Origin of the sequence: Companilactobacillus farciminis KCTC 3681 = DSM 20184, from assembly GCF_002706745.1 — a bacterium.
GTDB classification, from domain to species: Bacteria; Bacillota; Bacilli; order Lactobacillales; family Lactobacillaceae; genus Companilactobacillus; species Companilactobacillus farciminis.
In genome coordinates this window covers 1,094,642-1,325,327 of the sequence record NZ_CP017702.1, presented here as the reverse complement: position 1 = coordinate 1,325,327, position 230,686 = coordinate 1,094,642, and the positions used below count along the sequence as shown (strand labels likewise).

The 230,686-nt window shown below is 35.5% G+C and carries 223 protein-coding genes, 1 tRNA gene and 1 pseudogene (1 of these 225 only partly in view); 57 read left to right on the top strand and 168 right to left on the bottom strand.

What is annotated here, in order from left to right:
- Nucleotides 1-82: 82 nt before the first annotated feature.
- Nucleotides 83-1,369 (top strand): N-acetylmuramoyl-L-alanine amidase family protein, encoded by a 1,287-nt coding sequence (locus LF20184_RS06525; RefSeq protein WP_056945140.1) that lies wholly within the window; start codon nucleotides 83-85, stop codon nucleotides 1,367-1,369.
- A gap of 301 nt (nucleotides 1,370-1,670) precedes the next feature.
- Here the strand turns inward: LF20184_RS06525 and LF20184_RS12750 are convergent, their stop codons facing one another.
- From LF20184_RS12750 to LF20184_RS12845, 12 genes are all read right to left on the bottom strand, one after another.
- Complete coding sequence (locus LF20184_RS12750) at nucleotides 1,671-1,838, bottom strand: hypothetical protein (RefSeq protein WP_156403033.1); 168 nt, start codon at nucleotides 1,836-1,838, stop codon at nucleotides 1,671-1,673.
- A gap of 194 nt (nucleotides 1,839-2,032) precedes the next feature.
- Nucleotides 2,033-3,283 carry an ISL3 family transposase gene (locus LF20184_RS06515; RefSeq protein WP_157769886.1) on the bottom strand — a complete coding sequence of 417 codons (1,251 nt, stop codon included), beginning with the start codon at nucleotides 3,281-3,283 and terminating at the stop codon, nucleotides 2,033-2,035.
- 137 nt (nucleotides 3,284-3,420) lie between these two features.
- Nucleotides 3,421-4,836 carry an MFS transporter gene (locus LF20184_RS06510; protein WP_010019725.1) on the bottom strand — a complete coding sequence of 472 codons (1,416 nt, stop codon included), beginning with the start codon at nucleotides 4,834-4,836 and terminating at the stop codon, nucleotides 3,421-3,423.
- 93 nt (nucleotides 4,837-4,929) lie between these two features.
- On the bottom strand, nucleotides 4,930-5,328 hold the full coding sequence (locus LF20184_RS06505; RefSeq protein WP_010019724.1) for a hypothetical protein: 399 nt from the start codon (nucleotides 5,326-5,328) through the stop codon (nucleotides 4,930-4,932).
- Nucleotides 5,329-5,372: 44 nt separating this feature from the next.
- A complete protein-coding gene (locus LF20184_RS06500; RefSeq protein WP_010019723.1) occupies nucleotides 5,373-5,996 on the bottom strand; it encodes an HAD-IA family hydrolase in 624 nt (207 codons plus the stop codon).
- Nucleotide 5,997: 1 nt separating this feature from the next.
- A complete protein-coding gene (gene dtd, locus LF20184_RS06495) occupies nucleotides 5,998-6,435 on the bottom strand; it encodes a D-aminoacyl-tRNA deacylase (RefSeq protein ID WP_010019722.1) in 438 nt (145 codons plus the stop codon).
- 3 nt (nucleotides 6,436-6,438) lie between these two features.
- A complete protein-coding gene (locus LF20184_RS06490; protein ID WP_010019721.1) occupies nucleotides 6,439-8,670 on the bottom strand; it encodes a RelA/SpoT family protein in 2,232 nt (743 codons plus the stop codon).
- An 88-nt stretch (nucleotides 8,671-8,758) separates the two neighbouring features.
- Nucleotides 8,759-9,097 (bottom strand): hypothetical protein, encoded by a 339-nt coding sequence (locus LF20184_RS06485; protein ID WP_056945256.1) that lies wholly within the window; start codon nucleotides 9,095-9,097, stop codon nucleotides 8,759-8,761.
- 10 nt (nucleotides 9,098-9,107) lie between these two features.
- Complete coding sequence (locus tag LF20184_RS06480) at nucleotides 9,108-9,857, bottom strand: RsmE family RNA methyltransferase (RefSeq protein ID WP_010019717.1); 750 nt, start codon at nucleotides 9,855-9,857, stop codon at nucleotides 9,108-9,110.
- Nucleotides 9,838-10,755 carry a 50S ribosomal protein L11 methyltransferase gene (prmA, locus tag LF20184_RS06475; RefSeq protein WP_056945255.1) on the bottom strand — a complete coding sequence of 306 codons (918 nt, stop codon included), beginning with the start codon at nucleotides 10,753-10,755 and terminating at the stop codon, nucleotides 9,838-9,840. The genes LF20184_RS06480 and prmA overlap by 20 nt, the downstream gene beginning before the upstream one ends.
- Before the next feature lie 64 nt (nucleotides 10,756-10,819).
- Nucleotides 10,820-11,221 (bottom strand): hypothetical protein, encoded by a 402-nt coding sequence (locus LF20184_RS06470; RefSeq protein WP_010019714.1) that lies wholly within the window; start codon nucleotides 11,219-11,221, stop codon nucleotides 10,820-10,822.
- A 100-nt stretch (nucleotides 11,222-11,321) separates the two neighbouring features.
- Entirely contained in the window at nucleotides 11,322-11,495 is a 174-nt protein-coding gene (locus LF20184_RS12845) for a hypothetical protein (RefSeq protein ID WP_010019713.1), read from the bottom strand.
- Nucleotides 11,496-11,967: 472 nt separating this feature from the next.
- Between LF20184_RS12845 and LF20184_RS06465 the strand changes: the two genes are divergently transcribed.
- Complete coding sequence (locus tag LF20184_RS06465; protein ID WP_010019711.1) at nucleotides 11,968-12,474, top strand: aminoacyl-tRNA deacylase; 507 nt, start codon at nucleotides 11,968-11,970, stop codon at nucleotides 12,472-12,474.
- 40 nt (nucleotides 12,475-12,514) lie between these two features.
- Here LF20184_RS06465 and LF20184_RS13050 read toward each other — a convergent pair whose 3' ends face one another.
- The gene (locus tag LF20184_RS13050) at nucleotides 12,515-12,646 is read right to left on the bottom strand and encodes a hypothetical protein (protein WP_010019709.1); all 132 of its coding nucleotides are present in this window, start codon (nucleotides 12,644-12,646) and stop codon (nucleotides 12,515-12,517) included.
- 152 nt (nucleotides 12,647-12,798) lie between these two features.
- Here LF20184_RS13050 and LF20184_RS06455 point away from each other — a divergent pair, with 152 nt between their 5' ends.
- Complete coding sequence (locus LF20184_RS06455) at nucleotides 12,799-12,978, top strand: hypothetical protein (protein WP_010019707.1); 180 nt, start codon at nucleotides 12,799-12,801, stop codon at nucleotides 12,976-12,978.
- Nucleotides 12,979-13,011: 33 nt separating this feature from the next.
- Here LF20184_RS06455 and LF20184_RS12745 read toward each other — a convergent pair whose 3' ends face one another.
- A complete protein-coding gene (locus LF20184_RS12745) occupies nucleotides 13,012-13,185 on the bottom strand; it encodes a hypothetical protein (protein WP_154646002.1) in 174 nt (57 codons plus the stop codon).
- A 94-nt stretch (nucleotides 13,186-13,279) separates the two neighbouring features.
- On the opposite strand from LF20184_RS12745, the gene LF20184_RS06450 reads away from it, so the two are divergent.
- The 3 genes from LF20184_RS06450 (at nucleotide 13,280) to LF20184_RS06440 (ending at nucleotide 16,341) form a co-directional block, all read left to right on the top strand.
- Nucleotides 13,280-14,500, top strand: a complete 1,221-nt coding sequence (locus tag LF20184_RS06450) for a M20/M25/M40 family metallo-hydrolase (RefSeq protein ID WP_056945254.1) — start codon at nucleotides 13,280-13,282, stop codon at nucleotides 14,498-14,500.
- A gap of 276 nt (nucleotides 14,501-14,776) precedes the next feature.
- On the top strand, nucleotides 14,777-15,451 hold the full coding sequence (locus tag LF20184_RS06445; protein ID WP_082607452.1) for a helix-turn-helix domain-containing protein: 675 nt from the start codon (nucleotides 14,777-14,779) through the stop codon (nucleotides 15,449-15,451).
- Nucleotides 15,448-16,341 (top strand): IS3 family transposase, encoded by an 894-nt coding sequence (locus LF20184_RS06440; RefSeq protein ID WP_099240376.1) that lies wholly within the window; start codon nucleotides 15,448-15,450, stop codon nucleotides 16,339-16,341. Before LF20184_RS06445 ends, LF20184_RS06440 begins: the two co-directional genes overlap by 4 nt.
- A 141-nt stretch (nucleotides 16,342-16,482) precedes the next feature.
- Here LF20184_RS06440 and LF20184_RS06435 read toward each other — a convergent pair whose 3' ends face one another.
- From LF20184_RS06435 to LF20184_RS06425, 3 genes are all read right to left on the bottom strand, one after another.
- Nucleotides 16,483-17,046, bottom strand: a complete 564-nt coding sequence (locus tag LF20184_RS06435; RefSeq protein WP_157769887.1) for a helix-turn-helix transcriptional regulator — start codon at nucleotides 17,044-17,046, stop codon at nucleotides 16,483-16,485.
- A gap of 501 nt (nucleotides 17,047-17,547) precedes the next feature.
- Nucleotides 17,548-17,829 (bottom strand): type II toxin-antitoxin system RelB/DinJ family antitoxin, encoded by a 282-nt coding sequence (locus LF20184_RS06430; RefSeq protein ID WP_010019700.1) that lies wholly within the window; start codon nucleotides 17,827-17,829, stop codon nucleotides 17,548-17,550.
- A gap of 573 nt (nucleotides 17,830-18,402) precedes the next feature.
- Complete coding sequence (locus LF20184_RS06425; RefSeq protein ID WP_010019698.1) at nucleotides 18,403-19,311, bottom strand: peptidoglycan recognition protein family protein; 909 nt, start codon at nucleotides 19,309-19,311, stop codon at nucleotides 18,403-18,405.
- A 209-nt stretch (nucleotides 19,312-19,520) separates the two neighbouring features.
- On the opposite strand from LF20184_RS06425, the gene LF20184_RS06420 reads away from it, so the two are divergent.
- Both LF20184_RS06420 and LF20184_RS06415 read left to right on the top strand, forming a co-directional pair.
- Nucleotides 19,521-20,003 (top strand): GNAT family N-acetyltransferase, encoded by a 483-nt coding sequence (locus tag LF20184_RS06420; protein WP_010019697.1) that lies wholly within the window; start codon nucleotides 19,521-19,523, stop codon nucleotides 20,001-20,003.
- Between the two features lie 148 nt (nucleotides 20,004-20,151).
- Nucleotides 20,152-21,402: an ISL3 family transposase gene (locus tag LF20184_RS06415; protein WP_157769886.1), complete on the top strand. Its 1,251-nt coding sequence runs from the start codon at nucleotides 20,152-20,154 to the stop codon at nucleotides 21,400-21,402.
- 120 nt (nucleotides 21,403-21,522) lie between these two features.
- Here the strand turns inward: LF20184_RS06415 and LF20184_RS06410 are convergent, their stop codons facing one another.
- Both LF20184_RS06410 and LF20184_RS06405 read right to left on the bottom strand, forming a co-directional pair.
- Complete coding sequence (locus LF20184_RS06410; protein WP_010019696.1) at nucleotides 21,523-21,891, bottom strand: hypothetical protein; 369 nt, start codon at nucleotides 21,889-21,891, stop codon at nucleotides 21,523-21,525.
- A gap of 208 nt (nucleotides 21,892-22,099) precedes the next feature.
- Entirely contained in the window at nucleotides 22,100-22,666 is a 567-nt protein-coding gene (locus LF20184_RS06405; protein WP_010019694.1) for a hypothetical protein, read from the bottom strand.
- A 588-nt stretch (nucleotides 22,667-23,254) separates the two neighbouring features.
- Between LF20184_RS06405 and LF20184_RS06400 the strand changes: the two genes are divergently transcribed.
- Nucleotides 23,255-24,196, top strand: coding sequence for an NAD(P)H-binding protein (locus LF20184_RS06400; RefSeq protein ID WP_082607444.1), 942 nt, complete (start codon nucleotides 23,255-23,257; stop codon nucleotides 24,194-24,196).
- Between the two features lie 50 nt (nucleotides 24,197-24,246).
- Here the strand turns inward: LF20184_RS06400 and LF20184_RS06395 are convergent, their stop codons facing one another.
- From LF20184_RS06395 to LF20184_RS06355, 9 genes are all read right to left on the bottom strand, one after another.
- A complete protein-coding gene (locus tag LF20184_RS06395; protein ID WP_056945212.1) occupies nucleotides 24,247-25,239 on the bottom strand; it encodes an SIS domain-containing protein in 993 nt (330 codons plus the stop codon).
- Nucleotides 25,240-25,262: 23 nt separating this feature from the next.
- Nucleotides 25,263-26,087: a PfkB family carbohydrate kinase gene (locus LF20184_RS06390; protein ID WP_010019691.1), complete on the bottom strand. Its 825-nt coding sequence runs from the start codon at nucleotides 26,085-26,087 to the stop codon at nucleotides 25,263-25,265.
- Between the two features lie 15 nt (nucleotides 26,088-26,102).
- A complete protein-coding gene (locus LF20184_RS06385; RefSeq protein WP_056945211.1) occupies nucleotides 26,103-26,825 on the bottom strand; it encodes a GntR family transcriptional regulator in 723 nt (240 codons plus the stop codon).
- A gap of 39 nt (nucleotides 26,826-26,864) precedes the next feature.
- Nucleotides 26,865-27,599 carry an amino acid ABC transporter ATP-binding protein gene (locus LF20184_RS06380; protein ID WP_010019689.1) on the bottom strand — a complete coding sequence of 245 codons (735 nt, stop codon included), beginning with the start codon at nucleotides 27,597-27,599 and terminating at the stop codon, nucleotides 26,865-26,867.
- Complete coding sequence (locus tag LF20184_RS06375; RefSeq protein WP_010019688.1) at nucleotides 27,586-28,248, bottom strand: amino acid ABC transporter permease; 663 nt, start codon at nucleotides 28,246-28,248, stop codon at nucleotides 27,586-27,588. Before LF20184_RS06375 ends, LF20184_RS06380 begins: the two co-directional genes overlap by 14 nt.
- A gap of 20 nt (nucleotides 28,249-28,268) precedes the next feature.
- Complete coding sequence (locus LF20184_RS06370; protein ID WP_235699466.1) at nucleotides 28,269-28,982, bottom strand: transporter substrate-binding domain-containing protein; 714 nt, start codon at nucleotides 28,980-28,982, stop codon at nucleotides 28,269-28,271.
- 608 nt (nucleotides 28,983-29,590) lie between these two features.
- On the bottom strand, nucleotides 29,591-31,159 hold the full coding sequence (locus LF20184_RS06365) for a collagen-binding domain-containing protein (protein ID WP_010019686.1): 1,569 nt from the start codon (nucleotides 31,157-31,159) through the stop codon (nucleotides 29,591-29,593).
- 169 nt (nucleotides 31,160-31,328) lie between these two features.
- Complete coding sequence (locus LF20184_RS06360) at nucleotides 31,329-32,012, bottom strand: type 1 glutamine amidotransferase domain-containing protein (protein WP_010019685.1); 684 nt, start codon at nucleotides 32,010-32,012, stop codon at nucleotides 31,329-31,331.
- A gap of 601 nt (nucleotides 32,013-32,613) precedes the next feature.
- Nucleotides 32,614-34,809, bottom strand: a complete 2,196-nt coding sequence (locus tag LF20184_RS06355; RefSeq protein ID WP_010019680.1) for a Tex family protein — start codon at nucleotides 34,807-34,809, stop codon at nucleotides 32,614-32,616.
- A gap of 108 nt (nucleotides 34,810-34,917) precedes the next feature.
- Between LF20184_RS06355 and LF20184_RS06350 the strand changes: the two genes are divergently transcribed.
- Nucleotides 34,918-35,388 carry a helix-turn-helix domain-containing protein gene (locus tag LF20184_RS06350; RefSeq protein ID WP_010019678.1) on the top strand — a complete coding sequence of 157 codons (471 nt, stop codon included), beginning with the start codon at nucleotides 34,918-34,920 and terminating at the stop codon, nucleotides 35,386-35,388.
- Here the strand turns inward: LF20184_RS06350 and LF20184_RS06345 are convergent.
- A complete protein-coding gene (locus tag LF20184_RS06345; protein ID WP_010019677.1) occupies nucleotides 35,375-36,103 on the bottom strand; it encodes a TraX family protein in 729 nt (242 codons plus the stop codon). The two genes, LF20184_RS06350 and LF20184_RS06345, sit on opposite strands and share 14 nt — an antisense overlap.
- Nucleotides 36,104-36,211: 108 nt before the next feature.
- Complete coding sequence (locus LF20184_RS06340; protein ID WP_056945210.1) at nucleotides 36,212-36,802, bottom strand: TetR/AcrR family transcriptional regulator; 591 nt, start codon at nucleotides 36,800-36,802, stop codon at nucleotides 36,212-36,214.
- Between the two features lie 87 nt (nucleotides 36,803-36,889).
- On the opposite strand from LF20184_RS06340, the gene LF20184_RS06335 reads away from it, so the two are divergent.
- The 3 genes from LF20184_RS06335 (at nucleotide 36,890) to LF20184_RS06325 (ending at nucleotide 39,415) form a co-directional block, all read left to right on the top strand.
- Nucleotides 36,890-38,050, top strand: coding sequence for an alpha/beta hydrolase family protein (locus tag LF20184_RS06335; RefSeq protein ID WP_010019673.1), 1,161 nt, complete (start codon nucleotides 36,890-36,892; stop codon nucleotides 38,048-38,050).
- 12 nt (nucleotides 38,051-38,062) lie between these two features.
- Nucleotides 38,063-38,713 (top strand): NAD(P)-dependent oxidoreductase, encoded by a 651-nt coding sequence (locus LF20184_RS06330; protein WP_010019672.1) that lies wholly within the window; start codon nucleotides 38,063-38,065, stop codon nucleotides 38,711-38,713.
- 150 nt (nucleotides 38,714-38,863) lie between these two features.
- Nucleotides 38,864-39,415: a hypothetical protein gene (locus tag LF20184_RS06325; RefSeq protein WP_010019671.1), complete on the top strand. Its 552-nt coding sequence runs from the start codon at nucleotides 38,864-38,866 to the stop codon at nucleotides 39,413-39,415.
- A gap of 38 nt (nucleotides 39,416-39,453) precedes the next feature.
- Here the strand turns inward: LF20184_RS06325 and LF20184_RS06320 are convergent, their stop codons facing one another.
- Nucleotides 39,454-39,876 carry a cytidine deaminase family protein gene (locus tag LF20184_RS06320; RefSeq protein ID WP_010019670.1) on the bottom strand — a complete coding sequence of 141 codons (423 nt, stop codon included), beginning with the start codon at nucleotides 39,874-39,876 and terminating at the stop codon, nucleotides 39,454-39,456.
- A 744-nt stretch (nucleotides 39,877-40,620) separates the two neighbouring features.
- On the opposite strand from LF20184_RS06320, the gene LF20184_RS06310 reads away from it, so the two are divergent.
- The gene (locus tag LF20184_RS06310; RefSeq protein ID WP_010019667.1) at nucleotides 40,621-40,980 is read left to right on the top strand and encodes a hypothetical protein; all 360 of its coding nucleotides are present in this window, start codon (nucleotides 40,621-40,623) and stop codon (nucleotides 40,978-40,980) included.
- A gap of 19 nt (nucleotides 40,981-40,999) precedes the next feature.
- Here LF20184_RS06310 and LF20184_RS06305 read toward each other — a convergent pair whose 3' ends face one another.
- Both LF20184_RS06305 and LF20184_RS06300 read right to left on the bottom strand, forming a co-directional pair.
- Nucleotides 41,000-41,383 (bottom strand): VOC family protein, encoded by a 384-nt coding sequence (locus tag LF20184_RS06305; RefSeq protein WP_010019664.1) that lies wholly within the window; start codon nucleotides 41,381-41,383, stop codon nucleotides 41,000-41,002.
- Nucleotides 41,384-41,477: 94 nt separating this feature from the next.
- Nucleotides 41,478-42,317: a helix-turn-helix domain-containing protein gene (locus tag LF20184_RS06300; protein WP_010019663.1), complete on the bottom strand. Its 840-nt coding sequence runs from the start codon at nucleotides 42,315-42,317 to the stop codon at nucleotides 41,478-41,480.
- Nucleotides 42,318-42,506: 189 nt separating this feature from the next.
- On the opposite strand from LF20184_RS06300, the gene LF20184_RS06295 reads away from it, so the two are divergent.
- The gene (locus LF20184_RS06295; protein WP_010019662.1) at nucleotides 42,507-43,088 is read left to right on the top strand and encodes a hypothetical protein; all 582 of its coding nucleotides are present in this window, start codon (nucleotides 42,507-42,509) and stop codon (nucleotides 43,086-43,088) included.
- A 30-nt stretch (nucleotides 43,089-43,118) separates the two neighbouring features.
- On the opposite strand, the gene LF20184_RS06290 is transcribed toward LF20184_RS06295, so the two are convergent.
- The 4 genes from LF20184_RS06290 to LF20184_RS06275 form a co-directional block, all read right to left on the bottom strand.
- The gene (locus LF20184_RS06290) at nucleotides 43,119-43,940 is read right to left on the bottom strand and encodes a Cof-type HAD-IIB family hydrolase (protein WP_010019660.1); all 822 of its coding nucleotides are present in this window, start codon (nucleotides 43,938-43,940) and stop codon (nucleotides 43,119-43,121) included.
- 51 nt (nucleotides 43,941-43,991) lie between these two features.
- Complete coding sequence (locus tag LF20184_RS06285) at nucleotides 43,992-45,533, bottom strand: hypothetical protein (protein ID WP_010019658.1); 1,542 nt, start codon at nucleotides 45,531-45,533, stop codon at nucleotides 43,992-43,994.
- Nucleotides 45,526-46,287, bottom strand: coding sequence for an ABC transporter ATP-binding protein (locus tag LF20184_RS06280; protein ID WP_010019656.1), 762 nt, complete (start codon nucleotides 46,285-46,287; stop codon nucleotides 45,526-45,528). Before LF20184_RS06280 ends, LF20184_RS06285 begins: the two co-directional genes overlap by 8 nt.
- A 148-nt stretch (nucleotides 46,288-46,435) precedes the next feature.
- The gene (locus LF20184_RS06275) at nucleotides 46,436-47,260 is read right to left on the bottom strand and encodes a Cof-type HAD-IIB family hydrolase (protein WP_056945209.1); all 825 of its coding nucleotides are present in this window, start codon (nucleotides 47,258-47,260) and stop codon (nucleotides 46,436-46,438) included.
- Nucleotides 47,261-47,381: 121 nt separating this feature from the next.
- Here LF20184_RS06275 and LF20184_RS06270 point away from each other — a divergent pair, with 121 nt between their 5' ends.
- The gene (locus tag LF20184_RS06270; RefSeq protein WP_010019652.1) at nucleotides 47,382-47,816 is read left to right on the top strand and encodes a universal stress protein; all 435 of its coding nucleotides are present in this window, start codon (nucleotides 47,382-47,384) and stop codon (nucleotides 47,814-47,816) included.
- Nucleotides 47,817-47,940: 124 nt separating this feature from the next.
- Nucleotides 47,941-48,747 carry a Cof-type HAD-IIB family hydrolase gene (locus LF20184_RS06265; RefSeq protein ID WP_010019649.1) on the top strand — a complete coding sequence of 269 codons (807 nt, stop codon included), beginning with the start codon at nucleotides 47,941-47,943 and terminating at the stop codon, nucleotides 48,745-48,747.
- 41 nt (nucleotides 48,748-48,788) lie between these two features.
- Here LF20184_RS06265 and LF20184_RS06260 read toward each other — a convergent pair whose 3' ends face one another.
- The 4 genes from LF20184_RS06260 to LF20184_RS06245 all read right to left on the bottom strand — a co-directional run bounded on the left by LF20184_RS06260 (nucleotide 48,789) and on the right by LF20184_RS06245 (nucleotide 52,041).
- Nucleotides 48,789-49,592 (bottom strand): aldo/keto reductase, encoded by an 804-nt coding sequence (locus LF20184_RS06260; protein WP_010019648.1) that lies wholly within the window; start codon nucleotides 49,590-49,592, stop codon nucleotides 48,789-48,791.
- Nucleotides 49,593-49,672: 80 nt separating this feature from the next.
- Nucleotides 49,673-50,557 carry an alpha/beta hydrolase gene (locus LF20184_RS06255; RefSeq protein ID WP_010019647.1) on the bottom strand — a complete coding sequence of 295 codons (885 nt, stop codon included), beginning with the start codon at nucleotides 50,555-50,557 and terminating at the stop codon, nucleotides 49,673-49,675.
- 38 nt (nucleotides 50,558-50,595) lie between these two features.
- The gene (locus LF20184_RS06250; protein WP_010019645.1) at nucleotides 50,596-51,108 is read right to left on the bottom strand and encodes a VanZ family protein; all 513 of its coding nucleotides are present in this window, start codon (nucleotides 51,106-51,108) and stop codon (nucleotides 50,596-50,598) included.
- A 117-nt stretch (nucleotides 51,109-51,225) separates the two neighbouring features.
- Nucleotides 51,226-52,041 carry a MurR/RpiR family transcriptional regulator gene (locus LF20184_RS06245; RefSeq protein WP_010019643.1) on the bottom strand — a complete coding sequence of 272 codons (816 nt, stop codon included), beginning with the start codon at nucleotides 52,039-52,041 and terminating at the stop codon, nucleotides 51,226-51,228.
- Nucleotides 52,042-52,195: 154 nt separating this feature from the next.
- Here LF20184_RS06245 and LF20184_RS06240 point away from each other — a divergent pair, with 154 nt between their 5' ends.
- The 3 genes from LF20184_RS06240 to LF20184_RS06230 are packed head-to-tail and all read left to right on the top strand — an operon-like array spanning nucleotide 52,196 to nucleotide 54,918.
- Entirely contained in the window at nucleotides 52,196-52,885 is a 690-nt protein-coding gene (locus LF20184_RS06240) for an N-acetylmannosamine-6-phosphate 2-epimerase (protein ID WP_010019642.1), read from the top strand.
- Nucleotides 52,886-52,901: 16 nt separating this feature from the next.
- Nucleotides 52,902-54,410 carry a PTS transporter subunit EIIC gene (locus LF20184_RS06235; protein ID WP_010019641.1) on the top strand — a complete coding sequence of 503 codons (1,509 nt, stop codon included), beginning with the start codon at nucleotides 52,902-52,904 and terminating at the stop codon, nucleotides 54,408-54,410.
- Between the two features lie 10 nt (nucleotides 54,411-54,420).
- A complete protein-coding gene (locus LF20184_RS06230) occupies nucleotides 54,421-54,918 on the top strand; it encodes a PTS sugar transporter subunit IIA (RefSeq protein WP_010019640.1) in 498 nt (165 codons plus the stop codon).
- An 88-nt stretch (nucleotides 54,919-55,006) separates the two neighbouring features.
- Here the strand turns inward: LF20184_RS06230 and LF20184_RS06225 are convergent, their stop codons facing one another.
- The gene (locus tag LF20184_RS06225; RefSeq protein WP_010019639.1) at nucleotides 55,007-56,767 is read right to left on the bottom strand and encodes an FAD-dependent oxidoreductase; all 1,761 of its coding nucleotides are present in this window, start codon (nucleotides 56,765-56,767) and stop codon (nucleotides 55,007-55,009) included.
- Nucleotides 56,768-57,125: 358 nt separating this feature from the next.
- Between LF20184_RS06225 and LF20184_RS06220 the strand changes: the two genes are divergently transcribed.
- The 3 genes from LF20184_RS06220 to LF20184_RS06210 are packed head-to-tail and all read left to right on the top strand — an operon-like array spanning nucleotide 57,126 to nucleotide 61,170.
- A complete protein-coding gene (locus LF20184_RS06220; RefSeq protein ID WP_010019638.1) occupies nucleotides 57,126-58,475 on the top strand; it encodes a purine-cytosine permease family protein in 1,350 nt (449 codons plus the stop codon).
- Nucleotides 58,476-58,502: 27 nt separating this feature from the next.
- Nucleotides 58,503-59,624 carry an S-methyl thiohydantoin desulfurase family protein gene (locus LF20184_RS06215; RefSeq protein ID WP_010019637.1) on the top strand — a complete coding sequence of 374 codons (1,122 nt, stop codon included), beginning with the start codon at nucleotides 58,503-58,505 and terminating at the stop codon, nucleotides 59,622-59,624.
- Entirely contained in the window at nucleotides 59,617-61,170 is a 1,554-nt protein-coding gene (locus LF20184_RS06210; protein ID WP_010019636.1) for an ROK family protein, read from the top strand. Before LF20184_RS06215 ends, LF20184_RS06210 begins: the two co-directional genes overlap by 8 nt.
- 97 nt (nucleotides 61,171-61,267) lie before the next feature.
- Here LF20184_RS06210 and LF20184_RS06205 read toward each other — a convergent pair whose 3' ends face one another.
- Entirely contained in the window at nucleotides 61,268-61,759 is a 492-nt protein-coding gene (locus tag LF20184_RS06205) for a PTS sugar transporter subunit IIA (protein ID WP_056945208.1), read from the bottom strand.
- Nucleotides 61,760-61,838: 79 nt separating this feature from the next.
- On the opposite strand from LF20184_RS06205, the gene LF20184_RS06200 reads away from it, so the two are divergent.
- Nucleotides 61,839-62,564, top strand: a complete 726-nt coding sequence (locus tag LF20184_RS06200; protein ID WP_010019635.1) for a MurR/RpiR family transcriptional regulator — start codon at nucleotides 61,839-61,841, stop codon at nucleotides 62,562-62,564.
- Here LF20184_RS06200 and LF20184_RS06195 read toward each other — a convergent pair whose 3' ends face one another.
- From LF20184_RS06195 to LF20184_RS06170, 6 genes are all read right to left on the bottom strand, one after another.
- Entirely contained in the window at nucleotides 62,565-64,079 is a 1,515-nt protein-coding gene (locus LF20184_RS06195; protein WP_056945207.1) for a gluconokinase, read from the bottom strand.
- A 19-nt stretch (nucleotides 64,080-64,098) separates the two neighbouring features.
- A complete protein-coding gene (gene gnd, locus LF20184_RS06190) occupies nucleotides 64,099-65,001 on the bottom strand; it encodes a phosphogluconate dehydrogenase (NAD(+)-dependent, decarboxylating) (RefSeq protein ID WP_010019629.1) in 903 nt (300 codons plus the stop codon).
- Nucleotides 65,002-65,076: 75 nt separating this feature from the next.
- Nucleotides 65,077-66,456 carry a 6-phospho-alpha-glucosidase gene (locus LF20184_RS06185; RefSeq protein ID WP_056945206.1) on the bottom strand — a complete coding sequence of 460 codons (1,380 nt, stop codon included), beginning with the start codon at nucleotides 66,454-66,456 and terminating at the stop codon, nucleotides 65,077-65,079.
- A 16-nt stretch (nucleotides 66,457-66,472) separates the two neighbouring features.
- The gene (locus LF20184_RS06180) at nucleotides 66,473-68,092 is read right to left on the bottom strand and encodes a PTS transporter subunit EIIC (RefSeq protein WP_056945205.1); all 1,620 of its coding nucleotides are present in this window, start codon (nucleotides 68,090-68,092) and stop codon (nucleotides 66,473-66,475) included.
- Between the two features lie 188 nt (nucleotides 68,093-68,280).
- Nucleotides 68,281-70,395, bottom strand: coding sequence for an alpha-glucoside-specific PTS transporter subunit IIBC (locus tag LF20184_RS06175; RefSeq protein ID WP_010019626.1), 2,115 nt, complete (start codon nucleotides 70,393-70,395; stop codon nucleotides 68,281-68,283).
- Nucleotides 70,396-70,415: 20 nt separating this feature from the next.
- Nucleotides 70,416-71,747 carry a family 4 glycosyl hydrolase gene (locus tag LF20184_RS06170; protein WP_010019625.1) on the bottom strand — a complete coding sequence of 444 codons (1,332 nt, stop codon included), beginning with the start codon at nucleotides 71,745-71,747 and terminating at the stop codon, nucleotides 70,416-70,418.
- 158 nt (nucleotides 71,748-71,905) lie between these two features.
- Here LF20184_RS06170 and LF20184_RS06165 point away from each other — a divergent pair, with 158 nt between their 5' ends.
- Nucleotides 71,906-72,661 carry a MurR/RpiR family transcriptional regulator gene (locus LF20184_RS06165; RefSeq protein ID WP_010019624.1) on the top strand — a complete coding sequence of 252 codons (756 nt, stop codon included), beginning with the start codon at nucleotides 71,906-71,908 and terminating at the stop codon, nucleotides 72,659-72,661.
- Nucleotides 72,662-72,758: 97 nt separating this feature from the next.
- Nucleotides 72,759-73,220, top strand: coding sequence for a hypothetical protein (locus tag LF20184_RS06160; RefSeq protein ID WP_010019623.1), 462 nt, complete (start codon nucleotides 72,759-72,761; stop codon nucleotides 73,218-73,220).
- A 349-nt stretch (nucleotides 73,221-73,569) separates the two neighbouring features.
- On the opposite strand, the gene LF20184_RS13145 is transcribed toward LF20184_RS06160, so the two are convergent.
- The 10 genes from LF20184_RS13145 to LF20184_RS06110 all read right to left on the bottom strand — a co-directional run bounded on the left by LF20184_RS13145 (nucleotide 73,570) and on the right by LF20184_RS06110 (nucleotide 83,477).
- Nucleotides 73,570-73,701 (bottom strand): helix-turn-helix domain-containing protein, encoded by a 132-nt coding sequence (locus tag LF20184_RS13145; RefSeq protein WP_081454100.1) that lies wholly within the window; start codon nucleotides 73,699-73,701, stop codon nucleotides 73,570-73,572.
- A gap of 160 nt (nucleotides 73,702-73,861) precedes the next feature.
- A complete protein-coding gene (locus LF20184_RS06150) occupies nucleotides 73,862-74,860 on the bottom strand; it encodes an SIS domain-containing protein (RefSeq protein WP_056945204.1) in 999 nt (332 codons plus the stop codon).
- A gap of 96 nt (nucleotides 74,861-74,956) precedes the next feature.
- Entirely contained in the window at nucleotides 74,957-75,709 is a 753-nt protein-coding gene (locus LF20184_RS06145) for a PTS system mannose/fructose/sorbose family transporter subunit IID (protein WP_010019618.1), read from the bottom strand.
- Nucleotides 75,690-76,466 carry a PTS mannose/fructose/sorbose/N-acetylgalactosamine transporter subunit IIC gene (locus tag LF20184_RS06140; protein ID WP_010019616.1) on the bottom strand — a complete coding sequence of 259 codons (777 nt, stop codon included), beginning with the start codon at nucleotides 76,464-76,466 and terminating at the stop codon, nucleotides 75,690-75,692. Before LF20184_RS06140 ends, LF20184_RS06145 begins: the two co-directional genes overlap by 20 nt.
- 19 nt (nucleotides 76,467-76,485) lie before the next feature.
- The gene (locus LF20184_RS06135; protein WP_010019615.1) at nucleotides 76,486-76,944 is read right to left on the bottom strand and encodes a PTS sugar transporter subunit IIB; all 459 of its coding nucleotides are present in this window, start codon (nucleotides 76,942-76,944) and stop codon (nucleotides 76,486-76,488) included.
- An 18-nt stretch (nucleotides 76,945-76,962) separates the two neighbouring features.
- The gene (locus LF20184_RS06130; protein WP_010019614.1) at nucleotides 76,963-77,382 is read right to left on the bottom strand and encodes a PTS sugar transporter subunit IIA; all 420 of its coding nucleotides are present in this window, start codon (nucleotides 77,380-77,382) and stop codon (nucleotides 76,963-76,965) included.
- A 72-nt stretch (nucleotides 77,383-77,454) separates the two neighbouring features.
- Nucleotides 77,455-80,226 (bottom strand): sigma-54-dependent transcriptional regulator, encoded by a 2,772-nt coding sequence (locus LF20184_RS06125; protein WP_010019611.1) that lies wholly within the window; start codon nucleotides 80,224-80,226, stop codon nucleotides 77,455-77,457.
- Between the two features lie 246 nt (nucleotides 80,227-80,472).
- The gene (locus tag LF20184_RS06120) at nucleotides 80,473-81,411 is read right to left on the bottom strand and encodes a sugar phosphate isomerase/epimerase family protein (protein ID WP_010019610.1); all 939 of its coding nucleotides are present in this window, start codon (nucleotides 81,409-81,411) and stop codon (nucleotides 80,473-80,475) included.
- Between the two features lie 29 nt (nucleotides 81,412-81,440).
- Nucleotides 81,441-82,397 carry a GRP family sugar transporter gene (locus tag LF20184_RS06115; RefSeq protein WP_010019609.1) on the bottom strand — a complete coding sequence of 319 codons (957 nt, stop codon included), beginning with the start codon at nucleotides 82,395-82,397 and terminating at the stop codon, nucleotides 81,441-81,443.
- Between the two features lie 24 nt (nucleotides 82,398-82,421).
- Entirely contained in the window at nucleotides 82,422-83,477 is a 1,056-nt protein-coding gene (locus LF20184_RS06110) for a Gfo/Idh/MocA family protein (protein WP_198403329.1), read from the bottom strand.
- Between the two features lie 228 nt (nucleotides 83,478-83,705).
- On the opposite strand from LF20184_RS06110, the gene LF20184_RS06105 reads away from it, so the two are divergent.
- Nucleotides 83,706-84,671, top strand: a complete 966-nt coding sequence (locus LF20184_RS06105) for a LacI family DNA-binding transcriptional regulator (protein WP_010019605.1) — start codon at nucleotides 83,706-83,708, stop codon at nucleotides 84,669-84,671.
- A gap of 75 nt (nucleotides 84,672-84,746) precedes the next feature.
- Here the strand turns inward: LF20184_RS06105 and LF20184_RS06100 are convergent, their stop codons facing one another.
- The 13 genes from LF20184_RS06100 to LF20184_RS06045 form a co-directional block, all read right to left on the bottom strand.
- Nucleotides 84,747-85,877 carry a GGDEF domain-containing protein gene (locus LF20184_RS06100; RefSeq protein WP_010019603.1) on the bottom strand — a complete coding sequence of 377 codons (1,131 nt, stop codon included), beginning with the start codon at nucleotides 85,875-85,877 and terminating at the stop codon, nucleotides 84,747-84,749.
- 124 nt (nucleotides 85,878-86,001) lie between these two features.
- Nucleotides 86,002-86,796 (bottom strand): sulfite exporter TauE/SafE family protein, encoded by a 795-nt coding sequence (locus LF20184_RS06095; RefSeq protein ID WP_198403328.1) that lies wholly within the window; start codon nucleotides 86,794-86,796, stop codon nucleotides 86,002-86,004.
- Entirely contained in the window at nucleotides 86,780-87,427 is a 648-nt protein-coding gene (locus tag LF20184_RS06090) for a cytidylate kinase family protein (RefSeq protein WP_010019601.1), read from the bottom strand. The genes LF20184_RS06095 and LF20184_RS06090 overlap by 17 nt, the downstream gene beginning before the upstream one ends.
- On the bottom strand, nucleotides 87,424-88,905 hold the full coding sequence (locus tag LF20184_RS06085) for a glycoside hydrolase family 1 protein (RefSeq protein ID WP_010019600.1): 1,482 nt from the start codon (nucleotides 88,903-88,905) through the stop codon (nucleotides 87,424-87,426). The genes LF20184_RS06090 and LF20184_RS06085 overlap by 4 nt, the downstream gene beginning before the upstream one ends.
- 10 nt (nucleotides 88,906-88,915) lie before the next feature.
- Nucleotides 88,916-90,799 (bottom strand): beta-glucoside-specific PTS transporter subunit IIABC, encoded by a 1,884-nt coding sequence (locus tag LF20184_RS06080; protein WP_056945258.1) that lies wholly within the window; start codon nucleotides 90,797-90,799, stop codon nucleotides 88,916-88,918.
- Between the two features lie 141 nt (nucleotides 90,800-90,940).
- Nucleotides 90,941-91,822 carry a MurR/RpiR family transcriptional regulator gene (locus tag LF20184_RS06075; RefSeq protein ID WP_010019594.1) on the bottom strand — a complete coding sequence of 294 codons (882 nt, stop codon included), beginning with the start codon at nucleotides 91,820-91,822 and terminating at the stop codon, nucleotides 90,941-90,943.
- A gap of 112 nt (nucleotides 91,823-91,934) precedes the next feature.
- Nucleotides 91,935-92,927 carry a cation diffusion facilitator family transporter gene (locus tag LF20184_RS06070; RefSeq protein WP_010019593.1) on the bottom strand — a complete coding sequence of 331 codons (993 nt, stop codon included), beginning with the start codon at nucleotides 92,925-92,927 and terminating at the stop codon, nucleotides 91,935-91,937.
- A gap of 53 nt (nucleotides 92,928-92,980) precedes the next feature.
- Entirely contained in the window at nucleotides 92,981-93,286 is a 306-nt protein-coding gene (locus LF20184_RS06065) for a PTS sugar transporter subunit IIB (protein ID WP_010019592.1), read from the bottom strand.
- Between the two features lie 201 nt (nucleotides 93,287-93,487).
- Nucleotides 93,488-94,219 (bottom strand): sulfite exporter TauE/SafE family protein, encoded by a 732-nt coding sequence (locus LF20184_RS06060; RefSeq protein ID WP_010019591.1) that lies wholly within the window; start codon nucleotides 94,217-94,219, stop codon nucleotides 93,488-93,490.
- On the bottom strand, nucleotides 94,216-94,359 hold the full coding sequence (locus LF20184_RS12740; protein ID WP_010019590.1) for a hypothetical protein: 144 nt from the start codon (nucleotides 94,357-94,359) through the stop codon (nucleotides 94,216-94,218). The genes LF20184_RS06060 and LF20184_RS12740 overlap by 4 nt, the downstream gene beginning before the upstream one ends.
- Before the next feature lie 241 nt (nucleotides 94,360-94,600).
- Nucleotides 94,601-96,223, bottom strand: coding sequence for an ABC-F family ATP-binding cassette domain-containing protein (locus tag LF20184_RS06055; RefSeq protein ID WP_010019589.1), 1,623 nt, complete (start codon nucleotides 96,221-96,223; stop codon nucleotides 94,601-94,603).
- A gap of 74 nt (nucleotides 96,224-96,297) precedes the next feature.
- Nucleotides 96,298-97,029, bottom strand: coding sequence for a sulfite exporter TauE/SafE family protein (locus LF20184_RS06050; RefSeq protein WP_010019587.1), 732 nt, complete (start codon nucleotides 97,027-97,029; stop codon nucleotides 96,298-96,300).
- Nucleotides 97,030-97,050: 21 nt separating this feature from the next.
- Nucleotides 97,051-97,749 (bottom strand): EAL domain-containing protein, encoded by a 699-nt coding sequence (locus tag LF20184_RS06045; RefSeq protein ID WP_010019586.1) that lies wholly within the window; start codon nucleotides 97,747-97,749, stop codon nucleotides 97,051-97,053.
- Between the two features lie 130 nt (nucleotides 97,750-97,879).
- On the opposite strand from LF20184_RS06045, the gene LF20184_RS06040 reads away from it, so the two are divergent.
- Together LF20184_RS06040 and LF20184_RS06035 are read left to right on the top strand one after the other, a co-directional pair.
- Entirely contained in the window at nucleotides 97,880-99,241 is a 1,362-nt protein-coding gene (locus LF20184_RS06040; protein WP_029606506.1) for an FAD-dependent oxidoreductase, read from the top strand.
- Nucleotides 99,242-99,260: 19 nt separating this feature from the next.
- On the top strand, nucleotides 99,261-99,668 hold the full coding sequence (locus LF20184_RS06035; protein WP_010019582.1) for an iron-sulfur cluster biosynthesis family protein: 408 nt from the start codon (nucleotides 99,261-99,263) through the stop codon (nucleotides 99,666-99,668).
- A 40-nt stretch (nucleotides 99,669-99,708) separates the two neighbouring features.
- On the opposite strand, the gene LF20184_RS06030 is transcribed toward LF20184_RS06035, so the two are convergent.
- Nucleotides 99,709-99,993 (bottom strand): bacteriocin immunity family protein, encoded by a 285-nt coding sequence (locus LF20184_RS06030; RefSeq protein WP_010019581.1) that lies wholly within the window; start codon nucleotides 99,991-99,993, stop codon nucleotides 99,709-99,711.
- Between the two features lie 111 nt (nucleotides 99,994-100,104).
- Here LF20184_RS06030 and LF20184_RS06025 point away from each other — a divergent pair, with 111 nt between their 5' ends.
- On the top strand, nucleotides 100,105-100,716 hold the full coding sequence (locus LF20184_RS06025; protein WP_010019580.1) for a GNAT family N-acetyltransferase: 612 nt from the start codon (nucleotides 100,105-100,107) through the stop codon (nucleotides 100,714-100,716).
- Nucleotides 100,717-100,756: 40 nt separating this feature from the next.
- Here LF20184_RS06025 and LF20184_RS06020 read toward each other — a convergent pair whose 3' ends face one another.
- Nucleotides 100,757-101,719 (bottom strand): GH25 family lysozyme, encoded by a 963-nt coding sequence (locus tag LF20184_RS06020; protein WP_010019579.1) that lies wholly within the window; start codon nucleotides 101,717-101,719, stop codon nucleotides 100,757-100,759.
- Between the two features lie 227 nt (nucleotides 101,720-101,946).
- On the opposite strand from LF20184_RS06020, the gene LF20184_RS06015 reads away from it, so the two are divergent.
- On the top strand, nucleotides 101,947-102,357 hold the full coding sequence (locus LF20184_RS06015; protein WP_010019578.1) for an iron-sulfur cluster biosynthesis family protein: 411 nt from the start codon (nucleotides 101,947-101,949) through the stop codon (nucleotides 102,355-102,357).
- A 167-nt stretch (nucleotides 102,358-102,524) separates the two neighbouring features.
- Nucleotides 102,525-102,932, top strand: coding sequence for an iron-sulfur cluster biosynthesis family protein (locus LF20184_RS06010; protein ID WP_010019577.1), 408 nt, complete (start codon nucleotides 102,525-102,527; stop codon nucleotides 102,930-102,932).
- Between the two features lie 68 nt (nucleotides 102,933-103,000).
- Here LF20184_RS06010 and LF20184_RS06005 read toward each other — a convergent pair whose 3' ends face one another.
- Both LF20184_RS06005 and LF20184_RS06000 read right to left on the bottom strand, forming a co-directional pair.
- Nucleotides 103,001-105,682 carry a cation-translocating P-type ATPase gene (locus LF20184_RS06005; protein ID WP_029606505.1) on the bottom strand — a complete coding sequence of 894 codons (2,682 nt, stop codon included), beginning with the start codon at nucleotides 105,680-105,682 and terminating at the stop codon, nucleotides 103,001-103,003.
- A gap of 187 nt (nucleotides 105,683-105,869) precedes the next feature.
- Entirely contained in the window at nucleotides 105,870-107,072 is a 1,203-nt protein-coding gene (locus LF20184_RS06000) for a GH25 family lysozyme (RefSeq protein ID WP_010019574.1), read from the bottom strand.
- Between the two features lie 193 nt (nucleotides 107,073-107,265).
- On the opposite strand from LF20184_RS06000, the gene LF20184_RS05995 reads away from it, so the two are divergent.
- Nucleotides 107,266-107,946: a YjjG family noncanonical pyrimidine nucleotidase gene (locus tag LF20184_RS05995; protein ID WP_010019572.1), complete on the top strand. Its 681-nt coding sequence runs from the start codon at nucleotides 107,266-107,268 to the stop codon at nucleotides 107,944-107,946.
- Between the two features lie 4 nt (nucleotides 107,947-107,950).
- On the opposite strand, the gene LF20184_RS05990 is transcribed toward LF20184_RS05995, so the two are convergent.
- Both LF20184_RS05990 and LF20184_RS05985 read right to left on the bottom strand, forming a co-directional pair.
- The gene (locus LF20184_RS05990; RefSeq protein ID WP_010019571.1) at nucleotides 107,951-108,901 is read right to left on the bottom strand and encodes an alcohol dehydrogenase catalytic domain-containing protein; all 951 of its coding nucleotides are present in this window, start codon (nucleotides 108,899-108,901) and stop codon (nucleotides 107,951-107,953) included.
- 45 nt (nucleotides 108,902-108,946) lie between these two features.
- On the bottom strand, nucleotides 108,947-111,244 hold the full coding sequence (locus LF20184_RS05985) for a nitric-oxide reductase large subunit (RefSeq protein ID WP_010019570.1): 2,298 nt from the start codon (nucleotides 111,242-111,244) through the stop codon (nucleotides 108,947-108,949).
- A gap of 295 nt (nucleotides 111,245-111,539) precedes the next feature.
- On the opposite strand from LF20184_RS05985, the gene uhpT reads away from it, so the two are divergent.
- The gene (gene uhpT / locus LF20184_RS05980; RefSeq protein ID WP_010019569.1) at nucleotides 111,540-112,919 is read left to right on the top strand and encodes a hexose-6-phosphate:phosphate antiporter UhpT; all 1,380 of its coding nucleotides are present in this window, start codon (nucleotides 111,540-111,542) and stop codon (nucleotides 112,917-112,919) included.
- Between the two features lie 53 nt (nucleotides 112,920-112,972).
- Here uhpT and LF20184_RS05975 read toward each other — a convergent pair whose 3' ends face one another.
- From LF20184_RS05975 to LF20184_RS05905, 15 genes and pseudogenes are all read right to left on the bottom strand, one after another.
- A complete protein-coding gene (locus LF20184_RS05975) occupies nucleotides 112,973-113,785 on the bottom strand; it encodes an HAD family hydrolase (protein ID WP_056945159.1) in 813 nt (270 codons plus the stop codon).
- 62 nt (nucleotides 113,786-113,847) lie between these two features.
- Entirely contained in the window at nucleotides 113,848-115,734 is a 1,887-nt protein-coding gene (locus tag LF20184_RS05970) for a fructose-1,6-bisphosphatase (protein ID WP_010019566.1), read from the bottom strand.
- A gap of 131 nt (nucleotides 115,735-115,865) precedes the next feature.
- Nucleotides 115,866-116,852 (bottom strand): aldose epimerase family protein, encoded by a 987-nt coding sequence (locus LF20184_RS05965; RefSeq protein ID WP_010019564.1) that lies wholly within the window; start codon nucleotides 116,850-116,852, stop codon nucleotides 115,866-115,868.
- A 48-nt stretch (nucleotides 116,853-116,900) separates the two neighbouring features.
- Nucleotides 116,901-117,572, bottom strand: a complete 672-nt coding sequence (gene pgmB, locus LF20184_RS05960) for a beta-phosphoglucomutase (protein ID WP_010019563.1) — start codon at nucleotides 117,570-117,572, stop codon at nucleotides 116,901-116,903.
- 62 nt (nucleotides 117,573-117,634) lie between these two features.
- The gene (locus tag LF20184_RS05955; RefSeq protein WP_010019562.1) at nucleotides 117,635-119,878 is read right to left on the bottom strand and encodes a glycoside hydrolase family 65 protein; all 2,244 of its coding nucleotides are present in this window, start codon (nucleotides 119,876-119,878) and stop codon (nucleotides 117,635-117,637) included.
- 156 nt (nucleotides 119,879-120,034) lie between these two features.
- Nucleotides 120,035-121,798, bottom strand: a pseudogene (locus LF20184_RS05950) (glycoside hydrolase family 13 protein).
- A 145-nt stretch (nucleotides 121,799-121,943) separates the two neighbouring features.
- Nucleotides 121,944-123,047: an ABC transporter ATP-binding protein gene (locus LF20184_RS05945; RefSeq protein ID WP_010019559.1), complete on the bottom strand. Its 1,104-nt coding sequence runs from the start codon at nucleotides 123,045-123,047 to the stop codon at nucleotides 121,944-121,946.
- Nucleotides 123,048-123,081: 34 nt separating this feature from the next.
- On the bottom strand, nucleotides 123,082-123,945 hold the full coding sequence (locus tag LF20184_RS05940; protein WP_010019558.1) for a carbohydrate ABC transporter permease: 864 nt from the start codon (nucleotides 123,943-123,945) through the stop codon (nucleotides 123,082-123,084).
- Nucleotides 123,945-124,835 carry a carbohydrate ABC transporter permease gene (locus LF20184_RS05935; RefSeq protein ID WP_010019556.1) on the bottom strand — a complete coding sequence of 297 codons (891 nt, stop codon included), beginning with the start codon at nucleotides 124,833-124,835 and terminating at the stop codon, nucleotides 123,945-123,947. Before LF20184_RS05935 ends, LF20184_RS05940 begins: the two co-directional genes overlap by 1 nt.
- 17 nt (nucleotides 124,836-124,852) lie before the next feature.
- On the bottom strand, nucleotides 124,853-126,106 hold the full coding sequence (locus LF20184_RS05930; RefSeq protein WP_010019554.1) for an ABC transporter substrate-binding protein: 1,254 nt from the start codon (nucleotides 126,104-126,106) through the stop codon (nucleotides 124,853-124,855).
- Nucleotides 126,107-126,128: 22 nt separating this feature from the next.
- Nucleotides 126,129-127,808 (bottom strand): glycoside hydrolase family 13 protein, encoded by a 1,680-nt coding sequence (locus LF20184_RS05925; RefSeq protein ID WP_035181971.1) that lies wholly within the window; start codon nucleotides 127,806-127,808, stop codon nucleotides 126,129-126,131.
- A gap of 148 nt (nucleotides 127,809-127,956) precedes the next feature.
- The gene (locus LF20184_RS05920) at nucleotides 127,957-128,730 is read right to left on the bottom strand and encodes a Cof-type HAD-IIB family hydrolase (protein WP_010019552.1); all 774 of its coding nucleotides are present in this window, start codon (nucleotides 128,728-128,730) and stop codon (nucleotides 127,957-127,959) included.
- A gap of 62 nt (nucleotides 128,731-128,792) precedes the next feature.
- Nucleotides 128,793-130,088 (bottom strand): alpha-amylase family glycosyl hydrolase, encoded by a 1,296-nt coding sequence (locus LF20184_RS05915; protein ID WP_010019551.1) that lies wholly within the window; start codon nucleotides 130,086-130,088, stop codon nucleotides 128,793-128,795.
- A 12-nt stretch (nucleotides 130,089-130,100) separates the two neighbouring features.
- Entirely contained in the window at nucleotides 130,101-131,759 is a 1,659-nt protein-coding gene (locus LF20184_RS05910) for a glycoside hydrolase family 13 protein (RefSeq protein WP_010019550.1), read from the bottom strand.
- A 94-nt stretch (nucleotides 131,760-131,853) separates the two neighbouring features.
- The gene (locus LF20184_RS05905) at nucleotides 131,854-132,801 is read right to left on the bottom strand and encodes a LacI family DNA-binding transcriptional regulator (protein WP_010019549.1); all 948 of its coding nucleotides are present in this window, start codon (nucleotides 132,799-132,801) and stop codon (nucleotides 131,854-131,856) included.
- Between the two features lie 196 nt (nucleotides 132,802-132,997).
- Between LF20184_RS05905 and LF20184_RS05900 the strand changes: the two genes are divergently transcribed.
- The 3 genes from LF20184_RS05900 (at nucleotide 132,998) to LF20184_RS05890 (ending at nucleotide 135,422) form a co-directional block, all read left to right on the top strand.
- A complete protein-coding gene (locus LF20184_RS05900; RefSeq protein WP_029606503.1) occupies nucleotides 132,998-134,296 on the top strand; it encodes a glycosyltransferase in 1,299 nt (432 codons plus the stop codon).
- Between the two features lie 261 nt (nucleotides 134,297-134,557).
- Nucleotides 134,558-134,917 (top strand): hypothetical protein, encoded by a 360-nt coding sequence (locus tag LF20184_RS05895; RefSeq protein WP_148223966.1) that lies wholly within the window; start codon nucleotides 134,558-134,560, stop codon nucleotides 134,915-134,917.
- Between the two features lie 133 nt (nucleotides 134,918-135,050).
- Entirely contained in the window at nucleotides 135,051-135,422 is a 372-nt protein-coding gene (locus LF20184_RS05890) for a YxeA family protein (protein WP_010019545.1), read from the top strand.
- Between the two features lie 44 nt (nucleotides 135,423-135,466).
- On the opposite strand, the gene LF20184_RS05885 is transcribed toward LF20184_RS05890, so the two are convergent.
- From LF20184_RS05885 to LF20184_RS05875, 3 genes are all read right to left on the bottom strand, one after another.
- Nucleotides 135,467-136,381, bottom strand: coding sequence for an alpha/beta hydrolase (locus LF20184_RS05885; protein WP_010019543.1), 915 nt, complete (start codon nucleotides 136,379-136,381; stop codon nucleotides 135,467-135,469).
- Nucleotides 136,382-136,450: 69 nt separating this feature from the next.
- Nucleotides 136,451-137,200: a nicotinamide riboside transporter PnuC gene (gene pnuC, locus LF20184_RS05880; protein WP_010019542.1), complete on the bottom strand. Its 750-nt coding sequence runs from the start codon at nucleotides 137,198-137,200 to the stop codon at nucleotides 136,451-136,453.
- Nucleotides 137,201-138,077: 877 nt separating this feature from the next.
- Complete coding sequence (locus tag LF20184_RS05875) at nucleotides 138,078-138,641, bottom strand: peroxiredoxin (protein WP_010019540.1); 564 nt, start codon at nucleotides 138,639-138,641, stop codon at nucleotides 138,078-138,080.
- Nucleotides 138,642-138,756: 115 nt separating this feature from the next.
- Between LF20184_RS05875 and LF20184_RS05870 the strand changes: the two genes are divergently transcribed.
- Both LF20184_RS05870 and LF20184_RS05865 read left to right on the top strand, forming a co-directional pair.
- Nucleotides 138,757-139,413 (top strand): HD domain-containing protein, encoded by a 657-nt coding sequence (locus tag LF20184_RS05870; protein WP_010019539.1) that lies wholly within the window; start codon nucleotides 138,757-138,759, stop codon nucleotides 139,411-139,413.
- A 16-nt stretch (nucleotides 139,414-139,429) separates the two neighbouring features.
- Nucleotides 139,430-139,954 (top strand): phosphatidylglycerophosphatase A family protein, encoded by a 525-nt coding sequence (locus LF20184_RS05865; RefSeq protein ID WP_056945158.1) that lies wholly within the window; start codon nucleotides 139,430-139,432, stop codon nucleotides 139,952-139,954.
- Nucleotides 139,955-139,996: 42 nt separating this feature from the next.
- Here LF20184_RS05865 and LF20184_RS05860 read toward each other — a convergent pair whose 3' ends face one another.
- Nucleotides 139,997-140,422 carry a universal stress protein gene (locus tag LF20184_RS05860; RefSeq protein WP_010019537.1) on the bottom strand — a complete coding sequence of 142 codons (426 nt, stop codon included), beginning with the start codon at nucleotides 140,420-140,422 and terminating at the stop codon, nucleotides 139,997-139,999.
- 129 nt (nucleotides 140,423-140,551) lie between these two features.
- Here LF20184_RS05860 and LF20184_RS05855 point away from each other — a divergent pair, with 129 nt between their 5' ends.
- Nucleotides 140,552-140,842 carry a hypothetical protein gene (locus LF20184_RS05855; protein WP_056945157.1) on the top strand — a complete coding sequence of 97 codons (291 nt, stop codon included), beginning with the start codon at nucleotides 140,552-140,554 and terminating at the stop codon, nucleotides 140,840-140,842.
- Nucleotides 140,843-140,865: 23 nt separating this feature from the next.
- Here LF20184_RS05855 and LF20184_RS05850 read toward each other — a convergent pair whose 3' ends face one another.
- Both LF20184_RS05850 and LF20184_RS05845 read right to left on the bottom strand, forming a co-directional pair.
- Entirely contained in the window at nucleotides 140,866-142,794 is a 1,929-nt protein-coding gene (locus LF20184_RS05850) for an elongation factor G (protein WP_010019535.1), read from the bottom strand.
- A 33-nt stretch (nucleotides 142,795-142,827) separates the two neighbouring features.
- Complete coding sequence (locus LF20184_RS05845; RefSeq protein ID WP_010019534.1) at nucleotides 142,828-143,607, bottom strand: TraX family protein; 780 nt, start codon at nucleotides 143,605-143,607, stop codon at nucleotides 142,828-142,830.
- 117 nt (nucleotides 143,608-143,724) lie between these two features.
- Here LF20184_RS05845 and LF20184_RS05840 point away from each other — a divergent pair, with 117 nt between their 5' ends.
- From LF20184_RS05840 to LF20184_RS05825, 4 genes are all read left to right on the top strand, one after another.
- Complete coding sequence (locus LF20184_RS05840) at nucleotides 143,725-144,504, top strand: potassium channel family protein (protein WP_010019533.1); 780 nt, start codon at nucleotides 143,725-143,727, stop codon at nucleotides 144,502-144,504.
- Between the two features lie 476 nt (nucleotides 144,505-144,980).
- A complete protein-coding gene (locus LF20184_RS05835) occupies nucleotides 144,981-145,475 on the top strand; it encodes a hypothetical protein (RefSeq protein ID WP_010019531.1) in 495 nt (164 codons plus the stop codon).
- Between the two features lie 37 nt (nucleotides 145,476-145,512).
- The gene (locus LF20184_RS05830) at nucleotides 145,513-145,719 is read left to right on the top strand and encodes a hypothetical protein (protein ID WP_010019529.1); all 207 of its coding nucleotides are present in this window, start codon (nucleotides 145,513-145,515) and stop codon (nucleotides 145,717-145,719) included.
- A gap of 60 nt (nucleotides 145,720-145,779) precedes the next feature.
- Entirely contained in the window at nucleotides 145,780-146,730 is a 951-nt protein-coding gene (locus LF20184_RS05825) for an SAP domain-containing protein (RefSeq protein ID WP_010019527.1), read from the top strand.
- A gap of 24 nt (nucleotides 146,731-146,754) precedes the next feature.
- On the opposite strand, the gene LF20184_RS05820 is transcribed toward LF20184_RS05825, so the two are convergent.
- The 4 genes from LF20184_RS05820 to LF20184_RS05805 form a co-directional block, all read right to left on the bottom strand.
- Nucleotides 146,755-146,844, bottom strand: a tRNA-Ser gene (locus LF20184_RS05820).
- Between the two features lie 25 nt (nucleotides 146,845-146,869).
- Nucleotides 146,870-147,388 (bottom strand): adenine phosphoribosyltransferase, encoded by a 519-nt coding sequence (locus tag LF20184_RS05815; RefSeq protein ID WP_010019526.1) that lies wholly within the window; start codon nucleotides 147,386-147,388, stop codon nucleotides 146,870-146,872.
- A 22-nt stretch (nucleotides 147,389-147,410) separates the two neighbouring features.
- A complete protein-coding gene (recJ, locus tag LF20184_RS05810) occupies nucleotides 147,411-149,720 on the bottom strand; it encodes a single-stranded-DNA-specific exonuclease RecJ (RefSeq protein ID WP_010019525.1) in 2,310 nt (769 codons plus the stop codon).
- Between the two features lie 91 nt (nucleotides 149,721-149,811).
- Complete coding sequence (locus tag LF20184_RS05805; RefSeq protein WP_010019524.1) at nucleotides 149,812-150,471, bottom strand: class A sortase; 660 nt, start codon at nucleotides 150,469-150,471, stop codon at nucleotides 149,812-149,814.
- Nucleotides 150,472-150,616: 145 nt separating this feature from the next.
- On the opposite strand from LF20184_RS05805, the gene galE reads away from it, so the two are divergent.
- The 5 genes from galE to LF20184_RS05780 all read left to right on the top strand — a co-directional run bounded on the left by galE (nucleotide 150,617) and on the right by LF20184_RS05780 (nucleotide 153,628).
- Nucleotides 150,617-151,606, top strand: coding sequence for a UDP-glucose 4-epimerase GalE (gene galE, locus LF20184_RS05800; RefSeq protein WP_010019523.1), 990 nt, complete (start codon nucleotides 150,617-150,619; stop codon nucleotides 151,604-151,606).
- A gap of 167 nt (nucleotides 151,607-151,773) precedes the next feature.
- Nucleotides 151,774-152,031: a GlsB/YeaQ/YmgE family stress response membrane protein gene (locus LF20184_RS05795; protein WP_010019522.1), complete on the top strand. Its 258-nt coding sequence runs from the start codon at nucleotides 151,774-151,776 to the stop codon at nucleotides 152,029-152,031.
- Nucleotides 152,032-152,040: 9 nt separating this feature from the next.
- The gene (amaP, locus tag LF20184_RS05790; RefSeq protein WP_010019520.1) at nucleotides 152,041-152,586 is read left to right on the top strand and encodes an alkaline shock response membrane anchor protein AmaP; all 546 of its coding nucleotides are present in this window, start codon (nucleotides 152,041-152,043) and stop codon (nucleotides 152,584-152,586) included.
- Between the two features lie 208 nt (nucleotides 152,587-152,794).
- Nucleotides 152,795-153,208 carry an Asp23/Gls24 family envelope stress response protein gene (locus LF20184_RS05785; RefSeq protein WP_010019519.1) on the top strand — a complete coding sequence of 138 codons (414 nt, stop codon included), beginning with the start codon at nucleotides 152,795-152,797 and terminating at the stop codon, nucleotides 153,206-153,208.
- A gap of 15 nt (nucleotides 153,209-153,223) precedes the next feature.
- Nucleotides 153,224-153,628 carry an Asp23/Gls24 family envelope stress response protein gene (locus tag LF20184_RS05780; RefSeq protein WP_010019518.1) on the top strand — a complete coding sequence of 135 codons (405 nt, stop codon included), beginning with the start codon at nucleotides 153,224-153,226 and terminating at the stop codon, nucleotides 153,626-153,628.
- Nucleotides 153,629-153,680: 52 nt separating this feature from the next.
- On the opposite strand, the gene LF20184_RS05775 is transcribed toward LF20184_RS05780, so the two are convergent.
- The 25 genes from LF20184_RS05775 to LF20184_RS05655 form a co-directional block, all read right to left on the bottom strand.
- A complete protein-coding gene (locus LF20184_RS05775; protein WP_010019517.1) occupies nucleotides 153,681-154,985 on the bottom strand; it encodes a dihydrolipoyl dehydrogenase family protein in 1,305 nt (434 codons plus the stop codon).
- 63 nt (nucleotides 154,986-155,048) lie between these two features.
- Nucleotides 155,049-156,896: a translation elongation factor 4 gene (gene lepA / locus LF20184_RS05770; RefSeq protein WP_010019516.1), complete on the bottom strand. Its 1,848-nt coding sequence runs from the start codon at nucleotides 156,894-156,896 to the stop codon at nucleotides 155,049-155,051.
- A 106-nt stretch (nucleotides 156,897-157,002) separates the two neighbouring features.
- Entirely contained in the window at nucleotides 157,003-158,142 is a 1,140-nt protein-coding gene (gene dnaJ, locus LF20184_RS05765; protein WP_010019515.1) for a molecular chaperone DnaJ, read from the bottom strand.
- A 125-nt stretch (nucleotides 158,143-158,267) separates the two neighbouring features.
- The gene (gene dnaK, locus LF20184_RS05760) at nucleotides 158,268-160,130 is read right to left on the bottom strand and encodes a molecular chaperone DnaK (protein ID WP_010019514.1); all 1,863 of its coding nucleotides are present in this window, start codon (nucleotides 160,128-160,130) and stop codon (nucleotides 158,268-158,270) included.
- Between the two features lie 35 nt (nucleotides 160,131-160,165).
- A complete protein-coding gene (gene grpE, locus LF20184_RS05755; protein ID WP_010019513.1) occupies nucleotides 160,166-160,723 on the bottom strand; it encodes a nucleotide exchange factor GrpE in 558 nt (185 codons plus the stop codon).
- Nucleotides 160,724-160,739: 16 nt separating this feature from the next.
- Nucleotides 160,740-161,786 (bottom strand): heat-inducible transcriptional repressor HrcA, encoded by a 1,047-nt coding sequence (gene hrcA, locus LF20184_RS05750; protein WP_010019511.1) that lies wholly within the window; start codon nucleotides 161,784-161,786, stop codon nucleotides 160,740-160,742.
- A 176-nt stretch (nucleotides 161,787-161,962) separates the two neighbouring features.
- Entirely contained in the window at nucleotides 161,963-162,889 is a 927-nt protein-coding gene (ribF, locus tag LF20184_RS05745) for a riboflavin biosynthesis protein RibF (protein WP_010019509.1), read from the bottom strand.
- Nucleotides 162,890-162,901: 12 nt separating this feature from the next.
- The gene (truB, locus tag LF20184_RS05740) at nucleotides 162,902-163,816 is read right to left on the bottom strand and encodes a tRNA pseudouridine(55) synthase TruB (RefSeq protein ID WP_010019507.1); all 915 of its coding nucleotides are present in this window, start codon (nucleotides 163,814-163,816) and stop codon (nucleotides 162,902-162,904) included.
- 109 nt (nucleotides 163,817-163,925) lie between these two features.
- A complete protein-coding gene (gene rbfA / locus LF20184_RS05735) occupies nucleotides 163,926-164,285 on the bottom strand; it encodes a 30S ribosome-binding factor RbfA (RefSeq protein WP_010019505.1) in 360 nt (119 codons plus the stop codon).
- Nucleotides 164,286-164,452: 167 nt separating this feature from the next.
- Nucleotides 164,453-167,299, bottom strand: coding sequence for a translation initiation factor IF-2 (gene infB / locus LF20184_RS05730; protein WP_010019504.1), 2,847 nt, complete (start codon nucleotides 167,297-167,299; stop codon nucleotides 164,453-164,455).
- A 13-nt stretch (nucleotides 167,300-167,312) separates the two neighbouring features.
- Nucleotides 167,313-167,609 carry a L7Ae/L30e/S12e/Gadd45 family ribosomal protein gene (locus LF20184_RS05725; protein ID WP_010019503.1) on the bottom strand — a complete coding sequence of 99 codons (297 nt, stop codon included), beginning with the start codon at nucleotides 167,607-167,609 and terminating at the stop codon, nucleotides 167,313-167,315.
- A complete protein-coding gene (rnpM, locus tag LF20184_RS05720) occupies nucleotides 167,609-167,917 on the bottom strand; it encodes an RNase P modulator RnpM (protein WP_193363610.1) in 309 nt (102 codons plus the stop codon). The genes LF20184_RS05725 and rnpM overlap by 1 nt, the downstream gene beginning before the upstream one ends.
- A gap of 15 nt (nucleotides 167,918-167,932) precedes the next feature.
- Nucleotides 167,933-169,150: a transcription termination factor NusA gene (gene nusA, locus LF20184_RS05715; RefSeq protein ID WP_010019501.1), complete on the bottom strand. Its 1,218-nt coding sequence runs from the start codon at nucleotides 169,148-169,150 to the stop codon at nucleotides 167,933-167,935.
- Between the two features lie 10 nt (nucleotides 169,151-169,160).
- Nucleotides 169,161-169,628, bottom strand: coding sequence for a ribosome maturation factor RimP (gene rimP, locus LF20184_RS05710; protein WP_010019500.1), 468 nt, complete (start codon nucleotides 169,626-169,628; stop codon nucleotides 169,161-169,163).
- A 124-nt stretch (nucleotides 169,629-169,752) separates the two neighbouring features.
- Entirely contained in the window at nucleotides 169,753-174,051 is a 4,299-nt protein-coding gene (locus LF20184_RS05705; protein WP_010019499.1) for a PolC-type DNA polymerase III, read from the bottom strand.
- A 331-nt stretch (nucleotides 174,052-174,382) separates the two neighbouring features.
- Complete coding sequence (locus LF20184_RS05700) at nucleotides 174,383-176,092, bottom strand: proline--tRNA ligase (protein WP_010019497.1); 1,710 nt, start codon at nucleotides 176,090-176,092, stop codon at nucleotides 174,383-174,385.
- A 14-nt stretch (nucleotides 176,093-176,106) separates the two neighbouring features.
- Nucleotides 176,107-177,375: an RIP metalloprotease RseP gene (gene rseP, locus LF20184_RS05695; protein ID WP_056945155.1), complete on the bottom strand. Its 1,269-nt coding sequence runs from the start codon at nucleotides 177,373-177,375 to the stop codon at nucleotides 176,107-176,109.
- A gap of 20 nt (nucleotides 177,376-177,395) precedes the next feature.
- Entirely contained in the window at nucleotides 177,396-178,190 is a 795-nt protein-coding gene (locus LF20184_RS05690; RefSeq protein ID WP_010019494.1) for a phosphatidate cytidylyltransferase, read from the bottom strand.
- Nucleotides 178,191-178,208: 18 nt separating this feature from the next.
- Nucleotides 178,209-178,952 (bottom strand): undecaprenyl pyrophosphate synthase, encoded by a 744-nt coding sequence (locus tag LF20184_RS05685; protein ID WP_010019493.1) that lies wholly within the window; start codon nucleotides 178,950-178,952, stop codon nucleotides 178,209-178,211.
- 5 nt (nucleotides 178,953-178,957) lie between these two features.
- Entirely contained in the window at nucleotides 178,958-179,515 is a 558-nt protein-coding gene (gene frr, locus LF20184_RS05680) for a ribosome recycling factor (protein WP_010019491.1), read from the bottom strand.
- Nucleotides 179,505-180,239 (bottom strand): UMP kinase, encoded by a 735-nt coding sequence (gene pyrH / locus LF20184_RS05675; RefSeq protein ID WP_010019489.1) that lies wholly within the window; start codon nucleotides 180,237-180,239, stop codon nucleotides 179,505-179,507. The genes frr and pyrH overlap by 11 nt, the downstream gene beginning before the upstream one ends.
- A 168-nt stretch (nucleotides 180,240-180,407) precedes the next feature.
- The gene (gene tsf / locus LF20184_RS05670) at nucleotides 180,408-181,283 is read right to left on the bottom strand and encodes a translation elongation factor Ts (protein WP_010019488.1); all 876 of its coding nucleotides are present in this window, start codon (nucleotides 181,281-181,283) and stop codon (nucleotides 180,408-180,410) included.
- A gap of 70 nt (nucleotides 181,284-181,353) precedes the next feature.
- A complete protein-coding gene (gene rpsB / locus LF20184_RS05665; RefSeq protein ID WP_010019487.1) occupies nucleotides 181,354-182,160 on the bottom strand; it encodes a 30S ribosomal protein S2 in 807 nt (268 codons plus the stop codon).
- Nucleotides 182,161-182,284: 124 nt separating this feature from the next.
- Complete coding sequence (locus LF20184_RS05660; protein ID WP_010019486.1) at nucleotides 182,285-182,566, bottom strand: GIY-YIG nuclease family protein; 282 nt, start codon at nucleotides 182,564-182,566, stop codon at nucleotides 182,285-182,287.
- Complete coding sequence (locus LF20184_RS05655) at nucleotides 182,556-183,284, bottom strand: tRNA1(Val) (adenine(37)-N6)-methyltransferase (protein ID WP_010019481.1); 729 nt, start codon at nucleotides 183,282-183,284, stop codon at nucleotides 182,556-182,558. Before LF20184_RS05655 ends, LF20184_RS05660 begins: the two co-directional genes overlap by 11 nt.
- Nucleotides 183,285-183,346: 62 nt before the next feature.
- Here LF20184_RS05655 and LF20184_RS05650 point away from each other — a divergent pair, with 62 nt between their 5' ends.
- The gene (locus tag LF20184_RS05650) at nucleotides 183,347-183,976 is read left to right on the top strand and encodes a lysophospholipid acyltransferase family protein (protein WP_010019480.1); all 630 of its coding nucleotides are present in this window, start codon (nucleotides 183,347-183,349) and stop codon (nucleotides 183,974-183,976) included.
- Between the two features lie 52 nt (nucleotides 183,977-184,028).
- On the opposite strand, the gene purD is transcribed toward LF20184_RS05650, so the two are convergent.
- From purD to LF20184_RS05585, 13 genes are all read right to left on the bottom strand, one after another.
- A complete protein-coding gene (gene purD, locus LF20184_RS05645; protein WP_010019479.1) occupies nucleotides 184,029-185,285 on the bottom strand; it encodes a phosphoribosylamine--glycine ligase in 1,257 nt (418 codons plus the stop codon).
- A gap of 12 nt (nucleotides 185,286-185,297) precedes the next feature.
- Nucleotides 185,298-186,839, bottom strand: coding sequence for a bifunctional phosphoribosylaminoimidazolecarboxamide formyltransferase/IMP cyclohydrolase (gene purH, locus LF20184_RS05640; protein ID WP_010019478.1), 1,542 nt, complete (start codon nucleotides 186,837-186,839; stop codon nucleotides 185,298-185,300).
- A complete protein-coding gene (gene purN / locus LF20184_RS05635) occupies nucleotides 186,839-187,420 on the bottom strand; it encodes a phosphoribosylglycinamide formyltransferase (protein WP_010019477.1) in 582 nt (193 codons plus the stop codon). Before purN ends, purH begins: the two co-directional genes overlap by 1 nt.
- Complete coding sequence (purM, locus tag LF20184_RS05630; RefSeq protein WP_010019476.1) at nucleotides 187,417-188,436, bottom strand: phosphoribosylformylglycinamidine cyclo-ligase; 1,020 nt, start codon at nucleotides 188,434-188,436, stop codon at nucleotides 187,417-187,419. The genes purN and purM overlap by 4 nt, the downstream gene beginning before the upstream one ends.
- Before the next feature lie 12 nt (nucleotides 188,437-188,448).
- Complete coding sequence (gene purF / locus LF20184_RS05625; protein ID WP_029606561.1) at nucleotides 188,449-189,855, bottom strand: amidophosphoribosyltransferase; 1,407 nt, start codon at nucleotides 189,853-189,855, stop codon at nucleotides 188,449-188,451.
- Nucleotides 189,840-192,050: a phosphoribosylformylglycinamidine synthase subunit PurL gene (gene purL, locus LF20184_RS05620; protein WP_010019473.1), complete on the bottom strand. Its 2,211-nt coding sequence runs from the start codon at nucleotides 192,048-192,050 to the stop codon at nucleotides 189,840-189,842. The genes purF and purL overlap by 16 nt, the downstream gene beginning before the upstream one ends.
- Entirely contained in the window at nucleotides 192,050-192,724 is a 675-nt protein-coding gene (gene purQ / locus LF20184_RS05615) for a phosphoribosylformylglycinamidine synthase subunit PurQ (RefSeq protein ID WP_056945154.1), read from the bottom strand. Before purQ ends, purL begins: the two co-directional genes overlap by 1 nt.
- Complete coding sequence (purS, locus tag LF20184_RS05610) at nucleotides 192,725-192,973, bottom strand: phosphoribosylformylglycinamidine synthase subunit PurS (RefSeq protein ID WP_010019470.1); 249 nt, start codon at nucleotides 192,971-192,973, stop codon at nucleotides 192,725-192,727.
- A 10-nt stretch (nucleotides 192,974-192,983) separates the two neighbouring features.
- Entirely contained in the window at nucleotides 192,984-193,691 is a 708-nt protein-coding gene (gene purC / locus LF20184_RS05605; RefSeq protein ID WP_010019469.1) for a phosphoribosylaminoimidazolesuccinocarboxamide synthase, read from the bottom strand.
- Between the two features lie 2 nt (nucleotides 193,692-193,693).
- Nucleotides 193,694-194,824 (bottom strand): 5-(carboxyamino)imidazole ribonucleotide synthase, encoded by a 1,131-nt coding sequence (purK, locus tag LF20184_RS05600; RefSeq protein ID WP_010019468.1) that lies wholly within the window; start codon nucleotides 194,822-194,824, stop codon nucleotides 193,694-193,696.
- Nucleotides 194,817-195,299, bottom strand: a complete 483-nt coding sequence (gene purE / locus LF20184_RS05595; RefSeq protein ID WP_010019467.1) for a 5-(carboxyamino)imidazole ribonucleotide mutase — start codon at nucleotides 195,297-195,299, stop codon at nucleotides 194,817-194,819. Before purE ends, purK begins: the two co-directional genes overlap by 8 nt.
- A 240-nt stretch (nucleotides 195,300-195,539) precedes the next feature.
- Complete coding sequence (locus tag LF20184_RS05590; protein WP_010019466.1) at nucleotides 195,540-195,761, bottom strand: YneF family protein; 222 nt, start codon at nucleotides 195,759-195,761, stop codon at nucleotides 195,540-195,542.
- A 61-nt stretch (nucleotides 195,762-195,822) separates the two neighbouring features.
- Entirely contained in the window at nucleotides 195,823-196,065 is a 243-nt protein-coding gene (locus tag LF20184_RS05585; protein ID WP_010019465.1) for a DUF896 domain-containing protein, read from the bottom strand.
- A 95-nt stretch (nucleotides 196,066-196,160) separates the two neighbouring features.
- On the opposite strand from LF20184_RS05585, the gene lexA reads away from it, so the two are divergent.
- Nucleotides 196,161-196,784: a transcriptional repressor LexA gene (lexA, locus tag LF20184_RS05580; protein ID WP_010019464.1), complete on the top strand. Its 624-nt coding sequence runs from the start codon at nucleotides 196,161-196,163 to the stop codon at nucleotides 196,782-196,784.
- A 26-nt stretch (nucleotides 196,785-196,810) separates the two neighbouring features.
- Here lexA and LF20184_RS05575 read toward each other — a convergent pair whose 3' ends face one another.
- Together LF20184_RS05575 and serC are read right to left on the bottom strand one after the other, a co-directional pair.
- Nucleotides 196,811-197,980, bottom strand: a complete 1,170-nt coding sequence (locus LF20184_RS05575) for a phosphoglycerate dehydrogenase (protein ID WP_010019463.1) — start codon at nucleotides 197,978-197,980, stop codon at nucleotides 196,811-196,813.
- The gene (serC, locus tag LF20184_RS05570; RefSeq protein ID WP_010019462.1) at nucleotides 197,980-199,065 is read right to left on the bottom strand and encodes a 3-phosphoserine/phosphohydroxythreonine transaminase; all 1,086 of its coding nucleotides are present in this window, start codon (nucleotides 199,063-199,065) and stop codon (nucleotides 197,980-197,982) included. The genes LF20184_RS05575 and serC overlap by 1 nt, the downstream gene beginning before the upstream one ends.
- Before the next feature lie 314 nt (nucleotides 199,066-199,379).
- Between serC and LF20184_RS05565 the strand changes: the two genes are divergently transcribed.
- Nucleotides 199,380-199,997 carry a histidine phosphatase family protein gene (locus LF20184_RS05565; RefSeq protein ID WP_010019461.1) on the top strand — a complete coding sequence of 206 codons (618 nt, stop codon included), beginning with the start codon at nucleotides 199,380-199,382 and terminating at the stop codon, nucleotides 199,995-199,997.
- Nucleotides 199,998-200,016: 19 nt separating this feature from the next.
- Complete coding sequence (locus tag LF20184_RS05560; protein WP_056945153.1) at nucleotides 200,017-200,571, top strand: hypothetical protein; 555 nt, start codon at nucleotides 200,017-200,019, stop codon at nucleotides 200,569-200,571.
- A 367-nt stretch (nucleotides 200,572-200,938) separates the two neighbouring features.
- Here the strand turns inward: LF20184_RS05560 and LF20184_RS05555 are convergent, their stop codons facing one another.
- Nucleotides 200,939-201,922 (bottom strand): Gfo/Idh/MocA family protein, encoded by a 984-nt coding sequence (locus LF20184_RS05555; protein WP_010019459.1) that lies wholly within the window; start codon nucleotides 201,920-201,922, stop codon nucleotides 200,939-200,941.
- 127 nt (nucleotides 201,923-202,049) lie between these two features.
- Between LF20184_RS05555 and LF20184_RS05550 the strand changes: the two genes are divergently transcribed.
- A complete protein-coding gene (locus LF20184_RS05550) occupies nucleotides 202,050-202,919 on the top strand; it encodes a MurR/RpiR family transcriptional regulator (protein WP_056945152.1) in 870 nt (289 codons plus the stop codon).
- Between the two features lie 57 nt (nucleotides 202,920-202,976).
- Here LF20184_RS05550 and rplS read toward each other — a convergent pair whose 3' ends face one another.
- The 14 genes from rplS to LF20184_RS05475 all read right to left on the bottom strand — a co-directional run bounded on the left by rplS (nucleotide 202,977) and on the right by LF20184_RS05475 (nucleotide 218,595).
- Nucleotides 202,977-203,330, bottom strand: coding sequence for a 50S ribosomal protein L19 (gene rplS / locus LF20184_RS05545; protein ID WP_010019457.1), 354 nt, complete (start codon nucleotides 203,328-203,330; stop codon nucleotides 202,977-202,979).
- Between the two features lie 113 nt (nucleotides 203,331-203,443).
- Nucleotides 203,444-204,172: a tRNA (guanosine(37)-N1)-methyltransferase TrmD gene (trmD, locus tag LF20184_RS05540; RefSeq protein WP_056945151.1), complete on the bottom strand. Its 729-nt coding sequence runs from the start codon at nucleotides 204,170-204,172 to the stop codon at nucleotides 203,444-203,446.
- Entirely contained in the window at nucleotides 204,172-204,678 is a 507-nt protein-coding gene (gene rimM / locus LF20184_RS05535) for a ribosome maturation factor RimM (protein ID WP_010019452.1), read from the bottom strand. The genes trmD and rimM overlap by 1 nt, the downstream gene beginning before the upstream one ends.
- A 57-nt stretch (nucleotides 204,679-204,735) precedes the next feature.
- Nucleotides 204,736-205,008 carry a 30S ribosomal protein S16 gene (rpsP, locus tag LF20184_RS05530; RefSeq protein ID WP_010019451.1) on the bottom strand — a complete coding sequence of 91 codons (273 nt, stop codon included), beginning with the start codon at nucleotides 205,006-205,008 and terminating at the stop codon, nucleotides 204,736-204,738.
- A gap of 90 nt (nucleotides 205,009-205,098) precedes the next feature.
- Nucleotides 205,099-206,535, bottom strand: coding sequence for a signal recognition particle protein (ffh, locus tag LF20184_RS05525; RefSeq protein WP_010019450.1), 1,437 nt, complete (start codon nucleotides 206,533-206,535; stop codon nucleotides 205,099-205,101).
- 9 nt (nucleotides 206,536-206,544) lie between these two features.
- Complete coding sequence (gene ylxM, locus LF20184_RS05520) at nucleotides 206,545-206,886, bottom strand: YlxM family DNA-binding protein (RefSeq protein WP_010019449.1); 342 nt, start codon at nucleotides 206,884-206,886, stop codon at nucleotides 206,545-206,547.
- Nucleotides 206,886-208,292, bottom strand: a complete 1,407-nt coding sequence (ftsY, locus tag LF20184_RS05515) for a signal recognition particle-docking protein FtsY (RefSeq protein WP_010019448.1) — start codon at nucleotides 208,290-208,292, stop codon at nucleotides 206,886-206,888. Before ftsY ends, ylxM begins: the two co-directional genes overlap by 1 nt.
- Before the next feature lie 9 nt (nucleotides 208,293-208,301).
- Nucleotides 208,302-211,847, bottom strand: coding sequence for a chromosome segregation protein SMC (gene smc, locus LF20184_RS05510; protein ID WP_010019447.1), 3,546 nt, complete (start codon nucleotides 211,845-211,847; stop codon nucleotides 208,302-208,304).
- A gap of 10 nt (nucleotides 211,848-211,857) precedes the next feature.
- Nucleotides 211,858-212,547, bottom strand: coding sequence for a ribonuclease III (gene rnc / locus LF20184_RS05505; protein ID WP_056945150.1), 690 nt, complete (start codon nucleotides 212,545-212,547; stop codon nucleotides 211,858-211,860).
- A 594-nt stretch (nucleotides 212,548-213,141) separates the two neighbouring features.
- Nucleotides 213,142-213,384 carry an acyl carrier protein gene (gene acpP, locus LF20184_RS05495; protein WP_010019442.1) on the bottom strand — a complete coding sequence of 81 codons (243 nt, stop codon included), beginning with the start codon at nucleotides 213,382-213,384 and terminating at the stop codon, nucleotides 213,142-213,144.
- 11 nt (nucleotides 213,385-213,395) lie between these two features.
- Nucleotides 213,396-214,400: a phosphate acyltransferase PlsX gene (plsX, locus tag LF20184_RS05490; protein ID WP_010019441.1), complete on the bottom strand. Its 1,005-nt coding sequence runs from the start codon at nucleotides 214,398-214,400 to the stop codon at nucleotides 213,396-213,398.
- Between the two features lie 12 nt (nucleotides 214,401-214,412).
- Nucleotides 214,413-216,446 carry an ATP-dependent DNA helicase RecG gene (recG, locus tag LF20184_RS05485; RefSeq protein ID WP_010019440.1) on the bottom strand — a complete coding sequence of 678 codons (2,034 nt, stop codon included), beginning with the start codon at nucleotides 216,444-216,446 and terminating at the stop codon, nucleotides 214,413-214,415.
- Nucleotides 216,447-216,521: 75 nt separating this feature from the next.
- Nucleotides 216,522-218,162, bottom strand: a complete 1,641-nt coding sequence (locus LF20184_RS05480; RefSeq protein ID WP_050783086.1) for a fatty acid kinase ATP-binding subunit FakA — start codon at nucleotides 218,160-218,162, stop codon at nucleotides 216,522-216,524.
- Between the two features lie 64 nt (nucleotides 218,163-218,226).
- Nucleotides 218,227-218,595 carry an Asp23/Gls24 family envelope stress response protein gene (locus LF20184_RS05475; RefSeq protein ID WP_010019438.1) on the bottom strand — a complete coding sequence of 123 codons (369 nt, stop codon included), beginning with the start codon at nucleotides 218,593-218,595 and terminating at the stop codon, nucleotides 218,227-218,229.
- A gap of 196 nt (nucleotides 218,596-218,791) precedes the next feature.
- Here LF20184_RS05475 and rpmB point away from each other — a divergent pair, with 196 nt between their 5' ends.
- The gene (gene rpmB, locus LF20184_RS05470; protein ID WP_010019437.1) at nucleotides 218,792-218,977 is read left to right on the top strand and encodes a 50S ribosomal protein L28; all 186 of its coding nucleotides are present in this window, start codon (nucleotides 218,792-218,794) and stop codon (nucleotides 218,975-218,977) included.
- Between the two features lie 86 nt (nucleotides 218,978-219,063).
- Nucleotides 219,064-219,861: a hypothetical protein gene (locus LF20184_RS05465; RefSeq protein ID WP_010019436.1), complete on the top strand. Its 798-nt coding sequence runs from the start codon at nucleotides 219,064-219,066 to the stop codon at nucleotides 219,859-219,861.
- Nucleotides 219,862-219,899: 38 nt separating this feature from the next.
- On the opposite strand, the gene LF20184_RS05460 is transcribed toward LF20184_RS05465, so the two are convergent.
- Complete coding sequence (locus LF20184_RS05460) at nucleotides 219,900-221,042, bottom strand: trans-sulfuration enzyme family protein (protein ID WP_010019435.1); 1,143 nt, start codon at nucleotides 221,040-221,042, stop codon at nucleotides 219,900-219,902.
- Between the two features lie 155 nt (nucleotides 221,043-221,197).
- On the opposite strand from LF20184_RS05460, the gene LF20184_RS05455 reads away from it, so the two are divergent.
- Nucleotides 221,198-221,704 carry a type 1 glutamine amidotransferase domain-containing protein gene (locus LF20184_RS05455; protein WP_010019434.1) on the top strand — a complete coding sequence of 169 codons (507 nt, stop codon included), beginning with the start codon at nucleotides 221,198-221,200 and terminating at the stop codon, nucleotides 221,702-221,704.
- Nucleotides 221,705-221,754: 50 nt separating this feature from the next.
- On the opposite strand, the gene LF20184_RS05450 is transcribed toward LF20184_RS05455, so the two are convergent.
- The 9 genes from LF20184_RS05450 to rsmB all read right to left on the bottom strand — a co-directional run.
- A complete protein-coding gene (locus LF20184_RS05450; RefSeq protein ID WP_010019433.1) occupies nucleotides 221,755-222,531 on the bottom strand; it encodes an SDR family NAD(P)-dependent oxidoreductase in 777 nt (258 codons plus the stop codon).
- Nucleotides 222,532-222,550: 19 nt separating this feature from the next.
- Entirely contained in the window at nucleotides 222,551-223,024 is a 474-nt protein-coding gene (locus LF20184_RS05445; protein ID WP_010019432.1) for an S-ribosylhomocysteine lyase, read from the bottom strand.
- A 21-nt stretch (nucleotides 223,025-223,045) separates the two neighbouring features.
- Complete coding sequence (locus LF20184_RS05440) at nucleotides 223,046-223,900, bottom strand: MetQ/NlpA family ABC transporter substrate-binding protein (RefSeq protein WP_010019431.1); 855 nt, start codon at nucleotides 223,898-223,900, stop codon at nucleotides 223,046-223,048.
- Nucleotides 223,901-224,583: 683 nt separating this feature from the next.
- On the bottom strand, nucleotides 224,584-225,243 hold the full coding sequence (locus LF20184_RS05435) for a thiamine diphosphokinase (protein WP_010019430.1): 660 nt from the start codon (nucleotides 225,241-225,243) through the stop codon (nucleotides 224,584-224,586).
- Entirely contained in the window at nucleotides 225,240-225,914 is a 675-nt protein-coding gene (gene rpe / locus LF20184_RS05430; RefSeq protein ID WP_010019429.1) for a ribulose-phosphate 3-epimerase, read from the bottom strand. The genes LF20184_RS05435 and rpe overlap by 4 nt, the downstream gene beginning before the upstream one ends.
- Nucleotides 225,915-225,928: 14 nt before the next feature.
- Nucleotides 225,929-226,822: a ribosome small subunit-dependent GTPase A gene (gene rsgA, locus LF20184_RS05425; RefSeq protein ID WP_056945149.1), complete on the bottom strand. Its 894-nt coding sequence runs from the start codon at nucleotides 226,820-226,822 to the stop codon at nucleotides 225,929-225,931.
- A gap of 3 nt (nucleotides 226,823-226,825) precedes the next feature.
- Nucleotides 226,826-228,778: a Stk1 family PASTA domain-containing Ser/Thr kinase gene (gene pknB / locus LF20184_RS05420; protein ID WP_010019427.1), complete on the bottom strand. Its 1,953-nt coding sequence runs from the start codon at nucleotides 228,776-228,778 to the stop codon at nucleotides 226,826-226,828.
- Nucleotides 228,779-229,528 carry a Stp1/IreP family PP2C-type Ser/Thr phosphatase gene (locus tag LF20184_RS05415; RefSeq protein WP_010019426.1) on the bottom strand — a complete coding sequence of 250 codons (750 nt, stop codon included), beginning with the start codon at nucleotides 229,526-229,528 and terminating at the stop codon, nucleotides 228,779-228,781.
- Between the two features lie 19 nt (nucleotides 229,529-229,547).
- A protein-coding gene (gene rsmB / locus LF20184_RS05410) for a 16S rRNA (cytosine(967)-C(5))-methyltransferase RsmB (protein ID WP_010019425.1) crosses the window boundary here: on the bottom strand, nucleotides 229,548-230,686 show its 3' portion. It continues 184 nt past the right edge of the window; the window shows 1,139 of its 1,323 coding nt (coding positions 185-1,323); its start codon lies beyond the right edge, outside the window — the gene reads right to left on this strand; the stop codon is at nucleotides 229,548-229,550.

The window sequence follows — 230,686 nt, the reverse complement described above, 5'->3', positions numbered from 1 at the left end:
ATTCAGTAAAATAAAGATATACAACTGTCAGTAATTAGACAACAAAGGAATCAGTCAGATGAAAAAAATAAAAACTTTTTTTATGAAGAACCGGATTCTTGTTGCTATTTTATTATTACTCGCCTTGTCCAGTTGGTCGACAGTAGCTTTAGCAAGTGCCAATGCTGTTGTCGTTCAATCTGACTCCGTCAATGTTCGTGTTGGACCAGGCCTTTCCTACGCCAACATGGGCCAAGTTAAAAAAGGTGACAAACTAGCCATCTTAGACGAAAAAAATAAATGGTATCAAGTAAGATTATCTGGAGATAAAATTGGCTGGGTCGCCAGCTGGTTGATCGACAATACTGAGGTAAGTTCGGCAACCAATAAAGTGGGAATCGTCAAGGTTCCAAATACGACTGTCTTCAAGAGTGCCGATGCCAATAGTGACGTCTTAGGTACAATTGAACAATCACAAAAAGTTACTATCATGTATCAAGAACAAGATTGGACACAGATTTTGTACAGTGGTACTGCTGGTTGGGTCAAGTCGAGTTTTATTCAGGGGACTGATAAGACATCAGGTTCAACTAATGCTTCTAACTCTTCTAATTCATCCGACAATGATATTAAGAAAGTCACAGTTACCCAACCTAATACCAAGTTAAGAATCGAACCTGACCAAAACGGCCGAGTTGTAAAAACAGCTAAAGTCGGTAAACAATTTGATTATCTTGGAAAAGATGGCAAATGGTATAAAGTCCGTGATTCCGATGGTTCTGTTGGATACGTTGCTAGCTGGGTCGTAACTATTTCTGGTACTAAGAGTGCTGTTAAATCAGCCGCCACTAATATTTCTGAAGCCACAATCGTAATTGACCCTGGACACGGTGGCGACGATTCTGGTGCGGAATCAAAGAAGAGTACTTACGAAAAGAACTTTACCCTCGCCTACGCCAAAGCTATCAAGCAACAACTAGAAAAGACTGGTGCACGTGTAGTCTTAACGAGATCAGGCGATGACAGTAAATCACTTGGTCAAAGAGCTCGTTTGTCTAGTAAAATTCAGGCTGATGCTTTCATCAGTCTTCACTTCGATTCCAGTGCCCAAGCAAATGCCGGTTCTGGTTTGACAACTTACTACTACAACAAAAATAAAGATGGCGAATTGGCCGATGACTTAAATAGTCAGTTAAAGAGTCTGGCTATCGGCAACCGTGGTACTGCTCAAAAAGACCTTTACGTCTTGCATTACAACAGCCAACCATCTGTTTTGATTGAACTAGGTTATATCAATTCCAAATCTGATTATAAATACATCAGTTCAGCTAAGTACAAACAACAAGTTGCAACCGACGTAACTAATGGTTTGAAAGAATACTTCAAGTAAAAATTAAGCAAAATTATATTTTTTAAATGTTAAGGTATGTTCCCTATATTCACATAGAGACATGCCTTTTGTTTTTGCTTTCAACCATATAAAAATAAAAAGTACTCCATAATTGTTAGACAAAAGTTCTAACGATTATGGAGTACTTCAGAATCATCAACGAGTTTTTCTAATATTTTAAACTCCAGTATTTGATTCTCTCTTTTCAAAGATATGATTTTTTTAGTTTTAGATATTACCTCAAATATCGTAACGATTGTAAGTATAATAAGGATTACTAAAAGCACGAAGTATATATTTTTTAACATCTTTTTTTATTGATTTTCCTTTCCAACATTTTTAATTGATGATTTTGAGCCTTTAACAAGGTTAATGATCTATTTGTAATTTTAATAACAAAAATGAAAACAATTATAGGTAAAAGTGTAAAGATAATATTGCTAAGTGTTGTAATATCAGTACTTGTCAAAATATCCTCCTAGCTGATCAGTTTTTATTAAAACACGTAAAGTATAGCATATCTAATATCTTGCAAAAATTATAGAATAACAAAATTATTAAAGAACCAAGAAAGCTCTAAGTAAGATTTTCAGGCTCTTTGTCAAATCGTATTGATGAATGATTTTGAGCTCATTGAGCATCCTCACCGAGGATGCTCTTTTTCTATGCACAAATCAGTTTTATTCTCTTAATAAAGTGTTCAAGATTTCTAAAGCCATAGGAATTTCTTTTTAGTTTCTTTATCTTTCCAATGGTGCCCTCTAGAGGGCCATTGGAGTATGGCAATAAGCAACTATTTTTTACATAATTTTTATTTTTTCGTAACGTTGTAATGGCTGTATCCATTGCGGTCCCATTTCTTTTATATCCAGAAATAGTTTCCTGAAGTAAGTCTATGTCGTGATACCTTATCGATCTTTGAATACTCTGGTAAGTATCATAGGCCTCCTTGAAAATTGGTATTTCATCAGTAGCTATATCGATGGCATTTTGAATAGTCATGAATTCATTTATACCGACAATAAATTTTATATGGGTATCGTCTACATCTTCCTCTGGAAGATGATATAGACGCCAATCAGATTTCATTGCTTTGTATATACGAGATTTTTTATCAGGTAATTTTTTTAAAGAATTGATACGTACTTGATCTAGGGCTCTACTACAAAGTTGAACTATATGAAACCTATCTACGACAATGCGAGCGTTGGGGAATATACGATGAACGACTAATTGATAATTGGCATTTAAGTCGATCGATACAGTTTTTACGGCTTGTCGTTCCGATAAGCTGTAATTGTTTATAAAGTGTTCGGTTATTGTTTTAGACAGTCTGTCATGTATCAATTCGACCAATCTATGTGTATCAGCATCGATAGCGATAAATGTAAAAATATTTTTTACAGATCGAAACTCATCAAAACAAAGATTCTCTGGCAAATGCGCACATCTATTAGGAATTTTGATATTTCTATATAGAATCCTGCTTACAGTATTGGCTGAAATGCCAATGATTTTAGCTATTGATGACAGAGTGAATGATTCTTTAGCCATAGAAAAAATTCTATTCTTGATCTGTTTGGTCATAGTATGGTTTTTAATCAATAGATCACTGTGAGCACCGCAGGTGCTTCCACAGTTCCTACACAAAAATCGTTGCTTTTTTAGTATTAGGTGGTACTCGATACCATTAAAGCTAGCTAATCTTGCATTAGTAGTTCTTTTACCGTTTTTAACTAGTGTATTCATTCCACATTGAGGACATCTATGTAAAGAATAGGAAAGTTCAGCATTCACTATTTTAATGTGTTTTATAACGCCACGTTTTTTTATCTTGGCATCCTTTACTGAAACATTTTTTATATTATTGTCTTTTATGTCTAGTGCACATAGTATAGAATTGTCTTGGGACATCATTGTTCACTCCTGTTTGATTTGGTTTGGTCGCTTAAATCTTAACACGAGAACAGTGATGTTCTTTTTTTATTTCAAAGAGTATAAAAAAACTGGTATTGATTGTTCATCAATACCAGAAAGTTTAGAACCGATTTTCATCTCTTACCTAGAGCTTCTTTTTTATCTATTTTATGAATCGAATAAACTAAAACTATTGCCAAAATCAACAATCCTAAAGCCGTTAAATAAGCAAAATGCATCCCATTCAAAAACCAACTTGGATGATTCGTTGGATAATATGCAATCTGTTTGCCAGCTTTAAAACTCATTCCCGAATACAAGCTAGTCGTTGCTATACTGACACCGATACCCATCCCAAGATTTCTGAATAAGGCTGCTAAACTACCAGCAATTCCTTGATATTCCTGAGGTGCATAACCCATGATCATTGGATTATTTTGGAAGCCACCATTGCCGACTCCTAAGAACAATAACATGAACGTAAAGATAACTAAATTCTCTTTGCCAGAGATTAAAGTCAAGAAAATAATCGGTATAGCATAGATGAACAAGTTAAAAATTGAAACACTGGCTGCATTGTATTTATCCGTAAAATAGCCAGCAATCGGAGCAGCAATCACATTTGCAAATGGAATTGCCATCATGATCAATCCCGTTAATGAAGTACTTAGTGAACGGAAATTAGTTAAATAAAACGGCATAATTACGTTAGCGTAATAACCGATTGAAAAGACGATCAAAGCACTCACTAAACTCAAAGTTAAGCGAGATATCTTGAATATTTTCAAATTGATCAAAGGCTCTTCTTTATGCTTTTCGACATAGAAAAAGATTGCCCAAAAAATTAAACTGACTATCAAAATCAGCCAAACATTCCTATTGCCAAAACCAATATCTTGTCCCATAAAGATACTGATAAAGAACGTTGCAATAGCTATTGAATACGTAACTAAACCAGTCCAATCATAGGCAATTTCTTTAGAACGACGTGCCTCTTTTGGAAACATGAATCGTCCATAAATATAAACAATAATTCCAATTGGAATATTGATAATAAAAATCCAATGCCACGATAAAACTCCTAAAATCAAGCCCCCCAAACCTGGTCCAGAGATATTACCTAACTGAGCAATAATACTGTTGATTCCATAAGCACGCCCACGTTGATGCATTGGGAAAATCATCGCAATAATTCCAATATTCGTAGCCATACTCATACTAGCCCCTAATCCTTGTACGACTCGTCCTATTAGCAACAAATACAAACTAGGACTCAACGCACAGATCAACGATCCTAAGGTAAAGAAAATCGTTCCTGTCTGAAAAATCTTAATATATCCAATTTGATCTGCCATTCTTCCCCAAAATAACAGCAGCATACAAATCATAATCAAATAGACTGACACGATCCATTCGGCTCGGTTCATTGGTACATGTAAATCTTTTGTTAAGCTAGGTATCGCCACATTGACGATCGAAGCATCCAATAATTGCATGAACGACATGAAACTGGTCGCAAAGAGTGTCAAAATATTATGTTTACTTTTCATAAAAATTTGCCTCTCTCTTAAAAAAATACATTTTCAATACTAAACTTTTTTAGATACTTTAAGCAAATTTAATCCGAAAAAAAAGCACTGAAATTAATCAGCACTTACTGGATGGATACAGGTGGACAAAACGCCACGAATATTTTGTAGATCGTCTTTTTCTAATTTGTCAGAGTCTTTAATCGTCTTGATCAAGCCATGCAAAGTTGTTTTATCGACATCTTTAGTCATATCAAGTCCGTAACCATTTAAGTGCAAGAAATAATCCAACACGGCAACAGTAGTTACTTCGTTATCTGTTTCAAAGATATCGTCAACAATCATCGTACAGACCAAATGTGTGGCATACCATTGCAAGTCTTCAAATTGATTCAAAAAGTTTAAATTACTTTGGAGACGTTTCTCACTTAATGTAATTTCTTCACTTTCGTTGATTGCCAAATGTATTGCGACGATTTGGTCATAAGTTAGTTTTACTAGTTTATTATCCATTTATTTTCCTCAATTATTCTTATAAGGTCACTATCATACCATATTTAGATAATTTGTTCGATTTCGCTGATATCGCTAACCTTATGCTCATACTTAAAATCTACATCTTCAGAATTGAAAAGAATCGTATGCGCGCCAACACTTTGACCGAAGTCGACATCAATTTGACGGTCACCTATGACCCATAATTCATCTTTGTTCAAGCCATATTTTTCAATCAAATAATTCAGCATTTCTGGATCAGGCTTTCTCTTATGACCATCTTCAACACTGATGATTTCCTTGAAAAAGTGTTCAATACCGAGTGTTTTAGCTAAATCATAAATCGATTGATCACGATGTGTAATAATAAACTGCATGTAATGTTTACTATCGCAATATTTCAACTCTTTTAAGACGTGTGGTATCAAAGTTATCTTGTCATGATATTCCTTTTCGTAGCGATAATAAGTGGCATAAAAAACTTTAACCGCTTGATCCACGTCTTCTTGATCTTCCAAAAGTTCTGTTACGAATCTACGAACAGAGGTCTTTTTGGATTCCTTAAAAATTGTATCTTTTGATAAACTAATGCCAAAGTTTTCGCGAAGGGATTTTTGTGTCGCCGAGACGATCCCTGGATAACTGTTAGCAATCGTATCATCAAAGTCCCAAACAATACTTTTCATCTTATCTCTCCATTAAAATAGTTACTGGTCCGTCATTGGTTAATGATACTTGCATATCAGCGCCAAATTCACCAGTTTCAACAGTTAAATCATAACCTCTTAGCAATTCATTAAAATGATCGTACTTGCGACTAGAAGCCTCAAAATTGCCAGCTCCAGTAAAACTAGGACGATTACCATGCTTTGTATCTGCATATAAAGTAAATTGCGAAATTGAGAGGATTTTTCCATCGACATCTTTGATCGATAAATTCATTTTATCATCAGCATCTGAAAAAATGCGCATATTAGCAATCTTGCGTGCCATGTACTCAAGTGTTTCTTCTGTATCTTCATCCGCAAAAGCCACTAACAAACAAAGTCCCTGACCAATCTGGCCGAGTGCTTTTTCGTCAACAGAAACTTTAGCTTCTGATACTCGTTGTATTACTACTTTCATAAACTAAGCTACCGTCCTCTTTATTTCATATACATTAGGAATATTCTTCAATTTAGAAATAATGCTATCCAAATGCTCCTTATTATTAACACCAATACTTACGTGAATGATAGCCATCTTTTCCTTGTCCAAACGACCGATAACATTGTTCAAAGTATTCGTATTCGAATTAATTACTTGTAAAACTTCGTTGATCAAACCATTACGGTTGAAGGCATAAACGTCCAATTCTGCGGTGTAGCGTTTTTCTTTAGTAACATTGTCCCAGCTGACATCGATAAAACGACGCTTAGCTTCTTCACTTTGAACATTAGGACAGTCGGCACGGTGAATCGTCAGACCACGGCCTTTAGTGATATAACCGACAATCTTGTCTCCAGGAATTGGATTGCAGCATTTTGCCAAACGAATCAAAAGGTTATCGATCCCTTGAACAGAAATACTGTTATTGCCGTTGTTACGTTCTTTCTTTAACTTAGGACTATCCGATTTTGGTTGAGGAGCTTCTTCAGTATCAGTAATAACTTGTTCTTCAAGCTCTTTTTTCTCAGCTTCTTTTTTGCGATCGGGGTCTTCACTGACTAATTTGTGAACCACGTTGATTGGCGAAAGTTCTCCGTAACCGACCGCATTGAACAATTCATCTGTATCCGTAAAGTTAAAGATCTTCATGGCAATTTCTAGATGCTTTTTATCAAGATATTTTTTACTTGATAACGAACGATTCTTAAATTCGTTTTCAACCGCCTCACGACCTAAAACGATGTTCTCTTCACGGTCTTTTGTTCTAAAGTAACGTTTGATTTTATTTCTAGCTCTAGATGTGAAGACAACATTGACCCAGTCACGACTTGGTTGAGAGCTGGAATTCGTCAACATTTCAACGATATCGCCATTCTTTAATTGATAATTCAAAGGCACCATTCTGCCATTGATTTTGGCACCGATTGAGTGATTACCGACTTCTGTGTGGACTTGGTAAGCAAAATCCAGTGTTACCGCACCCTTTGGCAATTCGATAACTTCGCCTTGAGGGGTAAAGACATAGACACGGTCGTTGAAAATTTCACCTTTGACAGACTTCATGAAATCAGAAGCGTTGTCGGAGTTTTCCTGCAATTCCAAAATCTCACGGAAGACATCGATTTTTTGTTCGTTGTCGTCTAAATGAACACCTTCGAAATTACCTTCCTTATAAGCCCAGTGAGCGGCAACACCATATTCAGCAACTTGGTGCATTTCAAATGTTCTGATTTGAACTTCTAGTGGTTGTCCACCGGGTCCGATGATAGTCGTATGCAATGATTGATAGCCATTGGCCTTTGGTACAGCGATATAATCTTTGAAACGCCCAGGAATTGGCTTCCACTTGGAGTGAATTGAACCAAGAACGGCGTAACAGTCTTTGACTGAATCAACTACGATTCGGATAGCCAACAAATCATACAATTCGGAAAATTGTTTATGTTTGTCACGCATCTTCTTATAAATTGAATAAATATGCTTAGGACGACCGTAAATATCGTACTTGATTCCTAAAGCATCGACGTTTTTCTTGATATAATCGATAGCTTCGGCAATGTATGCTTCACGCTGATCACGTTTACTATTCATCAAATGAACAATCCGGTAATACTGTTGAGGATTGATGTAATGCAAGGAAAGGTCTTCTAGTTCCCATTTGATCTTACTGATACCTAAACGGTCAGCCAATGGTGCGTAGATTTCCAAAGTTTCATTAGCAATTCGACGTTGTTTGTCTGGGCGCAAAGCTTTTAGAGTTCTCATGTTGTGCAATCTATCGGCCAATTTGACCATGATGACACGCAAATCTTTCGCAGTTGCTAACAACATCTTACGGTGGTTTTCAGCCAATAGTTCTTGATGTGAATGGTATTTGTACTTGCTAATTTTTGTGACGCCATCAACAATCGTTGCTACTTGGTCACCGAATAATTCTTTGACGTCCCCCAAAGTAACGTTGGTATCCTCAACCACGTCATGCAAATAACCGGCAGCAACCGTATATGGGTCCATATGTAACGAGGCCAAAATTTGGGCTACTTGAGTAGGATGAATTATGTAAGGTTCACCCGTAGCGCGCTTTTGTTCTTTATGTACGTAGGCTGCAAAATTATAAGCTTTATTCACAAACTCAACGTGTTCATCATTCATATAGCCACGACAAATGTCTAATACTTGTTCTGGCGTATAGTCCATATTATTTTTTTTCATAGAAATATTCACCCCGTTACAATAAAAAGCACTCATTGAGTGCTTCTCTTTACTTACTATTATGCTTACTTTAGCAAAATTTTACCATTTATTTTTCTTTTTCAAATAAGAAATAAATTAAAATACTTAAAACTAAATAAATTCCTGCCAAAAAGTAGCCATATCGTCCATATTTGACGAATACACTGATCACGAAGATTACCGGAAAAATGACTAAATTATAAAATGATAATTCGTATTTTCTCGAGAACCAACCGATAAAACCAGCAAAAAAGATATTAATGACGAAGAACAACCAGACAATGCGGTTAGTTCTACCTAAATGGAAAAGATTAAACAATATTGGCATGATAAAAACCAATATGATAGAAATTAATGCAATATAAGTTGTTTTTGATTTTTCAACTTTGTTCCAAATATTTTTCACGATTCGTTCCTCATTTTACCGTTAATTCATACTTATATGATAGCACTGATAAGAAGTACATGGGGGCTGTTTCAGCTCGCATGATTCTTGGTCCCAATCCAACCGACAAAAAGTCATTTTGGTTCAAATAATCGATTTCATCTGGAGCGAAACCACCTTCAGGTCCAAAAGCACATAAAGTTGACTTGGGGTTTTTGTTTAAAGTTTGCGCCAAAAGGCTGATTTCACCCTGCTTAGCTGACTCTTCATAGGCTACTAAATTAGCTTCAGTTTTGTAATCAACTAAATCCTTCAAAGAATTTAGATAAATAACTTCAGGAATTACTCGACGTTTTGATTGTTGAGCCGCATTCTTGGCAATTTCTTGTAAGCGAGCAACTTTTTTCTCAACGACGTTTTTCTTCCAATTCATAATTGAATATTTGGACGAGAAGAAAATAATCGTTTTAGCACCCAACTCAGTCGACTTCTGTGTGATCCATTCAATTTTGTCTTTTTTAGATAATGAACAAGCAACCGTCACATCAATTGGCAATTCAGTACTTGCCCAATCCAACAACTCTAAATCAACTTGAAATTGTTTTTCTTCAACAGCAACATTTGTAATTGTCGCTTTAAATAATTTTTCAGTGGGATCGACTAAATAGATCACATCGCCATTTTTGTGACGCAAAACTTTGATGGCATGACGAAATATTTCTTGATCTTCAATTGTTAAATTATTAGTAGTAATTGCTTGTTTAACGAAGTATTGCTCCATCTTCTGCCTCGAACTCTTCTTTTCTTCTACAAATTAACGTTGACCAACCTTTTAAATGGAAGGCTTCTAAAACAACGAAACCAATTTCTTCCATTTGCTTAGTGATCAAAGCTTCCTTTTCATTAATGATACCAGATAAGACGACAAAACCGTTCTTATTTAAATGACGGTCAATATCAGGAATAAATTGTTGAATCACATCAGCTAAAATATTTGCCACGATAACGTCAACTTTGCCATCAACACCGTCTAATAGTGAATTTTCGAATACTTCGATATCTTCACAACCGGGATTCAACTTAATATTCTCCTTAGCAGCCGCAACCGCTTCTGGATCAAGGTCAAACGCCTGAATATCTTTGACACCTAATTGGCGTGCTTGAATAGATAAAATCCCTGAACCAGTTCCCACATCATACAAAGATTTCGCATCACCTAGGATCAATTCCAAAGCTTGCATACAAGAATAAGTCGTTGGATGAGTTCCTGTACCAAAGGACTTACCTGGATCCATTACGATAATGTGTTCATCAGGATGACTTGGTTGATAGTCGACCCAATTAGGAACTACCGTCAAATAACGACTGATTTTTACTGGATGATAGTATTGCTTCCATTCATTTTCCCAACTGCTGTCGTCGAGTTCACTGACTGAAACTTCCACACCAGCAATATCAAAGCCAAATTCAGGTAGTTTTTTTATTTGCGTTTTTAAATTGGTTAAAATTGCTTCATTATAATTATTTTCGTCAAAATAAGAATTGATCTTAGTTTTGACAGTTTGGTCTTCGTCATCGACCATTTCCGTACCATTAGCACCAACACGCATAAATACATCCGAAATAATTTCTGGATCGAAATCATTAGGAATAGCGACGGTTATTTTTTTCCAAATCATAAACGTTCCTCCATTATTATTAAGATTACTAAAATTATGGCATAAAAAAAAGACGTTACCGCCTTTATTTGATGAAAAAATTAATTGAATCGACAAATTCTGTCTGACGTTCCTTAATTCGAGATTGTGCTAAAGCTAAACTACCGTGATCAACCGTCTCACTTTCTGGATCCATACAACTGATTGCCCCAATCAAATCCAAAAAGTAATTGTTAAGTTTTTCGGCCACCAAACTATTCTCTAATTTATACTTTGCCAAATATGAATTGCACAGTTGGATAAATTGTTTAACGTTGCGAATATAGTTGTCAATCAAGCGCCCATAGGTTTCATAACGAAGTGCCTCACCACGCTCAATAATTTTGATTGTCTTCAAATATTCCGAAAAAACCTCATTGTAAGTTACGAATCTTTCTAACAAAACGTTAGTCTCCAAAATACGATATCTACTTGTCATTGCAGTCATAATGCAACACCCCATTTCTTTTTTTATAATATACCATACGTTTTAGATTATGAATAGTATTAGTTTAAAATAATGTTAAAAATAATAAAAAAAGAACAATCTATTTATCTTTAGATTGTTCCTTAGTATCAACGACCTTTTTACGTAAAGATTCATTATTTTTAAATAATTTCTGAGCCTCAGACAATTTTTTGGGACTATTCTTAATCTCTTGAGAAATTTTACTAAAATCATTCTCGGCAGGATCTTCTTGACGTTTCTTAAAAAGACTCATGTTAATCGCTCCTTATCCTGTTGTAACGCTCATTATTATATAACAACCGTGCTCCAGATACTTAAAAATAAATTATTTTTTAATGCCAAAGAGTAATTTACTTTTAAAAAGTGGTAGCTTTGTTATTATATATTAAGTATTAGGTCTTTTTACTTTGATTGGTGTAATATGTCGTCCTCCATAGCAAAGAAAATTTGGCTGGAACGATGTGGGCACGACTTGGAGCCTTTGCTAAAACCAAAACCGGGCAAAGTCTTCAAGCTCGGCCTTTCACGTAAGCGATAAATCGCTAAGTGAAATTTCACATCTGAGCCAATTTTCTTTGCTATTCCGGACTAGATAGTGGTTCTATTTTTTATCATTTGAAATATTATTCAGTTGGTAGTAACAACTTTCCGGACTCTGAAACGAAGGACGAAAAACTACACTAGCAAAAATTAAAAAGACCAGTTTTAGGATTGGTGACATAAAAATGAGCAAAAAAAAGAAGATTCAAAAAACGTTAGTCGAAAAGATTCTCGACAAAGAAAAAGTAACTTACGAACCAATGACTTTTGAAACAGAAGCCGATGGTGACACGCAAGAACTAGTTACTGATAAAAATTCCCGTGATGGCTACAAAATTTATAAGACACTTGTATTAACTGGCAATAAGACTGGTCCTTTAGTTGGTATGTTGCCTTTAGATAAACATTTGAGCTATAAGAAACTAGCTAAGATTTCTGGCAATAAAAAAGTTGGTATGGTTCCACTAAAGGATTTAGTCAAGACTAGTGGATTTGAACATGGTGCCAACAGTCCAGTCGGTATTCATTCATTGCACAACTATCCCATTTACTTTGCTAAAGAAGCCGATGAAGCTGAGAAAATTATCGTTTCTGCTGGTAAAATTGGTCAATCATTATTAATTGAACCACACGAATTAGCTAAAGTTGTTAACGCTGAATTTGGCGACTTCGCTGTTGACAATCCAGAATAAAAAAAGAACCTCAACGACTTAGTCATTGAAGTTCTATAAATTATGCAGCTTGTTTCTTTAAATTGTCGATAGCTTGTTGAATGGTTGTACCGTTGCCAAACTTATTGCTATCATTAATATCAACTGCTGTGAATAATTGATCTTTGAGATCTAAAAGAATTCTGTATTTCATTATTCACGCCTCCTTTGTGTTCCGTGTATCTAAGAGGTAGCGATTGGATTATAATAAGTGATATCGAAACTAAAGTCAATCAAAAAGTATTTGACTTGACATTTTTACAGTTATGAATAAAACTTAAATCACAAATAAAAAAGGAGAATTCGATGAACAACATTTGGAAATACGTTTTGGGCTTCTTTATTGCCCTATTATTATTCTCAATCTTTATCCACGTCATACTTCCTTTGGTTGTGATCTTAGCAATCGTTGGCGGTATCTACTATCTATATAAGAGACACCAAAAGAACAAGTACACCCCTGAGGGTCGTAAAAAAGTAAATTAAATGACAAAACCACTGACAAATGCCAGTGGTTTTTTATTTGCTTGGCTTATCGATATCAGCCGTTGCAGAAATCAATAATAAAACTCCCCCAGCTACAGCCGCAGAAATTAAATTACTTTTGCTGAACCAATTAAATATGAACCCTAATACCGCCACAACTAATAATAAAATCCCAAGCCAGCGGTCTATTTTCATCAATAAATTCATCTCATACAACCTTTCATTACTAATTTCACCAAAAAAATATTAGAATAGAGAGTAAAGCTTTTTTAATTATTATACATTATCTCGGAGGGTAAAAATGGACAAAGCACAAAGACTCAGTATTTTAGATGATTTAATCAAATTGGAAACTGTAAATGGCAATGAGGAAAAAGTAGCCAACTATCTAAAGGACCTTTTGGAGAAACACGGTATTGAAACTGAATTAAACAAATATGATGACAATCGTTTCAATTTGATTGCTAACATCAAAAAAGGCGATGGCCCAATCTTAGGTTTGACTGGTCACGCTGATGTTGTTTCAACTGTAAACGATGATGAATGGAATTATGGTCCATTTAATCCCAAACACATCGACGGCAAAATCTTCGGTCGTGGTTCATCTGATATGAAAGGTGGACTAGCTGGTATGGCCATTGCTATGATCGAATTAAATGAAGATCCTGACTTTGCTGGCAATCTACGTTTCCTAGTTACTGTTGGTGAAGAAATCGGTGAACTAGGTGCTGCTAAATTGGCTAAAGAAGGTTACGTTGATGATGTCAAAGCTATCGTTGTCGGTGAACCAAGTAATTCTACTTCTCGTTTAGCTATGGAACAATTAGTTCACGCCGGTTTGATTGAGCTCAATGGTCAAAAACCAGAAACACGTATGGCAGCTTTTTGTGCCCACAAAGGTTCAGTAACTTACAAAGTAATTTCTCGCGGTCGTGCAGCTCACAGCTCAATGCCTGAAATGGGAATCAATGCTTTGGACAACTTAGTTACTTACTTCAATAAGCAAAAAGAATACTTCACAGATTTAGTTAAATTGGAAGATGATGTACTAGGTTCAACAAAGCCTTCAGTCACAGTTATGAACGGTGGTAATCAAGAAAACACCATCCCCGACTACGCTGAATTGACTGCTAAAATTAGAACAATTCCTGAATACACGAATGATAAAGTAATTGCTGATATCCAAAACTTGATCGACAAATTAAATCAAGCTGATCCTAGAATGAAATTGGAACTCAAGCTTTTGAGCAGCAATTTGCCTGTTAAGACTGAACTTGACTCTGACTTTATTAAATTAGTTAAAGCTAGTTACAAAGATGTTCTCGGTGTAAACATTGCAGCTGTCGGCGCTCCCGGTGGTACTGATGCCTCACAATTTGTCCAAGCTAACCCTGATTTGGATGTTGTAGTCGCAGGTCCTGGTAATGAAAGTGCTCATCAAGTTAACGAGTTTGTTTTCGAAGATGACTATTTGAAGTATATCGATATTTATAAGACTATGGCTCGTCGTTTTTTTGCATAGAAGTAAAATTCAAGTAAAATAAGTAAAAAAAATTTTTGAAGTAAAAAGCATCAAAAATGTACTTTATTCACGTGTAACCTGGATTTTTTTAAAAGGTAAAAAACGTCAAAAATGTACTTTATTTTTTATAACAATATGGAATTCACTTCAGAACTCAGTAAATAAATCAAAATTAAGAGCATCAATCAGTAAAATTTTTAAGATTTGCGATAATCCTTTTATGGTTGTCAGATGAAATAATATAAATTCATCTGATATTCATGAAAGGATTTTTCTATGCCTAGAAGTAAACACTCACTTCAAGAAAAGCTAGATTTAGTGCTAGGATTCAAAGAGTCAACTTATCCACTCAGAACATTTGCCAGAAAAAATAATATTGTTCATAAAACTTTTCGTAGATGGGTCCATCTCTTCGATCAATATGGAATCGACGGCCTGAAGGAAATAACAAAGCGTACAAAATATTCATATAAATTTAAATTACAAGTCGTGACAGACTATCTTGAAGGTAAAGGTTCTTTAGAAACCATTGCCTATAAATATGGTTTAAGAAATACTTTTCAAGTATCGGACTGGGTGTTCAAGTATAATAATGGAAAACTGTTGAAGGATGGCTCACCAAGAAAGAAGAATTCCATTATGAAAAAAAAGATAACCTTTGAAGAACGTATCGAAATCGTAGAGTATGTCGTTAAGGGCAAACATACTTATAAGGAAGCTGCAGAAAAGTATTCCATATCTTATCAACAAGTTCGTTCTTGGGTTTTAAAATCCAAGGACGGCGGTTATAAAGCTTTGATCGATGGCCGGGGCCATCACAAAGCAAAAGATGACTTAACAGAATTAGATAAAGCGCATTTAAAAATCAGAGAATTGGAATCCCAATTAAAAGACCAAAAATTAATTGAGGAATTCGCAAAAAAATTGCAAGAAATTCAGCACAGGGGGTGAAACAACAACATAGATTGGCTTACCAGGCAATAAAGGAAGTCAGTCAAAATAATCATGGAGCCATAACCGTTTTACTGCGCGTTGTCGGTGTTAGCCGACAAGCATATAGCAAATACTGGACTCGTACAGAAACGGAAAAGGAACTTCAAGATAAGCTATTAAAAGAACGTATTATGTACTGGTACGAATTAAATACTAAGACTATTGGTGCAGGCAAGATATTGATTAACCTATTAGCGGATAATCAAATCACATTTAAGGTTTCACTTAAACAAGTGAAACGTTTAATGAGAGAATTAGACATTAAATGTCAGTCTAGAATCAAGAAACACAATCGTTCTAAACAAAAAGAGATTTATATACAAGATAATGTACTGAATCAAAATTTCGAGGTAACGGGACCTAATCAAGTCTGGTTATGTGACTCAACAGAAATTCCTTACGGCTTAAACGGCGAATATAAAGTCCGTTTGAGTGGAGTTTTAGACCTCTACGGTCGTTATTTAATTTCAAGTAATATCAGCCTTACAGAAACTTCAGCAGCTGAAATAATTGTATTTCAACGTGCATTTACAAAAGCTGGTAATGTGTGTCCGATGGTCCATACGGACCGCGGATCAGCGTTTACGTCATTATCATTTGGAAATTTTTTAGATGAACATGGCGTTATTAGAAGTATGTCAAGACCAGGTACACCGTACGATAATTCACCAATGGAACGTTGGTGGAGTGAATTCAAATTACGTTGGATGAATCGCCATCCAATGCCTAAGACTTACAAAGAACTAGTCAAACTTGTCAACGAAGGAATTCACTATTTCAATCATATAAACAGATCACAAACAATAAATGGCCATACCCCAGCAGAACACTGGGATATGGCCATCTAAAAAAATATTCAATTTTTATATTATTTCAAATATCAACTTGACAGGTGCCAACGCAGATTACTGATTGATGCTCTTTTATTTAACTAAAATATTTATTTGCCAAAAGCTTGGGCAAGAATCGGGTACTATTATTTTTTGAATTCAGTAAAATATCCGCATAATAAGTAAAACTATACCTGAAAGAATCAGCGTAATTATTATTGACCCAAATATCAATAATAATTCCATTTTCCAATATCCCTGACGATTTTCCTCTTTAAAACCAGAACTAAGTTCACGTCCTTCATCAAAAGCTAGAATTTCTTGATAAGTTTTCAAATCATTATCTTTCTTAATACTATCTACTTTGAAAGCCGCAACGAGGCTAATTATTAATAGCGTCGCTGCAACTATCAGCCCTCCATATGAAAAAATATATGTGGCTGGTATTCCGACAACAATCCCTAAAAATAAGAATAACAACATTACCCTCGTCCACAAATTCATATCATGTTTACTTAATTCTCGTTTCATAATATCAATATCTCCCTTTACTAAGGTATCCAAAGAAATATCAAATAATGCACTTAAAATAAGCAAACTTTCCAACGTTGGATAACTACGATCATTCTCCCAATTAGAAATCGTTTGTCTGGATACATAAACTTTCTCAGCTAACTCCTCTTGAGAAAAATTCTTCTGTTTTCGATATTTTTTAATCTGCATACAAAGTTTCACTATTCTCATCTCCTCAACATCAATATTAATTTATGTCCTCAAAAATAAGTATCAAATGTATTTTACATGAGTTGAATTAGTTAAACTATAACGGCGTTACAATTTTTGCCAATTTTATAGCCTATTGTTCCTCCATAAGGTCCTCACTCAGAATATTTAATTCATCAAGGGCTGCAGAAAAAATCTCATTGTCCATAATATTGAATTTCCTATATTTCTATATGTACTTTATCAATCACTAAAATAAAGTACATCTTTGGAAAATGTACTTTATTTTTTTATAACAATATGGAACCCACTATTAAATAACTAATTTATCATGTTTTATAATACGGAAAAAGCTGACGAATGAAATATAAGATTTCATTCGTCAGCTTTTATTCCACATATTAACATGAAACATCTCTATTAGAAAATATCAATTTCCATTTTGGATTATAACGTATTTTCTTGTATTGTTTTTTAAATTTTGTTGTTCTCTTGATCTCTTTAGTCATTATCTAAATCATCCATTAGCGATTCGACACTAGTAAAGCCTTCCATCTTTGCTTTACCGTTTTGGTCGTCTGCAACTTCGTATAACGAACGCATTACTTCTGCATTAGGCACTCCAAAATCCTTTGGTAAGCCTTGGGTAGCAACTGTTGTTATTGTTGCTCTAACATATTCAGAAATAGTCATTCCATGTTTTGATAATTCATCTTGTGCTTTTGATTTGATTTTAGGATCAATACGAGCTTCGATTCTTGCATTAGATATTGCCTTTGTCATAATATCACCTCACAGCTATTGTACGCTTATTGACGTACATTCTCAATTATCACTTCTTTTTTTTAATACATTTTCATCCAATTCAGATCTAATTATTAAATATTATTAGGTGCATTCGTATACTAATCTTTTTTCTCTTGTTGCCTTCGATACGGGATCGTGACATAAGTCCTCGAAAATAAATAATTATAGCGAAAGAGATTTTTAACGCTAAAGCTATTCTCACTTCCACACGTAAGAATGTGACTTTATTCAACATATTAAAAAATACCGCCAAGATAGCTAAGAAAATAGGTCTTAAAGACTATTTTTGGAGATTAAAATCTCGATTGTGTGCTCAGAAAGCTTTAATAGCAGTGACCCATAAGATTTTAAGAATAATTTATTCCTTGACTAAAAACAGAAAGAACTATCAGGAAAACAAAAAGGACCAACGCAAGACAATTACGTCAGTCCAAATGTCAAGAATACAGCTAGCAAGTACAGCACACAAGACTTTTTCTATATTTACGAGTAGCTCATTTAATTGAGCTAAAAAAACTTATTTCATATAAATGAGAACTATTGTTACTTCTAAATTCCATATGATGCGTCAACCCATTCATTTGTGGCAACTCTACGATATGTTACGCCATTATAATTCTTAGATTGATCAGTATACCAAGGAGTATTATTAGCTAAAGCTCGATTGCTTACTGTTTTAACTGAACCATCACCTTGAAAAGCTACTAATGGAACATAACTGCCATTACTATTTTTCACTCTAATGACATTATCAGATTCAACTCCAGCATTATTGGTGACCCCAGCACCATATACATCATTGGTAGACTTCAAATTATTGTAATAATAAGTTACCAAAGCATTAAATTGGTCCATATTATAACCAAAACGGACAAAGTATTCATCCGGATCAATATGAGTTGTTTCACCCCATTTTTGAGAAACCTGTTTATGGGACATCACAGTAACACCAGGTATATCTTTTAGATTATATTGAATCAACTTATGCGCAACATAATATGCATCATTAGCAATTGATCTTGCAAAACCATCCTGTGTAGCTTCATGACAGATTTCAACTTGGATAAATTTATTATTTGCGGTCGGACCTGCTCCCCATACCATGTAATCTGTACTATGCATCTGAATAATATTACCATCATCAACAAATGCATGTACATAAGCTTGATATTGTGGCCAAAAAGTATTGAACGAATGCTCTTCGGCAGCAGCTGAATCACCATCTACTGCAGTATCATGAACTACAACACCCTCAGGGTTTCCGACACCATTTTCATATCCGTCCCAATGACTAAAAGTTCCTTCACGATAAGTAATTGAAACTGGCTTGATTTTATTACTTATAATGTAATCATTGATGGTTGAAGCATTAGCTTTTGTCCCCGTCATTATTACCAAAAGCACACTAAAAATAGTTAATAGTCCGCTTAAAACAATTAAAACTCTTTTTCTATTCATCGCTAATTTCATCCTCCCAAAACTTAACTTAAAAATAACATGTTAACCAAAGCAATATAAACGATTTATTTATTTTGTAACATTAATTTAATGTTGTTTTATTTTTTTAAGTACATATAATTTTTAGAAATCTTGTCATTTACTTTCATACTTGTCAGGGCTATACTTGCAACAAAATTTATAGTAAAGCTACCTAAGGGGGATTGTCTATGGAAGTCAAAAGTAGATTATTTAAAGACACTGACGTATCAAAGGTCACCCAACTAATTTCAAGAACTTTGATGACGACAAACATTCACGATTATTCAAAAGAATACTTAGAACATGAAATCAATCGTTTAAATGAAGCTTTCTTTATCCAAAAAGCTCAACAAACTCACTTTTACGTTTTTACTATTGATCAAACAATTGTCGGAACGGGAGCGATTGGTAAATATTGGAACATCCCTCAAGAATTCAGTCTATTCACTATCTTTGTAGAACCTAATTTGCAAGGCCAAGGAGTTGGGAAATTTATTATTCAAACTTTAGAAAATGATCCATATTTTAAAGCCGCTACTAGAGTTGAGATACCGGCTTCAATTACTGCTTTAGGCTTCTATAAAAAAATGGGATACCAACCCAAAAACGGACAAATGAAACCTGATTCCGAAGAATTATTCCGCTTAGAAAAATATCCATCCCACAATTAAATACACCATGAAAAAAGGTTCTAAACTTTCTGGTATTGATGAACAATCAATACCAGTTTTTTTATACTCTTTGAAATAAAAAAAGAACATCACTGTTCTCGTGTTAAGATTTAAGCGACCAAACCAAATCAAACAGGAGTGAACAATGATGTCCCAAGACAATTCTATACTATGTGCACTAGACATAAAAGACAATAATATAAAAAATGTTTCAGTAAAGGATGCCAAGATAAAAAAACGTGGCGTTATAAAACACATTAAAATAGTGAATGCTGAACTTTCCTATTCTTTACATAGATGTCCTCAATGTGGAATGAATACACTAGTTAAAAACGGTAAAAGAACTACTAATGCAAGATTAGCTAGCTTTAATGGTATCGAGTACCACCTAATACTAAAAAAGCAACGATTTTTGTGTAGGAACTGTGGAAGCACCTGCGGTGCTCACAGTGATCTATTGATTAAAAACCATACTATGACCAAACAGATCAAGAATAGAATTTTTTCTATGGCTAAAGAATCATTCACTCTGTCATCAATAGCTAAAATCATTGGCATTTCAGCCAATACTGTAAGCAGGATTCTATATAGAAATATCAAAATTCCTAATAGATGTGCGCATTTGCCAGAGAATCTTTGTTTTGATGAGTTTCGATCTGTAAAAAATATTTTTACATTTATCGCTATCGATGCTGATACACATAGATTGGTCGAATTGATACATGACAGACTGTCTAAAACAATAACCGAACACTTTATAAACAATTACAGCTTATCGGAACGACAAGCCGTAAAAACTGTATCGATCGACTTAAATGCCAATTATCAATTAGTCGTTCATCGTATATTCCCCAACGCTCGCATTGTCGTAGATAGGTTTCATATAGTTCAACTTTGTAGTAGAGCCCTAGATCAAGTACGTATCAATTCTTTAAAAAAATTACCTGATAAAAAATCTCGTATATACAAAGCAATGAAATCTGATTGGCGTCTATATCATCTTCCAGAGGAAGATGTAGACGATACCCATATAAAATTTATTGTCGGTATAAATGAATTCATGACTATTCAAAATGCCATCGATATAGCTACTGATGAAATACCAATTTTCAAGGAGGCCTATGATACTTACCAGAGTATTCAAAGATCGATAAGGTATCACGACATAGACTTACTTCAGGAAACTATTTCTGGATATAAAAGAAATGGGACCGCAATGGATACAGCCATTACAACGTTACGAAAAAATAAAAATTATGTAAAAAATAGTTGCTTATTGCCATACTCCAATGGCCCTCTAGAGGGCACCATTGGAAAGATAAAGAAACTAAAAAGAAATTCCTATGGCTTTAGAAATCTTGAACACTTTATTAAGAGAATAAAACTGATTTGTGCATAGAAAAAGAGCATCCTCGGTGAGGATGCTCAATGAGCTCAAAATCATTCATCAATACGATTTGACAAAGAGCCTGAAAAAAGAGCTGCTAACATTAATCTGTTAACGGCTCTTTTACTAGCTTTAATTTGCATAATTAAGTTTTGTAATACCCTTTTTTACATGGACTTTGTTAACACGAGTTGACTTAAAATATTGGTTTTTACCAATTTTCCACCAATTTTTACCGTCAACTTTAACTGCTTGTGCTTTCCAGTTATACAATCTCTTACTACTATGTGTCTTAAGAGATTTCTTAGTAGCTACCATCTTGTCATCCTTCATTTTATAGACGCGATACTTCTTGTTATTACCAAGCTTATCAGCACCTACTATGATAGTTTCAGTTTTACCAGGATTCCCGACTGATGAGGATGCTATAACCAGGTTCGAATTATTATTTGCTGCAATCAATCCTAGGTCGAGCAAAAATACCACAATTAATTTCTTCATAAAAACAATTCCTTTCAGAATATATTGAAAATCGAATAACATATTTTTATTATTTTACTTGTGATACATCTTTTCCTCATTGTCTATTTTTTCAAAATATTGATAACCTGTCTATATTCCATATAAAAAGACAGGCGACAATGCAGTGTCTCTAGTATTAAAACCAATCAATTGATATCTTTAAATTTCCATACAAATATTTATTCAATTACTTGCCCAAATCTAATTCAAATTTTTTAATCATTTCACTAATTTCTGTATCATTTAAAATTATTTTATCAAACTTTAGTTTATAATACTTTTTTACTTCAATATCAAAATTATTCAACATCTTTAAACATTGTTTAACTATTTCCTGGTCGATTATACTTTGATGTTCATCAAATTTTCTTGACAAATCATTAAACAAATAATAATTTTCACACAACTTTTTTATATTGCCAATTAGTGCCATCGTATATGAATTAATTCTAATAAATTCAAATGAATAATCAGATGATAAAAAATTTAATTCCTTTTCCCTAGAAAAAGACAATTCTTGTATCATTTTTTTAACTGATTTATTTACTTCATCCTTATAAAGATAAGGACCATCATTATTTTTAAGATGCATTTCAAAAACATTTCTTAATGATAATATATAGTCATTTTCGTAAGCTCTCAAAAATCTTCTTATGTAATAAAACTTCATTATTTTTCTATATACTAGCATAACGACAAATGACACTATTAATGTTATTACTGTAGCAATAATTGTAGAATCAATCTTATTCAAATAATTTTCCTCCAATGAAAATAATTATCCATTTTTACCTCTACGAATACATTTATCAAATTTATTCTTACCATTGACAATATATCAATTAAAACCACTTGTACTATCCAATACCATTCTTCAAAATAAGAACGAATAATTCATATGAATTTCAAAAGACTTGACCGCCCTATAATTTCACTTAATTGTATCACTTAAAGTTAATGACCAAAAACCCATTATGATTCAATCATCTCATTCAATGAAATAAATACATTAGAAATCAATTAATTTCGAGCTTGAGTATAATTCAATTCATAACTTCTACACAATAAAAAAATCATTTATATTAAATATATGAGACAAACAATAACACGGTAATAAAATTATCAAGCTTACTTCTTTGCTGTATGATAATTTCTCTCAAACTATTTAAACAAAAATGAAAAGTCAAACAGGAAAAGCTAACGCTAGAAATAGTTTTTATTATAAATAATCGTTTTCAATTATTTAATTAAAGGTATGTAGATCAACTGTAATTGTTCTTGACATTAAAAGTTAATCTTCATTATCATGAAAACGTACACACTATTGTAATGGAGGCTTTTTATGAAGAAAATAGTAGTAAATGGTATAGATGGAAATTTCGGCTCATTAGTAGCTAGTTATGTACAGAAGCTAATTCCAAAAAAGTATTTAGTTTTTACAGCTCCTCGAGAAGATAAATTAAAGCAATATTCTGAACAAGGTATAAAAACTGCTGTGGCTGATTTCAACAATCCTGATACACTAGTATCAGCCTATAAAAATGCTGACAAGGTGTTATTAATTTCAATGCCCTTTGTTGGTAAAAAACGTCGCCAAGCGCATAAAAACTTTGTTGAAGCTTGCGTCAAAGCTCATGTTGGACAAGTCATCTACACTTCAGTATTATCTGCTGGCAATCCTTTTAATCCTAGCGTAGAAAATGCTGATCATGGTTACACAGAATCGATAATTCAAAATACAGATTTAGACTATATTTTCTTACGTAATTCTTTATTTGCTGAAGCATTTATTTCTGACTATATGCGTGCCGTTAATAGCGGTGAAGATAGTATCGAAAAGAATATGGGTGACGGTAAGGTTTGGTTCATATCAAGACGTGATGCTGCTTTAAGTGCTGCCTGTGCTTTGAATAATGACCTACTTCACCGTGCCATTTTGAACATCAACGGAATTGAACCATTCACTTATGACAAATTCTTAAAAGTCGGCAACGAAGTTACTGGCAATAATATTAAATATGTTAGAAAAACTGATCAAGAATTGTACGACTATTTCGATAGTATCGGTGTTCCCCGTGATACCAACGGTGATTTCTCAAAGAGTCCAATTCAAGCAACTTCCGAAGGTATGGTAACGTTCGGCACCACCGTTAGAGAAGGATATTTGGATGTCCCTGTCAGCGACTTTAATAAACTGACTGGTCACAATCCAATCACTATTAAGCACATGTTCGAAAACAAAGATGAATTTCTATTGGGTGATCGTCACTCTACGGAAGAATAATAAAAAAAGTTCATTGGCTTATTCTCAATTAAATAAGTCAATGAACTTTTTTAGTAATTCTCTAATTTCCACATGTATCTTCTCTTACTAAGAGGATGTTTTCTTGCTTTTGAAAGTTCTTCCGCATACACTCTCATAACACCCGTTAAAACCAATGGATCAAAGTAATCTACTACATCAGAATCCATTTTACTATCCAACCAGAAATCTTTAGCATCAATCACGGTATATTTAGCATTGTATTTTTGGAAAAACTCTAGTGCCCTAGCATCCAAATGACGAGTTTTACCATCGGACATGAACAACAAATATGGTGCATCTTTTACCGTTAATTCAAAGGGTCCGTGGAAGTACTCCCCACTGTCTAAAATTGGACTAGAAATCCATTGCATTTCCATAAAAATAAAGTTAGCTGTAGAATATCCGACCCCATAATTTGCTCCGCTTGCTAATGTATATATCGTGGATTCATCTTTATATTTTGTTCCAAACTCAATGGCTTCCTTTTTTACACTATCCGCTGCAAAATTAGTAATATCATCTACTACATCAATACCTTGTTTCATTTCCTTGTATAAATCAAATCCCTCTACCTGTTGTAAGAGTTCAACGGCAAGTCCCAAAGCATCTTTTTGCTTAGCAGCTTTTGATGCGTAGTCTTCAAAGAAAGAATGAACTACTGTATAATCAGCATCTTTTGTAAGATTGGATTCCGGAACGTGTGTTAAGGCAATGGTGTGACACCCTAAAGATTTTGCGTTTTTAATAGCATGAACTGATTCTTTGGTCTCTCCACTAAGTGAAGCAACGATAACTACGGCAGTCTTATCAGCTAATTTAGGATGCGAATAATTGAACTCATTTGCTTGAATCCATTCAACATGGAGCTTAAGAGCATTTTGTCTTAAAAAATATGCTGCTCCATACAATTCTGACAAAGAAGCACCACATCCAACAAAGAAGACGCTCTTTAGATTAGATTGTTTTTTTAAAATATCAGTAACGATTTCCTTTAAATCATTTTGTGTTGTGTATTTAACCATAATTTTCCTCCACCGATAATATGTTATATAACGTTATATTTATTTGGAATTTTTTCGGGATTATTAAAAGATCCATGCCTTTGTACTTGTTGAGCCGCATATTCGGCAGCAAGCTTTAATGATTTTTCGATATCATTTGTTCTCTTGTAATTTATTACAAAACTAGTAATGAAAGCATCCCCAGCTCCCATTGTATCTACAACGGTGACTTTAATTGACCTTTGAATATATTTTTCTGAATTGTGCAGAAAGTATGCACCTTTTGATCCACGTGTAATTAGAATATCTGTAATGCCAAAGGAATGGACTTTCTTGACCAGCATAGAAATATTTTGGTCAGACATTGAACCAACAGAAAAACAAGCAATATCAATATATTGAGCGATTCTTTTAATGTCATCAATTTTATATAAATCAGAAAAATCATAAATGAGAGTTGGTCCTTGAATATTCGGCAAATATTGATTAGCATTACCGTTAATATTGAAGTGAACAATATCAAATTGATTAATATAATCGATATCCTGTGAAGTCATGTTCAAACCTTGTTTCAAAACTCCACCCTTGTTGCTATCGATAAAAACTCTATCATTATTTCTTAATGTCACTCTCGATCGTCCATTTTCCCCTTTTAAAGTGTGGCTATGTGAGATATCTATATTCAATTTATTTAATGCTTTTTTTGCATAATCAGCAATCTCATCAGTGCCAAAATTGCCGATAAAAGAAGATTCTACTCCTAATTCACGTGCAAAATTTGAGAAATTCAATGCATTTCCACCAAGATACATTTTTCCCTGATCTAAGTACATATCAACAACATTGTCTCCAATACCAATAACCTTCATTTATATCTCTCTCCTTTATTTAGAATCGATTATAAAGCTTACCTTATTAGGGTCATAATACATGACGGCAAAATAAATTGGCTGATTTTTAGTATCATATACTATTCTTTCTAGCTGGAATAGTGGAGAGCCCAAAACTACGTTTAATTTTTTTGCTGTATCGCTGGTTGCAAATGTAAGATTTATTTGTTGGCGGCTACGGCCTTGGTTAATATTATATGTATTTTTTAACAAATTACTAATTGAAACATCACTAGTTATTTTTTTATCCAAATCGGGAAACAGCTTTGTTGGATAGAAGCCTATTTCAAGTCCATCATTATTTTTTTCAAAGTGCATGATTCTCTGAACCTTTAAAATTTTAGACTCTCCACTAATACATAAATTATCCCTTATTTTAGTAGTTACACCCTCATAACTAATTTCAATTACTTTACGAGAAGGTTTTGAATTATTCTCTAACATAAAATTAGTATAACTATTCAAATTTAATAAATTTCTTTGCACCTTGTGCGCATTAATAAAGGTTCCTTTTCCTTGTTTTTTAGTTAAATAGTTATCCTTGGATAACTCATCAATTGCTCTACGAATTGTAATTCTACTAGTATTGAATTTATCCTCTAGCTCATGTTCTGAAGGAAGCTTACTACCTGGTTCATAAGTCCCTTCTGAAATTTGTTTAATAATTTCATTTTTTATTTGTTCATATAACGGAATAACACTTTCTTTTTTTATCATTATATTCACCTATAAGATATCCTTTAATAATATTTCTAATTAAGTATACAAAATTTTAGAAATAAAATCCTGAGTTCTAGGATTACTAGGTGAATTGAAGATTTTTTCCGGGGTATCGTCTTCCAAAATTCGACCGTCATCAACAAAAACGACTCTATTTCCTACTTGTTTTGCAAATCCCATCTCGTGAGTTACAACGACCATTGTCATTCCTGTTTTAGCAAGTTTTTTCATAACTTCCAAAACCTCTTCAACCATCTCTGGATCAAGTGCTGAAGTTGGTTCATCAAACAACAAAGTATTAGGATTCATTGCTAAAGCACGTGCAATAGCAATTCGCTGTTCTTGTCCACCTGAAAGAGAAGATGGGAAAGAATTCATTTTGTTTTCCAATGAAACCTCTTTGAGTAGCTGTTTAGCGCGATTGATGGCTTCTTCTTTATTTTGTTTTTTTACGATCATAGGAGCATGAATAATATTATTTAAAACTGTATAGTGAGGAAAAAGATTGAAATGTTGAAAAACCATACCCACATTTTGCCTAGTCTCTCGTATTAATTCTGATTTAACTTTGCCGGAGACCTTTTGACCATTAATTTTTACTTCACCGCTTGTTGGTTGTTCTAATAAGTTCATACAACGTAATAAAGTACTTTTTCCAGAACCTGATGGTCCAATGATTACAACAACCTCGCCATCATCAATTTTTAAATTAATATCTTTTAAAACTTCATTATCCCCATATGATTTATTCAAATTTTTAAGTTCTATCACTGACCTTCAACCTCTTTTCTACATTCGCTAAAAGTCTATTTAGACTCCAAGTTAAAACTAAATACAATAACGAAGCAACAATCATTGGTTCTAATCCTAAAGCTGTTGATCCCCTAACTGTTTGTGCCTGAAACATTAAATCTGCGATGCCTAAAACCGAGACCAATGAGGAATCTTTAACATTACCAATAAACTGATTACCTAAAGCGGGTAAAATATTCTTAATTGCTTGGGGTAAAATTATGTCTTTCATTGCCTGCCATTTTGACATTCCCAAACTTAAAGCCGCTTCTGATTGTCCAACAGGCAAAGACTCAATACCAGATCTAATGATTTCTGCAATATAAGCGGCAGAATATAATGTTAAACATACAACACCTGTAGCAAAATCTGGAATTTGAAGTCCCGTAATTATTGGTAATCCGATATATACGATATATATTTGAATCAATAGTGGTGTATCTCTAATAAACCCAATGTAAGCCTTAGCTAATAGAGAAATGAACAAGATACTTGAACGTTTCATGACGGCTAAAATTATTCCTAATAACAACCCTAAAATTATCGAAATAATAGCCAGTTCAACGGTTACCACTACCCCTTTTATAAATAACTGCCAGTAATTGGTAAGAAATGAATAATTACCCATCTTTGTCACCTCGTCAATCTTTAATCAGTAGGAACTTGTCTTGCGGAATCTTGAACCCACTTTTCATAGTTGGTCTTGTTAGATTTTATAACTTCATTAACTTTATTCACTAAATCTTTGGAAGTACTCTTTGGCATTGCCACAGCAGCTCCAAGGCTAGAATCCTTATGACGCCACTTTGTCATTATTAAATTAGGATTTTGTCGAAGTAAAATTGTAGCCGTTGGTACATCGATTGAAAAGGCATCTACTTTATTATTATTTAAAGCCAATGCTAGATCAGTGACTTTAGATAGCTTCGTTAATGAAGCATTCGGGAAACTCTTTTCAATCATAGGCTGTTGAGTAGAATTATTAACCACTGCAATCTTCTTATCATCAAGCTGATCAATATCGTTATAATATTTTGACTTATCTTCTTTTCTTATAACTAAAGTATTTGTACTTCTAAAGTAGACCTTGGAAAAGGTTGCACCCTTTTTTCTCTCTGGAGTTGGGCTCAAAGAAGTAACCAGCATATCAACTTTTCCGGATTGTAAAGCTGGTAATAGTCCATCCAAATCCATAGTTTTTATCTTATATTTAACTCCAAGTTTAGAAGCAATTTTTTTAATCAGCTTTACATCTGAACCCTTCACGTTCTGCTTGCCATCTTTATTGACCTGATACTCATATGGTGGATTAGAGTTAATCATGCCTACCGTGAGAACCCCTTTGTTTTGAATCTTGTCCAATGAGGACGCATTATTACTTTTGTTTCCGCATCCTACTAAGATCAAAGTTAAGGAAAAAACCAACATCATTAAACAGATAAACCTTTTTCTCATAAAATCATCCCTTCTTAATCCATAACGTTATATAACGTTATTTATGAACTGAATTATATTATTAGATTTTTTTAATGTCAATACTTATTTAGAAAATGCTCAAATTCCTTATGCACCAGTAGTTTGACGTTCATAATATAGACCGAGTTCAAATAAAGCCTATCCAAAATTAGATTTTTTCTAATTTTGAATACACTGAAAATAATAACAAAAAAATAGGTCTCATCCTAACGGATGAGGCCTATTTCTCAAGCCCTCATTCGAACGGAAAAAAGGGCTTGACATTTTATAGTCTAAGTCCTTCTTCAAATCAAAATGACGGCCAAGATTGCCAATGTACTGTTTACAACAATAACTTTATCCATAACATCGACAACCTCCTTTATTTATTGTGAATATCCTAGCACTTCATTTTAATAATTTCAACATTTAATTAATTAGAATCTAATAAAAAAGTCTAAGAAAATTTTCATTTAGAAAATAATTCTCAAACTTTTTTAAATGCAATCATATAATTACGATTTTATTTTTTTAAACACAATGCCTAATCCCAGCATAACCATCCCTGCAACTGTCATCAAAATACCACTAGTAGCACCGGCTTGTGGCAATCTACTTAATCCACTTGCTGAACTCGTATCATTTGATTGTGCAGCATTAGTTAATGGAACCAACCCACTACCTTCATTTATTGAAGACAATGTCTTTTCATCACTACCATTAGGATTTGAAATGTCTACTTCTTTACCATTAGGATCCAAGTCTCCTTCTGAACCACCATTGATAATGATTTCTTGATCATCTTCATCGTCATCTTCTTCATCCACATTTCCACCAGGATTTTCTGGATTTGGATTTGGTTCTGGACTTGTCGGTGTTGGATCAATTGTAAATCCAGGGTCAACTAATTCTTTACCTTCGTTATTTTCATCTGGCTCGCCTGGTTCTTCTGGAACAGTCACGATATTATTGTTGTCTTGCAAATCCCATCTGTGAGTTTCGCCACCAACAACATTTACTTGTTCAGCTACGATATTGCCGTCTAAATTGTGATGAATATTGATTGTAGCATCTGGTGCCAAAACACTACCTTGGAAAGTATTATTCATTTCAATCACGCCATCGAATTGCTTGTTAGCATTTGAACTATCATAGAAGTTCCAAAGCAAATGGTTGTCGTCAAAGTATTCTGTTTCTTGATTTGGACGTTCGATAGGATTTTCTTCGCCATTGTTGAATCTCAATTTGATTTGAGAATTCATTGCATAAGGATTTTGTCCCTTTGTGTCAACGTTGATGATAATCGAAGTACCACCTTTGTCAGCTGACAATCCAGAAATTGTTAGAGGTGTACTAGCATTCAAAACTTCTGGATCTAAATTAATCACGATTTGATTGTTGGCGTCAGCTTCAAAATCACTGAGGTCAATTACTCGTTGGTTTTGGTTCGGAAAATCGGCATTAGTAATTGTCTTGGAATTTGATGAAACCAAACCTGCTGATTTGTTTTCCAACTTAGCAAACTCTTGGTCAAAATCTAGATATTCATTAGAATCCTTATCTTGGAAAATTTCATTATTAAGTAAGTGATTAATTGGTGTTTCATTAACTAACGGAGAAGTATTGTCTTTGCCCAACTCAACGTCATTTACTTCACCAAATACCACTTTATTTGTACGGTGGTCATTGGAACTTACGAATGAGCTTTCTGACATATTTTTTACTTCTTGAACATAAGAAATATCTTTATCCAATAATTTTTCGTCCGTAATGTTTGTCCCAAAGTTAACATTTCCGAACAAAGATCCAACCGCAAGGTTTCCATTTGTATGTGCGTTTAAAGTTGCTTCCTTAGCAAGAATGTGGAATTTAGAAGCGTATCCTAAATTGTTTTTTGATACGTCTTGGAAGTCGTCACTGACTTTGCCACCATTTTGAACTTCTGGATTGAGTGACTTCTCGGCCACTTTTTGAATTGATACTGCTGCATCATCACTAGCTTTCACATTTGTGATTCCCATCCCTGATAATACAACTGCACTAATTGCAACGCATGATAAAATATTCGCCTTCTTCATTTTCATTAATAGTTTATTACTCCCTTATCGATTTCTTGATATTAATATTATCTTATACAAACGATAAGTTTATTCCAAGTTATGAAAATAATTCTTTTGAATTTTGAATAAAAAAAGTAATTTGGCACAAAAAAAGAGCTGAATTTAAAAATCCAACTCAAATTTATTATTTATATTAAGCTAGCAAATCAATAACAGCTTCCCCAACTCCATGTGCGGATTGAGGATTTTGTCCGGTAACTAAACGTCCATCAGCAACAACATTTTCTGTATAAGCTGCTGTTTTAGTGTGATTAGCACCAGCATTCTTCAAAGCTTCCTCAGTCAAGAATGGTACAGCATCAGTCAACTTGTTAATGTCTTCCTCTTCATTAGTAAAACCAGTTAGGTTCTTACCATTGATCCAAGAATTACCTTCATTATCCTTCATTGAAAGCAAACCAACTACTCCGTGACAGACTGCCGAAACGATGCCACCACGGTCGTAAATAGTTTTAGCGATTTCACCTAGTGTTTTATTTTCAGGGAAGTCCCACATCACACCGTGGCCACCCGCAAAGTAAATAATGTCATAATTTTTGGGATCAACTTGCTTTGCTGAAGGTGATTGCCCCAAAACTTGATCACGATATTTCTCTTCATTATAAAAACTCCAATTAGTTTCATCCATTGAATCAGGTGCTAAACTACCAGGATCGATGGGAACGTATCCACCATTAGGGCTAACGTAATCGACATCGATATTATTATCCTTCATTACTTTGTTAAAATGAGTCGCCTCACTTAACCATAAACCTGTTGCTCGATTAATAGTTGGTAATTTTGCAGTATTAGTTACTACGATCAATGCTTTTGTCATTAAATGCCTCCATATTACACTTGTAAGTGATTGATAACTATATTGGAGATGAAAAATTAAAGCAAACATTTTAACTTATAACCAATTAAATGGATTGAGTACCTTAACAAAACCATCAAAGAAGTATTCCCAGAAATTACTTTTATCACCCTTTATTTTATGAACAATAGCTTTAATTAGAGCAAAAATAAGGGAAATCGAAAAGTACAAAACCAATAAAAAGAATGCATATATGAAAAATTCTAACAATGGATTTCACTCCTTTACTGGATTGTAACAAAAGAGCTTTATTCACTCAAAGTCGAATCAACTTTAAAAATCATCTTTATTCTTGAATTTTCGCTTAGCAAGAGAATAAGCCACTATTGATATTAATAATATTATTGTAAAAATTCTCAATAAATCACTGTTCGTAATCAAAAAGTATATTTCTAATAAGGCCATGATTAAAAAAACTAATCTACAACATAAATCGACTTTTTTACTCATTTCGATATTCTCCTTTTTGACGTCGATTATAACTCGTAAAATAATTTAGAAATCATCAAAAAAAGACAAAGTCTCAACGTGGACACTTTATCTTAAATTTCAGTTTCTTCTACTATTTATTTTGCTTTTTCATCGTTAATTGAATTCGATTGCGATTCTCGTCCACACTCAAAACCCAAACTGTCACGATATCGCCGATCGTCACCACGGTACTAGGATCACTAACAAAATGATCGGATAATTGTGAAATATGCACTAAACCGTCTTGCTTAACACCAATATCAACGAATGCCCCAAAGTCAATTACATTACGAACCGTACCTTGAAGTTCCATCCCTGGTTTCAAATCAGCCATCGTTAAAACATCTTGACGAAGCAATGGTGCTGGCATACTGTCACGCAAGTCACGACCGGGCTTACTCAAGCCAGCAATAATATCAGTTAAAGTAGCTACACCGATATTTAACTGTTGAGCAGATTGTTCCTGATTCAATTGAGTTAATTGCTGTTGTAATTTTGGAGTTCCCACTGCTTGTGGTGTTTCATCAATACTCTTCAACAATTCTCTAGTAGCAGAATAGCTTTCCGGATGAATATCAGTATTATCCAACGGATCACTTCCACCAATAATTCTCAAGAAACCGACCGCTTGTTGATAGGCTTTGGGACCTAAACGTGGAACTGACTTCAATGACTGTCTGTCGGTGAATGAGCCATTTTCGTTTCTAAATTTGACGATGTTTTTAGCTGTTGTCGCTGTCAAGCCTGAAATATGTGTCAATAACTCTGGGCTGGCCGTATTAACGTTAACACCAACTTGGTTGACCGCTGTTTCAACGACTCGATCTAGTTGTTCGTCTAGAGCTTTTTCAGGAACATCGTGTTGATATTGACCGACACCGATTGCTTTAGGATCAACTTTGATCAATTCAGCCAACGGATCTTGCAAACGACGCCCAATACTAATTGCGGAACGTTCTTCAACATGCAAATCAGCAAACTCCGCTCTGGCATTAGCACTGGCGGAATAAACTGAGGCCCCTGCTTCATTGACGATAACATAATAAATTGGTTGCTTAATAGTCTTTAAAATTCCACTGACGAACTCCTCTGATTCACGACTGGCAGTACCATTTCCAATAGCTATCATTTGAACGTGATACTTTTCTAACAGCTTTTTAAACTCAGGTGCTGCCGATGCTCGTTGTTTTTCACTAGCTGGCTTGTGAGGATAAATCACTTGTTTAGTCAAGAAACGACCATTGGCATCGATAATCGCTAATTTACATCCTGTTCGATAAGCAGGGTCAAAGCCCATCACAACTTTACCCTTCAAAGGTGCTTGCATCAGAAGGTGGTACAAGTTATTTCCAAAGACTTGAATAGCATGGTTATCAGCTTTCTCTGATAATTGACGACGTAATTCACGTTCGATAGCTGGTCCTAGGAAACGCTTGTAAGAGTCTTCAAAAGCTGCATCGATTTTTTCAACCGCTAACCCACGATTACGACCGACTAATTTAGAATGTCCGTGACGTAAAATCTGTGTTGCATCGATAGAAATTCCTACGGTCAAAATCTTTTCCTTTTCACCACGATTGATGGCAAGGATTCGATAAGGTGGGATTTGTTTTAATTTTTGTTGGAAGTCGTAATAAGTTTCATAAACTGCTTGTTCGTCTTTTTCTTTAGCGCCACGTTTTAATTTGCTAGTCAATTCACCATTTTGCCAAGTATATTGTCTGATCCATTCTCTGAAATCAGCTCGTTCACTGAAGTTTTCGGCCAATATTTCGTGTACTCCAGCCCAAACTGCTGCTAAATCAGGCAAATCTTTCTTGGCATCGATAAAATCTTGAGCCTTTTTGTCTAAGTTTCCATTTGGAAAAGTTAACAACCATTTAGCTAAGGGTTCCAAACCAGCTTCTTTAGCAATCGTAGCCTTAGTCCGACGTTTTTGCTTGTAAGGAAGATAGAGATCTTCAACTTGTTGCAATACCGTTGCTTGTTCTAATTTCTGCTTGAGCTCAGGTGTTAACTTGCCTTGTTCCTGAATCAGTTTTAGAACATCTTGGCGTCTTTGGTTAAGTTTCATCAAACGATGTGTCTCATCTTCAATTTCTCGGATCGCCACTTCGTCCAAAGTTCCCGTACGTTCTTTTCGATAACGAGCAATAAAAGGAACTGTGTTTCCTTCATCTAATAAACTCAAGACCGCTTGAATCTGTTGAACGCGATATTGATTCAATTGTTGATGAACTGGTTTTACCAAATCCACCATTTTGTTTTCTGCTTCTTTAGTTGCCATTGTAGTGCAATCCCTCCATCGTCGATTATCAAATACTTTTTAATTATACTCTACAAACAAATCAGTTCGAAAGGATATAATGAAAGTAAACTATTAGGCAGGTTTGCGATGAAAATTGGCGAAAAAATCAGACAGTTACGTAAAGAAAATAATCTGACTCAGCAACAATTAGCTGATAAGTTGTTTGTTACCCCTCAAGCTGTTTCTAAATGGGAAAATAATCTCGTAATTCCAACTACTGACAAAATATCTGACTTAGCTCAAATCTTTCAAGTTGATATTCAATATTTTTTCGACGATAAAAATGTGCAAACTGACAACAAAAAATGGCAATTATTGTGGTTAAATGCAATCTATTACTTTGTCACTTTGGTTGCAATTTATACTTTCAGTCCTAAAATCAATCACAATTTTTTTAGTATGATCGTCAGTACCATAATTTTCTTTACTGTACTGGTTATATTGATTGTTTTCTTCCATAAATACCAAATCAAATATTTATACCGTTATGCACTGGCTTTTGGATTTTTTGATGTGCTTTGGTTCATCTGCATTGCAGCAGTCTTCATCTTAAAATAATCTGAATTAAATAAAGAACCAACAAATGTTTCGGATAAAAAATATAGAACAACCATTTATTACTACGACCGCGTCTTTGATTATAAAAGTAGAGCAATAAAAATGATAATTCTGCTCCAGACATAAATCCGACATCTGGCACCATCAAACAATAACCTAGTAATAAACGGATTTTTTTACTTTTGTGAGCCAAATAAAACCACAAAATCAACACGATACCTGGGTAAATTCCCCAATCTAGATTCAAAAAGCTAGCAATCAAAAGAATAAAACTCACTGATCCTATTACTTTGCACAATCCAAATTTACTATTTTTAAAATTATCAATAATAAATAGACAAATCAGTCCCACTAGTAAAGTCCAAAGTACATTTTGTTTTTCGAAATTTATCAATTTTCCAGAAGTTGCTAAATCATAAGGAATTTCAGCTAAAATGGCAAATAAAAACAATCTCTTCATATATGAATAAACGTTATGTGTCTTGAAAAATCCTTCAACAATAAAAAAGGCAAAAATAGGAAAACTGATTTTACCAAGAAATACTAAAGCATCATACATTCTCAAAATATAACTGTTGTTACTCAACCAATTATTCGAATAATGGCTTATTATTACCGGATAAATAATCACCTTTGCAACGTGATCACAGAGCATTGCCACCATTGCTAAAATTTGTAATTTTGTTTTGGTCAATCCATATTTTGTAATAATCACCAACACCCCCTACTTCACTCTTACATTAGGGAGTGTTTTTTACTATCAACTCGTAGTTGAATCATCTCAACTTAGATAATTTAGTAAACGTAACGATAATATAACGACTTATTTTAACTGCTTGATCCCTTTAACTTCATTAGTCCTTACTGCAAAGAAAAAGTCCGCCATATCTTTAGCTTTATATTGTCGATGCTTCGTCCAAAATTTTATTATTCCTACTAATCCAGATATTTCATAATAGGACAGCATTTCTTGATTTACGCCTAAGTCATTAATTCCTAAAACCGGATGAGAGAGCTTCTCTCTTTTCAACAAGAAATTTAATAATTTGCTAGTAAATCTAGAATCACCGTTGTCATTCATAAGTACTTCTAAAATGTCCAGATTATTTGCAAAAATCTCTAAAAATTCTGCTAAAACCGATCTAGCATCCTGATAATCTTCAGATGCATTTTTTAATTGCTCTATCATTTTTTGATGTGGGGCTTCTGCTGCTTGGAAAAAATCTTTTTCAATCCTTTCCAAAATATCCCACTTATCATCGAAATGTCGATAAAGCGTGACTCGATTTAACTTAGCATTTTCCGCAATTTGATTCATTGTAATATTACTAAATTCGTATGATTGCATTAAAGTCAATGTCGTATTCATAATGTTTTTTTCGGTTTTATCATTTTTATTTTTATATTTATTCAAAATGCAACACTCCGTATAATTTTGTAGTTAAATTATACCTCATTTCCTAATAAACTTAGTTACAACAATTAGTTAGGAGAATGTTAAATGACAAACGATATAAAACATTGGTCAGAATATAAATACAGTGAAAATATGCTACAAGATGCACTCATCAAGCACGTAATGGATTTAATGCCTTATCGAATGAGCGATGAAGGCGAAGTATTAGAAGTAACGATGAATCTAATCGAAAATGACGAAAATAGTTGGATCAATAATTGGAGTCTAATGGCCGACAAATTGCAAAAAAGGGCCGAAAATTTTGAATACCACAACAAATTGGTCAGTGCCGCCAGCAGTTATCTTCGAGCTTCAACTTATTGGCGTGTATCTCTGATGTATTTTAAAGATACTAAAGATGCACGTATGAAAAAATTCTCAAGAAACAGTCAAGCATGTTTTGATAAATCCCTCCAACTTGGTGCCTATCCTGGTAAGTCGATTCAAATTCCATACGAAAACACAACTCTACCTGGACACTTCTATCGATCAACTACTGCTACCAAAAAAGCTCCTTTATTAATAGTTGTTCCTGGTCGAGATACTTGGGCTGACGATACCATGTGGGTCATTGATGGCGCCTTAAAGAGAGGTATAAATGCTTTAACCTTCGATGGACCAGGTCAAGGAATGGCTCTAAGATTACAAGATTTGAAATTTCGTCCTGATTTTGAAAACGTTATGACGCCCGTAATTGACTTTGCTGAAAAAATTGCTGGTGTTGATTCTAATAGAATTGGTGCAATGGGCATGAGTTTTGGAGGATTCCTAGTACCACGAGCAGCTGCTTTTGATAATCGCCTAAAAGTAATTATTTCTGATCCTGGAAATATGAATTGGGGAAATATGATTGCTCAAAGACTGGAAATTGCTTTGAAAATGACTGAGCAAATGCGTCCTGATATGATTGACTTTACATTGAAAGATTATGAATGGAAACATAACGCTACTGACAGTACTATTATCGATGAATTGAAAAAATATGATAATACTTCTATTGTTCCAAAAATCAAATCCAAAACGTTGGTTCTCGATGGTGCTGCAGAGGTAACTCATGGTGCTGCTCAAAAATTCTATGATACTTTACAATGCAAAAAAGATTATCTATTGTTTGATGACGAATCAACAGCCCAACAACACACGCAGATGGGTGGATATTTAACTGGTACTGAATATATTATGAACTGGCTTGAAGACAACCTTTAAGGAGCTGATTATATGCGCTTAATGATTATCGGTGCTACTGGTAGAACTGGAAAAGATTTATTATCATTAGCACTTCAAAACAACAATGAAGTTGTAGCCTACGTCCGAAGTCCTCAAAAGTTAAACACGACTACAAATTTGACTATTATTAAGGGGCAATTAGATGACTATCATGCTTTAGCAAAAGCTTTAGTGGGTTGTGATGTTGTACTAGTCACCTTGGGAAATTCAGTAACTAATAGCAGTGCTAACCTTTTCTCATTTGCAATGCCTAATATCATCAAGGCTATGCATCTAGCAAAGGTTGAACGAATAATTAATTTGTCCGCTTTAGGAGTTGGATCCACTTATAAAAACACTCGCTTCCCATATCGTCTTGGTGCAAAAACTTTTCTAAAAGGAAATTTTCACGACCATTATTTGGGAGAGTCGCTACTCAAAACTTCGAATTTGAAATGGACAACCATTCATCCTGGACCACTATTTAATAATGAAAGAACCCCTAATCCAACAGTAAGATTTGCTAAGTCTAATTTTAAAATGCCTGGTGCTCCACGGACCAATCGTATGGATGTTGCTCAATTAATGCTAAATATTGTCAATAACCCTGCAACATTTAATCAACAATTGCTGATATGCTCAAAGCAAGATACTAATTCTTAGCTCAATCTTATTTATTTGGGCTAGACTAATTGTGAAAAGATGAGTAAACTTAAAGAGTTATATATCAAATAGTTCAAATTGCCGCATAGCTAACCGTAACTGGTTAGTTTTTTTATGTGGCTAATTTCGAATAAATAGATGAGGTTAATAATGGATATCAAAGAATTAAACTTTGCCAATCATGATTTAGATAATTTTGCTGGATTAAGTCATATTGGTAATGGTAAAAATCAAGACATCGAGAAATATTATCAATCATTTCGAACTTGGCTTGATTGGAATAACGTTCTCGATGTAGTTAATAATTACAAAAACATTCACATGGATCTTCATTATGTAACCTCTCATGATTTTTTAGTCTGGTTACTTCACTACGGAGATGTTTATGATAACCTATTGCGACACTGCTTGAATCAAAATCCTTCAATGGATTATAAAACTGCCGCCAGAGATCTTTATAAATTACGTCAATCTCATCCCAAATTTTCCTTTACAGTAGCATTAGCGGCACATTTGAAAGCCCATGATTTTTTGTCAGATAATGATTTAGATCAGTTTATCCCTGTCTTAGCTAACATCCCTAACAATCGTGAAAACAAAAAAGCTGAAATAACCACTTCTGAATTAGGAGACAAACTCTACGAAGCAATTTACAGCCTATCCAACTTTGCAGTTGAACGAGTTTCACAAGAGTGCTTTTAAAGATAAAAATAGCTAACAAGCCAATTAAGGTTTGTTAGCTATTTTTTATTAGTTTTGATAGTCCCCCACCAATTAGGAAAGATTTCTTTCAAAGTAGTAGTTTCTCTTTTTTCATAATTGACCATAATTTCGGTATCGGCATTCTTAGGAGAAAATTCCATCAAAGTTTCACGACAGGTTCCACATGGTAACCCGTCGAGTCCAGTTGGCGGTGCATCACGAAAAGCAATCATTCGTTTAACTTCCATTTCTCCACTATCTTGCAACATGTTTAGCAAAGCTACTCGTTCGGCACAAAGATTAATCGTTCCGCAAGCCATCTCGATACAATAACCAGTGTAAACTTTTCCTGATTTACTCTCCAAAGCACAGACCACGTTATTAGCATAAACAAAATCATTTATTTCCTGCGGTTTATACAACGGTTTTGCAGATAAATATAGTTTTTCCCAAATATCCATAAAAGCTTCCCCCCTCAAATACTTTATGAATATAAATATACCATTTATTAAAAATGTTCTTAAGATGACTTGACGGATTGATTAATTTATTTAAGAGTTAAATTATTAAGTATTAAAGGATTGATAATATTGTTCAAAGTAATTATCTCGGATTCAATCAAAAATTCATTCTCAAAGCAGAACTGTGCCAAAGACATTAATATCATCGAAACTAAATTAACTAATAATTTAAATAACAATTTTTATAGAATCAAACCAATTCGAACGGATAAGAACCATCAAACTTATGAAATGAGGGTTCATCTCGATTCAAAAAATTATCGAATGGCTTTTAGTTTAAAAGATCAGCTTGCTTCCGTTTTTTATTTGAGTACCAGTCTGCAAAAGAAAAGTTTCGACAAGGAGGTTCAAAAGAAATTACGAAAAGGATAAAAATCACTCAACTAAAAAGTATTATTAAAACTCAGTTTAAAAACAATGATGATTTAACTTTAAAAATATTAACTTTCAAGAAAGATCGTAGCTTAACCTTAATTTGTCATGACAATCAGTATTTGATTAAAGAAAGAGGTTTTTATCAAAAGAATTTTCCCTTGGATTCAAAGAAAGCCCTATTTAAACAAGCAATGAAACTGACAAAAATTGAATTTTATCGAAGTAAAACACTTTATTTAGAGTAACTTGCAAATGAGGTTTATGAACTGATACTCTACTAATAGAACTCTCCGAGAAAGTTGGTATAAAATGACATTAACTATCATCGACTATTTAATAATCGCTATAATTGGCTATCTGTTAATTACCTATGCTCTTCCACCTGCACTCGTGAAGGCAAATATCAAGCATGACGAAATAGCCTTGAAATTACAATTTGATGAACTATATGAAAAAATCGTTGATTTGACGACTGACAATTCTATCTTCAAAGATTTGCCTAAGGATGAGCAAAAAATTGGAAAGTCTCAATTGAAAGATTTTTCTGATAAATGTTTTGAGATCTATTCTAATGAAGATGATGATATAAAAAATCGTTATCACAAACTCTTAGATTATAAAAATCAAATTGAGAAATTTAGATCTTCTATCCAAAAAGAGACCGCCTAATCATTCGGCAGTCTCTTTTTTAAACTGTTAATTCGATTTGATTTCCTTCTGGATCCAATACCACGCTTTCGTAATATCCATCGCCAGTTACTCTTGGTCCACTCAAATGAGTATAACCATCTGCTTCGATTTGTGCAGAAACTTTATCAACTGCTTCTTTTGATCCCAAGGACATGGCAAGATGCATGTAGCCTAAAGGATAACCAGTAAGTTTTTCTGTATTCAAATCTTCACGAGTACCTACTTCCAAACGTGCTCCGTCACTGAAAGTTAAAAAACGTGATGAGAAGGTTGTTTTGGGATTGTGATATTTTTCTGATGCCGTAGCACCAAAATATTTCTTATAAAATGAAACTGTATTTTCTAAATCTTTAACGAATAAACCGACATGTTCAATTTTCATTGTATTACTCCTCAAAGGCTTTATTAAGCTTATTTAATTTAGTTAATTAAGTATGTACTTAATATATCATTCAATGATACTTTGAGCAATATTTTTATTTATATCCATCACGAATTTCATATAATTGTTCAGTTAAACTCTTGTCATTATCTTTCAATAACTCACAGATATTTTGTTTATCGATAAATTTGACATTCTTGCGTTTCAAAAATTCCAAAATAGTTGGCAACATCTGACGTTCTTTGGATTTCTTCGTGTAATATGGCTTCAAAGTCAAATAGACAATCTGTTCATCTTTCGTAGTTATTTTCAGAGTAAAACTTTCATTCATTAATTGAAACGTTCCTGGTGAATAATTAGTATGTCGTGGATTATATCCCAACAACTGCAAATGAATCTCAATTTCTTTCATTTGTCGATAAGGAATAAACTTAGTCTTTCTCATTTTTAATAGTGCTTTGATTGGCATGACCAAATTATCCCAAGAACTGTAAACTTCCTGATTATCAGAAATGTATCGAATTCCCTTTTTCTCCAAGCTCCAATAATTGTAATACCGTTTAAAATCGAAAGGATAAAACCAAACAACTATCATATATAAAATTAATGCAACTACTAAAGACATCCAAATATTACCGATAAATCCTGCCAATATAGGGAACATAACAATAATAATTAAAATCACGGCTGCCGTTTTACTCTTAGGACGCCCAAAGTCAAATGGAAAATGCAAATACGGTTCACCTGTGATCAACTCATCTAAAGAAATATCCAATAAACCACTCAGTGAAATTAGATTATCAATACTAGGTAAATTTTCTCCCAATTCCCATCTAGAAATAGATTGGCGTGAGATCATCAGTGATTCAGCAAGTTGTTCTTGTGTCATTCCATTTTTCTTACGATACTTGATAATATTATCCGCTAAAGCCATCTTTCTCCCCCTTGTAACCCCTTACTTAAATAATAAACTTTTTTTAAACAAAATCAGCGTTATAACGGTATTTTTTCAAACGCAACTACGATGTGCGTGCTTTAATAGCAAGCTTTTGCCATAATCAAGGTGTAAACAAAGTTAATTAACTGATCGATGCGCATCTCATTTAATTGGGAGGAATTAATTATGATTACATTTGGTAAGAAACTTTCATACAGACCTTTATTAGTTAGTCTATTTGCAGGCTTAGTGGCAGGCTTTGTAACCGGCAGTATTTTTAATAGTTGGATTGGTTATCTTATAGGACTGGGATTATTTATCGTTTTCTTCTTTATTTATTATTTAAATAGTATAACTGTACTTTTCCAATACTGGGAGGCAGATCAAACTGGCCTTCGTTATAGTGATTTAACTAACTTGAAGCGTCGTATTTTTTTGATGCTTTTCCCCTTTAAAAATAAGCTAATTATTATTGATAAAAAGGATATTGCCACAATTAAATTAATTGGACATTTTGACAGCGACAAAATCCCTTTGGCCATCCCTTACACTTTGTACTTAGGAATTTTGACCCCGTCACTTTTAATGGCAAAGAGTCCCCTCGCACTTGAAATAACCACTACTTCCGGTCAAGTCTATACTTTAGATTTTTCTCGAGACTATGCCTATGATAAAAAATTAACTATCCAAAAATTGGATCAAGTTCTTAAAAACTTTGATGACGGTAAAATTACAATAGAAAATAAGTCGAATTTGAATCTACGCTAAAAAAGCCTTGAGTTTCCTCAAGACTTTTTTCTATAGAATAAACTTATTAATTACTTCAGCTAAAGCATCATGGTTATTATCAGCCTCAGTGATATACTTAGCATTTTCTTTAACAACATCAAGTCCGTTAGCAACACTGACCGGTAAGCCAACTGCTTTTAACATTGGCAAATCATTACTGTTATCACCTGCCGCAATGATTTCTTCTGGCTTGATGTCTAAAATTTCACCTAATTGAACAGCAGCAGTTCCTTTATCAACGCCAGCTGGATTAAATTCAACGTATCGACCGGATGAAAATGATACTGTTAGTTTTGAAGGATCAACTTGTGATTCTACAGCTACCTTCATTGCCTTACGTTCCTCAATTGTAGACATAGCCATAATGACTTTCATGACATTTTGATCTTTGAACTTATCAAAATCATCATCTTCCAAAATTGAAAAATCTACACCACGATTAGTTAAATAATCCGTATCAGCTTTCATAGGATTATAAATATAAAGTTTATCTTGAGTATAAACGTGTGTCGAGGCATTCTTATTCTTTGCACCAACATTAAAGACAGCTTTAGCTACATCAAATGGCATCGCATTAACGGCAATAGGACGATTATCCTTATTTTCCAGAATCAATCCCCCATTGTATGAAATGGAATATTGGTTTGGTTTATTTCGTAAATTCATTTTTTCGAGATCATTTTGAAAGGAAGTATAACTTCGACCAGAATTAACTACGAAGTAAACTCCTTTTTCAGTTGCAGCATGAATAGCTTCAGCGTTCTTGTCGGACAAAGAGCCATCATCATTCATTAAAGTTTCATCAAGATCACAGACAATCATTTTATACATAAGTAAATTCCTCTCACATTAAGGTTACTTTTCCACCTTATCGAAAATAGCTTATAATTGCAACCGATTCCAAAAATTGACCATATAATATCCCCAAATGCCGAAACTACTACCACTTGAAATGATAAATGCAATTGTATTGATAAATTTTTGATTTGGAAATGAACTTATCAATAAACCGTACACAATTATAATGGCAGAACCAAAAAATATATTGCAAAGTAGCAAAAGAATTTTACGAAGACTCCCACCGTTTCGATTGAACAATTCATCTATATTATTCCAATTCTCCACTCGATTCTTATAGTCTTCTCTAAAATAAGCTAAACCAACAAGATAACTACCTAAAAGTGAACCAATAAACATTGCGCACATCATTATTAAATTTATCTTCAGTACGATAGAAAAAATAACAATTAATATAGAGTTAATAATAATTTGAATCAAGTAAGCAAATATAAATTTGATTTTTAAATAACCTTTTATTGATATTGGTAACGATCTTATCATTGAAAAGTTACCACGATCCAAAGATATTATGATGCTAAATAATGAAGACGATGTAGTAGTAACTAAGCTCAGGACAATTCCACTGACAACGAAAACACCGAAAAATTCTGACGATAGGTTTGTTGGAATCTTTGAAAAGCCAAAGGAAAAAATATAAATCAATGGAATTATAATACTCTTTCCAAAAATTTGAAAAAGTACGTTAGGTTCCTTTAATAACTGCCAATTATAATTTTTTAGGCTATCTCTGAGATTAATAGTCTTTCGTTGCTTTCGACACTTTAAATTCTTACTTAAAATAATATTTTCATTTATATTTGGTAGAACTAAGCGTTCGACCAAAAGAACTAACAAGCCCAAAAATGCTAACAGTAATATCCAATTTATTAAATTTTCCACCGCAAAGGGATTTTGAACCATTTGGAACAACGGCAATGTCATTGAAAAAGAGTCTCTTTTTTGATTATCAATGACAAATATTCCAGCAATAAGCGCGGCCGATGACAGAGTAATCAAAGTATAAATCAGTGTCATTGCATGTTTTGCAAATAGTTTGATTTTTAGCATTAAAAAAATAAATACTGTACAACTCAATAGTGTCACAATTGATATTAGGATATACAAAACTAATGCCAAAACTATAGAAATCCAAAAATTTATACCTGAACGCCAACTAGTTAAGAAGAATTGTAAAAGCAGTGGTAAGGTATACGGAATCACATTCATGGCAACAGTTATTACTTTGCTCAGAAATATTTCTCTTTGTAAAAATGGCAACATCAATAGGTCTTTACTATTATTAGCAAAGAAAATATTGTAAATTCCCAACATCCCTTGAGATAGAGACATGAAAATAAATTCAAAACTATAAAATCCAAAAACTCCGGGTAATTTACTCAAATCAAGTTGAGAGAATAATAAGCCATACATCAACAAAAATATAAATAAATTTAATAACAACTGGGCAACTAATTTCTTCGTTAGTTGAGGGCCATTAATAGCTTTTCTTCGATAACGATTTGTCACTTTGGGATTTAATAAACGTAGATTTACAGATAACAAGGTTTCTAAATGACTAGGCATTTACCTCACCTTCAATCTCATTGAACAGCTTGGAATCATCACTGTCAGTTAACTGCAAATAAATCTTTTCAAGAGATTCATTATTATATTGTTTTCGCAAATTTGTCATTGAGCCTTCATAAATGAGTTCACCAGATTTTAAAATAGCTAAATCATCACATAGAGTTTGTGCCATTTGTAGATCATGGGTCGAAAAAAGAACTGTTTTCCCTTTATTTGCTTGTACTTTCATCAATTGCTTTAAATCAAAAACAGCTTGTGGATCTAAACCTTGAAACGGTTCATCTAAAACCCAAATTGCTGGGTCAGACAATAGTGAAGCTATCAGAACTGCCTTTTGCCTAATTCCATGTGAAAAATTACTCATAACCTCATTTTGTCGATTCTCCATATGAAAGAGCTCCACTAATTTTTTACGCAATGGCAAAATATCTTCATCATTTAAGTCATAAGCTTTTGCCACTAAATTCCAATACTCTGAGGCGGTTAATTGCAAGAAAACATCCGGTGTATCAGGTACGTAAGTTATCATCTTTTTTATTTCTGATCGATGTTGTGACAATTCCATTCCATTTATTTTAATTGAGCCAGAATTAGGCTTATGAATACTGACTAAACTCTTGATAGTAGTCGATTTACCAGCACCATTATGGCCTAACAATCCAAATATCTTTCCTGATTCGACTGTTAAATTCAAATCAACCAATGCTTTTTTATCATCGTAATTTTTTGACAAATTCTTGATCTCAATCATAAAAATCTCCAATCTTGCTTTAGTTGTGTCAAAAGCTTATCAGTTCTTCAATATTCTTATTGGATTTCTTTACGATTAAAAAATAATTTGTTTGCATTATTTGATTGACAAATAAAAAAGATACCCCATCACCTGGATTACCTTTTCATTAAGAAGCTAATTGTTCGAGAACATTCAAGACACCCTCGTCATTGTTTGAATCAGTCACGTTTGCAACTTGATCTTTAATCTTTTGTTCAGCATTTTGCATGGCATAACTATGTGGTGTGATTTTTAACATTGGCAAATCATTTTCATTATCGCCAAAAGTCATGATTTCATCGTCAGCCACATTATATTTCTTTTGAAGTTCACGAAGGCCGGCAGCCTTATTAACTGTATCTTCACTGATCAATTCTGTATTGTATCCAGAAGTTTGACTAGATAAACCTAGTGGCAACATTTCACGTAAGCTCTTCATCTTGGCATTGAAGTCAACCTTAGAATCAAAAGTTACTCCGATACTAGTAATTTGGTCTTCTAAACGTTGAGGTGTAGCCGTAGCCAAATTTGGTACACGCAATAGATGATTGTAGTAGCGATAAGTCATATCAAATGAAGCTTGAGAAATATTTTCATCAACATAAGCTGATTTATAGCCAACAACTAAGTGTTCAGCAATATCACTAGGTGCAAATTGGTGATTGATCACATCCAAAGTCTTTTTGACTGCATCCGCTGGAATTTCTTGAACTAATAATGGTTGACCAGCACTATGAACGACCGCACCATTTTGTGAAACGAAGTCCATTTCTTGGTTAAATTCATCAAATTGATTGAGCAAACGTTGATATTGAGAGCCTGATGCTGCTGCCACATGAATATCTTTGGCACGTAATTTTTGTAGGATTTCTCCAAAGCGTTGATGGTTATAAGAGTTTTGATCATTGAGGAAAGTTCCGTCCATGTCAAAAGCTACTAATTTAATGGTCATAAATTGCCTCCTTAAAAACATCTTTATATCATATCACAAAAAGATAACTATTCCCTAAAAATAAAACCAAGAGTATTTTTTATTATATAATTATATATAATTTATTAAATAGGAGGTTAAAATGACCCCACATACAAAAAATATTCTCGTGGCAATCGATGGCTCACAAAACTCTAATCGTGCCTTCAATCAAGCTGTCCAATTAGCACAACGATGCAACGCCAATCTCTATTTGACCCGTGTCGTGGAAGATTATTATTTAAATGAAGATGACGGTATTCTACAGATGGTCAACTACGAAGATGATCCAGAAGTAGTAGCAGCCCGCGATGATTTAAATCAAAAATTTATGATGACAGTCTATCCCATCACAGATACCTTCTTAAGAATCGGTGATCCTAAAAAAATAATTGCTGATTATTTGGTCCGAGGATTAAAAATCGATCTATTAGTAATCGGAAAATTTGGAAAAAATAATAATCGACGCACCAATTTAGGTAAAATAGCTCGATTTTTAAAAAATAATGTTTCTTGCCAAGTACTAATTGTGGAATAACATAAAATGATTTTTTAAGAAAGTGTTTTATTCAAATAAAGAAATTTAAATTACCAATTTTTTGTATCTCAATATTAACTTACCAACTATAATTGCTAAATAAAATATAGTTAGGAGTTTCGATATGACATACAAATTAATTGCCATCGATATTGATGATACTTTATTAACTAGCGCCAAAACTATTTCTGGTCAAACTAAAGCTCAAATTCAATTAGCTTTAGAAAGAAATATTAAGGTCGTTCTTTGTTCCGGTCGTCCACACAAAGCAATGTACAAATATGCTCAACAATTGGGTATCTATGGAACAAATCAATATATGATCACTAACGGTGGCGCCATCATCGAAAATCTCAACAGTGATATTATTTTTCAAAATACTCTGCCAAATATTTTTTATCATTATTTCGTTGATTTTGTCGATAAAAATTCTCTATCTTACTGTGTCTTCGATGTGAGTGGCAACGTCTATACTAGTAATCATTCTGATATTGATCCTTTTACCATCGCAATGGCTTTTGAAAATGGTGACGGCTTACACATCAGAAATCCTGAAGAAATGCCAAGTGATTTCGAGATAACTAAAGCTGTAATCAATGGCAACGAAGAAAAAATCAATCGCATTACTGATTTTATTAAAGCTGAATTTAGCGATTACTTCGTCGTTAGAACTGGTATTGGTTATTTAGAGATTTTTCCTAACAATGTCAATAAGGGAAATGCTCTCAAACATTTAGCCAACCATCTAAACATAGAACTAAGCGAGATCATTGCCTTTGGTGACCGCGACAATGATATTCCTTTATTAGAAACTGCTGGATTAGGAATTGCAATGAAAAATGCCACTGTTGGTACCAAGGCTGTCTGCGACTACATTACTACTGACAACAATCACGATGGCGTCGGTAAAGCATTGGCAAAATTTGTCTAAAAAAAGAGAATTGAAGTCGACTGCTTCAATTCCCTTTTTGATTAGTAATTCAAATGTTTGTCTTGATCCAAAGCACTGATAGCTTTAATTTCATCTTCATTTAAATTGAAGTCGAAAATGTCAAAGTTTTCCTTAACACGAGCAACTTTAGATGATTTAGGAAAGACTACAAAACCTGTGTCGATATGCCAACGCAATACTACTTGAGCGGCAGTCTTATGATGCTTTTCGGCGATTTTGTTGATAGTTTCATCTTCTAGAATCAAGTGACCATGTCCAATTGGTGAATATCCTTCGTTAACAATACCATTGTCTTCGTCAAATTTACCCAATTCCTCTTGAACCTTGTATGGATGACGTTCGATTTGGTTGACCATAGGCTTAACCTTGCACATTGCAAAGACTTTCTTCAATTGGTCCTCTGAGAAGTTTGATACACCAATAGCCTTCACCTTGCCTTGTTCATAAAGTGTTTCCATAGCTTTCCAAGTATCAAGCGTCAAATCAAAGTTATCTTCATTTGGCCAGTGAATCAAGTATAGATCCAAGTAGTCCATTTGAAGGTCTGTCAAAGTTTGTTCAAAAGCCTTTAAAGTCTTATCGTAGCCTTGATCAGCGTTCCAAACCTTTGAAGTGATAAACAAATCTTCTCGATCAACGTTGGCTTTCTTAAAAGCTTCACCGATAGCCGCTTCGTTACCATAAATGTGGGCACAGTCGAAGTGACGATATCCAGCATCCAAAGCACCTTGAATAGCAGCGGGAACATCGGCGTTATCAATCTTGTAAGTTCCAAAGCCTAACATTGGAATTGATACACCATTACTAAATTCTTTATATTGCATACAAATTTCTCCATTCTCTTGAGTCATTCCACAATAATTTTAATTAAATAGAACGCGTTTACATTATATCATTTTACTAACTAATTAAGGAAACTCTTGAGAAACGCCATTTCATCATCGTTAGCTTTTTTAGCCAGTTCATCTTTTTGATTGATCAAGAAAACATGTCCGCGTGGACTCTTCTCATCGCCATACATTTTGCAAATGTGAGAAATATTTTTGGCAGTTAAAAAGCCATCCATTTTAAAAGCACTGTTGCGCAAGAAATCTTGATTAGCCGTGGAAATATACGTTGGCAAGAAATCTTTAGTAATGTATTTTTCAACATTTAATTGTTCTGAATATTTTCGAACCGATTCTGGAGTAAAATAACCAGCCACAGCTCCATTGATAGCGTTAGGCTCAGCCATGAAATTAGCAGCACTATTCAAGACAACTGCTTTAAATTTCAAATCCGTCATTTCATAGTTGAATAATTGTCGATACTTGGGATTAGTCAAAATCGTGACGTATTGTTCCGCCATTTGACCACCCGCACTGTCTCCCATCAGGAAGACGTTATTTTTATCCAAGTTATATTCATCAGCGTGTTGAGCTACAAAATGAACATATTGGTTTACATCATCTAACTCTTTTGGAAACTCTACATCCGGTGCCAAACGGTAATTAGCATTAACAAAAGCAAAACCACGTTTAGCCCAATTTAGGCCGAAGAATTGATAGGTTTCCTTAGTTCCGTAGCACCAGCCACCACCGTGAATGTTAATAATGATAGGAATCGGTTTAGTGACATTTTTTGGCAAATAAATATCCAACAAATTCCACTTTGGATCTGGACCATATGACAAATTATCAATTCTCGTTACTTCAGGAATTTCGGTTGGTAGACCTGCATCCCGTTTATCATCTTGAGTCTTAAACTGTTTTCTCATCTGTAAAATTGCTTCAGTAATATTTTCTTCCATTGAAAGCGCCTCCAGTTACACGATAATTTTAACATAGACTAGACGTGACTCTGTTTGGATGAAGTTTTTTCAATAATTTTTTCATAAGCAATCATCAAGATAGATCCAACGACGATTCCTAAGGCATTGGCAATTACATCGTTGATATCACTCGTACGATTGATCAAGAAAATGTGGGATAAGAAAAATTGAGTTGTCTCAATCAATCCTCCAGTAAAAAATCCTACAAGTGCCATTGAAATAATAGAAATTTTTGGCAAATAATACTTGATCAAAAAGCCCAATGGTACGGTCAAAATGATATTTTCGGCAAACCCTAGTTCTAATATATCTAACTTATGCAAGTTCACCTGTCCAATACCGGCTGGCATTACGTAAACTGAAGAGCCATCAAACGAAATTGGCGTGAACAAAATTATTGCTAGAAATGTTAAATAAACTAAACTGACTAGATTAAAACGCTTCTTTTCAAAGTCTTTTACTAAGTTGAGAATGATTAATCCCAAGCAGATAGCTAAGGTTAGGATTATTAATAGTGGAATATATCGCATATTCTTCTCCTTTCATCTTTTTTCTTAATTGTTAGGTATTACTTTAATGGACGAGTATTTAAACTAGCTTAAGAAATTTTGATGAAAGTTTGAAGTTAATGTGGATTTTTTGAAGTTCTATTTAATTCTCTTCTTCATAATAGCCCGTAATGCTTTTTCTCTAATTGAAACAGTATCAATTTCATTTTGCTTTTCATAACCATGGATCAAGACTTCACACAAGTACAATTGCGACAACTGCCCCGCTAATGAACCACCATTAAGAAACTCTTCTACCGAAGTTCGTAGCGTTATATCGCTGATTTGTGCAATTGAAGATAAATTGTTATTTGTAATCGAAATTACTTTTGCACCATTTTCTTTAGCCATCTTTAGAGATGTATATGTGTCCTTAGTCTCACCAGACAAAGAAATTCCAATAACTAAATCATCTTTGGACAACATAGAAGCCATTTGAGCTTGAAAATGAGAATCTGTTTCCGCATGCACTATCAATCCAATACGCAATAACATTTTAGAGAAATCTAAGGCAGTTTCCCCACTGTGTCCTACTCCAAATAAATAAAGCTTTCGACAATTAGAAATAAGCTCTATTGCTTTTTCTAAATCATTAGGATCGATTAAAGATGCTGTGTCTTTGATAGTCGACATTAAGTGATCGGCAATATCATCGTAATAGTCATGACTTGAATCGATATTATTTTCCGTTAATTCATCTTTTGCTAAATCAATTTTTAAATCGTTAAAACCAGAAAACCCTAGTTTTTTTGAAAAACGTACAATTGTGGCATCGCCAACGGCGATGTCTTTTTTTATTGTCTCCATAGTCCCATATATGACGGACTTTTTATTGTTAGTAATATATTGTGCAACTTTTTTTTCAGATTTCGTTAATGTTTCATATTTAGATTTAATAAGATTGTCGATATTCATTTTTTCACTCCATAATTTCTCTTATTTGATTATACAATTTTGAAAGATTTTTTTGAATCATAAAAAGAAAGGGTTTACAAAAACTATTTGATGCTTTATAGTCATTTGTGGAGAATATAATCCAAAATAAATATTTTTGGAGGTAAATTGGAGAATGAATAAAAAAGAATTTATTGATCAAATTAAAGGTGGTTTGATTATTTCCTGTCAAGCATTACCTGGTGAACCACTTTATACAGAAAATGGAGGTGTAATGCCTTTAATGGCCATAGCTGCAAAACGTGCTGGAGCTGTTGGGATTAGAGCTAATTCCGTTCGCGATATCAAAGAAATACAAGCTGTAGTTGACTTACCTATTATCGGGATTATTAAAAAAGACTATCCACCGGAAAAGCCATTTATCACGGCCACGATGAAAGAAATTGATGAACTACACGAAACCGGTGTTGAAGTCATTGCATTTGATTGTACTTTGAGAAAGAGACACGACGGTAAAACTGTTACTGAATTTATCAAAGAAATTAAAGCAAAGTATCCCAATCAACTATTAATGGCAGATACTTCAACTTTTGAAGAAGGAAAAAATGCTTATGAGGCAGGCGTTGACTTTGTTGGAACAACATTGAGTGGTTACACAGAAGAAAGTGTTGAAAAAGATGGTCCGGATATCGACTTAATCAAAGCTTATATAGATGCAGGTTATCCTGTTATCGCTGAAGGTAAAATTCATACTCCTGAACAGGCTCGTAAAATTCAAGATATGGGTGCTACTGGAATCGTTGTCGGTGGTGCAATCACAAGACCACTAGAGATTGCTCAAAGATTTATAACAGCTCTAAAGTAAAGGGGGAAAATAAATTATGTTTAAGAAATTTTCACAATTAGGAAGAGCCTTTATGTTGCCAATTGCAATTTTGCCAGCAGCTGGTCTTCTTCTCGGATTAGGTGGTGCTTTAACTAACGAAGCTGCCGTCAAAGCATATCCATGGCTTGCTATGGATTGGTTACAAACTATTTTGAAGATTATGAATTTTGCAGGGAATGCTGTTTTCTCAAATATTGCATTGATTTTTGCGGTCGGACTAGCGGTTGGATTGGCCAATGGGGATAAAGGTACCGCCGGATTATCTGGTGCCGTAGCATTTCTAGTTTACACGGCCACTATTGCCGGCTTGATTCAGCTATTTTCACCAAAGGGAACCACTATTGATACTGGTGTTGTTGGTTCTATCGTTATCGGTGGTATGGTTTCATTCTTACATAATCGTTATCGTAAAATTGAATTGCCACAGTTCTTAGGATTCTTCGGTGGTTCAAGATTTATTCCAATTATTACATCTTTTGCTGCAATTTTTATTGGTGCTATCTTCTTCATGATCTGGCCACCTATTCAATCTCAATTAGTTATTGCCGGACATGCGATTGCTAAAATGGGAAGTATTGGTACATTCTTCTATGGCTTTCTATTACGTTTACTAGGTGCTGTTGGATTGCACCATACAATTTATCCTTTGTTCTGGTACACATCTCTTGGTGGTACTGCTTCAGTTGCAGGACACACAGTTGTCGGAGCACAAAATATCTTCTTTGCTCAATTAGCTGACCCTAATCATATTGGTTTATTCACTTATGGAACACGTTTCTTTGCTGGAAGATTTGCAACAATGATGTTTGGTCTCCCTGCAGCAGCTTTAGCCATGTATCACTCACTTCCTAAGAAAAATAGAAAGAAAGATGGTGGCCTTTACCTTAGTGGTGGTCTTACATCATTCCTTACAGGTATTACAGAACCACTAGAATATACTTTCTTGTTCGTTGCTCCATGGCTTTACGTAATTCACGCATTTCTTGATGGTTTATCCTTCTATTTTGCAGATATTTTAAATATCAGAATTGGTAACTCATTCTCAGGTGGATTTATCGATTACTTACTATTTGGTGTTTTACAAGGAAAAGATAAAACAAATTGGCCTACAGTAATTTGGTTTGGATTGATTTGGGCTGTGATTTACTACGTGGTATTCAGATTCTGTATTAGTAAATTCCACGTAGCAATTCCAGGAATGAATGACGACGATGATGATAGTTCATCTTCTGAATCTTCAGCTGATAAAAATTCAAGCTTGCACGAACAATCAAATCAAATTATCAATGCCTTAGGTGGTGCAGAAAACATCCAAAGCGTTGAAGCATGTGCCACAAGACTTCGTATCGCCGTTGACGATAATAAGAAAGTTGATAAAAAAGTATTAAAAGATCTTGGTGCGACAGCAGTTCTTGATGTAAGTGGTGGATTACAAGCCGTTTATGGTGGAAAAGCCGATTTATATAGTCAAGAAATTAATGGTATTTTAGGTACAGATAAGTAGAGGTATAAAAATGGGATTATTTGGATTTGGAAAGAAAAAAACTACTGATGTATTAAGTTCACCCGTCATCGGTAAAGTTCAAGCATTAGAAAACGTTGCTGATCCTGTATTTGCTCAAAAAGTTATGGGTGAAGGATTTGGCATCGTTCCTGAAGATGAAAAAGTATACTCTCCTATCACTGCCACAGTAACTTCAGTCTTCAAAACTAAACATGCGATTGGTTTAGAAACTGACGATGGTCTAGAAGTTATGGTTCATATGGGATTAGATACTGTTGAATTAAATGGCGAACCATTTGAGATTAAGGTTAATGAGGGCGACAAAATTGAAGCTAATACTTTGATTGCCACAATGGATCTTAATAAAGTTAAAGACGCTGGTAAAGATACTGTTGTTTTAACAATTGTAACTAATACGGCTGATAAGGTCGAAAAAGCCGAAATGACTGCTAATGATACATCTTCTGTCAATAATGGAGATGAGATTATGTCAGTTACATTAAAATAAAATAAATTTAAAAGAGCATCCCTTCCATCTACACACGCAACGCGTGCACGTAAATTAGAAGAGATGCTCTTTTTATATATACGTATATTTAATCTTTCATGATGTTTTTACCGGCAATTCTACCGAAACAAATTGCAGTGCTAATGGCAGTTCCACTACCTTGATAGATTTTCCCTCTCCAACCAGAAGTAGTACTACCTGCTGCATATAGTCCTTTAATAGGTTTCTTCCACAAATCAAGAACTTGTGAATCAGTGTTGATTGTAAGACCACCAGCAGTATCACAGGCAGCAGGAACAGTCTTAGCTGCGTAGAATGGGGCTTTAATTACTTCTTTAAGACCAGTTTTACGACCAAAATCAGTATCTTTACCATTACGCATCATTTCGTTGTAATGATCTAAAGTGTTTTTTAGTGTTTCTGGGTCAACATCAATTTGTTTTGCTAATCCTTCAATTGTATCTGATTTTTTGAAGTATCCATTCTTGATTTCATTTTCACAGCCATCGGATGCTGCAGGAACAGTAATCACTTGTCCGCCTTTATCAGTAATAGACTGATCCCAGATAGACCAAACAAAGCCACCGTCTTGTTTTGCTATCTCTTTAGCCTGATACTCATAGTACATATCTTCTGGCATATGACGTTTACCATCTGAAGAAACAAACATACAAGGTAATTTCCAAATAGCAATTACCATACATGGCCACATTGTATCACTAGTTTGTGTACCTATAGTATCCGCCTGAGTAATCCACATATTACTAATATTGGCACCTAAGTCCATTCCCATTCGAATGCCATCACCTTGTTGACGCGCAGACCCAAAAGAACCGCCGGTTGATAGTTCAGGTTTAAAACTTCTAATCCACTCCTTGTTTCTAGAAAAACCGGCTGAAGCAATTACAACGCCTTTATTAGCTTTGAAATCTCCTTTATTTGTTTTTATGCCAATAACAACATTATTCTCATCAGTGAAAAGACGTTCGGCAAGTGTACTAAAACTGAATTGTACTCCTAATTCTTTTGCTTTTTTGTATAAAACATCCGACATTTCTGAACCACTTTGTCTACTTGTAATGTAACCACGTGGTACAGGCTTAGTCACATTTGATAGTGCTAGTTCATTACCCGACATGTACATCAAATCTTGAGGAAATTTAACACCCATATCTAATAGCCAATCAAGATTCTTAGGAGCTTCCTTTTGCCAAACATCCATCATGTCCTTGTCAGCATATCCATCACTTACTGCATCAATATATTTACGCCATTCTTTCATGGAATCCTCAATTCCAGCTTTTCTTTGAATTGATGTGCATCCAGAATAATAAACCCCTCCTGATAAAGCTGTATTTGATGATAGGTGGTTCGCGGTATATTCGATAACTTGAACTGACCCACCGTTAGAAGCAGCTTCAATTGCTGCAGACAATCCAGCGGCACCGTCACCAATTACAACAACATCTGACTCGTAATCCCAATTAGTCTTAGTGGAACTTGTATATTTAGTCTTTTCATTTCTATTTTCTTTAACATCTTCACTTTGATGAACACGAATAGAAAACTCTGATTCAGCGCCAGCTTGTGTTAAAGCGTTTTTTACGGCATTTTTAATACCATTTGATGTTTTAGATGCACCTGTAACAGCATCAACATTATAGGATTGATTATCAATAATTCTGCTAGGAATAGTCTCGATTGCAGGATCACTGACTCCGTTAGTCTCTCCAGAACCTTTCACTTCAATAGTATTTATTTTGTCGTTGAGAATATTAACCTTAACTTCAATATTTCCACCATTTCCTTCAGCGGAACCCTCATATGTGCCATCTTTAAATTTTCCCATTAACGTGTCACTCCTTATTTTGTATTCGCTTACATATATTATATGGTAGCATTATAAATTTATTATAATCAAGCTAAATTATCTAATAATAAAGTTCATTATTATATTAAATTAGATTTATTTTAATGATATTTTGTAAGTTGATGATTTACATTTTTTTACATCTAAATCAAGGAAAAAGTCCTATACCACTAAATGACATCGTTTTCTTCAAGCTTTTTTAGTTAACAATCTTGATTATTACAAAATATTCTGCTATCGTACTCTAATAATAAATCTAATATTTCTAATGCAATTCTAATCAACCTCTCATCTGGCTTTGGATTACATTACCAATGTTTTTTAGGAGGATTTTTTTATGGATCTGGATAAAGAAGATACGCCTACGGCAGTAGAAGAACCACAAGCAAGCGAAGGAACGTTTGATGATTATTCAACTCAACGAGTCCCTGACGCTGAAAGAGATCCTATGTGGAAAATCCTCATGGTTCAAATTGGTGGTTTTGTTTGTTTGAGTCAATTTATGCTAGGAGCTGAATTGGGATATGGAATGTCTTTTAGAGATGCTGTTCTCTCAACAGTTCTAGGCAGTGTTATTTTGCAATTTATTGCATATGGACTTGGTTTAGCAGGTCAACGAGAAGGACTTGCAACTAGTTTACTTTCAAAATGGGCAGGATTTGGACAAATTGGTTCTGCTTTTGTTAGTTTGGCTTTTGCAATTAGTTTGATTGGTTGGTTTGGTATTCAAAATTCTGTATTTGCTCAAGGGATTGTTTCAATTTTAGGTAAAAATGCTAATTTCGGTGTAGTTTCAACCATTACCGGTTTAGTTGTTACATTTTCAGTTATTTTTGGCTTTAAAGGATTGAGTTGGACAACTAATATTTCAGTTCCAGCGTTCATCGTTGTTATTGGTGTTGCTATTTACAATATGTTAAAGGGACACACTGTTACAGCTTTAGTTACAATGGCCGCCCCTGGTGCCGCAATGACATTAAGTTCAGCCATCACAATGGTTACTGGTAACTTTATTGTTGGTGCAATTATCATGCCTGATTTAACACGTCGTTCAAGAAACGGTAGAGATGTCTTTTGGATTTGTGTTATCGGAACATTAGTTGGTGAACTTGGTGTTAATGTTATTGGTGTTTTAATGGCTCATGCTGTCGGTACAAGTAAGATCATGCCTATCATCTATCAACTTACTGGTTTATTTGGTATAGCACTAATTGTTTTATCATCTGTAAAAGTTAATGATTTGAATCTTTATTCCGCAAGTCTTGATATTGTTAATTTCTTCAAACAAGTATTTCATGTAAATATGAATAGAGCCTGGGTTACTATTATTGCTGGTTGTATTGGTACTTTCTTATCAGTTATCGGTGTTATTGATAAGTTCTCCTCATTTTTAACTATTCTAGGTGTTGTGTTCCCTCCAGTCGCATCAATTATGTTTGTTGATTACTGGATTCTTAAACGTGATAGAAAAGTTCTAAATGAGAGTCGTGCTAAGAATGAATTGCCAACACATACGGATAAATTCCCAGTTGTAACAATCGTTGCTTGGGTCGGTGGCTCATTGATCGGTTACTTCTTCACATGGGGTATTCAATCAATTACTGTAATTATTGCTTCAGGTTTGATTTACTATGTCGGTATGAAATTATTCGGCAAGAAACAAACCACTTTAGAAACCGCTGAATAATCTTGTTAAGAAAGAGACGATATAGATATGAGTAGAGAATTATACGAAAAAGATATTAACCAAATTGCTACGGGTGCTGCATTATTAGGTGCCGGTGGTGGTGGCAATCCATACATCGGTAAGTTAATGGCGATTTCAATGATCAAAAAAAATGGTCCTGTCACATTATTGTCTCCGGATGAAGCCCCAGATGATGAACTTTTTGTTTCTGCCTCTGGTATTGGTGCTCCTGCTGTTTCAATGGAAAAATTTCCAAATGGTAGTGAATTTCGTCGTTCATTTGAGATGATGGAGAGCTACTATGGTAAGAACATTTATGGAACTTTCCCTATCGAAGCCGGCGGAATCAATTCAATGATGCCAATCGTTGCTGCAAGTGATATGAACATGCCGATAGTTGATGCTGATGGTATGGGACGTGCCTTCCCTGAATTACAAATGTCTACATTTGTTCTTGCTGGTCATTCGGTCACTCCGATGGTATTGACTGATGAGCGTGGTAATACAAGTTTGATCAATACAATTGACCCTGTATGGGCTGAAAAAATTGGTCGTAACGTTACTGTTCAAATGGGGGCAACTGCAACCAGTGCTAGTGATGGATTAACTGGAAAAGAATTAAGAGAAGCCGGAGTTCTTGGAATCGTTACCAAGAGTCAAAAAATTGGTAAATTAATTGAACATGCCAATGAATATGATTCTGTTGATGATGCCTTAAAAGAATTACTAAAGATTACCAGTGGTTTCCGCCTATTTACTGGAAAAATTGTAGATATTGAACATACCACTAAAGGTGGATTTAATTTTGGTGAAACTACAATCAAAGGATTAGATAAAGATCAAAACTCTACTGGTAGTATCTCCTTCCAAAACGAGAATATTATCTTCAAAGTTAACGGTAAAGTATTAGCTACTGCTCCCGACCTGATTACTATGGTAGATATTGATACATTGCAACCAGTCACAAATGAAGAAATTAAATATGGTAAACGAGTTCACGTCTTAGGACTTCCCGCTAATGATAAATGGAGAACTCCCGAAGGGATCAAATCAGTTGGGCCACGTTACTTTAAATATGACGTAGATTATGTGCCTATTGAAACTAGATATAAGAATTACGTTGAAGATAGAGGTGGAGAACTTGTTTAAATTAGGAATCGATGTTGGTGGTACCAATACAGATGCTGTGATTTTAGATGAAAATTTGAAAGTCATTTCAAATATTAAAACTCATACTACTAAAGATATTGAGAGTGGTATTAATAATGCTATTCATGAGGTAATTAAACAAAGTAACATCGATGTTAAATCTATTAGTGAAGCAATGCTTGGCACTACACAAGCAACTAACGCCATTGTTGAACGTCATAATCTTGGGAAAGTTGGAGTTATTCGTGTAGGCTACCCTGCCACTGCTTCAATCCTTCCCTACACTGAGTGGCCTGAAGATATTACTAAAATTTTGTCTAATACATATTCTTTAGTTCATGGTGGCTATGAATTTAATGGAGATGAGATTGTCCCCTTTGATGACGATGAAGTAAAAGATGTGCTTGAAAGTTGGAAAGGCAAAGTTGATGGTATTGCCGTAGTCGGAGTCTTTTCTTCAATCAATAATGATCAAGAATATAAAGTTGAGAAACTAGCTAAAGATATCCTTGGAGATGACATCCCTGTTTCTTGTTCTTCATCCATTGGCTCAATTGGATTGATTGGGAGAGAAAATGCTACTATTTTAAATACGGCTTTGTTTAAAGTAATTAAATTAGTAACAAACGGCTTCTATAATGCTTTGAAACAAGAAGGAATTACAAACGCAAGACAATATCTTTGTCAAAATGATGGTACTTTGATGTCCATGGACTATGCCAAAGACCACCCTATCTTAACCATTGGTAGTGGCCCAACAAATAGTATTAGAGGTGCCGCTTACCTTTCTAAACAAAAAGATGCCTTGGTATTAGATATTGGCGGAACTACTTCAGATATTGGTGTTTTGGTAAATGGATTCCCTCGTGAATCATCCAAATCGGTTACTGTTGGAGGTATTCAAACTAATTTCCGTATGCCTGATATTTATTCTGTTGGTCTCGGCGGTGGAAGCATTGTTCGTGAACAGGCTGACGGTTCAGTAACTGTTGGTCCAGACAGTGTTGGATATCAGATAACTGATAAGGCTATTGTTTTCGGAGGAGATACGGTTACTACAACAGATATTGCTGCTAAATTAGGAATGTGTGAAGTTGGTAACGTTTCTCTTGCTGAAAAAATTAGTGATGATGTTGCTAACAAGGCAATGGAACAGATTACTAATATTCTAGAAGATGGAATTGATAGAATGAAAACAAGCTCCAAAGACGTATCGGTTATTCTTGTTGGCGGTGGCTCTATTATTGCCCCTAAAGAATTGAATGGTGTTGCTAAAATTTATACTGATAAATTTGGTGGCGTTGCTAATGCTATTGGTGCAACTATTGCTCAGATTGGTGGAGAATATGAGAAGGTCTATCAATATGTTGAAACCGCCCGTAAAGATGCAATTAAAGATGCTGAAGCACAGGCTAATCAACAAGCAATTAAGGCAGGCGCAATTGATAATACAATTGAAACCGTATCTGTTGAAGAGACTCCTCTTTCCTATGCACCTGGAGATACAACAAGAGTGAAGGTTAAAGTTGTTGGTAGCAATCATTAGTAAAAATATGAAATATTTGATTAATCGACAGTTTAAAAGTAAAAGCGACAAAATTTGTTTATAATGCAAATTTGTCACTTTTACTTTTTTGTTTAGATTAATTATTTTTTATTTCTAAAATCTCATGACCAGATTCAATTTTATCCGATTCCTTTGTAAGAAACTTTAAATCCTTAACTTTCTCTTGAACATTAGTAACTATTGTTAGAACCACGGTTCCATAACCTTTGCTCTTTATGTTATCTATATCCATTTCAGCCAATTGCCTACTTTTATCTACTTTCTCACCTTTTTCTACCATAATATTAAAAGGCTCACCATTTAACTCTACGGTATCTAGTCCCATGTGTACCAGCACTTCAAGTCCATCATCAGTTGTGATACCTAGTGCATGTTTAGTTTCAAAAATAGAACTTACGGTACCTGAAATTGGAGAATAAATTTTATTGTTATCAGGTATTACTCCATACCCTTCTCCCATTAATTTCTGAGAAAAAACTTCATCTTCAACATTTTCCAAAGATTGAAATTGACCGGAGGCTGGTGCAGTAAAAATTGTTTTCTTCTTTCCAAATCCAAATAGACCCATTAGAACTACCTCTCTTTAATTAATTTTATTGTTTTAATTGATTGTCATATCCATGTAAAATACATATGAGGTGACTATTTTGAAATATTCTAAATTTAAAAGTGTAAATAATTTAACTGATAATGAACAGCAAGTATTAGATTTTCTTATGGAAAATAATACGAAAGTTTTAAATTTGGGGGTTCGTGGCGTTGCAAAGGCAAATTTCACGTCAACTTCGACCGTGATGCGGTTGGCACAAAAGTTAGGTTATTCTGGTTTTGTGGAAATGCATTATAAAATAGCTGAATATTTAAATAAGTCCAAAGATAAGGTAGATCGTTCTGCAGAAGCCCAAGCCATTTTATCGGAAACCCCAAACTCAATTTTGGAAAACTTTGCACAAATTCTAAATAAGAAAGACGATAATTATATATATATTTATGCAACTGGTTTTTCAGCAACAGTTGCCGAATATATTTATAAAAAGCTGTTAATGCTCGGCAAGAAATGTCTCATCTCGACTGGTGGAGACTCCATAGGTGTTTTTGAAAATAACCTAAATAATATCTCAGCGCTTATTGTCATATCCAAATCTGGAGAAACACGGCAAGTAATAGATAAGATAAAAATGGCTTCTGATGAAAATATAGAAGTTGTTAGTATAACAGGTAACAATGACAATACCGTTAATTATCTATCTGATCTACCTATCGTATGTAAAGACGATTACCCATCTGATGATTATAATCAATTTTCTAATAATTTTTTCCCAAATGTTTTGTTTGTATTTGAAAGAATAATTAGAATTTACGAGCAGTTATAGTTAACCGTTGATTTCGTTTTGTATTTGTGTAATTTTATCGTATTCAACTTCTAGAACATTCCCTACTTGAACCCACAATGGATACAGTCTTCTATAAACTTCAAAGTTTTCCTTGTTAGGCTCATAGGTACTTACCTTATTATTTCCAGAGTCGTAAAAATTGTTTGAAACTATATTTACTGCATCCATTCCAATCAATACCGCACCTAAACAGGAACTTTCAAAATTATCAGGAACAATAATAGGCGTCTCAAACACATCACTCATGATATGTTTCCACAATTCTGATTTAGCAAAACCTCCAGCCGCCATAACTTTTTTAGCACTCCCAGAAAGACTTTCGACCATTAGTAATATTGAATAGAGGTTATATATGGTACCCTCCATTGCGGAACGTGCCATATGTGCATTTGTATGTGTTCTATTTAAGCCAATGAAAGAGCCTTTAGCGTTTGTATTCCATGTAGGGGCGCGCTCGCCGCTCAAATAGGGATAAAATAATACACCGTTTGAACCTGGAGAAACAGTATTGGCAATTCGGTTAATTTGTTTGCTATCAAATTGATTATTTGGAGTACTTAATACATTATTCTTTAACCACTGGAATATATTTCCACCATTATTTGTTGCACCGCCTATTACCCACTTATTTCGACTAAGATAATAGCAAAACAACTTACTATCTGGATCAATTATTGGTTTATTAACAACCTTGCGTATAGCTCCACTAGTTCCAACAGTTATTGCAATGTCTCCATCTTTGATTGCTCCTAACCCTAAGTTGGATAGTGGCCCATCTGCAGCACCAATTACGAACGAAGTATTTTTTGACACAAGCAATTTGTTTTTTACTTCATTTGTTAAATTTTTAAAAATTGTATTTGTATCTACAAGCTTGGGAAGCTGTTTTCTATTTATACCTAGCCGCTTTAAAATTTCATCATCCCAATCGAGTGTTGAAATATTCAACAAACCACTACCAGAAGCAATTGAATAGTCTACCGAATATTCACCGAAAAATTTAAAAAATAAATAACTTTTTATATCAACAAACCTTGCAGTAGCATCAAATAAAGCTGGGTTTGTTTTTTTTAACCAAATTAGTTTTGACCAAGGTGTCATTGCATGAATAGGAACCCCAGTTTTTTTATAAATATCAAATCCTTCTTTAGAATCTTTGAAATCTTCAATTGATTTAGCACTTCTATTATCTGCCCACGTATAAATTCTAGATAGTGGTTCATTATTTTTATCCATTAATAATAAACTGTGCATTGCCGAAGAAAAGGAAATAAATTTGATTGATTTAGGACTAATAGCGGCAGCCTGAATTACTTGATTTAATGTCGCCAAAACAGCGTTGAAGATATCTTTAGGGTCCTCTTCAGCCATATCGGGGATGTCTTGATATATTTTATAAACCTTCTGACTTTTTCCAACTAGATTTCCTTTAGCATCAAATATTTCACTTTTAGTACTTGTTGTTCCAATATCTACGCCAATAAAATAATCCATTTATAATCCCTTTCTTCAATCATTCAATTTTATCGATTGGATGACCACCAAATTCATTTCTTAAAGCTGCGACAACTTTTCCTGTAAATGTGTCGTCTTCCATTGATCTATATCGCATCATTAAGGATGTTGCTATTACAGGAGTTGGTACTTTTAATTCTAGAGCTTCGTCAACAGTCCATCTTCCTTCTCCAGAAGAGTGCATAATTCCTTTTATGTTCTCTAAATCGCTATCTTTTGAGAAAGCTGACTGAGCTAATTCCATCAACCAGCCTCTTATTACTGAACCATTACTCCAGACCCTTGCCACAGACTCATTATCGTAATCAAATTGGCTATGTTCTAAAATATCAAAACCTTCTGCGATTGCTTCCATCATTCCATACTCAATACCGTTATGAATCATTTTTAGATAATGGCCACTTCCAGCTTTGCCGGTATATAGATATCCATTCTTAGTAGAGATTTTTTCAAAAATTGGCTCAATTTTTGAAAATGCTTTTTTATTATCCCCACCAATCATGAAATTCCCACAGTTTCTGGCGCCATTTGTTCCTCCGGAAGTTCCAACATCAAAATAGATAATTCCTCTTTTCTTGAGCAATTCATTATGCCTGATGGAATCTTTATATGCAGAATTTCCGCCATCAATCAAAATATCATTTTCATGCATTAAATTACTTAATTTATTGACAGAATCGTCTGTAATTTTTCCTGCTGGAAGCATTACCCAAACAATACTTTCTTGATCCATTTCTTCAACTAAACTCTCTATTGAGTCAAATGTATGGATTCCTTTTTTTGACGCTTTTTCTCTAACGTCAGAATTAATGTCAAATCCTGCCACTTTATAACCATTGTCCAATATATTTTCCGCAAGATTTAATCCCATCTTGCCTAAGCCAACCATAGATATTTGCATGATATTCTCCTCAAATAATTTTGAAAATAAAAAGGTAAGATTTTCAACAAAATCCTACCTAATAAAATGAATGTTCTATACTGGTTCTTCTTCCCCAACTTCTGAAATCAAGCCATACTTTTTATCTGGTCTCTTCAACTCTGGCCAGAATTCTTTGTTGGCTTCAATTAAATCATCCAACAATTCTTTAGCAACTTGAGCACTTGGAACAGTTTTAGATAGAGATAAGGCTTGCCATAATTTTTGATAATCGTGTTCAATCCAGGCTTGTACAGCTAATTTTTCAACAGTTACTTGTTCGTACATCATCCCACGTTGGAATAATGGAATATTTCCTTGAGATAGCGGTTCTGGACCATCATTACCGACGATACATGGAACCTCGACCATAGCGTCATCATCAAAGTTTGCAATGGCACCATTGTTTTCAACAATCAATAACATTCTTTCGTGAGTGTTGTATGCAATTGCTCTTGCTAAGTCCACAATGAATGAAGCATGACTATCAATGTTAAATTCTCCTACTGATGAAGTTCCCGCATCAACAATACGTTTTGCTGCTGAGAAAACATTTTTCTCTCTTCCATCCATAACTTCGTTGGCTCTTGTATAGTTTGGATCTGATTCTTCGACAACATAATCAGGATATAGATAATATTTTAGATACGTATTTGGTAAGAATCGAGGGTCAACTGCTAATAAATCTTTAGCTTTTTTATGAGTAGCTTGCCAACTAGCATCCATGTGTTGTGTATCTACTTCAACCTTTGTTAAATATCCATGCTCCGCAACATAATCTCTAATTTCTGGTAAATATTCATGACCATCGTGGTCCTTAACGCTTGTCCACCAACCAAAGTGATTTAATCCGAAGTATTTAACCTCCAAATCATTTGGCGTTAATCCAACAATTTGTGACATTCTTCTTAGTGTTCCCACTGGCATATCACAAATATTTAAGATTCTTGAATCAGGTCTTAATTGACGGCATGCCTCAGCAACAATGGATGCCGGATTTGAATAATTCAACATCCAAGCATTTGGAGAATACGCCTCCATATAGTCGATCAATTCAATAATATCTCCAATACTTCTCATACCATAAGCAATTCCACCAGGGCCACATGTTTCTTGACCTACTACATGATGTTGTAGTGGAATCTTTTCATCAAGTTCACGCATGCGATACTTACCGGAACGAATATGTGCAAATACAAAGTCGACATTCTTAAAAGCTTCTTTAGGATCAATAGTATAAGAAAATTTAATTTCTGGAGCTTTTTCTTTCAACACAATATCTAAAGCTCTACCAAGTTTAGCTTGTCTTTCTTCATCATTATCGTAAAGTTTTAGTGAATCGATTGGAAATCTATCTAAATTGTCCAATAACATCATTACAATACCTGGTGTAAATGTACTTCCACCACCAGCAATTAAAATTGAGAATTTTTTCATTTTTCTTTTCCTCCACTTATTCTAATTCAGCATCCATATCCGAAATACCTAATTCAGCATCTACAGCTTTTCTGACAGCCGTTACTTGTAACCCATAAACTACCTGAACATTTTGTCCTTTTACTATCAGACCACTTGCTCCAGTCTCATTTTTAAGAACATCCTCTTTAACAACCGATGGATCTTTAAGAACCGTTCTAAGTCTTGTATAGCAATTTGTGACACTTTCAATGTTATCTTCACCACCAAGGGCACTAACAATCAGTGCGGCAGGTACTGCATTATTTCCTGTATTACCAACGTCCTTAACAGTTGCCTTTGATTTTTCTTTTTCTTTAAAATCTTTCTTCGAATAAAGTTTTACATCTTTAGCATCGTCTTCTCTACCTACTGTTTTCAGATTCAACAGTGTTATTAATGCTCTAAAAACAACATAATAAATGAAAAAGAATGCGATACCAACTAATATGTACATTGGCCAGTGGGTTTTCCCGACACCCAATGGAACGTTATACAATAAGAAGTCTAAGAAACCATTTGGTCCAATAGCACGAACGTTTAATATGTTTAAAACAACCATACTTAATCCAGCCAAACCTGCATGAACTACGAATAATAGCGGAGCCAAGAACATAAATGAAAATTCAATTGGTTCTGTAACACCTGCTAAAAATGATGTAACTACTGCAGGAATCAAGATAGCCTTAACTCTAGTTTTATTTTCTGGTTTTGCTGTATGGTACATTGCAAGACATGCACCAATCAAACCAAACATTTTTGAAATACCTCGTGCATCCCAAATTACTGATTTTGATAGTAAATGAATTGCTGGATCAGCCATTTCTGCATAATAGATATTTCTTGCACCTTCATAAATATGACCGGCAATTTGTTCTGTACCACCAAGGGATGTATATAAGAACGGTGTATAAACTAAATGGTGTAAACCTGTAGGTATCAATAATCTTTCTAATGAACCATATAGAAAAATTCCAAAATTACCTGTTTGTTTAATGAATCCACCCATACTTGAAATTCCAGTTTGAATAATTGGCCAAATATATGTTAATAAGATAGCTAAAAGTACTGTAACTGGAATGATTACGATAAATACGAATCTTGAACCACCATAAATCTGAAATGCGCTCTTGAATTCTGTATCAATAAAGCGGTTATGAACGATTCCAACTATTATTCCAAGAATAATTCCTAGAAAAACACCCATGTCTAATATTTGAACTCCAAGAACCATCGTTTGACCAGTTCCTTGAAGGTCTTTTGCAGAAATCAATGTTTTATTGAGTTCCATAAATTTATTCATTGCGTTAATAAAAACTAAGAAAGCTAATAGAGCTGTAAATCCTGCTTCAGCTTTCTTCTTCTTTGCCAAACCTACTGCAAGTCCAACACAGAAGATAACACCTAAGTTAGTCAGGATTGAAACTAAAGATCCTGAAAGAATTGTTCCAAATCCAGTTGTTATTGGATTATTTAAGAATGGAACAGCTTCTAATAGTTTTTGGTTTGTAAAAATGTTACCAATCGCAATTAAAATACCAGCGATAGGAAGAATAAGAACAGGAATAAACATTGCTTTAGAAAAGCGTTGAAGTCCGTTCATAACTTTTTCCTTCATTTCCGAAACATCTCCTTTGTTTGATTTAACAATTATAAGTATAAATGTAGTTTTCACCTTTAGAAAGCGTTTTCATCGATTTGATAACGTGTTACTCCCACTTAAAACGTGTTTCAAAACAAAAAAACAATAGTTTCCAATCTTGGAAACTATCGCATCTTATCAATTGTGGTTGATATTGTTATTATTTATTTTTGGTATAAAACAACTAACGGATCTCCATGTTTGATTTCCGTATTATTTTCTTTCTTTATAGCGCTCATTTTGTATTGATCCATATTAGTTATTACATTGATAACATCAGGTTCTTTACCAGCTTTCTTAATTGAATCAATATCCATTTCTGCAACTTTAGTCTTTTCAGTAATATGGTCACCTTCTTTTATTAGAATATTAAATGGTTTACCTTCCAACTCAACTGTATCAAGACCAAGATGAAGTAGTATTTCCGCTCCACAATTACTCTTTATGCCAATAGCATGTTTTGTAGGGAATATTGATTCAACAACACCCTCAACACTGGAATAAATGTTTCCATTTGTTGGTTTTATGGCAAAACCATCACCTAACATTTTCTTTGAAAATACTTCATCGTTTAATTGATCTAATCCAATGAACAGACCGTCAACAGGCGCAAAAAGCTGTGCTTCGGTAGCTGTGTATGAGGAGTAATTTTCTTCCTGTTGGTCGGATACTATTTTAGAAGGATTGAAATCCTCCCAACCTCCATTTTCAATTAAATTATCAACCTCTTCTCGAACATTTGTTACGTCTGGTCCAATGATAACTTGTACAGCATTTTTATTTCTTACAACGCCTTTAGCTCCGACAGCAATAAATTGATTATCGGTTGCCAACAATTCTGGATTACTTATTGTCAATCTGAGCCGTGTAAAACAATTGTTTACTGACTGTATGTTAGAAGCACCACCTAGCAGGTTAATATATGCACCTGCAGCAACTTCAAATGGATTTCTCTTTTCATTATCATTCTGAGAATGTGATTTTTTCTTTTTGTAGTCATCTTTTGTAAACATGTTAACCATTTCATCATCTGATCTACCAGGTGTTTTGAAATCAAATTTAAGTATTAAAAATCTAAAGACTACAAAATAGATTCCAATAAAAATGATACCAATCGCCCACTGTATTGCATATGTTTGCCAGTGGTTTGCCCACATAGGGATGTAATTTTTTGCTGCGATATCTATTAGTCCGGCGGACATATCACCAGTAACACCGAAGGCATACATTGTTGTAGCTAATGATGCTGCCAAGAATGCATGCACGAAGAATAATGCTGGAGCAATAAATAAGAACGTATAATCAAATGGTTCTGTAATGCCAGCAAACGCAGCGGTAAGAACACCAGGTACGATTAGGGCAAGTAATTTCTTTCTATTCTTTGGTATTGCAGTTGAGTAAAATGCTAACGCAATACCCGGAATGCCAAAGATGTTACTCATACCTTGCATAGCAAAGCCACCTTCTGGGAATAATTGAATTAGAGGCTTTGTTGATGCTGCAAATTGACTGATATGTTTTACCCAATATAATGTTGTGCCACCTTCAATTACAGCGGGGCCATATTGGAATGGAGCATAAATAAAGTGATGCAAACCTAATGGTAATAAAGCTTTCTCTAGGAAGATATACGTAAATACACCAAAATTACCTGATTTAACCATGAAATATTGCATTTGTAGAATTCCATGTTGTAGTACGGGCCATACCCAAACAAAAAGCGCAGCAACGGGAATCATCAGGAAAAATCCAATCATGGCAACAAATGCAGATCCTTGAAAGACACCAAGCCAATCAGGAAGTCTTACGTCAAAGTATCTATTGTGAAGCCATACAACAATTCCAGCAATTAGAATAGCTCCGATAACACCGGTATCTAATGTCTTAACACCAGCAATCATTTTCAAACCACTTGTTGCTGAATCCGAGTTAATATTAACTCCAACATTTTTTCCAAACATCTGTAAAATTTGATTTACAAAATAATTAAAAGTCATATATACTACAAATGCTTCTAAAGATGCTCTTTCTTTTGCCTTATTTGCTAACCCTAACGGTAAACCAATAACAAAAAGCACCTCCATATTGTTAAAAACAGTCCACCCACCGGAATCAATGATTTTCCAAATAGTATACCAGGCAGTCCCTTCTTTAGCTAAATCTCCCATAATAGCTGGATTGGTGAAAACTGCCGTCAGCCCTACAATTATTCCAGAAAATACAAAAAATACAACGGGTGTAAACATTGCGCCACCAAAGCGCTGAAACTTAGCCATCATATTCCTATACCTCCATTGAATTAATGCAGTTCTGGCCAATAATTTTTATTTGCGATTATCAAATCATCGAGTGCTAGTTTTGCTTTGTCAGCAGAAGGAACCGTTTGATTCAAAGTAAATGCTTGCAGTACCTTTTGGTATGATCCTTCAAAATATCCATCAACTAATAGCTTTTCTGCGGCATTTTGTGCTTCCATTAATCCCTTATGGAAGTCTGGAATATTATGACGCATTGAAATTGGTTCTGCACCCTTACGACCTACATAAGCTGGAATTTCGACAGCAGCATCATCCCTTAAATTAGGGATAGCTCCATGGTTTGGCAAAATCAACATGAATCTATCATGACTGTCATTCAAAATTGATGTAGCCATGTCAACAATATATTGACCATGCTCACCAAAATCAAAATCTAAAATATTTCCATCCTCATTATTTCTAATTTCGTTTGCCATATCTTTTGTATGCTTTAATCTTCCATCCATAACCATGTTTGCTCTTGTATAATTAGGATCCGTCTCTTCGACTACAATATCTGGGAAGAAATAGTATTCTAAGTAATTGTTAGGAAGATAATCTGGAAATAGGTTCAAAATTTTTGAGAGTTTATTCCATGCATCTTGCCATGACTGATCGCCTTTATTAAAGGATGCAATCTTCATCGGCTTTTTTTTCAACTTTTCAATTAACTCAGGCATAACATCGCGTTCTAATTCTTTATCATAAATTTCTGTATACCATCCAAAATGGTTTAGTCCATAATATTGACAGATCCAATTTTTTCGGTCGTACCCAAAATTACGTGCCATAGTTTCTTCAATAGAGATAGTCATATCACATGCATTTATCATTTTTGCTTTTGGATATGCTCTTCTAATTGATTCGGCAATTAAGGTCTCCGGATTTGTATAATTTAAAATCCATGCATCGGGAGCATATTCTTGTACAAACCCAACCACTCCTAATAAACCTTTAATAGATCTTAATCCATACGAGAATCCACCAACACCACAAGTTTCTTGACCAACCAATCCATATTTTAATGGTATTTTTTCATCTTTTTCGCGCATTTCCATTCCACCAACACGGATTTGAGAGAATACAAAATCACATCCTGTAAATGCCTCCTTTGGATTCAGGGTTGCGTTTAGTTCAATATCATCATGTCCAGTTGTTTTTAACATGTAATCGATAATTAATAACATGTCTTCATTTCTTTCTTCATCAATATCATACAAAGTTAGTTTAGTCATAGGGAATCGGTCTAAGTTATTTAAAACAGCTTGTGTTATTCCAGGAGTATATGTACTACCTCCTCCTGCAATTGTTACGTGTAAATTTTCTTTTTTCATAAAGAACCTCCCATAAATATGTTTTATTTTTATGATGGCTCCAGTATATAATGTATTTGATGAATTTAATTATATTTTAATGGAATCGGTTTCTTTTCAAGCGAATGATTCTTCTTTCAATTTCTGAAACATATTTCATATTAAAGGGGGTTCAGTTTATGAGAACTGAAGAACTTATAAATAAATATTCTGATCGATTGACTGAGAATGACATGGATGCGCTTTCCATCATTCTAAAAAACAAAAATATAATTGGAAGTTTAAATTCAAAAGAAATAAGCGATTTCGTTTATACTTCTCCTGCAGGGTTAACAAGACTGGCGAAAAAATTAAATTTTAATGGATTTACGGAATTTAAATATTTTTTAAAAAATGATGTTGAAAAATCAAAAGATATCGCTCCTAATCACATGGAAATCTTAGTAAATGATATGAACGACACTCTTAAATTAATGAAACAAACAAACCTTCGTCCTCTGGTTACCGCGATACATGATGCTAATAGAGTTTATGTGTATGGTACTGGATGGGGAGAAAAAAGAGCAGCGGAATTATTAGCAAGAAATTTTTTAGCGTATGATAAACCACTATTTCTAATTCCATCTTATACAGAACTGTTATGGGTATTAAACGATATAACGGAAAACGATCTTTTATTTATTATTTCCTTCAGTGGAGAAAATAAGAACCTTGTAAAAAGTTTAAAAAAAATAAGGCTTAAGAATGTACCCTACATTTCTATAACACCTCTTTCGAATAATACTCTATCATCGAGTGCTACGTATAATCTGTATTACAGCAATACAAATCTAAATATTTCTGATGTACCTGGAACAGAATATAACTATTTTTCTCCATTAGAATTAGTTGCAGATGCACTTTTTAGATATTATATGGATACGTATTCCAAATAAATTATGAAAGATGTTTCAAATTAGAGTTTTAATATTGATATAACCACACTATCACTTACAATATTTATATAGAATTCTTCGAAGGAGATGTATAAGAATGAATAAATTAGTAAGTAATGTAAAAAAAACACTAGTTTGGAATTCAAGTAAAATATATACAATAAATTATTTAGTTTTATTGTTCTCATCATTTGTATATGGAATTTATATACTCGTTCTCAAGCTTTCCAAGAATATTAATTTTGAAAGTCTCCTTAAATCCAATCCATACACTTCTATCATGTTTGTTGTTATTTTATTAAACCTTTTGGTAGGTTATATACTTTGGATGAATAGTAATATCAATAAACAACACTATGATAATAAAGTCTTTCTTTTGTTAGGAATATGTCAATTACTGATTGGAAATATTTTTTCTTTCATTACCTTTATATCAACGTTCTTTGTCTTAAAGAATAGTGAGGGGAAAATAATTAAAAAGAATTTAACAACACTTTTCTTATCTACTTTATTGTATTTAATATGCTTTATCTTACTATTAAGAATGGTTATAAAATAAAAAGACAACTACTTATAATTTATAATTCAGGACGTTGGCATTCCTAAGAAATTAATTTATAGGTAGTTGTTTTTTAATTATAAGTCTAAACATTTTTTGCATTTTCTATTTGATATAGTACCGTATCAAATACTTGATCATAAGAATCCATTAACCAAATAGATTCGGGTTTGGAAATAGATTCGAGACTTTTCAGTAAATTATCTTGGGTATCAATATTTTCTTTACTGTCGTTCTTTAATTTATTAATCAATTCACTAACTGGAAGAGATTTGTATAAAGGTGTCTCATCCGCTGATTATAAGATTAATCCCTTTTCCTCTAGTGGAGACAATAAATTGTACATCTTTTATCGTGGTATTCCGGAGGATTTACTTATTTTATATCCAGTAGATGCGTCCATCTGCAGAAGTGTGATATAAACTTTTGCCTCATTATTTGTAATACCAAAACTATTGAGTAATCTAATTTTCTTATCCATTTTTCCTCAAAAAGATAGTGGCTACCATCTGTGACTACTATATAGCCCATTATACATAGTATTTTGTGTTCTCAATCAATTGCCTTTAACCATATAAAAAGAACACTAGTTAAGTATTTTAATACTTAGCTTAGTGCCCTTAATTTTTTCGATTTTAAAGTTATTCAACATCTGATTTGTATGAATAGTCGACTTTACCCATGTATTGACGGAAATCTGTTTGATGTCCACGTTTTTCGCTCAATTCATCACGATACAATACACCCATTTCATAGAATACAAATGGATTGAAGTAATCAACTACGGTGTCTTTGATTTTATCCATTCCAAATTTATTTGCATCAATAACTTCAAGTTGCCCATGATACTTTTCAATGAAATCTCTAGATCTTTCATCCAGTACTCTTGTCTTTCCGGCATTAATACATTGAATAAACACTTTGTCATCTTGTAGAACTTCGAATGGACCATGGAAAAATTCTGCTGAATTAATGTATGCACAATCCATCCACTGCATTTCCATTAATGAACAGATTGCAAATCCATAGGCTTGAGAAGTCGAAGCACCTGATCCTAAAATGTATAGGAATGGTTGCTTTCTATATTTTTGAGCAAATTTAGCTGCACTATCTTTTTGGATATTCTTAGCATTTTCAATAATTGAATCAATTTGGTCGAAGCCATCTAACATATCATCATATTTAGCATAATCTTCTTCAGTTTGGTGTAGGAATTCGTTAACAATTCTGAATTCAATTCCCATTGGAACATCTTTATGACTTACTGACGTTCCCCAATCATAAACAATCAAATCATCGTATAGTGATGAGTCATCAATCTTTGAATTCTTGTCATTAGTGATTGCAATTACGAATGAACCATTCTTTTTTGCAACTTTGGCTGCCTCAATCGCTTCAGGAGTGTTTCCACTATGACTTAGAACGAAGGTAATACTATTTTCATTCCATCTTGGTGAATCGATTAGTACTAATTCTCTTGCAGGTTTACACATTGAATGTAACTTTTTACTTTCGCTTTCAATAAAGTAATGTACTGGGAATAAATCATTTAGTGATCCGCCACATGCTGCAAAAAAGACATCTGTAATATTCTTATTTCTACCTAAAATTTCTGAAACTAATTTTTTTTCATCAAACATTGTAAACTCTCCTTAGTATTTTTTATGCACTTAACAAATGGAAATATGAACAAATCACACCTACGACAAATGTACCTAAAATAATCCAACCGACACTTACACCTTTTTAAGTAGTTTGTACATAATATATGTTGCCAAAAGTGGTAACAAGCCAGGTACGATTTGATTAAAGACATCAGTTTGTAATGATAATTTTGCTCCACCTTTACCAAAAGAAATAGGCGTTTTCATTACGACATAACTAGATGTCATTGCACCAATAACAATCATCCCTAGTATTGACGAGTAATGTGATAGCTTGCCGATAATATCGCTAGAACTCAATTTATCGAAGAAGCTGACCCCCATCGTATAACCGTATTTCAACCCGTACCATCTAATTAAAGTAGTGGGGATGTTGTAAGCTAAGATAAATAATATGGGGCCTAATATATTACCTTTTAAAGCAAACGCTGCGGCAATACTTGTACAAATGATTCTCCAAGTAGACATCATCAGCGAATCGCCAATCGCTGATAAAGGCCCCATCAGACTGGCCTTTATACTACTAATGGTCGTTGGATCAAAATCGTCGTCTGTAGCATATTTTTCTTCCATAGAAGCTGTAATTCCCATAATGGACGAGGAACAGAAATTAGAAACATTGAAGAATTCAGTATTTCTTTTGAGTGATTCCTTAAGCTTTTCAGGTTTATCTTTAAAAATCTTTTCCAGTAAAGGAGTCATAGCATACGCATATCCAACTCCCAACTGCTTACTAAATTCCCAAGATGCTCCCATCGAAAATGTTCTCCAGAATGCTTTAACAAAATCTTTTTTCTTCAAATTGCTAGAAGTCATCATCTTCATCAGTTGACACCTCTTCTTTTTGATTATTTTTATTTTGTTCGTCACGGAAGTACATGATTGCAACAATTACTACACCAAAGAATGCAATACCAATAATTGGAATTTTTAAGTATGCTGCCATTAGAAAACCAACAAAGAAGAATGGGAAAACATCTTTCTTCATAATCATTTCTAGCAACATTGCGAAACCAAAGGCAGGTAATATACCACTGGCAATTACTAGTCCGTCTTGAACAAATTTTGGAATAAAGCTCATGATTGTTTTTGCAAAATAATTACCTAATACAAATGTTACTGTTACTAAAATAATAGATGGTCCAAAATGAAGTAGAGTTCCGCCCCAGAAAGCCCATCTACTAAATTTCTTGGTTTCACCTGTTCCCGCTATATCTTCACATTTATTTACAAATAATGGAGATATAAGAATATAAACAAGATTTTGAACGAATAATACCAACATCGAAACCGGTAGACCAAATGCGATAGCAGTAGAAAAACTACCATTAGTTCTAATTGCAATTGCTGTACCAATAATACTTGCTGAAACCATATCTTGTGGTGTTGAAAGTCCAATTTCTTGAACACCAATAAATGCTAGTTCCATTTGAGCACCAATGATAACACCAGCTTTAAGATCTCCTAGCGCTAATCCAGTTACCGCACACATGACAATTGGGCGATAGGTTTGGCCTCTACCAAATAAAAAGTATTCGGCATAACCAAAGATGGCAACTAAAAATATTAGAAAGGTCTGCATGATTATTTCCTCCTTTTATTTAGATATCTTTTTTCTTATCGGTAGGAACCTGCTGTGTATAGACTCTTATTCCATCTGAAACTAAATCATTTAACTCCTTTTTTTCATCCGGTGTAACAAATACAGCACTCGATAATGATTCCTTTCCTTCTTCAAACTTGGTGCCACCTAAATTAAGTTCTTTAATGGTGTCTACTCCTTTAACAAGCTTGTATGCATCATCGATGGTTTCAACAACAATAAAGAGATTGTATTTGTCAGTTACACCACTATTAATAGCCTTTATAGAATTTTCAATGTCTTTAATAACTAATTTGACACCACTTGGCTTACCCAATTTAATAATTGTCTTTTTTGTTTGATCAGATGCTGCCGCATCATTTGCAACCAATATGCAATTTGCTGATAAATGAGATGTCCAAGAAAATGCAACCTGTCCATGTAGTAATCTGTGATCAACTCTAGTTAATACGATCATTGTTTTTCCCTCCTCAAATTAAAAATCTTCTTCCTTATTAATTTTCTTAATACTTTCATTACAAAATTGAATTGATTTTTTTGAATTATCTAAAACTTGTTTTATCAGTGATTCTAAATCACTGGTTCCTGTGATTTGTGTCATAAGTTCTAAAAGAAATGGAAGATTCAAACCAGAAACTAGATAAAAATTAGGTTCTTTTATGTATTTTAGAAATTCATTATTAACACTCCCACCAAATATATCTGTAATTACCAGTAGTCTATTATTACTATTTTCATCTATCACTTTCTTTACATTTTTTTGTAAATCATATTTTGGATCGATATAACAATCCATTGCGGTTACAGAATCGGTACTCCCATAGAGCAATTTCAAAGAGCTTAAGATGCCAGAAGCAAATTTGCCATGAGATGCCAATATAATTCTTGTTTCCATATTTGATCATCTCCCCTTTACACTTTTATATAAGCAAACGGCGTGCCAATTTAATGGCACGCCGTTAATTTTTTAAAAATCTTCATCTTTTGTTGAATTGTCGGTCTTTCTAAAAATCAAATCATAAACATATGCAACTTCGGGTTTTGGAACTTTGACACTATAATCGCTTTCTATGACACTAAACGCTAATTTTATTTTATTTAGCTTATCTTTTTGACACTTTTCTAATTCTGAATAGCCCTCGTAATGTTTTATAGGAGAATTTCTAACTAGTCTTTCTATTAGGCAACTAACATGTATATATATTGCTAACTTTTTAGCATTGGTTAGATGATAATCTCCTATTTCTTGTACTCTTTTAAGAAAAACGTCGACTTCTTTAACTACTTTATCTGTATCTAAGATGGTAACAACATTCATGACTTTTTCCAAAGAAAAATTGCGAATAATGTTATCGTTAAATTCAATCAAATCTTTTTGATTAAAGTAATTCGAAACCCATGAACATAGCGTATTTATTCCTTCCCCAGATATTAGGTTCTCTAAAGAAATGTATGGCAACTTTTCCATTTTGGGATTGTCGGTTCCAATGATTCCTAGGCAATCATACATTGAAGACAAGGTCTTAACTTGTCCCTTGTCTTTTAGAGCAGCAAAATCATAAGGTAGTACCTTTAATGAGATTGAACTGGGTAAACTCCTTTCTATGAGAGAAGATATTTTAGTAGCAGTACCAATTCCCGTTAGACATGTAGTTATAATCACTTTATCTTTATGTACATCTGGATAAATAATTTTATAATCCATTTTTGTTTGCTTAAGCGATTGTTCAACTTGCTTTTTTAAGGATAACTTTTTTTGAATTTGTTCTCCAACCGCTATAGCTAGTGGTGTTGTTACATTATTCATTATTACTATTGGCGCTTTTATTTGGCTTGGAAAATATTGGTAAATATCTTTTAATGAACCCATGTCTGCCAAGATAATTAAGCCATTTGAAATATCATTCTTTTTACTGTAATCGAGTATTTCATCTGCTATTTCTCTTGGAGAAATATTTATTGGCATGTCAAATGATTCAAATAGATCCTTTTTAAGGAAAGTATTTACTACATCGGCGATACTGCTGGCGGTTGCATATCCATGAGCAACAATTATTGCTTTAGGAATTCCTGCTTTTTTGTTCCATTCATTTTTGGATAAATGAAGTGTCAATATTATTATGTCCATTGGTTGGATATCTATATCCATTTTTGGCTTACATAATTGTAAAATTCTTTTTACATAATTGAAACTATTTGGAAAGGAATCTTTGACTTGCTCTTCCAAATTAATGATTATTTTTTTGAGTTCAACATCTTCTACTGTCCAATTACAATTGATTCTCTGGAATATGTAATAACTTATTGCATATACACTATTACCATTAAAATGTATCTGGTAGGAAGATTCCATCTGATTTAAGATGTTTCTTGTGTATTTGGTTAAATACGTCAATGGTTCATGGTTTTCCTTGAAGTCGGTTTCAAACATTAGAAATTCAAAAAGTGTTTCAACTTCCTCCTTGATTTCAGTGATTGTATTTTCTAATGATTGATCATTTCTTTGAAATATTCGTATTATTCTTTCGTAGGATTTGATAATTCTTTCCTGTTGAGGCCTTTGTTCAATTAATAAGTCTTCTAATTTAGTATCGTTAGTCAAATGAATTGAATCTTGTTTGGATAGCTCACTCGTATTATCAGCATCCATTAAAACCTTTTTTGGTAATGAATAAATACTGATATTGATTGTTTCGTCTTTTATCTGTTTAGAGATTGCTCTAGCAGTAGTTACTTTGATGTTGCTTTTTAATTCACCAATGTTTCCCTTATAAGACTGATTCAATAATAAATTGAGAGCTTGACCAGTCACAGTGATTTCTTTCTTTATTTTCCTTTGTTCGTTTAAGAAAAATGAATATATAAGTTCAAGCCTTTCATCTCTACTACGATCGTTAAGGGAGGGAAGACTGATTTGTATTGGAATTCTTCTAACGAAGGTTGTTAAGAAATCGCTACTCAAACTTTCTGTTGTAGCAAAAAATAATCTTACTTTTAATTTTATAGGGTTATTAGTGTCTCCAACTCTATAGATAATACCCTGATCTAGGAAAGTAAATAATTTTTCTTGTCCCTCGGAATTCAAACGATGTACTTCATCTAAGAATAGTATTCCTCTATCTGCACTTTCGAATGCACCTTTTTTATCTTCTGTTGCTCCAGTGAATGCTCCTTTTACATACCCAAACAGATTACTAGTAAGGAGTTCAGGATTATTAGCATATTGTGCGCAGTTCACGGTAATAAATGGTGCATCATCATCGATTAATCCATTATTTAAACAGTATTGGTAAATTAAATGGACCATATAGGTCTTCCCAGTACCGCTTTCTCCTGTAAATATTACAGGTAATCCATTATCTGGATAGTATAAGGCCGACTCCACTTGATCGATAACTGGCTTTAAACTCTTGTCGTGCCCAATTAACATAGAAAAAAGATTGTTTTTATTGAGAACCATTGGTTTTTCATTTTTTAAAGAATCTACAGACTTATAAGCAGTTTTATCTAATGTAAAATTTTGTGACTCAAATACCTTCTTATCAAAGTAATAAACGGGACGTGATTCAATTTTTATTAAAATTCCACTTTTGTTTAATTCGTTTAAATAATGACTTGCGGTATTTCTTTTTATACTGAATTTTTTGGCTATATCATTTGCCGTAAATATACTGCTAATATCATCTAAATTAATAAAAGATGTTTCATTTTCTAAGTATTCTAATATATCATTTTGCATTTGTTGATCCCCCAGAACTGAAAAATTGGTTCTTATATTTATATGTTAATGTCATATTCAATTATTGGCAAAGTTTTATTTATAAGTTAATAAATATATGCTTTTTCATATACTCTTCATAGTCTCAATATTTTCATTAATAAAAAATAAGCTAACCTCTTGGTCAGCTTAATAAGGATTTTATATTTCGTTTGTTGTTACAGTCCATTGAATTCATCTGATTCATTAGTAAATTATAATTATTGACTATTTAAAATCATGAATTATAGGATTCAGATGATTGAAAGAATATTCTAATCCTTTTTCTACTTCCTCATTATTTGCGGCAAAGCGTCTATCTTCATGTTCAATACTGAAGCAATCATCAAAACCAATTTCTCTCATTACATTATAAAATTGTGACCAATTAATATCTCCTAGTCCAGGAATTACTGGTGTCCAAAAACCTAAGTCTTCCGGATGCTCACGATTTAGCTTTTTGCCGAAAATCCCATAATATTTAAACTTATCCTCATCGACAATCATATCCTTTGCATCAATATGAAAAATTCTATCCTTGTAATCACGCAAAGCTTGTAAATAGTCAATATGTAACCAATCTAAATGAGATGGGTCAAAATTCAGTCCAATACTTTTACTTGGAATTCTTCTAAACATCTCATCCCATAATTCTGGTGAGTATGAAATTGTACCAGGCAATCCATCTTCTTGCCAACCTGGCATTGGACAATTTTCAATCATTAGCTTTACGTTATTGTCTTCTGCTAATTGAACAAAATATGTAAACACTTTTTCATATTCGTCAAAATTCTCTGACAATGATTTTGTTTGATCTTTTCCCACAAAACATCCTACTAAAGGTGTTCCTAATCTTCCAGCGGCTTTAATAACTGCTTCCAAATGATCTGAATAGGATTTTCTGATATCGTCATCTGGATCAAGCATATTATCATAATAGGCTAAACTGGAAAATACGATGTCATATTTTTTCTGTAGTTCTTTAATGCCGTTCACATCATCGTCAGTTAGATTCTCAACGTCAATATCGCTTCCAGAAAAATCACGTGTATTTTGTCTAGGCCAACAGGAAACGTCTAGTGCTGTAAAACCAACATCGTGAGCATACTTCATTTTCTCCTCAAGAGTCATATTTTGTAAACAACCTGTTAAAAATCCAAACTTCATAATAAAATCCTTCCTTTCGATACAATTAATTAAATGATTTGTGCAAAGAAACTTAAGTTACTCATTACAACAGCACCTAATACTGCAATCAACGTACCTGCCGTAATTAATTTCATTTGGTGACTCGTTTTTGTTTCATGAAGAATGAATATTCCACCAAATGCTCCAACGATAAACCCTAATGAGCTTAATGTTGATGAAACAGCTTGTCCAAGATTAGGATTAGCGATGGAAATAAACATTGCAACATTACCAATTGCCCAGATGAAACCGGTAATACTGTTTTTCCAAGTCGATAAATTAAACATATTTTTTGTTTCATGAGTAATTAAGTACACGAATAAAAATCCACCGATTACCATACCAATTGATTGTGGAAAAATAATAGAAATCATGTACTGCACACCATGGTCTGCATTGATAATCGCATCTGATACGTGTAGCCAACGTTGTAGTAGTTTAGGTGCGATGAAATATCCCATAAACCCTAATGTAGAAAAGGTTAGAGGAACGTAGCCACTCAAAGATTTTTTCTTTTTGTCATCTTCACCTTTTTTATCCTTATCCTCAGTTTGAATCCAGACGGCCCCGATAACAATTAGAATAATTCCAATTATTCCTGTAATCCAAGTTTGAGCATCTTGCCATTCTCCAAGAATCGATGCTCCTAAAAGCGCGTTACCAACAATTTGACTAGTCATTGATAAAGGAACTGCTCTTGAAACTCCCATTGACTTAATAGCTACAAATTGGAATCCTTGTCCTACTGTCCATAAAATACCTGAAATAAGTCCAATTAAAATAATTTTGCTATTCATTACATAGTTGTGTGGTAAAACCCACATGAAGTATGTAAGAATACCGAAAATCAAACCACCAAATGTTAAGCCCAAAGTTTGTTGGGATGAATTACCACCAAATTTTGTAGAGAATAGGCCGATGGACCCCCAACATAACGAAGGTACTAATGCTAAAAGAATTGCCATAGTTTTTCCCCCTAGAGTAGTTTTTTATTTTGTTCCAGAAATCGAAATTCTTTTACCTGTTTCATCTGATTCAATGCTTGCAAATACTGCTCTCATTGAATTTATAACCGACCCAGCATCCGCTGAGGGTTCACGTTTTTCTAATAATGAGGAGATAAATTCATCCATTACGCCAGATTTAGTCTGATTATCATTAGTTTGAATTTTATCAATATCATATAGGATTTTTTCACCATCCTTTAAAATTACCTCAATAGAATACTTTGGATCATCGTAAATTCTCATGATTCCTTTACTACCATAAATAATTGTTGAGTTATCTTCCTCGCCATAGTATGTCCAACTAGATGTAACAGTACCAATAACACCATTTTCTAATTCATAAATACTGATAGCATTGTCGTCAACACTGATTAATTGTCCCTCGGAGTTTCTTTTATCCAAAGTAGCTAATTTAGCAGAAACGGATTTAACCGGGCTTTCAATTAAGAATTGAATCAAATCAATTTTGTGAACACCTAAATCGAATATAGAACCATACTTTGATTTATTTTTATCAAAGAACCAAGTATTAGGACCTCCATCGATACTCCAAGTCTCAGGTCCACCATGGCCGAATGTTGACTTGAATGTTAATACATTGCCAATTGCTCCAGCTTTTAAAAGTTCTTTTGCCCGAACATGTGCTTTAGCAAATCTTTGATTTTGATCAATCATTAAAGTCTTATGATTCTTCTTTGCAGTCCAAACCATTTCTTCGCTTTCCTCTAAACTTGTTGCCATTGGTTTCTCACAAAGTACATCTTTTCCTGCATTGAGTGCTTGTATTGAGATAGAAGCATGAGCAGAATTAGTTACACATACACTGACGGCATCAATTTCTTCATCAGAAAACATATCTTCAACACTTTCGTATACCTTTCCACCATATTGTTTAGAGATATCTTCAGCTCTTTGTTTATTAAAATCAAAATAACCACCGATTTTAACATTCTCATTAGATGCATATTCTGGAATATGTCTTGTTTGAGAAATACGACCACAACCTATAATTCCTACTGTAATCATTTTCTTCATCATTTGAGTCCCCCCTGCATTAATTTTTATTACAAGTGTTATAATATTTTACAAACGCTTACATTTTAATAATTTCAAATATTTCTGAAATATTTCATTACGGTAAAATTTCTTTTGTTCACCGTGGAATAAGGGTGTGCGGTGATGTTTGGGAAATTTTCACAAATTAGTTTTTGCTCAATTTTTTGAAATATATTGAAAGATTGTAAAGATTTTTTAGGAGGATTTCTAATGGTTAAGATAAACGCATATCAAGTTGCAAGAAAAGCTCATGTTTCTCCTGCAACAGTCTCTCGAGTTTTAAATCATAGGTCTAAAGTAAGCATAGAAACTGCAAAGAAAGTTGATGAAGCAATAGATAGTTTAAATTTTAGAGTAAATGAAGACGATGACAATAAGCATCTAATTATTGTCAGTGTTCCTGAACTTACTAATATTTTTTATACTGAAATTTTAGAAGGATCAAAAGCTGCAGCAAATGCAGCAAACTTTAAATTATTAATAGATCAGACAGAAATAACCGATGAAACCATTAATGGATTTGTCAGTTATATTGATGAATTGAGAGTTTATGGGATCATTTTGTTGAATCAGTTACCAACCAAACTATTAAACGTTTTGTCAAAACATACGAGAGTCGTACAGTGTTGTGAGTATAATATAGAATCTAATTTACCGGCGATATCAATTGATGATTATGCAGCGGCTAAACTTGCCACAGAGCAACTAATATCTTCTGGAAAAAATAAAATTGCAATTCTTAATGGCCCACACTCCTTTAAATATTCAAGGGAAAGAGAACGTGGCTTTTTGAAGGCACTGTCAGAAAATCACTTGAATTATAACGAAGATTGGAATATGGGACTTCCTGCAATAAGTTACGATATAGCATATCCTATTGTTTCCCAGATGCTTAATTCATTTAACAGACCCAATGCATTCTTTTGTGTTTCAGATACGTTAGGAGCAGCAGTAATTTCAGCAACCAGAAAATATAATCTTAAAATTCCAGAAGATATTTCAGTAATTGGATTTGATAATACGGTCTTGTCAAAAATTATTAGTCCATCCCTTTCAACAATTAACCAACCAAAATTTCAAGAAGGTTATACTGCAGTAGAACTATTACGTAAAAGCGACCATAGAAAGAACCATTTATTTTTAAAAACGGAATTAATAGTTAGAGAAACAACATAATTCTGTAGACAATTTTTATCTAGTTTAATAAATACGCAAAAAAAGGAAGAGCTGACAATCAACTCTTCCTTTTCTTTATCTAGCTGTAATTTGCATTCGACCATTAGTTTTTGAATGATACAAATTCTCATCGACTCGCTTATAAAAATCATTTGGATCATCATCTTTTTTTGACATCTCAGAAACACCAACTGAAACCGTGAAATCAATATGTTGTCCGTTGAAGTCGATTCCTAAATGATTCAGGGCGTTAAAAATCTGAGGTACAATTTTTTGTGTTTCATCCAAGTCATAACTAGGAAGCAAAACATTGAACTCTTCTCCACCCGTCCGATACAACTCAATTCTTGAATCATTTTCATTAATAACCGTTTGTACAACATCAACCACTTGCTGCAAAACTTTATCCCCTGCTAAATGTCCATAGGTATCGTTGATATGTTTAAAGTGGTCAATATCAAACATCATCATCGACAAGTGCAATTGATTGTGATGACTATTTTGAAATAAGCTGTCGATTTTATCCGCGTAGGCAGCATAATTCTTAGCTTGCGTCAAAGCATCAGAGTGAGCTGAGTGTGCTAAATTAGCTTTCAATCGCTGATTTTTATTCAACATACTGATGTAACTGTATAACAACGTTTGAAATATTAAGAAATAACTAATTTCTTGGACAAAAATGTACCATGATAATGAAAATTTGATTTTGACTAAAAACCACAATACCATTCCAAAAAAGGTGCCGGTCGTAAAGTAAATTGGAAACACGTTATTGCTCTTTTGCGACCATCTGTAGACGTGATTCATGCTTCGATAAAACGAAATAATTGCTAGAGAATATATCCAAGATTCCCAATACGAAAATGACGAGTTGATCCACATAAATACTATAACGATTGGCCAAAAGGCTCTAAATGGAACGTGAATGGCCAAAAAATACGCACAGAAAATAACTGCAATCAACTGAAAATTCATAAACAACCAGGAAATGTTTTGCCTCGCAATTCCTAACTGAAGACTATAAACAAAAATTAAAATGTAAATGATACCAAACCATGACTCAATTAAATGTTCTTTAATAACTGGAAATCTTAAGCGAATTTGCGATTTTAACCAATCAACAGAAACCACATATAATGTAAAAACTCCAAGAATGAAAAAGATGCTCGTTAGCACTGGTGTTACTTGCCAGACAGACCATGTCATTAATCATCCCTCCCACCTTAGGTATTAAACTATTCAACTTATTTTACTACTAATTTTTCCTTATTTTAAGAAATATTATTTTTGTTATAAAAAAAGAGACTACTGAACTAGTCGGTAATCTCTTTTAAAATAATATTGATTGACCAACATTAAACACTGAGACAAAACTTAATGCTGTCATTAACATCGTATAAGCCCTTGTAACTGAAGTTTCATTAAGCTTTTGATTGATCAAAGTACCAACGTATCCACCGACGATAGCCATCACACTAACGACGATAGCAACTTTATAATCTATATTAAACAAATCTCCATGCACTCCACTAAGTACTAATTTAGACAATTGAGCAAAGAATATTGTGGCGATTGAATAAATAGTTGATTCTTTCATCGTAAATGAGAACAAAAGCATCAGCATGGCAACATTCAATGGACCTCCACCGATTCCTAAGAATACTGAAATAGCACCTAACAACAAGCCGACTATGAAAATAGAATCAAATCTTTTTAATCGATATTTTCCAAAGTGGTTTTGATTCTTCGTATAAATCAAAATGAAAATTAACATGATTAGTAACAAGACGTTTTGAGTAATTTTAACTTGTGTATTTGAAAATAATGTTACGAAATTATTGAAAATCAATTCACCAATTACACCGCCGGCAACTGATCCTAACGAAATCGATAACAAAGTTTTCAAATCAAATGAGAAGCCACTCTTAGTTTGTTTAAAAATCGAAACGATACTCATGGTAAAGACTGCAATCGCTGAATAAACACCAATCGTAACTGCCGTATCTTGTCCCAACAAGTCAAACATTGGTTTTATTATGACTCCGCCACCCAAACCAGTTAAAGCGCCCAAAATAGTAGCTATCAAAACAACTGCGCTATATACGATTTCAATCACGTTCAACATCTCCGTAACGGCCAATAACTATTTTTTGGAACTCATCTTCACTCATCGATGGCTTACCTAGAAAACTTACCAGAATATCTGAACATTGACTCTTTGGCAAATTGGCAGTATTTAAGCATAGATCATAATGGTTAACATCGTTCCATTTGTCATCATTATTACCAATTCTAAAATACATTCTTCTTAATGAGTCTTCATATACCAATTTACTTTGTCTCAAAGAATCGTCAGTTAAGTTTTTATATCTAGGTTCATATGTAACACGAGAACACTTGGCATTAACGTCGTTATTATAAATAAAGACTTTTTTTACCGTATTATCCTTTGGGATATACTTCTCAATACCAAAATCATGAATTACGATATTGTCACTATTTGTTGTATCTAATATTTTGTTCATTATTTTCTTTTGAATATTACTCAAGTCATTTTTTAAGGATGCATCTGACGAATCACGCATTAATTTTTCAGTAATCAATTCGGACTGCTCAATCAAATTTTTTGAATCCGAGAATTCTATAACAAAACGAGCTTGATCCCAGAAGTCATAATCTAACTTGTTAGCTGCTGCTGAAACAATCCAACGTCCCATACTACAAAATTCACTGTTAACCAATGTTATATTACTCATTTTACATATGCTCCTTGCAATTCATTTTGTCTCTTTAAACTGAGGACATTTCTAACTTCGTCCTCTTCAAGATTTGCACCGTTACTTAAAATTACGTTTTTATACCAATTAAATGATTTCTTTTTGTATCTATTTCCAGTTCCACGTCCAAAGTTATCCATATCTACATAAATGAATCCATAACGTTTAGTCATTTGGCCTGTACTTGCAGCGACAAGATCAATTGGTCCCCAAGCTGTATAGCCCATGACTGGTACTCCGTCTATATTGATAGCTTTTTCTATTTCTAATAAATGTTTTCTTAAATAATCGATTCGATAATCGTCCTCAACTGTATAATGACCTTGTTTTTTGATGAGATTATCTTCTGCACCTAAACCATTTTCTACGACCATTACCGGTTTTTGATAACGATCATATAGAAAGTTCAAAGCAATTCTTAAACCTTTAGGGTCAATTTCCCAACCCCAATCACTCTTTTCTAGATAAGGATTTTCATAACCTGTTTCAAGACCATTTAAACCTTTAAAAATTCCTTTCGTCTTAGAACCACAAACGTGTGTCATATAATAACTGAAACTTATGAAATCGACTGTCCCAGCTTTTAGAATTTCATCGTCGCCAGTTTGTTTTGGCAAATTAATATTTAAACGTTCCAATTCTTTTAATTTATAATTTGGATAATATCCTCTAGATTGAACATCGATATAATAGATCATCTTATCTTGGAAATTATTATTTCCTTGTACATCATCAGGACTGGCACTATTGGCGTATGAAAAATGTCCGCAATACATTGCCCCAATTTTATTATTATCATCAATTTCATGAGCAATCTTTACAACTTTTGCTGAGGCAATTAATTGGTTATAAGCGGCAATATCTTTCGTCTTTTGATCTGCATCTAAAGAAATACCTCCAGCATTCCATGGCATCGTTGACATCACATTGATTTCATTAAACGTTAACCAATAATTTACACGTCCCTTAAAATGCTCCAATACCGTCGTGGCATACTTAACAAAGAAATCAATAGTCTTTTTACTCGTCCAAAATCCATACTTTTTAAGACCCATCGGTGTTTCAAAATGTGACAAGGTTATTAAGGGCTTAATTCCATAAGAAAGACATAAATCAATTACTTTATCGTAAAAAGCTAAACCTTTTTGATTTGGTTCTGCATTATCGCCATTTGGAAAAATCCGGCTCCAGGCAATCGACATCCGATACACATTGAATCCCATTTCTGCAAATAGACGAATATCTTCTTCATAATGATGATAAAAATCTATCGCATTGTGTGTTGGATAGTAGTATTTATCTTCATCGATTGTTTCAGAGATCACTCTTTTTTGTTTTCTACTTCCTAGAGTCATCATGTCTGCTGTACTTAATCCTTTGCCGTCTTCTAAATAAGCACCTTCGATTTGATTAGCGGCAGTTGCTCCGCCCCATAAAAAGTTCTTTGGAAATTTCATATTATCCTCCTCAGGCAATGTTCAATAATGAATCGCCAACGTTGATTTCTTTTAATTTTGATAGTGCAGTAATATTCTTATAATCATTACTATTTGTGACTACAATACTTGTAATCGTTTTTAAATGATGTTCTTTGATAAAGTCCAAATTAGCATCTAGCAATAAATCGCCTTTTTTAATTTGTTGATCTTTTTCTACGAATCTCTTAAAGCCTTTTCCGTTCAAACTAACAGTCTCTAGTCCAATATGAATTAAAATTTCTGCACCATTATTAGTCTTGATTCCAATTGCGTGGTTGCTGTCAAAAACAGCTGTGATGGTTCCATCTGCTGGAGCGTAAACTTTTCCGTCTTCCGGTTCGATGGCGATTCCTTGACCCATAGCACCACTAGAAAATACTTGATCTGGAACTTCCTTTAAAGAAGTAACTACACCGTGCAATGGTGATGACAATGTGTCAGGTATCTTATTTTTGACTACATCTTTTAATTTTGTATTTTTATCATTCTTTTCAGTTTTATCTGGGTCTGTTTGTTCATCTATTCCGATGATCAATTGAGCGACAAACGAAACTACGAATGAAATGGCACAACCAATTACGGCATATATGAAGTTAGACCAACCTTTAGTTCCAATAAAACTTGGTAAGGCAAATAGTCCTGGGGCGACTTGTGCATATCTAACAGTTCCAAAAATCCCGATAAATAATCCTGCAATACCCCCACCGATCATTGATGAAATAAGTGGCTTCTTGAACTTCATATTGACACCATACAAAGCTGGTTCTGTAATACCGGCTACGGCTGAAATACCTGTTGAAAGTCCTAATTCTTTAGTCTTTTTGTTTTTAGATTGAATACCTACTGCAAGTGCGGCACCACCTTGGGCGATATTTGAAACCATCATTCCGGGACCAGCAATAGAGTCAAATCCTTGTGTAGCTAATTGATTAATCCCGAGAGGAATCAAACCATAATGCATTCCGGTCATAACTAACAGTGGTGTGAATGTCCCAACTAATAGCGGAACTAACCATTGAACATGAACATCTAGGAAACTGAAGAATACTCCTAAGATACTTCCTAACCAATAACCAATAGGTCCAATGAATGTTAAAGTAGAAAATCCAACAATCATTAATGTTAATAATGGCGTCATGAATATTTTGATAGCTGATGGCATATGCTTGTCTATGAAGGGTTCTACATAAGACATAAACCACATAGCTAAAATAATTGGAATTACTGAAGAACTATATGTTGCCAAAGTAACTGGTACTCCGAATAAATTAATACCTGTATGATTTGCTTGAGCTTGATTTACCATTTGAATAAATGTTGGATAAATTAAAATTGCCCCAATTGACATACCAACATATTGATTAACTTTAAATTTTTTGGCAGCTGAATTCCCAATTAAAACTGGCAAAAAGTAAAATGCGGCATCTCCCATCAAATTTAAAATTTGGTAAGTTTGCGATTTGCTTGAAACTAAACCGACTAAAACTAATAAAATCAAAACGGTTTTCAGCATCCCGGCACCGGCTAACGCTGGTACGATTGGTACGAAAATACCAACAATGGTATCAAGTACTTTGGAAACAACCGACTTCTTTTCTTCTTTGTCTTCAACGGGTTTTGTCTCACCTATCGAATAATCATCAGTAATCGATTTATAAACGTTCTTTACATCGGGACCAATGATGACTTGATATTGTCCACCTTGATTAACAACGCCAACTACTTTGCTTAAATCTTTTAAATCGTCAGCATTTGCTTTTGAATCATCTTTCAAATTAAAACGTAATCTAGTAGCACAATGGGTTAATCCAGATACGTTATCAATTCCACCTACATTATCTATAATTGATTTTGCGAGCTGATTTTTACTCATTATTTACGCCCTCCTGTCTCTTTACGTTTTTCATAATAGCAAAAAAGAAAGCGCTAACACACAATCGTTAGCGCTTTCATAGGTGTTGCAGCAACATCTCAATATCTTACACAATTCCTGCAACAACGTTTCATTATTTAACTAATTATCTTCTAAAAGTGGATTTCTAGAAGATCGTCTATTTTCGAATAATTTGGAAACTTGTTTTTTATTATTTAATGCTTGTTCTTGATTCTCATTGACAAAATCGGCATATAGGATATCTAACACAAACATCGCAGATAAAACGGAGCTGAAATTACCCAAATTATTAATCAATTTCTCTCTAGTTGAAATGTAAATAACATTATTCGTCAACTCAGTCAACGAGTTTCCACCCATGGTCGTTACTGCTACAAATGGCAATTGCTTATCATTTAATCTATGAGCAATCTTTAACAAATTATCTGTTTCGCCAGAATAAGATAGAAGGATGAAAAGACTATTTGCATCCGAATAATTAGCTTTAAAGAAGGCATTGTCTCCTCTTCTTTCTACTGAAACAGTTTTCCCAACTTTTATCATCTTATTTTCAAAATTTTCTGCTGCCAAAATCAAATCCCCGGCGGCATAAATATATATATGATCACAATCACGAATCAAATACTCAATCGTATTCAGACTGGATTTCTTCAAGAGAGCTAAAGAATCGTCAATTATTTCCTTATACAAAGTACCAATTTTATTATTGACAATCGCTGTCGTATCTTCTGATAAAAAGGGTATATTAGGATCAATATTATTAAAATGTGAATCCAAATATTCATTCTCTTCTTGATATTGTTTTACAAAATCAGGATAGCCTAAGAATCCTAATTTTTGACAAAATCTGGTAATCGTCGAAGCAGAAATATACAGTTCTTTAGCGATAGTATGCGTACTAATTTTTACTAAATCATTCTTTCTCCTCAAAAAGAAATCCCTAATCAATAATTCCGCATCTGTACCTTTTTGAAAATTATTTAGCCTATCTCTTATTAACAAGACATTACCTCCCTTTTAACAATAATTATGCAACGTAAAGAATCAGTTCACAACAACTTAAAGTCCATAAAAATAGCCCTCAGCGAAATAAATTCGTTGAAGGTTATCTTTTTCACTTATCAAATTCCTCTAAATCCGGAATAGTAGTAAGCGTAACATCGTAGACATCGTATTTTTGATAAAGTTCTTCTTTAATCTTTTTATTCAACTGATAAATTGACATCGCAGTATCCTCAGCAGCAACTTTCACAAAAATATCTACAATCAACATATTTCCATTATATCTGCTGGTCAAATCAACCACATCACGAACTTCCTCAATATTACCAATATCTTGGCGCATATCTTTTTCCAATTCTGGATCAACATAATCAATCAAATTCAACGAAGATTCCTGAAAGATCACAATTCCTTGCCACAAAATAAAAATTCCAATTACTATACTTACTGCACTATCGAGAAAAGCTACTTTCAAAGCCATCGACAACAAAACTGTAATCATCGTACTAAAACTAGTCACGACATCACCTAAGCTATCCTTTGCGGCAGCTTGTAAAGAGGTATTTTTCAACTTCTTGCCATTATGATAGTTAAGATACCAAACTACTAACATCAAAATAGTTGCGATACTTGCTCCGATGGCGGAAACAAAGTTAGGACTTTCAACATTGCTTAAATTCATTAGTCCCTTTATGCCACTGTAAACAATTTGAATGGCAATCAAAATAATAATAAAACTAGTCATCAAAGTAAAAACTGTTTCCAACCTAAATCGTGAGAGCTGCAACGAATTCTTACTACGAATATTCTCCTTGGGTAGATCTCGTCCTAAAATATCATCGTCATCAACATTAGTTGCTTCTTTGATACCCAAAATTAATACGCCTGTTGAAATAACACCTGAAAGATTATTTAAGGCGTCCGCCCGCAGTGCTTGGGAATTACCGATTTTAGCTAACCAGTATTCAACAATAGTTATCAAAATATAGATGAATACATTAATGTATAAAAATCTTATTGAATAGTTTAATTTATTTATTTCTTTTTCACGAAGTGATCTTTGTAAATGAGATTCTTTAGAAAAATAATCATTAATTTTTTTCATAATTTGCCTCGGACTAAGTAAATAACAAAGACCAAAAAATGTAAAGAAAATACTCATTTCATCATCGATAAAGCCAAATTCAGGACCTTTTCTCCATTCATAGTTCCAAAATCCTTCATATCAATCACAGAAACCGGCACATCAACCTCTTTGATTACCAAATGATACATGTACTGAATCTGTGGTCCCAACAAAATAACGTCAGGATGATACTTCTTACATTCGTCGGGAATGATTGATCCAGCGGTCGCAAATATTGATACATCAACATTTCTTTTCACCGCTTCCTTCTCCATCTTCGTCACCAACAACGAAGTAGACATCCCTCCAGCACATGCCAACATGATTGTTTTTGACATAAACCTGGCCTCCTTTTTATGTATACGTTTCCATTATACGGCAAAAAAAGGCCCAGAAATCATCCGACTTGTGGGTCTTAACTTATATATCTTATTTATCTAATTCATTAATCTGAGTTTGAACTGGTAATCTTGTGATGCAAACATAATTAAACTCTTGCAATCAAACTGTCATTCAAGCAAGCTGATTCAAGAAACTTATTACAATGCCATGGTAATATAATACAATCCACTTAAACCGATAAAAATATAAATTAAAGTCTTCATAAAACTAATATTTAAGTGGCTGACTAATCTATTAGCAATAAAAGTCCCGATAATTGATCCGATGATTCCAACTGCCACAAATTTCAAATTATTCAACGACAAAATACCGTTAGCAAAACGCAGACTAGTCATAATAAAAGTATCGATTAAAAAGAACGTCTGAACACTTGAGAGGTATTCCTCTTTAGTATCAGAAATTGTCAAAAAATATAACGCCATCAACGGTCCACCAATGCCAAACATTCCGTTGAAAAAACCTGATATTAAAGCAAAAATCACCATAACAAAAATTGGGATTTTACTGATCGTAATCGATTTCCAATTCATCACTACGTAATATAGAGACAAGGTAACTAATAACAATCCTAACAACAGTTTCAAATGACCGGCCGGTAAGCCGCTACTCAAATGTAAAGACACTATTGCCATCAAAATATAAATCAAAAACGGCTTGACAATTTTTTGCCATTTAAAATATTTTCGATAATACCAAACAATCATCACATTGGCTACCACCATTGTTAATGTTGAAACACCGGCACTCTGATTTATTGGCAATAAATATGGTAAAAAGACCATCATCACAATACCTGAACCAAACCCAGTCACACCTTGAACAAAACCCGCCATCATAGCAGCGGCTAACATGATAATTATCCAAGTCATCTGACAATCACTTCACGATTCCAACGATTATTTTTGATAATATTGTTCATCTCCCGGTAGCGACAACAACTTAGGTTTGCGATAAGAATTACATAAGTTTCTTTAACTTGTTGAACCAATTGTTCTATTTGTTGTTTCATAAATATCTCCTCTTAAAAAATTTCTCAACGTACAACAAATTGCAATTATATACAACGTGTCATCTTAATGTTTTGAATTTTAATATGTTTTGAACTTCAATTAAAGAACACTTCTTAACAATATGATTTTTTATGGACAGATTTAAAAAACTGTCAGGTAATTTGCTTAATAATAAAAATTGCATTGGACAAAAAAAAGGCCCAGAAATCATCTGACTTCTGGGTCTTTACTTATATATCTTTATTTATCTAATTCATTAATCTGAGCTTGAACTTGCTCATTACCTCTAAATTCATCATAAGTAGTATCACTACGATCAACCGCGCCATTAGCAGTTAAGTAAATTAATCTGTTAGCAACTGTCTGAATGAATTGGTGATCATGTGATGCAAATAAAATTGAACCCTTGTAATCAATCAAACTGTCATTCAAAGCAGTAATTGATTCCAAATCCAAATGGTTAGTTGGGTCATCTAGTAACAAGACGTTAGCTTTTAACAACATCATCTTTGACAACATGACACGAACTTTTTCACCACCGGATAAAACGTTGACCATCTTAGTAACATCGTCGCCAGAGAACAACATTCTACCTAAGAAACCACGCAAGAATGTATCATCATCTTCACCCTTTTCGGCAAATTGACGCAACCAATCGATAATTGGCGTTTCTTCATCAAACATAGCGTTGAAGTCTTTTGGTAAATAAGCTTGGCTAGTCGTAACTCCCCAAGTAACAGTACCGGTATCAGGTGTGATTTCACCAGTTAAGACCTTGAATAAAGCTGTTGTGACCATATCATTTTTAGCTAAGAAAGCCACTTTGTCATCTTTATTCAAAATAAAACTAACATTCTTCAAGATTTGTTTGCCATCGATAGTAACTGATAAGTCCTTAACTTGTAGCAAGTCATTTCCAATTTCTCGGTTAGGAACAAACTTGATGAATGGATAACGTCTCGAACTAGGTTGGATATCGTCCAAAGTAATCTTATCGAGCATTTTCTTACGTGAAGTTGCTTGTTTAGACTTAGATGCGTTAGCTGAGAAACGGGCAATAAAGTCTTGCAATTCTTTGATTTTTTCTTCTTTTTTGGAGTTTTGATCTTGCTTCATTTGTTGAGCTAGAGCTGAAGATTGTTGCCAGAAATCATAGTTACCAGCGTAAAGTTGAATCTTGCTGTAATCGAGGTCAGCCATGTAAGTACAAACTTTATTCAAGAAGTAACGGTCATGGGATACGACAATAACAGTATTTTCAAAGTTGATCAGGAATTCTTCTAGCCAATCGATTGAATCCACATCCAAACCATTGGTAGGCTCATCTAGTAGCAAAACATCTGGCTTACCAAAGAGTGCTTGAGCTAACAAGACCTTGATCTTTTGACCAGCAGTTAGGTTAGCCATTTTTTCTTGATGCAAGCTTTCAGGAATATTCAAACCTTGAAGCATTTGTGAAGCTTCACCTTCTGCTTCCCAGCCGCCCATTTCGCCAAATTTAGCTTCTAGGTCAGCTGCTCTCAAACCGTCTTCTTCACTGAAGTCAGGCTTCATATAAATAGCATCTTTTTCTTGCATGATTTCATACAAGTCAGTGTGACCCATGATGACAGTTTCCATAACTGTATAGTCATCGTAGTCGAAATGGTTCTGTTTCAAAGTTGCTAAACGTTCATTGGGTCCAAGTTTAACTGAACCAGTTGAAGGTGCAATTTCCCCAGACAAAACTTTCAAGAAAGTTGATTTACCGGCACCATTAGCACCAATCAAGCCATAACAGTTACCGGGTGCAAATTTGATATTCACATCTTCAAATAGCTTTCGGTCGGCAAAGTGCAAACTTACGTCATTAACAGTAATCAAATATATAATCCTCATTTCATAAACATAGTTAATGTGCATTATACGGACTATTTTCAACTGATGCAAGCGATTTGTCACAATGTCATGGCAATATAATAGATCCCACTCAATCCAATAAAGATGTAAATCAAAGTTTTCATGAAACTAATGTTCAGATGACTGACTAAGCGATTAGCAATAAAAGTTCCAACAATTGAACCTATAATTCCAATAGCTACATACTTCAGATTATCCAACGACAAAATACCGTTAGCAAAACGCAAGCTAGTCATAATAAAGGTATCGATCAAAAAGAAAGTCTGAATGCTTGAAAGATATTTTTCCTTGGAATCAGAAATGGTTAAGAAATACAATGCCATCAATGGTCCACCGATTCCAAACATCCCGTTGAAAAAGCCTGATATCAAAGCAAAAATAACCATAACGAACAGTGGAATGCGACTGATGGTGATCGATTTCCAATTCATAATCACATAATACAAGGACAAAATTACCAGCAACAATCCTAAGAGCAACTTCAAATGTCCAGCTGGTAGTCCACTACTCAAATGCAGGGAAATTATTGCCATGGAAATGTAAATCAAAAACGGCTTGATAATCTTTCGCCATTCAAAGTACTTGCGATAATGCCAAACGACCATTACATTAGCAACGACCATCGTTAACGTCGAGACTCCAGCACTTTGATTTATCGGCAATAGATGCGGCAGAAAAACCATCATCACGATACCTGATCCAAAGCCAGTCACCCCTTGAACAAAACCAGCCAACATCGCGGCAACTAGCATGATAATTATCCAAGACATATAGAAACCTCACTATGATTATTATTTTTTATAATATTGTTCATCTCCCGGCAAAGATAACAATTCTGGTTTGCCATAGTAATAACCCTGGCGCAAATTAATACCTAAATTGCTACTCATTTTGGCATCTTCATCATCTTCAATTCCTTCCAAAATCAGACGTTGACCATATTCTTGACTAATTCCTTGCCACATGATCAATTTTTTCTGCAAGTCTGGATCCTCATTTTGTGAATTGAAGTTTTGAAGTGCAAATTTTAATTCAGAAGCCATGGGCAAAAAACATCTGATTGCATCCAAACTGTTATCCCCAGTACCAACATCATCCAACGAAATTTGCATCCCGTGTTCCATGAATTTACGCAAGTGCGGAATCAAGAAAGCATCGGAATATTTCTTAGGTCCCTCTTCTTCAGTCAATTCAACGACTACCTTCGTAGGAAATAACTGTAATTGACTCTGAATGATAGCATCTTCCATCCTCGTATCAAGCAATTGCTCACGATTAACATTGACCGAGCAGTAATCCACTTTCAATCCTAAAATCTTGGTCGTTGCGATCAATAATTTTGAAGTCGTTTCGGTGCTAATTTCTGAAAAGGATCTGGGCAATCTCCACCCTTCTGGAGTTAATTGTTTGATCAATAATTCATAACCAAAGATAGTATCAGTCTTAATATCAATTTGTGGTTGTACAAAATAGCGATAAATTTTATCCATAATCTCAATTCTTCCTTATATATCAAAACGATATATTTACTTTTTATAGCAAAAACGTATATACTTTTAGTATAGTCCAATTAACAGAATAATTATATTTGGATATTAAAAGAAAAGTCGTGATAATTTAATGAAAATAGTCATAATTGGGTGTACCCATGCTGGCATCGCCGCTATGAACCAATGTTTAAAGTACTATCCTGACGCTACCATAACTGTCTACGAGCGTAATCAAAGCATCTCGTATTTGTCGTGTGCTACTTATTTGCACATTGCTGGTTCCGTTAAAAATTTGGATGAGGCCATGTACGCCAATCCAGAGCAATTTATTAAAAAAGGTGTTCAAATGCGGATGCAGCATGATGTCATTGAAATCGACAGCACAGCCCATACTATCTTGGCACAAGACCTACAAACAAAGGAATTCGTCCATGATACTTATGATAAATTAATTATGACGACTGGTTCTAAAACTACTATACCGGTAATTCCTGGTATTGAAAGTACAAAAGTAATGCTTTGCAAAACTTGTGATCAGGCTCAAAAACTTGCCAAAGCATCAAAAAATGCTAAAAAAATTGCTATTCTAGGAGGAGGCTACTCTGGCGTTGAACTAGCCGAAGGTTATTTGAAGTCCGGTCATCAAGTTATCCTCTTCCAACGTCGAGATCAATTGCTAAATCAATACCTCGACACAGAACTCGCTCAAAAGGTCAAACAATTATTATTAGACAATAACGTCAAAGTTATGACCAAAACTGTCGTAACTCGCTTTACTGAAACTGAAGATGGCAAAGTCCTAATTAAAACTAGTGCCGGTGACTATTTAGTCGATATGGTTACAATTACTCCTGGCGTCTTGCCTCAAGCTGATTTGCTAAAAGGACAAGTTAAATTAGCCAAAAATGGTGCCATTATTACTAACGAATACATGCAATCGTCTGATCCTGATATCTTTGCAGCTGGTGATGTTACAGAAGTACATTTCAATCCTACGCTTGATTCCAAGTACATTCCATTAGCATCCCACGCTATCAGACAAGGAGCTTTAGCCGGTGCCAACGTTGTAACTCCTAGGATAAAATCCATGGGTACTCAAGCTACGTCTGGCATGTTAGTCTTCGGACACACTGTCGCAAGTACTGGCTTAACTTTACACGATGCTCTTCAGGAAAACTTCGATGCTCAAGCGGTCTTTTTTGAAGGTAATTATCGACCTGATTTTATGCCTACTAATACTAAAATCAGTATCGAATTAATTTATGATCGCAAGACTCGCCAAGTTTTGGGTGCTCAATTAATGAGTAAGCATGAGGTTTCGCAATCAGCCAATACCATTTCGGTCATTATTCAAAATAAAAATACGATTGACGACTTAGCTTATCTCGATATGTTGTTCTCACCTAATTTTGATGAACCTTTTAATTATCTCAATTTGGTGGCTCAAAAAGCTGTCGACCAAGAGTACCAATACTCACAATCACAGAAATAATTTTTTCGAGGTGTTACTAATGAAATTAAATATCAAACCACAAGCTCAAAAATTTCTAGCTGACAAGATTCCCACTGGTAGCCACGTTATCCTGACAACTGATGATGGCTCAAATAATTATTCCAGCATCGGTGCTACTTGTGAACTAGCTGATAAATTTCAATTGATCATCGTCAATCAACCAGATACTAAATTCTCAACTGTTATCGAGAATAATGCCGGATATAAAATGAACATGCTACCTTTTGAAGAATATTTATTTGGTAGTGGTCTTAATCTCGACTTTTCTCATGGAGCTTTAGTTCTCGGCGACAATGGTGGCGCAATGGATAGAGCAGTTTCTGTCGTCGATTGGAGAAATGTCACTAAAGAAACTGAAGAAGAATTACGTGAGAAAATGAAAAGAATTGGCGATCAAATTTGTTAAGAAAAAGCCAGAATCCCTTTGGACTCTGACTTTTTTATTTTTAATTAAAACCAGTAGGTAATTTTTGATGTGCACGACCGCGTGTTCCGTCAATCGTTGCTTGATATAATGCATTCAAAGCAATTGGTCCGTGTAAGTGACCCATACCCCAAAATTGCAATGATTTATTGAGAGTTGCTGAAACTTGATGATAATCACTTGAACTCGATAGTTGTTTGCTGGCTTTATTCAAAATTTCCATCAAATCCGGATATTTCTTGATTTCCTTATCTTGAATAGCCGTTTGAATAGCTTGCATTAATGCTTGTTCCTTTGTTGCTGACATTTTCCCATCTCCCTAATACTTATAGGTTAACATTAATTTATTTATACTCCAATGGCCACCACAATAAATTCAAATAATAGGATATTTTTTATCAAATAAAGGAGAACTTACATGAGTGAAATTCAAATCAAAGAATTTAATACTAAAGATCTTGAAAAAGTCCGCCAATTCGCGGTTACAGGCATGAAATTCGACAAATACGTTGAAAATCAATTTGCTTTATATTTTTATAGCAAAATAGTAGCTGAAATGGAATTGAAGAACTCCACTATTGCTCTAGGCGCGTACCTAGACAATGAATTAGTCGGATTTGTTTTTGCAAGATGCAATTTTCAACGACTAAAATATTCTAACCCTAAAAGAAATATAACTGTCAATTTTGGCAATAAATTGATTGATCTTTTTGACAATGATGATATGGCAAAAACTTATGATCAAGCTAACCAAACTATGCTCAAACAATTTATGAAAAATAAACCTGACGGTGAAATAACCTTCTTCGCTGTCGATCCTACCATTAAGCACCATGGCATCGGCACACGACTACTGAGAGCTTTAGAGAATAAACTTCATGACCAATTGATTTATGTCTTTACTGACTCAAATTGCGATTACCAGTTCTACCTCAAAAAAGGCTTTAAGACTTTTGATCAGATTAACGTCACTTTAGATAAAGATGATCAAACACCATTAACATGTTTCTTACTCTATAAAAAAATATAAATAAAAAGTCAACTGGAAAATCCCAGTTGACTTATTTTTATCAAATAATATATTTAGCATCGACCCACTCGTTTGTAGCAACACGATGATAAGTGACGCCGTCAATAGTTTTAGTTTGGTCAGTCGCCCAAGGTGTGTTGTTAGCCAAAGCACGATTAGTAATCGTCTTAGTACTGTTGCCTTGAATAGCCACTAGCGGAACATAACTGCCATTGGCATTCTGAAAATTAATTACTCCCTTTGAGGAAACTGCATTATTAGTTGTATTACTACTGTTATTAGTTTGGTTATTAGTATTATCTAAACTAACGGTTTGTGGAGCTTGATAACTTGTAAAGTAGTTGTCATAGAGTTGTGAGACATCAAAATAACCATAGCTTCCATCAAATTCGTAGTGACTTGTCCACTGCCATCCATGAGAACTAGGATACCAATATTGATCAGTTGCATCACTTGGATAAGCGGCAATCCAGCCCTTTTTGACTTGCATAACTGTATCGACCCATGAGCCCATCGTATAAATATCTGAACGATAACCGTATTTGGCCACTTGATTAATAAAAGCAATATTGCTTTGAGTATTTAAGCCAGGGTCATTATGTTGTTGTTCAGTGCTTTCCACGTCCGTTACTAAAACAGATCCACTAGGTAGACCGTCAGCTTTGGCCGTTTGGGCTGCAAAATTAGCTTCAGCAATAGCTTCGGAAACATTACTATAATGTGCGTAGTGATAACCGTGAATGAAAAGTCCCGCAGCTTGAGCTGTTTTAATATTGTTAGCAGCGTAGGCATCCTTATAAGTCGTTCCTTCACTGATCTTCGTAACGGCGGCTTTTACACCATAATTATTATGCATATCTTGGAAATTAGCGACGGTCATATCTCCATTGTGATTAGAAACATCGACCATATCCATTCGTGCAGCATCGACATTAGTGGCACCAAAAAATAATACCATCAACGAAAAAAATGCTGCCACAATTACAGAAATCTTCTTAGACAATAGATTCTCCCCCTATATTAATATATTTATATAAAGGAAGTATAACGTATAAAGCCTTGGTACAATTGATTTTATTTGAATCTTAAGAACAATATAATAATTTTTAAAGCATTTAAGTTGTGCACAATGTTTTTACGTGATATAGTATTAACTGTAATAAAGATTGTACACAACTAAATGTTCAACAACCTATTTAAATTCTAGTTCCCGAAAGGACTTTATATAAAATGAAAATCAATATTAAAGAAGAAACTCAAACATACCTAGCAAACAAGAACGTTCCTACAAATGCAAAAATGATTCTAACAACCGACGACGGTTCTAATAAATACTCAAGCCTTGGTGGTAGCTGTGCTATCGGTGATAAATTCCAAATTGTTATTTTAAAATATGCTGACCCTAATTACACTATTCCTTTGGAAAACGATGCTGGTCTTGACCTAAGTACATCTCCATCTGATGCTGATTTATTAGGTAACGGACTTAACATCGCCGTCTGGCACAATGCCTTAGCCCTCAAGGACAACTCTGGTATTCTTGACGGTTCATTAGCTGTTGTTGACTGGAGAAATGTTAAACCTGAAACTGACCAAGAACGTCGCGACAAAATGATCAAACTCGGTGACCAAATTTGTTAATCAGTTTGTGATTAATTTATCTAATTATTTAAAAATATATTTTGTTTTATTGAGCTGATAATTTGCAAGAATTCACTGTTTGCAGTAACTTTTAAAGAGTAATGAACAATTGTGGACGAATCAGTGTTACACAATTCAAATTATTGTAACGGAAAGGATCTTAACTTATGAAAATTAATATTAAAGACGATGCACAAAAATACTTAGCTGATAAAATCCCAGCAGGAAGCACAATGATCTTGACAACCGATGATGGTTCTAACAAGTACTCAAGTCTTGGTGGTAGCTGTGCCATTGGTGATAAATTTCAACTAGTTATTCTTAACGAAAACGATCCTAAATATACTGTTCCGATTGAAAACAACGCTGGCTACAAGCTAGCTACTGAACCACAATATACTGACTTCTTTACTGCTGGTCTCAATATTTCTCTATGGCACAATGCTTTGGCCCTTAAAGACAACTCAGGTATCCTAGACGGTGCCCTATCAGTTGTTGACTGGAGAAACGTTAAACCTGAAACTGCTGATGAGCGTCGCAAGAAGATGGAAAAACTCGGCGACCAAATCTGCTAATCATTAATTAAAAAATAAAAATACACAAAAAGACCCCGGTATCTTCTGATATCGAGGTCTTATTTTTACTATTTTTTACCAGCACGACGTTGGAAGAATTTAACGATTTCAACAACTAAAATCATCAAGACTCCGGCACCTAAAACAATCAACCATTGTTCTAAGTTTAGTTCAGTCACGTGGAATAGCTTGTTAAATCCAGGAACAGCAATTGTAGCTGCTACCATGATAAATGATGTCAATACACCAATATTGAACATCTTATTCTTGAACATATGAACCTTGAAAATAGATTGATAAGTCGATTTAACATTAAAGGCATGGAACAACTGAATCAAGGCTAAAGTTGCATAAGCCATAGTTAAAGCATCAGCATGCATAGCGTCATTAGCAGTGTGGACTGGGAACATGATAGCCAATCCATAAACGCCTAGAGTAATTAAACCTTCCAAAATACCTTGATAGACAATTGAAGGTCCAATTCCTCCACCTAAGAAACTGGAACGACGTCCACGTGGTTTCTTATCCATGATACCTGGTTCTGTTGGTTCAACACCTAGAGCAATCGCTGGGAAAGTATCAGTTGCCAAATTGATCCAAAGCAATTGAACCGGTAGCAAAATATCCCAGCCTAACAAGGTCATCATGAACAATGTTAAAACTTCACCTAAGTTAGCAGAAAGCAAGTATTGGATTGACTTTTGAATATTGGAGAAGACTTTACGCCCTTCTTCAACTGCCACGATAATAGTAGCAAAGTTGTCATCGGCCAAAACCATATCGGAAGCACCTTTAGAAACTTCAGTACCAGTGATACCCATTCCAATACCAATATCAGCTGACTTCAAAGCTGGCGCATCGTTAACCCCATCACCAGTCATTGCTACAACTTTACCTTTATCTTGCCAAGCTTTAACGATTCTAACTTTATGTTCTGGCGATACACGAGCATAAACTGAGTAAAGCTGAACTTTTTTCTCAAATTCTTCATCACTCATTTGATCCAATTGAGCACCTGTGATAACTGCTGCATCATCGCCTGCTTCAATAATTCCTAAACGAGCAGCAATAGCTTCAGCAGTATCTTGGTGGTCACCAGTAATCATCATTGGACGAATACCAGCTTTTTTAGCATCCGCAACCGCTTTAGCAGCTTCTGGACGTTCAGGATCAATCATTCCAATCAATCCGGCAAAAACTAAATCATTTTCAACGGTTTGAGAATCGATTGTCTGTGGAACTGCATCGATAATCTTGTAACCCATAGCTAAGACTCTCAAAGCTTGCGTAGCCATTGATTTATTTTGCTTTAAGATTTCTTTCTTATCGGCATCAGTAAAATCAACTACTTCATCAGCAGTCTTTTGAAGCTTAGTAACACGTTGCAATAGCATATCAGGAGCACCTTTGACCGCTACTAAGAATTTGCCATCGGATAACTTATGAATCGTTGACATCAATTTACGTTCTGAATCAAATGGTACTTCAGCAACACGTGGCTCCTTCTTCAATTCATCTTCAACTTGATAGTCGTGGTCGAAACCAAATTGAACCAATGCAGTTTCGGTTGGATCACCGACTAAAACACCATCGTTTTGAATCTTAGTATCATTAGCAAAGGTCATAACTTGCAATACTTTATCAGCCCCAGTGATATTTGAAGCTGCATCGTTTAACTTGCCATATTGATAAAACTTTTCGACTGTCATTTTATTTTGAGTCAAAGTACCAGTCTTGTCAGAAGCAACAATATCAGTACTTCCCAAAGTTTCAACAGCTGGAAGTTTTCTAACTAAAGCTTTACGCTTAGCCATTCTCGTCGTACCCAATGCCAAAATAATCGTTACGATGGCAGGCAAACCTTCAGGAATAGCAGCAACGGCTAGTGAAATTGCAACTAGCATCATGTTGATAACTAATTCATTCATTGGCAATCCTGAATGATTATTGAAAATACCAACGACAAAGATCACGGCGGCAATTCCGAGAATCAACCAAGTCAAAGTTTTACCAAGTGAGTTTAAATTATCTTGCAGAGGTGTACTTGTTTCTTCAGCTTTGTTGATCATCCCAGCAATTTGACCAACTTGAGTATCCATTCCGACGCCAACTACGACACCCACTCCACGACCATAAGTAACATTACTGTTCATATAAGCCATATTCTTACGGTCGCCTAATGGAATATCTTCATCTGGTAAAATTTGGGCTTCTTTTTCGACAGGAACCGATTCACCAGTCAAAGCGGCTTCCTCAATCTTCATTGAAGCAGAATCGATCAGACGAATATCGGCCGGTACAATATCACCAGCTTCTAATAAAACAACATCCCCAACTACTAAGGCTTCGCTACTAACGGTTTCTAATTTGCCATTTCGTTTAACATGAGCTTCTGGAGTCGACATTTCCTTCAAAGCTTCAATCGCTTCTTCAGCTTTTGACTCTTGAAAAACTCCAAAAACGGCATTGATAATAACTACCGCCAAAATCAAAGCTGCATCGGCCCACTCCTGAGCGACAAATCCCGAAATTAATGCGGCCACTAATAAGACGATAATCATAAAATCTTTGAATTGATCAAAGAATCTTTGGAACAAATTCTTTTTCTTACCTTGCGTTAAAGCATTGGGTCCATTTTCTTCCAAACGCTTCTTAGCTTGGTCGGTACTTAATCCAGCTTCACTAGTTTGGAACTTGTCCAACAGTGAAGTTTTATCCAGTGCATAATATCGAGTATCTTTCAAACTCAACCCCTCCTTTGGTTTAAAAAAAGAGACTTGCACGCCAAATAGCGTACAAGTCTCACTAATTAAGACAAAACCAGACTTTCGTCTTGCTGACGATTTTGTCACAGGCAACTTTTTCTGCAAGTTACTCCCTTGTTTAAAGTCAGTATATCGAATATCTATATTTAAATCAAAGAAAAGATGCAATAAATTAAATTATGTATTCAGCATTAATCCATTCATTAGTGGCCACCCGATAATACGTTGTTCCATCAACTACTTTTGTCTGATCAGTTTGCCAAGAAGTATTATTAGCTAAAGCACGATTGGTAATTGTCTTCATAGAACCATCCGTTTGTAAAGCTACTAATTGAACATAACTAGAATTGGCATTATTTACTTTGATGACATTTGCATCGCTAGCGGCATTTGTTGTTGAAGAATTATTAGCCAAGTATTGTTCTGCGACCCATTCGTTAGTTGCGACTCGATAATATGTCGTTCCATCAACTACTTTTGTTTGATCAGTTTGCCAAGAAGTATTGTTGGATAACGCACGATTAGTAATCGTCTTCATAGAACCATCCACTTGTAAAGCCATCAAAGGCACGTAACTACTTGAAGAATTATTTACTTCAATCACGCCAACATTACTCGAACTGCTATTTGTGGTAGCTGAATTATCGTCTGACGTGGTTGTAGTTGTAGTAGAAGTACCTGTTGGTGTTTTATAAGTAGTGAAGAAATTATCATACAATTCAGAAACATCAAAATTACCATAACTACCATTAAAGGTATAACTGCTAGACCACTGCCAGCCGTGATTAGATGTATACCACTCTTGGTCAGTTGGATCATAAGGATAGGACGCGATCCAACCGGAATCAACACTCATAACACTGCCGACCCATGACCCCATTGTATAAATCGTAGAACGATAACCATATTTGGCAACTTCTTTCATAAATGCCTGATTATCCGCATCATTTTGTGCTTCAGAAACAGAACTCTGTTCTGAACTTTCCACATCGGTGGCTAAAACTGCTCCAGCTGGCAATCCATCGGCTTGTGCCAATTTTCCGGCATAGTCAGCTTCAGCAATCGCACTTGCTACACTATTGTAACGGGCAAAATGATAGCCATTGATATACATACCAGCTTGTTGAGCAGTTGCAATATTGTTAGCTGCTGTACTATCCTTAAAAGAAGTACCTTCACTAATTTTGGTAACAACAGCTTTTACGCCATAATTATCATGCATATCCTGAAAATTAGCGACGGTCATTGCTCCATTATTATTAGATACATCGACCATATCTGCTCTAGCAGCGCTAACTTTTGTAGCTCCCAAAAACACTACTATAAGCGAAAAAAATACGGCTAAAAGAATTGTTCTTTCTCTTTTTAAAACCATTATCAAATCTCCCTCTTGTTGTTTTCACAACAAAAGAATTATAAAACTGGTATTAAAAAATGAACCAAAAATTACACAATTGTACTTACAAATTAACATAGTAACGATTTTTTAATCAAAAGTTAACTTGATTTATTGTATTTTTTGATTTTTACTTTTAACAACAATAATTACTTATTTACGGAGGATTTCCATGAGCTATCAATTTATCTTGTTCGACCTTGACGATACGATTCTCGATACCAAGACTAATGCCCAAAATGCACTACGCAAAATGTCTGGTATGACTAATTTTCCCTTTGATGATGACCAGATTCAGTATTGGCATAAAATCAATGATTATTTGTGGAAACAATTAGAAAAGAAACAGATCTCTCACCAAGATTTAATGGACAATCGTTTCCAAAGATATTTCAACCATTACGATAAAAAAGTCGACAGTCCTGCTCTCAACGATCATTACTTACAATTATTCAATTATGAACACGCGTTGATGCCAGAAGCCTATGAAACTTTGGAACAACTAAACAAAAAACATCGAATCTTTGCGGCATCCAACGGTACTAGAAGTAAACAATACTCCCAAACCGCTGGGGCAAAAATTGATGTTTTCTTTGAAAAAATGTATTTATCTGAGAATGTTGGTGTCGACAAACCTGACACAAAATTTTTTCAATTCATTGAAAAGGACCTTCAAGCTAGTCCTGAACAAATTTTAATGATTGGCGATTCTCTTTCCTCAGATATCTCCGGAGCCATGAACAGTAAAATCGACAGTGTCTGGTTCAATCAATACTCTAAAACTAACCAAACTAATTTCAAGCCGACTTATCAAATAACTGAGTTATCAGAACTTTTCGATATTATAGAATAAGATTCTATTCAACAGTTAAGACGATTCTCTGATTTTTAGTCTGATGATCTTCCAACAATTGCTGAGCTTTGGCTGCTTGATCAAGTGGCATCGTTAAAATCTCATCCGTCAATAAACGACCAGCCTCAAAATTATCGTTTAAGATTTTTCCTGCTGATTGAATCTGTTTCAAAGTGGCATGACTGATGACAAAACCGTTGATGCTTTGGCTCTTGGTGTACATCTGACGGACTTGAAAGTCGAATTGGTTATCTTTTGGAGCTGTAATCAAAGCAATTTTACCGTATAAGTTCAGATGGTCTAAATTATTTTGCAAATTAACTTTTCCTGAGGTATCGACGATATAATCATAATTGCCTTGGATTGGTTCGTGGTAATCAAACGTCTTATCAGTTCCCAAGTGCTGCAATTTTTCAAAATCCTTAGGATTACTAGTGGTTACCACTTCAAGGCCTAATGATTTGGCCAATTCGATAAATTTTGTACCTACGTGACCTGCTCCACCTTCAATTAAAATTCGATGATTACTTTCTACTTGAAGCACGTCTGATAAAACAATTGCTGCAGTCGCTGAAGAATGGACTGAAGCTACTAATTTGATTGGATCAACCTTGGGAGCATGAAAAAGTCTGGCTTCTGGAACAGCAACTAATTCACTACTAGTACCCATTCGACCGTCATACCCCATGCTGTTAGTCCAAACTAAATCATCTGTTTTGAATTGAGAAACATCTCTGCCAATTGCACTAACTGTACCAACAGCATCGCGTCCAATGACAAAAGGAAATTCTTGTTTAGTTTTAAAGCTTCCAGCTCTAACAAAGGTATCGACAAAATTCACTGAAACTGCTTTGACTTTTACTAAAATTTCATCTGATTTTAATTCTGGGATCGGCAATTGACCAACTTTTATGGTTGATGCTGGTCCATTTTTTTCGATATAAGCTGCTTTCATAATTTCTCCTGACAAAAAAGACATCCGACTTGGATGTCTCTTTTTTTATCTAATATCGTAATCGACTGGATTGATTTCTTTAGAAGCTTTCTTCAAGTGGAACATAGCTCTGAAGAAGATCACTAGCAAAATAACTACTCCGGCCGTAAAAATAATATCGGGAACAGATCTAGCAATAGTTAATCCATTTTCCAATGGTTGACGGTAAAAACTAATTTGTCTAGCATGCCAATAACCATTTTCTAGGGCATCTTTTAATTGTAAATAACCTAATGGCATCAAAGTAATGAAGACCATTCCGGCTAAACCAACGTTCATTGTAATGCATGCCCATTTGATCCACTTCTCAACTTTAGTAGTCCAGAAGTTAGTCTCAGTTAAATGTCTAATGGCAAACAACATGATAGCAACGGAGAAGAATCCGTAAACACCAGCCATTGAAGCATGAGCGTGGGCCGAAGTCCACTGTGTTCCATGCTCAAAGTAGTTGATAGCTGGAGCATTGATCAAGAATCCTAAAGCACCAGCACCTAAGGCATTCCATAAACCTGTTGAAACTAAGAACATGAAAGTACCTTTGTAAGGAAAACCTTTGTGACTGTCTTTATATACACGATAATGAGTATATGCTTCCCAAACTAATAGACAAAGCGGGATTACTTCTAGGGCTGAGAAACAAGCACCCAAGGCTAACCAAATCGAGTGATCACCTTCCCAGAAGTAGTGATGTCCCATACCAACGACACCTGTTCCTAATAGTAAGATCAATTGGAAGTATAGTGCTCTGATAGTTGATTTAATAGTCGTCAACTTCATATCGACCATCAAATAACCAATCAAGATAACCGCAAATGACTCGAAGATTCCTTCAACCCACAAGTGAACGATCCACCATCTCCAATAATCAGCAAATGTGACGTGTGAATTTGGCAAAATGAATAAAGATGCCAAATAGAAAGCTGGAATGGCAATGGAACCGATAATCAATAATTGTAGTAATCTGGAACGATGAAGATTTTTTTTGATCTTAATTGCTGGTACGAAACCACGCAACATAATGAAAATCCACAAGAACATCCCAATGATAAAGAGAATCTGCCAGAATTTACCCATTTCAGCATACTCCCAGCCATAATGACCAAAAATCCACCATTTACCATTGATAAAGCCAAGTGTTGAGCCCCATTCACCTAACATGGAGCCACCAACGACAATGATCAAAGCCCAGAACAAAATATCAACCAAAATTCCTTGACGCTTTGGCTCTCGACCAAGAACTCGTGGCGTGATATAAATTCCAGTTGCTAACCAAGCTGTAGCGATCCAAAAGATGACTAGTTGCAAATGCCAAGTTTTTGCTAGATTGAATGGCCAGATGTATTGCAATGGCAAACCAAAGAAGGTGTCTTCAACGTAGTAATGCGACATCAATTCACCTAAAAGAATTTGAACTAAGAACATCATCATAACTATCAAGAAGAACTTAGCTGTCTTTCTTTGTGAATTACTAATTGGTTCATCCGTTTTAATCTCTGGTATATCAGCGTATGACTCATTAAATTGCATATCGAAGTGATATTTCTTATAGAAATAAATCACTACTCCAACACCAGTAACTAATACGGCGACGGATAAAGCTGTCCAAACCATGGCTTCACTAGTCATAATATTGCCGGCGTCTAAATCATAAGGCCAATTGTTAGTGTACGAGTATGTTTGGTGTGGTCGATTAGTTGATGACAACCAAGCACCCCAGAAGAAGAAATAAGTCAATTGGTCAATTTTATCACCGTTTTGCATGAAATCATCAGTATTGTTGTGAATCATGTTCTCCGGTAAACCTGCTTCGTGAGGATTGTTTCTAAACTCATGGCGGTAGTGCTTCGTCAAATGATTCAAGCCTGCCACTTGTGCAGTAGTCAAAACTAATTGATCCGTTTTACTATTGTAGCGATTTTTACGAATCTCGTGTTTTACTTTTCCTTTAATTCCTGACTGTTTTTCAACACTTAAATCTTTGAAATCAGTTTTGTATTGTTTTTGAGCATAATAATTTTGCATCCCCTGAATATAAACGTGCAAAGATTGTGCTGTGTAATCGGGACCAAAATAAGTTCCGTTTCCTAAATAGGATCCGTAGTCAGTTAATCCATATTTCTCATAGACCGCTTGTCCAGAAAGCAATTGCTTCTTGGTGACGATAGTAGTTCCTGATTCGTCTACCATTTTTGAAGGCCTAGGTGCTTCGTTTTTGAAAATCAAAAATCCACCTGCAATCAAAATAGAAAAGGCAATTACTAGAACCCAAAGAAGCGTTCTATTCAGTCTTTTATAGACTTGCATTCTATCTCCCCCTATAACAAAATCATGGTCAAATTCGAATAATTTCTAAATGAACAAAGAAGACCACACTTTGAGTTTAGTACGCTTACAATTGAATGTAAATGGTTTTTATATAATTTAATTATATTATTGATATATTTTTATAAATATCAAGTTTTATAATTTTGTATATGAGATTTGATGTGGAACCGGTTCGATAGACTAGAATAACCGTGATTACAGCGTTGATTCGTTTACATTGCGTTATAATCGATTTGGTCATAAATAATTTTATTTTTATTGGGGAGGGATTTTTATGTTACATTATTTTGACCTGAAACGTCCTCAAAAATTGGGTTTATCAATTGACGAACAAAAGAACCGTTGGTTTCGTGAATTTTTAAAGTCATTTTTGGTCGTTTTCTTCGTTTATTTCTGTATGTATTTGATTCGGAATAATCTTTCCGCAGCACAACCTCTATTAGTTAAAGATGGGATTTCTACAACTGCTTTAGGTTGGATTGGTTACGGATTCTCACTAGCTTATGGGATTGGCAAAACCGTCTTAGGCTACGTCGTTGATGGCAAGAACACTAAGAAATTCATGTCATTTCTTTTGATTCTCGCCGCAATCATGACCTTGATCATTGGGGTTGCATTATTGATGGATCACGCTCCAGTCGGATTGATCTTAGTCCTCTGGTCATTGAACGGTATTTTCCAATCACCCGGTGGTTCAGCTTCTCTATCTACGATTTCACGTTGGACAACAACTACTACTCGTGGTCGCTACATCGGAATTTGGAATATTTCTCACGAGTTCGGTGGTGCCGTTGCTGGTGTCATTGCTCTTTGGGGTGCTAACCACCTCTTTGGCGGAAACGTCGGTGGTATGTTTATTTTTCCTGCTATTATTGGTTTGATTGTCGGTTTCTGGGGATTGTTCTTCGGTGCCGATGATCCACAAGAACTAGGTTGGGACCCTAGTGAAGTCATCTTTGGCGAAAATGTCTCTAAAGCTGACCAGTCTGCTTCTAAGATGAGTAAGTGGACCATCTTTAAGACCTTTGTTATGAAGAGTCCTTGGGTTTGGCTACTATGTATCGCTAACGTCTTCGTTTACGTTGTCAGAATCGGGATCGTCAACTGGGCTCCTTTGTACACGGTTCAACAACTCCACTTTACAGTCGCACAAGGTGCCAATACCTTATTGCTCTTCCAACTAGGTGGAATTATTGGTAGCGTTGTTTGGGGCTGGTTCTCAGATCTTTTGAAAGGTCGTCGGGCTGTTGTTTCAATCATCTGTTTGGCTTTAACAGCCTTTGTTGTTCTGGGCTATCGTTATGGAACGACACCTATGATGATCAATACTTCATTATTCTTCTTAGGAATGTTGATTTATGGACCACAACTATTGATTGGAGTTTCCGTTATCAGCTTCGTACCTAAGAATGCATTGAATGTTTCCGACGGATTGACTGGTACTTTTGCTTATATCTTCGGTGATTTAATGGCACAAGTTGGTTTTGCGGCTATCGCTGATCCTAAACAAAATGGCCTCTCAATCCTTGGTATGAATCTTCACGGTTGGAATGATACTTTCATCGTCTTCTATTTAGCAGTCGTCTTGAGTATCATCGTCTTAGCTGTAATTGCCGTTGGTGAAGAAAAACGGATTCGTCAACAACTAAATTAATTTGATACCAAAAAAACAGGTTTGATTTTCCCATTCGAAATCAAACCTGTTTTTTATTTTTCTTTTGCAAAATAATCCTCTAAGAACTTAGCCAAACCATCTTTAGCATTAGTCTCGGTCACAAAATTAGCGGTCTTTTTGACTTCCGGTAAACCGTTGCCCATTGCGACTGAATATTTAGCTTCTTTCATCATCCCAACATCATTCATTCCATCGCCAAAAACGAAAGTATGGTCATAATCAATACCCCACTCCTGTTGAATTCTCTTGACGGCAGTTCCTTTATCCGTCTGCAGTGGGATCATTTCTAAGTTGTCTGGACTAGAAGAAGACATTTCCATTAAATGACTGTCGATCAACTCATCTCGAACAGTGTTGAGCTCTGACATATCTCCTCGACTCAAAACTACCCCATTAGTAATATCTTTCATAACGGGTTTTAATTCTGAAAAACTTTCAACTTCCTCATAGCCAAAATCTTCATCAAAATTACCAGCATTTTGAGCAATAAAATCAGGAATTTTTCTAGTGAAATAAGCTTTCTCTGGTGTAAAGAGCATCATTGGCAGTTGATATTTTACTGTCACTTTGTAGGCCAAATCTACTGCTTCTACACCCAACTTAGTAACTTCTCGACCATTAGCACCATCAAAGACGGCTCCATTAGACGTTATCATTCTTACATCAGGATTCAACAATCTTTGCGTAATTTTAGCTAACTCGTACATCCGCCCCGTTGCAATGTAAAAAATTACTCCCTTTTGTTGTAGACTCTCAATCGTTTCTTTAGTTCGTGGAGAAATATGCTTATGATCACTCGCTAAAAGCGTTCCATCAAGATCCATAAATACTAAATATTTTGGCATGAATTTTTCCCTCGATTTTTAATTAATTTCATAATCTATTGTAGCAAAGTTTTTGTAATCGGTTACTTAATTCGTGCCAATTGTTCAAGTAATTCTTTTCTCTGTTGCTTTAATTTCTCTCCAACATCAGTTTGAGCGACTCTTTTTCGACTAACAGCTTGTTCAATCACTCTCTTGGTGGAAACAACATCGGTCATTTCCTTAATAGCTTTGTCTCTAGTTGTAAAAGGTTCATGCGTCACTAATTGCAAACCGTAAGAATTCGAAAGTAAGGTATATCCACCAATTCCAGTTGTCTTGTGATAGGGTTTCGACATCCCGCCATCAATCACAAATATCTTTCCATTAGCCATAATCGGCGATTCTCCAACTTTGACCGGCGTATGACCATTGACGATATGACCGTTTACTAATCCAAAATCTTGCAATAATTTATCTGCAAACCACTCCTCTTGCCGCAAAGAATAATAAGGATTCAAAACTTCCAAATGGGTCTGCTTGTCAGCAATAAAATAGCGTTCAAACGTTGTCATCTGATTCTTTCCAAACAAAGGCGACAATTTCCCCGTCCACAAATACCAAATCATGTCGACATTTTGGTTAGATTGCTGATTTTTCAAAGCTTGACGAATGATTCCATCAAAATAATCAAACAAAGCATGGCCAAAATACCTATGATTATGAATTTCTAAGCTCAACAATTTACCTTCACTATCGACAGGAACGCAACCGTGCAATAAGAGATTGCCGTTGTATTTCAGGTACATTGAGCCATTATCAACCAAATAATTAATGTGACGCTGCAATTTCTCTGATGCTGAGAACTGTTTCATCAAATAATCGATCATCTTTTCTTCACTTGCGGTTAATTGATAAGGATTGTCTTGATCGACTAATTGAAAACAGCCATCTTGAAGGGAATATTTATGATTTTTTAATTTAATAGTTTGATGTTCAAAATCAATTTTTTCTAGCAAAAGCCGGTCATCCATATCGAATTCAGGATGTCTCTTGATCGTCTGACCTTCCAATTTAAATTGCATAATGGCTGCCGCCTGCTGAACACAACTGTCGATTTCAACTTGTGCAGCAGATATTTTTTTGCCAGTATCTGATTTCGGTAAGAAAGCCGTCTGAGAGTGATAATTTTTTAATGAGAAATCAATCATCTTCTGTAGATGAATCCCATAAGCGTCTTGTAAAATCGTTAAGTTGTCGTAACGTGCACAGATTCGCAAAAGATTTAGCATACATAATTTTGAGCCAGCTAAACTACCCATCCACAAAATATCATGATTACCCCATTGAAAGTCAAAACTTTGCCAATGTCTGGCTAGATGTTCAATCACAAAATCAGGATGTGGGCCACGATCATAAATATCGCCGATGACGTGAACATGATCGACTACTAAGCGTTGAATAGAGTGACACGTGGCAATGATAAAGTCGTCAGCCATCTTCAAATCGATAATACCATCCAAAATATTTTGATAAGATAACTGTTTTGTTTCAGCATTATTGTCAGCGTAAAGCAACTCTTCAGTCACGTAAACAAATTCCGGATCAAGTGTCTTTCTAACTTTAGAGCGAGTGTATTTATTGGCTGTATAACGTAACATCTCAATCAAATTATTGAAAGTATCCATATACCATTGAGTCAAATCATCTTTATTCGTTATCGTTTTTTTCGTTCTTTTCAAAATTTCTGATGGATAATAAATCAAAAAAGCTAACTTCTTTTGAGAAACATTTGATAAACGACCGGTGAATAATTCAGCAATTTTTTGTTTAGTATTACCAGACCCATTGCGCATAATATGGGCAAATTCGTCGTATTCGCCATGAATATCACTGACAAAAACTTCCGTACCTTTGGGTAATCCTAAAATTGCTGACAAGTTGATCAACTCAGTCTTTAGTTCATTTTCGGTAGTTAATTTATCATTCATTTGTATATACCTTTCATAATTTATAAGAATTGATTGGTGTTCTAACAATGACAATTAAAACTATACCATTTAAGGAAAACGATTCCAAGACACAAAAAAAGACACCCCTTGGATGTCTAATTTTAAAGCTGTTAATTCAACTTTCTATATTTATATTTATTAGTGTAGCTCACTTCTTGATTAGCAAGTAGAATCGTATTGCCAAAATCTGGATGGTGAATTGCATCGGGCAAAGTCTGCAATTCCATGGCAATTGAACTGAACTCATGATTTTGAGCTTTCAGCGCATCGACTGGATTAGCCGTGAAAATAACCAAACCATCTCTATCGGTATACAAATCAATAGCACGATGTTCTGACTTCAAAGTAGCTGCCTTCTTATTCACAACAAAAGCATCGTCAAATTCCACTTTATCCAATGGTTTGAGTTGCTTTAGTCCTTGACCTATTTTTTTGAAATTCTTGAAGTCGTAGGCATTGGTCGTTGCTAACAATTTCCCAGTAGGAATTTTCTTAGCATCGACATCGACAAAGCGTTTTGAATTGATTTTCAACTGTTGTTGACGAATATTTTCATCATCGATATCAAAGTAGACGTGACAGGTTGGATTGAACAACGTATCATGGTCAGTTTTAGCGTTATACGTAATCTGCACTTCGTCATCATCGTTTAGACTGTATCTAACTTCCACCGTCAACGTTCCAGGAAATTCATCCTCACCTTTAACCGTATGCGTGAACAAAACTGAATTGTCGGAATCAATCGTACTGTCGAAGTTTTGACTCTGTAGTCCGTGATCACCACTGTGCATGACGTTTTTTCCATTATTAGGTGTCATCTGGTAGTCAACGCCATTGATAGAAAACTTGGCATCCTTGATTCTTCCTGCAACTCGTCCAATAGTCTTACCTACCATGTAAGGTGTCTTAATGTAATCATCCAAGTTATCGAAATGCTCAATCAAAGAATGCTTGACGCCATCTTCAACCACTTCAAAGTTTTGCCAAGTAGCTGCATAAGTCAAAACATCAATGCTAGTTTCGTTTTTATTAGTTATTTTGTATGAATAAACGGGATCAGTTCCAATTTCCCCAAAAATTGTCTTCTTTACTGTCATATTTCTACCCATTCTGTGCAATCAATATCCGATACTGCGATTAGATAATTAATCCATAGCCTTTTTAATATTTTCAAGCGTTACTTCAGAAGTATCGTTGAAGTTTAAATCTGCTTCGTTAAGAATCTTTGGATCACCGATTCCCAGAGAAGTTTCATGTGCACCGTTGATTGACTTAACGCCAGCGATTGCATCTTCTAGTCCGATACATTCTTCAGGCTTCAAATTCAAAACTTCAGCTCCACGAACATAAATTTCTGGATCAGGTTTTCCGTGTGTCAAAGTAGCTGGGTCAACTTTTCCATCGAAGTACTTGGCTAAATCTAATTTTTTCAAAACAATTGGTGAATTCTTAGAAGAAGAAGCTAGAGAAACTAAATAGTGATGAGCTGATAGATCTTCAATGAATTCTTTCATTCCTGGCAAAATGTCATCTTGGCTCAAAGAATCCAAAAGTCCTAAATAGTTCTCATTTTTCTTAGCAGCTAATTTTTCTTTTTCAGCCTCGGTATAATCATTTTCCTTGCCGCCAGCTTTTAAAATCAAGTTCAAGGAATCCATTCTAGCGACACCTTTTAGTTGGTTGGCTAAATCTTCGGTCCAAGTAACACCCAATTCATCAGCTAATTGATGCCAAGCTTGACCATGATAAAGTGAAGTATTAGCAATCACACCATCTAAATCAAAAATAAAACCTTTAATTTGTTCAAATTTAACCATACTATTCTCCTTTGATAAAAAAGTGCCTGAATAAGATTATCCAGACACTTTTATTTTTACAATTATTTAAGCATTTGTGGCTTGTCATACACTTGAATCTGTAATGGTTCTCCAGAAATCAACTTGAATTGTGGTCCGTCGCTTGAAACAGACACTTCAATTACACGATTTCTAAAGACTTGTCTAAATGAATAACTGTTCCATTTCTTAGGCAAGAATGGCTTGTAGCTAAGAGTTCCATCATCAGCTACACGCATACCAGCAAATCCTTGTACCATTGCTAGCCAACCACCGGTCATTGAAGTAATGTGCAATCCATCTGCGGTGTCATTATTATAATTGTCTAAGTCTAGTCTAGCGGTTCTCTCATATAATGCAACCGCTTTCTCTTCATAGTGAAGATCAGCTGCTAAAACTGAGTGAATTGCGGGTGAAAGACTTGATTCATGAACTGTCAAAGGTTCATAGAAATCAAAGTTACGTTGCTTTTCACGTTCCGAAAAATCATCTATGAAGTCCCAGATGCCTTGTAATACATCACCTTGTTTAATGTATGGTGAACGTAAAATTTTATCCCATGACCAATTTTGATTAATTGGTAGTTGTTCCTTTGGAATTGCACTGACAGGTTCTATATCTTTATCCAAGAAGCCGTCATGTTGAACAAATATACCTAAATTCTCATCAAACGGTAAGTACATTCTATTTTCAATATCTTGCCATTTATTTATCTCCTCTTGAGAAACATTCAATTTAGCAAATTGTTCCTTGGAAACCTCTTTTAAGATTTGAAGTGTATACTTCAAAGTCCATTTAGCAAGAAAGTTAGTATACCAATTATTATCTACGTTATTTTCATATTCATCAGGACCTGTAACACCATGGATCATATATTGATTATTACGCTTACTAAAGTGAACTCTATCAGCCCAGAAACGTGAAATTTCAGTTAATATCTTACTTCCTTCATTCATAACAAATGACTTATCACCGGTATAACGAGTGTAATTATAAATTGCAAAGGCTATATCACCATTACGATGTATTTCTTCAAATGTAATTTCCCATTCGTTATGACATTCAATTCCGTTAAAAGTTACCATTGGGAATAAAGCACCCTTTAATCCTTGCTGTTGTGCATTGACATAAGCTCCTGGTAGTTGATTGTAGCGGTACATCAATAAATTACGAGAAACTTCAGGTTTGGATATACCTAAATAGACTGGTATACAAAATGCCTCAGTATCCCAATATGTTGCTCCACCATATTTTTCACCAGTGAAACCTTTAGGACCAATATTAAGACGAGAATCTTCGCCGGAATATGTTGTGAATAATCCAAACAAATTGAAACGCATTCCCTGTTGAGCATCGATATCGCCTTCAATTTTAATGTCCGCTTGATTCCAGCGATTATCCCAAACCTTAGTATGTGCTGCAAGCAACTCATCATAAGAAGAAGATTTAATCTCATTACTAATTTTGCTCAAGGCTTCATTCAAATCAGATATTTCTTGATAGTCTCTTGAAGTAACGACAACAACACGCTTTTCAATTGTAGCTTCTTCATTAGTTTGTAATGTTTTTTTGAATACTTGACTAGTTTCTAAATCAGTAACTTCTGTATCAACTAAGTCTAGATCTGTAACGTAGCTAGCTTTCATTCCTGAGGTAAATCTTGGTGTGCCAAAGTCATTAGGTTTAGTCTCAGCAACCAAACTATCCTTATCAATATCTAGTACTTGCCAAAAATGTTCATCATAGTTGGCATCTTGATTTTTAACATTGGCATCAATAGAAGAAATCACTTGAATATCAACCGCATTATTCGAAAGATTTTCAAAACTTACTTTTTGGACTGACAATTCTTTTTGAGCAACACTCAAAAATCTCTCAAAATTAAATCTCACTTTGCTACCATCTTTATCAACCACAAAAGAACGCGTTAAAGTAGCATTTTTCATATTTAAGTCTAATGTAAAATCAGTGATTTTATCTGTATATAAATCGAGCTTTGATCCATTTATCAAAAAGTTCATTTTAATAAAGTTAACTGCATTGATTACCTTACCAAAATATTTTGGATAACCGTTTTTCCACCAACCGACACGGGTCTTATCAGGATACCAAATACCTGCAAGATAAATACCTGCAAGACTATCCCCGGTATAATCTTCTTCAAAGTTTCCTCTCATTCCCATGTAGCCATTTCCTAAACTAGTTAAACTTTCTTGGAGTCTCTTATTATCTTTATCTAGTTTATGAGTAACGACATTCCAAGGATCAACTTCAAAAATTCTTTGCATAAATTTGTCCCTCCTACAATTATATAAACCTAAATTATTAATCAATTTCTATTAGAATAGTTTGATATTCAATCATTTATTATATTTATTACATTCCTATTATTATGCAGGTCGATTGCTGTTGCAATCGTTTTCACCATGTTACCGATAACAGCTTTATTTCGAGAAAATGATGAATCCTTTTGGACTTATAGTTACCTTTTCTTCAGCAAATGAAACCAAATTATCCATTTTTACAGTACCCTCAAAATCTACTTTCTGAACAGAATTACTATTATTAAATACTCCTGTTATCTCCCTACCGTTGAGGCTTCGTTTGAATATTACGAGATTTTTATCTACCAATGTATCATTCCAATTAATAGAGCCCTTTGACAAAATATCGTTATTTTTTCTTCTTAACGAAACTAGATTCTTGAAGAAAGCATACAGACTCAAGTCTTGTTTTGACTTATCCCAAATCATACATTTACGACACTCGGGATCTTCTCCACCATCAATTCCATATTCATCTCCATAATAAATGCAAGGAACACCAGGCTGTAGATATGTGAAAGCCAAAACTTGTTTCTCTAAATCCTTATCATTATTGGCCACTGTTAAAATCCTAGCCGTATCATGAGAATCCAATACATTAAATTGAACTTGATTAGTTTGTTTACGATACATCATTAATTGATCATTAATATTGGAAATCAATTTTGATAGTGGCAACTCTTTTTTAATAAAATATTCCTTAATAGAGTCTGTATAGGCATAATTCATGACAGCACTAAATTCATCACCATTAAGCCAACTCTGAGATGAATGCCAAATCTCACCCAAGAGATAAAAGTCCTTTTTCGAAGCGTCACAAACACGTCTAAAATCTCGCCAAAATTCATGATCAACCTCATTTGCGACATCCAATCTCCAAGCATCGATATCAAATTCGTCAATCCAATATTTAGCTACACTTAATAAATATTTTTTAACATCTGGATCAGCTGTATTTAATTTAGGCATATGAGGAGTGGATGCAAAGACATCGTAAGTAATATCTTTAGCGTCTTCAAAATTATCGCCCTCTTTATATGAAACTGGGAATTTTTTTATATGGAACCAATTAGCATATTTAGAATTTTGACCATTCTTTTTAACATCCTGCCATTGTGGAGAATTATCTCCCATATGATTGAATACGGCATCTAACATTACTTTGATATTTCTTTTATGACACTCTGTTACTAATTTTTTAAAGGTTTCTTTTGTTCCAAAACTTGGATCTATTTCAAAATAATCAATTGTGTCATATTTATGATTTGAATGCGCCTTAAAAATCGGGCAAAAGTAAATTCCATTAATACCCAAATCAACCAAATGATCTAAATGATCAATTACTCCTTGTAAATCTCCACCAAAGAAATCTGTTACTCCCGGTGTCTTTGAACCCCATGGTAAAACATTCTTGGGATCATTAGTCTTATCTCCATTAGCAAAACGTTCAGGAAAAATTTGATACCAAACTGTTTCTTTTACCCATTCTGGTGCCTTAAAACGGTCTACTTCATGAAAATACGGCATTCTAAAATAATTATTGTCTTTTTCTAGAGTCTCAATCGTAAAATCAAAGAATCCTTGATCTCCATAAAAAATCTCTTGTTTATTAAAATCTACTAAGTGAAAGCCATAGGCACAGCGATTGAAAGGTTCTTATATCTCAATTTCCCAGTAGTCATAAATTTCGGTCGATAAAGTTAAAGCCATTTTGCTTTCATTATTTTGCCAATCTTTTTTATTCATTTTATAAGGATCACCGTGAATTAGACCAACGGATTTAATATCTTTTCGAGCCGTTCTAATCCTAATATGAAACAGGTCCTTTGTATAAAGAAAAGCATATTCACTTTCAGGACGATGATAAATAGCAGCTATATTCATAATTTTCTTCCTTATCTTAATTAGTAAAAAAAGCCCTGCAAAAATAAATCTAATACAACTAATAATGATTTATTTTCTGCAGAGCTTATGCATATACCATATAAAAAAGGTAATCAGGTAAAACCACCTGATTACCTTTTAATGACTAAATAATTGTTTCTTCAGTATCCTTATCAAAGTAGTGACCTTTTGTCATTTCAAAAGCCATTTGAACCTTGTCACCTGGCTTGTGATGATCACGTGAATCAACTTTAGCAATGAAGTCTGTTCCACCCACTTGTGAATAGAGCATTGATTCAGCACCAAGTAATTCTGAAACTTTAATATCCGCATCAATAACAGCACCAGGGAAGGCTTGAATAGCCACCTCTTCAGCATGAATATCTTCAGGACGAATACCAAATGTCAATTGTTTACCTTCATAGCCCTTTTCCTTTAAGATCTTGTATTGACCTTCAGGAACAACAATATTCAAGCCACCTTCGTTAACAATCTTGCCATCCTTCAATGTAACATCGAAGAAATTAGTTGCAGGTGATCCGATAAATCCAGCGACGAACTTATTAGCAGGCTTGCTATACAATTCAGAAGGTGTACCAACTTGTTGGATTTTACCATCATTCATGATAACAATTCTATCAGCCATAGTCATAGCCTCAACCTGATCATGAGTAACATAAATCATATTAGTCTTCAATCTTTGATGTAATTGAGCGATTTCTGTACGCATTTGCACTCTCAATTTAGCATCCAAGTTTGATAGTGGTTCATCAAGTAAGAACAACTTAGCATCACGAACAATTGCACGTCCTAAAGCAACACGTTGTCTTTGACCACCAGACAAAGCAGCTGGCTTACGTTCCAAATAATCTGTTAGGCCTAAAATATCTGCGGCATTAGCAACACGCTTTTTAATTTCATCCTCAGGCATTTTACGAATCTTAAGACCAAATCCCATATTGTCAGCAACTGACATATTTGGGTACAAGGCGTAGTTTTGGAAAACCATGGCAATATCACGATTCTTAGGAGCAACATCATTCATGACCTTGCCGTCCATAACTAATTCACCTTTAGTAATATCTTCCAAACCAGCAATCATACGCAATGTAGTAGATTTACCACATCCAGATGGTCCAACGAAAACGATAAATTCTTCATCACCAATATCAAGATTAAAATCAGTTACAGAATAGTTTTCGTTGCCATCATATTCCTTATAAATATGTTTTAAATTAATTTCAACCATTTAACTCAACTCCTAATTACTAATTAATAATATATTATTTAACTGAACCACTTGTAACACCGGCAATAATGTATTTCTGGAAGAATACGTACATTATTAATACTGGTAGTAGAACCAATACATAGGAGGCGAAAGCTAAATTATATTGTGTTGAAAATTGACCTTGGAATACGTATTGAGCCAATTGCAACGTTTGTTGACGTGGATCACTTAAAAGAACAAGTGGCATTAAGAAATCATTCCATGTCCACATGAATGAAAGAATAGCAACTGTTGCATGCATAGGCTTCATCAATGGGAAGATAACTTTGAAGAAGACTTGTAATGGAGTTGCTCCATCCATTTCAGCTGCTTCTTCTAGAGCAACTGGAATTTCCTTAACGAAACCTGAATATAAGAAGATGTTTTGTGGAAGACCAAAGACAATATATAGGAAAGTAATTCCGAAAATATTATCCATATGGAGTGCACTAATTTCCTTAACAAGAGGAAGCATAATAACGTTGAAAGGAATGAACATTGCACTAATGAAATAGTAATACATAACGTTGAAGAACTTATTCTTCATTCTGAATCTTGTAATAACGTATGCAGCCATTGAATTAGTGAAAATTGTAAAGATAATATTTACAATTGTAATAAACAAGGTGTTAAAAAACATTCTAGGAAAGTTAGTCATTTGCCAAGCATTTGAAAAGTTTTCCCAGTGGATCTTTGATGGTAAACTTAGAACATTTGTCATCTGTGTTGGATCCTTCAAAGCAACCACAATTGTGATATATAAAGGTCCCAAGATAGCAAAAATAGCAATGACCATTAAAACACTTGTTAGTGTCCAATTAATATGTTTATTCTTAAAATGCTTCTTAGGAGTCGATAGTTTTGTATCTGCTTGCATTATCCTAATCGCTCCTCTCGTTTATTTAATATTCTCAATTGAATCAATGAAATTGTTAATACGATAATGAACAATACAACCGCATTAGCTGATTGGATAGCAAATTGTGAACCTTGGAAACCTTGTTTATAAATTTCAACTGAAATAGATGTTGTACTGTTACCAGGACCACCATCTGTCATAGCCATAATTTGATCGAATACCATTAAGTATCCTTTAACAGATAGAACTAAGTTAATTGTGAAGAAAGGTGCAATCAATGGGAATGTTAAGTGTATGAACTTTTGCCATGGATTTACACCATCCAGATCAGCAGCTTCATAAATCTCTTCATCAACTGATTGTAAACCAGCTAGATAAATCAAAGTATTGAAGGCTAATCCTTGCCAGATTGTCATAATTAAAATACCAATCCAAGCATGTGTGGTACCTAAAATGTTACTTGATAAGAATCCGATGTGTAAAGCACGTCCAAGATCAGGAACTAAGTTTCCAAAAATGAACTTAAATACGAATCCAACAATCAATGAACCCAACATGTATGGTAAGAAATAAATAGCTTTCATAAAGTTTTGGAATTTAATCTTACCATTAAGTCCAACAGCAATTGCCAAGGCAATCGCATTAACTAAGATTGTTGCAAATAAAGCAAATTTCAATGTGAACCAATATGCATGGCCAATATTTGCATTACCAAACATATATAGATAATTCTTTAAACCAACGAACTTCCAATCGCCATAGCCACTCCAGTCAGTGAAACTATAGAACACACCTCTTAGGAATGGAATTGTATGGAAAATAAAGAATAAGATTCCGATTGGAACTACCATCATGTAATAAGAAAAGGGAATCTTCTTCTCTTTTTTCTTACTCTTATTTAATGCCATATATAATCACTAACCTTCTATTTAACATTGGCTGAATTATAAGCAGAATCAGCTTTCTTCAATGTCTTTTGAATATTTGTTGAATCGCTCATACCTTTAGTTTCGTTAACACCTGCTTGTGAAAGAACAGCTGTCATATCGAACCCATCTGGATAGTAGTGATCAGGATAGTTTACAACCTTACCATCTGATAAGTATGATTGAATACCTTGTACTGTTGATGACTTTTGTTCTACACCTTTAATAGCTGAGAATGAGAATTCTCTCTTGTTGTACATTTCAGCGTTCTTCTTTTGCATTAGGAACTTAACAAATTTCATTGCAGCATCTTTGTTCTTTGACTTGTTTGAAACAGCTAAGGCAACATCAATACCTGAAGTTACTTTTATCTTTGAAGCATCATTTGTTACAGGAAAAGCAAACATATCAAGGTTAGCATCTTTATTTGATTGCTTCATTTGTGGAATTGAGAAGTTACCATTAATCATCATAGCAGCTTTACCATTAGCAACAGCTTTTGTACCGTCGTTATATGGTGTACCCATGTAATCTTTTTGAGCATACTTAGAAATTTCTAAATATTTTTCCATAACAGGCTTGTAATCTGCAACGAAAGTTGTCTTATCTTTTAATCTCTTATCATTCCATGATTGTGGAATCATATTTGATGAAATTTGGTTAAATACACCCATTGTTGTCCAACTGTCTTGGAATGGTAGTTCAAATGGTGTAATACCCTTTGACTTCAAAATTTCAGCATCTTGCATCAATTCATCCCATGTTGTTGGTGTTGATGTAATACCAGCTTTTTCAAAAAGATCTTTGTTATAAATAATACCTGAAGCATTTGTAGCATAAGGAACAGCGTCCAACTTGCCACCCTTAGAAATAGATGTAATCATCTTTTGATATTGTGGCATTGTTGTCTTTGTGAATGATTGTTTGCTCATATCAACCAAAACACCAGCTTTTTGAACTTGTTTATAGTTGACATCTCCACCCATAGCCATAACATCTGGAACTGAGTTCTTAGCCAAATATGACTTCAAAACTGTTCCGGCGTTACTTGGTGATGAAAGTTGAACTTTGATCTTTGGATTTTTCTTTTCAAATTCACTAATCATCTTCTTATATGTAGCGGCATTTTCTGTCTTTGTTGAGAAGAATTGGATAGTTGTTTTTCCTGATGAGCTATTGCCACATCCGGCTAAACCAACTGAAAGCAAAGTTAATGCTGCTGCTGACAATAAAAACTTAATACTCTTTTTCATTTCTATTTCCCCTTAAATAAAATTAATCAAGAACATATAATTTAGCTTCGTAAGGTCTCAATTTATTAGCCAAGTCATCATCATAATTACTTAGCAATAATTTATCATCCTTAGATATTTTCAAAACTGGACGATCTATTTCTTTATCTGTGTAATTGGCAACAACCATTAATGTTTGATTGTCATCCTTTCTTACATAAGCATAAAGACTATCATCATCCTCGGTCCCCTCTACTTGTTCATAAGTGCCATCTGTAATAACGGGTAAACTGTGACGTAAACTAATAAGTTCTTTATAAAAGTTATATACAGAATTAGGATCACTAACTTCTTCTTTAGCATTAATTGACTTGTAGTTAGGATTTACTTTGATCCAAGGTTCTTTATCACTGAAGCCTGCATAATCATCATCTGACCATTGCATTGGTGTTCTAGCATTATCACGAGATTTGGCTTTTAAATAGCTCATCATTGTTGGACCATCTACAAGCTTCTTCTCATCAACGAATTCATGATATGCATTTATTGATTCAAGGTCTCTATAATCATCTAGTGAATCAAAATAGATATTTGTCATACCTAATTCTTCACCTTCATATATATAAGGTGTTCCCTGCAATAAATGCAAAACCATTGCTAACATTTTGGCTGACAATTCACGATATTCTTTTGAATCATTACCAAATCTAGAAACAACACGAGGTTGATCATGATTATTCCAATATAATGAATTCCAAGCTTTTCCATACAAACCTTTTTGCCATTTAGATAAGTTGTTCTTCAGATCAACTAAACTAGCTTTTTGATCACTCCACTTACCTAATGCAGGATTAGGGTTAGAATCTAAGCCCATATGCTCAAATTCGAAAACCATATTCAATTCACTGTCATCCAAGTTAGCATACTTCAAAGCTTCTTTGACGTTAACACCAGGTGTTTCACCCACTGTCATCAAATCATGCTTCTTCATAACATTTTTATTCATTTCCCTTAGATAATCATGAATATGGGGACCATTTGAAACATATTTTCCGGAATCAGTTGATTCCTGCAATTCTTTGTTGTCGAAATCTTCTGGCTTAGAAATTAGACTAATGACGTCCATTCTAAATCCGTCAACGCCTTTGTCTGACCACCAATTCATCATATTATAAACATTGTTACGCATTTCTTCATTTTCCCAATTTAAATCAGGTTGTTGAGGAGCAAACAAATGTAAATAATATTGCTTAGTAGTATCATCATAAGTCCAAGCTGGTCCTGAGAAAGATGCTTCCCAATTTGTTGGTGCATGTCCATCAACAGGATCTTTCCAAATATAATAATCACGATACTTATTATCTTTAGATTTTTTACTTTCAACAAACCATTTATGTTGATCGGATGTATGATTTACTACCAAGTCCATTACAATCTTAAGGTTCATTTCATGGGCCTTGTGTAAAAGTCTTTCAAAGTCTTGCATAGTACCCAATGATGGATTAATAGATTGATAATCACTAATATCATATCCATTATCGACTTGTGGTGACTTGTAAACTGGATTTAACCAAATTACATCAACCCCTAAATCTTTAATGTAATCAAGTCTAGAAGTAATACCATTTAAATCTCCTAAACCATCTCCATCTGAATCTTGAAAGCTCTTAGGGTAAACTTGGTAAACCACCGCGTGTTGCCACCATTTACTATTAGAATTCAAACGCTTACACTTCCTTCTAAAAAAATATTAATTAACTAAACTTACTTTGCTTGTAATACCCTTGGTTCACTATTTATATTAAACTGCCTCAAAATAATTGCAATCGTTTTCACAATGTTACCGATAACAGAATAACAACTGCGTTCTATTACTTATTAATATCTTCATTCAAAACGAATTTACTAATGGCTACTCCCACGCCGCTATTATTGTTATCCAGTGTAATATCATCCGCAACCTGCTTAACAATATCAACAGCGTTGGACATCGCTATCCCCTTACCTGCTACTTCAATCATAGGTATATCATTATCCATATCACCTATTGTTAATACCTGCTGCATATCAACATTTAGTTTTTTGGCCAGCTTTTCTATCGCTATACCTTTATTAACTCCTTTAGGAAGTATCTCTAAAAACTCATCGGCAGGTCTAACTACATAATAATTTTCATCAAATACTTGATGAATCATCTTAGATATATTGTCTAATCCACTTTTATCATCTTCCAACAATACTTTAGCAATCCCCAAACCCCGGTTATTATTTTGAAAATTCAACCAATTATTAAAACTAAACTCTTGTCCATTAATTTCAACTAGTTGATAGCTTATATTATTTTGACTTAACCAACTAGAAATCTTTTCACAATCATTATTTGATAGTGTAGTTTGAATAATCTTTTGACCATTCGCGTTTTCTATGACGGCTCCACCATTAGTTATCAGATATTGATTGCTGCCTTTAATTCCTAAAATATCAGCATAATCAATCATTTCCTTGTGAAATCTACCCGAGCAAAGAACTATTTTACAACCTTGATTTAAAGCTTTTCTTATTGATTCTTTATTTAAATCAGTTATCTCCTTAGAATCATTCAATAAAGTATTATCCATATCTATTCCAACTAATCTATATTTCATACTAATCTCCCATTTTTTAAAATAAAAAAGAGTAGGCACAGCGCGTCCTACTCTAATGATCATTATTCATTCGTTTTAACTTGTATAATGATTGGATCATAATCAATCTGTAAAATTCCATTGTCTACATGAATCAATTCATTGTCTATCATGTTAGTGTAATTATCACTTGGTAATGCGACTGGGGCTTCGCCTGACATCCCCTTTAATGAGAATAAACCAATTCGAATAATTTCACCCATCTTATAGGTAACTTCTACAATATCATTTTCCAAAGCTGTTATTTTATATGAACCAGATACTTGAATATCACTTTGACTCATTTGATGCATCTTAGATATTAAAGAGCTCAATTCCATCTTATGAGCACTCCAATCTAATTTATCCATATCAAACAGACTTGGTGTATGTTTAAATCCGTATTCTTGACCAGCATAAACTAAAGTTGAACCTTTTTGAAATGCGGAGAAAGCTGTCCAATTGTACAAATCATTTTCATTAATAAACATAGAATGAGCTCTTGGTTGATCGTGATTTTCTAAGCCTCTCATTTTAATGTAATTAGATGGATAAATAACACCTTGAGTATTTAAAGCATCGACATACTTTCTTAAAGTCACGTTTCCTTTAACGTACCCACGCCAAATTTGATCAATATCATAATCATAAGTCATATCAAAAGCGGAATATAATTCACTATCAGATGAAACATGGTACCCTTTTTGCCCTAATTCCTTAATGTAATCCTTGCTAGTAGATTCAGCTAACCAAACGGTCTTAGGGTTAACCTTGGCAACTTCTTTTCGAGCTTCTTTCCAAAATTCGATTGGTACTTGTGGTGCAACATCGCATCTGAAACCATCAACGATTTTAGCGTAGCGCTTGAGAGTTTCAATTTGATAGTTCCACAAAGCCTTGTGAGAATAATCCAGTTCCGCTACATCAGTCCAGTCTTCATTCTTATTGAATAAGTTGCCTTCATGGTCATGCAAGAACCATTCTGGGTGCACTTGTAATAAAACTGAATCACGAGAAGTATGATTGTAGACAATGTCCAACATAACTTTCATACCACGGTCATGGATAGACTTAACTAAATTCAAGAAATCTTGCCATGTTCCAAGCTCAGGATCGATAGCACGGTAATCCTTGATTGAATAAGGTGAACCTAACTTACCTTTACGCTCTTTTTTGCCAATTGGAAAAATAGGCATTAACCAAATACAGTCAGTTCCCAAACTCTTAATTCGATCTAAGTCGGGCTCAATTGCTTTTAAAGTACCCTTTTTAGTATGGTTTCTTACAAAAATGCAATAAATCTGCAGCTTTCTTAATTTAACATCTGTTTGACTTGCCATTATTACACCCCTCTAATTAGATTCCAAAGCACAACATCCCCATGGACCTAGTTTCACGACCCCATCTTCAACCTCACTGGATTCGTTAGTTAATACTTTTCTCCAAACAGTCTTTGGCAAAGTAAACTCAGTTTTTTGATCAGAGAAATTAGCTATTACTATACCTTGTTTATCAGCCGTCTTTCTTTGATAAGCATAAATATTCGAGTCCGTGATCAATAAACGATAATCGCCACTAGTGAAACAGTCATGCTTCTTAATTTTTAAAAGTTCTCTATAAAAATTCATAATACTGTCGGGATCAGCAATTTCTTGGTCAACGTTATTTGAATCAACCAGAGCCCAATTCCAAGGCTTCTCCTTTGAAAACCCTCGATATTGCGTTGAATCCCATTGCATTGGACCTCGAGCCGTCATTTCATCTTGATTATTCAACAATCTAAGAATTTGTTTGTCAGTAAAGCCCTTTTGACGCAAATTACTGATCAAATCAACCGCTCTTTGGTCAGAAAAGTCAGCAACTTTTTGATACTTCAAGCCGTGCATCCCGATTTCTTCACCATAATAAATTACTGGTATACCACGTTGCAAGAACAACATCATTGCTAAAAGTTTAGTGATTTTATCGTCATGTACAGGTAAATTCAAGCGATCCAAAACACGACTAATATCATGATTACCCCAAGTCAACGTAGGTAAACTGACATGATCTAGAATGCTTTCCCAAGTAACATAAGTCTGTTTTAACATTTCAAGCGATAATTTCCGATCTTGGAAAAACTTAGGAATATCAGGATTGCTATCGTCATAAACTTCTCCATAATTATCCGAATTAACAACCACATCGCAAACGTGCTCATCAGGACGCGTATACTCAGCCGCATCACGAGCTTTAGCGGACGAAGCTTCTCCAAACAAGAAGACATCTGGTTTAAAGGCTTTGATTTCTTTAACGAAACCTGACATATAGTCTTTTACTGCAGGCAACTTAGCATAAAATTTATCATCAATTGGGAATTTAGTACTGCTATCCAAAGAATCTTGTTCGAAATTAGCCTTGGCAATATGAATGAAGGCATCCAAACGAAAACCGTCAACGCCTTTTTCAAGCCAAAACTTGGCAATATCAGCGACTGACTTTTGAACTTCAGGATTCTTCCAATTCAAATCGGGCATCTTTTTATCAAAGAGATGGAAGTAATACTCATCAGGATTCCTCGGATTCTTTTCCCAAACGCTGCCACCAAAGAACGAACCCCAATTATTAGGTTCATGTCCATCAATCTCCGAATGCCAAATGTAATAATCCCTAAAAATACTGTGGGGATCGTTTACAGCATCTTGAAACCATGGATGTTGGTCCGACGTATGATTGATCGGTAAATCCAAAATAATGTGCAAGCCCAATTCATGTGCTTTAGTCATCATCTCAGAAAAATCATTCGTATCCCCTAATATTGGATCAATGGCAAAATAATTAGAGACATCATATCCATTGTCGACTTGTGGCGAAACAAAGATTGGATTCAACCAAATCGTATTGAACCCCATGTCTTTAATGTAGCCTAAATGTTTGATAATCCCTTGTAAATCACCAATACCATCATCATTAGTATCTTGAAAACTCTTAGGATAAATTTGGTAAATAATTGCTTGATCATACCAACTCATGATAGTTGCCTCCCTTTGCGTAAACCCTTACACCCCAGTATAAAAAAGTAAGCCTCGCCTAAGCAAGACTATCTGAGATGTTATCGGTAACAGGTTAATCCCTAAGAGTACCGCCGAAACTAATCTTGGGTTCGAAGACTAATGCGCCCTGTTTTTCTTTTGTTTCAATCTTATCGAGTAAGTTTTCGCCACAGGCACTGCCCATTTCGATGATTGATTGTTTAATCGTTGTAATCTTTGGTGAAGCTACTTGATTCAAAAAGACACCGTCAAAACCAGTTACTCCAAATTCATCAGGAACTTTGCCCCCACAACGCACGATACCACGCAAAATGCCAATTGCTAAACGATCAGAAGCACAAATGAAAACAGTATTTTTTTCAATTCTCTCCCAATTGCGTTCAATGAACTCCTCAGCTAAATGACTGTGATTGTCGAATCGATGCAATTCTGGCAACATTCGTTTTTCTTGAACTTGCTGCAAGTAACCAGCTTCTCTGGAATATTCAAATGACTCTTTACTGTCGATTCCGATATAAACTAGCTTATCATAACCCTTTTCAAGTGCCAATTGAGCCAACTTATAAGTCCCAGCTTTGTTATTTGTATCCACATAATCATAACCATAACGGTTCTCGCCAAAAATAATAACTGGTTTCTTGAGATTATTGATCCAGTCAACATCTTGCTGACGCATCCCAGTGATAATATAGCCGTCACAATTACCAATGTCAAAGTTCCTACGGGTAACTAATTGCAGTGAATATTGGTGCAAATCCAAAGTCTTAGCTATACCAATCATTAAATTCATGTAGTACGGTTCAGTTGTATCGATATCTTCCAAAATACACAACTTAATAATTCTCGTGCTTTTATCCACCAATGCTTTAGCAATCATATTTGGATGATAATCCAACTCTCGCATGGCTTCATAAACTAACGCCTTCAATTCATCGGTAACTTTGTCTGGATGATTGATAACTCGAGACACAGTCATCTTCGAAACGTTGGCTTTCTTTGCAACATCAACTAAAGTAGTCATGCTCTTCCCCTCCATATACCACAATTTTATTATACCAATTTAAAGCCTTTACAGCCTTTTTTTTATAAATTTATCAACATTTTTAAATTATATTTTAATTAATATATCGTTTTGACTTACAAAAATGATATTAGACCAGTTGTTTGAACATCTTTAACATCTGTGCAAAAATTTAGTTGGATAAACTACTAAAGAGATGATGCAGATGATTATTTACTTGATTGCAATTACTGTCTTTATTATCCAATGTTCGATCATGTATTTTATTTATTTCAAAGATCACAAGCTTTTTAAATCAGAAATGGCCGCCGCTTATCACGCTAATAACAATCTAGACCAATTCTTTTATTTTTTGCTTGTTCCTTGTTTAAATGAAGAAAAAGTTATTCAAAATACTTTACAAAATTTGTTAAACTTAGCTGGTCAAAAAGAAATAGTTGTTATTGACGATGATTCAGACGACCAAACAGTTCAAAAAGCAAAATCAATGTCTGGTCCTATTAGTATAGTAGAAAGAAAACTACCTAACGCAAGAACTGGCAAAGGTGATTCTTTGAATGACGCTATGTCATTAGTCTACAAAATTATCAAACAAAGACACCTCAATCCTAAAAAATGTATCGTTGGCGTCATCGATGCTGACGGAATCTTGAGTGCCAACTGTATTTATAAATTAAACAACGCCTTTGAGGACGACCGCGTAGACGCTGTTCAATTGAGAGTCAAGACGAAAAATCCCACTACCGTCTTACAGACATTTCAAGATATCGAATTTTACACTATCAATCATCTGATTCAACTAATTCGTGGCAAGATGCACGCAGTCGCTCTATGTGGCAACGGTCAATTCTTTAGATACAAAACCGTCACTCAAAGAATGGGCATCACACCTTGGGGCAACGCTTTATTGGAAGACTTTGAACTCACCTTGAAATTTGAATTGAACGGTTTGAGAATCAAATATTTAGATGATGCTTACGTTGACCAGGAAGCTCTGTTAAATTTCAAAGCTTTAGTCAGACAAAGATCTCGTTGGGCACAAGGTGGCTTGGACTGCTGGAAATATTTGCTACGAGTCACCAAATCGCCAATTATGTCTAAAGCTCAAAAGTTCGACACTTATTTCTTTTTGACTCAACCCTTATTAAACGTATTGGCCGACTTCAGCATTATTTACTTAACAGTCAAATATGTCATTTATGCCCTTGGCAATCCTGATTTCTTCCTCATTTCTCTCTTCTTCTTAGTGATTATCGGTTCAATTTTTGGAATGATCTTTACTTTGATCTATCTTCACGAATTGAGAATAACTCAAAAAGCCGATATTGCGATTGAAAAAAGCGATATGTTGAACCTGGATATGAAAGTTGGCAAATTCTTATTGACTGTCGGACTCTTGTCTTACATCTACGTGGTTTTATTCTTGAGTTTGATGAAGTCGATTTATTCTAAGGTTCGTGGCAACACTACTTGGATCAAAACTAAACGCAACTAAAAAAATAAGCCATCCCGATTAAAGGATGACTTATTTTCTAGTTACGGAGTCAACATAACTTGCATGTACTTTTTTATTTTTAACAAATATCTAAGATATCTGTTGACTATCATTATTCACTTTATTCCTTTTGTTGTAAATATCTGATCGACTTTATAACTAAACTGTTAGTTTCATGTGACAGAATTGTAAGATGGTCTTAATTATGAAATACTAGAAGCATACTAATATGGAAGTGATCAAATGCTTTTCCCGACTCAAATGATTTTTAATATTACCATTATCATCATCACTGTTGCTTTAATAGTTGGTGTAATCCTTGGTTCGATAGCCCTTTTTAGGATAGCGCACGCTTTAAAACTTCGAAATCAGATGTTGCACCAAGTTAGTCGTGCTTACTTAAACTGTACGAAAAATAATAATCAATTGGAAATTCGCAATATCGGTCAAATTCCTCTGACAATCGATAAAATAACTTCTGCAGAAAAGTTCTCATTATCGCAAACAATTATTCCACCCAACCAAGGATATTTTTTTCAGATCAATGCCAATAAGAAATTGTCAATAACGGTCGATTATCACGATCAGCTCAATCACTACACCGAAAAATTCGAACTGTAGTCTAACATTTTTCTACTATTAATATGCTGTTATTACAAGATTCATATTTTGTTTCTTACAAACCTTACAAAACCGTTAGTATCCAAGCTTTTTAAAGCATGATATTATCCTTATAAGCTTTGGAGGGATGAAAATGAATAAAAAAATCTGGTCTTTTTTAGTAGTAGGAATAATTTTATTAATACCCATTCTAGGATATGAATTATGGTATGCACCTAATTATGCTGGTGACGATTATTACACTTTTATCGGCGACTCATATCAAGAAGTAATTGAAAAGGATGATTCTGGCAATGATTTCCACGCTTATTATTATAACCAAAAATCATTTGATAAAGATGGCAATGAAAAACTCTTAAAGTTCAACAGTGCTATCGGTCGTCCAATCAAACCAGATAACTTTATCAAAATCACTTATAATGAAAAACGAGGTCGAGTTTTGTCATGGGAAAAAGTTCAAAAGAATGAAGTACCAACTAAATCACTCGACGCTATAAACAAATAAAAAGGTAAGTAAAATCGGTTAAAAACCATTTTACTTACCTTTTTTTATTTAAAGTACTCTTTAGCAAAGTCGATCGTATTAGTAACGTATTTTTGACCGGCAACCTTTTTAGCTTCGGCGTGTCCTGCTCCTTTAACTATCCAGAGTTTCTTTGGACCTTTAGCATAGCGATAATTCTTATAAGCATTCTCGGTCGGAACGAATTTGTCCTTTGAGCCGTGAATGATGTACAGAGGAACTTTACTCTTTTTCAGAGTGTCCTTGGTACTAGCTTGATAAAAATTATAGCCAGCTAGAGCATCGCCATACAAACTAGCCGTTGGTACGAGTGGAAAACTTGGTAAGCCAAACATATCTTTAATTTGATAGTTCAACTCCCCTGAGATAGTGGAATATCCACAATCAGCAATCGCAAATTTCACATTTTGAGGATGTTTTCCCAAAGTGTACATTACTGTTGCTGCTCCCATACTGACTCCAAACAAACCAATCTCTGATTTCTGACCAAATTTTTGATTAATCTGCTTGATCCAGTTCACGATGTCGTCACGGTCTTTCCAACCATAACCGACATATTTTCCTTGACTCATCCCGAAGGAACGATTGTCTGGTGCTAAAACGTTGTAACCCGCATCATGAAACATTTTGGCATAGTCACCCATGTAACTGCTGCCCGTACCATAACCGTGGATCACAACGACAGTTTTAGCAGTTTTCTTTTCTGCTGGTAAAAATCTAGCCTTCAACTTCAATTTATCTTTTGAAGTCTGTTGCCAAATCTCAGCCTTAGAATTCACAAACCATTTATCATCTTTTGACAGTGGTCCTTGTGGTTTACTGCTATAACCATTTTTACTGAAGGCGTAATGGAATAAATAACCACTACCACCGATATCAGCTACTAATGCAACCCCAATTGCAATAGAAAGAATAACTTTAACATATTTTTTTACTCGCATAAATCTACCCACTTATAATTTGTTGCTCAATAATCATAAGCTATTTTACAAATTAATTGCAAATATTATTTATGCTTGTTCGCGAGCTAACTTTTCGTCACGAGCGCGGTTCTCATTAGCATTGCTGTGGAACCAGTGGATGTGTGAATCGAAGAAGGCAATCATATCATTCATGAAGTACATAATGTATGTCAAGAATAGAACTGGACTGGCGTCACCTTGAGTTGCAGTAACACCCCAAAGAATGATTGACATAACTCCTTGAACTGTCCAGAAATAATATTGTTCACGGAAACGCAAAGTACACAACAAGGCACCTGTAAATCCGATAGCAGCTGAAACTGAGTCAATGATAGGACGAGGACTGATGAACAAGTTAGTATCCATCAAGTACAATAGACCCCAAACAACAAAGAAGAAAACAGCTGTTAACAACCATTTCTTAGCTGTTAGTCCGTGGATATGCTTTTCAGCGTCTTTAGCCCATTGTGGACTGATCAAAACTGGAATATCCAACAAGACAATGTAACTCAATTGTAGAACAACGTCAGAAAAGTTCTTAGCGTTGATAGCAACAAAAATATAAATAAGTGCTGAAACTAGTCCTAAGACACCGTTTAAAGGCTTAGCATTAGTAATTGCAACGGTACAAGTAAAACCAAGCGTACCAGCCAACCAAGTCCAAATAGCGATACCTGTGATTTGGTGTGAAAGTGTTGATGCAGTGATGGCCCCTAGACCAAACATTAATAGCATGTAACTTCTGAAACTCCAATGTTTCATTTGTTCAACATACCATCTTGGGTTGAAAATGCTCATGGTTCAATCTCCTCTTAGACTGAAATCGATTATTTGATAACCAAAATCAATCAAATTAATTTATCCCTCAAACTGTATTTATATTCAAATACAAATTTAACGACAGCTAAAATCATACCACCAATCGAAACTAAAATGCGAGCCGAAATGTTCGGTGTAATGAAGCCATATCGATGTAAAGCGTTTACCTTTGTTGGTGCGATAGTAATTTATCATTTGATACAAGATATTGATTTCCATCCTTTTGTAACACTATATCTTGTTATAACGGTCTAGAGCTTTAGTGGTTTTATCGTTATAACAAAAAAACTACATGCCATTTAGAGGTTCCTTCTTAACTTCGGTTAGTTGTAATATTGCCGTCCTCCATAGCAAAGAAAATTTGGCTGGAACGTAGTGGGCACGATTTTGAGCTTTTGCATAAACCAAGTGCGCAAAATCTCAAAACTCGACCTTATTCTAAGCAACAAGTTGCTAAGAATAATTCACTACTGAGCCAATTTTCTTTGCTATTCCGGACTAGATAATGGTTCTACATTTTTTATCATCAAACAAATAAGCATCAATTCAGGTAAATAGTTAATTATCGCAAATCGACTATATCTGAATTGATGCTATTTTGATTTACTTGAAATAAATAATAAAAGACGTTTTCCAGTCGGGAGTGGCGGCTTTGTGGATGCTCAGTACTGAAATTTCACTTAGTAATTTATTGCTTAGTGAAAGGTCAATCTTGGAGATGATTCCCAGTTCTGGAATTAGCTTCAAGTTGCGCCCAGTACGTTCCAGCATCCACAAAGCAGAACGGACGACGACATCTAGCGCCAACCTAACTTGAGAAAGAACCATTTAGACACGTAGATTCAATAAATTGTTTTTAAATTTTACCAACTAAGTCGCCACTAGGTTTGATTGTTTCTTCCCCAGGATGCCAATTAGCTGGGCAAACATTATCGCCGTGTGCTTCAACGAATTGAGCTGCTTGCAAAGTTCTCAAAATTTCACGAGCATTACGACCAATCCCCATAGCATTGATTGTGTACGACTTGATGAGACCTTTAGGATCAATGATGAAGACGCCACGATAAGCTTGACCACTTTGTTCATCTAAAATATTAAAGAAGTCAGTCAATTGATGCTTTTGGTCTGACAACATTGGATATTGGATTTTTCCAATCGTATCGGTCGTTTCAGCCCAAGACATGTGCGAAAATTGACTGTCGACTGAACATGAATAAATCTCCGCATTAGCAGCTTTGAAATCTTCATAAGAATCTTGTAAATCACTCAATTCAGTTGGACAAACAAATGAAAAATCGGCTGGATAAAAGAAAAGGATTGACCATTTACCGAGTAGATCCGACTTGTTAAAAGTCTTCAACTCCCCTTTTTGATAAGCATTAACAGTAAAATCAGGAATTTCTTTATTAATATAGTTCATATTTTGCCTCCTAGACTTTGTTTAAACATATATATAATAACAAATAATTTTTTTATTTTAAACAAAAGCCCTTTTGTGTGACAATAGAACTATTCTGATAACGAGGGATGAGGACATGACCAACCAAGATCAACTTATAAAAGTAAAAGAATTCTCTTACAATAAGATGAAAAATGACTCCACTGGACACAATTTCGACCACATTCAAAGGGTCATCAAAACAGTCCAGAAATTATTAAAGACGGAAGCTGCTGATCCAGTTATTACTTTATCAGCCGCCTACCTACATGATGTGGCCGATGACAAACTCGTCAAAGATCCTGCAAAACTTGAGACTGAGATTCGCCAATTCTTAAAAGATACTGATTTCACACCTGAACAGATCGACGAAATACTATATATTACCCACAACCTATCCTTCAGTAAATCTTTGAGCAAGAATCCACCCAAACTATCTCTTGCAGGACAGATTGTTCAAGATGCTGATCGACTAGATGCAATCGGTGCAATTGGAATCACTCGAGCAATTTATTATGGTGGCGCAAATTCGGAAACGATTTATGACCCAGAAATTTTACCGCGTGAAAAGATGGATAAAAAAGAATACCGTAATTTATCTGATGAAACGATCATCAATCACTTTTACGAGAAATTATTGAAATTAACTGGTATGATGAATACCCCAACAGCCAAAAAAATTGCCGAGAGACGCCATCAATACATGCTTGATTTTCTCGACGAATTCAAAGCTGAATGGAATAGTGAAAAATAGAGAGGGAGTATATAATTTGGTTTCATACGAAGAATTAGATAAGCAATATTATGATCACATTATTCGGAACCTTAAGGACCGTGGCGTTGACTTAAAAGATATCGCTGAGATCGTGATGTTCTTGGAAAAAGATTATGTCAAAGGACTTGATGAAGAAGTTTCTATTCACGCCATCAATAAAGTCCTCCACAAACGTGAAGCTCAAAATGCCATCATGACTGGTATTGAACTCGATATCCTAGCTGAAAAAGGTCTTTTGTCCGCTCCTATGCAACGAATCATGGAAACTGATGAATCAACTTATGGTATCGATGAAAACATGGCGATAACTTTAGCTAGCCTTTACGGATCAGTGTCAGTTACCAATTACGGCTATGTCGATAAATTAAAACATGGCGTTCTCGGAAAATTAAATGACAAGTCCACAGGTAAAATCAACGTCTTCTTAGATGACCTCGTTGGAGCTATTGCTGCTGGTGCTTGTGGTTGGTTAGCTCACAATGAACATGAAGTTCAAGAATTATTAAATCAAGAAAAATAAAACAATCCTATTAGAGTAACGCTACTCTGATAGGATTATTTTTTAAGCTACAATTAAAATATTAATATCGCTGTGTTCTGAAACATAACGAGTAACTGAACCGACAAACACTCTGGTAAATGAATTCGTTCCTGTCTTACCCATGACGATCAAATCGATGCCGTTTTCTTTAGGAAATCTCGTTAACTGTTCTCTCGGTTCCCCATCTAAAAGTTGGACGTAAGGTGAAATCCCAGCATGTTTGGCAATATCAGTTGCTTTATCCAAATCTTTTTGAGCACTAGTTTTTAAATCATTAACTAACCCAGGTGCATAAGAAACGCCGACATTCATCGGTAAATTGGCGGTGTTCACAACTGAAACTAAATACAGTGCCGCCTTAAATTGTTTAGCCATATCAATTGCTGCATCCAAGGCATTGTAAGAACTTTGACTACCATCAATAGCTACTAAAATTTTTTTATACACGATAACAACCTCCTTTTTGATTCTTTACATAAATTTTACCAAGTTCCGGACAAAGATGGTAATTTTATATATCAACTTTGATATACTTATTAATGAATAGTAAATAATTTTTATAGGGGATTAGTTATTATGCAAACCAAACAGAGACTGGAGCTTATCGAACAAGAATGTCAAATTAGAACTGATTTAAAAGAAATCCAATTTACTCATTACTTTACCAATCAATTCATGGAACAAAATACGCAATTTTTCTGCATTGAAGAGTTCTTTGAATCGATTGGCGTGACTAGTCAAAGGGCCTTAGAACGCCTACCGCTTGATGCTTGGGAAAGACATGTACAAAAATCAACTATCTTTTCTTCATGGCAGGAGATGTTAAATTCTGCTGGTGAGGAATATGCTAATAATAATTTCTATTAAAAAAATGATTCCGCAATTGGGAATCATTTTTTTATTGGGTATAAATAAGGCATATGAGCCATTTGTGGAACCTCATCCCAAGGAACTGGATATCCAGCGCCGTGAGCACAAAAAACTGAATCTGGCGTATTTTCCAAATCTGACACTGGATCGTAATCCTTATTCTCGATTATTTCTTCTGCATTGTGACAAGCTTGATAACCGAGCACAACGCATTCTAAATTCCCTAAACCATGCGTGTATGAATTAACGGTTTGTGAATAGCCTTGCATCGTTGCTACTGGTGCCGTTCCTGAAATTATCGTTAAGTCTGATCCGTCAACCATCTCTGGCGTTTCAAAAGTTCCGTTCATTTGTTGAATATCATTCATAGCCCGGCCAACTTGATCTTGTGGTACTTCTAAACGGAATTGATACCATGGTTCTAATAACTGACTGCCGGTATTTCTTAATTCCATTAAACCTTGTCTGACTGCTCGCCAAGTAGCTTCCTTGAAATCCCCACCTACCGAATGAACGTTGCTAGCTTTTCCACCAATCAAGGTAATCTTCATATCAGTGATAGGAGCTCCAATCAATACACCTAAATGTTCTTTTGACTGCAAATTGCTCAAAACCTGATGTTGCCAGTTGCTTGCTAAAATATCCAGACTACAATTCGAGGTGAATTTTAAACCACTGCCAACTGATCCAGGTTCTAACAATAGATGAACTTCGGAATAATGACGTAAAGGTTCGAAATGCCCTACAGCTTCAATTGAGCGTGTAATAGTTTCTTTATATAGGATACTGCCCTCGCCAAAACTTACATCTAAGTTGAATCGATCTAACAATAATTGTTGAATAATTTCTAACTGTACTTGTCCCATAACTTGAATGCGAATTTCTTGTAAGTGACTCGACCATTGAACATGCAATTGTGGATCTTCATCTTCTAATTGGCGCAATGCTTCTAAGCATTGATGAATATCGTTATCCTTAGGATCTAGAGCAAAATTCAAGACTGGTTGAATCGTGGGTTTTTCACTATTTATTTGTTTTCCTAAGCCTAAACCTGGATAGGTATCAGACAATCCCGTAACCGCGCAAACTTCACCTGCAACTAAGTTTTGAGTCAAATCAAATTTTGAGCCATCATAAACTCTCAATTGATTAGCTTTTTGATCATTATACAAAACAGCCTTGTTTTCCAAACTACCACCAGTAACTTTGACCCATGTCAAACGCTCGTTGCCAGCGTGCGAAATTTTGAAAACCTTAGCACCGAATTCTTCTGGGTAGTTATTTTCGGTTGAGAAACGTTGAACTCCTTGTAAGAATTCTTCAATCCCTTCCATCTTTAACGCTGAACCAAAGAAACATGGGAAGACTTTACGTTGTTGAATCAATTTTTGAACAGTCGTATCTTCTAGTTCTCCATTATCTAAAAATTGCTCCAAAACATCATCGTCAGTCATTGCCACTTCTTCGTTAAAGTTGTCAGATTCAAAATCAATACAGCCATTAGCCAAATTATTTTGTAGATCTGTCAAAACTTTTTGTCGATCTGCTCCGATTGCATCCATTTTATTCACAAAAATAAAAGTCGGTACTTGATAATGCCCTAATAAACGCCACAAAGTTCTCGTATACCCTTGCACGCCATCGGTTGCTGAAACTACCAAAATTGCATAATCCAAAACGCTCAAGACTTGTTCCGTCTGGGAGGCAAAATCAACGTGTCCTGGAGTATCCAAGAGCGTCAATTTCAAATCTTGATACTGTAAATTTGCTTGATGAGAAAAGATGGTGATTCCGCGCTTTTTTTCCAAAGCATCTGGATCTAAAAAGGCACTTCCCTTATCAACTCTTCCTAATTTTCTGAGTGCACCCGTTTGATACAGCAAAGCTTCTGACAGAGTTGTTTTGCCAGCATCAACGTGCGCTACGATTCCTGTTACTATTTGCTTCATCTTAATTCCTCCAGAGCTACTGCAAATAGTTTATCATAGCGCGTTCATAATTAAGTGAATTAACCATAGATGTGCGGGATAAAAAACGTAAAAAAGATACTTCAGTTGTCGACTGTGTGGCCCGATTTTACCGTTGTAAAAATGCAATAATGGAATTATTAACACAAAGAAAATATCACTAGCATTCATCGCAATACTATCAAACAGCATCAAGGAATTGTTAATCGGTATAGATAAAGCCATTGGCAACTCAATTAATGCTAAAAATACCATTAAACCTATGTAAAATAAATTTCTCTTTTTAACATTTTGATGTGTCAATTGCGTGATAAACATGAATGGAACTATAACCGTACTACCTTCAAGAAATGGCACGATACTAAAAATCAACAGAACCACTGATAATACCCGTAACCTTTTTTGAGAATTTAGATTCTTCACTTGATTGTCCCAAAGCCAGATGACTACTAGTCCTAAAGCTAAGGTAGCAAAAATATTATCGCCAAGGATGGACATTTGATTTGGTTGTCGTAAAACAAATATATTTAATAAGTAATTTCCTAAACCCATAAAAATACTCCAACCAATCAAACGTGTTAGATAATTTTTACGGCTATGTGTGTAGTGCATTCCCTCTACTACTAAGTACGCGAAACCAACCGCAACGATCCTAGTAATAATGTGAAAAAAATCAGCTAAATATGGGGAAATGAAATATTCAATATGATCTAAAACCATCAACCCCATCAAGATGATTTTAAAAGTCTCACGATTCATCGCCTTATTTGAAATGTTTGGTGTGAATTGTTGCATAAATAATCTCCTCTTTTATCGATAATTCACATTATCCAAACTTCCTTAGGGCTTGTAAATATACCTAACACAACCGTTAGTGCTATATTACAGATTAGTAAGATTAAGGGGCAAATTATGCAAAAATTCAATCGATTCTTACATTCAGACAGTTATTACGTGGTCATCGTCTTAGCGGGATTATTATCATTGGTTATTTTAGTCTTGAGTTTTATTCCTGGATTTAATATTTCCAAATCTCCATACATCGAAATCGACTTCACGACCTTATTTATTTTTGGCTTCGATTATTTCGGTCGATTAGCTTTGGCTAAAAACAAAATGCACTTTTTTCGCCATAATATCGTTGATCTCTTGACAATCATGCCTTTCTTTACCATCTTCAACGTCTTTCGATTCTTCCGAGTTTTTCATATCATTCGTTTTTCGAAAATATTCACACTCGTTCGCTTGATTGGAACTGCTGGCAAAATGCAAAAGAACGCTAAGAAGTTTTTAAAGATCAATGGTTTCATTTACTTACTGATTATTTGTGGAATCGTTCTTGTAACTTCAGCAATCACTTACTCACTAGCTGAAAAGGCTTCTCTAAGCAATTCTTTCTGGTGGGCAATCGTCACGGCTTCCACGGTCGGCTACGGTGATGTCGCTCCACAAACTTTAGCCGGTAGATTAGCGGCTGTCTCCCTGATGATCATTGGAATTGGTTTCATCGGAACCTTAACCAGTACGATCACAAGCTATTTTACGAGTGAGCACAACCATGAGAGCGATGATAAATTGGAACAGATCTTATCAAAATTAGATAAAATCGAGTCCGAAAATCAAAAAATGCATCAAGAAATCACCCAATTAAAACAGAAACAGCAAGAAAATGACAAAGAAAAACTTAAATAAAGCACAATATATTTTAATATAGTAAATTTAATATTTTAATAACGTTTTCATTGATATTAATTTCTAGAATTTGTTTATTTTTTGTTGAGTTGTAATATAATTATTTTGTTAGGAGAAACCCAAAATATGCAATATTAAAACTAAAATTCTCACTAGTACGATTCTTCTATAGAATATTCTCCTAACAAAAAGAACACTGCCTAATCGCGGTGTTCTTTCTTTTATATATATTAAGCATATTACATTATCACATTTTTGTTATATAATATAAACCGATAGAGATATTCACAATAAAAACCTAGAAAAATCTATTCACACATATCTCTTTCATGATAAAGATCACTTCGAAGTGGTCTTTTTTTATTTAAATAATCGTAATTCATCAAAAAATTTCGGTTGAAGCAATATATCAAATTCGTGTGGAATGTTTTTTAGAATTTCAGCTATAATGATGCAAAATAATTAGGAGCGTATCGATGAAATTAAAGCTTATTTTGCTGAATTTATTAGCTTTAACTACTTTTATGGGTCTTTTCGACAATGTTCAAGCTAGTAAGAAAGATTCAACAGACAACTTGTCTATCGAGGAAAAAAGAGATAATCATTTAGCCAACAAGATCAAAAAGGTCAATCATGCATTAAACAAACGAATTTATGACTTCAAAGAACATCCCCACAAGCAACTCAACACCGAAGAAAATTCTTGGATGACTTACGTAAAAAACGTCAATTACTTAAAAAACAACCAACTAGAAATCTACGTTAATCGCGACTTTAAAAAACTCGATGACAAAAAGCGAGAAACTATTGTAACTACAGTCCAACGGATTTCTTTATCAGAAGTACTCAAAGTTTTAGATATCTCCTCTGAAGACTATATGGAAGGTCTCAGCTCAATTATTTACTACGACAGTCACTGCCTAGGTCGTTCAGTCTTTTTAAATACTAAAGAGTTAAAATGGTACGATTAAAATATGCTATAGTTTAGCTAAAAAGAGGAAAACGACTTTGAAAAAGAGATTTAAGCGAATCTTACAGCTAAATACTTTTTTAACGGCATCAGTAATCGTAGCCGACCTATTCTTTTTGCACCACCACAACGAACCAGATTCACATGTGCGTCAAGTTACGACTTCAAAGAAAATGTTATTGAGACCAATTTCTAAATTGCGTAGCATTCAATCCAATGAAGAGGAAGAATTTAATGATAAATAATGAAGATGGACAAAAAATGTTCATCTTTTTTCGTATTTTCTTCTTAAAGGAGTGAAAATAATGCTAAACTTTGGAGAAATTTATGCCTTATCAATTTTGGATGGAAAACGCGAAGACTATTATTTTAATTCACATATCCTCAGAAATGTCTTTTTGGTCTCAGAATCTAGTATTGCTGCCAATTTAGTAGAACAAGGATTACTAAGTCTAACCTTTGAAAGAGAATTGAGCTTATCAAAGCTTTACGTCGATCAATTGAAAGATATCCTCTTCAAGCACGACCTTTCCACCACCGGACGCAAAGCCATTCTAGCCAATCGTATTATTGAAAATCTCGACGATGAAGAAATTAATAAAATTATTAAAACGAAAACTTTTTTACTTACAGATGCGGGTCAAGAATTGCTCGATAACAATCCATTCGTTCACTTTATAACAGAAAATTACTGCGACAACATCATTACTTTCAAAACGGCAGAAATGGCCGGTATATCCAACAATCAAAACGATCCAATAATTATCATTGACCAGATAACTGACTTCTTAGTTGAGAAGTATACCTTAGAAAAACGTTACAAAAAATTGTTTGAAGTCCTCAATCATAGACTCTTTAGCAAACTAAAATACAACATTGACCAAACCGACTTTTTGGATACTTGTTTAAAAATAATTTTCTTATCACTTTCAGGACAAGCATCAAACATCACCAATTACCAACTCCCCGACCTAAAACGACAAATTGAAACTCTTGACGATTTGAAATCAAAGATTGCCGTTTTTCCTATGAATTGCATAAATAAACTGATTCGATTTCAAGCTGGCAACGGAGTTTCTGATGACAGTCTCCTCTTGCAATTTCATTGTATTTTAGACGAATACAGACAAATCGACAGTTTATTCTCTGACGTTGAAATGGTCGCACTTTTAAAAGCCGGCTTAACTTATAACTACGCAGCAATCGATAATATTTATCAAAATAATTTCTCGGTTAACAAAAAGGAATGCCGTTAATTCGGCATTCCTTTTCTATTCTTAAGGAGAGTACAGGATTTGAACCTGCGCGCCCGCTATAAGACGGGTTCGTCGGATTTCGAGTCCGATGCATTACCACTCTGCCAACTCTCCATAATAAAGGCCAAAGCCTTTTATATTAGTATTGCATAAGAGTATACATATCATACCCTTTAATTTTATCACGACCGTGCAAATCAGTTAATTCGATTAAGAAGGCTGTTCCAACGACAATACCACCTAATTTTTCGATCAACTTGATTGTAGCGGCTAAAGTACCACCAGTTGCCATCAAATCATCTACTACTAAGACTTTTTGACCTGGCTTGATAGCATCTTTTTGCATATAAAGTGATGCTTGACCGTATTCCAAATCATAAGAAACTGAGACCGTTTCTCTAGGTAACTTACCTTTCTTACGAGCAGGTGCAAAACCGATGCCCATCTTGTAAGCCACTGGACAACCCACGATAAATCCACGGGCTTCTGGTCCAGCAATCATTTCGGCTCCACGGCTCTTTGCATATTCCACAATCTTATCGGTTGCGGCAGCATATGCCTTGCCATCAGCCATTAATGGTGAAATATCTCGAAATAGTACACCAGGTTCTGGAAAATCTTGAACATTAGCTACGTATTTCTTAAAATCAATATCCATTTTTTTAAATTCCCCATTCAATCTAACAGTGACAATCGTAATCACTCATCCATGACAATAAATCGTCAAAGCTAGATTCAATTAATATTTTTTCAACGTCATTACGTTGCAATCTCTTCAAGTATGTCGGAGATTCGATTAATTCACGTTGTTGTGAAGCATTTGCTTTTTCAACAAAACCATTTACTATTTTAACAAAATTTAACTCAAAAAACACTTTTAAATAAAAATCTACGTCATTTTTTTGCATATTCAAGAATTTAGCAACCAAATCCATCCCTTCCATCGTAATATTTTGATGGGAGTAAAGATATTTCAAAAGCGTTTTCATCTTTATCATATCAGGTTTTAGATATCTACTTGCCAAATCCGTATGGAAGAATAACGCTGTATGTTGAGTTTTATTGTTTTTAATAAATTTTTGGAATAATTCTAAATTGTGAGGTCGATCATAGATCAATACATTCTTACCATCACAGTTTTCATTATACATAATTAAATCAGTTTTCACATCGAAACGTTTGGCCGCTTCTAAATATGCTTCATTAAAGAAAACTACCGCATCAAAATGTTCCAGAATTTTCGTCGACAAGCCTTTATTACGATAATCTAAGTAAACATCTTTTAAGTCGGCGAGAACTTGTGCCTGTGGTGAAACTTGGAAGTCATCGAGCATTAACTGCAAATTCTTTTTGCCGCGCCACTCATTCACGCCTAATTCACCATAGACATCACATAGATTAGTCGTTAAACTAGCAGCTTTTTCATACATTCCAAAGCCTATCGCATCGATTCTATGTTGTTCATCTGTAACCTGTGTCTTTAAGTGACTAGCATCTTTACCGATTGAACGCATCTGCGACAACGAGACATTGCCTAATTTGATGACTGGCTTTGGATTACCCATTCCAAATGGTGCTAACTGTTGAACCTGCTTGATTAGATCCATACTCAAATCTGCAATATTTAACTGTAGATCATAATTTTTAACTACTGGTGCCTTAGGGTCAAAATCTTGTTGTGCAGGTTCTACTTGCAATAGCTTCGTCAACTCATCTAACTTATCTTCCTCAATTGAAAAACCACAGGCTTGAGCGTGTCCTCCAAAAGCGGTAAACAAATCACGATGCTTATCTAAAGCTGTGAACAAATTGAAGCCTTCTGGAGAACGACCGGAACCCTTCATAACACCACTATTATCGTCAAATTGCGTGGCTAAGACAGGTTTATTTTCTTGATCCATCGTTCTACTAGCAACGATTCCTAAAATTCCTTGGTGCCAACCATTGCCTTTTAACACGATCACGCCATTTTCTTTTTGCGCTTGAATCTGAGCTTGTGCATCCTCAAAAGCACTGGCAACCAAATCTTGTCTTCTAGAGTTGATTTCCTCGGTCTCATCAACAATTTCTTTGGCAAATGACTCATCACCAGTCGTCAACAATTCGACCCCTGAGGAGGCATTTTCTAGACGACCGAGAGCATTGATCCTAGGTGCAATCCGAAAGCCAATATCTTCTTCAGTCACATGGGATAATTTGACTTTGCATTTATCTAGCAAGGCACTCAATCCAACGTGATTATTATTTTTCATTTGTTTGAGCCCTTCGGTAACAATGACACGATTTTCACCCTTCAAAGCCACCGCATCGGCGACAGTTCCAATTGCAGCCAAATCGATCAATTGTAAGGCTTCATCGCCCAATAAAGCATCAGCTATCTTAAAAGCCACACCGGCTCCAGATAAGTAAGGACAAACATATTCAGAACCTGGGATACTAGGATGGACGATAGCATCAGCTTCAGGCAATTCCTTTGGTAAGTCATGGTGATCAGTTACGATTACTTTAATGCCACGATCTTTAAGATACTTGATTTCATCTGTACCACTGACACCATTATCAACTGTGATCAACAGATCAATTCCTTGATCAGCCAATTCTTTATATCGATCCAGATTAGGTCCATAACCATCCTTGAAACGATCAGGAACATAAAAAATCGGTTTATTGCCGAGTTTTTGCAGCGTTAATTTCATGATTGAAGTACTAGTAACACCATCGGCATCATAATCACCGTATATAGCAATCTTTTTTTCTGATTCAACGGCTTCATCAATCAACTCCAAAGCTTTATCCATGTCATGAAGTCCAAAAGGATCTTGTAGTTCAGTCACGTCACTGTGCAAAAAAGCTTCGATATCACTATCTTCAACGATATCTCTTTCCAGTAATAATTCCGCTACCACAGGTGTAACGTGCTTACTTTCTGCAAATTCATCTATCTCTTGTTTTGTGGGATTCTTTCGCTTTTCCCAATTAATTAATGTCAATCCATCACCTACTAACAATTATTTAATTATAGCAATTATCGAACGCAAAAAAAAAGTCTTGAAACTAATTCCAAAACTTTTTAAGGAGTATTTAAGAAAATACCGCTAAAGTATTTTTATTGGCTGGCTGGCTTTTCACTAGTGAACCTTGTAAGGCCCAACGATTAGTACCACCGTCAGCACAAGTTATCAAAGTTAAGATGCTCTGATTCTCAACGTCATCTAACAAATAGACGGCTGTTGGTGGAACGATTTTCTTATAATAAATTTTGTAAGTATAAACTCGTTTCATATCGGTTATATAGGCCAAATCACCAATCTTGGCATTTTCTAATGGTGAAAACAGAGCTCCCTTATTAGTCATATAATGACCCGCTAAGGCATAATTGGACTTGCCCATCTTCTCATTTTCTTTCATCGTACCGCCACCAGTCGATAGCGCATTGTCACTCAAACCAACGACGATCGGTAAACGCAAGTTAACTGAAGGAACAGCCATTTTTCCAATTACAGCTGCATCATTATTGACTGAAGCTTTGGCAACTTGAGTCGCTGAAATTGGTTTTACTTTATTAAAATCAAACTCGCCTTTTTTCTTAGCATTACTAGCAGCTTTTTTGGCAGTCAGAGTCGTCAAATTGTGCTCGGCGATTCTTTTGACTGCATATTCTTTGATTGGCTGATTAAAAATTAAAGCAACAGCAACCAATAATAATATAATTGTTCCAAAAATCGAAAAGAACTTTTTCATTTTTCCATTCCTTGTTCCATGAATTTGCAATATATATTTAATCTTAAAACATCTATCAAAAAAAGTGTAGTGATTTAATTTTACTATCTTTAAACTTTTCTAAGTAAGTTATAATGTACTTATAAATGAATCTGGAGGTAATTATATGAGTATTCTTGTTTTAGGTGGCGCTGGCTATATCGGTTCACATACAGTCGATCATTTATGTGAAATGAATTACGACGTCATTGTAGCAGACAATTTAGCAACTGGTCACAGACAAGCCATTAATTCTAAGGCTAAATTTTATCAAGGTGATGTCCGTGATAAAGAATTTTTGATCAAATTATTCCAAAATGAAGATATCACTGACGTCATTCACTTTGCAGCCTTTTCAATCGTACCAGAATCCATGAAAAACCCACTCAAATATTTCGACAACAATACTGCCGGTATGATTTCTCTATTACAAGTCATGCACAATTTTGGAGTTAAGCACATCGTCTTCTCTTCAACTGCAGCAACTTATGGCGAACCTAAACAAATCCCAATTAAGGAAACTGATCCAACAGTTCCTACCAATCCATATGGTGAAAGTAAACTAGCTATGGAAAAAATCATGCACTGGTGTGATGTTGCCTATGGTATCAAATTCGTAGCTTTGAGATACTTCAACGTCGGTGGTGCTAAGCCTGATGGAACTATCGGTGAAGACCACAATCCAGAAACTCACTTGATTCCTGTTGTCTTACAAGTAGCCGCTGGCCAACGTGACGAATTGACAATCTTTGGTGACGATTATGACACTAAAGATGGTACTAACGTCCGTGATTATGTCCACGTAGAAGACTTAGCTGAAGCTCACCGCCTGGCTATGGAATACTTGCGTGCTGGCAATGACAGTGACGTCTTCAACCTCGGTTCTTCAACTGGTTTCTCAAATAAAGAAATCCTTGAAGCAGCTAGAATCGCTACTGGTAAAGAAATCCCTGCTAAAATTGGACCACGTCGTGCCGGAGATCCTAGTACTTTGATTGCTGACTCAACTAAAGCTAGAACAATTTTGAAGTGGCAACCACAATACGATGACGTTCAAAAAGTTATCACTGATGCTTGGAATTTCAAGTCTAAACATTTGAATGGTTATGAAAACTAGTAATATCTAACCTCTCGTTAAATTAGCGAGAGGCTTTTTTATTTTTTAATTATAATTTTTTATTTATTCATTTCATTAGTTATTTGTAGACAAAGTTTCCAGAAATATTTTAATATTAATTTACTAACAAAGAAGATATTAATTCTTTGCGGAAGGGAATGGTTAATATGTTACATGCTATATGGATCATTATCGTGGGTGCCGTAATTGGTGTCATTGCTAGTATGATTATCAATCGCAACATGCCTTTAGGTTGGGTTGGAAATGTTATTGGTGGATTGATTGGCGCATGGCTGGGGGAAAGTTTATTAGGAACTTGGGGACCAAATGTCGCTGGCATGGCAATTGTTCCAGCCATCATTGGTGCCATTATCGTCGTATTCTTGACTACTCTAGTTTTGAGTGGCTTCAATAAAAAAACTTAGGTAAACATTATGAAAAAAGCTAATAAGATTATTCTCATTGCCTTAACACTAATCGGTTTGTTGCAAGTTTTTTGGTTCACTGCCTTAACTTATCCAATCAAACCGATAATTAATTGGATCAATTCTTTAAATGTACCAAAAAATTGGCTGACATATCTTTCTTTAGCTTTAGCGGCCATCTCAACACTCATTTACATTTTTATTTTGATGTATGCCCTCTTCAGTCCTACCAAATATCAAGAAATTAAATTTACTTCTTCCAATGGAAAATTAAGAATTTCTACTAATGTTGTCGAAAAAATGATTACTAGACGATTGGAAGAAATACCTTCTTTACAAAAGGTCAACGTTCAATTAAAAATTTTGGGTAAAAAACGCCACGCTAAGATGTTAATTTCAGTTCTCAGCAATGAAACTAAAAATTTACCTCAGCTGGGCGACTACATTAAAGAAATTGCTAATGAACAATTAATCGACCACCTAAATGTACCTATTAAGAAAACAATTATAAATCTAAGTTCCAATACGACTGATAAAAAGATAAAAGTAACGTGAGGACAAAGATATGAGACGAGGTTTATTCGGCTTTATTCTCGCAAGTTCACTAGTCTTGATTTGAATCATTCTAGGATTTGGCAATTTATTACTAGTTTTGATAGCTGGAGTACTGGGATACTTGATTGCCATCTTGACCGGCTCAACGCGAGACAAGCAAGCTTTACACTCAAAAATAATTAAAATTTTACAAATAAAGGAGTAACCTATGACAGATCAACAATTGAACACTACTTTACTGAACAACAGTAAACTTAAATTTAATGACGACGTAATAGCTAAGATTGCTGGTATGTCGATTCAAAACATCGATGGTATTCTTTCGATGAACGGCAATGTCTTCGATAATTTGGCCGATAAAATCAGAAGCAAAGAAGATATTACCAAAGGAATCGATGCTGATGTTGGTGAAAAACAGGCTGCATTAGATTTAGAAATTATCTTGGAATACGGTAAAGACGCTCATCAAATATTCCAAAACATCCTTCAAGAAGTCGGTAATCAAATTAAACGTATGACTGGGTTAAATGTAGTTGAAATCAACGTTTATATTAGTGATATGATGACCAAAAAGGAATGGCAAAAGCAATCAAAATCTCCTGATAATAACCGGGTTAAATAGAAAGGACTAATCACTATGACTAACTCACAAAAGCCAAATTCTGTTAATTCAATTCAAAAAGAACTCAATTTCTCAGATCAAGTTTTAGAAAAAATTGCTAGTCAAACAGCCAATTCAATCGATGGCGTTTTATCCCTTACTGGCGGTGCTATCAGCAATTTAACAGACCGATTCATCGATAATCCTACTAAAGGTGTTGATGTCGACAATGATGACAACAAATTATCTTTTGAATTAAAGGCTATTCTAGAATACGGTAAATCAGCACCTCAAGTCTTTGATCGAATCGTTAACACCGTTACTCGTAACGTTAAAGAGATGACTGGCAAAGAAGTTGGTAAAATCACTCTAAACGTTGATGATTTAATGACCAATTCTGAATGGAGCCGACAACAAAACAATAAGAAGAAAAAAGATTAACCTAAAAAACGATGATAACTTCCATTTTCAGCGGAAATTTATCATCGTTTTTTTAGATCAAATATTCCAAATCACTAGCAGCAGTTGGATAGGCAAAAATCTCTTTAACAACATCTTCATGACTCATCTTTTGTTTGATAGCCAGAGTCAATAAATTGATCAAACTATCAGCTTCATTACTCAACAAAGTGGCACCGATAATTTGTTTTTTATCATTCAAAACAATCTTTACCTTAGCAACTGGTTCATTAGTGTGACTGTACGTAAACCAACTAGTTACATCTTGTTCAACTATTTTATCGCCAGTTTGCTCACCAACCTTAGCAAGTTTTGGACTGCCATACACAACGGTTGGAATCAAAGGCAATTCAAGCTTTTTATCAGTCTTTCCCAATAAAATATCACTGACATAGCCAGCTTCAAAACCACCAACTGGGGTTAATTTAGGTTGTTTAGTAGAAACGACATCCCCAATCGCATAAACGTTCTCATTAGTTGATTGCAAGTGATCATTAACAACTACACCGTGACGATTGTATTGTACGTTGGCTTTCTCTAAATCTAAGAAATCAACGTTAGCAATTCGACCAGTAGCACCAATAACTAAATCGGTAGTCAATTCAAAATTATCAGCCTTCAAAAGGTATTTGCCATCTTGAGCTGTGATTGATTGTGTATCAACATTAAAGTTAAAATCAATGCCCTTATTTTCGAGCTGTTTAACTAATTCCATAGCATATTCTTGATCAAATTCTTTTAATGGACGGTCATTATGATGGATAATATGAACCTTAGCTCCAGTGGCATTGGCAATCGTAGCTAATTCAAAGGCAATATATCCAGCACCAATGATCGTAATATCTTCTGGCATCTTCTTGAGCGATAGGAAGTCAGTACTAGACAATAAATGTTCTTTCCCAACGATATCTAAATAACTAGGACGTTGACCGGTAGCAATGATAAATTTATCGGCTTGGTATTCAATTCCATTGACAACTAAAGTATCCTCAGAAGTAAATTTTGGCTGTCCATCAATTGCCGTGATACCAGCATCGACGATTCCTTTACGACTCCCTGTAGAAACTGGTTTTGTGAATTTTTCTTTAAAAGTTTCCAATTGTTCCCAGTTAACGAAAGGCACATTATCAAAGCCCTTGTTTTGGAGTTGTGCCATTCTATCTCTTGCTTCGACACCACTCAACAAAACTTTTTTAGGGTCGCAGCCACGATTAGGACAAGTTCCACCCCAGAGATTATTTTCAATCACGGCAACGTTTTGACCATTACCTTTTAAATTATAAGCAGCAGCCAATCCTGCAGGTCCTGCTCCAATAATAATCGTATCGAATTTTTCCATACAAATTTCCTCCAAACAAAAAACACTTATGATGCAACGTATAGTTACATTATAAGTGTTTTCTTAGTTTTTACTGTCATCTTTGCCTCGGTTAAGATCCAAGACCGACATGAAGGCTTCTTGAGGTACGGAAACTTTTCCGACTTCCTTCATACGCTTCTTACCAGCTTTTTGCTTGTTCAACAATTTATCACGACGAGTTCTATCACCACCATAAAGTTTGGCAGTAACATCTTTACGATAAGCTTTAACATTTGAACGAGCGACAATCTTGTTACCGATAGCTGCTTGAATTGGAATTTCAAACATTTGTCTAGGAATTACTTCCTTCAGACGAGCTACGATATCACGACCACGTTTTTGGGCAAAGTCTTTGTGAACAATGAAACTCAACGCATCGACTGGTTCCCCATTCAACAAGATATCCATCTTCACTAGTTCACTAGGTTCATAATCGTCGACACTGTAATCTAGCGATGCATAACCTTTGGTATTTGACTTCAAATCATCGAAGAAATCAAAGATAATTTCTAGCAATGGCAACTTGTAAACCACATTGACTCGATATTTGTCCAAGTAATCCATCGTTACGAACTCGCCACGTTTTCTTTGGCAAAGTTCCATAACAGGACCAACGAAATCTTCTGGTACCATGATTTCCGCACGAACAAAAGGTTCACGAATTTCTTTGATATCCGTTGCATCTGGCAATTCAGCCGGGTTATCAACGATGATCTCTTCTCCGTCAGTCTTTGTAACGTGATAGTCAACTGATGGCGATGTCGTGATCAAGTCGAGGTCAAAATCACGTTCCAAACGTTCTTGAACAACATCCATGTGCAACAAGCCCAAGAATCCAACACGGAAACCAAACCCTAAGGCTTGCGAAGTTTCTGGTTCATATTCCAAAGCCGCATCGTTTAATTGCAACTTATCTAAGGCTTCGTGCAAATCTTCATATTTAGCATTATCAACTGGATAAAGTCCAGCATAAACCATTGGTGTACTCTTACGGTAACCAGTCAAAGGTTCGTCAGTTGGATTATCGGCTAAAGTAACCGTATCACCAACTTGCGTATCCTTAACCGTCTTGATGCTGGCTGTAATATAACCAACATCCCCTGCCATCAAATAATCACGTTTAACGGCTTTAGGAGACATCACACCAACTTCTGTAACTTCGAAGGTCTTCTTATTACTCATCAATTCAATCGTGTCTCCGACCTTAACAACGCCTTCACGAACACGTACGTCAAGGACAACACCACGATAACTGTCATAAACTGAGTCAAAGATCAAAGCCTTGAGTGGTTTATCCAAATCTCCAGTTGGTGCTGGAACATCCGAAACGATTCTTTCGAGCAGTTCGTCAACACCGATACCAGTCTTAGCACTCATCAAAATTGAAGATTCAGCATCGATACCGATCATCTCTTCAATTTCTTCTTTGACCTTATCTGGTTCAGCAGAAGGCAAATCGATTTTATTGATAACTGGTACGATTTCTAGGTCGTTATCAATCGCTAAATAAGCGTTAGCTAGAGTTTGTGCCTCGACACCTTGAGCAGCATCTACTACTAACAAAGCGCCCTCACAGGCAGCAAGAGAGCGTGAAACCTCATATGAGAAATCCACGTGTCCTGGTGTATCGATTAAATGGAAGATGTAAGTCTGTCCATCTTTGGCTTCGTATTCTAGTTCGACCGCATTCAACTTGATAGTAATTCCACGTTCACGTTCCAAATCCATATCATCAAGGATCTGAGCTTTCATTTCACGTTTTGAAACTGTCTTAGTTCTTTCCAAAATTCGATCGGCAATCGTTGATTTACCATGATCGATATGCGCTACGATAGAAAAATTACGAATTCTTTTTTGTCGTTCTTTTAATTTATCGAGATCTAAATCCATAAATTATTCCCTTCTATCAGAAATTTATCATTCTTTCTATTTTACACTATTGTACACCGATGTTCTAGACAACAAAAAAGAAGAGGCTAAAACCCCTTCTTTTAAATTATTCGCCTTTAAAAGCATCTCTGACTTTATTGAAAAAGTTACTATCTTTTTCTTTGACTTTGTCTCCGCCGGCTTCAGCGAATTTCTTCAAAGCACTGCGTTGTTCAGCTGACAATTTACGTGGAGTAACGATATTAACTGTTACCTTTTCATCACCGATACTCTTGCTGTTAAGAACTGGAGCACCTTTGCCACGCAATCTAAATGTTGTACCAGTTTGAGTACCACTAGGGATATTCAAATTGACTGGACCGTGAACTGTGTTGACTTTGATTTCATCTCCCAAAGTAGCTTGTGGGAAACTGATATTAACTGAAGCGTAGATAGTTGAGCCATCACGTCTGAATTCTTTACTTGGAGCAACGTGGAAGACAATGTATAGATCACCATAAGGTCCACCGTTAGTTCCGGCTTCACCTTGGCCCTCTAAGCGCATTTGTTGTCCGTCTTCAACACCAGCTGGTACTGTAACCTTCAATTCATGCTTTTCATTTACCTTACCTGAGCCTTGGCAAACGTTACACTTTTCTTTGATTTCCTTACCAGTACCATTGCAGACATCACAAACAACACGTGTACGCATACGACCAAGTGGAGTTTGACGATCAACTTCAACATAGCCTGAACCATGACATTTTGAACAAGTCTCTGGATGTGTTCCCGGCTTTGCACCAGAACCACCACAGGTAGAACACTCTTCCTCACGATTGTAAGAAATATTAGTCTTCTTACCAAAGACACCTTCTTCAAAAGTTAAGTCCATACGATATTGAAGATCGGAACCTTGTCTTGGGGCATTAGGATTTTGACGAGCAGCACCGCCGCCACCGAAGAATTGACTGAAGATATCTTCAAAACCACCGAATTGATCTCCAGCACCACCAGCGCCGAAGCCACCAAATCCTCCTTGGCCACCATTCATGCCGGCAGAACCATATTGATCATATTGCGCACGTTTTTGAGGATCTTTTAGAATTTCATAAGCGGAATTAACTTCCTTAAACTTCTCTTCAGCATCAGGAGCCTTATTCAAATCGGGGTGATACTTTTTAGAAAGTTTACGAAATGCTTTTCTTATATCGTCATCAGAAGCGTTTTTATCAACGCCTAGTACGTCATATGGATTTTTATCTGCCATTAAATCACCTTTATGCGACAGGACTTTTACGTCCTATTCCTTTTTAACGCTCAAAAGAGCAGTTATTGTTCTTACTATACCATAACTGGTTTTAGTAATTAAACCACTGCTCTTTATCACAATTATTATTTCTTGTCTTTATCAGGATCTACTTCGGAAAAGTCACCGTCAACTGTATTGTCGTCTGACTTCTTGCCATCAGTTGAACCTGTACCAGTAGCACCATTATCGCCACCAGCTTGTTGTTGTGCTTGTTGAGCTTGTTGATAAAGTTTTACAGACAAGTCTTGAACGATCTTGTTCAAATCGTCACGTTTCTTCTTCATGTCTTCAAGGTCACCTGAGTCTTGAGCTTTCTTCAAAGCATCACGAGCATCTTGGGCTTTCTTGATTTCATCGTCAGAAACTTTACCCTTAACGTCTTTTAGAGTCTTGTCAGTTGCGAACAATGTTTGTTCAACGTCATTCTTAACATCGACTTCTTCCTTACGTTTGTTATCTTCTTCTTCGTGTTCCTTAGCTTCCTTCATCATTTGGTCGATTTCTTCATCGCTCAAACCTGATGAACTCTTGATAGTAATCTTTTGTTCCTTGTTTGTTCCCATATCCTTAGCAGATACATTAACGATACCGTTCTTATCAATATCGAATGTAACTTGGATTTGAGGTACACCACGAGGTGCAGCAGGAATATCTGTTAATTGGAAACGACCTAAGGTCTTGTTGTCGGCAGCCATTGGACGCTCACCTTGAAGAACGTGGATATCAACAGCACTTTGGTTATCAGCAGCAGTTGAGAAGACTTGTGACTTGCTTGTTGGGATAGTTGTATTTCTATCGATCAACTTAGTGAAGACACCACCCATAGTTTCGATACCAAGTGATAGTGGAGTAACATCTAGTAGAACAACGTCTTTAACATCACCAGAGATAACACCACCTTGGATAGCAGCACCAAGAGCAACGGCTTCGTCAGGGTTGATTGAGTGGTCTGGAGCTTTGCCAGTCCATTTAGCAACAGCATCTTGAACAGCAGGAATACGTGTTGAACCACCATTTAGGATAACCTTGTCGATGTCTGAAGTAGTTAAGTTAGCATCCTTCAAAGCATTGTCAACAGGGATCTTTGTTCTTTCAACTAGGTCTGAAGTCAATTCATCGAACTTAGCACGTGTCAATGTTTCTTCCAAGTGAAGTGGGCCATTAGCACCTGATGAAATAAATGGAAGACTGATTGATGTTTGAGCAACACCTGATAAGTCTTTCTTAGCTTTTTCAGCAGCATCCTTTAATCTTTGAAGAGCCATCTTGTCTTGACTCAAATCAACGCCATTTTCAGCCTTGAATTGTTCAACTAGCCAGTCGATGATCTTTTGGTCAAAGTCATCACCACCAAGACGTGTATCACCATTTGTTGAAAGTACTTCGAAGACTCCATCACCTAATTGAAGTACAGAAACATCAAATGTACCACCACCAAGGTCATAAACAAGGATCTTTTCGTCACCCTTGTCGTTATCTAGACCATAAGCAAGAGCTGAAGCTGTTGGTTCGTTAACGATACGTTGAACGTTCAATCCAGCAATCTTACCGGCATCCTTAGTAGCTTGTCTTTGTGAATCGTTGAAGTATGCAGGAACTGTAATAACAGCATCTGTAACTTTTTCACCTAAGTAGTCTTCTGAGAACTTCTTGATGTGTTGCAAGATGAAAGCTGAAATTTCTTGTGGTGTGTATGACTTGCCGGCTACAGTAACTTTGTAACCTGCTTCACCCATGTGACGTTTGATTGATGAAACTGTATCAGGGTTTGTGATAGCTTGTCTTTTGGCAACTTCACCAACTTGAATTTCACCATCTTTAAATGCAACAACTGAAGGAGTTGTTCTTGCACCTTCTGGGTTTGTAATAATCTTTGGAGAACCGCCTTCCAAAACGGCTACAGCAGAGTTTGTAGTACCTAAATCAATACCAATAACTTTAGACATAAACCTAAACCTCTTTTTAATTTTTTATTTACTAATTATTGTGCAACGACAACCATTGCTGGACGTAAGACACGGTCTTCAAGTTTGTATCCCTTTTGAAGGACTTGAACAACGGTATCTTTCTTGTGGTCATCATCAGCTGGAACAGTTTGAACAGCTTGAGCAACTGCAGGATCAAACTTCTCACCTACATTGTCGATAGCTTTGACATGGTTGTCTTCCAATGCTTTAACCATGTGTTGTTGAACCATCTCGATACCCTTCTTCAATTGCTTGCTTGAGTCATCTGTGGCTTCAACATTCAAAGCACGTTCCAAATTATCCAAAACGGGAAGAATTTCAGTAGCTAGCTTTTGTCCGTCATATTTAAGCATACCAGCAACTTCTTTTTTATGACGATTATTCATATTTTGAATTTCAGCTTGGCTTCTTAAGAACTTGTCTTCCAAGTCCGCATTCTTGGCATTAAGATCTTTGATCTCTTTGTCTTTTGGATCTTGTTTTTCAGCTGTTTTCTTTTCAGCTTTTTTATCAGTCTTTGAAGTTTCTTCTTTAGCAGTCTTCAAATCTTGATCTTTTTGTTTATCTGCCATTACTTCCTCCTAAATTTCAAGAATCATCATACCTTGAATAATAATCAATCAACCTTTTCGCTAATTCAACTCTAAATTCGCCTAACAAACCAATCAATTGCGAATAATGCATCGTAGTTGGGCCAAGTAAGGCAATGACGCCTTTACCGTGATGTCCAACATCATAATTAGCAGTAATGATACTGTAATTCTTCAATGCATCACTACCTAATTCGCTTCCTAAACGAACTTTTATTCCATCATCTAAAATCGATGGATCTAACAGTTTTCTCAAATCGTTGCTTTGATTAATTATCGAGAACAACGACTGAACCTCTGACATATCGTCACTATTAGCATAATTCAAAAGATTCAATTGACCGTCGACATAATACTTCTCTGATTCAGCCTTCTTAAAGAGTGAATCCATCATATCCAACAAACCATCAGTTGAATACATATATTCGGAAAGAATTGCTGGGACATCGCTGTGAAGCATTCGAAGGACTTTATTCAAAGGTTGTCCAACTAATTTATCATTCACGATGTTGACGATTTTTTCAATTAATGAAGTATCAAAATCATCATCGACAGTATAAATATTATTTTCTACATTATTATCACTTGTGACAATGATTGCCATAAGTTGATGTGCATTCAATGGGACGATTCTAAATCCAGTCAAACGAATCGAACTGCTTTCAGGTCCCAAAGTAATTGCGGTGTAGCTAGTTAAATGAGATAAGATCTTGGCGGATTGTTCGATAATATCACCGATTTGATGATATGTTTTACCGAAATCCTCGTCAATTCTTTGAGCTATATCTTGTGGCACACTAGTTGGTTGTACCAGATGATCGAGATAATAGCGATATCCCATTGCCGAAGGAATTCGACCTGAAGAAAGATGGGTCTTCTCGAGGTACCCAACTTCTTCGAGCATTGCCATTTCATTTCTGATTGTCGCAGAACTTACATGAAATGGTAATTCGTTCATCAATGTCTTCGACCCAACCGGCTGGCCGGTATCTGTAAATATGCGCACGACTTCTCTCAAGATTGCATCTTGACGTTGTGATAGCATTATACCGTCCTCCTTTTTAGCACTATTCATACCTGAGTGCTAACAATGTAAAATATAACAATCTATCCTAATAGTGTCAAGTATGCACGCTCAATTTCCATAATTATTTCCATAACTGACCTTTTTTATAAACAATGAAAAAGAGAACCTCTTGGCTTACACCATAAGTCCTCCATCTATAAAACTTTTAAAGAATTGCTTTTATCTAATTCTAACTGTTTGATCAAGCCTTCTGCACCATCGAACTTCACTTCGCCACGAAGATACTTGACCCATTCGATCACAACCGGTTGACCATAAATATCCTGATTAAAGTCAAAGATATTCGACTCGATCGTAATACCGGTATTCTCTTTGAACGTTACGTTATAACCAACTGAGGTCATCGAATTGTACCAAACGCCAGCTACTTTTATTTTAGTAGCATAAACGCCGATTGACGGAATCAATTGATCTCCATCGACTGCAATGTTAGCTGTTGGATAACCGAGTGTGCGACCACGTTGCAATCCGTGAATGACCTTACCTTGATTTTGGTAATTGTAGCCTAAAAATTTATTGGCTTCAGAGATTTTGTCACTAGTGATGAACTCTTTGATAGCACTGGAACCAATCTTTTGATCATTGATCAATTGTTCTGGCACCATAACAGTTTCAAAATTACCTTTAGAATAATTAGGTAGATTAGCCATGTTAGCAACATCTTTTTTACCATAAGTGTAGTCAAAACCGGCAACAACGTATTTAGCTTTGAGGTCGATCATGTATTGATCCACGAATTCTTGTGGCTTAAGGTGGGCGAAATCAGGCGTGAACTTCACAAAATAAAGATAGTCCACTCCTAATCCTTCAACTAGCTGAGCTTTACGGCTTCTCGTTGAAAGATATTTAAAATTAGTTTCGTGTTGATAAACAGTTCTAGGTGATCGATCAAAGGTCAAGAGGATTGATTTCAAATTATGCTCTTTAGCTAATCTCACACCCGTCTTGATAACCTTTTGATGTCCTAAATGTACCCCGTCAAAAAAGCCCATGATCAACACTGTTGCTTCGGCTGGCAATTGCTCTTTTTTTAGCGGATGTTTAACATTAATAATCTGCATAATTACCCTCTTTTACTTATTGTTCAATAACATCAAATCTGGAATCCACATATTTCTAACTTTATCATACTTGTAAAGTGCTTTGGTTACGCCATCTCTTTGGACACGTAATTGTTTAGTTTTGTCAGAGTCAACGTCTTTTTCTTCTAAAAATCCCCCATGACTGACACGAACATCCCACTGTTCATCGTTCAATTCTAAACTAGGCACCTCTTTTAAAACTTCATCGATCGACTTCAAGAAATGATAATCATCTTTTTCCATCATCTCTTCAATTTGACCTAAGGTAAAAGTCTCTTCAATTGGAAAACCAGCACTTTTTACTCGCGTCAATTGCGACATAAAGGCAGGATATCCTAATAATTTACCAAATTCTACAGCTAAAGTTCTGACATAAGTTCCTTTAGAACATTTAACGTGAAATTTAATCGTTTGATAACCCGTTGTTTCGTCGAAACTAGGTTCTGAAGTCATTGAAAAGCTATAAATGTGAATTTGGCGAACTGGTCGTTCTACTTCGATACCAGCTCGAGCATACTCATAGAGTTTCTTACCATTCACACGAACAGCTGAAAACATTGGTGGAATCTGCTTTAAGTCCCCGGTCATTTGTTCAAAAGTCTGCTCTAATTCTTCATTAGTGAATGGCTTTGACAATTTCTTTTCCTCAACAGTTTCGCCTTCACGGTCTTCAGTAGTCGTTGAACGTCCAATAGTGATTTCTCCGGCATATTCTTTAGGAGAGCCCGTCAAAGTGTTTACCAGCTTCGTTGCTTGTCCAACGCAGATTGGCAAAACTCCATCAACCAACGGATCCAAAGTTCCTGTGTGGCCAATTTTTCTCGTGTGCAAGATTTTTCTTAATTTATATACATAGTCCGAACTAGTTTGTCCGATTTCTTTATTTAATGGAATTACTCCGTCCATAACAAATCTCCATTTTTCGTAATATCATTAATAATTTTACTAGTCTTCCTTAACAATAGAAAGTTTTCCACAAAAAAACAGGCAAGAAAAAAATTCCCACCTGTTTTTTTTAACGATTAGCTTCGTCTTGGTGTAACTTAGCAATCAATTTATCAATCTTTTCTCCGTAACGAACTGATTGATCTTGCTTGAATTCGAGTTCAGGGACTTTGTACAAAGTTAACTTTTGACCTAATTCACGACGAATCAAGCCTTTAGCTTTATCTAGTCCTGCTTGAGTTTTTTCAACATCACTAGCTTTTTCAGATAGAATGCTGTAATAAATTGTGGCTTGTTGCAAATCACCGGTCATTTCGACACCTGTGACTGTAACGCCTTGAACTCTAGGATCTCTTACACGTTTAAGAAGAATATCGTTAACTTCTTTTTGAATTTCTTGTTCAACACGACCTATACGATGTTTTACCATGCTGTACCTCCATAATTATTTTCAAACTATCTCTAGTTTACTTGTCATCTTTTAATCATCACTGCTTGATTATATCACATTACTTGGCAATTCTTTTTGTTGAATAATTTGTCAAAAAAATAAAGTCAGAATGTTTCAACAGCATTCCGACTTTATTAGATAATTAACTATTTAACTGGAACTTGTTCCATAACATAAACTTCGACTTCATCGCCGATCTTAATATCGTTGTAGTTTTCGATTGTGATACCACATTCGAATCCTGAACCAACTTCCTTAACGTCATCTTTGAAACGTTTTAGAGAAGCTAGCTTACCTTCAGTAATAACGATACCGTCTCTGATAAGTCTTACGCCACTATCACGTTGGATCTTACCACTGTTTACATAACAACCAGCGATAGTACCAATCTTAGATACGTTGTATGTTTCACGAACAGTCAAGTTACCAATAACTTTTTCTTCGTAAACTGGTTCCAACATACCCTTCATAGCAGCTTCGATTTCGTCGATAGCCTTGTAAATAACTCTGTGTAGACGAATATCAACATTTTCATCCTTAGCTTGAACCTTGGCTTGAGCAGTTGGACGAACGTTAAATCCAATGATGATAGCGTTACTTGCAGCAGCCAAGTTAACATCACTTTCAGTAATGGCACCAACGGCAGAGTGAATGATATTGACACGAACGCCTTCAACTTCGATCTTCTTCAAACTTCCGGCAATGGCTTCAGCAGAACCTTGAACATCGGCTTTAATAATAACGTCGACTTGTTTAAGTTCTCCCTCTTTCATTGTTTCGAACAAGTTATCAAGAGTTACAGGGTTAGTATTTTGACGTTCCTTTTGAAGAGCACGACTAGCACGTTCTTCACCGGCGGCACGAGCTGTCTTTTCATCATCGAAGACAACGAACTTGTCGGCTGATTCAGGAACATCGTTTAGACCAGTAATTTCAACTGGCTCTGATGGTTTAGCATTCTTGATGTCTTTACCATTGTAGTTTGTCATTGTTCTGACACGACCAAAGGTATTACCAACAACGATTGGATCACCAACATGTAGTGTACCTTGTTGAACTAGCAATGTAGCAACTGGTCCACGACCCTTATCCAACTTAGCTTCGATAACAGTACCGATAGCCTTTTGTTGAGGGTTAGCCTTTAATTCTAGAACATCAGATTCTAGAAGAACCATTTCTAGCAATTCGTCGATATTTGTACCCATTTTGGCAGAAATATTAACAAAGATAGTATCCCCACCGTAATCTTCTGGAACTAAGTCATATTGCATTAGTTCTTCGATTACGTGTTGTGGGTTAGCACCTGGCTTATCGATCTTATTGATAGCTACGATAATTGGGTCATTTGCGGCCTTGGCGTGGTTGATAGCTTCAATTGTCTGTGGCATAACACCATCATCAGCAGCAACAACCAAAATAACGATATCAGTAATATCAGCACCACGAGCACGCATATTAGTAAAGGCAGCGTGTCCTGGAGTATCCAAGAATGTAATCAATCTGTCTTTTAGACGAACTTGGTAAGCACCGATATGTTGAGTGATACCACCAGCTTCACCGGCAGTAACATGTGTGTGTCTTAGGTGATCAAGCAAGGTTGTCTTACCATGATCAACGTGACCCATGATTGTAACTACTGGTGGGCGAGTAACAAGGTTCTCCGTTGTATTAACTTCAGCATCGAAGTACTTGTCGATATCGGCAACATCTTCTTGAACCTTTTCTTCTGACTTAATACCGTAATCTTCAGCCAACAATTCAATGGTATCTTTATCCAATGACTTGTTTTGGTTGATCATAATACCAAGCATAAAGAGTTTCTTAACAATTTCAGCTGGTTCTCTGTGAATCAACTTACCAATATCTTGAGCGTTCATACCCACTGTATAAACAAGTGTTTCTGGTAATGGACGTTCCTTTCTTTGTGGCATTGGCTTCTTAGGTTCAGTACGTTGACGTTGTTGACGTTTACGTTCTTTCTTCTTCTTACGACTACCAAATGGATTAGCAAGATTTTGTTTGTGGCCAAAGTCACGATTATTGTTAGTTGGTTTTGGCTTCTTGTATTCTGGCTTTGGAATATTAACGTTTGCTACAGTTGACTTAGGAGTTTCCTTAGCCTTGGCAGCTGCGTTGTTGTTATTAGGTCTTCTGTTTTGATTTTGGTTATTGTGATTATTATTGTTGTTACGGTTATTTACATTATGGTTGTTGTTGTTCTTGTTATAACGATTGTTGTTCTCGTTATTATTGTTAGGACGGTGATTGTTTCTATGAGCATTGTCACTGTTATTTGTGCGGTTGTTATTAGGACGATTGTTATGATTTCTAGTTGGATGACTAGGAATACGACTAGCATCAGCGATGTTTGTCTTAAATTGTTCTAGATACTTGTTACCAGCACTTTGTCTTGGACGTGGAGCTTGTGCTTGCACATTTGAACGATCACGTCGGTTGTTATTGTTGCGATTGCGATTATTGTTGTTATTACGATTCTCGCCATTGCGGTTGTTGCGTGTTTCATTGTTACGATTACGGTTATCACGATTTTGTGAATTACGGTTATCGTTTCTATTGCCATTATTAGCATTGTTTGAATTGTGAGAATTGTTGCCATTATTTGGACGATGATAGTTACTATTATTGCTGTTTGGACGATTACTGTTGGAGTTGTGATTATTGTTACGATGGTCAAAGTGACCTTTACCCTTATTAGTATCTCTTCTTACAGCAGTAATCTTGATCTTAGTTTTGTGATCACCTGAATTGTGATTACTACCTTCGCGCTTTTCATCAGTCTTTGATTGTGCTTTTGGTTGACTAGCGGGCTTCTTACCACCCTTTAAACTGCTGACGATTTTCTTTTCTACACTTTCATCTACTGATGACATATGGTTTTTAACATCAATGCCCAATTTTGCGGCGGCATCTAATACTACTTGATTCTCAACACTATTTTCTTTTGCAATAGTATAAATTCTTTTTTTGACCATCCTATCACTCTCCTTAATTGTCCATAATTTCTTTTAACCTTTTAGCAAATCCAAAATCTGTTATTCCCATAACTTTTCTGTCTTTTCCAATAGCCGTTTTTAACTCTTCACTACTTATCGTATCTATCACAGGTACATTATAATAACTTGCCTTATTGTGCAAATCTTTTTTTGTTCGAGCACTACAATCTTGCGCCATGATAACGAGTTTTACCTCACCACTGCGCATTCCATTAATAGTCAGTTCAGTTCCACTAATAAATTTTCGAGCTCTAACTGCAATACCTAAGAAATTTAAAAAGTTCTTCATTAATGTTTCTTACCCAAATCTCCAAAAAGATCCATACGGGCCTTTTGGTGATCTACGAAATCAAATAGTTCATCATAAAAATCTTCTGGAACTGCATGTGAAAATACTTTTTCCAGAATCTTTGCTGATTTAGCATTTTTAACGGCTTCTGGATCTAGACCTACATAAGCCCCACGGCCAGGTTTCTTTCCAGTAGGATCAATCGAAATATTGCCTTCTTTATCTTTGACAATTCTTACCATTTCTCTTTTTGGATACATCTTATTTGTCAAAACATCTTTACGCATAGGTATCTTACGAGTTGCCAAATCCATCACCCCTTTTTAGTTTTCTGAATCGGAATCGCTATCTACATCATCTGAGTCTGAATCATTATCTTCATCGTCTTGTGCAGCAGGATTCTTTGCGTCATCTGCATTAGCAGCATTTTCACGAGTCTTCTCTATGTCAATCTTACCACTCTCAATATCGTCTAAATCAACATCTTCGTCGTTGTCATCAACAAATTCAACTTGCGATTCTGGCTTGATATCAATCTTATAACCAGTTAATTTAGCAGCTAAACGCGCATTTTGCCCCTTCTTACCAATTGCTAATGACAAGTGGTAGTCAGGAACGATTACGATACATTGTTTCTTGTCGTTTTCGTCAAATTGAACCGCGATAACTTCAGCTGGATTCAAAGCGTTAGCAATGAAATCAACTGGATCATCAACGTAAGGTACAACATCGATATTTTCACCGTTCAATTCATCAACGACTGCTTGCACACGTGAACCCTTTGGTCCAACACAAGTACCAACGGGGTCAACATCTGGATTATCTGATTTAACAGCAATCTTAGTTCTGTCCCCAGCTTCACGAGCAATTGAGACGATTTCAACAGTTCCATCATAAATTTCAGGAACTTCTTGTTCAAATAATCTCTTGACCAAACCTGGATCAGTTCTAGAAACAAAGACTTGAGGTCCTTTAGTAGCATTTTCTACCTTTGTAACATAAACACGAATTCTATCACGAGAATTGTATGTTTCACCAGGCATTTGGTCAGCCTTAGGCATAACTGTTTCGATACGTCCATAAGTGATGTAAACATATCTGCTATCGCTACGTTCAACTGTTCCTTGAATGATTTCGTGTTCATACTGACTGTATTCATTATAAATGATATCACGCTCAGCTTCACGAACACGTTGCATGATCACTTGCTTAGCGGTCTGAGCAGCAATTCTACCAAAGTCTTTTGGTGTTACTTCTTCTTTGATATGATCGCCAATTTCATAACCTTTACTCTTTTGTTGGGCATCTTCAAGACTTACTTCTAGACGATCATCCACAACATCTTCGACAACTTCTTTAACCGCATAAACATGTATATTACCCTTTTTAGCGTCAAATTCAACATCAACGTTTTGGGCTTGGTTGTAATTTCTCTTATAAGCAGCAACTAAGGCAGCTTCTAATGATTCAATAACGTATTCTTTTTTGATACCCTTTTCGCGTTCAAGCGCATCGAGGGCTTCAACCATTTCTTTACTCATGATTTTCTCCTTAGAATTCGATTGCAAGACGAATCTTAGCGATATTTTTGCGGCTAATTTCTACTTGCTTCTTTAAATTCTTAACTTTAACGATCAAAGTTATCTCTGTGTCTGTTACTTCTGTAAGTGTTCCTTCAAAAGCTTTTTCACCATTTACTTTTTGGTATAAAGAAACATGAACGTAGTCGTCAACGTAGTTAGTTAGACTTTCATCGTTCTTTAATGGACGTTCTGCACCCGGAGATGAAACTTCTAGATAGTAAGCTGGTTCGATTGGGTCCAACTCATCTAGCTTTTCTCCATATTCCTCACTAATAACGGCACAATCATCGATACTGATTCCACCTTTTTTATCTGCATAAACTCTCAAGTACCAATCCCCATGTTCGTGCACGAATTCTAAATCAACTAAAAAGAAATCGTGTTGCTCCAAAATGGGTTGTAAAATGGCTTTTAATTCTTCAACTTTTGTATCCAAGGACATTCCTCCAAAGTAATCGGCAATAAAAAGAGTGAGCATTTCTGCTCACTCATTAATCAATAATTAACTAGTAGTTAATTTAACATATATTTGTTATTAAATCAACTTATAACAACCATACCTAAAATAATGATAACTGATTTTCGTCTGGCATGCCATCTAAAACATGATTTTCTGTCATATATTCGATAACAGTCTTTGAAACCTTACCACGAGTACCTAAATCTTGCTTAGATAAGAAAGGTTGTTCTTCACGTGCGGCAATGATTTGCTTAGCAACGTTGTCACCAAGTCCAGGAATAGCATTGAATGGTGCTAGAAGTGTTTTATCATCGATGATCTTAAATTCAAAAGCATCTGATTTTTCGATATCGACCATCTTGATCTTGAAACCACGTTCCAAGCATTCGTTAGCCAATTCCAAAACTGTCAACAAATTCTTTTCTTTAGTTGAAGCATCCATTCCCTTATCGTTGATAGCTTTCATTGAAGCTTTGACAGCATCTTTACCAGTCGTCATCGCTACCAAGTCAAAGTCGTCAGCACGAACTGTGAAGTAAGCACTGTAATAGTAAAGTGGATAATGTACCTTAAAGTAGGCAATTCTTAACGCCATAATAATGTAAGCTGTGGCGTGAGCTCGAGGGAACATGTATTTGATCTTCAAACAAGAATCAATATACCAATCAGGAACATCAGCATCTTTCATAGCTTGTTTCCAATCATCAGGAATTCCGCGTCCCTTACGAACGTGCTCCATGATTTGGAAAGCCATCTGTGAATCCATACCATAGTGAATCAAATCCATCATGATATTATCACGACAACCAATAACTTCCTTCAAAGTAACGATACCTTTATCGATCAATTCTTCAGCGTTACCTAACCAAACATCAGTCCCGTGAGACAATCCAGAAATTTGTAGCAATTCGGCAAAGGTTGTTGGATGAGTCTTTTCAAGCATTCCTCGAACAAAACGAGTACCGAATTCTGGCACCCCTAGTGTTCCAGTTTTTGAAAAGATTTGTTCAGGCGTAACACCTAAAGACTTAGTTCCACTGAACAATTCCATGACCCCTGGGTCTTTAACCGGCAAAGTCTTAGGATCGATACCAGATAAATCTTGAAGCATACGAATCATCGTTGGATCATCATGTCCTAGAATATCTAGTTTCAAAATATTATCGTGAATTGAGTGGAAATCAAAGTGAGTCGTCTTCCAAGCAGCATTTTGATCATCAGCCGGATATTGAATTGGCGTGAAATCAAAGATATCCATGTAGTCAGGCACAACGATGATTCCGGCCGGATGTTGACCAGTGGTTCTTTTGACACCAGTTGAACCCATGGCTAATCGCTCTTCTTCGGCATTACGAAGATTTTGATCAGTCAATTCTTCGTAATTTTTCACGTAACCAAAAGCAGTTCGATCAGCAATTGTACCAATCGTTCCGGCTCTAAATACGTGATCTTCCCCAAACAATACTTTCGTATAATTGTGAGCTACTGGCTGATAATCACCAGAGAAGTTCAAATCAATATCCGGAACCTTATCACCTTTAAATCCTAAGAAAGTTTCAAACGGAATATCTTGACCATCTTTTTTGAGATCAGCTCCACATTTTGGACATTTCTTATCAGGCAAATCATATCCAGAACCAACTTCACCTTTAGTAAAGAATTCGGAATACTTACACTTAGGACAGCGATAATGCGGTGGCAAAGGATTAACTTCAGTAATACCAGTCATCGTGGCAACGAAACTTGATCCAACGGAACCACGAGAACCTACCAAATATCCATCTTTATTTGATTTGTAAACCAAACGTTGTGAAATCAAGTAAATAACTGAGAATCCATTACCAATGATACTCTTTAACTCTTTGTCCATTCGCTCCTGAACGATTTCTGGCAATGGGTCACCATATAGTTCATGTGCTTTGTTCAAAGTCAAATTACGAATTTCATCTTCGGCACCCTCCATTTTAGGAGTATAAAGCTTATCTTTGACCGGAGACATTTCATCGATTGAATCCATAATTTTCTTAGGATTATCAACGATGATTTCTTGTTGAGTTTGTGAGTCCATGTAACTGAATTCATCAAACATCTCATTAGTCGTTCTAAACTGTACATCTGGCAACTCTGGTCGACGTGCTAAAGCATTACTCTTGACGGCTTTAATAACGATATCTCGATAAACTTTGTCATGTGGATCTAGGTAGTGAACGTCACCTGTTGCGACAACTGGCTTATTGAGTTCTTTACCTAATTTGACAATATTTTTCAAAATCTCTTCCAGAGCTGTTTCGTCTTTGATAATTTTGATATCAATCAAATGTTGATACAAAGTCTTCGGCATGACTTCTAAATAATCGTAATACTGAGCCAATTCTCTAGTATCGTCATATCCTTTTTGCATCATACTAGTAAAGACTTCACCATTTTCACAGGCGGAACCTACGATTATACCTTCACGATACTTGTTCAACAATCTCCTAGGGACACGAGCTGTTCGATAATAGTACTGTGTCATTGAATACGAAACGATTTTGAACATATTCTTCAAACCAGCTTGAGTCTTAGCTAACAAAATTGCATGACTTGGACGAGCTTGCTTATATGCTTCTTCACCACCAATATGATCATTTAGTTGATCGACATTGTCAGTTCCAAATTTATCTTCCAATTCTTCAAACAGCTTGTACATCAAATAACCAGTTGTTTCCGCATCGGAATCCGCTCTATGGTGGTGTTCCAAAACGATATTGTAACGTTTAGCCAACGAATCCAACTTGTGATTACGATATTCTGAATGCAATGTTCGTGACATTTCCAAAGTATCGATCACTGGCATTGACAAGCGTTCTCGTCCCATTCTCGTCAAAGCGGCATTCATAAAGCCCATATCGAAAGTTACATTGTGACCAACTAAAATATCATCGCCAATAAAGTCCATGAATTCACCGACAATCACTGATTCATCGGGTTCATTTTCAACCATTTCCGTTGTGATACTAGTCAAATTAGTCGTTACTTCTGACAGTGGGTGACCAGGATTGATAAATTTATCAAAACGATCGATTACTTCGCCATCTTTCATCTTAGTAGCACCAATTTCAATGATCGAATCGTAAACAGCTGACAAACCAGTCGTTTCAGTATCGAAAATCACATATTCTGAACCAGCTAATTTTTGATCACGAAGATTGTAAGCAATTGGATTACCTTCATCGACTAAATCAATTTCGACACCATAAGCAATTTTGACGCCGAATTTTTTACCAGCACTAAAAGCTTCAGGAAAGGCTTGTAGAGCATGGTGATCAGTTATGGCGATTCCCTTTTGACCCCAGTCGCTAGCACGTTTGATCAAATCAGTTGCACTAGGAATGGCATCCATTTGACTCATATTAGTGTGGGCATGCAATTCGATACGCTTATTGTCATCTTCTGCAGTATCGATTCTTGGTTGGTGTTTGATAACATTAATATCATTTGCCATGATAACTAATTCACGCGAGAAATTATCCTCTTGAACGCTACCACGAACTCTGATCCAAGCGCCTTTATCTAATGAATTGAAGAAATTTTCATCGTCTTCACCATTTGAGAACTTCTTGATACTAAATGACGACGTATAATCAGTCACCTTTAAAATCAATAGTGAACGACCTGATTTTAACTTTCTAACATCGATATCAAAAACATAGCCTTCAACAACTTTATTTCTCTCTTCTTCGACGATATCGACCATTTGCGTAATTTCTTGATCGTCAGGAATTTTGCGTCCAACTTTAGAAACATTGACGGGTTTAGCTGCCTTTTTCTCACTGACTTCTTTAGCCTTAGCTTGGAATTGCTTGTTCTTTTCCACGTTCATGGCCTTCATCGCAGCTTCTTTTTCTTGATTCTTCGATTCATCGATATTGGCTCTGATTCGAAAATCTGGGAAACCTAAACTGCTGTATTCAGATTGCAAACCATTGACCAACTTGCCATCAACAATATCCGCCATGAAACTATTCGAAACATCTAAAAAGACTTGACCATTTTCCATATGTGGCGGCGTTTGACTGATTTTATCCAAAACCATTGGCGATTCAACAGAACAGTCATTCAACACGTAATTCCAATAATCGGTAATATCTTTTTGTCTTAATTGTGCTTGGGTAGTCTTGATTTCAAAATTTACCTGTGCAATACCCTCAAAACTAGCCTTCAACGCTTTGACAAAAGTTAGAAATTCTTTAAATGGCAAAACATCCTTGAACTCAAAGTAAAAGGTCCAACGTTTACTATTCTTATGAACTTCCAATTTGTTCAATTTACCATCGGCAAACGAATCGTTAGATTCTAACAATTGGTCCAATTTAATTTGCTTAACTAGTATTTCAAAAAGTTGTTTTGTATCTGCCATATTCTACCTTTCAAAAAATAAAAAAAGGCCTAAGCCTCATTTTATGATTTTTCTTAAGTTAAGTTATTGAATTCCGCCGCCGTTCATCTTTTGTTTCAAATAATTAAGAAACTAAAAAATAGAACCACTATCTAGTCCGGAATAGCAAAGAAAATTGGCTCAAATGTGAAATTTCTCTTGGCAATTTATTGCCTAGTGAAAGGTCGAGCTTGAAGACTTTGCCCGCACTTGGGCTTAGCAAAGTCTTCAAGTCGTGCCCACATTGTTCCAGCCAAATTTTCTTTGCTATGGAGGACGGAATATTACACTAACCAAACTTAACTAAAAAAATCTATTTCTGATTCTTAAGCAATATTTTTACTGAATTTACTAATTCATCTTTACTTACTTCGATTGTTTCACCAGTGCTTCTAAGCTTTAGTTCAACAATTTCGTCAGCTGCTTTTTTACCAACAGTGATTCTGATTGGTGTACCGATCAAATCAGAGTCAGCAAACTTAACACCAGGACGTTCTTTACGATCGTCAAGCAAGACATCATAGCCTTCATTTTCCAACAATTCAACAATTTCGTCACTTAGTTTGCCTTGAACGTCATTGTTGTACTTGATAGGAACAACGTGAACTTGGTATGGAGCCAAACTTACTGGCCAAACGATACCATTTTCGTCGCTGTGTTGTTCAACGATAGCTGTCAATAATCTTGAAACACCGATACCGTAACTACCCATGATGATAGGATTTGATTTACCATTTTCATCTAAGAAGTTAGCGCCCAATGCTTTAGAGAATTTAGTTCCTAGTTTGAAGATATGACCGATTTCAATACCACGAGTAAATTGAATCTTACCGTGACCATCTGGTGAAGTTTCGCCTTCTTTGATCACACGGAAATCTCTAAATTCTGGCATTTCATCTGTGATATCTTCAAAGTTAGCATTGACAAAGTGACGGTCAGCCTTATTAGGTCCAACGACAAAGTTTGTCAAACCAACTAATGAGCTATCGTATAAGACTTTAACATCTTCTTTGATACCCTTAGGTCCGATAAATCCAGGAACACTGCCAAATACGTCAGTTACTTCTTCATTAGTTGCTTCACGTAAAAAGTCTGCTCCCAAATAGTTCTTCAATTTAACATCGTTGACATCGTAGTCACCACGAATCATAACCATTACTGGTTTTTCATCAGCAATATAAGCTACAGCCTTCATGATTCTTGAAGCGTCGACTTTAAGAAGTTGAGCCAAGGCATCAATTGTATGTACATTTGGTGTGTTGACTTCTTCCATTTCTTTCTTATCTTCAACTGGGTTCTCATCCATTTTACTTGCAGCCATTTCTAGGTTAGCTGAGTAATCTGAATCGTCTGAATAGGCAATGGTATCTTCACCGATATCAGCAATAGCAGAGAATTCCTTAGAATCAGTACCACCCATGGCACCAGCATCACCGATAATGACACGATAGTTCAAACCACAAGCGTCAAAAATATTGCGATAAGCTTGTTCCATTTGATTGAAGATAACATCGAGTTGCTCTTTGTTAGAAGTAAATGAATAAGCATCTTGCATGATAAATTCACGACCACGCAACAATCCATTACGAGGACGGTCTTCATCACGATACTTCATTTGAATTTGATACATAGCGATTGGCAACTTCTTGTAACTGTTCAAACCTTCTTTGACGATACTTGTGAAAGTTTCTTCGTGTGTAGGTCCAAGAATGAAGTCACGATCATGACGGTCTTTGAACTTGAAAAGATTGTCGCCATAAGTTGCATAACGACCACTTTCCTTCCAAAGATCGGCTGGCAAAATAGCTGGCATACGCATTTCAGCAGCATCGATGTCCTTCATTTGTTTTCTGATAAGTCCTTCGATCTTTTGGATTACTGACCAAGCTAATGGCAAGTAAGCATAAACACCGGCAGAGACTTGTCTGATGTAACCGGCACGCAACATCAACTGATGACTGATTGCTTCAGCATCTGAAGGAGTTTGCTTTAATGTTGGAATATATAATTTTGACTGTTTCAAGTTCTTTTATCCCCCTATTTTATAAAGAAGCGCTGGATATCATTCCAGGTAACGGCAATCATTAATAGAACTAAGATTCCGACCCCAATTAAGGTAATCACATTTTCATATTGTTCTGGAATTGGTTTTCTTCTAATAGCTTCAACGATATTCAATAAAATCTTTCCACCATCAAGTGCTGGAATTGGAATCAAATTAACGATTCCTAAGTTCATAGACAGCATTGATGTGAAGAAAATAATATTGATCAATCCAGTTGAGGCAACTTTAGAAGTCATCGAATAAATTCCTACCGGACCAGATAATTGATTAATGCTAAACCCACCTGAAACCATCTTTCCTAAAGCGTGGAAAATCGTTAACGAAGTGCTCCAGCTATAAATGAAACCATATTTGATCTTAGCCATGGCAGAAGAATCGGTCTTTTGCATAATACCAATCAGTCCATAACTTTGACCTGAAGATTTAACTGTCTTAGGCGTTACTTTGATAGTCTCAACCTTTTTACCAGATTGAACTTTCATCGTTAATTTCTTACCAGGATTATTTTGAATATTCTCTGACAGATCCGTCCAAGAAGCAGTTTTCTTCCCGTTAATACTTAAAATTTTATCGTTGGCCTTTAGACCAGCTTTTTGAGCCACTGAATCCTTTTGAATGCTGCCTAATTGATTAGAGCCAGTTCCAACTGAACCCATCATAAAGGCAGCGATAATAGCAGCCACGATTGCTAAAACAAAATTGTTAAATGGACCAGCAAAGTTTGTGATCATTCGTTTCCAAACAGAGACTGATTGCAATTGAACGTCACGAGGTGCAATTTGCACTTCCGTACCATCTTCTTCAACAATCGTTGCATCATGATCAACTGAATACTTTTTAGTGACAGTTTCATCACCATTTTCGTATCCTTCGATTACTAAATCATCAACAAGATCAGCTTTAGAGATTTGAACTGGAACCGCGTTTGCATCATAAACCTTACTTGAAGTTATAATTTTTGTTACTTTATCGTCATCATTAATTACTAATGATGCCATCGTTCCCGGTTGAATTTCAGAATCATCTTCTTGCGCACCAGCCATGCGGACATACCCACCTAAAGGCAGCAGTCTCAAAGTATAGGTCGTATGATTTTTGCGGTAAGCGACGATCTTCGGTCCCATACCAACAGAAAACTCACGAACTAAGATTCCTGATTTTTTTGCAGCATAATAGTGTCCAAATTCATGGACAATTACCAAAATTCCAAAAACGATTATAAATGTAATTATCGCGGTCATTTTAACCTCCACGAGCTAATTTAGACTAAACCAAAAATGTGTAGCAATGGTAGTACGATCAACATACTATCAAAACGATCCAAGATTCCACCATGACCTGGCAAAATATTTCCTGAATCCTTAACTTTGTAAAATCTCTTGTAGGCAGATTCAATCAAATCGCCCATTTGTCCCATAATAGACAAGACAAAAGCAATCATCAACATTGAAGTGATGGAATATTCTTGTGGGACAAAAATCATATAAACTCCAGAAAGAACTAATGCCATAATAATACCAGCAATTGTTCCTTCCCATGTCTTATTAGGACTGATAGCAGGCCATAATTTATGCTTACCAATTTTTCTACCAAACGTATAGGCAAAAATATCAGTTGACCAAACAACGATCAAAGCATACATCAACAAACCTAGTCCTGGCTGTGAATTTCTGACAGCTGCTAAATAGTGGAATCCTGTTCCGATATAAAGCATTGAAACTACTGAAACACCTGCATCTTCAAAATTAAATTTGTTCTTAGTCAAAACAGTAATGACTAACAAAATAACTGCGAAGACATAAAATAAATCAAGACGTGAGAAACTCTTAGGCAACCAACCGCTATAAAAACCGTTTGGTACTACTAAAGCTAACGTTCCTAAAATTGTCACTAAAAAGTCGACTGAAACGATAATTCTCTTGCGCATGATATAAACTTCAAATACACCAACTGCTGCTAGTGCTGCTGCTGCAACTTCTAGCCAAATTCCACCTGCAAGCAATATGGGAATAAAAATTGCCAAAGCAATAACGGCAGTAATTACACGTTGTTTCATGATTTTCCCCCAAACTAACTAGACCGAACCGAAACGGCGATCTCTTCTATCGAATTCTTGAATATCCTCAATCAAATTATCAACCGAATAATCAGGCCAAAGAGTTTTATCAAAGACCATTTCCGAATAGGCTAATTGCCATAACATGAAATTAGAAATTCGCTCTTCGCCACTAGTTCTGATCAACAAGTCTGGGTCAGCTAACTCACCCAATTGACTAGTTAATAATTGACTAGAAAACAATTCGTCGTCAATGTCTGTTGGATCTATTGAACCATCCTGAGCTTTAATTGCCAACTCTTTTGCTGCATGGACAATTTCAGCACGACCGCCATAATTAAAAGCAAAGTTGAGGATCATACCGGTATTATCCTTCGTATCCTCAACTGCTTTCATAACTACTTTTCTCGTTCTATCAGGCAAATGGTCCGTAAATCCGGTTACCAATACTTTAATATTTTCTTTGATTAAATCGGGCATAAATGTCCCAAAGAAGTCAACTGGTAGGCGCATCAAAAAATTGACCTCTTTGCTAGGACGACTCCAATTTTCAGTTGAAAAGGCATAAAGGCTCAAGACTTTAACACCTAAATGACTGGCAGCAGTTGCAATCGTTTTGACATTGTTCATGCCTTCTTTATGACCAGCAATTCTTGGTTGACCTAATCTCTTAGCCCACCGTCCATTACCATCCATAATAATTGCTACATGCTTTGGAATCGAAGCATCTGGATCTAATCTCTTCCTAATATCTTCTGTCATATAAATTAGCCTTCAGTAATTTCCTTTTCCTTATCTGCAGCTAGTTTATCCATTTGAGCAATGGCATCGTCAGTAACTTTTTGAACATCTTTTTCTAAAGTATGCAATTCGTCTTCTGTGATATCATTGTTCTTTTGTTGTTTCTTCAAATCATCCATAGCTTCACGACGAACGTTTCTAACAGCAATACGTCCACTTTCAGCTTCCTTACCTACTTGCTTGGCAATTTCTTGTCTACGTTCACCAGTAAGTTGTGGAATAACCAAACGAATCACACTACCGTCATTAGCAGGATTTAAGCCCAAATCTGATGAGTTGATAGCATGTTCAATGTCATCTAGTGAAGACTTGTCATAAGGTGTGATCATCAAAACACGTGCTTCAGGAATATTGATAGAAGCAACTTGATTCAATGGTACTTCTGTTCCATAATACATAACTCTTACGTTACTTAAAATTGAAGCATTGGCCTTACCGGCACGAATATTAGCTAGTTCACGACTCAAAACGTCAACTGACTTGGACATATTCTCTTTTGCTTTTGTAATAGCTTTATTTGTCATCATTACCACCCTTTATAATTGTTCCGATATTTTCGCCTTGAACAACCTTCTTGATGTTTTCTGGCTTGTTCAAGTTGAAGACGATCAATGGAATATTGTTATCCATTGACAATGAAGAAGCTGTTGTATCCATAACACCGAGGTTCTTATTGATAATATCAAGTTGTGACAATTCTGAATACTTCTTAGCATTTGGATCTTTCTTAGGATCAGCTGAATAAACACCATCAACATCATTCTTAGCCATCAAAATAACATCAGCTTCAATTTCAGCAGCACGTAGTACTGAAGTAGTATCAGTTGAGAAGTATGGATTACCAGTTCCACCGGCAAAAATAACTACACGGCCTTTTTCTAGATGTCTAACGGCTCTTCTTCTGATATATGGTTCTGCAACTTGACGCATTTCAATTGAAGTTTGCACACGAGTTGGGACACCAATATTTTCCAAACCATCTTGTAAAGCTAGACCATTCATAACTGTAGCCATCATACCCATGTAATCTGCTTGAGCACGATCCATACCCATTTCAGCACCAGTTTCACCACGCCAGATGTTTCCACCACCACAAACAATGGCAACTTCAACACCTAAATCATGAACACTTTTAATTTGTTCAGCGATTTTTTTGATAACTGGGGGATTAATGCCAAATCCTTTTTCTCCAGCTAAAGCTTCACCAGAAACTTTTAAGATAATTCTTTTATACTTGATATTAGGCATAAGTACTCTCCTTTAATTTTGCTATTAAACATTTTAACATATTAGAAACACTAAATTTATCTAAACACTATTTTTAAATAAAAATTGCTCGGATACAACCCTTTATACAAAGAAAAGGTCGTTTAATTCAAATTGAATTAAGCGACCTTTCTCGAAATTGTTAAAAAATTACTTCATTTGGTTCTTTACTTCTTCAGCAAAGTCTTCTTGTTTCTTTTCGATACCTTCGCCAACTTCATAACGAACGAATGAAACTAACTTACCATTCTTTGATTCAACGAATTGTTGAACTGTCATGTCTGAATCCTTAACGAATTCTTGGTCAGCCAAACTAATTTCTGACAAGAACTTGTTTAGACGGCCTTCAACGATTCTAGGAATGATCTTTTCAGGTTTACCTTCAGCCTTAGTTTCTTCAGTGAAGATAGCTTTTTCATGTTCTAGACGATCAGCAGGAACTTGATCACGATCCATGAATTCAGGGTTTACGGCTGCAACGTGCATAGCAACGTCTTTAGCAGTAGCTTCATCAGCACCTTCAAGAGTAACGATAGCACCGATCAAACCACCATTGTGTAGGTATGAACCGAATACTTGTGAATCAGTCTTGTCAAGAACTTGGAAACGTCTCAATGAAATCTTTTCACCGATAACAGCTGTTAAGCCAGTGATAGCTTCGTTGATTGTTTGGTCACCAATCTTAAGTTCCAAAGCTTCGTCCATTGTCTTTGGTTCATTAGCAACAACAGCTTTACCAATTTCGTTTACTAAGTTGATAAATTTGTCATTTGATGAAACAAAGTCAGTTTCAGAATTAACTTCGATGATAGCAGCCTTGTTACCTGAAATTTCGATATGTGTCAAACCTTCAGCAGCAATGTTACCACTCTTCTTGGCAGCCTTAGCAATACCCTTTTCACGAAGTTTGTCGATAGCTTCTTGCATATTACCGTCAGCAGCAACCAATGCCTTCTTAGCATCCATCATACCAACGCTTGTCTTATCACGTAATTCTTTAACTTGAGCAGCAGTAATTTTAGCCATTAGTAATCCTCCAGTCGTATAAATAAAGCCATCTTACTCAGATGACTCTATTTTACGTTTATTATTTTAATTATTTGTTATCTTCGCTTGTGTTCTTAGCTTGTGCTAAATCTTCGATAGATTTTGCATCAGCAGCATCAGAATTTTCGTCGTTGTTGTCATCCTTAGCAAAGTCTGCATCTGAAACAGCTTCTTCACCTTGTTTACCTTCAACGATAGCATCAGCCATCTTAGATGTGATTAATCTAACGGCACGAATAGCATCATCGTTTGAAGGAATGATAACATCGATAGGATCTGGATCTGTGTTTGTATCAACCATAGCTACGATAGGAATGTTAAGCTTCTTAGCTTCGTTAACAGCAATGTTTTCCTTGTGAGGATCAACAATGAACATAACATCTGGAATTCTTGGCATATCTTCGATACCACCAAGGAATCTTTCAAGCTTAGCTTGTTGCTTTTGTAGTAAAGCAACTTCTTTCTTAGGTAGACGATCAAAAGTACCATCTTCAGCCATTGCCTTGATGTCCTTTAATCTCTTGATACGTTTTTGGATTGTGTTCCAGTTAGTCAAAGTTCCACCTAACCAACGGTGGTTAACGTAGTATTGACCGGCACGTGTAGCTTCTTCAGCAACAGCGTCTTGGGCTTGTTTCTTTGTACCAACGAATAGGAAAATTCCATCATCACCGGCAACAGCCTTCATATAGTTGTATGCATCGTCGATCATGCGTACTGTTTTTTGTAAATCAATGATGTAAATACCATTTCTTTGTGTAAAGATAAATGGCTTCATCTTAGGGTTCCATCTTCTTGTTTGGTGACCGAAATGTACACCGGCTTCAAGAAGTTGTTTCATAGAAATAACTGACATAAAAAGTTCCTCCTGGTTTTTACCTCCACTTAAGTCCTATTCAATTGAAACGCGACTCGCGCACCATCAACTGAATCGTTAAGTGTGTGTATTCAATACGGTTTAATATTATAAATGAAGACCACTATTTAATCAAGTAGTCGTGCCAATTTATTCCGTGACTTTTTAAAAGTTGTTCTTTTTGTTGACGTGTCAGCTTTTTGATTACAATCTCCCGTTTCAAGGCTGCGGATTTATTAGCTAGTTCTTCGGTATACATGAGTTGCACCGGACGTCTAACTTTCGTGTACTTAGCACCTTTGCCGGCATTGTGCGTCTTTACTCGCTTTTCTACATTATTACTAGTTCCCGTATAAAAAGTCTGGTCGCTGCATAACAACATGTATACATAGTATTTACTTTCCATTGATTATTAAATCGGCCTCTTTACTCAATTGATGATTTTCGTCATAAATAACTAAGTCTGGTTCTACTTTCAAAGATGCGGTCTTTACGGTTTTGATAGCGTCGACTAATACTAAATTGGCATCTTTTTTAGAAGTCGTTCTGACGAATCTTAGACGCTTAGCTTGCAATTTCTCTTCATTCATCGTTACTAACAAATCGCTGAGTCGTTGTGGACGATAAACTAAATAGGCATGAGAATTTTCCTTGAGTAAAACTTTAATCGCTGACAAAATATCTTTTAAATCAGCCTTTAGTTCGTGACGAGCTATGGCTAAAACGGCATTATCTTTGATTGCCGTTTGATCAGTCACTTTAAAATATGGCGGATTGCAGACGATCGTATCAACTGTATCATGAGCGATGTATTGTTGTACGTTTTTTAAATCATCATTGATCAACGTCACTTGACTAGCGAGATGATTATCTGTGATGCTTTGTTGTGCCAAATCTGCGAGTTGTTTTTGAATTTCAACTAAATAAATTTTGGCGGAAGTTTTACTAGCTAAAGATAAACCGATGGCCCCATTGCCAGCACATAAATCGACAACTTTGCCTTTTTTTGCGGGATTTGCGAAATTATAGAGTAAAATAGTATCAAGGTTAAATGAATAGAGCTCTTTGTCCTGATTGATCTTGATACCGCTATTGGCAATCGTATCTTGAGAATTAATCGACATATTACACCTGCTTTATGGTATTTTAAATAAGTGAAAATTATTTTTGGGAGAATGAGAATTTTATGTTTTATAAAGTAATTCGTGTTTTAGTTAGAGGACTAGTCTTCCTCTTAAACGGGCGTTATCACGTTGTTGGCAAGGAAAACTTGCCTGATAAGCCTTATATTCTAGTAGCACCTCATCGAACTTGGTGGGAGCCAATCTTCTTTGCTTTGGTAATCTCGCCACGTGATGCAACTTTTATGGCAAAAAAAGAACTCTTCAAGAATCCGATTTTAAGATTCATTTTAGTCCATGCCCACGCTTTCCCAGTCGATCGTGAACATCCTGGTCCTTCAGTAATCAAGACACCTGTTAAAGCCTTGAAAAAAGAAGGCAAAGTTTTGATCATGTTCCCTTCTGGAACTCGTTATTCAGAAGATTTAAAAGGTGGCGCTGCTTTAATAGCTAAACTTTCTAAGGCTCCGTTAGTTCCTTTTGTCTATCAAGGACCACTAACATTCGGCGGTCTTTTGAAACACCAAAGAATCACAATCGGAGTTGGTCCAGAAATCGACTTTGACTTCAAAGCTAAATTGGATGAAGCACAGACTAAACAAGTTAACGATGATATGGAAAAAGCTTGGGATAAAATCGATAATGAAATTGATCCCAGTTTTGAATATATCCCACCAAAAAAGAAACATAAATAATTATATAAATAAAAAAGACGACATTTCAAATCGAAATTGTCGTCTTTTTCGTTTATATGGAATTTTTACCAATATCGCGTCGATAAAAAATATTCTCTTGATTCATCCGTTGCAAATTCTGATAAATGTCTGCTTGAGCATGACTCAATGAATCAGCTCGTGTTTGCATCAAGTACAAACGTCCACCATTACTGATCAATTCATCATCTTGCTTACGAACGCCAGCAAAGTTGATCGTCAAAGGACAGTTTTTGAAATCAGCGACTTTACCCAAACTACCAAAAATTGGTTGTTGTGGATAACCTTTGCTGACTGCAAAGACACCTAAGTTGAGACCTTTGGTTTCCCAATTTATCTCGGCAATCTTTTTATGATTTAAAATCTTCACAAAAATATCAGATAAGTCAGACTTCAATCGTGGCAAAACAACTTCTGTTTCCGGATCGCCGAAACGAGCGTTGAATTCAATTACCTTGATACCATCTTTAGTCAAGATCAAGCCAGCATATAAAATGCCAGTGTACTTGATACCTTCTTGATACAGTTGATGAACAAAAGGCTTCAAAACTTGGTCAATTGCCATTTGCCTGATGTCATCAGAAATATTATTTACCGGACAAACAGCCCCCATACCACCAGTATTAGGTCCCTTGTCGCCTTCAAAAATCTTTTTGTAGTCTTGAGCCAAAGGCATTGGATAAAAGCGCTTGTGATCGACAAATGCCATCAGTGAAAATTCTTCACCATCAAGGTACTCTTCAATCACTACTCTTTTAGTATTGAATTTATGTCCATCCAAAAGTTCACTGACCACTTCTAAAGCTTCATTTAAGTCCTGAACAATATAAACGCCTTTGCCAGCAGCTAAACCGTCAGCTTTGATAACCGTTGGAAAGCTCGCTTCAACTGTCAAATACTCTACAGCACTCTCTAAATCAGTAAATTCACGATACTTAGCCGTTGGAATATTGGCATCAGCCATCACTTTTTTAGTAAAGGTCTTAGAACCTTCCACTTGTGCTGCCAATTTGTTAGGGCCAAAGATTTTTAATTTACGTTCCTTGAAGAAATCAACGATTCCATTCACCAATGGTTCTTCCGGACCAACGATCGTATAGTCGATATTATTGGTTTGAACAAAGTTAGTTAAGTGATCAAATTCATCTTCATTGATTGAAATTGTTTTGATACCTGATAATTTCATTCCATCATTTCCGGGTGCACAGAAAACTGTATTGTCATCATTTTTCAGTAATGACTTACAAATAGCATCTTCTCTGGCACCAGAACCAACAACAAGTATTTTCATTAAAAAACCTCTCTAGTGTTTGAAGTGTCTTCTACCTGTGAAGACCATTGCAATACCATGTTCATTTGCCATGTCGATTGAGTCTTGATCCTTAATGGAACCACCTGGTTGAACAATAGCTGTAATGTTGTGTTCAGCAGCGTATTGCACACAGTCATCCATTGGGAAGAAGGCATCAGAAGCCATAACTAATGGAGTATGCGTATCAGCTTGTTCTTCTTGTTCAATCGCAATTTTAACTGAACCGATACGATTCATTTGACCAGCACCAATACCAAGTGTCTTGTCAGTCGTTGAGATAACGATGGCATTACTCTTAACGTGCTTAACGATTTGTTGACCGAATAATAAAGCTTTCATTTCTTCATCGGTTGGAGCTTTTTTAGTAACGACCTTAAATTCATCGAGCTTGTCTACAGTACTATCACGTTCTTGAACTAATAATCCACCCATAACAGATACATAATCATATTTGTCAGCAGATTTAGCCTTGGAGAAATCAAGTGTCAAAAGACGAATGTTCTTTTTAGCTTCTAGAATTTCTAGAGCTTCTGGAGTGAAACTAGGAGCAATTACGATTTCCAAGAAAATCTTGTGCATTTCTTCAGCAATTTCCTTAGTAACTTCACGGTTGACCGCTACGATACCACCAAAAATTGACATTGTATCAGCTGTATAAGCTTTTCTCCATGCCTTGTAAATTGATTCATCATCAACCCCAACGCCACAAGGATTCATATGCTTCAAAGCGGCAACACAAGGTTGGTCAAAATCAGCCACGATTCTTAAAGCAGCGTCAGCATCCTTGATATTGTTGAATGATAATTCCTTACCATGTAGTTGTTTAGCTGAAGCAATTGAATATTCACTTGGCATAGCACTTTGATAAAAGGCAGCCTTTTGATGAGAATTTTCACCGTATCTTAATTCTTGATGATAATCGTATCCTAGAACTTCAACATCTGGGAATTCATCCCCATTTAGATCAGTCAAATAATGAGCAATAATGCTATCGTATTGAGCTGTATGACGGAAAGCCTTGGCAGCTAAACGACGGCGTAAAACAGTATCGTCTTCATCTGATTTAATGCTTTCAAGAACAGTTTCATAATCCTTATTATCAATAACTACATATACACTCTTGAAATTCTTAGAAGCAGAACGAATCATTGAAGGTCCGCCGATATCGATTTGTTCAATAGCTTGTGCGGGCGTAACGTCTGCTTTTGAAATAGTTTCTTTAAATGGATAAAGATTGACACAAACTAAATCAATTGTATTAATATTGAGCTTTTCAAGTGTTTTCATGTGTTCTGGATTGTCACGTTTAGCTAACAATCCAGCATGAACGACTGGATGCAATGTCTTCACACGACCATCGAGAATTTCTGGAAATTTAGTTACTTCATCGATTTCAGTTACTTTAACGCCTGCTTCTTGGAGTTTCTTATATGTGCCACCAGTTGAAATAATTTCAAAATCATTAGCGATTAAACCTTTAGCAAATTCAACTACACCTGTTTTATCTGAAACACTGATCAAAGCTCTCTTCATTATTTGGCCACCTCATTATTTTTATTTAATAAATCAAGAATTACTTGGCGATACATTTGATGCTCAGTTTGATGAATTCTTGCTTCCAAACTAGCTTCAGTATCATTTCGTAAACGAACGACTTTGCACTGCTTGATAACTGGACCAGTATCTACCCCTTCATCAATATAATGAATCGTCACGCCAGTTACTTCATCCCCTGCAGCAAAAGCCCGTTCAATCGCTTCTAATCCCGAAAATTTTGGCAACAGTGATGGATGAATATTAATAATGCGATTAGGATAAGCACCTAATAAAGTCTTCGTAACTACTTTCATATAACCTGCTAATAAAACGTATTCGATCTTCAACGGCTTTAATTTATCGACAATAGCTTGTTCGTAAGCATTACGATCTGGATAATCAGCTAATCGATTAACAAATACCGGAATATGATACTTTTCAGCCCGTTTTAAAACGTGAGCTTGGGGTTGATCACATACTAAGAGTTCGATTTCTAACCCTAAATTCCTTAACTCATCTGATTTAGCAATGGCTTCAAAATTACTACCATTACCTGAAGCAAAGACGGCTACTCTCATAGCTTATCTCCTTTCAAAATCAGACTTTGAGATTCCTTTGGTACTAGTTCACCAATCGTATAAGCATTAGTCTTAGTCTCATTCAATAATTCCAAAACTTCAATTTCTCTGGCAGGATCGACAGCAATGACCATCCCGATACCCATATTGAAAATGTTATACATATCGCTTAGCTCTAATTGTCCGTATTTTTGCAAAATATCAAAGATAGGTAACTTTGGCCAAACATCGACATTGATTGACGCCGTTAAATCATCTGGCAACATTCGAGGAATATTCTCAAGAAAACCTCCACCAGTGATGTGACTGATGCCTTTGATCAAACGTTCTTCTAACAACGGAACAACGTCTTCAACATAAATCTTTGTCGGTGTTAACAATAATTCACCTAAAGTCTTTCCAGATGCTTCTGGCAATACGTCATTGATAGAAAAATTGTGATCTTGGAAGAAAATCTTTCGAACGAGCGAATAGCCATTAGAATGAATACCACTAGATGTGATACCAATCAAAACATCGCCAGCTTTTAGATTTTGTTTTTGCAATAAACCGTCCTTTTCACAAATACCAACTGAAAATCCTGCTAAGTCATAATCTTTTTCACTATAAACACCAGGCATTTCAGCAGTTTCGCCACCAATCAAAGCAGCGTTTGCTTGATTGCAACCGGCAATTACGCCTTTGAGTATTTCTTCGACCTTGTGATCGATTTTGCCAGTTGAAATATAGTCTAGGAAGTATTGAGGAATAGCACCTTGCGACAAAATATCGTTGACACACATTGCCACCAAATCAATACCAATCGTATCCCACTTCTTGGCTTCATTCGTCAGTAACAATTTCGTCCCGACACCATCATCGCTAGAAACTAGAACTGGATGTTTGTAGCCTTCTGGAATCTCGTAAACACCGCCAAAATTGCCGATATTTTTATTGTGAGTGTTTTGTTTAACAAACTTAGAAATCTTATAGCCTGATTGAATATCAACACCCGCATCTTGATAGGGATTGGACATCTTGATGCCTCCTTATTTTTTGGACTCGTAATCATAGAGATACGTTGGATAATCGCCATTGAAATATGACATATCCAAACCAGAATATGGTGCATCCGCATTTAAACCAATTGCTTTAATCAAGCCATCTTCACTGAGAAACTTCAATGAATCAGAGCCAAACATTTGGTTCATTTCAGGAATCGACTTGTGAGCAGCAATCAACTCGCTCTTTTCTTGAATATCGATACCGTAAAAACATGGATGCATAAAACGTGGTGAAGCAATTCTTAGATGAACTTCAACGGCACCAGCGTCACGCAATAATTGCACGATATAGGCACAAGTAGTTCCACGGACGATTGAATCATCGACCAAAATCACTCGTTTGCCACGAACGACACCTTTGACAGCAGCCAACTTTTGACGAACACTCTTTTCACGTAATTCTTTAGTTGGTTGGATAAATTCACGTCCCATATATTGGTTCTTGATCAAGCCCATTTCGTAAGGCAAACCAATCTCTTCAGCATATCCACTCGCTGCTGATAAAGAAGAGTTAGGAACACCCACGACAATATCTCCGTCAGCTGGGGCTTCTTTAGCAAGATTGGCACCCATACGTTTTCTGGCTGAATGAACGTTGATACCCAAAATGTCAGAATCTGGTCGTGCGAAGTAAATAAATTCCATAGAACAAATTGCCAATTGTGTCTTCTTAGTCCAGTGATCAATTTCCATACCTGAATCAGAGATGGTGATCAATTCTCCAGGTTGAACGTTACGAATCAAGGTAGCGCCAACAGCATCCAAAGCACACGTCTCACTAGCTACTACGAAACCACCGTTAGGCAATTTACCGATTGATAAAGGTCTAAATCCATGGGAATCAAGCGCTACGATCAAAGCGTCCTTTGTCAACAACAAGTATGCGAAACCACCTTGAATCTTATTGAGTGCTTCGACGATTTTTTCGTGTAATGTAGGTGCATTGGAAACTTTAATGAGATGCACTAAAACTTCTGAATCAGAACTAGATTTAAAAATATGACCCTTTTCTTCTAATTCTTTTTTGAGCGTAATTGCATTCGTCAGGTTACCGTTATGTGCTAGAGCGATTTGACTGTCTGTAAAATCAAACAATAATGGCTGAACGTTTTCAATTTTGTTCTCACCGGCTGTCGAATAACGAACGTGACCAATCGCTGAATCGCCGACTAGACTGTTGAGAAATTCTGGCTTAGAAAAAACTTGTGTCAACAATCCTAAATTACGATAAGTTCGTAATCTTTTACCATCATTAGCAACAATTCCGGCGCCTTCTTGACCACGATGTTGCAGACTGTGCAATCCTAAATAAGTTAAATAGTTAGCATTTTCAGCTCCCCAAACACCAAACACACCACATTCTTCATTCAAACTCTTTACTTCATTAAGCACGCAATCGCCTCTTTCCAACTACTCTTAGCTGTCTGCCCATCAATTTGAACAGTCTCATCAGCTGTAGTAATTTTGAAAATATTTTGAGAACTAACAAAACCTAATAATTCAAAATCTCTTTGTACTATTTTTTCAAACGCTACTTGATTTTCTGGTGCTACGGTTACTAAGAATCGTGATTGAGTTTCTGAGAACATTTGCTTTGAAGTTAATTTAGTTTCAATCTCAAAGCCTAGTTCATTTTCAAAAGCTGATTCTGACAAAGCAACTGCTAGACCACCTTCAGAAAGATCGTGACAACTCTTTAGTAAACCTTGATTGATAGCTTGTCTGATCAAATCTTGGTGTAGTTTTTCTTGATTGAGGTCTAGTGGTCTTAAATCACCTTTTAATTGCTTCATCTGTTCCATTTGAATTTCTGAGCCATTGAAGTCATTATCCGTTTGTCCTAAGACATAAATTAAGTCTTGGCTCTGCTTGAAATCACTTGTAGTAACTTTTTTAATATCGTCGATCAAGCCGACCATCCCAACCATTGGACTAGGATAAATAGCTACTTCGTTATATTCGTTGTAAAGTGAGACATTTCCGGAAATAACTGGCGTATCAACTACTTCACAGGCACTTGCAATTCCTTCGACACTCTTATCTAGTTCATAAAAGGCTTCTGGATCTTCGGGATTTCCGTAATTTAAACAGTCAGTGATACCGATTGGCAAACCACCGCTGGCAACAATATTTCTAGCTGCTTCCATAACAGCAATTTGTCCACCGACATAAGGATTTAAATAAACATACTTAGAATTGCTATCGTTAGTAACTGCGATGGCTTTTTTTGTGCCACGAATTCTAACTACACCGGCATCGCTACCAGGACGAACCAGAGTATTAGCTTTAACTTGAGAATCATAAGTCTGATAAAAATGTTTCTTACTTGCGATATTAGGACGCTTTAACATGTCCAGCCAAGTTTCTTTCAATGAAGAAATCGTTGGTTCAAAGTGAAAATCCTTATCATCAATCATTCTTTGAGGTTGTTTTTCAGCTCGGTCATATTCTGGAACGTCTTCAGTCAAACTATCAACCGGAATATCAGTTACTAATTCATTGTGGTGATAAATACGATATTGCTTATCATTGGTAACTTCTCCAATAACAACGGCATCCAATTCAAAACGTCTAAAGAACATCAATACGTCATCGACGAATTCTGGCTTTACGCACAGAACCATTCGCTCTTGAGATTCTGACAACATCATTTCGTAAGCTGTCATTCCAGTTTCTCGTTGTGGCACACGATCTAGATTCAATTTCAAACCTGAACCTGCTTTAGAAGCCATTTCAGCGGTTGAAGAAACTAAACCGGCAGCACCCATATCTTGAATACCTAAAACCCATTCAGAATGTTGTTCGATGATTTCAACACAGGCATCCATCAATAATTTTTCAATGAAAGGATTCCCAACTTGAACAGCTGAACGTTGCTTGTTTTTCGTGTCGGTAAATTCATCTGAGGCAAAGGTTGCTCCATGGATTCCATCACGACCAGTCTTAGCACCGACATAGACAATCAAATTCTTATCGCCACTAGCTTTACCGTGCTTGAAGTCAGTACTGTTCAACAAACCAATGCACATGGCATTGACGAGTGGATTGTGTTCGTAGCAATCTTCAAACGAGATTTCCCCACCAATAGTTGGCAAACCGATACAGTTTCCATAGCCACCAATACCAGCAACTACTTCGTTAACTAAATGCTTCGTTTTTCCATCTTTCAATGGTCCAAATTTCAAACTATTCATCAAAGCGATTGGTTGAGCACCCATTGAGAAAATATCTCTAATGATTCCCCCAACACCGGTTGCGGCACCTTGATACGGTTCGACAGCTGATGGATGGTTGTGACTTTCGGCTTTGAAAACGACAGCTTGATTATCGCCAATGTCTAAAATACCAGCATCTTCACCGGGACCTGCTAAAACACGGTCACTGTGATTTGGCATTTTGCGAAGAACTTTTTTGGAATTCTTATAAGAACAATGTTCACTCCACATTACCGAATAAAGTCCAGTTTCAGTGTAGTTAGGGAGACGATGTAAAATCTTTTCACTGATCAAGTCGTACTCTTCATCAGTTAGACCCCATTGTTGGTAAATTTTTTCAGTTTTAATTTGTTTTGCAGTAGGTTCAGTCATTAGTCATTCACCTTTACTTCTGGATTGATTAACGATTGGAACAATTTCAAACCATCGTCAGAACCGAGGATTTCTTCAATCGCTCTTTCTGGATGGGGCATCATTCCCAATACATTTTTTTCTTTATTAGCAATGCCGGCAATTTGGTCCACGCTGCCATTGATATTATCTTTATATTTGAAAATGATTTGGTGATTCTCTTTTAATTCTTGCAAAGTTGCTTCATCACAGTAATAACGACCTTCACCGTGAGCTACTGGAACTTTGATCACTTCTTTTGGTTGATAATGACTTGTGAAAACAGTTTGATTATTCTCAACTTCAAGATCGACAGTCTCACAAATAAAGCGACTCTTTTCGTTTTGGATTAAGGCACCTGGCAACAAACCTAGCTCAGTTAAAATCTGGAAACCATTGCAAATTCCTAAAACGATTTTGCCTTCATTAGCAAAGCGAATAATCTCTTTAACGATCGGTGCATGCACTGCAATTGCCCCACTACGTAAATAGTCACCGTATGAAAAACCACCAGGAATCAAAACACCGTCGAAACCATCCAAGGATGTAGCTCGATAGTCGACTAATTCAACTTCTTGTTTGACACCATCGCGAATCGCATAAAAGAGGTCCATATCACAATTTGAACCAGGGAAATTCACTACTGCAAATTTCATTTATTCAGCCTCCGTAATTTCATAGCGATAAGTTTCAATATTAGGATTTGCTAACAGGTCATCACAAATTTTGTCGACATCGTTTTCTAATTCTTGATAGTCATTGGCAAACTTCAATTCAAAGTACTTGCCCATGTGAACGTCAGATATTTTGTCATAACCCATTGTATTAATGGCAGATTTGATTGCTTCTCCTTGTGCATCTAAAACGGAATCCTTCAAAGTGACATAAACTTTAACTAATTTCATTGCTTCTCTCCTATTTATCTTGTAGTCGTTGCAAGACGTCGTGGTATGTTTCAACTAAATCGCCTTCGTGTTTTCTAAAAACATCTTTATCCATTGAATGGTGACTAGTTTTATCCCAAAGACGGCAATTGTCTGGTGAAAATTCATCTACTAAAATGATTTGACCGTTATATTTACCAAATTCCAATTTGAAATCTACTAAATCAAAGTCAGCTTTAGCAAAGAAAGGAATCAACAATTGATTGATTTCTAAAGCTTGTTCCTTGATGACCTCAACTTCTTCTTTATCGGCAATTCCTAGTGCATGGATCTGTGATTCGTTGATGAAAGGATCATCTAGAGCATCGCTCTTATAATAAAATTCGATAATTGGAGTCGATAATTTCTGACCTTCTTCAATTTGGAATTTTCTTACTAAAGATCCGGAAGTGATATTTCTTAAAACTACTTCTAAAGAAAAGACGTCAGTTTTTTTAACCAATTGTTCATGATCTGAAAGATTTTTGACCAAGTGAGTTTTGATGCCATTCTTGATCAAATAGTCAAAAACTAACATAGAGATTTGGCAATTCAAAACACCTTTACCTGGCAAAATTTCTTTTTTCTTACCATTGAAAGCTGTTGCTTGATCCTTATAAACCATCAAAACTTCATCTTCATTTTCAGCTTGATACACGTTCTTAGCTTTTCCTTCGTAAAGCAACTTTTCATTTGTCATTTTTACACGTCCCAAATTGAATTATTTTCGATAGCTTGTTTAGTCTTTTCAAGGTCATCACTCAAAATTGTGATGTGTCCCATCTTACGGTTTTCTTTGACAGCATCCTTGCCATAGTCATGAAAATGCCATTCTGGATGTTGACTCAATTCTTTTTTAGCAGGCTCCAAATGCTGTCCCAAAAGGTTGACCATGGCAGCTGGTTTTAGAAGTTCTACTTGTGGCATTGCCAAATTGCAAACTCCACGAATATGAGCATCGAATTGAGAAATATTGCATGCTTCAATCGTTAAATGACCGGAATTATGAGGTCTTGGAGCAATCTCATTAACAAAAACTTCGTCTTCATCAGAAATAAAGAATTCGATACACATCGTGCCAACTAATTCGAGTTTTTCAGCTAAAGTTTCAGCAACGTTATAAATATGTTGAGCACTCTTTTCACTGATTTGTGCTGGACAAGTACTCAAATGCAAAATATTGTGGCGATGAACATTTTCAATAATTGGAAAAATTGACTTATCGCCTTTACTGTTAGCAGAAACGACAACTGAAACTTCTTTTTCCAAATTGATTTTTTTCTCCAACATGCAAGGGCCTTGCATCAACAAATGCTCAATATCGGCATAACAGACATTCTCTGGATCAGTGACTAATATTTGTCCTTTGCCATCATAGCCGCCACGAATCGTCTTCAAAATTACTGGTGCGCCTAATTTTTCTACGCCGCGATGATATTCGAAGATATTTTCAATCACAACGTGTGGCACAGTTGAAAAACCATTAGCTTCAATAAAATCTTTTTCAGAAATTCGATTTTGAGTAACTTTCAAAGCTTTAGTACCTTGAGGCACTTGAGTGTATTTCTTAACTTCATTGATAGCTGCTGCATCAACATTTTCAAACTCGTAAGTTAAAACGTCGCATCTTTTGGCTAATTCAACGAGCTGATCAACGTCCGAATATTGGGCTACGATTTGGTCATCAGACACTTGAGCAGCTGAACAATTTTCTTGTGGATCTAAAATAATTACTTTATAACCCATTTCTTTGGCACAAAAGGACATCATCTGACCTAATTGACCACCACCGATAATTCCAATTGTTGAGCCGGGTAAAATTGTCTTATCCAAGGTCTTTCCCACTTTCTAGCGATTTGTCGTGCATCGCTTGAACATATTTCCTTAATGATTCTTGATAAGTTTCATTTTGTAATGCGCAGATCTTAGTGGCTAAAATTGCCGCATTCTTCGCTCCAGCTTCACCAATGGAAACAGTTGCTACTGGAACTCCTGCTGGCATTTGTACTATTGAAAGCAATGAGTCCATCCCTTTGAGATATCTCGATGGAACCGGCACCCCAATCACCGGTAAAATTGTTGATGATGCAATCATGCCAGGTAAATGAGCAGCTCCCCCTGCTCCAGCAATGATCACTTTGAAAGTATCCTTAGCGCCTCTAGCAAAATCGAGCATCTCTTGAGGCGTACGGTGCGCTGAAATCACTTTGGCTTCATAACTAACTCCGAGTTCTTGCAAAACATCGATTGTTGCTTGCATAACTTTTAAGTCGGAAATGGAACCCATAACTATCGCTACATCAGACATTAAAAATTTCCACCTTTCTTGCTTTGGTATCCAAAGTTTATCAGGGTTTTCATTTTCTTTCAATGCAAAAAGCGTATTTTATACAATATTTTTCGTATATTATTCGTGTTTAACGTTTACATTTTGTCAATTATAATTACACAAATATTTTTAGTTCGTGATTTAGTGATTGACTAATTTTTTGCATAAAAAAATAAGCGGTACACATATAAAAATATGCATATCGCTTATTTTGTTTAACTACTTGTTATTCTTTTGTGAATTCTTCATAGTATTCATTAATTGATTAAGTTTCTTTTGTGAAGGCTTTTGTCCCATTTGAGCCATCATTTGCTTAATCATATCAGCACTGATTGGTGGATTGTCTTGGAAATATTTCTTCATATACCATCTAGCAGCGAAGAAACCACCAACTAGGCCAATCAACAAAGCTAAAATACCAACGACTATTGTTGTTCCCATTTATGTTTCACCCTTTCCATATACTTATTAATATTACAAAAAAAATTCAATAAATGAAAGTCTAATCGTCACGTAATCTCTTTTTACGTTGAATTTCTCTAACTTTTTCAGGAGTTACTTCGTTTCCTTGCTTATCAAAGACACGTAACATTTCAATTTGTGATTTAAAACTAGCACGGAAGTTCTTCAAGTATTCTTTTCTAAGTTCTGCTTGTTGATCTTCTTCCTCTTTAGTAATCGTGCCGGCCTTAGCCTTGTGGGCTAATTCATTGATTTTCTTAAGTAATTCGTCTTGTTCGTTCATTTTATCAAATCTCCCTAATACAATCGAACACTTGTTTGAACTTGTATTCAAATTTTGATACAATCTATTTAAGATATTAACAATGAGGTGTTCTAATGTCAAAAGCTGAAGGCTCTAAACAGTCACAAATTTTACAATGCATTTATGATTACTTAGATGAACATGGATATCCGCCTACTGTTAGAGAGATCTGCGAAGCCGTAGATTTATCTTCAACATCAACGGTCCACGGTCATTTATCTCGTCTTGAAAAGAAAGGCTACATTCAACGTGACCCTACAAAGCCACGTGCTATCGAGTTAACAACTATCGGACTCAGTTCAATTGGAATCAAGTCAAAACAAATTCCTATCTTAGGTACTGTTGCGGCTGGTCAACCAATTACCGCTGAAAGAAATCCTGATGGTTACTTCCCAATCCCACCTGACTTGAATCGTGAATCTGGTGAATTGTTCATGCTAGAAATTCACGGTGAAAGTATGATCAACGCGGGGATCTACGATGGTGACCACGTTATCGTTCACGAACAAAACTTTGCAAACAACGGTGAAATCATTATTGCAATGACTGAAGATATCGAAGCCACTTGCAAGAGATTTTATCAAGAAAATGGACATTACCGCCTACAACCTGAAAACGATACGATGGACCCTATCATCTTAGACAACGTCGAGATCTTAGGAAAAGTTGTTGGATTATATCGTTCACAAATATTCTAAGCCACTCATTTAATTGAGTGGTTTTTTTATTGATGTTTTATCAGACGAACACGATAAACTTCAGGAATAGAATTCAAATGGTGAATCAAATCTTCAGCATCATCTTGATTCAAATCGTTCACGTCAACGATCGTATAAGCCACTTTATCTTTAGCCGCATTAGCCATATTTTCAATATTGATTTGACGATTAGCTAGTTGCGTACTGATCTGTCCAACCATGTTAGGAACATTTTGGTGAATTACGGTAATTCGAAAAGCTGTTTCAAATGCTACCTGCATATTTGGCAAATTGACACAATTAGTCGTATCGCCATTTTGCAAATAATCCATAACGGTATTAGCACCTTGAATAGCTCCATTTGATTCAGCTTCTAAAGTTGAACCACCGATATGTGGAGTGATGGTAATCTTTGGATTGTCAGCAATGATCGGTTCACCAAAGTCGGTACAGTAATGATTGATTTTTTGATTACGAATAGCTTTAACAGCAGCCTTATTATCGACGATACCAACTCTAGAATAGTTGAACAAAACTGCCCCATCTTTCATTTCATTGATTTCTGGAGTACTGATCAAACCAATTGTCTCTTCATTCTTAGGCACGTGAATAGTTACAAAGTCGGCACTCTTAACGGCTTTTTTAATTGTATCAACTCGTTTAACTTTATTGTTGATTCTCCAAGCAGCATTAGCTGATAAATAAGGATCATAACCAATTACTTTCATCCCTAATCCTAACGCAGCATTGGCAACTAGAGAACCAACGTGGCCTAACCCAATTACTGCAATTTTTTTACCAGCTAATTCTGTACCATTGAATTTAGTTTTGTCTTTTTCAGTTCGTTGAGAAACATCGGCTTCTGTATGTTCATCTGAATATTGGTGTGCCTCAAAGAGATTTCTCTTCGTAGCAATCATTAGAGCAACTATCAATTCTTTAACGGCATTAGCATTACTACCGGGAGTATTAAAAACTGCAATTCCCTTTTCAGTCACGCGGTCTAACGGAATATTGTTAACACCGGCACCAGCTCTAACAATCGTCTTTAGGCTCTGTGGAAAATCAGCTTCCAACAAATTAACTGATCTAATCAAATAAGCATCTGGATCATCAGTCTTATTAATTTCAAAATCATTTCTAAAAGTATCTAAGCCGCTTTGGGCAATCGCATTAAAAGTTTTTACATCATACATTAGTGTTTCCCCCAGTAATCTTTTTCAAATTTATTTAAGAAGTCAACTAGTTTTTCGACTCCAATATAAGGCATTGCATTGTACAAACTAGCTCGCATTCCGCCAACTGAACGATGGCCTTTAATATTCAATAAACCGACTTCACTAGCTTGTTGAATCAATTCTTGATCTAATTCTGGCTTGCCCGTCACAAAAGGCACATTCGTTAAGGAACGGTCTTGTTTCATGACTGGTGCTGTAAATAATTTAGAATCGTCTAAGAAGTCGTACAATAAATCAGACTTTTTACGATTACGACGATCCATTTCCTTAACTCCACCTTGTTCTTTGACCCATTTCAAAACTAATCCAGCTACATAAATTGCAAAAACAGGTGGCGTGTTGAACATCGAATTCTTTTTGGCAAATAGTTCATAATCGATCATGCTAGGAAGATTCTTCGCCTTACCGATCAGATCATCTTTGACTACGACGATAGTTAATCCAGCAATACCAACATTCTTTTGAGCTCCCACCATCATCAAATCGAATTTAGAAAAATCATAATCTTGTGCTAAGAAATTGGACGACAAGTCAGCTACCAACGGAGTATTCCCTGTCTTTGGCAAACGATTATAGGCTGTTCCTTCAATCGTATTATTAGTTGTAATGTGCAAGTAATCGTAAGTGTCTTGTGGCAAGTCTTTTAACGCTGGCAACTGAGTGTAGTGAAGATTCTTCGTTGAATCTATGACATCCACTTCAATACCTAAACGACTAGCTTCATCCCTTGCACGATCAGCCCAATGACCACTATCTAACAGAGCAATTTTTTTATGTTCAGTTGCTAGATTCAAAGGAGCTGCCGTAAACTGCAATGTACAACCTCCTTGGAAGAACAGTACGTGATAATCATCTGGCACTTGCAACAGTTCTTTTAAATCTTGTTGTGCTTGGTCGATAACTTCATCAAATAGATTTGAACGATGAGATATTTCCATCACGCTCATCCCTGAATTATCAAAGGATGGCAAATCTTCCTTAATTCTTTTAATGACCTCGGTTGGCAAAACAGCTGGTCCGGCTGAAAAATTATAAACTACCATGAATTCCACTCCTTTAAAAAATTAGATAAAAAAATCCCCACAGATAAAATCTCTGTGAGGAAACTAGTTGGTTTAATTTATTAACCTCACAGTTATGAATTTGGCTTCATACATGAGGTTTAGTTAATAAGCCTACATGTATATACGTGTAGACTTGGAGGAGACTGTAAGGTTTAATGTATTTTTGATATTTTTCATATTAAAGAACCTCCAATTAACTTAAATAAACTTTAACATTCTTTTAATAATTGTCAACTAGCAATCTTTAATTATTATGAATATAATTAAATCAAGACAATCATCTAGGAGGAAATATGACTCAATTTTACTTTATTCGTCATGGACAGACGAAAGCCAATGTCCTAAAAATGAAGCAAGGCACAATTAATTCAGAAATCACTTATCTCAATGATAACGGTCAAAAACAAGCCAAAACCTTGCGTGACCACTTTGATATCAGTTTTGCGGATAGAATTATTTCTAGTCCTTTGAATCGTACTAAACAAACTACTGAAATTCTCAATCAAAAAGCTAAATTGCCAGTCAGTTTTGACAAACGATTATTAGAAATTTCATATGGTCAATGGGACGGACAAAAAAACGCTGACTTGAGAAAACAACACCCCGATGCTTATAATGATTATTGGGACGACGTTTTACCAATGTACGTCAAATATGCTCAAGATGGCGAAACTTTTGATGACGTGATTAATCGCGTGCATGAATTTATGGTTGAAACTACCAATAAGTACCCTAATGAAAAAATCATTTGCATAACGCATGGTTTTACGATTAAAGCCGGTGCTTTGGATGTTTTAAAACCACAAGATCCAATGAGTCTGCCAGAACCAAGAAATACCAGTGTTACCAAAATAACTAGCGTCAACGATAAAGAGTTTTATTTGGGGTACTATAATCAAGTGTTTAACTAAAACTTCGAGATGAAAAAATGTGACAATTCAACAATTAGAAAATGAAATTATCAAGCAAAAAATTACTGATTTTACCGGTCTAAGTGGTTTAGCAAGCGTTAGAAATAGTGACATAGAAGAATATTTTTATGGCTTCATGGATTGGCTGATTGAAAATAAGATCCTAGAAAAAGTAAATGATTATTCTGAAGTCAATCTAACTTTGCAATACATCAATTCCGATGATTTTATCGTCTGGATCTTACATTTCGGCGACGTTTATGCCAACTTGCGTGAACGCTATTCAGAGATCATCTACCCTAACGGTCTTGATAAGTCGGCAACTAATCAATTGAAACAACTAAAAAAAATCAATCCAAAGTATTCTTTTTTAGTTGCTTTGACTCATCATCTTAAAAGCAGCCAATTTTATTCTGATCGTGATATTAATAAACTCGATTCACTATTGAAAAGAATTCCTAACAACAATAACAGTAAAATCAAACGTAATTCTGCTTTGGGACAAGCTTTATTCGACTCTTTATACACTTTATCCAATTATGGAATTGAACGAATGGTTAAAAAAAGCATTTAAAAATCCGCTATCGAATGAGATTTTTTCTTAAATTGGATTGGCGATATAATTCCGTCCTCCATAGCAAAGAAAATTTGGCTGGAACAATGTGGGCACGACTTGGAGCCTTTGCTAAGCCCAAGTTCGGGCAAAGTCTTCAAGCTCGACCTTTCACTAGGCAATAAATTGCCAAGAGAAATTTCACATTTGAGCCAATTTTCTTTGCTATTCCGGACTAGATAGTGGTCTTATTTTTTATATCAATAAATTAAAAGCATCTACTTTGATAAGTGCGTAGCAAGTAACATAGGCACTCTATTCAAAGTAGATGCTTTTTTGAATTACATAAAATAAATAATAAAAAACGTTACCTACTCGGTAAATGATATTAGTCTAACTTTAAATCAGCTGATTCTAAGGCTTTCTTTACGACCCACATGACATCTTCACTGTGTTGAAGGTGTTGTTGAACTGCTTGTAAATCGTTAGTTCTAATGATTCTTTCAAATTCAACGAACTCTTGATACATCCGATGTGGATAAACGTTGTGATCGATTTTTTCAACCAATTCTTTGTCATTGTCATAAATGTCAAATGATTTCATTTCATTAGTTGGACCATTGACTACGATTGATCCATGGTTACCTTGAATAACGCTACTTCTAAACGGAATAACGGAATCTTTAGCACCGATTGCTACTGCTTTGACAGTCCCATAATCCAAGGTCAAAATACCTGACGTATCGATATTACGCTCAACGTTTGGCAAATACGTTACTTTCTTAGGACGTCCCAACAAGCCAACGATAAAGTGAATATTATAAATATTTAGATCCATCAAGGCTCCACCACCTTTTTTAGGGTCAAATGCTGGCAAAATTTTTCCAGCTTTAAAGGCATCATATCGAGATGAATATTGTGAATAATTACTCTCAATAATTTTCAAATCGCCCAATTCAGGCAACTTCTTTTTTAAATCGAGGAAGTTTTGTAGATATTGAGTTGTAATTGCTTCTAGTAAGATCAAATGCTTCTCTAAAGCAATCTTTTTCAAATCTTCGAATTCTTCATATTTAACTGTGAAAGGTTTTTCTGAAATGACATTTTTTCCATTCTCCAAAGCTTTCTTGGCAAATTGATAATGCAAGAAATTAGGAACAGCAACGTACACAGTATCAAAATCGCTCTTCTTTAAAGCCTCGTCAAAGTCAGTAAAGACTTGCCCAATATGGTATTCACTCTGCAATTGTTTCAAAGTATCAATGCTTCTATTCGTACCGATAATGGCTGTTAATTGTGTTTCTTTTAGATCCTTGGTAATCGTCAAAAAGTCATGTACGATATTACCTGAACCAATAATTGCTAATTTCATTTTCTATACCTCCAAATCTTTTATCAACTCCATTGAACCACGACTTATTAAGTAATAATGTAATATATACGAAATGGTAAAAATATTCCAATTATTTTAATATCGAAAACAAATTAGGTGAAACATTATGACAATTATTAACCAACTAAAAGCTCAAAACAATTTCAACGGTTCTGAAAAAGACTTGGCCGAATATATTTTGAAGAATAAAGAAGCGGTTTTAAATTTATCGATTCAAAAACTAGCTACCAATACCTTCAGTTCAACTTCCACGGTCGTCAGACTATGTCGAAAAATTGGCTTAAAGGGTTTTAAGGATTTCAAAATCAAATTATCAGCTGAATTACAAAAACACTACGACGACATTTCTACTATTGATCCGGACTTCCCCTTTACTGAAGATGATTCCAACAAAGAAATCGCGCAAAAGATTGCTAATGTTATGGAAACATCGATCAAACAGACGAGTGAACTTTTGGACAATTCTACTTTGGAAAAAGCTATCCGATTGATTTTAAAGGCTAAAAATTTAGGCATTTTTGCTTACGGCGATACTTATATTTCAGCCTTGAGCTTCCAAAATAAACTGATGAAGATCAACTTCCACGCCCAATTGCCAACTTTAGTTGAAGAGAGCAATTTCTTGGCTGCTAACTTTCAAAAAGAAGACTGTGCTATCGTAATTTCTTACAGTGGTCAAACGAAAAGTACCTACCAAATGACAAAAATCCTACGGCTCAACGGCTGTTGCATCATTGCCATTACCGCCAACAAAAACTCCAAAATTGCTCAGCTCAGTGATTTAATCATTCCCGTCAATGATTCTGAAAGCTCGACTGACAAAATCTCACCTTTTGCTTCAAGTGCGGCTATCGATTACGTTTTAAACACATTATATTCAGGACTATTTGTCGCCAACTACGATGACAATCAACGACATCGCTTAGCTTCGGAAAAACTTTTCTCCGATTCTAGATTTTCAGGGCAAAAAAAATAAACCACCTTTTACGGGTGGTTTATTTTTTAGAAGTTTAACTTCACTGTTTGCATTAAATTAGATGTCACGACGACGTTCTTTAATACGAGCAGCCTTACCTGTACGAGCACGTAGGTAGTAAAGCTTGCTACGACGTACACGACCATGTCTGATAACTTCGATTTGTTCAACACGAGGTGTGTTCAATGGGAATGTTCTTTCAACACCAACACCATTACTGATCTTACGAACAGTATATGTTGCACTGATTCCTGAACCATGTCTCTTGATTACGACACCTTCGAATAATTGAACACGTTCACGTGATCCTTCAACAACCTTAGCATGTACACGAATAGTGTCACCACTACGGAAGTCAGGAATATCAGAACGTAATTGTTCTTTAGTAATATCTTGAATTAATTTATTCATAAATAATTTCTCCCTACCGACACTCTTATATATCTCGGACATACAGCGGAATATCGTTAATATGTGCGTTCAAACACTCTTAATATGATACTTTATTTGAACTTAATTGTAAACTAATTATTTTGACGAATTTTACGTAAAAGCTTCTTTTCTTCGTCAGTCAACGAAGCATGCTCCAATAAATCGGGACGACGCTCCAAAGTCTTCTTCAAGGCTTGTTCTAAACGCCAGAGACGGATTTTTTCATGGTCCCCACTGATTAACACGTCAGGAACTTTTTTGCCTCGAAAATCGGCCGGACGTGAGTATTGAGGATATTCTAACAAGTTGTTTGAGAAAGATTCCTCTTCAGCTGAAAATGAATTCCCTAATACGCCTGGCACGAACCGTAACGTCGCATCGATCATACTCATCGTTGGCAACTCGCCACCCGTCAAAATATAATCGCCGATTGACACTTCATCGGTCACCAAATCTTTAACACGCTCATCAAAACCTTCGTAATGTCCACAGATGAATACCAATTGATCCTCTTTAGCAAAATCTTTGGCCATCTTAGTGTTGAAAGTTTTACCAGCCGGATCTAATAAGACAACTCTCTTTTTACCCGGCTTTTTCTTTTCAACATAATCCATTGCGTCGTAAATCGGTTGAGCTTGCAAAAGCATCCCAGCTCCACCGCCATATGGCGCGTCGTCAACGTGGTTTTGCTTATTAGTAGTAAAGTCACGAAAATCGACAACATCAATATTTACGAGTTCTTTTTCTTGTGCTTTTCCAATCAATGACTCATTTAGTGCCTGAAACATTTTTGGAAAAATACTTAAAATTGTAATATCCATTAATCTATCAACCCATCCGGTATTTCAACTTTGACCTCTTTATTTTCAAGGTCAACTTCCTTAATTACATCATCGATATAAGGCAACAAAATTTCCTTATACTTTGGACTCTTGACGACCCAAACATCGTTGGAACCTAATTCGATGATCTCAGTGATTTTACCAACCTCACCTAAATTCTTATCGATCACATTCAAACCAATGATCTGACTGTAAAGAAATTCGCCATCTTCTAAGTCGCTTACTTCTTCACCGTTGGCGAACAATTCTGACTTAACGAATTTTTCAACGTCATTAATATTGTCATAGCCCTTTAATTTAACTAAAACAAAATTTTTATGTGGACATGATGATTCAACGACAAATTCTGTTTTATCTTTCAAAAACAATTTTGCGCCTGACTTAAAACGGTCCTTAGGAAAATCGGTAATGGGAATTACTCGCAATTCACCTTTAATACCATGAGTATTTACGATAGTACCAACACGATATAATTTTTCAGTCATTTTTCCTCCGTGAATAAAAATGGAACCACGACAATTGTCTGGTCCCATTAAAAATTACTATTTTGTAAATTTGCTTTCGTGGAACTTTTGCATAATTCCGTGTTGTTTCAACAAGTGACGAACAGTATCTGAAGGTTGTGCACCTTTGTTTAACCATTCAACGATCTTGTCATCATCCAACTTGATTTCTTCTGGTTGTGAAATTGGGTTGTAGTAACCAACTTGTTCGATAAAGCGACCATCACGTGGTGAACGTGAATCTGCAACTACCAATCTGTAAAATGGTCTTAACTTACTACCCATACGTTTCATTCTGATTTTAACTGACATATGTTTGTTTCCTCCTAAATACTTAACTTTGTTAGTATACACAAAAAAATAGATGCTGTAAAGTTTTTTTCTTGACAGCATCTATTTTTTTTATGATTTGAAACGTTTGATTTTCTTTAAGCGCTTCTTCTTATTCTTTTTATTACGACGGACCATTGATTTCATAGCCATCTTACCTAGACGACCTTGAACTCCATTACCCATCAATTGTTCCATTCCGGCCATGTTACCTTTACTCATCTTATTCATCATGTCACGGGATTGCTTGAATTGCTTGATCATACGGTTAACGTTTTGCACGCTTTGACCAGAACCAGCGGCAATTCTACGACGACGTGAAGGATTCAAAAGGTCTGGATCTTCACGTTCCTTAGGTGTCATTGAATAGACGATAGCCTTTAAGTGGGCAATATCCTTTTCACCAATATTGATATTAGCTAAAGCAGGATTATTAGCCATTCCTGGAATCATCTTCATCAATTCATCCAAAGGACCCATCTTTTGAATTTGATCCATTTGATCGATAAAGTCGTTGAAATCAAAACTATTTTCACGAATCTTTTCGGCAACTTGCTTAGCTTGCTCTTCGTTGTAATCAGTTTGGGCTTTTTCAATCAAGGTCAACATGTCACCCATACCTAGGATTCTGTTGGCCATACGATCAGGATGGAAAACATCTAATTGATCGAGTTTTTCACCTTGTCCGATGAACTTGATTGGCTTACCAGTAACGGAACGAATTGAAAGTGCAGCACCACCACGAGTGTCACCATCCAACTTCGTCAAAACTACACCGGTAATATCTAGTTGTTCATCAAAACCGTGAGCAACTTTAGCAGCTACTTGACCAGTCATTGAATCAGCAACGAACAAGATTTCATTTGGATGTGCCAAATCTTTGATCTTTTGAAGTTCTTCCATCAACTGCTCATCGATTTCCAAACGTCCAGCCGTATCAATAATTACATAGTCATTTTTATTTTCTTTCGCTACTGCCAAACCATTTTTAACGATTTCAACTGGATCGTGATCTGTTCCTTCATCGTAAACTGGTACGTCCAATTGTTGACCGATAGTCTTTAACTGTTCAATCGCAGCTGGACGATAAACGTCTCCGGCGATGAAAAATGGACGAGCTTTGTCATTTGTCTTCAAACGATTAGCTAATTTACCGGCTGTAGTAGTTTTACCAGCACCTTGGAGACCAACCATCATGATAATCGTTGGAATGTGCGGTGCTTTATTCAATGGAACTGCTTCTTGTCCCATCAACTTCGTCAACTCTTCATCAACAATCTTGATAACTTGTTGTGAAGGAGTCAAACTTTCCATTACTTCTGCGCCTAAGGCACGTTCACGGACAGTCTTAACGAAAGTCTTAACGACGTCAAAATTAACATCGGCTTCCAATAAGGCCATTCGAACTTCACGCATTACTTTACGAACATCTTCGTCAGAAAGCTTACCTTTTCCCTTTAAGGAAGAAAAAACTTTTTGTAAACGTTCGCTTAATCCTTCAAAAGCCATACTCTACTCCTACATTTCATTTATTTTAGAAATTCTTTGTACTAACGCTAATAATTCTTTATCATCGGCATACTTAGTTTGCACCAATTGACTAAGATTCTTTGAAATATCATCAATTTCTTGAGTCTTCTCAACTAATCCGAGTTCTTTCTCAAATGATTCTAACAAATTGACGGAACGATGCAAGTTATCCAAAACTGCTTGTCTGGAAACATCTAACTGCTCAGAAATCTCACTGAGTGAAAAATCCTCCACATAATAGAGATCCATATAGCGACTTTGCTTTTTCGTCAATAACGAATGATAAAAATTATACAGCAGATTGATTCGGGTCGTTTCATCAATATCCATTACTTATTTGAGGCTCCAACGATTAAATCTTTGAAGAGGCCATAAATGAACTTCTCTGGGTCAAAGTCACGTAAGTCATCCATTTGTTCTCCCAAACCAACTAACTTAACTGGAATATGCAATTCGTTTCTGATTGCCAAGACGACCCCACCTTGGGAACTTCCATCCAATTTAGTCAAAACAATTCCTGAAACATCAGTCGTCTCGTTGAATTGTTTAGCTTGACTCAAAGCATTTTGTCCAGTTGAACCGTCAAGTACCAATAAGACTTCTTGTGGTGCATCTGGCAATTCACGAGTAATAACACGCTTGATTTTTTCTAGCTCACGCATCAAGCCTTCTTTATTTTGCAAACGTCCAGCAGTATCAACTAACAAGATATCGAAATCCTCATTAACTGCTCGTTGAACGGCATCATAAACGACCGAAGCTGGATCAGTGTGTGCTTTACTTGCTTGAACAGGAACATTTACACGTTTACCCCATTCTTGCAATTGTTCGATTGCTCCAGCTCTAAACGTATCACCAGCAGCTAATAAGACCTTCTTACCTTCTGATTGGTAACGATGGGCAAGCTTTCCGATAGTAGTAGTTTTACCAGCACCGTTGACACCGACGAACAAGAAGATAGTAGGTGTTTTGTCAGTACTGAACTTCAAATCATTATCTTCGTCCTTACCTTCTTCACCGTACATATCAACTAATTTACGCACAATAACGTTAGAAACATCAGATTTTTTCTTGGCATTTTCCAACTTAACTTCTTCACGCAATTCATCAGAAATACGCATAGCTGTTTCATAGCCAACATCAGACTCAATCAACAATTCTTCCAAATCATCAAAGAAATCCTCATCGACACTTCTAAAGTTAGCTAGGAAATGATTCAAACGAGAACTAAAGGAGTTACGACTCTTCTTCAAGCCTTCGTCATACTCTTTGACATCATCCTTTGGCTTTTCAGTTTCTTCGGATTCTTTAGGCTCTTCAGTTTCTTTAGATTCTTCAGCAACTGGCTCAGTAGTTTCTTCTTCAGTTTCTTCATCCGATTCAGAAACTTCTTCTGGAGCTGATTCTTCAGGAGTGTTTTCTGGCTCTTCTTTAACGGTTTCAGAAGAATTCTCAGGTTTAGTTTCAGATTCCGGCTCTGGTTCTACCGTTTTTGATTCAGGTTCTTCAACAGTAGGCTCTGCTGGTTCTGGCTTTTCTTCAACTGTTGATTCATCTTCAGTAGCTTCCTCTGGTTGAGCTTCTGGTGTGGACTCTTTTTCTTCAGGAGAAGCTGGTTCTGGTTTTGAATTTTGGTCAGATTCAGGGGCTTGTTCTGAAGATTTTTTCTCTAATTCTTTTTCTTCAGAATCATCTTTGCCGGTAAAGGCTTTTTTAATTCGATCAAATAATCCCATTATTCTCTCCTATTCTTTAACTTTAACTGACAACATTCTGGAAACACCGGATTCTTCCATAGTTACACCATACAAACGGTTAACGTTCATCATAGTTCCTTTACGGTGAGTAATGACGATGAATTCAGTGTTGTCATCATATTGATTTAGATAATTGGCAAATCGATAGACATTGGCATCATCAAGTGACGCTTCAACCTCATCTAAGATACAGAATGGCACTGGTTTAGCTTTAATAATTGCAAAGAGCAAAGTAATTGCTGTCAAAGCTTTTTCCCCACCAGACAAAAGGCTCAAACGTTGGAATTTCTTCCCGGGTGGTTGAGCAATGATTTCGATTCCTGACTCTAACAAATTATCCGGCTCAGTTAGGACTAGTTTAGCACGACCACCAGCAAACATTTCTGGGAAAATCTCTTCAAAGGCTTCTGACACCTCATCAAAAGTCTTCTTAAATCTCGTCGTTACTTCTTTATCCATTTCTGACATCGTATCTAACAATTGACTTCTAGCTTGTAAAAGGTCATTTTGTTGTTGCGTTAAGAATTCGTAACGATCTTTGACCTTGTCATAGTCATCAATAGCTGATAAATTGACCGTTCCCAATTCTTCAATTCCCATCTTGAGCAAGCGTGCTTCTTTCTTCAAAGCCTCAGGATCATAATCACCACGTTTTAGTTCTTGTAGTGACGCCTCATAAGTCAATTGATAATCTTGTGACAATGTATCCAGACGACTGTCGATTTGATTGGACAATTTTGTATTTTGGATAGCCAGTGATTCTTGCTGGTCAGCGGCAGCTTTTTGCAAGTCAAAATTACGTTGAGCTTTTGAATTCAATTCACTAGATAGTGCTTGTTGCTTCTCACGCTCAGCTTTTAACTTAGCTACAACGTCTTGCAGATCATTAATTTCAGTCTGACATTCTTTGATACGATTCTTGACCTCAGTATTGCTTAAGTCTAACTGACTCTTTTCTGAATCAAGATCATTTAACTTGTTGCGTAATTGTTCAATTTGCTTTGTAGCTTGAGAAATTGATTCCTTTAAGTAGCTATTTTGATCAGATTCGTTGGCATGATTGTTTTTGATAACTGCCAATTTAGTCTGCAATTCTTGTTCTTGGTGATTGATCGTATTGAGCTGCGTATCAAAGTCAGTCAACAACTTTTGCTTTTGGTCGATTTCTTGTTGAGTGGCAGTGATTTCTTGTTGAATCTTTTTTGCAGCAGCTTTTTGAGTAGCCAAATTTTGATTTATCTGAGTCTGCTCTTCTTGATTCTTACTCAAATTGTATTTGATAACATCTAAACGTTCACTAAAGTGCTTTTCTTCACTTTGCGAAGTCGACATTTCATTTTCAAATTTATTCTTAGCTTGATTGAAATTAGCGAGTTTTTCATCGATACGTTTCTTTTCAGCGTTAAATTGAATCAATTGATTTCTCAAATCTTGAACTAAGGCTTGTTTTTGATCCATCAATAATTCTTGTTTAGAAAGCTGTTTTGTTAAATCAGTCAATTCATCTTTTCGACTCAAAATACTGGAATTAACCTTGCGTTGTTGACCACCAGTCAAGGAACCACCAGCATTTACAACATTTCCATCCAATGTAACTACACGGAACTTACGGTTAACCGCTGATGAAATATTTGTCGCATCATCAATATTTTTGGCAACTAACAAATTACCCAAAATATTCTTAACAATATTTTTTACTTTCTCATCATAGGTCACTAAATCACTAGCGACTCCAACAAAACCTGTGACCCTTTTAGCTTTGTTCAAATCATTAGTGTTGATGTTTCTAGCTTGAATAATATTAAGTGGCAAGAAAGTTGCCCGACCGCCACGACTTTGACGCAAATAGCCAATAGCTTTTTTGGCCGCCATTTCGTCTTCAGTTACGATCGATTGCAATTGATTGCCAACAACAGTTTGAATCGCCAATTGGTAAGCTTGAGGTACAGAAATAAGTTCTGCGACAGCACCAACGATTCCAGAAAGACGTGCTTTATTATTCAAAACATTTTTAGCACCTTCAAAGAAACCGGCATGTTCCTGTTCCATGTTTTCAAGCACTCTTTTACGAGCTTTGATCTCTTGCAAGTTTTCCAAAATCTTCAAATAATTGTTATTCTCGTTCTTACCTGTTTCAGTAATCTCTTGAATCGATTTCTCTAATTCTTGATTACGTGTTAAAAGTGCTTGATTGTCATCAATTAGTTGTTTAATCTCGGCATCGATCTTTTGATGACTCTTTTTGTAACCATCTAAATTAGTCGTTACCTCTTTAAGTTGAGAATTTTGTTCAGAAATCCCTGCATTGATTCGTTCTAGTTGTCTTTGTGAGAACTTCTGCTCATTGTTATTCGTCACTTGGTCTTGTAAAAGATTGACATAGTCTGTTCTCAACTGATCAATATTATCTTTAATATCAGCTGGCGTCTTTTGTTTCAACTGTTGTAAATCTTTTAACTTCTTTTCAAAGTCAGTGATCTTTTCTAGACATTGAGCTAGTTTTTGATTCGACTCAACTAGCTTAGCATCATTTTTAACTTTTTGATCTTCAACAGATTGCAATTGATTCGTCAAAGTTAACTTAGTTGTTGAATTGAAACCAGTTCTCTCGTCAGCAACAGCAATTTTACTATTGTAAATTTCTAAGGTCTTGGTTACTTCAACTAATTTAGCTTGCTTTTCATCCAACTGATTTGTCAAAGTTCTGACAGCTTGGTTATTGTCTTCAACTTGTTGATTAGCTTGAGTGACTTGTTGCGAGATATTTTGCAAACTAGCTTTAACTTCTCGCAATTCCTTATCGATCTGACGTTTTTGATTCGATAAATCTCTGATTTCAATCGTTAAGATTTTTTGATAAATATCATCGTACTTACTCTTCTGTTCCTTGTAATCACGAGCAATACTAGCTTGTTTCTTCAATGGTTCAACTTGCTTTGACAATTCCGAAACGATATCAGAAACACGATGCAAATTGTCAGTCGTATCGGATAATTTATTTTCAGCTTGTTGCTTCTTTTGCTTAAACAAGGAAACACCGGCTGATTCTTCAATAATGCTACGTCTTTCCACTGGTTTACTGTTAAAGATAGCTTCAACTCGACCTTGAGAAATAACAGAAAATGATTGTTTACCCATTCCTGAATCCATGAACAATTCAGTAATATCACGCAAACGACAAGCTTTATTATTGATTAAAAATTCCGTATCGCCATTTCTGAAGAGGCGACGACAAATTACGACCTCATCTTGAGTCGTTTTTAATTCTTTATTGCGATTATCAAATTCTAAAATTACTTCCGCACGATTCATTTGAGGACGAGTCGCACTTCCAGCAAAAATCACATCGACCATTTTGTCTCCACGTAAACTCTTCGCTGATTGTTCACCCATTACCCAACGTATGGCTTCAGTAATATTTGATTTTCCACTCCCGTTGGGTCCAACGATACCAGTGATTCCGCTTGTGAAATCAATCTTCGTCTTATCAGCAAATGATTTAAACCCATTGATCGTTAATGATTTTAATGGCATAACTTAACTCCTATAATTCATCTAATGCTCTTTTGGCTGCCATTTGTTCAGCGTGTTTCTTGCTGTATCCAAGTCCTTTGGACAAAATCTTACCGTTAGCAATTAGTTCAACTTTAAATTTCTTATCGTGATCAGGACCTTCTTCATCGATCACTTTGTAATCAATTTCAACTTCGCCTGATTGTTGTAATTTTTCTTGAAGATGTGTCTTAAAATCAGTATCCTCAGAGAATTCGCCCGAATCAATATGTGGATAAACTACCTTCTTCAAAAATTCATTGACGACTTCATTACCTTGGTCCAAGTACAAAGCACCATTAAAAGCCTCAAAGATATCTTCGAGTAAAGTATGTCTTTGACGAGCCCCTTGTTTCTCTTCACCTTTTCCAATCAATAAATATTTATCAATTTGGATTTCTTTGGCAAAACGAGCAAAACTGTCTGTTCTGACAATGTCTGATCTCAAACGTGTCAACTTGCCTTCTGGTAATTCTGGGTACTTTTCAAAGAGGTAGCGAGAGATATTGATTTCTAGGACCGCATCCCCCAAAAACTCTAGACGTTCATAATCACCAATACCGAGCCCTTTATGCTCGTTATCAAATGAGGAATGCGTCATAGCTCTTTGAACTAATTTTTTATTGTTAAACTTGATTCCATACTTTTTATCTAAAAATTCTAAAAATTTTGGATCTAACATAACGTGTCCCCTTTCCGATAATATTAATTATACTAAACTTTTCTATTAAATAATTAGCTGGATAAAAAAATAAGACCACTTGGCCTTAAATTTCGTTATTAAATTTTGAATGTGAGTTATACTGCCGTCGTCCGCAAAAGCTCTGTGATTGGCTGGAACGCTGCCGACACGACTTGAAACCAATACATGGAACAAGTGCGTATTGTTTCCAAGCTCGGTCTTATTCTAAGCGATAAATCGCTAAGAATAATTTGGCGGCTGAGCCATCACAGAACTTTTGCTACCGACTAGTTTCTATTATTTATTTTAATAACATTGGATTTGCATTAATCGAATGGTTATATCACTGTTTATTTCAATCAATTAAATGAAATAAATTTAGAAACACTATCTAGTCGGGAGTGAGAGCCCTGGAAAATGCTCAGCCGTGAAATTTCACTTGGCAATTTATTGCCTAGTGAAAGGTCGAGCTTGAAGACTTTGCCTGAACTTGGGCTTAGCAAAGACTCCAAGTCGTGCGCACATTCTCCAGCATTTTCCAGGACCGAACGGACGACGGAATTCTTATTCCCACTCAAACTTCAAATAAAAATCTTATCCTTGATGTGAAGAAATATAGCTAACTGCTTCACCAACAGTTGTAATCTTTTCGGCATCGTCATCAGGAATTTCTGAACCGAACTCATCCTCAAGTTCTAGTACAAATTCTACAAGGTCGATAGAATCCGCATCCAAATCCTTTGTAAATGATGTTTCCTTAGTAATTGTTGAAGCGTCTACTTCAAATTTGTCAGCAATCAATGCTTTGATTTTGTCAAATACAGCTTGTTCTGTCATAAAAACTCTCCCTATTTTTCGGCGTTCATTTTTTCGAAATATTTATTAGCTTTGTTAATTGTATCGTTAGTTAACATATCATAAATTTGTTTAACAGTATAATAGACTGTCTTACTGTCAGCTGCACCGTGGGCTTTGATCACTGGAGATTTCAAACCTAACAATACAGCTCCACCAGCTTGAGAAGTATCAAACATCTTACGCATACCTTTTAGTGATGGACTAACGATAGCTGCACCCATTTTAGTAAATATACCATTATTTAGCAAGGCGTCTTTTAATTGTTTCAACAAAATGGTTGCTGTACCTTCAGTAGCCTTCAAAGCAGCATTACCAGTGAATCCGTCGGTTACGATAACATCCGCAACTCCAGCTAAGATATCGCCAGATTCCACGTTTCCGATAAAGTTGATGCCTTCAGTTTCTTTCAAGAGTTGATAGGCTTCTTTGTGCAAAGTATCACCCTTATCGTATTCAGTTCCGTTGTTCAACAAGGCAATTCTTGGTTGGTCGATTTTTTTAACGTCGTGTGCATAGATTGAACCCATGATTGCCCACTGTTGCAAGTAACTTGCTTTAGCTTCTGCATTAGCACCAACATCCAACATATTAACTCCGTTAGTAGAATTAGTAACTGGCAAAGTTGGCATCAAGGCTGGACGAGCCACTTGTTTGATACGTCCAACGATAAAGATTCCACTGGCCAATAAAGCTCCAGTATTACCTAATGAAAATAAAGCGTCATTTTCGCCATCTTTAACTGATTTAGCAGCCAAGACCATCGAAGCATTTTTCTTAGTTCTGATAGCTCTGACTGGTTCATCAGTTCCAAGAATTTCTTCATCGGTGTGAACTATCTTGATTCTTTCGTCATTTTGCAAATACTTCTTAATTTCTGATTCCTTACCATAGAGAACGAATTCTAAATCTTTCCACTCATCGCGAGCTTGTTCGATTCCCTCAACAATTACTTTAGGAGCGTTATCGCCACCCATAGCATCAACAGCTATTTTCATAATATTTCCTCACTAATCAAAATTATTTAATTGATCATACTCTTCATTAATAAATGACTTCAAATTCTTAGTCTCTGGACTATTGAATAACTTATCATCTTCAAACAAACGACTGGCTTCTTCTTGTGCCACTTCTAAAATATTGATGTCATTGATAGGATTGCCTATTTTGAATTCTGGCAAACCTGATTGACGATTTCCCAACAAGTCACCAGCACCACGCATCTTTAAATCTTCTTCAGCTAGTACAAAGCCATCGTTGGTTGAAGTTAAAATCTTCATCCGTTCTGCTGCCGATTCATTCTTTGGATCAGCAATCAAAATACAATATGATTGTTTATCGCCACGACCAACACGACCACGCAACTGATGCAATTGAGACAAGCCGAAACGATTGGCATCATAGATCACCATTACTGAAGCATTAGGGACATCGACCCCAACTTCAATTACCGTCGTCGATACTAAAACATCGATTTTTTTATCGCTGAAGTCACTCATGACAGCTTCTTTTTGGTCGTTTGGCATTTGTCCATGCAATAAACCAATTTTATATTTTTTACCAAACAACTCAGTAAATTTATCAAAAATCAATTCAGCATTCTTCAAATCCATCGTTTCCGACTCAGAGATCAACGGCGTAACAACATAAACTTGTGAACCTGTCTGTAACTCCTTAGCCACAAATTGATACATTTGCTCAATTTTTTGACTACGGATCCAATAAGTTTCAATTTTTTTACGACCAGCAGGCAATTGATCGATTCTCGAGACATCCATATCGCCATAAGTCGTAATCGCTAATGTTCTAGGGATCGGCGTCGCTGTCATTGCCAAGACATCCGGGTTATTTCCCTTTTGACGCAAGGCTTTTCTCTGATTGACACCAAAACGATGCTGCTCATCGATTACAATGAATCCTAAATCTTTAAATTCAACGCTATCTTGTATCAAGGCATGCGTTCCGACTACGATATTAGTCTTGCCATTTAAAATATCGCCGGCAATAAAATCATGCTCTTTTTTAGTCAAAGAACCTGTCAACAAAGCAGTTCTTATCTTCAACGGCGTTAACAGTTTACTGATTTTATCAAAATGCTGCTGGGCTAAGATCTCGGTTGGTGCCATAATAGCTGCCTGATAACCTGCTGTCACTGAAGCTAGCATAGCAATCACTGAGACGATTGTCTTACCAGAACCAACATCCCCTTGCAACAAGCGATTCATATGATGATTTGAAGCCATATCTTGTAAAATCTCTTGCACTACTCGATTTTGGGCATCAGTCAACTTAAATGGCAAACTCTTGATAAAGTCATCCAAAAATTTTTGATCATACTTTTCAACGATACCGATATTTTGGTTGTCATCATTTCGTTTAATACTTTGCAAGCCGCATTGAAATAAGAAGAATTCTCGAAATTTAGCACTTCTTCTGGCTTCTTCACTCTGTTCTTCACTTTTGGGAAAATGAATTCCCGAAACAATCTGTTCATCATCTAGCAATTTATATTTCAAACGCAAATAACTAGGAACAACTGTCTCAATTTGATCATGATATTTTTCAAAAGCAACTTTAATCAAATTGACCAAAGTTTTTTGATGGATATTTTTATTGACTGAATAAACTGAGTCAACCGAATTATCATCGACGCCAATTACTTTCATTCCCATCAATGAACGACGATTAGCATTCCATTTGCCATAAACGGCCGCTTCATTACCTGTTTCGAATTTATCTTTTAACCAAGGCTGATTAAAAAAAGTTACCATGATTGATTCGTTATCAGTCATCAAACGAACATTCAACCGCGTTTTCTTGTAACCAAAGCGAGATACGACCGGCTCACTAGCGACTACACCTTTGATCAGAATTTTTTCTTGATCTATTGCATCATCTAAAGACTTAGCTTGCATATCTTCATAGCGAAAAGGGAAATAAAACAGCAAGTCATATACGTTGTTGATTCCTAATGATTGCAGTGCTTCTAGACGCTTTGGCCCAACACTGGGTAATTGTGCTAACGATACTTTTCTTAAATCCATTTACATTCCCCTTCCTCTGAAATCAAAAAAAGGGCGTGACAAAACAAACGTTTCATCATTGCCTCCTTTAAAAAATTATTCAACCGAAATCAAATAAGGATAAACTGGTTGATCTCCTTGGTGAATTTCTGTCTCTAAGTCATCATACTTATCGTCTAAGTAATCAGCAATCTTTTGAGCATCGTCTTGGTTACCATCTTCACCAATCAAGATAGTAATTACTTCACTATCTTCATCAATCATCTTATCAAGCATCTTTTCGGTACCAGAAATAATGTCTTCATCGTCAACTAAAATTTTGCCATCGACAATTCCCATGTAATGACCCTTAGTGATCTTTAGACCATCGATTTCAGTATCACGAATTGCTTGAGTAATTTGACCACTCTTAACTGTATCCAAAGAATCTTCCATGTTTGCTTCATTTTCTGAAAGTTCAGCATCAGGATTGAAAGAAAGCATAGCAGTCATTCCTTGAGAAATAGTCTTAGAACCAACGATTGCAACTGGAATATCAACTAAATCAACTGCTTGTTTAGCCGCCATGACAATATTACCGTTATTTGGCAATACTAAGGCACGTTTAGCATTTGACTTATTAATAGCGTCGACAATATCGTTAGTTGATGGATTCATTGTTTGTCCACCACTAATTACATGAGTTACACCTAAACTCTTGAACAATTCTGTCAAACCAGCACCAGATGAAACAGCAATAACTGCATAGTCAATAGCTGCTTGTGGTTGTGCTTCTGGTGTCATTGGCTCGTCATCATCAACAATTGTTTCATGTTGCAAACGCATGTTGTCGATTTTGATTTTTGAAAGTGAACCGTATTTTCTACCAGCTGCCCAAACTTTGTAAGGATAGTTAGTATGAACGTGAACTTTAACAACTTCGTCATCGGAAACAACAATTAATGAGTCACCGATTTTATCTAAATAACTACGTAACTTGTCATTTTTAAATTTTTCATCAGAAGTTGGGTTCTTGCCTAATTCAACCATCATTTCAGTACAGTAGCCATTCTTGATCTCATCAGTATTGAATTGACCTTGAACTGATTGGTGGTGGTTCGCATTGACCATTTCAGTCATGTCTCGTTCGTCAGGGACGTATTCTTCTTCGTCGCTAGCAACGCCACTTAAACCTTCTAAAAAGCCTTCATAAATAAAGACTAGTCCTTGACCACCGGAATCAACTACACCTACTTCTTTTAAAACAGGCAAAAGTGATGGTGTCTTCTCAAGTCCAACTTTAGCACCAGCCACAACGGCTTTTAAGATCTCAATCGTATCATTTGTTGTCTTAACTTTTTCCATTGCTGCTTCAGCACCGAATCTAGCAACAGTCAAAATTGTTCCTTCAACGGGTTTCATAACAGCTTTATAGGCAGTTTTTACACCATCATCAAAAGCTTTTGCTAAGTCCATTGCTGTCAAAGTTTCTTTATCTTCGATACTCTTTGAAAATCCACGGAAGATTTGTGATGTAATAACACCAGAGTTTCCACGAGCACCCATCAAAAGTCCCTTTGCAAGAGCTTTTCCGAGTGTCCCTACATGATTACTCTCTGATTCATTAACAGCCTTAAAACCGCTTTGTATAGTTAAACTCATATTTGTTCCGGTATCGCCATCAGGAACCGGAAAGACATTAAGTGAGTTTACAAACTTAGCATTCTTTTCAAGTCTGTGCGATGCAACACGCACCATATCTGAAAATTCTTTTTTTGTAATTAGTTCTTTGCTCAAAAGTTTCCCCTCCAACCAGCTTTACCTATTCGATATCGTCCAGAACTTTAATTCCTTGAACATAAATGTTAACAGTGCCAGCTGGCGTTCCAAGCATTGTTTCTAGGTTATATTTTACTTTTTCTTTTAAATTTTTCGCTACTTCGGATATTTTGATTCCATATCCAACGATTATGTAGACATCAACGGCCAGTTTACCATCTTCTTGATGAATAACTACACCTCTAGAAAAGTCCTCACGGTTCAAAATCGTATTCATCCCGTCACGTAGCTGGTTCTTGCTTGCCATACCTACAATACCGTAGATATCAGAAGCAGCACCGCCGACAATTGTAGCAACAGTATTTGTTGAAACTTCAATTTCACCATGTTTTGTTTTAATTGTAACTGCCATCTCTGGATCCTCCTATTCATGGACCAAATCTATCATAAACAATAAAATTCTATCATAGCCACAAATCTAATTAAAGAATTAAACTAGATAAAAGTCGATTATTCCATAATTACTCTATTGCTTTAACCATTTATATATGGTAAATTAGTCAGGTGATATTTTAAAGAAAAACATGTAGCCAAAGGAGGTCGGTCCCATGGCAAAAGATATTATTACAGGCCGTAAAACAGTGTTCGGTAACAAACGTTCACACGCTCTTAACCAATCAAAACGTTCTTGGAAGCCAAATTTGCAAAAAGTTCGTATCATGGTTGATGGTAAGCCAAAACGTGTATGGGTTTCAGCTAGAGCATTGAAATCAGGAAAAGTTACTCGTGTATAATTATCACTTAATAATTTAAAAGAGACTAACATTATTGTTGGTCTCTTTTATTTTATCCTATAATAATCAATTAAAGGAGGGATTTTATGAAAATCACTATTGGCACTAAAAAGAATAATGACGAAGAATTAATGCAAGCTATCGTCAATGCCAAAGACGGCGACGTGATCGAATTACTGCCTGGAACTTATTTTTCTAGAAATAATCCCTTTATTTGTACGATCAGACGCGATATTTCCTTTATTGGCAAAACCTCTGATAAAGAAGACGTCAAATTATATTGCAGTTTTACCGTTGGTGCTAAAAATACTTTGATTTTTAAAAATTTAAGCATCATCTACCCTGCTAACGATGAAAATACTATGTCAGCTTACGACGGTGCCAGAGTTTATGGACAAAATATCATTATCGATCGCCAAACGAGTGACTACTGGGATACGATTTACGGACAAAATGCTTATTTCTCATTTAAAGATTCCAAAATCTTAACTGGCAAAAAAATTAAAGCCATTGGTTTGTCACTCGAAAAAAGCCAATTATTTGCGGACAACACCGAATTTCAATTGCTGTTTCAAAAAGATTCTACAGTCTATTTAAAAGACTCTACTATTTTGCATAAATTTGAATTACGCCAAGGTTCAAAAACTTTCTTTAAAAATTTGACGATTGATTCAACTACTACCGACTATAAAAATGATTTAGCCGTTAAAACTAAATCTCAAATCAGCGGCAACGACCTTATTTTCGTAAAAAATAAACCACAAGTAAGAATTTTAGAAAGTCAATTTGACGTTGATGACTTTCAACCAGAAACGAATCACATTAATTTTAAGTTTGATAAGAAATCAAAAATCAGTATTGATGGAAAAAATCTAAAAAAATAAATCTCGATAAAATGTAATTACATTCTATCGAGATTTTTTTATAATCTATCTAAACTCTGTGCTAAATCATCAATCAAATCGTTCACATCTTCAATACCAACTGACAGTCTAACTAGTTGATGTGTAATACCAGCCTTTAGTTGTTCTTCAGGCGAAAGTTCGGCATGGGTCATCTTATAAGGCAATTCGATTAAACTTTCAACAGCACCCAAACTAACCGCCAATTGAATCAATTTAGTTCCCTCAACAAATTTAGTTGAATCTAATCCGTCAGCTAATTCAAAAGAAACAATTCCACCAAAACCATCAGCTTCTTTAGCAGCAATCTCGTGATCCTTACTACCAGCGATTCCAGGATAATAAATCTTAATGATTTCTGGACGGCTTTGTAGAAATTCTACAATCTTTTTAGCATTGCTTAAATGACGATCCATTCGCACGGATAAAGTTTGAATTCCACGACGAACTAAATTGGAATCCTCTGGTGACAAAGTTGATCCAATCGCATTTTGATTGAAGTAAATTTTGTCAGCAATATCTTTGTCCTTGGCTACGGCAATACCTGCAATGACGTCTGAATGACCACTGAGATATTTTGTAGCTGAATGAATAACAATGTCAGCGCCTAAATCTAGTGGACGTTGTAAATATGGTGACAAGAACGTATTATCAACGATCGTTAAAAGATTATTAGCCTTAGCAACTTTACTTACACCCGCAACGCTTGTCACGTGCAACAAAGGATTGGTAAAACTTTCAAAATAAACTGCTTTCGTATTAGGCTTGATTGCTTGTCTAATTTCGTCCAAATTTTGAGTATCAACAGCGGTAAATTCAATTTGCCAACGCTTGAAGAATTCATTAATGATTCTAAAAGTACCACCATAAATTTCTTTACCGATAATCAAGTGGTCTCCGGGTTTAAAAATCGCCAAAACAGCATGAATGGCAGCTGAACCTGAAGAAAAAGCAAATCCACGATAGCCATTTTCTAGCTGAGCTACTTGTTCTTCCAAATAATTTCTCGTTGGATTGCCAGAACGTGCATAATCATATTTCACTTTGGCATCAACTGATGGATAAATATAAGTTGAAGAATTGTAAACCGGAACATTTACTGCTCCAGTATTGTTGTCATTTTGTGGTTCTCCATGAACCAATTTTGTATTAAAACCTGTCATAATAACCTCCCTAACGCATATCACAGACCTTATGTTACTTCACAAAAAACACTTTAACAATTAAACAATAAAAATATTTATAATGGAAATCATTTGACTCGCCCCTACCCTTAACTAGTAAAGTATTACTATATTAATGAGGAGGAAACAAATTTATGAGTAAGATTATTGCTGTAATGGCTAACGACGTTGAGGATATTGAGTTCACATCCCCTGCAAAAGCTTTAACAGATGCTGGTAACGAGGTAACTCTAGTTGGAGCAAATGCTAACGAAAAATTAGTCGGCAAACACGGCACAGAATTCACAACTGAAAAAGGAATCGATGACATTAACGCTGATGATTACGATGCTTTATTAATTCCTGGTGGTTTCTCACCTGATAATCTTCGTGCCGATGAAAGATTCGTCGAACTTGCTAAGAAATTCATGCTCAATGATAAAGCTATCTTTTCAATCTGCCACGGTCCACAACTTTTGATGCAAACAGGCTTAGTTAAAGGTAGAACTTTAACTTCATACAAGACTGTTCAAACTGATCTTTACTATGCCGGTGGTATCGTTAAAGATGAACCAGTAGTTATCGATCGTCATTTGATAACTAGCCGTACCCCTGATGACTTGGATGCTTTTAACAAAGCCATCGTTAATGAATTACAATAAATATCTAAAAAAAAGCTAGCCAGTTATTTAAAATTGGCTAGCTTATTTTTTTAATTCATCGTCATTCCACCAGTTACGTTGATGCCCTGTCCAGTCATATAATCTGACAATGGACTAGCTAAGAACAACACGACATTGGCAACATCTTTAGGAGTTCCTGTCCGTCCTAGTGGTACTTGGCTGTTGTCTTCCTTTTCAATATCGTCAGCGGTTAAGCCCCTGATTTTAGCACCATCTTTTCTTTCACGATGCTTCATTGAAGTCTCAATAATACCGGGACAAACTGCATTGACATTGATTTGGTCTTTGGCTACTTCGATTGCCAGAGTCTTTGTCAAACCAAGCACGGCGTGTTTAGAAGCAACGTAAGCTGACATCGCACGATAACCGTTTTTACCAGCTTGCGAAGCTATCAAAACTACTTTTCCAGGACGTTTGGCGGCAACCATCAATTTAACAATGTATTTGCTGACTAAGTAAGTTCCACGTGTATTAACAGCTAAAGTCTTATCAAAATCACTCGTCTGACTGTCGATTAAATAATCCATCGTCGAAATTCCAGCTACATTAACTAAAATGTTGGGAGTAAGATTTTGAGTTTTTAGTTGATCTGCTAAATTTTTGACGCTAGTTTCGTCACTGACATCGAGATGAATTTGATATTCAAAGTCATTCAGTCGTTTCAAATCACTATTTTGATACGATAGATCAGCTGCAATCACAATTGCTTTTTCGTTTTGAAAAGTCGTCACCACTTCACGTCCGATACCTTGAAAACCACCAGTGACGAGGACGATTTTTTTCTCTAAAGATGTAAATAGACTCATAATTAACCTTCTTTACTAATTAGATTACGTGGCGTTCATAAGGGTCGTTAGAAATTCCTTCTTCAAGAATCTTCTTTGACCATTCCTTAGCTGAGAATAATGAATGATCACGATAGTTACCACAACTGTATTTGTCAGTTCCTTGAACGTCTTTCCATTCGATGTTTTCGGCGATATCTGTCAAAGCGCCTTTCAAAGCTTCAGCAACTTCAGTAGTTGAATGTTCACCCCAAGTAATCAAATGAAAACCTGTACGACAACCGAATGGAGAACAATCAATCACGCCGTCTAGTCTGTCTCTCAAAAGTCCTGCTAGCAAATGTTCAATCGTATGCAAACCTGCAGTAGGAATAGCATTTTCATTAGGTTGTACTAAACGCAAATCGTAATTTGAAATTGCATCGCCTTTTGCTCCGTGTTCCTCAGTAATCAAACGAACGTATGGTGCCTTTACCTTTGTGTGATCCAATGTAAAACTTTCAACTTTAGCCATAATAATTATCTCCTTAAAATTTTATTTATTTTCCAAATATGTTAATGGTTTATTAACTTCAATCTTAGTTCCGTAATATTTTTTCTTGATGTATTCTTGAATCTTCTTGTTGTGGTAGAGCTTAACTAATTTCTTGTAGTTAGCATTATTTTTATTCTTATCAGCAGTTGCTAGAATATTGACGTTTTCTTTGGTGCTTTGATCAATCTTTTCGTGGTAGATAGAATCAGTCAAAACGTGAAGTCCACTTTCCAAAGCAACTGTATTAGAAATGAGAACTACTGGTACGTCATTTAAAACTCTTGGACCGGTGGTATCGTCGATTTCCTTGAATTTAAGATTTTTGGGATTGGAAGTAATATCTTTGGTATTATCTAAAGCTCCAAAATCTTTCTTCAAAGTTATCAAACCGGCTGCTTGCAGTAACAACAATCCTCGTGATGTATTGGCAGGATTGTTAGCAATGGCGATGGTCGTGCCATCAGGAATATCTTCAACACTCTTATATTTCTTAGAATAAATTCCCAAAGGTTCCAAATAAGTTGTTCCCAAAGCAGCTAACTTTCCTTTAGGATTTTGTTTATTGTAAGCCTTGTAATAAGACCATGATTGAAAAGCATTGACATCGACTTGTCCTTGACTTGTGGCGGAGTTAAGTTGTGCCCCATCAGTGATTTCCTTAGTTTTGATATTCAAACCTAATTTCTTGGCTTGAGAACTCTTAGCAATGTGTTCCCAAATATCTAGGTCTGAACCTTGCGAACCAACAACGATGGTGTCGTCATCAGCCGCCTTTGATTGATTTCCACAGCCGACCAATAAAATAACCGACAGTGCTAAAAGTACTGTAACAATTAAACTTTTCCCTTTTCTCATTTCCTTCTCCTCCTCTATTCTAATAATCCTCTAATTTTTATGTTGGTCTAAGCCATAAACTTTTCACAAAAATGCCTCCTCGATTGGTTAAATAATTAATATCAAATTCTGATGTTGACTATGGGGACTGAGCTGCCCCAATACGTTGTGGGAAAATTAAAATTCCCCTACAACTAAGGAATACGGAAGCTAAAGCTTCCCCATAACTGTCTCTAAGTGGCATAGCCACAAAGAGACAGTAAAAAATCGCCCCTACAAAACAGACCTAAATCTGAATTGTAGGGACGATTTCCCGTGATACCACCCTAATTTATATTTTGCTTACACAAAATACCTCAACGACACTAACATGTCCGGGATGATATCGCATCCTTGCGTACCTTTGGCTTGCACCTAGGTAAGACTCCAAGCTCATCTTCAATCAACGTTCGCTCCACCTTTTCACTATCCGATGGTCACTCTTCAAACTAATAGTTGATCTACTCTTCTCTTCAACGTCTAATAAGATTAATTAATTTTTAATCGTTTGATTGGTGATTAATTTACTCTAGTAGTTTTTCTTTGTCAACGTTATTTTGAAAATAATTTTCTTTTGGCATTTAATCTTTATTTTAAAAATACTCTCAACCCCTTGATTTAATGGGCATAAAAAAAGACATCTTCCATCAGAAAATGTCTTAAATTTATTTTTTATCTTTACTCTGAATAACGGCTACGATGCCACTTTCAAAACTAAAGTCGATCGTATCTTTGACGAATTCATTACTAGCCCAACTGACTGGATGTTCCACGCTGTAGTCTGTCAATTTATACTTAGCATCAAACAAATTCAGGTGCGTTACTGGTCCTAAATTAACAAAAGCTACGTATTTCATTGAATTCTCGTGAAAAATCGTATAACGACCTGGTTTGAAGAATCTGATCGTATTGGTTGCTGACTTGTAATACAACTTGTCATAAAAGTCCAAGAATCTCGAATCATATGGCAAGAACAAATTAACTAAAAAGTGATCGATACGGCCACCTGTGGCTCCATAAACGTAATACTCCTGAGCATTGTACTTTTCCTTAGCTGCCAACAAACACAGCTCAGAATCCGTATCATCCTTTTCAGGAGGGAATTTTTCAAAGACTGGCACATTATCTTGCAAGAGTTTTTGTTCTTTTTTGTTGATAGAATCAAAATCTCCAATCGCAATTTCAGGGATTATCCCACTTGCCATCAAATGCAAACTGCCTCGATCTGCTCCAACCCAAGGTCCAGGAATTGCTTTGATACTCTTTTTTAACTCGTCAGGATATTCGCTATCGGGACCACCTAAAAGAATATTTACTCGTTTCATTGCTTTGCTTCCACAGCCAAAGAACGAATGTCATCGATTCTCTTTTCTAAGCCAGCTTCACCATTGAATAAGTATGACCCAGCTACGAAAATATCAGCTCCAGCTCGAGCACATTGACTGATCGTGTCAGCATTGATTCCACCATCGACTTCAATTTCAAAATTGTCATCGGCAGCTGTTTGACGTAATTGATCCAAACGTTGAATCTTTTTAGTCATACCAGGAATGAACTTTTGTCCACCAAAACCGGGATTAACTGTCATAACTAGAATTTGGTCAATGATTGGGAAAAGCTCTTTTACAGTCTCTAGAGGCGTTCCAGGATTAACAACTACCCCAGCACGGGCTCCATAGCTTTTTACCAAATCAATTGAACGGTAGATGTGTTGCGTACTTTCAGCATGAATCAAGACTGTATCAGCTCCAGCATCAATCACTGGTTTGATATAAGCATCTGGATTTTCCATCATCATATGGATATCCAAAGGCTTGTCAGTTACTCGACGCATCCCTTCAACGACGCTAGGACTAAAGGACATGTTAGGGACAAAGTTTCCGTCCATCATATCGATATGAAAAACATCTGCTCCTGCCTTATCAGCGGCTCTAACATCTCGTTCTAGATTCATAATATCTGCAGATAAAATTGATGGTGCAATCTTTACTGTCATCAAAAATCAACTCCTCAATATCTTTTTTTGTACGAATTAATTTCATTCAAAAAGTAGAGATAATTGTCATAACGACTTTGCATTATCTGACCTTCTGAAAGTTTTTCTTTTACAGCACAGTTAGGTTCATTCACATGGCGACATCCACGAAATTGGCACATATCACTGTATTTCAAAAATTCAGGAAAAAGTTTTGGCAATTCTTCAGCAGGAATATTTTGTAGATCAATTGAAGAAAATCCCGGTGTATCAGCAACTAAACCACCTTCAATATCGAACAACGATACTTGACGGGTCGTATGCTTACCACGATTCAATGTTTGAGAAATTTCTGCCGTTGCCAAACCCAGATCATGATCGATGTGGTTTAGCAAAGTTGACTTCCCAGCACCTGATTGACCAGTAAAGACTGTCACTTTGTCCGCAAAAGTTGCTTTTAGCTTGGAAACTTGTTGATCATTGTAGCTGTCGCGGTCACAAAAAACTTGATAGTCGGCATGTTCATGGTAACCCATCAAAGTTGTCTTTAACTCAGCGTATTGTTCATCAGACAGCAAATCAGCCTTTGTTAAATAAATTACAGGCTCAATCTCATTATGCTCGATATTTACCAAAATTTTGTCTAATAAATTACTAGAAAAATTAGGCTCTGCCGCTGAAGTTACGACAATTGCTTGGTCGACATTTGCAATCGGTGGACGTACCAAACTATTCTCACGAGGCAAAATTTCCAAAATATAACCCAAATCTCCCGTTGAGTCAAAACTCACTTTGTCACCAACTAAAGGCTTGATCTTACGCTTACGAAAATTTCCGCGAGCTCTAGTTCGTACTAAAACGTTGCTTTCATCGTCTAAAACATCATAAAATCCACTGATTGATTTTATAATTCTTCCTGTTTTTTCCATACATCACCTATTGACTGAACCGCCTAATACAGTCTTGTTGTTACGCTCAACTATATAGGATCCTGTCTGTCCATCTTTTAAATTAAAACTTAACGTTACTGGTGTATCTTCACTAATAGTCATTGTTCGATATGGCGAATTGATGCTGTGCGTAGAATCAGAAATATAAATCGTTATACTGTTGTCGCCATTAGCATCGTAAGGAATCGTTATATCCTTTGTGACTGTCTTAGTAGTATTTGAATTGGTATTGCTATTAGAATTTTCACTATCGCTATCTGTGGTCTTTTCTGGGTCTGGACCCTTAGAGATAACTACGCTCAAAGTTTCTCCCTGATTGATAGTCGTATTAGCTTCTGGCGATTGACTGACTAACAAGCCTTCTTCAATATCGCTTGAATAAGCATATGACGTATCTAATCTTAGATGTGCTTCTGTTGCATAATCTTGAATACTCTTTAAATTATAGCCAGTTAGATCGCGAACTTTGACCGTCTTTGGTTTAACTGTCTTTACTTTAGCAATCGTAAGCGTCAGTGGCTTATTCTTTGTAACAACCTTTTTACCGCTATCGATACTTTGCTTCATGATTATTCCAGCAGCATATTCATTGGTTGCTTTGTAGCGTATTTTGATTTTAAAACCACGTTTCTTTAAATTAGCCGAAACGTCGTCATAATCTTGGCCAATTAATTTTGGCATCTTATAGTACTTAGCTCCCAAACTGACTACTAGATTGACACTAGCACCATTTTTCAACTTCAATCCTTTAGCAGGAACGGACTTGATCACATGACCAGCTTCAACGTCATCGTCATTTTCTTTAGAGATGTCACCTGCTGACAAATTAGAACTTTTGAGCATGACATTTGCTTGTTTGACGGTTAAATTGAATAGATCTGGCACTGTCGTTTCCTGATTGCTCTTAATAACCATTGCAATAATAAATAAAATTAAAACAATGGGAATGATTGAAAGCATCAAGATCATTTTCTTCTTACGACTCATTTTTGGTTTCTTTGGAACGGGCGTATTTTCTTCACGCTTAGTATCCATTGGCTCCATCACACGAGTCTCTTCTAAGTCATTGACTGGAGTCGGAATGAATTTTGGCTCATCGCTTCGTTCAGGCATCAGACAGGTATTTAAATCTTCACACATTTTCTTAACTGATTGGTAACGCTGATCAGGGTCTTTAGCAGTAGCCTTCAAAACAACATTTTCCAATGGCTGCGGAATATCAGGATCGATTTTTCTTAAGTCTGGCATTTCTTCTTTAGAATGCTTCAATGCTACAGTCACTGCCGTATCGCCAGTAAATGGTACGTGCTTCGTCAACAATTCAAACAAGACGATTCCTAAAGCATAGACATCAGACAAAACTGTTGCTGGGCGTCCTTTGATTTGTTCTGGAGACATGTAATGCACTGAACCTAACAAAGAATTAGTCCGCGTAATCGAACGTTCACTCAAAGCTAAAGCAATCCCAAAATCAGAAACTTTCACTTGAATGGGATCTTTTTTCTCATCGACCAGAATGTTCTCTGGCTTTAAATCACGATGAATGATTCCATGCTCATGAGCATCAGAAACGGCCATACAAATTTGTTTCATGATATCGACCACTTCATGATATGGGATTGGAAAGTGCGTTCGAATATATTTCTTTAAATTCGGACCATCAACGTACTCGATAACAATGTATTGAACTCCGTTATCATTACCGACATCTAAAACATTAACGATATTGGGATTGGAGAGACCACTAGTTGCCTTGGCTTCACGACCAAATCTCCTTTTAACGGACTCATCATCTTGAAGATCATACCGCAATGCTTTGACAGCAACTTTACGGTTTAACAAAGTGTCATTGGCTAAATAAACATTAGCCATACCGCCTTCACCAAGCGTACCTAGAATCTCATAACGACCGCCTACTAGGTAACCTTTTTCCATCTAATGATTACCTCCGTTATCCTTCGTAGAAAAGAGTAAGGCGGTAATATTATCTCTTCCACCAGCAGCGTTGGCTTTGTCGATCAAAAGATGACATTTAGTCTCAAGACCCATCTTTTTATTAGATAAAATATCTTTGATTTCATTTTCTGGGACCATATTAGTCAAACCATCGGTACACAAAAGAATAATGGCATCATTAACTAAATCAAAATCTTTTACTCGTGGCTGAACTGTTTGTGATACGCCAAGAGTTTGCGTGATGATATTCTTTTGCGGATGATTCTCAGCTTCCTCGGGACTAATTTGACCTGTCTCTAAAAGTTCATGAACCAATGAATGATCAACACTCAATTGTTTCAGTTCATCGTTTGCATAAATATAGCATCTCGAATCACCGACATTGACGACCATCATTTTGGACCCAACAAAAAATACGCCAACCATCGTCGTTCCCATACCATTTAAATCATCAAATTGATTTGATACGGAGACGATACGATCATTTTCCTTACTTAATTCTCGAATAATCCATTCACGAAGTTCACTAATTTCGTCAACTTCTGATTCTTCAAAATTATGTCCTAAATGGGATACTGCCATATCAGATGCAACATCTCCGCCACGGTGTCCACCCATGCCATCTGCTACAATTCCAAAGACAATTCCCTTTTTGTTTTTGAAAACATTCACATAATCTTGATTGTTCTCTCTGAGTTTTCCAACATCAGTTAGTAACGCATATTCCATCAGTTTAGACCTTACCTCTTTAATTTTTTCTAACGAAAGTAGCTATAAAGAAACCATCTGTAAAGTAATCACTTGGTAGAACTTTTAGCATGCCGTCTTTGACTGATTTATCCATAACGGCTTCATGCTTAACAGGTTCAAGTTCAAAGTTTTTATGATCAGCTAAGAACTTCTTTACGACTGCTTCATTTTCTTCATCATCAAAAGTACAAGTACTGAAAACTAACTTACCATTGACCTCTAGTAAATCAACCATACTGTCTAAAATTTGTAACTGAACTCGTTGCAAATTCATCAAATCTTCTTCTTGGCGGAAATATCTTAATTCTGGCTTTCTTCTGATCAAACCTAGACCGGAACATGGGGCATCAACCAAAATACGATCAAAAGTTGTATTTAAAACGTCTTTAGCTTTTCTAGCATCGATTGCTCCAGTACTAATAATATCGCTATAGCCCATTCTTTGACTATTATCACGAATCAACTTGGTCTTATGCTTATGAATATCTAAAGCTGTCACTTCGCCGTCTTTGATGTAACTAGCGATATGAGTCGTTTTACCACCCGGTGCAGCACAAGCATCCAAAACTCGACTATCTGGCAATAAATCAAGTGCAGGAGCTACAAGCATCGAACTTTCGTCTTGAATCGTATACAAGCCATCTCTAAATTCATCAGTATTAACCAAGTTTCCACTCTCACAGATTAACCCAACTGAAGAAATTTTGCTTGGTTTTACGTCAAAACCTTTACTTTGAAGTGTCTTTTGTAAATCTTTTACAGTTGTCTTATTAGTATTGACACGAATTGAGACGTGTGAAGGTTGATTGATAGATTTCAAAATTTCTTTTGTCTTATCTAAGCCTTGTTGATCGATAAACAATTGCACTAGCCAACGAGGTACACTGTAAAACTTGCTCAAATCATAAACACTGTCTTTACCAGACATTTCTCGAGCACCGTGACGTTGGAAATTTCTCAAGACAGCATTGACTAAATTACCGGCACCACGATTAGCTTTTTGCTTAGCAATTTCAGTCGATTCGTTCAAAACTGCGTGTTCTGGGATCTTGTCAAGATATGACAATTGATAGATAGCAGTTTGAAGCAATAGATCTAACCACAAATCTAGTTTCTTATCTTTCAAATAAGGTTCTA

What these genes read in the sequence shown, in the direction of transcription:
- LF20184_RS06525 (WP_056945140.1), top strand. Translation starts at nt 83, where the DNA reads ATGAAGAACCGGATTCTTGTTGCTATTTTATTATTACTCGCCTTGTCC.
- LF20184_RS06515 (WP_157769886.1), bottom strand. Translation starts at nt 3,283, where the DNA reads ATGTCCCAAGACAATTCTATACTATGTGCACTAGACATAAAAGACAAT.
- LF20184_RS06510 (WP_010019725.1), bottom strand. Translation starts at nt 4,836, where the DNA reads ATGAAAAGTAAACATAATATTTTGACACTCTTTGCGACCAGTTTCATG.
- LF20184_RS06505 (WP_010019724.1), bottom strand. Translation starts at nt 5,328, where the DNA reads ATGGATAATAAACTAGTAAAACTAACTTATGACCAAATCGTCGCAATA.
- LF20184_RS06500 (WP_010019723.1), bottom strand. Translation starts at nt 5,996, where the DNA reads ATGAAAAGTATTGTTTGGGACTTTGATGATACGATTGCTAACAGTTAT.
- dtd (WP_010019722.1), bottom strand. Translation starts at nt 6,435, where the DNA reads ATGAAAGTAGTAATACAACGAGTATCAGAAGCTAAAGTTTCTGTTGAC.
- LF20184_RS06490 (WP_010019721.1), bottom strand. Translation starts at nt 8,670, where the DNA reads ATGAAAAAAAATAATATGGACTATACGCCAGAACAAGTATTAGACATT.
- LF20184_RS06480 (WP_010019717.1), bottom strand. Translation starts at nt 9,857, where the DNA reads ATGGAGCAATACTTCGTTAAACAAGCAATTACTACTAATAATTTAACA.
- prmA (WP_056945255.1), bottom strand. Translation starts at nt 10,755, where the DNA reads ATGATTTGGAAAAAAATAACCGTCGCTATTCCTAATGATTTCGATCCA.
- LF20184_RS06470 (WP_010019714.1), bottom strand. Translation starts at nt 11,221, where the DNA reads ATGACTGCAATGACAAGTAGATATCGTATTTTGGAGACTAACGTTTTG.
- LF20184_RS12845 (WP_010019713.1), bottom strand. Translation starts at nt 11,495, where the DNA reads ATGAGTCTTTTTAAGAAACGTCAAGAAGATCCTGCCGAGAATGATTTT.
- LF20184_RS06465 (WP_010019711.1), top strand. Translation starts at nt 11,968, where the DNA reads ATGAGCAAAAAAAAGAAGATTCAAAAAACGTTAGTCGAAAAGATTCTC.
- LF20184_RS13050 (WP_010019709.1), bottom strand. Translation starts at nt 12,646, where the DNA reads ATGAAATACAGAATTCTTTTAGATCTCAAAGATCAATTATTCACAGCA.
- LF20184_RS06455 (WP_010019707.1), top strand. Translation starts at nt 12,799, where the DNA reads ATGAACAACATTTGGAAATACGTTTTGGGCTTCTTTATTGCCCTATTA.
- LF20184_RS12745 (WP_154646002.1), bottom strand. Translation starts at nt 13,185, where the DNA reads ATGAATTTATTGATGAAAATAGACCGCTGGCTTGGGATTTTATTATTA.
- LF20184_RS06450 (WP_056945254.1), top strand. Translation starts at nt 13,280, where the DNA reads ATGGACAAAGCACAAAGACTCAGTATTTTAGATGATTTAATCAAATTG.
- LF20184_RS06445 (WP_082607452.1), top strand. Translation starts at nt 14,777, where the DNA reads ATGCCTAGAAGTAAACACTCACTTCAAGAAAAGCTAGATTTAGTGCTA.
- LF20184_RS06435 (WP_157769887.1), bottom strand. Translation starts at nt 17,046, where the DNA reads ATGCAGATTAAAAAATATCGAAAACAGAAGAATTTTTCTCAAGAGGAG.
- LF20184_RS06430 (WP_010019700.1), bottom strand. Translation starts at nt 17,829, where the DNA reads ATGACAAAGGCAATATCTAATGCAAGAATCGAAGCTCGTATTGATCCT.
- LF20184_RS06425 (WP_010019698.1), bottom strand. Translation starts at nt 19,311, where the DNA reads ATGAATAGAAAAAGAGTTTTAATTGTTTTAAGCGGACTATTAACTATT.
- LF20184_RS06420 (WP_010019697.1), top strand. Translation starts at nt 19,521, where the DNA reads ATGGAAGTCAAAAGTAGATTATTTAAAGACACTGACGTATCAAAGGTC.
- LF20184_RS06415 (WP_157769886.1), top strand. Translation starts at nt 20,152, where the DNA reads ATGTCCCAAGACAATTCTATACTATGTGCACTAGACATAAAAGACAAT.
- LF20184_RS06410 (WP_010019696.1), bottom strand. Translation starts at nt 21,891, where the DNA reads ATGAAGAAATTAATTGTGGTATTTTTGCTCGACCTAGGATTGATTGCA.
- LF20184_RS06400 (WP_082607444.1), top strand. Translation starts at nt 23,255, where the DNA reads ATGAAGAAAATAGTAGTAAATGGTATAGATGGAAATTTCGGCTCATTA.
- LF20184_RS06395 (WP_056945212.1), bottom strand. Translation starts at nt 25,239, where the DNA reads ATGGTTAAATACACAACACAAAATGATTTAAAGGAAATCGTTACTGAT.
- LF20184_RS06390 (WP_010019691.1), bottom strand. Translation starts at nt 26,087, where the DNA reads ATGAAGGTTATTGGTATTGGAGACAATGTTGTTGATATGTACTTAGAT.
- LF20184_RS06385 (WP_056945211.1), bottom strand. Translation starts at nt 26,825, where the DNA reads ATGATAAAAAAAGAAAGTGTTATTCCGTTATATGAACAAATAAAAAAT.
- LF20184_RS06375 (WP_010019688.1), bottom strand. Translation starts at nt 28,248, where the DNA reads ATGGGTAATTATTCATTTCTTACCAATTACTGGCAGTTATTTATAAAA.
- LF20184_RS06365 (WP_010019686.1), bottom strand. Translation starts at nt 31,159, where the DNA reads ATGAAAATGAAGAAGGCGAATATTTTATCATGCGTTGCAATTAGTGCA.
- LF20184_RS06360 (WP_010019685.1), bottom strand. Translation starts at nt 32,012, where the DNA reads ATGACAAAAGCATTGATCGTAGTAACTAATACTGCAAAATTACCAACT.
- LF20184_RS06355 (WP_010019680.1), bottom strand. Translation starts at nt 34,809, where the DNA reads ATGGCAACTAAAGAAGCAGAAAACAAAATGGTGGATTTGGTAAAACCA.
- LF20184_RS06350 (WP_010019678.1), top strand. Translation starts at nt 34,918, where the DNA reads ATGAAAATTGGCGAAAAAATCAGACAGTTACGTAAAGAAAATAATCTG.
- LF20184_RS06335 (WP_010019673.1), top strand. Translation starts at nt 36,890, where the DNA reads ATGACAAACGATATAAAACATTGGTCAGAATATAAATACAGTGAAAAT.
- LF20184_RS06330 (WP_010019672.1), top strand. Translation starts at nt 38,063, where the DNA reads ATGCGCTTAATGATTATCGGTGCTACTGGTAGAACTGGAAAAGATTTA.
- LF20184_RS06325 (WP_010019671.1), top strand. Translation starts at nt 38,864, where the DNA reads ATGGATATCAAAGAATTAAACTTTGCCAATCATGATTTAGATAATTTT.
- LF20184_RS06320 (WP_010019670.1), bottom strand. Translation starts at nt 39,876, where the DNA reads ATGGATATTTGGGAAAAACTATATTTATCTGCAAAACCGTTGTATAAA.
- LF20184_RS06310 (WP_010019667.1), top strand. Translation starts at nt 40,621, where the DNA reads ATGACATTAACTATCATCGACTATTTAATAATCGCTATAATTGGCTAT.
- LF20184_RS06305 (WP_010019664.1), bottom strand. Translation starts at nt 41,383, where the DNA reads ATGAAAATTGAACATGTCGGTTTATTCGTTAAAGATTTAGAAAATACA.
- LF20184_RS06300 (WP_010019663.1), bottom strand. Translation starts at nt 42,317, where the DNA reads ATGGCTTTAGCGGATAATATTATCAAGTATCGTAAGAAAAATGGAATG.
- LF20184_RS06295 (WP_010019662.1), top strand. Translation starts at nt 42,507, where the DNA reads ATGATTACATTTGGTAAGAAACTTTCATACAGACCTTTATTAGTTAGT.
- LF20184_RS06290 (WP_010019660.1), bottom strand. Translation starts at nt 43,940, where the DNA reads ATGTATAAAATGATTGTCTGTGATCTTGATGAAACTTTAATGAATGAT.
- LF20184_RS06285 (WP_010019658.1), bottom strand. Translation starts at nt 45,533, where the DNA reads ATGCCTAGTCATTTAGAAACCTTGTTATCTGTAAATCTACGTTTATTA.
- LF20184_RS06280 (WP_010019656.1), bottom strand. Translation starts at nt 46,287, where the DNA reads ATGATTGAGATCAAGAATTTGTCAAAAAATTACGATGATAAAAAAGCA.
- LF20184_RS06275 (WP_056945209.1), bottom strand. Translation starts at nt 47,260, where the DNA reads ATGACCATTAAATTAGTAGCTTTTGACATGGACGGAACTTTCCTCAAT.
- LF20184_RS06270 (WP_010019652.1), top strand. Translation starts at nt 47,382, where the DNA reads ATGACCCCACATACAAAAAATATTCTCGTGGCAATCGATGGCTCACAA.
- LF20184_RS06265 (WP_010019649.1), top strand. Translation starts at nt 47,941, where the DNA reads ATGACATACAAATTAATTGCCATCGATATTGATGATACTTTATTAACT.
- LF20184_RS06260 (WP_010019648.1), bottom strand. Translation starts at nt 49,592, where the DNA reads ATGCAATATAAAGAATTTAGTAATGGTGTATCAATTCCAATGTTAGGC.
- LF20184_RS06255 (WP_010019647.1), bottom strand. Translation starts at nt 50,557, where the DNA reads ATGGAAGAAAATATTACTGAAGCAATTTTACAGATGAGAAAACAGTTT.
- LF20184_RS06250 (WP_010019645.1), bottom strand. Translation starts at nt 51,108, where the DNA reads ATGCGATATATTCCACTATTAATAATCCTAACCTTAGCTATCTGCTTG.
- LF20184_RS06245 (WP_010019643.1), bottom strand. Translation starts at nt 52,041, where the DNA reads ATGAATATCGACAATCTTATTAAATCTAAATATGAAACATTAACGAAA.
- LF20184_RS06240 (WP_010019642.1), top strand. Translation starts at nt 52,196, where the DNA reads ATGAATAAAAAAGAATTTATTGATCAAATTAAAGGTGGTTTGATTATT.
- LF20184_RS06235 (WP_010019641.1), top strand. Translation starts at nt 52,902, where the DNA reads ATGTTTAAGAAATTTTCACAATTAGGAAGAGCCTTTATGTTGCCAATT.
- LF20184_RS06230 (WP_010019640.1), top strand. Translation starts at nt 54,421, where the DNA reads ATGGGATTATTTGGATTTGGAAAGAAAAAAACTACTGATGTATTAAGT.
- LF20184_RS06225 (WP_010019639.1), bottom strand. Translation starts at nt 56,767, where the DNA reads ATGGGAAAATTTAAAGATGGCACATATGAGGGTTCCGCTGAAGGAAAT.
- LF20184_RS06220 (WP_010019638.1), top strand. Translation starts at nt 57,126, where the DNA reads ATGGATCTGGATAAAGAAGATACGCCTACGGCAGTAGAAGAACCACAA.
- LF20184_RS06215 (WP_010019637.1), top strand. Translation starts at nt 58,503, where the DNA reads ATGAGTAGAGAATTATACGAAAAAGATATTAACCAAATTGCTACGGGT.
- LF20184_RS06205 (WP_056945208.1), bottom strand. Translation starts at nt 61,759, where the DNA reads ATGGGTCTATTTGGATTTGGAAAGAAGAAAACAATTTTTACTGCACCA.
- LF20184_RS06195 (WP_056945207.1), bottom strand. Translation starts at nt 64,079, where the DNA reads ATGGATTATTTTATTGGCGTAGATATTGGAACAACAAGTACTAAAAGT.
- gnd (WP_010019629.1), bottom strand. Translation starts at nt 65,001, where the DNA reads ATGCAAATATCTATGGTTGGCTTAGGCAAGATGGGATTAAATCTTGCG.
- LF20184_RS06185 (WP_056945206.1), bottom strand. Translation starts at nt 66,456, where the DNA reads ATGAAAAAATTCTCAATTTTAATTGCTGGTGGTGGAAGTACATTTACA.
- LF20184_RS06180 (WP_056945205.1), bottom strand. Translation starts at nt 68,092, where the DNA reads ATGAAGGAAAAAGTTATGAACGGACTTCAACGCTTTTCTAAAGCAATG.
- LF20184_RS06175 (WP_010019626.1), bottom strand. Translation starts at nt 70,395, where the DNA reads ATGATGGCTAAGTTTCAGCGCTTTGGTGGCGCAATGTTTACACCCGTT.
- LF20184_RS06170 (WP_010019625.1), bottom strand. Translation starts at nt 71,747, where the DNA reads ATGAAAAAAGAAAATTTACACGTAACAATTGCAGGAGGAGGTAGTACA.
- LF20184_RS06165 (WP_010019624.1), top strand. Translation starts at nt 71,906, where the DNA reads ATGAGAACTGAAGAACTTATAAATAAATATTCTGATCGATTGACTGAG.
- LF20184_RS06160 (WP_010019623.1), top strand. Translation starts at nt 72,759, where the DNA reads ATGAATAAATTAGTAAGTAATGTAAAAAAAACACTAGTTTGGAATTCA.
- LF20184_RS13145 (WP_081454100.1), bottom strand. Translation starts at nt 73,701, where the DNA reads ATGGATAAGAAAATTAGATTACTCAATAGTTTTGGTATTACAAATAAT.
- LF20184_RS06150 (WP_056945204.1), bottom strand. Translation starts at nt 74,860, where the DNA reads ATGTTTGATGAAAAAAAATTAGTTTCAGAAATTTTAGGTAGAAATAAG.
- LF20184_RS06145 (WP_010019618.1), bottom strand. Translation starts at nt 75,709, where the DNA reads ATGAAGATGATGACTTCTAGCAATTTGAAGAAAAAAGATTTTGTTAAA.
- LF20184_RS06140 (WP_010019616.1), bottom strand. Translation starts at nt 76,466, where the DNA reads ATGCAGACCTTTCTAATATTTTTAGTTGCCATCTTTGGTTATGCCGAA.
- LF20184_RS06135 (WP_010019615.1), bottom strand. Translation starts at nt 76,944, where the DNA reads ATGATCGTATTAACTAGAGTTGATCACAGATTACTACATGGACAGGTT.
- LF20184_RS06130 (WP_010019614.1), bottom strand. Translation starts at nt 77,382, where the DNA reads ATGGAAACAAGAATTATATTGGCATCTCATGGCAAATTTGCTTCTGGC.
- LF20184_RS06125 (WP_010019611.1), bottom strand. Translation starts at nt 80,226, where the DNA reads ATGCAAAATGATATATTAGAATACTTAGAAAATGAAACATCTTTTATT.
- LF20184_RS06120 (WP_010019610.1), bottom strand. Translation starts at nt 81,411, where the DNA reads ATGAAGTTTGGATTTTTAACAGGTTGTTTACAAAATATGACTCTTGAG.
- LF20184_RS06115 (WP_010019609.1), bottom strand. Translation starts at nt 82,397, where the DNA reads ATGGCAATTCTTTTAGCATTAGTACCTTCGTTATGTTGGGGGTCCATC.
- LF20184_RS06110 (WP_198403329.1), bottom strand. Translation starts at nt 83,477, where the DNA reads ATGATGAAGAAAATGATTACAGTAGGAATTATAGGTTGTGGTCGTATT.
- LF20184_RS06105 (WP_010019605.1), top strand. Translation starts at nt 83,706, where the DNA reads ATGGTTAAGATAAACGCATATCAAGTTGCAAGAAAAGCTCATGTTTCT.
- LF20184_RS06100 (WP_010019603.1), bottom strand. Translation starts at nt 85,877, where the DNA reads ATGACATGGTCTGTCTGGCAAGTAACACCAGTGCTAACGAGCATCTTT.
- LF20184_RS06095 (WP_198403328.1), bottom strand. Translation starts at nt 86,796, where the DNA reads ATGTTGAACGTGATTGAAATCGTATATAGCGCAGTTGTTTTGATAGCT.
- LF20184_RS06090 (WP_010019601.1), bottom strand. Translation starts at nt 87,427, where the DNA reads ATGAGTAATATAACATTGGTTAACAGTGAATTTTGTAGTATGGGACGT.
- LF20184_RS06085 (WP_010019600.1), bottom strand. Translation starts at nt 88,905, where the DNA reads ATGAAATTTCCAAAGAACTTTTTATGGGGCGGAGCAACTGCCGCTAAT.
- LF20184_RS06080 (WP_056945258.1), bottom strand. Translation starts at nt 90,799, where the DNA reads ATGAGTAAAAATCAGCTCGCAAAATCAATTATAGATAATGTAGGTGGA.
- LF20184_RS06070 (WP_010019593.1), bottom strand. Translation starts at nt 92,927, where the DNA reads ATGAAAAAAATTAATGATTATTTTTCTAAAGAATCTCATTTACAAAGA.
- LF20184_RS06065 (WP_010019592.1), bottom strand. Translation starts at nt 93,286, where the DNA reads ATGTCAAAAACAATCATGTTGGCATGTGCTGGAGGGATGTCTACTTCG.
- LF20184_RS06060 (WP_010019591.1), bottom strand. Translation starts at nt 94,219, where the DNA reads ATGACTTGGATAATTATCATGTTAGCCGCTGCTATGATGGCGGGTTTT.
- LF20184_RS12740 (WP_010019590.1), bottom strand. Translation starts at nt 94,359, where the DNA reads ATGAAACAACAAATAGAACAATTGGTTCAACAAGTTAAAGAAACTTAT.
- LF20184_RS06050 (WP_010019587.1), bottom strand. Translation starts at nt 97,029, where the DNA reads ATGTCTTGGATAATTATCATGCTAGTTGCCGCGATGTTGGCTGGTTTT.
- LF20184_RS06045 (WP_010019586.1), bottom strand. Translation starts at nt 97,749, where the DNA reads ATGGATAAAATTTATCGCTATTTTGTACAACCACAAATTGATATTAAG.
- LF20184_RS06040 (WP_029606506.1), top strand. Translation starts at nt 97,880, where the DNA reads ATGAAAATAGTCATAATTGGGTGTACCCATGCTGGCATCGCCGCTATG.
- LF20184_RS06035 (WP_010019582.1), top strand. Translation starts at nt 99,261, where the DNA reads ATGAAATTAAATATCAAACCACAAGCTCAAAAATTTCTAGCTGACAAG.
- LF20184_RS06030 (WP_010019581.1), bottom strand. Translation starts at nt 99,993, where the DNA reads ATGTCAGCAACAAAGGAACAAGCATTAATGCAAGCTATTCAAACGGCT.
- LF20184_RS06025 (WP_010019580.1), top strand. Translation starts at nt 100,105, where the DNA reads ATGAGTGAAATTCAAATCAAAGAATTTAATACTAAAGATCTTGAAAAA.
- LF20184_RS06015 (WP_010019578.1), top strand. Translation starts at nt 101,947, where the DNA reads ATGAAAATCAATATTAAAGAAGAAACTCAAACATACCTAGCAAACAAG.
- LF20184_RS06010 (WP_010019577.1), top strand. Translation starts at nt 102,525, where the DNA reads ATGAAAATTAATATTAAAGACGATGCACAAAAATACTTAGCTGATAAA.
- LF20184_RS06000 (WP_010019574.1), bottom strand. Translation starts at nt 107,072, where the DNA reads ATGGTTTTAAAAAGAGAAAGAACAATTCTTTTAGCCGTATTTTTTTCG.
- LF20184_RS05995 (WP_010019572.1), top strand. Translation starts at nt 107,266, where the DNA reads ATGAGCTATCAATTTATCTTGTTCGACCTTGACGATACGATTCTCGAT.
- LF20184_RS05990 (WP_010019571.1), bottom strand. Translation starts at nt 108,901, where the DNA reads ATGAAAGCAGCTTATATCGAAAAAAATGGACCAGCATCAACCATAAAA.
- LF20184_RS05985 (WP_010019570.1), bottom strand. Translation starts at nt 111,244, where the DNA reads ATGCAAGTCTATAAAAGACTGAATAGAACGCTTCTTTGGGTTCTAGTA.
- uhpT (WP_010019569.1), top strand. Translation starts at nt 111,540, where the DNA reads ATGTTACATTATTTTGACCTGAAACGTCCTCAAAAATTGGGTTTATCA.
- LF20184_RS05975 (WP_056945159.1), bottom strand. Translation starts at nt 113,785, where the DNA reads ATGCCAAAATATTTAGTATTTATGGATCTTGATGGAACGCTTTTAGCG.
- LF20184_RS05970 (WP_010019566.1), bottom strand. Translation starts at nt 115,734, where the DNA reads ATGAATGATAAATTAACTACCGAAAATGAACTAAAGACTGAGTTGATC.
- LF20184_RS05965 (WP_010019564.1), bottom strand. Translation starts at nt 116,852, where the DNA reads ATGACAGTAAAGAAGACAATTTTTGGGGAAATTGGAACTGATCCCGTT.
- pgmB (WP_010019563.1), bottom strand. Translation starts at nt 117,572, where the DNA reads ATGGTTAAATTTGAACAAATTAAAGGTTTTATTTTTGATTTAGATGGT.
- LF20184_RS05955 (WP_010019562.1), bottom strand. Translation starts at nt 119,878, where the DNA reads ATGCAAAGAATTTTTGAAGTTGATCCTTGGAATGTCGTTACTCATAAA.
- LF20184_RS05945 (WP_010019559.1), bottom strand. Translation starts at nt 123,047, where the DNA reads ATGGTTGAAATTAATTTAAAACATATTTATAAGGAATATGATGGCAAC.
- LF20184_RS05940 (WP_010019558.1), bottom strand. Translation starts at nt 123,945, where the DNA reads ATGCAAGCAGATACAAAACTATCGACTCCTAAGAAGCATTTTAAGAAT.
- LF20184_RS05935 (WP_010019556.1), bottom strand. Translation starts at nt 124,835, where the DNA reads ATGGCATTAAATAAGAGTAAGAAAAAAGAGAAGAAGATTCCCTTTTCT.
- LF20184_RS05930 (WP_010019554.1), bottom strand. Translation starts at nt 126,106, where the DNA reads ATGAAAAAGAGTATTAAGTTTTTATTGTCAGCAGCAGCATTAACTTTG.
- LF20184_RS05920 (WP_010019552.1), bottom strand. Translation starts at nt 128,730, where the DNA reads ATGAAATATAGATTAGTTGGAATAGATATGGATAATACTTTATTGAAT.
- LF20184_RS05915 (WP_010019551.1), bottom strand. Translation starts at nt 130,088, where the DNA reads ATGGCAAGTCAAACAGATGTTAAATTAAGAAAGCTGCAGATTTATTGC.
- LF20184_RS05910 (WP_010019550.1), bottom strand. Translation starts at nt 131,759, where the DNA reads ATGAGTTGGTATGATCAAGCAATTATTTACCAAATTTATCCTAAGAGT.
- LF20184_RS05905 (WP_010019549.1), bottom strand. Translation starts at nt 132,801, where the DNA reads ATGACTACTTTAGTTGATGTTGCAAAGAAAGCCAACGTTTCGAAGATG.
- LF20184_RS05900 (WP_029606503.1), top strand. Translation starts at nt 132,998, where the DNA reads ATGATGCAGATGATTATTTACTTGATTGCAATTACTGTCTTTATTATC.
- LF20184_RS05895 (WP_148223966.1), top strand. Translation starts at nt 134,558, where the DNA reads ATGATTTTTAATATTACCATTATCATCATCACTGTTGCTTTAATAGTT.
- LF20184_RS05890 (WP_010019545.1), top strand. Translation starts at nt 135,051, where the DNA reads ATGAATAAAAAAATCTGGTCTTTTTTAGTAGTAGGAATAATTTTATTA.
- LF20184_RS05885 (WP_010019543.1), bottom strand. Translation starts at nt 136,381, where the DNA reads ATGCGAGTAAAAAAATATGTTAAAGTTATTCTTTCTATTGCAATTGGG.
- pnuC (WP_010019542.1), bottom strand. Translation starts at nt 137,200, where the DNA reads ATGAGCATTTTCAACCCAAGATGGTATGTTGAACAAATGAAACATTGG.
- LF20184_RS05875 (WP_010019540.1), bottom strand. Translation starts at nt 138,641, where the DNA reads ATGAACTATATTAATAAAGAAATTCCTGATTTTACTGTTAATGCTTAT.
- LF20184_RS05870 (WP_010019539.1), top strand. Translation starts at nt 138,757, where the DNA reads ATGACCAACCAAGATCAACTTATAAAAGTAAAAGAATTCTCTTACAAT.
- LF20184_RS05855 (WP_056945157.1), top strand. Translation starts at nt 140,552, where the DNA reads ATGCAAACCAAACAGAGACTGGAGCTTATCGAACAAGAATGTCAAATT.
- LF20184_RS05850 (WP_010019535.1), bottom strand. Translation starts at nt 142,794, where the DNA reads ATGAAGCAAATAGTAACAGGAATCGTAGCGCACGTTGATGCTGGCAAA.
- LF20184_RS05845 (WP_010019534.1), bottom strand. Translation starts at nt 143,607, where the DNA reads ATGCAACAATTCACACCAAACATTTCAAATAAGGCGATGAATCGTGAG.
- LF20184_RS05840 (WP_010019533.1), top strand. Translation starts at nt 143,725, where the DNA reads ATGCAAAAATTCAATCGATTCTTACATTCAGACAGTTATTACGTGGTC.
- LF20184_RS05835 (WP_010019531.1), top strand. Translation starts at nt 144,981, where the DNA reads ATGAAATTAAAGCTTATTTTGCTGAATTTATTAGCTTTAACTACTTTT.
- LF20184_RS05825 (WP_010019527.1), top strand. Translation starts at nt 145,780, where the DNA reads ATGCTAAACTTTGGAGAAATTTATGCCTTATCAATTTTGGATGGAAAA.
- LF20184_RS05815 (WP_010019526.1), bottom strand. Translation starts at nt 147,388, where the DNA reads ATGGATATTGATTTTAAGAAATACGTAGCTAATGTTCAAGATTTTCCA.
- LF20184_RS05805 (WP_010019524.1), bottom strand. Translation starts at nt 150,471, where the DNA reads ATGAAAAAGTTCTTTTCGATTTTTGGAACAATTATATTATTATTGGTT.
- galE (WP_010019523.1), top strand. Translation starts at nt 150,617, where the DNA reads ATGAGTATTCTTGTTTTAGGTGGCGCTGGCTATATCGGTTCACATACA.
- LF20184_RS05795 (WP_010019522.1), top strand. Translation starts at nt 151,774, where the DNA reads ATGTTACATGCTATATGGATCATTATCGTGGGTGCCGTAATTGGTGTC.
- amaP (WP_010019520.1), top strand. Translation starts at nt 152,041, where the DNA reads ATGAAAAAAGCTAATAAGATTATTCTCATTGCCTTAACACTAATCGGT.
- LF20184_RS05785 (WP_010019519.1), top strand. Translation starts at nt 152,795, where the DNA reads ATGACAGATCAACAATTGAACACTACTTTACTGAACAACAGTAAACTT.
- LF20184_RS05780 (WP_010019518.1), top strand. Translation starts at nt 153,224, where the DNA reads ATGACTAACTCACAAAAGCCAAATTCTGTTAATTCAATTCAAAAAGAA.
- LF20184_RS05775 (WP_010019517.1), bottom strand. Translation starts at nt 154,985, where the DNA reads ATGGAAAAATTCGATACGATTATTATTGGAGCAGGACCTGCAGGATTG.
- lepA (WP_010019516.1), bottom strand. Translation starts at nt 156,896, where the DNA reads ATGGATTTAGATCTCGATAAATTAAAAGAACGACAAAAAAGAATTCGT.
- dnaJ (WP_010019515.1), bottom strand. Translation starts at nt 158,142, where the DNA reads ATGGCAGATAAAAATCCATATGACGTACTAGGCGTTGATAAAAACGCT.
- dnaK (WP_010019514.1), bottom strand. Translation starts at nt 160,130, where the DNA reads ATGTCTAAAGTTATTGGTATTGATTTAGGTACTACAAACTCTGCTGTA.
- grpE (WP_010019513.1), bottom strand. Translation starts at nt 160,723, where the DNA reads ATGGCAGATAAACAAAAAGATCAAGATTTGAAGACTGCTAAAGAAGAA.
- hrcA (WP_010019511.1), bottom strand. Translation starts at nt 161,786, where the DNA reads ATGCTATCACAACGTCAAGATGCAATCTTGAGAGAAGTCGTGCGCATA.
- ribF (WP_010019509.1), bottom strand. Translation starts at nt 162,889, where the DNA reads ATGCAGATTATTAATGTTAAACATCCGCTAAAAAAAGAGCAATTGCCA.
- truB (WP_010019507.1), bottom strand. Translation starts at nt 163,816, where the DNA reads ATGGACGGAGTAATTCCATTAAATAAAGAAATCGGACAAACTAGTTCG.
- rbfA (WP_010019505.1), bottom strand. Translation starts at nt 164,285, where the DNA reads ATGGTAAAACATCGTATAGGTCGTGTTGAACAAGAAATTCAAAAAGAA.
- infB (WP_010019504.1), bottom strand. Translation starts at nt 167,299, where the DNA reads ATGGTCAAAAAAAGAATTTATACTATTGCAAAAGAAAATAGTGTTGAG.
- LF20184_RS05725 (WP_010019503.1), bottom strand. Translation starts at nt 167,609, where the DNA reads ATGAAGAACTTTTTAAATTTCTTAGGTATTGCAGTTAGAGCTCGAAAA.
- nusA (WP_010019501.1), bottom strand. Translation starts at nt 169,150, where the DNA reads ATGAGTAAAGAAATGGTTGAAGCCCTCGATGCGCTTGAACGCGAAAAG.
- LF20184_RS05705 (WP_010019499.1), bottom strand. Translation starts at nt 174,051, where the DNA reads ATGGCAGATACAAAACAACTTTTTGAAATACTAGTTAAGCAAATTAAA.
- rseP (WP_056945155.1), bottom strand. Translation starts at nt 177,375, where the DNA reads ATGACCGCGATAATTACATTTATAATCGTTTTTGGAATTTTGGTAATT.
- LF20184_RS05690 (WP_010019494.1), bottom strand. Translation starts at nt 178,190, where the DNA reads ATGAAACAACGTGTAATTACTGCCGTTATTGCTTTGGCAATTTTTATT.
- LF20184_RS05685 (WP_010019493.1), bottom strand. Translation starts at nt 178,952, where the DNA reads ATGACAGAAGATATTAGGAAGAGATTAGATCCAGATGCTTCGATTCCA.
- frr (WP_010019491.1), bottom strand. Translation starts at nt 179,515, where the DNA reads ATGACAAATAAAGCTATTACAAAAGCAAAAGAGAATATGTCCAAGTCA.
- pyrH (WP_010019489.1), bottom strand. Translation starts at nt 180,239, where the DNA reads ATGCCTAATATCAAGTATAAAAGAATTATCTTAAAAGTTTCTGGTGAA.
- tsf (WP_010019488.1), bottom strand. Translation starts at nt 181,283, where the DNA reads ATGGCTAAAATTACTGCTGCTCAAGTTAAAGAATTACGTGATAAGACA.
- rpsB (WP_010019487.1), bottom strand. Translation starts at nt 182,160, where the DNA reads ATGTCAGTTATTTCTATGAAACAACTTCTTGAAGCCGGTGTACATTTC.
- LF20184_RS05660 (WP_010019486.1), bottom strand. Translation starts at nt 182,566, where the DNA reads ATGGAAAGTAAATACTATGTATACATGTTGTTATGCAGCGACCAGACT.
- LF20184_RS05655 (WP_010019481.1), bottom strand. Translation starts at nt 183,284, where the DNA reads ATGTCGATTAATTCTCAAGATACGATTGCCAATAGCGGTATCAAGATC.
- LF20184_RS05650 (WP_010019480.1), top strand. Translation starts at nt 183,347, where the DNA reads ATGTTTTATAAAGTAATTCGTGTTTTAGTTAGAGGACTAGTCTTCCTC.
- purD (WP_010019479.1), bottom strand. Translation starts at nt 185,285, where the DNA reads ATGAAAATACTTGTTGTTGGTTCTGGTGCCAGAGAAGATGCTATTTGT.
- purH (WP_010019478.1), bottom strand. Translation starts at nt 186,839, where the DNA reads ATGAAGAGAGCTTTGATCAGTGTTTCAGATAAAACAGGTGTAGTTGAA.
- purN (WP_010019477.1), bottom strand. Translation starts at nt 187,420, where the DNA reads ATGAGAGTAGCCGTCTTTGCTTCAGGTAATGGTAGTAATTTTGAAGCC.
- purM (WP_010019476.1), bottom strand. Translation starts at nt 188,436, where the DNA reads ATGTCCAATCCCTATCAAGATGCGGGTGTTGATATTCAATCAGGCTAT.
- purL (WP_010019473.1), bottom strand. Translation starts at nt 192,050, where the DNA reads ATGACTGAACCTACTGCAAAACAAATTAAAACTGAAAAAATTTACCAA.
- purQ (WP_056945154.1), bottom strand. Translation starts at nt 192,724, where the DNA reads ATGAAATTTGCAGTAGTGAATTTCCCTGGTTCAAATTGTGATATGGAC.
- purS (WP_010019470.1), bottom strand. Translation starts at nt 192,973, where the DNA reads ATGAAATTAGTTAAAGTTTATGTCACTTTGAAGGATTCCGTTTTAGAT.
- purC (WP_010019469.1), bottom strand. Translation starts at nt 193,691, where the DNA reads ATGACAAATGAAAAGTTGCTTTACGAAGGAAAAGCTAAGAACGTGTAT.
- purE (WP_010019467.1), bottom strand. Translation starts at nt 195,299, where the DNA reads ATGTCTGATGTAGCGATAGTTATGGGTTCCATTTCCGACTTAAAAGTT.
- LF20184_RS05590 (WP_010019466.1), bottom strand. Translation starts at nt 195,761, where the DNA reads ATGGGAACAACAATAGTCGTTGGTATTTTAGCTTTGTTGATTGGCCTA.
- LF20184_RS05585 (WP_010019465.1), bottom strand. Translation starts at nt 196,065, where the DNA reads ATGAACGAACAAGACGAATTACTTAAGAAAATCAATGAATTAGCCCAC.
- lexA (WP_010019464.1), top strand. Translation starts at nt 196,161, where the DNA reads ATGTCAAAAGCTGAAGGCTCTAAACAGTCACAAATTTTACAATGCATT.
- LF20184_RS05575 (WP_010019463.1), bottom strand. Translation starts at nt 197,980, where the DNA reads ATGTATGATGTAAAAACTTTTAATGCGATTGCCCAAAGCGGCTTAGAT.
- serC (WP_010019462.1), bottom strand. Translation starts at nt 199,065, where the DNA reads ATGGTAGTTTATAATTTTTCAGCCGGACCAGCTGTTTTGCCAACCGAG.
- LF20184_RS05565 (WP_010019461.1), top strand. Translation starts at nt 199,380, where the DNA reads ATGACTCAATTTTACTTTATTCGTCATGGACAGACGAAAGCCAATGTC.
- LF20184_RS05555 (WP_010019459.1), bottom strand. Translation starts at nt 201,922, where the DNA reads ATGAAATTAGCAATTATTGGTTCAGGTAATATCGTACATGACTTTTTG.
- LF20184_RS05550 (WP_056945152.1), top strand. Translation starts at nt 202,050, where the DNA reads ATGACAATTATTAACCAACTAAAAGCTCAAAACAATTTCAACGGTTCT.
- rplS (WP_010019457.1), bottom strand. Translation starts at nt 203,330, where the DNA reads ATGAATAAATTAATTCAAGATATTACTAAAGAACAATTACGTTCTGAT.
- trmD (WP_056945151.1), bottom strand. Translation starts at nt 204,172, where the DNA reads ATGGATATTACAATTTTAAGTATTTTTCCAAAAATGTTTCAGGCACTA.
- rimM (WP_010019452.1), bottom strand. Translation starts at nt 204,678, where the DNA reads ATGACTGAAAAATTATATCGTGTTGGTACTATCGTAAATACTCATGGT.
- rpsP (WP_010019451.1), bottom strand. Translation starts at nt 205,008, where the DNA reads ATGTCAGTTAAAATCAGAATGAAACGTATGGGTAGTAAGTTAAGACCA.
- ffh (WP_010019450.1), bottom strand. Translation starts at nt 206,535, where the DNA reads ATGGCTTTTGAAGGATTAAGCGAACGTTTACAAAAAGTTTTTTCTTCC.
- ylxM (WP_010019449.1), bottom strand. Translation starts at nt 206,886, where the DNA reads ATGGATATTGATGAAACGACCCGAATCAATCTGCTGTATAATTTTTAT.
- ftsY (WP_010019448.1), bottom strand. Translation starts at nt 208,292, where the DNA reads ATGGGATTATTTGATCGAATTAAAAAAGCCTTTACCGGCAAAGATGAT.
- smc (WP_010019447.1), bottom strand. Translation starts at nt 211,847, where the DNA reads ATGCCATTAAAATCATTAACGATCAATGGGTTTAAATCATTTGCTGAT.
- rnc (WP_056945150.1), bottom strand. Translation starts at nt 212,547, where the DNA reads ATGTTAGATCCAAAATTTTTAGAATTTTTAGATAAAAAGTATGGAATC.
- acpP (WP_010019442.1), bottom strand. Translation starts at nt 213,384, where the DNA reads ATGACAGAACAAGCTGTATTTGACAAAATCAAAGCATTGATTGCTGAC.
- plsX (WP_010019441.1), bottom strand. Translation starts at nt 214,400, where the DNA reads ATGAAAATAGCTGTTGATGCTATGGGTGGCGATAACGCTCCTAAAGTA.
- recG (WP_010019440.1), bottom strand. Translation starts at nt 216,446, where the DNA reads ATGGATTTAAGAAAAGTATCGTTAGCACAATTACCCAGTGTTGGGCCA.
- LF20184_RS05480 (WP_050783086.1), bottom strand. Translation starts at nt 218,162, where the DNA reads ATGGTGCGTGTTGCATCGCACAGACTTGAAAAGAATGCTAAGTTTGTA.
- LF20184_RS05475 (WP_010019438.1), bottom strand. Translation starts at nt 218,595, where the DNA reads ATGGCAGTTACAATTAAAACAAAACATGGTGAAATTGAAGTTTCAACA.
- rpmB (WP_010019437.1), top strand. Translation starts at nt 218,792, where the DNA reads ATGGCAAAAGATATTATTACAGGCCGTAAAACAGTGTTCGGTAACAAA.
- LF20184_RS05465 (WP_010019436.1), top strand. Translation starts at nt 219,064, where the DNA reads ATGAAAATCACTATTGGCACTAAAAAGAATAATGACGAAGAATTAATG.
- LF20184_RS05460 (WP_010019435.1), bottom strand. Translation starts at nt 221,042, where the DNA reads ATGACAGGTTTTAATACAAAATTGGTTCATGGAGAACCACAAAATGAC.
- LF20184_RS05455 (WP_010019434.1), top strand. Translation starts at nt 221,198, where the DNA reads ATGAGTAAGATTATTGCTGTAATGGCTAACGACGTTGAGGATATTGAG.
- LF20184_RS05450 (WP_010019433.1), bottom strand. Translation starts at nt 222,531, where the DNA reads ATGAGTCTATTTACATCTTTAGAGAAAAAAATCGTCCTCGTCACTGGT.
- LF20184_RS05445 (WP_010019432.1), bottom strand. Translation starts at nt 223,024, where the DNA reads ATGGCTAAAGTTGAAAGTTTTACATTGGATCACACAAAGGTAAAGGCA.
- LF20184_RS05440 (WP_010019431.1), bottom strand. Translation starts at nt 223,900, where the DNA reads ATGAGAAAAGGGAAAAGTTTAATTGTTACAGTACTTTTAGCACTGTCG.
- LF20184_RS05435 (WP_010019430.1), bottom strand. Translation starts at nt 225,243, where the DNA reads ATGAAACGAGTAAATATTCTTTTAGGTGGTCCCGATAGCGAATATCCT.
- rpe (WP_010019429.1), bottom strand. Translation starts at nt 225,914, where the DNA reads ATGACAGTAAAGATTGCACCATCAATTTTATCTGCAGATATTATGAAT.
- rsgA (WP_056945149.1), bottom strand. Translation starts at nt 226,822, where the DNA reads ATGGAAAAAACAGGAAGAATTATAAAATCAATCAGTGGATTTTATGAT.
- pknB (WP_010019427.1), bottom strand. Translation starts at nt 228,778, where the DNA reads ATGGAAAAAGGTTACCTAGTAGGCGGTCGTTATGAGATTCTAGGTACG.
- LF20184_RS05415 (WP_010019426.1), bottom strand. Translation starts at nt 229,528, where the DNA reads ATGGAATATGCGTTACTAACTGATGTTGGAAAACTCAGAGAGAACAAT.